Origin of the sequence: Bacillus hominis, from assembly GCF_030348325.1 — a bacterium.
Lineage (GTDB): Bacteria > Bacillota > Bacilli > Bacillales > Bacillaceae_G > Bacillus_A > Bacillus_A hominis.
The window spans coordinates 1,806,095-2,036,780 of sequence record NZ_JAUCFS010000005.1; the positions used below are offsets into that span (position 1 = coordinate 1,806,095).

Genomic DNA, 230,686 nt, shown 5'->3' on the forward strand with positions numbered 1-230,686 from the left:
TAACCACTCTGTCATTTTAATTCCCCTTTCTGCAAATTTTATTATACAATATTCGTATTGAATTTTGGGAAAATAAAGAAAAAGGAGTGGGTATAAGTGGGGATAGAAAGTAAGGAAATAAAATCGATTATTTCAACAGAGGAAGAATTACGACAAATATTGGGGCAACCAAGTGAGCGGGCTTTGAAAAAAGTTATTTCATCACTTGATCATCATTGTGTAGATTTTCTGTCTAAATCTCCTTTTTTAGTGTTATCTACTGCAAATAAATTAGGAGAGTGTGATGCCTCGCCGAGAGGGGATGCACCTGGATTTGTATATATATTAAATAATAATAAAATTATTATTCCAGAAAGACCGGGTAATCGTCGTATAGACTCTATTTTAAATATTATTTCGAATCCGCACGTAGGATTAATCTTTTTTATTCCTGGTCTTGGGGAAACACTCCGAATAAACGGTAAAGCATATATTACAAACGATGAAGAAATTTTGAAAGATATGCAGGCGAATGGACGTAATCCGTTACTTGGAATCGTTGTTGAAATAGAAGAATGCTATATTCATTGCGCAAAAGCTTTTATTCGTTCTAAGATGTGGGATACAGAATCTTGGTTAAATAAAAAAGAGTTACCTTCAGCAGCAAAAATGTTAATGGAACATGCGAAAGTGAATGCTTCAGAAGAAGAAGTTGCACGTTCTTTAGAAGAAAGTTATACGAAAAGATTATATTGAAAATTCTTTATTAATATAGTTTTAGAGGGTTGAGATCTACTCGTTTTAGAATGGGATATTTATATATGAACCATAGATTTATAAGTTGAAAAATTACAAAATAGGTAAATGGAGTGGCTATTGTAAAATGTTATTGTGAAATATAATGAAAAATTATCTTGAAAATAGTTAGTGAAAATAGGCTTGCTTTTTGAAATTTTCATAACTATAATAAATTAACAAATAGACATGAACGAAAAAGTAACGATAAGGACATGAAATCATTTTTACGGTTTACAGAGAAGGAAGCCAAGGCTGTGAGCTTCCTAACACGAAAAGTGATTTTACCACCTTTGAACTTCAATAGTGAACGAGTAATCTAGTAATTATTGACGGTATCAGCCGTTATCTGAACTTGAGCAATCTAGAAGGGAATAAGTCTAGGTTGGAACAAGGGTGGAACCACGAAAACACATTCGTCCCTTTCCTAGGGATGAGTGTGTTTTTTTATAGGTTTTAAGATTGAAAATTTAAAATAATTAAAAAATAGTATTGATTTTGTTTTTTATACGAGTATAATGAGTTAACAAATGAACATGAGCGAAAAAGTAACGATAAGGACATGAAATCATTTTTACGGTTTACAGAGAGGGAAGCCAAGGGTGTGAGCTTCCTAACACGAGAAATGGTTTTACCACCTTTGAACTTCAATAGTGAACGAGTAATCTAGTAATTATTGACGGTATCAGCCGTTATCTGAACTTGAGCAATCTAGAAGAAAATAAGTCTAGGTTGGAACAAGGGTGGAACCACGAAAACACATTCGTCCCTTTCCTAGGGATGAGTGTGTTTTTTTATTACTTTGAAAGGAGGTGCTGTAACATGAAACGATTAGTACGTACGGAAATAACCACCACCTGCATGGGAAAATGGCAGAGCAAGGTGATTGATAAAAGCGAAAAATAAAATTTTAGGAGGAGATTAGAAGATGAATAATGTAATTAATGTTGGGGTAATCGGTTTAGGTACGGTCGGAAGTGGTGTTGTCCATATTTTGAAAGAACATTATAAAAAAATCGCTCTTGATACAGGATATGAAGTAAAGGTAAAGACAGTCGTTGTACGTGATTTAGAAAAAGAACGTGATGTTTGCATTGATGGAATCGTAGTAACAAGTAATGTCGATGAAGTTCTAAATGATTCAAATATTGATATTGTAGTAGAGGTAATGGGCGGAATTGAAGAAGCAAAACAGCATATTGTTAAGGCTTTACGAAATAAGAAGCATGTCGTAACAGCAAATAAAGATTTAATGGCTGTATACGGTGCAGAGCTTCTCCAACTGGCAAACGAAAATGATTGTGATCTATGTTATGAAGCAAGTGTAGCGGGTGGTATTCCGGTGTTAAGAGGATTAACAGACGGATTAGCTTCAGATCAAATTGAAAAAATAATGGGAATTGTAAATGGAACAACAAATTACATGTTAACAAAGATGAGTCAAAAGGGATGGTCGTATGAAGAGGCTTTACAGGAAGCACAAAAATTAGGATTCGCAGAATCAGATCCGACAGCAGATGTAGATGGACTAGATGCGGCGAGAAAAGTAGCAATCCTTGCGAACTTAGGGTTTTCGATGAATGTTTCTTTAGATGATGTGCAAGTAAGAGGGATTCGAAAGATCGAAAAAGAAGATTTACAAATGGCTGAAAAGTTAGGATTTACTATGAAATTAATTGGTAAGGCGGAGAAACACGGATCAGCCATTCATTTAAGTGTGGAACCGACTTTATTACCAAGTCATCATCCGTTATCGAATGTAAATAATGAGTTCAATGCGGTGTATGTTCACGGCCAAGCAGTAGGAGAAGTGATGTTTTACGGACCTGGAGCTGGGAAGTTACCGACTGGCTCTGCTGTAGTAAGTGATATTATTTCAATCGTTAAAAATATGAATCAAGTTCCGAAAAATAAAAGTGCGTTAAAAGAACCAGTGCCTTACGAATTACAAGGAGATGAAGAAGTTGTTTCGAAATATTTCTTACGTATTTCATTACGAGATGAGCCAGGGATGTTGCAAAAAGTAACAGAATGTTTCGTTAATTATTCTGTAAGTTTAAAAGAGGTTATCCAATTACCTTTAAATAGGGAACTTGCAGAAGTCGTTGTTGTGACACATCAAACTTCAAAGTATCAATTTGAACGAGTTTTAGGAGCGATAGAAGCTGTCGCAAGTGAAATAAACAGTTACTATATTATTGAGGAGGAAAAACAATATGTATAAAGGATTATTAAAACAATATGCTTCTTATTTACCAGTGAATGAAAACACACCTGACGTAAGCTTAATGGAAGGGAATACACCCCTTATTCCATTATTAAATATATCAAAACAATTAGGGATTCAGTTATACGGGAAGTATGAAGGAGCGAATCCGACAGGCTCGTTTAAAGATCGTGGTATGGTAATGGCAGTTGCTAAGGCGAAAGAAGAAGGTTCGGAGGCAATCATTTGTGCATCAACAGGTAATACGTCAGCATCAGCTGCAGCATATGCGGCCCGCCTCGGAATGAAATGTATTATCGTAATCCCGGAAGGAAAGATTGCGCATGGGAAATTAGCACAAGCGGTCGCTTATGGAGCGGAAATTATTTCAATAGAAGGGAACTTCGATGATGCACTTAAGGCTGTAAGAAATATTGCTGCAGAGGAGCCAATTACATTAGTTAATTCGGTAAATCCTTACCGAATTGAAGGGCAAAAAACAGCAGCATTTGAAATTTGTGACCAGTTGAAAAATGCACCAGATGTTTTAGCTATCCCTGTTGGGAATGCGGGTAATATTACAGCATACTGGAAAGGTTTCTGTGAATATGAGAAAGAAAAAGGCTATAAGAAGCCAAGAATTCACGGTTTTGAAGCGGAAGGAGCAGCAGCAATTGTAAAAGGACATGTCATTGAGGCACCTGAAACAATCGCAACAGCGATTCGCATCGGTAATCCGGCAAGTTGGTCGTATGCAGTAGAGGCTGCCGAACAGTCTAATGGTGAAATAGATATGGTGTCAGATGAAGAAATATTACATGCGTATAGATTGTTAGCAAAAACAGAAGGAGTTTTTGCAGAGCCAGGATCAAATGCTTCATTAGCGGGTGTAATTAAACATGTTCAATCTGGAAAAATCAAAAAGGGAGAAACTGTTGTTGCAGTTTTAACTGGAAACGGTTTGAAAGATCCTGATATCGCTATTTCTTCTAATAAATTAGACATTGCAAATGTTTCAAATAATATAGAACAAATTAAAGAGCATATAAAAGGGGTGATTATGTCGTGATACCATTAAGCGTTCGTGTTCCTGCTAGTACAGCGAATGTTGGACCTGGATTTGATTCAGTAGGAATAGCATTATCATTATATTTAGAGGTCATTGTAAAGGGGACAGCTGATAAATGGCAAGTCATCCATTCATTTGAAGATTCAATTCCAAAAGACGATAAAAATTTAATTGTTAGCACGGCATGTAAAGTATGTCCTTCTTTATCCCCCTATATAATAGAAGTTACTAGTAATATTCCGCTGACAAGAGGGCTAGGAAGTAGCGCGTCGGCAATTGTAGCAGGAATAGAGCTTGCGAATCAACTTGGAAATTTACATTTAACAACTGATCAAAAAGTTCAAATTGCTACAAATTTTGAAGGACATCCAGATAATGTTGCTGCTTCTATTTTAGGTGGAACTGTAATCGGAGCACTTGATGGAAAGAATGTTTCGGTCGTAAGGATTGAAAGTAAGGAATTAGGCGTAATTTCTCTTATTCCGAATGAAGAGCTAAATACGGATGAAAGTCGATCTGTATTACCAGAGATGTTTCCGTTTCATGAAGCGGTTAAGGCTAGTGCGATAAGTAACGTATTAGTAGCTGCGTTATGTCAAAAGAAGTGGGAAGTTGTAGGTGAAATGATGGAAAGAGATCATTTCCATGAGCCATATCGTTTAGAACTTGTACCGTTATTACCATCAATTCGTAAATGTGCAAAAGAATTCGGAGCATATGGCACAGCCCTTAGTGGTGCGGGACCATCCATTTTTATTTTAACTCCGTATGAGAAGCGTCAAGAAATTGCTGACCAATTAGCGAGAGTATTTGCAGCTATGAAAGTATGTGAGCTTGAAATTGATCATAAAGGGATTACTGTAAATAAGGAAGAACGTATTGAATTATAAAGAAAGCTAGCATTGCTAGCTTTCTTTAAGTTATGGGGAATCTATTTTAACTGGAATTTTTTTAGGAGTAATAATATTTTAGAAAGAGAATATAAAATGAATATTAATTTTGGAGGTGATTATATGAGTTCAAAAGAGTCACCAGAAGAAAAAAGAGAACGTATGAGACAAAGTGAATTGAAAAATAATCCTACCGGTTCTTTGAATGATGGACTCAATAGAGCAGAATCAGGTAGTCCAGTTGATATGGCAGGTGGTATGAATTGGAGAAGTACAGGGATAATCATCTTAGTGCTACTTTTAGGATACATTATATACACTTATTTTTTCAGTTAAGGAATGCTTATTAAAACTTTGATTTGTTTGGTCTCGTAATTAGTGAGAAAGAAAAAGCACGGTCACTGTATTACATATCTTTTAAGCAGGCTATAGGTGTTCATGTGAACTTATTTTTAATAATCCAAATAGAGCTAGCGATATGCTAGCTCTATTATTTTTTGCCACATTCCTGTAACAAAGCACCTGTATATTCAGTGGTGGAGGTGCAGAAGATGAAAAAAATGATAGCAATATGTCTTCTTACTACTATGTCATTTTCGACTTTAGTCGGGTGTGATGTAAAAGGTAATAATGCTTTACAAGAGTCTAAAATAAAGAAAGCCGCGTATAAAGATTTTACTTACGATGTAAATCCAGAGACTTTCACGTTAACTGTAGAACATGATGGTATAAAAGAACAGGCATCACAACCGTTACCGAAAATGAAGGTGTCGAATTTGAAAAAAGTCAAGGATCGTACATCGTGGGAATATCCAGATCAAAAAGTAAAAGTAAACTTAGAAAAGAAAAAAGATCACTTAAATATTGAAGTGGAATCGACTGGTGCAGAAAGTTTTACATGGCCGAAAGTACAAGCTGAAAATTATACACTTCCGTTATGGGAAGGTAAGAAAATTCCAAGTAATGATGAGAATTGGAAGAAGTTTTTGAAGGATGATGCATATTCATTTGCTGAATCATTTTCCATGAAGTTTTTCGCATTAAATGGGTCGAAATATTCGATTGTATATATTGCGAACAATATATTTAATAATGAATTGAAATTTCATTCGGACCCGAAAATAGGGTTTGATTTTATACATGAATTCCCGAGTATAAATAAAAATAAAACATATGGATTTCAGTTATATGTGACAAATAATGATGCAGTAAGTATCGCAAAACTATACAAGGACAATATTATTGAAAAAGGTGAATTTAAAACATTACAAGAAAAGGCTAGAAAAAACAAAGAAATTGAAAAACTTTACGGTGCAGGTCATTTTTATTTTTGGAATCAAAATGGTTTATCAGAAAGTAACGTAAATTGGCCAAAGCTAAGGGAGCAAATAAATAGCCCAATGTTTAGCCATATAAAAGAGCTTATTCAAAAGAATAGTTCAGAGCCTGGAGAACTGAATGTATTTGAACAAGTAAGTAAACAAGATTTCATTGATAAGTATCAAAAAAATGTTATTTTACGTTATGTAAACGAAGCATTATCAATGAAGGAATTATATAAAGAGGATATTTTCCCGAAAGTTGATCAGGAGGCTAGTGAGTTATTAAAAAAAGGTGTAGATAACTTATCGAAGATGGAGTTATATAACTTAAATAAGCATTTATTAAAGTCGATACTTGGTGATGCGGTTGAAGAAGTAAGTAAATGGGGTAACGCAGATGGAACAGATATTATAAAGGAAATGAAAGAAGCAGGTATAGACAAAGCGTGGATTGGTCTGCCGAACTGGGAACAAGGATTTATACAGCCTAATTTCGTAACAGAAGCTAAGAAAATGGGATATTTAGTTGGTCCGTATGATTCTTATCATTCCATCCACGAAAAAGGTGATAAAAATTGGAACACAGCTTCCTTTAATGATCCATCGTTATACGAAGAAGCAACTGTAGCGAAGAAAAATGGAGAGAAAGTGCAAGGGTTTTTAGGGAGAGGCCGAAAGTTAAATCCGACATTATCACTTCCTAGTGTAAAAGAACGAATGAACGATATATTACAAAATGGCCCTAAATATAATTCATGGTTTATTGACTGTGATGCGACGGGTGAAATTTATGATGATTATTCAACAAAACATTTAACGACACAAGAACAAGATTTAAAAGCACGATTAAAACGAATGGATTATATTGCGCAAGAAAAAGGGATGGTAGTAGGTTCTGAAGGTGGAAATGATTTTGCAAGTAGTACAATTGCATTTGCACACGGAATTGAAACGCCTGTAATTAAATGGGACGATGAAGATATGAGGAAAAATAAAACAAGTCCGTATTATGTCGGTGGGTATTGGTCACCAAATCAAAATGTTCCAGAAAAATATGCAAAACAAGTACCGTTGAAAGAAGAATATAAGCAAGTATATTTAAATCCAGTATATTCGGTGCCATTATATAAACTAGTATACAATGATTCGGTTATTACAACGCACCACTGGGAATGGGGAAGTTTGAAGGTAAAGGACGAGGTTGGAAATCGTATGTTATATGAATTATTGTATAATGTTCCACCTTTATACCATTTAGATGAGGTAGAGTGGAATAAGCATAAAAAAGAAATTACAGAGCATCTGAAAGTTTGGAATGATGTTCATGAAAAGGCAGTAAAAGAAGAAATGACGGCCTTTGCATATCTGTCAGAAGATAAGCTAGTACAATCTGCTTCATATGGAAAAGATATTAAAATCATTGTGAATTTCTCTAATGATGATGTGGAAATAGAAAAAACGAAAATAAAAGCAAAGTCAGCTTTAATTTATAATCATGGGAAGCAAATCATATACACACCAAATGAGAAATAATAAAGTGAAACTTTAATCAGTGGGGGATTTATCCCTCACTGATTATTAGCCATCACCAATCAAGATTTCACGGCAAAACTTGACTCTTTATTCCTGCTAAATTGCGAGGTGAAAATCTTACTACCCTCAAATAACAGAATGATAAATCTGTAAATTCGAATATTTTGAAGTTTTGAATTTTTGAAGTTGATAAATAGTGACTTGCTAAAAATAAGCACAAGAGTATAATGTGAAATGGAATACATATTGAATTTATGAAGTAACCTTACAAAAATGTAAGGTGATTGAAAGGAAATTCAATATGAAGATTACTAGACATACATTATACTAGGAAAAGAGAAAGAGAGGAGAATGAACATGAGCTCTGAATTAGAACAAAATACGAGAAGTAGTAAAAAACGTTCTAAAAGAAAATCAATAAAATGGTTCATTTTAATTCCATTTTTCCTACTTATTTTTGGAGGAGTAGGATATGGATCGTTTATATATAACAAAGCAAAAGCTGTTGTAAGTGATGCATATGCAAAAATTGATAAGTCATCAAAAAGGGACAAAGAAGTGGAACCTTTAAAGGATAATATTTCGATTTTACTCATGGGTGTCGACGGAAGCGACATGAGAAAAAGCCAATATGGCGAAGCGGTTCGAACAGATGCACTTTTATTAGCGACAATTAATAAAGATGATAAATCCGTTAAATTAGTAAGTATTCCTCGTGATTCACGTGTTTATATTCCATCTAGAAAGAAATTAGATAAAATTACACACGCACACGTATTTGGTGGTGTTGAAAGTACAAGAGATACAGTGGAAAGATTTTTAAATGTTCCAGTTGATTATTATGTGAAGTTTAACTTTGAGTCATTTGTACAAATTGTAGATTCAATTGGTGGTATTGATATTGATGTACCGGTTACTTTCACAGAACAAGATAGTAAAGACCAAGCAGGTATGATTCATTTAGAAAAAGGTTACCAACATTTAAATGGTGAACAAGCCCTTGCACTTGCGAGAACGCGTAAAATTGACAGTGACGCAATGCGTGGTCAAAGACAACAACTTGTAATTGAAGCAATTGCGAAAAAAGCTATGTCTGTTCAATCAATTAGCAAAATGGGCTCTTTACTTGATGCAGTGGATAACAACATGAAAACAAACTTAACATTTGATGATATGCTTGCTATTACGAAAAATATGGCTGGATCTGATCTGCAAATGGAAAAACTGCAAATAGAAGGTACGGATAAACGTATTGGTGGTATTTATTATTACATTCCAAACGAAAAAAATGTGAAAGATATTTCGAATAAGTTAAATGAGCATTTAGGTGTTACACCAAAATCAACTCGAAATGAATAAGTATAAAAAAGGTTGGCCTCAGCCAATCTTTTTTTATGGAAATAGATTGCTTTATTTGTTTTTTAGTAGAAAAGCTACTAAATTTTTCAAATCTATATTTAAATCATTTAAATTTATATAAACAAAAGGTGTAATTGTACGATATACTAGAGGAGAAGAATTGGTAATTGACTCCTAAAGTAGAGAGAATAGATTCATCTCATTGCAAATTTAAAACAAATCTTCTTGAAAGTTGTACATAGTACAATTAAGAATTGGCATGAAAAGAGTAAAGAGTACAACGATTTTGATAAAACTCCCACTATAATTCATATATAATTTGTTTATATAGTGTAATAAAATAAATAGATGTATAATTATATTGGGTGATTTATATATGAGATTAATAGGGAGAGGGATTCGATAGAATGGAAAAGGCTTTTAAAATTAAACGAGTTGTAGTTGTTTTAATAGCGATTGCAGTAGTAGCTATTGGGTATTTCATGTTTCAATCTATTACTTCACCAGCAAAAGCTGTTGCGAAACAAGAAAATGTAGTGCAGCTTGCAAGTGAACAATCAAAAGTTGAAATGAATAAAACGGCACCAAGTCGTTTTAATGGACAGGAAAGAAAAGTTGCTTACCTTACATTTGATGATGGGCCAGGAAAATATACGGCTGAATTATTAAATATGTTAAAACAGCATGATGCGAAGGCGACATTCTTTTTAATTGGTGCGAATGTGAAACAGTTTCCTGATTTAGTAAAGCGTGAAAATGCAGAAGGACATTATGTTGGAATGCATAGTATGACACACAATTTTGCGAAGTTATATAAAAATGGCGAGTATGTTAATGAAATGAAAGAAGATCAAGGCTTAATCGCAAATATTATTGGGAAAGCCCCTAAATTAACACGTCCTCCATACGGATCGATGCCTGGTTTAAATGAAGGTCTCCGAAATAAAGTAGTTGAGGATGGTTTAAAAGTGTGGGACTGGACAATTGACTCTTTAGACTGGAAATACAATAAAGTACCAGTTGATGCAGCGGCAGCGCAAATCGCTCAAAATGTATTAGCTGGTGCAACAAAACCGCAAGAAGTCATTTTAATGCATGACATTCACCCGCAATCAGTTGCTGCTGTGCCAGCAATTTTGAAGGGTCTAAAAGAAAAAGGTTATGAATTTGAGGCATACCATGAAGAGAATCACTTCCCAGTGAATTTCTGGCACGATAACCGTATGTAATTGGAGGAATTGAAGTTGAAGTATGGAAAAGTAGCAGTAGTTGGAGCATTATCAGTAGGATTATTATCAGGTTGTTTCGGTGAAAAACCAGAAGAAAATTTATATACGGCTTTTGAAACAGCAGCGACACAAGAAAAATCGTTAGCTGATGATACGAAAAAGTTAGAGCAATTAGAAAAGCAAGGGCAAGAATTATATTCTCAAATTTTGCAAGAAGGTAAAGAACATAATGAAGCAGTTACGAAAAAGATAGAGGAAGCTACTGCAAATGTAAATGAGCGTGAGAAAGTATTGAAAAACGAGAAAGAGCTGTTAGAGAAAGCTCAGAAGGAGACGACATCAGTTCAAAGCAATATAGAGAAGCTTGAAGATAAGAAATTGCAAAAACAAGCTAAAGCAGTAGAAGAGTCGTATAAAAACCGTTATGATGCATTCCAAAAGATGAATGAGGATTACACGAAAGCCTTGGCGACTGAAAAAGAGCTGTATGAAAAATTAAAAGTAAAAGAAACGAAGTTAAAAGAAATTGGTGAAAAAGTTAAAACTGTTAATGAGTTAAATGTGGAAGCTCAAAAGGCGAAAGAACAATTTAACAAATACACAAAAGAGTATAATGACAGTAAATTAGCATTTTACAAAGATGCACAGATTAAGATTAAAGAACAAAAATAAAGAATGACCTTAATCGTAATAAAAAAGCTATAGAGAAAGCCGGGGAAACATTGTAAAAAATGTTTTTTCGGCTTTTGTCGTTAAATGAATAGAAAAGACTGGAATTGATATCATAAAAGAGTTATAGTGTATTATTCAAAGGAAAACATTGTAAAGTAAGGAGAATGAAATATGTCATATGAGTTTTTATTCAAATTAGGTTTAGCACTCTTTTTAGGATTATTCATCGGGATAGATAGGCAGCTAAAGAATAAACCACTTGGTGTGAAAACAAGTATGGTTATTTCTGTAGCAAGTTGTTTAATTACAATAGTTTCAATTGAATCTGTAAATGTATATTCTGTACCGGGTCATACGAATATGGATCCAATGCGATTAGCTGCCCAAATTGTTAGTGGTATCGGTTTTCTTGGGGCAGGTGTAATTTTACGAAGAAGTAATGACGTTATTTCTGGATTAACGACAGCTTCAATGGTATGGGCTGCTTCAGCTTTAGGTATTGCGATTGGAGCAGGGTTTTATATACAAGCGACGGTTGCAATGATTTTAATCATTTTAGCAATCAATGTACTTCCTCAAATTGTGAAAATTGCAGGACCGTATTCATTGAGACAAAAAGACTTATCAATAAAGATTACCGTAAACGAGCATCGAGAGTTAGATGGGATTTTTAAGCAAATTAAAAATTTAAATATGCAAGTGAAACGAGTGAAAATTAAAGATATTGATAATGGAGCATCTCAGCAATTAGAAATGGTAATTTTAGCTCCAGAAGATTTATATACAACTGAATTATATAGTTCTTTAAAAGAGATCGATCATGTTGTATCTGTAGAAGTTGAAAGTAGATAAAAAGAGTGAGAAAATTCACTCTTTTTTTAATGAAAAGAAACATTTTTCTATAATTAATTACAAAGGGGGATACAAGTGATGGAGATACATGTTCGAAGGGCAACGAAAAATGATATTGCAAGTATAGCAAAAGTGCATGTGGAAAGCTGGAAAACAACGTATAAAGGGATATTTTCTAACGGGGTTTTAGACAATATAACGTATGAACAACGAGAAAACCTGTGGAAAAGCATCTTCCAAAAAGATGATAAGAAGCAATATAGGTTTGTAGCAGAGACGTTAAATGGGGAAATCATCGGATTTATCGATGGTGGAGCTGAAAGAACAGGGACATATAATTGTGATGGGGAATTATATGCAATATACATTTTACAAGAGTATCAAGGAATGAAGATAGGACAAAGATTATTTCAAGCTTTACTATCTGATTGTAAAAAAGATAATATGCAATCTCTGTTAGTTTGGGTGGTTGCTAATAATCCTTCTAAAAAGTTTTATGAAAAATATAATCCGGAAAAAATTTACATGAAACTTTTAGAAAGACTAAATGTAGAAGAAATAGCATATGCTTGGCGAGATATGGATTGTTTATACAAATCACTATCAATTTAGAATTCGATAATATTATTATGTAAACTTAATTTACAAGAATGAAAAAATACATCAATTATTATATTGGTGTATTTTTTTGTTGATGGATTAAATGTTTCGAAAAGGTAAAAAATTTAGCTAGATAAAAAAATTCTGAAATATATATTGAAATGATTATCATTATCAATTAAAATTATGATTGATAATGAAATTCAATTATCGATAGTTTTATGAAAATTTTAATAGTGTTCGTCTAAAAGAGGAGGAGCAGTATGCAGCATGCGAAACAAATCGCGGAACATGCAACAATACAAAGCTTTTTAAATTGTTATTTAAGAGAAACAGGAAGTGGAGAATGGATTACGGAGGATAAAAGGATAGAGGATATTTTCTGTCATTCATTTCAAAGAGATACTATCCCGACTTATTTATGCTGTCGGTTATCGGCACAAAACGTTACTTTGTATGGAGAAGTTATATATAAATCACCAACAGACCGTCATTTGTTTGGAGAACAATTTTATTATCAAATTGGAGAAAGTAAGAATGTCATAAAAGCAGATTATGTTACGGTTATTACGTTTTTAATAAAAGAAATGTCTATGAACTATGGAGAGGGTACGAATCCTGCTGAACTTATGCTTCGAGTTATTCGTAGTTGTCAAAATATTGAGGGATTTATACGAGGAAGGGAACAGGATACAGCTGAATTATATGGTTTCCATACAACTTTTATAGAGGCGGAGCAATCTTTATTATTTGGACATTTAACTCATCCTACCCCAAAGAGTAGACAAGGTATATTGGATTGGAAAAGCTCAATGTATTCTCCTGAATTAAAAGGAGAATGCCAGCTTCATTATTTTCGCGCACATAAAAGTCTAGTAAGTGAGAATTCACTGTTACAAGATTCTACAACAGTGATGATAAAAGAAGAATTAAAGAATGACGATAAGGTTAGTAAGCCATTTATTGAAAAGTATTGTCAAGAAGATGAATATTCATTGATTCCAATCCATCCGCTGCAAGCAGAATGGCTATTACATCAATCTTATGTGCAAAATTGGATGAATCAAGGTGTACTGGAATATATCGGTCCAGTAGGTAAGTGTTATATGGCCACATCATCACTTAGGACGTTATATCATCCTCATTCAAAGTATATGCTCAAATTTTCATTCCCTGTAAAGGTGACGAATTCAATGCGTATTAATAAATTGAAGGAACTTGAGAGCGGCCTTGAAGGTAAGAAAATATTGAATACTAAAATTGGAGAGGTGTTAGAAAAGTTTCCAGGATTTGATTTTATATGTGATCCGGCCTTTATTACTTTAAAATACGGGGCACAAGAGTCTGGATTTGAAGTAATTATTCGAGAAAACACATTCTATAGTGAAAATGAAAATGATGCAACGCTTATCGCTGGATTAGTACAAGATGCAATCCCGGGTGAAAGAACTCGTTTAGCAAATATTATCCATCGCTTAGCGGATTTAGAAGGTAGAAGCTGTGAAGAAGTAAGTTTAGAGTGGTTTAGACGATATATGAATATCTCTTTAAAGCCAATGGTATGGATGTATTTACGTTATGGCGTTGCATTAGAAGCGCATCAACAAAATAGTGTTGTTCAATTGAAAGATGGTTATCCAGTTAAGTTTTACTTCCGTGATAATCAAGGTTTTTATTTCTGTAATTCAATGAAAGAGATGCTTAATAATGAGTTATCTGGTATTGGAGAACGTACTGGAAATTTATATGACGATTATATTGTAGATGAAAGGTTTCGTTACTATTTAATTTTTAATCATATGTTTGGACTTATTAACGGTTTTGGTACAGCAGGATTAATTAAGGAGGAAATTCTTCTCTCTGAATTAAGGTCTGTACTTGAATCATTCCTTCCATATAACCGTGAACCTTCTACATTTTTAAGAGAGTTGTTGGAAGAGGATAAGTTGGCATGTAAAGCGAATTTACTAACGAGATTTTTCGATGTCGATGAATTAACGAATCCGTTAGAGCAAGCAATTTATGTGCAAGTACATAATCCACTCGTTAGAGAAGTGGCTGTTCGTTCATAAATAGCGTTAAAATTTCACGTAATACAAATAATGGAATTTGGTATTTAGTCATAAAGTGGAGGAGTTTATGAAAGTGGATATGTATCAAACGAAAATATTGAAGGCACTTGAATCAGAAGATTACATTTCAGTGCGAAGAAGAGTGTTACGTCAATTAGTAGAATCGTTAATTTATGAGGGGATTATAACGCCAGTTCGTGTAGAGAAGGACGAACAAATTTTTTTTATTATACAAGGACTTGATGAAGAAAACAAAAGTGTTTCGTATCAATGCCATGGAAGAGAAAGAATGACATTTGGACGTATTTCTTTAGACTCATTAATAATAAGAGTCCAAGATGAACAACAAGAAATACAATCTGTGTCGCAATTTTTAGAAGAAGTTTTTCGGGTTGTGAACGTAGAACGAACTAGATTAGATTCTTTTATTCACGAATTAGAACAAACAATATTTAAAGACACGATTGCACAATATGAAAGAAATAATAAGGAAGAATATACTCAAAAATCTTACGATGAGCTTGAAAGCCATTTAATAGACGGCCACCCATATCATCCTAGCTATAAAGCACGCATTGGATTTCAATATCGTGACAATTTTCAATATGGATATGAATTCATGAAGCCAATAAAACTCATATGGATTGCAGTACATAAGAAATATGCGACTGCAGGTTATGAAAATGAAATGATTTATAGCAATACTTTAACAGAAGAAATTGGTGAGCAGAAAATAGAAGAATATATAAATCGCATTCAAAATATGGGATGTAATCCAAAACAGTATTTGTTTATCCCAGTCCATCCTTGGCAGTGGGAGAACTTTATTATTCCGAATTATGCTGATCATATACAGGGGAAGAATGTAATTTATTTAGGGGAATCATCGGATGATTACTGCGCGCAACAGTCAATGAGAACGTTAAGAAATATTACGAATCCAAAGAAGCCGTACGTTAAGTTATCGATGAATTTACTCAATACTTCAACTATCCGTACGTTGAAACCACATTCGGTTGTGAGTGCACCAGCTATATCAAATTGGTTAAGTGATGTCGTAAGTCAGGATCCTTATTTAAGGGATGAATCGCGCTTGATTTTATTAAAGGAGTTTTCAAGTGTAACGTATGGTACGAATAAGAAAGCTACATATGGTTCATTAGGATGTATTTGGCGTGAAAGCGTTCACGAATATTTAGATGAACAAGAGGATGCCGTTCCCTTTAACGGCTTATATGCAAAAAAGAAAGATAGTACACCAATTATTGATGCATGGTTAAACAAATATGGAATAGAAAATTGGATGCAATTACTTATTCAAAAAGCGATAATACCGGTTTTACATCTTGTTGTAGAGCACGGGATCGCATTAGAATCACACGGTCAAAATATGATTTTAGTCCATAAAGAAGGGCTACCTGTCCGGGTTGCATTAAAGGACTTTCATGAAGGACTTGAGTTTTATCGTCCATTTTTGAAAGAAATCGGAAAATGTCCTGACTTTACTAAAATGCATAAAACATATGCGAATGGTAAAATGAATGATTTCTTTGAAATGGACCGTATTGAATGTTTACAAGAAATGGTTTTAGATGCGCTTTTCCTGTTCAATTTAGGTGAACTGGCTTTCGTGCTGGCAGATGAGTATCAGTTGAAAGAGGAACAATTTTGGATCATTCTTGTTGAAGAAATAGAAAATCATTTTGAAAGATTTTCGCATTTGAAAGAACGTTTTGAAGCATTACAATTATATGCACCTACATTTCATGCAGAGCAATTAACGAAGCGTCGTTTATATATGGATGTGGAATCGCTTGTTCATGAAGTTCCAAATCCATTGTATAGAGCAAAGCAACTTACAATACAAAAATCAGTTGTTACAGGGGGAAATCATGCTAATCGTTAATAAACAAGAATTTAGCAAATATGATTTTGAATTGAGATTACAAGGTTACGAGGGAGTGGAACAATTTCAAGAAGCAGAAGGAAATAGATTTGCACTTTGTCTGAAAGATCCATTCGATATTATTACGCTTGTGTTTTTCCTAAAAGAAAAAAGAGCATCTGTACTACTTATTCATGAAGATACGCCAAAGGATACAGCTATTGAAATGGCAAATCGCGCAAAGTGTACTGCACTTTTATACGGAGAAAGTAACGACTTTACAAAATTAGAAGTTCCAAATCTATTACAAGAAGAACCGTCTTTATTGCAATATAGTTCAGGCACAACAGGAGAGCCAAAACTTATTCGTAGAGCATGGACGGAAATTGAAACAGAAATTGCTGCTTACAATGAAGCTTTAAAATGTGAAGAAGACGAAGTGCCAATTGTAATGGCTCCAGTTTCACATTCATACGGATTAATTTGTGGCACGTTATCAGCAATTACGAGAGGTAGCAAGCCTATAATCATCACAAATAAAAACCCTAAATTCGCATTAAATATAATTCGTAATACCGAAAAACATATCATATATGCAGTACCACTTATGTTACATATTATGGGGAGTTTTCCACAAGGGACTTTTCAGTTTCATAAAATTATGACATCTGGATCACCTTTGCCGGAAACGTTATTTTATAAGTTAAAGGGCATGACGAAATACATGATGCAGCAGTACGGCTGTTCTGAAGCTGGTTGCATTAGTATATGTCATGATATGGAGAGTCATTTAGATTTAGGAAAACCACTTCCACATGTAAGTATAAACATAGGATCAGATGAAAACGAGCCTGAAGAAATCGTAGTAAAAATTGCCGAGAAGGAAATTTTTACGAAAGATTTAGGGTATGAATCTGAGCGTGGCCTTCATTTTATGGGGCGAATAGATGATGTTATTAATGTGTCCGGTCTAAAGGTCTTTCCTATAGAAGTGGAAGAAACGATGCTTCGATTAGAAGGTATTCAGGAGGCGATTGTATACCGTGGCAAGCATCCTGTGATGGGGGAAATAGTAAAAGCGAAAGTAGTCTCTCGTATTGAACCAGTACAAATAAGAGAATGGTGCATACAGCATTTACCGTCTTATAAAGTACCGCATGAAATTGAAAATGTAGCAGAGATTCCGAAAAATAAAACAGGGAAAGTAAGTCGGAAGTTATTAGAGATGGGAGAGATAACAACATGAGGCGTGAAATGTTAAAAGAAGCAGTTTTAAGCATTATGAGAGAAAAAATGGAACTGAAAAATGTAACGCATTTAGAAGAAACGATGCGTTTAAATCAAGATTTATATATTGATTCAGTAATGATGTTGCAGCTTATTGTATACATTGAAATGGAATTAAAGTTATGTGTTCCAGAAGATGAGGTAGATCCAAAGGCATTTCTTACAGTAGGATCTTTGCTTGACTTTATGGAAGAGTTAAAGCCGTTACAAGCAGAAAATATGAATAATTAACTTTGAGAAAGTGGGTGAGAGTATGACTTCAATTAAAGTTCACTGTTTAGTGAGTTGTTTTTGTGAAATTATAAAAAGGCGTAGTGATATAGATTTCCGTCCATTTTATTTCGGATTATGGGATGGAGATTTTGATATAACAGAAGGCGGGATTATTTCTTATCATTCCGAAAACATTAACCATGACAATTACTTGCTTTGGTATGAAAAATTGTATGGGATAAAAGTGAACGAATGGTATGATTATTCAAAAGATAAGAGTATCAATGTAGAAACATTTTTAGAATTAGTGGAAAATAAGCCTGAAAATCGTTACATAATTGTAATGGTCGATATGTCTTTATTACCAGAGAGAGAAAATAAGTTTCATCAAAAACCGTTTCCACATTATTTAATGATATCAAAAACAGAGAAAGAAAATGAATGGTTCATGCTTGATCCTGATTTTCGCTGGGAAGGGAATATGGAAAAAGATAAAGTGCTTCACTCTGTTAAAGACAACCCATTTGGTGGAGGCTATTTCATTGATATAGAGGGAATTCAGGAGCCGACACAAGAGATGATAGAAAGTTATTTCATGGAAACATTCAAAAAGAATGATAATGAATTAACTATGGAATTAAAAAATTTAATTATAAAAATGGTAAATGAAGAGGATGGGTATTCACTTTCTGGGCTCGTAACGGCAGTAAAGCAAATACCCGTATTGGCAATACGTAAATATAGCTATGAACATGCCTTTGCATACTTCCGTGAAACGTTACAATATGCGGAGCAAGAATTTGAGTATTGGTGTGATCGAGTGGAAGACATTGTACAAGGATTTACAAATGTACAGTATCGCGCAATCAAAATGGTAATGACAAACGATAAAGATATGTTAATACCAATTGTTGAGAAGCTTGATGAAATGAATACAATTGAACTGCAGATTAAGGATGAATTAGAGAAACAGTTTCTGTCATGGAAAGATATGAAAACAAATCAGTCTGTCTTAACTAATACAAGTTCATTGAATTTAAGGTAAGGGAGTTCAAACCTATGAAATATTCACTATGTACAATTTCATTTCGCCATCAACTAATTTCATTTACTGATATTGTTCAATTTGCATACGAAAACGGTTTTGAAGGAATTGAGTTGTGGGGGACTCATGCACAAAATTTATATATGCAAGAGCGTGAAACGACAGAACGAGAAATAGATTATTTAAAGGATAAAAATTTAGAGGTCACGATGATAAGTGATTACTTGGACATATCATTATTAGCAGATTTTCAAAAAACGATGGAAAAATGTGAGCAGCTGGTAACACTAGCTAATTGGTTTAATACAAATAAAATTCGTACGTTTGCTGGGCAAAAAGGTAGTGAGGATTTCTCGGAACAAGAGAGAAAAGAGTATGTGAAGCGAATTCACATGATTTGTGATCTATTTGCTCAGCACAATATGTATGTACTATTAGAAACACATCCAAACACGTTAACGGATACTTTGCCGTCTACTTTGAAATTGTTAGAAGAAGTAAATCATCCATATTTGAAAATAAACCTTGATTTCCTTCATATATGGGAGTCTGGTGCAGACCCGTTAGATAGTTTTCAGCGACTAAAGCCGTGGATACAACATTACCATTTTAAGAATATATCATCAGCGGAGTATTTACATGTGTTTGAACCAAATAATGTATATGCCGCTGCTGGAAGTCGTATAGGAATGGTTCCATTATTTGAAGGTATAGTAAATTATGATGAAATCATCCGGGAAGTGAGAAATACTGATTATTTTGCTTCGCTTGAATGGTTTGGGCATAATGCGAAAGATATATTGAAAGAAGAAATGAGAGCATTAACAAATAGAAAATTAGAAGTAGTAACCTCATAAGATGAAATGATGTAAGAGTCTCGTTTAAGAGACTCTTTTTTTATGAAATAAATAACCAAAAATTACCATGTATTTAATTTCGGATTTGATACAATTTAATATATATAAGGAGGTGATCGGTAATGGCTAGAAATCGTAACGCTAATCAATTAGCATCACATGGAGCACAAGCAGCTCTAGATCAAATGAAATATGAAATTGCACAAGAGTTTGGTGTACAACTTGGAGCTGATACTTCTTCACGTGCAAACGGTTCTGTAGGCGGTGAAATTACAAAACGCCTTGTAGCGATGGCAGAACAACAGCTTGGTGGCGGATATACTCGCTAAATGTAGAAGGTTATAGGAGAAAGGAAGGATTCTTCCTTTCTTTTTTATTTTCAATTAATTGGTATGGATATATTGTGAACAGGATTCAAAGAATAGGAGTAATGCTATATTTTACCCAATTTCTTTTGTTGTAAATGGAAAGTAGTAAAGATGAAATAGCCCTGGTGGAATGTAAACATAATTTCCAGCAGGGCTATTATATGGTAAGAAATATATGATGAAAGGTTCCGAAATCAACATGTTAAAAAAAGAAAACTGTTGTTTAATTGCACTTGCATCAGTTCCACTTGTTATGACGTTAGGTAATTCAATGCTTATTCCAATCCTACCAACCATTGAAAAGAAATTACATATTTCATCTTTCCAAGTATCCATGATTATTACAATTTATTCTATCATTGCAATTATACTCATACCGATTGCTGGTTATTTATCAGATAGATGGGGACGAAAAATGGTAATGGTTCCAAGTTTATTAATTGCAGCTATTGGAGGAGCGATAACGGGCTGGGTATCATGGAAAGTTGATAACCCTTACGTTTGGATTCTTATCGGAAGAGCAATTCAAGGGATAGGTGCTGCTGGTGCTATGCCAGTTGTCATACCATGTGTAGGTGATTTATATAAAGATGAAAAACAGGTTAGTGCAGGCTTAGGAATCATTGAGACGTCAAATACATTTGGAAAAGTATTGAGTCCCATATTAGGATCAGCTCTTGCGGCTATTGTATGGTTCTTACCATTTTGGGCGATTCCAGTTTTATGTGTAATATCAATTATTTTATTACTGGTACTAGTAAAGGCGAAGAAACAAGAAGAAGAAGCCCCACCACTTAAAGAATTTATTCAATCTATTATCTCTACGTTTCGAGAAAAGGGAAGATGGTTAATTGCCATTTTTATACTAGGTGCAATTATTATGCTTATTTTATTCGGAATACTTTTTTATCTGTCAACTATACTGGAGTCGAAGTACGACATTCATGGTATATGGAAAGGGTGTGTACTCGCTATTCCTTTGCTTGTGCTATCACTTAGCTCATATATGGCTGGTAAAAAAATTGGAGATAAACAAGATATTATGAAAAAGTGTATTTATATTGGATTTTTACTGGCTGCTGCATCTACCTTCTTACCTTTATTTCTAAAAGGAATCTATTTGCTACTTCTTTGTCTCGTTATTATGGGGATAGGAATTGGTATTGCGTTACCGTGTTTAGATGCTCTTATTACACAAGGGATTGAAAAAGAGCAGAGGGGGACAGTTACGTCATTTTATAGTTCAATGCGATTTATCGGTGTAGCAGCTGGACCACCCCTGTATTCTTTTTTTATGAAAGGGGCGGACCATGAAGTATTTTATTTAACAAGCATCTTCGCTGCTATTGGTGCCGTCATAGCAATTATTTGGATTAAACCAGCAAAAGATAAAATGATGTTAAAACAGAAACCGGAACTGGAACCAACTTCATAATCTGAAAGAGAATTGCATGCTAATTACATAACATGCAATTCTCTTTCATTAGTTAGGAAAAATAACTTGTTTTAACATATAAAGTGCGACTCCCCATATGATTAGCCCTGAAAATTTATTTAATACTGTAATCGTTTTTCCTGTTGAGTCTAATCCTTTTAGAAATTTTCCAGAAAAAGCTAAACTAATAAACCAAATCCAAGAAACTATAATTGTTGCAAAAGTGAAAGCCCATTTCTCACTTCCTATGTACTGTATAGAGTTTGTTCCGATTACACCAATTGTGTCTAAAATTGCGTGTGGATTTAGTAATGAAACCGATGCGGCGAAAATAATTTGATTTTTTAAAGGCATGCTTTTGTCTTGTTTTACATCATTTGAAGGATCGCTTCTCCAAATAACCCAGCCCATATACATAAGAAAGAAAAATCCAATCATATACAAGGTGGTTGTTAACCAAGAGAAAGTTAGGAGGACAAGGGAGACACCTTGTACAGCAATTAATATTAATAATGTATCACATATAGATGCAGTCAAGACTACAGGAGCAGCTCGCCAAATATTTGGTTGACTAGCGCCTTGGTTAAAGACGAAAACATTTTGGAAACCTAATGGAATGATAAGACCAAATGCAAGGATGATACCGTGAATAATTGCTTCACTCATTATATTACCTCCTACTTAATGTGATTAATTATGATAGTCTATATTGTATAGAAGAAATGAAAATTTGTATCCATCCATATGGTTGGATAGGTTACCAACCATAAAATATGTGAGGTGAGATAATGGAAAGGCTCGTTTGGAAACCTAATATGTCTTCGTCTATTCCTTTATATAAACAAATAGAATCTTATATAAAAGAAAGAATTATTAATGGGGAATGGACAGTTGGAACTAAATTACCTTCACAAAGAGATTTGGCGCATATGTTTGAAGTAAATCGAAGTACAATTGTAATGGCTTTCGATGAATTAGTAGCAAAAGGGTATATTGAGGGGAATGGCCGGAAGGGAACAATTGTTATAAATAATAGTGAGAGTACTTCTACATATGCCCCGCCTCCAAACTGGCAGTCTTATGTAGAAACAGGACTTCATTATCCGAATCTTCCTGCTGTACAAGAGATTAATCAAGCAGAATTTACTCCTAATGTAATTAGATTAGGAACAGGTGAACTTTCACCGAGTCTCTTGCCTGAGAAAAAGATGAAGGGTATTATTAATAAAATTTTACAATCAAATGTTACACTTGGGTATGAGGAACCGAAAGGAAATCTCCATTTAAGAGAAAAAATTGCGGAATATTTAAAAGGGCACGGGGTATATGTATCTCCTGACGCTATTTTAATTGTTTCAGGGGCAATTCAAGCACTGCAACTTATTTCTATGGGGCTTCTTCCGAAAGGAGCATCAATTTTATTAGAAAAACCATCATATTTATATTCGCTTAATGTATTTCAATCAGCAGGAATGCGTTTGATTGGAATACCAATGAATGAGAATGGTATAAATACTTCATATATTACAAAATATAAGAAACAATTTAACGCATCTATTTTATATACGATCCCATCTTTTCATAATCCGACCAATTTTAGTATGAACGCTAAGAAGAGGGAAGAAGTGATGGAGATATGTAATGAAATTGGATTACCTATTATTGAGGACGCGGTATATCAAGATTTATGGTTCGATGCACCAATTTCAAAGCCTTTAAAGGCATATGATAAAAATGGTATCGTGCTACATATTGGAAGTATGTCCAAAGTCATTAGTCCTGGTTTAAGAATTGGATGGGTTGTTGGATCAGAATCCGTTATTCAAAGATTAGCAGATATAAAAATGCAAACTGATTATGGTTCAAGTTCTATATCCCAGCAGATTGCAGCGGAGTGGTTTGAAAATGGATTGTATGATGAACATTTACAGTTTGTAAGAAGTGAATTGAAAAAACGTAGAGATTTTATGATAAGTATGTTAGAAAAGTATTGTAGGGGCATTGCAACTTGGCATGAGCCAGTAGGAAGCTTTTACATTTGGCTACATATAAATCTCCCAATTTCGAATCGAAGTTTATTTGACAAAGCTTTGCAAGAAAAGATTTTATTAAATCCAGGTACTTTGTATGATAGAAGTGCAAATGAATTTTTGCGCCTTTCTTATTCATATGCAACTGTAGAAGAAATTGAAGTTGGAATAAAAAAGATCGCACAATTAATTAAAGGGTAAAAGGAGAAAACCATGAAACAATATGTGATTTGCCAAATGATTGATGGAGATAAATATTTAGCTGCTTATGCGGAAACAAAACAGGATGCAATTGAAAAGGCAGAATTGTTAGGGTTAAGAACTGGAAATCGTTATATAGTAATTACTGCGGAAGAAGCAGAAGGGTTAACTTATCCTTAAACAATAGGAGAGTACATAAGAAGTAAATAAGCCTAATAATATACTATATTATTAGGCTTATTTACTATTAAAGTATGACAGGGAAAATAATATAATTATGAGTCAAGTTGACGGAAATACCGGTTTGTTTTTCGATCCTGATTTCCGTCTCTATATTCATCAACATATTGCCTGAAATTCCAGGATTGTAAAAACTTATTAGCGGCATTATAACCAGAGTTATAGAGCCATTCTTTCTCTTCTTTAGTTAATTGGAAATCAGTACTTGTAATGGTTCCTGTTGGAATTGTAATAGTTCTAGCCTTTGATTCTTTATCTAAATGACGTAAATCATGGGCTTGCATCATCGTTTTAAATAGTCCTTTGAACATGGAAATAGGTTCTTCATAGTGGGCGGGATCAGCTTGAATCTCATCTTTTACAAAATGAAATCCAAAGGTAGGCCAGCGAGGAGAAGTCGGTGAATCGAAAATCCAAATTGGATAATTACTTAAAATACCGCCGTCAACCATATAACAAGGTTGTTTCCATTTCGGTGTTCTCCATTTCACTGGTTCGAAGAAGAAAGGAATGGTTCCACTCATTCTTACTGCTTTAGCGATAGGGAAGCGATAATTTAAAAATCCGTAGTTTGGCAAGTCATCAGGAAAAATAACCATTTTACCATTGCTTATATCTGAAGCGATAATTTTGAGTTTATTCAAATCGGGTAAGTCTGTAAACAAATGAATTCCTTTTTTTCTAAGCAGGTCTTCTAGCCATTCTTCGAGAAATACATTTGAATAAATACCTAGAGTAGACCAAGCGCTTAATCCTTTACCAATAAAGGGGATTCTATCAAGAAAAGTTTTTTTAGTGAATTTTTCATAATCAATGTCAGTTACAATCGTTTTTAATTCGGAACAGGAGTATCCTGCTGCTAGAAGCGCTGCGATAATAGCACCAGCTGATGTCCCTGCAACACGCTCCCATTCATAGCCTTTTTCAGCTAATGCGCAAATTGCCCCTACATGAGCAATTCCACGTACACCGCCTCCCTCGAAAACACCATCTATCTTCATAAAACATACTTCCTTTCTAATGGGAAATTTAAAAATGGCAAAAAAGCACGTACAATACGTGCTTTTTTACAATAGTTTTTAAGTTTACTAGCAGCCGAATCCGCCGCCCCAACAGCTAGCTCCGATGATGATTAGAAGGATAAATAAAACGATTAATAAAGCGAAACCTCCATAACCACAACCGCCACCGCCGCCGTATCCGTAACCACAGCAACTATATCCGTAACCCATGTGGAATTCCTCCTTATATTAAAAATGAAAATGAACGTGGGGAAAATGTACTGGAAGGAATAAAGAACTATCGTGTTTGTAGGAACAATGTATACTATGCTCTTTTAAACTTGTTCGCGTACGAGGGATAAGCCCGTTTTTTTGAAGGCTTGTTGATTTTACGATGAATGAAGTATAATCTTTGTGCTATGATACAAATAAGTATGTAAATGTAAGGAGAATTTATGGATAAAAAAATTGAAGTATTAATTGATAAATATGGACTGACACATTTAAAAGAGGAGCTTATTAATACTGTATTTCCTTGTGTAAAAGTTGTGCCAAAAAAACAGGAAACAATTGCGATAGGTAGTTCGAAAATGGGTGGAGTTCCTGATTTGCCGGATTCATTTGAATATCCAACATACAAAGGGAATCCTCTATGCTTTATCGCGCAATTTAACTTAAGTGATTTACAAAACGTTGGCATGGATCATAATCTTCCTAAGACAGGGATGTTATATTTCTTTAGTATTGAAAATTACTTTGAAGAAGATGTGGATCCAACCGAAGCTGGCCGTGTACTTTATAATGATGTTCCTATAGAGCAATTACGAAGAGCTGATGAAATACAAGCGAAATATATCCAATGTGCAATTACTTTTGAACTGACGTATAAATTACCGGAGCTTTTCATTGAAGATGAGGCGGATTCAGATCGTTTCTTGCAATTACTTGAAGAGCTAATCCCAGACAACTATGATAATCATCAAATGTTTGGAGAACCATTCTCTGTACAAGATGAGGTATTGTACGAGACTGGACAATATATGGGGATAGATCCACAGCATATGAAGCTCTTATTCCAAATTGATTCAGATACTAAAAATTGTAATATGATGTGGGGAGATTTAGGAATGCTTTATTTCTGTATTGGAAATGAAGACTTGAAAAATCGACATTTTGAAAATACATGTTGTGTGTTACAAACTTGCTAAAAAAAGGGTTGTTCTTTTTCTAAAAGAACAACCCTTTTAAAAATGTTAAATATGCATAATCTCATATGACCTATTTTAAAAAGTATTGTATACTCTGAAACTATACGATACTTTTTTGTATAGTTATAGAATGTAAGGAGTGACGAGATGAGAAAGACAAATAAGTATGTAACAGCTGCCCTGTTTTGTTCAACAATTGCAATGGGCAGCTTACACGCGTCGTCTGTATCTTACGCAGCTACGAAATCGACTGTAGTTACTACACAATCAGACGCTAAATTATTAAATGATTTTCGAAAAGAATTAAAAAAACATATTGATGATCGGGATGAAAATATTACAATCGCATATAAAACAAAAGATAGAAATGCTAGAGAGGTTATGGACCAATTATACAAAGAATATAATAAAATTGTAGATGCTGATGAGTATGTAAAATATAATGTAGCGTCTACTAAATATTCTATAAAAGGGATGCCTGGGAATTATACGTTTACACTACAAGTGAAGTATCGTGAATCAAAAGAGCAAACACAGTATGTAAGGTCTCAGGCGAAAGCAATTGTAAATTCTATCATTAAACAAGGTATGGATGAACATGAAAAAGTGAAAGCTATTCATGATTATGTTGTGAAACAAGTATCATATGATACTTCTTATCAAGCGTATACAGCGTATGAAGCGTTAGCGAATCGTTCTGCAGTTTGCCAAGGATATACATTATTAACATATCAATTATTGCAAGAAGCAGGTATTAAAAATCATATTGTAACAGGTACAGGGAATGGACAAGCTCACGCATGGAATTTAGTGAACATTGATAACAAGTGGTACCACCTTGATACTACATTCGATGATCCAGTGCCAGATAAAGCTGGGCGCGTGACATATTCATATTTTAATATGTCAGACGAGCAGTTAAGCAAAGACCATGAATGGGATCGAAGTAAATATCCAGCAGCAACTACAAGTTACTTTGGTGAATTAACAAGTAAAATAAAAGCCGGTAGTTCAAAAACTGCTGCATATGAACAAATGTTAAAAGAAACAAATTTAAAGTATTTGTCTGCACAATATGGAGCGGAAACTTACAATGAATTTAAGAAAAAATTACAGCAACAATTTGCTTCCAAACCAGAAAAAGTAGAAGTGCGATATAAGCAGACAATGGATGGAACGATGCAAGATATAAAGAAAGTATTAAATGAAATCACTTGGCCAAAAGGTGTAAAGCGTGTATCGTATCAAGTTGCGCCATATAGTGCAATGACAGGTTATTCATTAGCGACAATTACATTTACGTATTAATGGAAAAGAGCATCTTTAAAAGGTGCTCTTTTTGTGTTCAATAATTATCTTAGTGACTATTTTGAATTATATGATAAAATAATTGGGAATGAAGGGTGTGATAGCTAAATGAATTTGTTCGAAAATAATATATTTGCGTTGATATATTTTTGTTTAGTAATTGGACTTATCGTTTTGTTTTTCATATCATTTACTTTATTTATTAGAAGGTTATTGCAAAACAGCTCTGCGAAAAAACAACATATAATCAATATGAATCAGAAATTAGATCGGATTATTGAATTGCTTGAAAGAGATAAAAATAATGGAAGATGTATGAAAAGGAGAAACAGATGGCGAATTACATAAAGGAATTACGTGAAAAAATAGGGCATGATTATGTTATTTTGAATTTTGCTGGTGGTTGTGTATTTAATGAATATGGTGAAGTACTTCTCCAAAAAAGAGGGGACTTTAATGCTTGGGGGTTTCCGGGTGGTGCGATGGAAATAGGAGAGTCTGCTGCGGAAACTGCGATCCGAGAAATAAAAGAAGAAACAGGATATGATGTAGAAATAAATGAGCTTATTGGGGTGTATACAAAATATTTTCAAACATATCCAAATGGAGATAAAGCACAGTCAATAGTGATGTTCTTTTCATTCTCAATAGTTGGAGGAGACAAAAAAGTAGACGGTGATGAAACGTTGGATTTGAAGTTTTTCCCGTTAGATAAAATGCCACCTTTATTTTGTAAACAACATGAAGATTGCTTGCAAGATTTATTAGAGAAAAGAGTAGGGGTATATCGCTAACATATAAAAAAGAAGCTAAAAGATTAGCTTCTTTTTTCATGTTCTATTTCCACCAATCATCAAACATAGACGCTGGTACTTGTCTTTTATGTTCGCTCACTGTATAACGTTTTTCAATCTTTTCAGCAACGTCAGCTGGTACTACTTTACCTTCTAAATAGTCATCTAATTGATCATATGTAATACCTAACTCTGTTTCATCAGCTTGACCTGGTTTTTCATCTAATAAATCAGCAGTTGGCATTTTTAAGTAAAGTCGCTCGTCTGCACCTAATTCTTGTAATAGAGCACGTCCTTGGCGCTTCGTTAATCCTGTTAATGGTAATAGATCTGCACCACCATCTCCGAATTTTGTGAAGAATCCTGTTACAGCTTCAGCAGCATGATCCGTTCCGATAACAAGTAGGCCGTGTTGTCCACCGATTGCATATTGTGTAACCATACGGATACGTGCTTTCACGTTACCCTTATTGAAATCAGTTAATGATTCACCTAATAAGTTTTCGTATTGATTTGAAAAGGCATCAACTGTTGAAGCAATATCAAATGCAGTTGATTGATCAGCTTGAATAAATTGTAATGCTAATTGTGCATCATCTTCATCTTTTTGTACTTTGTAAGGAAGGCGAACAGCGATAAACGTGGCGTTACCACCTTCGTTACGAATTTCTTCAACTGCAAGCTGAGCTAAACGTCCCGCTAATGTAGAGTCTTGTCCGCCACTAATTCCAAGTACAAATCCTTTCGCACCTGTTTTTTTTACATAATCTTTTAAGAAATCAACGCGTTTACGAATTTCTACTTTCGCATCAATTACAGGCTGAACATGTAATGCTTTCATAATCTGTTCTTGTAATGTCATTATGTTTTCCTCCTATTCATATTAAAGCGGTAAATAAGTTTATATGTATATTGGAACATACTTCTATCCTTTATTATTTCGCAAAACTAACGAATATACAATAGGATGCGTGTATGAATATGAATGTAGTAATTATAAGTAAACTTTATTGTATAAGCAATTTTTTTAAACCTTTCAATAATGTCATGTAATCTGGTGATACATAAAAGTTGAATACAGAAAACTCAAGTCTAAAAAGGAGACAGGTGTTTAAATTATTTACCTAAAGTATTTAGTCGTTCCGTCAACCGTTCAAAGTCTAAATCTAATATTAACTTTAACTGTCCCTCATATGCCCTACTTAATCTACTTACTCCAAGATCCCCCAATGGTGCACCGAAATGAACCCCTGAATTTCTAAAATATTCTTCTGTTTCTTTAAGAATGTTATTAAAAGGAATAATATATTCAAAGAAAGTGATGAGCGTCGTAGAGTCTGTGATGTCTAAATAGTCAGAAATATCTGTGTATAATATTTCCCAGTTTTGTGGGAGGATTATTGGTTCTATATTTATTCTTGTAGGTGTTTCGTATCTATATTTTAAGTCTTTAATAGTATTTTCAATGTTAATAAGCAGTCTGCGACAACTTACTCTAATATTTTTTGTAGGTATATCAGGAACATAATAATTTACAATGGTATTTGCAATTTGACCGTTATTTTGATACTCATTTTGTATTTGGATTTTTGTTTCAATATGCATGTTTAGAATCAATTGATTGACAATGTCTATGCTAACTTCATCTTCATTTATAGGATTATTATTGTGATTTTTTTTAAGTGCTATTAATCTTTCAACAGTATAAGATTCTACATCACTATCGATTACGTCATGATGTATAGGACACATTAAGATGAGATTATCAAAACCTCGTCTCTCATCGGCATCCTGGTTCAGATCATATCTGGGGCCTCCTTCAGAGCGCGCTTTAATATGACAAATTTTCCCTGTTACTTTTTTGCCTTCCACTAATTTATTTTTGCATTTAGGAAATGCACACTGATTTCCTGACAATGCAAATAATCTTTTAATAGTACTTGGTGTTGGATTATCGGTAGTACTCATCTATATCCTCCTTTTGGGTAATAAATCCATTATAAATCTCTTTAAGTATAATTGGTAGAACATTGTTGCGGAAGGTAAATATAAAGCCTTAAATAAAGATGTTTTGATTTTTAAATTCGTAAAAAGTTAAATTAATGAAGGAATTCTTATGAGAAACCTTTTCTATTATATAACCTAAAATGCGCCAAATATTTGTAAGGTTTGATTATTTTGTACATTTAATATAATATTTAAATGTATAAATTGTAAGGGAAATATTGGAGGTGTTTTAATGGCAACTGAGCCAAGAACCGAGCCATACATGTTCCAAGTACAAGAGCATTTAGGAGATGGTGGATTCGGTAATGTTTATAGAGCAAATGGACTTTTTGATGATGATGATGATGTAGTAGCAATAAAGGTTTTAAAGACCGATCAATTAACTCCAAGTATTTTAAATCGATTTAATAGAGAGATAAGGATACACTCTAAATTGAAACATGTAAATATAGTCCCTATCATTGAGTTTGAGTTGGATGATAGTCTTCAAAGTGATGAAGGAAGAGGTCTAGCTTATTACACAATGCCTTTAGGGACATGTAATTTTAGAACTTTTTTATATGAATATAGGCAAAATAATTTCGGAAATATGGATGATGAAACTGCAGTATACTATTTCAATCAGATTTTAGATGGTATAGAATATGCTCATAGTGAAGAAATCATTCATAGAGATCTAAAACCTGAAAATATTATAGTTTATAGAGATAATGAAAGAGAGACCTTAAAAATCGCAGACTTTGGTTTAGGAAAATTTTTGCATAGTGATGCCACAATGTTAACACAAACTAGAATGGCTTTAGGTACTGATACATATGCTGCTCCTGAACAACGTGGAAACTCGAGAGATGTTGATGAAAGAGCTGATATATACTCTTTAGGGAAAATTTTATATGAGATGCTTACTTATGATATTCCACACGTGATTGACTATGAAAGAATTCCTCATTCAAAGCTTAGATATATTATTAGGAAAGCTACGCAGACTAATAAGGAAAGAAGATTTAACAATATTCAAGAATTAAAGGAACAGTTAAATCTTGCTATGGGATATACCAATACTGCAAAAAACTTATCAATGCAGTTTAATGAATTATATATAGGATACATTAATGAGGATAATGACCTATTATTAAAAGAAATATGTGACTTATTATTAAAAAATAATAATGATTACATCCTTTATACAGAAGATTTTATGAGATTAGATGAAAGTACAATTTCAGCAATATATGCGAATTCTAAGTATGAATTTTATGAAATTGTAGAGAATTATTTTTCTATTGCCGATGGAGGTCACATATACAGTTTTACAGATAAGATATGTGACTTTATTTTTAATAGATTATTATCATGTCTTAAAGAGAATATGGATTTGTATGAAAGAGCATTTGAAACTGTATTGTGTGTAGGATATAATCATAATCGTTTCTACATCGCACGAAGGTTTGCTAGAGAAATAGAAAAACTTTCTGAAGAAGATACAGAGTATAAAATGATTGTAGGAGATGTATTAGCAAATCATGAGGCGGCGACAAAATGGGTAAGATATTATGTGCATGAAGATCAACTTTGCGGATATCTTGCTACAGAAATAGCAAAATATTAACTGTTTAATAACATGATTTTTTACAGTTAATGATTATGATTTAGTTGCTACCTTTAGTAAACAAGCATAGAACAAGATGGATGGTTTTATAATTTAACCACATCAAAAACAATCATAATATGTATCATATATAGTAATCTTCCAGTTGTAATTCGATTGGAAGATTTTTGTATTTTATTTTCTGTTTGGTTACCAACAATTTTTTCTATAAATAATTATCACACTAAAATAAATGTAATATTGAAAGATTAATATTATGTATTTTTATAGCAGAAATTATAAAAAGTTTTTTTCGAGTTTGGTTTACGTTTTGAAATGTTCTATATATAATAACTTTTGTAAGAAGGATAAATACAAAAATTTACAATTGGAGTGTGGTTAAGATGAAAACACAATACATGGTTAGAAAACACAGAAAGATTATGCAAGAACAGTTTAAGAAAACAATAGATGCCTTCGATGGTATGTCTGACCAACCTTATTCGGGGAAAATGGGGCAATTTGGAAATGAATGGGGCAAGGTTCAGGCAATGCATTTGCTCATCTCCGCGGTAGATTCAGTAATAACATATTTGGACTATCAAGATGGTGATACCAAAACGCTTCTTCAATATAAAGAAGAATTAAAAACAGATCATGATAGATTGAAAGAGTCTGCAGAGATTTTGTTAGGCGAATTGTTTGATCGGCGTGAAAAGGAAAAAGAGATGAAAAAAAGAAATAAATTGATGACTAAATGAAGAGACATATTCTAATTATTAATTTTTATCACTTAAACTATATATATAGATTTATAAAAATGGAGGTTTTTGAAATGATTGAAAATATTTTATTAGACAGAAAACTTACAGAAGATGAAGAACATACATTGGCAATAACTCTTTCGTATGCGAATGATTATAAGCAATTTAGACCAAGAATTAAATTTGAGCAATGGCTGATGAAGGTGATGGAAATAGTCAGTAAACGTGAGCAAAATAAACGAGGTACAATAGATATAGATAAATTTTATAGAGGGTGGGAAACTCTGCAACCAGACAAGCATAAAATAAAGCTTGATTGGAATAGTGGCCATGTTTTGTTAAAATGATGATGTAAAAAGAAGATTAAGAATAATTGCAATTTTGAAAAACCAAGCAGGATTAGTTCGCTTGGTTTTTCAATATCAAAGAATCAAGTAACTTTTTGATTTCTTGTGCCACATGTAAAGGGATTTTTTCAACAGATGCTGTATTATTTGATGTCACAATAGCAATTTCGACACTTAGTCCTTTAACATTTGTATTTACTGAACTAATGGAAGATAAGGGGATTTCTACTTTGTTGTTTTGAAATACGCCTTCGATTTTGTGTGCAATTACTCTTTTATTGGTTATGTATAATTGTTCAGTTGGATTTGGTTTTGAAGCAGCAACGCCAAGTAATTGTTCATCTTCTAACAACTCTTTTTCGAATAATTCAATTTGTTTTCGCATTGCTTTACGTCTTCCCCAACCAGCTAATTTAATAGTTTCTTCAATAGTATTTAGCATCAGGAACACTCCTTTTGTTTAGATTCATTATAATTATATGAAAAATATTGATGAATTGTAATATATTTGATGAATCTTTATATATGGAGGTATTTTGTATTCAAAAATTATCATAGTGTAAAAATGAGCAAAAATCTGTTCATATATTCTGGATGTTTGGAAAAAACGAACAGAAAACAGTCCGTTTTTACACTGATAACTATATATACTAATAATAACTATATATACGATATTTAGCACAGAAAACTTTGCAGTTTTCGTGCTAGTGTCTTTTTACATATTGTAATCGGAGTGGGCGATAAAAAATTATAAATTTAAATGAAAAATATTAAAATTTTTGGTTTACAAATCTGCTTCTAGTACACATATGTTATGTAGGGTATTACTAAATGGTAAAAATATATGGGGGTTATGGAATTGAAAAATACTTACATTGTTTATAATTTGAATCTTATGGAACATCTTGTTAGAAAAGGTTATGGACTTGTTGGGATTTCTCCAAACAAACATTGTGAGGGGAAGTTTGTATTTTTCTTTAACGACAAAGATGGTCGTATTGAATATGCAGTGAATCAATATAAAAATCAAATTGCTTAAACAATATCAAATCCAATCAAATTAAAATCAAAGGAGAACATTAACGATGGGGAAGTTTATAAGACTACCAAACTCAATTGTATCTACAGAAGAAAAATTGGCGATGTCAGCTTTGCTCATGTGTGCTAAAAATGATAATGAAACAATTACATCAGTTGCAGTACTAGAAGCAAATTTAACAGGACTATCAAAACTAAATAGAAAAACACAAAATGCTTTGTTTAAAGGTTTAAGGTATTTATGTGAAAAAGGCATGGTGAAAATTGAAAATATGCCGAGTAAAGCAAATGATATTTTTAAAGTTATTATTACTGTTCAAGAGGGAACGTTCACAATGTTGTATTATGAAGAAATTCAAACAATTATGGGTGGGGATTATAAAGGAGCAGTGAACCGAGAATTATTTGCTTATTATACAGTTCTAGCATCATTTTATAATAATACGAAAAAAATTGCTTATCCATCAGTTGAGCAACTTGAAGCAGAAACAGGTTTGACAAATAAAACAATTATTAACTATAACTATAAGCTAGAAGAGTTAAATATAATTCATATTGAAAATAATGGGCTCATTAAAACGGAAAGTGGTGTACAAAGTTTAAGAAATACTTATTCTCGTAAAGAACACGCTGATTTATGTAAAAAAGAATCTGAAAAGTACAAAAAAATAATCGTTGATAAGGGTGGGCAAATTCTTCAAAAGAAAGATAAAAATAAGGATGCACAAAAAATAATGTTGGTTAAAGATGATAATAATCAGGAACAGTTATCAGATAAGCAAACTGTGTATGTTCAAAGAGATGAACATGGAGTTCCAATTATTGTATACAGATATGATAATGGCATTAAAGAAGATATGTTTGAATATGCAAGACGTTCTAATATGAATATGAAGACATATTTAGAATCAATTCAGAGACACCATGGAGCAATTATTAAATATATTCCATGCAATCTAACTGCATCGGTTGTAAGTTAAGACTATCAAGAAATGATAGTTTTTTATTTTGTTTAAAATCAATAAAACTATCAGTATTATGGTTTACAATTGGCAGTTTTGTGGACATATATATTGTAGGGTATTACTAAATGGTGAAATTCAAATATTAGGAGCGATAATTATGGAAAAATATATGACTGCAAAACAAAAAGAGGTATTATTCAAAAAACAACGCATTTTTGAGTTGAAAAATTCAGGTTATACTCATCAACAAGTTTGGTTCAAGTTAAATGAGGAATTAAAAGAGCTCGACATTAAATCTGTTTCAATCAGCTACATTTATAAATATTGGAATGAAATGAAGAAGCAACATGGGATTAGTTAATTGAGTGCCGATCATAAAAAATGATGGCACTTATTTGATTTAACAAGGAGTGTTGGGAATTGAAAAGTGATGGGGTTAAAGAAGGTTTTAGAAATACGGTTATGATTATGTGTTTATGGTTGTGGTTATTTGTTTCAAGGAGAGTGGTTGTATGGAAATTAAAAATGGAAGAATTCACTTATATAATTCAAGGTATTATTTGAATTTAGGTTCGTTTGGTATTGAACCGATTATAAGGTTCGAGTATCCAAGAGAAACAATATATGTTTATGAATATAGCAAAGCGACAATTAAATTACTAGAAGAAATGATGAAGGGCTCGTTAGATTAACGGGCTCTTTTATTTTGTACAAAGAGATAAAAGGAGACCAATAAAATGCTAAAAAACGTGATGAGAGATATAAAAAAGGAATTGAGTTATGAAAGAAATACTGAAAAAAGAATGGATGAAGTATCAAGAATTACAAAGAAATATAATCTTAATGACCATTTTCATACATTCAATGCAAAGAAGGTAACAAGTGATAGTAAAACAACAACTACAATTAATGAAATATTAGATTTTCTTGCGGGATACATTCTTGAAAGTGAAAATCTTACAACAAAGAAAAATGAATATAATATCTTGGATGAAAAGAGAATGAAAGATGTTGAAATGAATGAGCAAGGTCTTCCATCATATTCAAGCGATGATGAAGAAACTACTGCTGAATTTGAATTGACAAGCGCTCTGATTAACAAGGAGCGACTATTAAAATATGAAGATACTGTATATCAGTTGTTAAAAGGTGATTATGAATTAATCAATGATGGTGCGGTGTTTGAAGATTTATGGTGTTATCAAACAATACAAAATGAAGATGCTAGAGTACTCATAGAAGGAATTTATAATACAATATTATTTATCGGAAATCCATACATCATGTTCTAAGAAAAAAATAATGATTAATAGAAAAAGGATAAAGGAATTATTGTATGGCGATATTGGAAGTATTGTCCGCTCTTATACCAAATTTGAAAAAATACAAAAAAGAACAGGTGAAAGAGCCAATAAAAAATATGTTGCTGAATCTAGTGAAGAGATTGTAACCAATAAACATCAACAAATTTTTAAATGGCTCGTGGCTGATAAAAGTGCTATTACAAATCCAAATGAAATTATTCCGATCATAGATTTAGAACAAGCTATTGAAAAGAATATTGAAAGTTGTTTGTTAGATGAAAAAGATGTCGAAATGATTAAATTGTTAAAGAATCATTACAAAGGTGATTTAGTGGAATGTTTAAAGGTAAGTGGAAGACGTACAACATACCGTTATCGTCTTGAACGTTTGATAAATAAATTAGAAAAAATTTGCTGATTTTTTGACCAGAAGGGAGAGATTTCTCCAATATATTATGTAATGGTAAATACGAACTTTCTCAGGACTCTAATGTTGAAGCCATAGTGTCTAATTCATCTAAAAGACCGTTGAATTTTTAATCATTATCGGTATAGTTTTGCAAATTCACGAATGCTACTTATCTACTCCATTGATAAGTAGCAATACATAATTCATTTTCATACTCTCGGATGAATTTATTGGCACTTTTGTTGGTGCTACTTGACGCTCTCCTTACAGCTCCATTAACCATTTGTGTTAATGGGGCAATCTTTTTATTACTAATACATAATGAATCATAACAAATAGATTGGTGGTGTAACGTTATTGATTATTGATGAATTACTCAATACAACAAATAAACGATTGGCTCAAATAGATGAAATATTATTAATAAATGCTAATAGTATATTAAAGTCAATTGATATGCAGATACAATTGCTCAATGATGTTGAGGAACAGACAGAGGATAAACAATTACTTAAACAAATAAACAAACAAATAGAACAGTTAAAGAATAATAGAGTGTTATTGGTGTTGGTCACTAAATATATCGTGAAGAATGAATTAAATGTTCAAGAAAAACGTGTGATAACAAATATTTTAAAGAGAGATTAAGAATTAGATGCCCCGTATTAGTCCAGAAAAAATGGGTGTAGTCCTTAGAATAACTTAGCCACCATTATTCACACTTAACTGTACAAAATGCTTATAACTAAAATATGTAAAAAAATGTGAAAAGGAGTGATGATATGGCAAAACCACAACGATTAAAGAAACGTAATCAAGGTCGAACGAGTGGACAAGAATTGATTGAAAAAGAAAAAGAATTCAGTGAACATTTTTCAAAAGACCATATTGATAATCCTCCTGTATATTTCAGTGAAAGTGCTAAAAAGTACTATATATTTATTGTTAAAGAGTTAAAGAAAATTGATTTGGTGAATGATTTAGATAAACCGACGATTGAAAACTTGGCATTCTATTATTCATTAATTGAGGATTGTCATAAGACTATTTCTGAAGAAGGTCAATTTGTAGAACACTTACATGGTAAGAAAGCACATCCTGCAACCGAGCAACTAAATAAGCATACAACCAAAGCTAATGAATTAGCAAAATTATTATGTTTAACTGCTGATACTCGTCAAAAATTACAAAACATCAGTGAAAGTAATGAGGGAGATGAAATGATTGCTCGAATTATGAGAGGTGAGTTCTAAGTGTACCATTTGATTAACGTTGAGAATCTAAGAAACTTTAATCCAGATGAATATATGGAATTTGAAGGAATGCAAGGTTATTACTATCACATTGACAGTCCACAAAATGCAATGAGGAAATTGGAAGAACCGAATGTTATTGTCATAGAAAAATTAGTTCAATCTAATCAAATTATTGAACCAATATTGTGGATACTCAGATTTGAAAATGTAACAAACGTTGAGTACAAAAAGTATTTAGAACTCATGGAATATAAAGTAACTAAAAACAGTAACTCAAAAATGCTTAAACAAATTGAAGAGTATAGAGATTTAATGTTGTAAGAAAGGAGGAATTACGTGGGATTATTTGATTATTTTAATAAGAAAAATGATGTAGAAGAACGTTCATTATATCGCGGAGATGGCTCAGCGTTAGCATTAACAATGTTATTGGGTGGAGGAATTGTTAAAGCCGATCAATTAAAATCAATTCCAACTGCTAAAACATCGCTTGAATTAATATGTAATTCTATTGCTCAATTACCAATTTATTTGTATAAAGAGCAAAATGGTGAAATAGTAAAAGTACCAAATGACAAACGTGTCATGTTGCTTAATAATGAACCAAACGAATTTACAGATTCGGTTCAATTTAAGCGTAAATTGGTTGAAGATTATATTCTTTATGGAAAGGCGTTATCTTATGTAGAAAGAGCAGGAAATAAAGTGCTTCATTTACATGGATTAGATGCTGATAAAGTACAGTTTAAGAAGTTCACAGATGACGGTGTTGCTTGGAGTAAAATTGAAGTTCAATATATGGGTGTTGGTGGAGCGAAAATTTTACCATATGATAATCTACTGTTAATTGACAGTGGTTCGAATGGTGTTTTAAAGAGCGGTGAAAGAACGTTGCAATTAGCATTGAATGAGGTTGAATTCTCTAAAAGTCTATTAGAAAACTTTGCACTTCCAACAGGTGTTATTGAAACAACAAACAAACTTAGTGAGAATGCTGTAAAACGACTACGAAGAGGTTGGGAGTTATTATATGCCGGTGCAAGAAACGCTGGTAGAACAGTTATTCTTGAAGAAGGTTTAAAATATAAGCCAATTTCATTAAAACCAGACGAACTTCAATTAACAGATTCAAAGAAAGTGACCACAAGTGAAATTGCAAGGTTGTTCAATGTTCCAGAATCTATGATTAACTCAAATTTAAATAAGTATAATAGTAATGCGGCTGAGAATCTACACTTCTTACAATATACTTTGTCACCGATCATTTCAGCAATTGAAAGTGCATTGGATAAGTCATTGTTATTGTATTGGGAAAAAGAAGATGGTTACTATTTCCGTTTTGATGTAAATGAAATTCTTCGAGGAACGCCAAAAGAACAAGTTGAAACTATTGGATTAGCTCTTGAAAAAGGATTATTGAGTATCAATGAAGCTCGGACAATGTTAGATAAGAATCCAATTCAGAAAGATTACTTTATGTGGTCATTAGGTGATATATTGTATGATGCTGAAAAAGATGAGTTTACCGTACCGAATACAAGTATGGCTATAGGTGATGAAAAGTTATCTGAAAATAAAACTGAAAAATCAGATAAAATGGCAGGTGATAAGAAAAATGAAAATGGAACTACGAGTTAATCAGACCAACATTGAAGCAAATGAAGATGGCTCAATGACTGTCAATGGCTATGTAAATAAGACTGAACAATTTAGTAAAATGTTGGGACGAAACGACCAGTTTAAAGAAAAGATTTCACGCGGTGTTTTTAAACGTGCAATTGAGAAGGCAAAAGAAATTCACTTTCTCGCTGAACATGATGGTGAAAAGATTTTGTCTTCAACTAGAAACGGTTCTTTGGAATTGTCAGAAGATGCAAATGGACTTTATATGTCTGCAACAATTACACCTACATCTTGGGGCAAAGATTATTATGAATTAATTAAGTCAGGAATTTTAAAGAACATGTCTTTCGGATTCCGCTCAATTAAAGATTCATGGAAAAAGACTACTCAAGGTTATTTTGAACGGACAATCCATGAACTTGAATTATTTGAAGTTTCAGTTGTAAAAGACCCTGCATATTCTCAATCTTCAATTTCTGCTCGTGGAATTGATGTTGTTGAAGAGGTTGAAGTACCTGACGAGGTTAAGAAGAAAATAGTAAGAAATGTTCAAGAAATGAGTCGCAAGGCTCTTATTGAATTGCGAAATGACTTGCTCGAACAATCACAAAGTTATGAAACTCGTGGTCTTACGGAAGAACACGAATATGAGCAATTAAAATCTCAAATTCGAGATATTGAAATACAACTAAAAAAAATAGATAAGAAAGAGGTTAGAAATATGGTTGAATTATTAAGTCCAAACGATACAAATGTAGAACAACGTGGTTTTGAAGAATTTTTAAAAGGTCACTTATATTCTGAAGAAGTTCGTGCAATTACAACAGGTACGTCACCAGGAAAACTAACAGTTCCAACTTCAATTTCCGATCAAATTATTAAGAAATTAGAAGAAGTAGCTCCATTATTTGCACTATCTAAACAGTTTCCAAGTGAACATGGTTATCTTGAAGTGTTAAAAGAAACAGGTATTGGTGGAGCTCAATGGCTAGGTGAAATGGAAAATGCAACTCCAGCAGACTTCACAATGTCAAAAGTAAAATTAGAACAAAAACGTTTAACAGCTGCTATTGAATTATCACAACAACTAATTAATGATGCTGGCTTTGATATTGTGAGTTATGCAATCAATGTTTTATCTCAACGTATTGCTTATTCAGTTAACCGAGCAATTGTTAATGGAAATGGCGTTGGACAAATGGAAGGTTTCTTAACTGCAACATTGGCTTCAGAATCAGTGGTTAAAACAACTGCAAATACAGTTACTACTGATGATGTTTTAGGACTATTCAACTCTATGAATCCAGAACTAATCGAAGGTGCAGTGTTTGTTATGAATCGTAATACTTGGAATGCGGTTTCAAAGCTGAAAGATGCTGAAAACCGATACTATCTTGTGGATTTCAAAAATGGTAATGGTTCTAAATATTACAATATGCTTGGATTACCGGTAATGATTTCAGATGCCATGCCAGATATTGCAACAGAAAACAAAGCAATTGGTTTAATTAATATGGGTGAAGCATATGGAACTCTGATTAAGAAGGGAATTGAAGTGCAACATGTTTATGCTGATAGCGCTCAAGCACTTCGTGGTTCTCAATTAATCGTTGCTTCTATCTATCTTGATGGTAAAATTATTAATGACCAAGCAATTCGTTTATTGTCTATTGTTGCATAAAGTAAGAATTTCACTTACCGTATTGTAGATTATAAATAATGCGGTAAGTTCCCAACACTCCTTTATATACCCGATGAATAATTCCGTTCATCGGGTAATACATATTAATGATTAATTTTCAATTTTTCTTTTAATTGGTTAAATAAATTTTCATTATTACCTTCTAAAATTATGTAGTTATGCTCATATTCATCATAGTTTGAAACGATATCATCCATGGTGCTTAAGTGTTTACTTATTGTTACGGCTTTAAAAATTATTGTCACAGATTTAAAGCTTCCATGACTCCCCTTTTTTATATTATCAAGTCTAAATAGGTCTTGAACAACGGTAATATTACTTTTAAATTTATTTATAACTTCTGTATTTTTTTCATGGTCTTTTAATTGTACTGAACCGGCTCCTCTTTTAACCGATATCCCATACTTAATTTTATTATCTTTAGATAAAAAAGCATAGTCAATGGTATTTTCTTTATTGTTATATCCTATTTTTTTGACATCACTTTTAATAGTATATTTAATATTTAATTCATCTTTAAAGGCTTTTAAGAACATAGCTACCAATAATTCAGTTAATCCTGTTAGATTGTCAGTGTTGCCTTTATATTCATCACATTTTCTGTAAAAACGTTCTTTAATGATGTATAAATCATTACATGTAATAGTTCGGATATTATTTTTAATTTGCATATACATATCATCAAAAAGCGATTCAATTAATAATGATTGCATGTTAAAATCGACCTCCTTTTAATATAAAATAACAATTTTATAACTAAATAATAAAAGCATATCATTTGATATGCTTTTTGTATTGAATTTTTTTAGCAAATTTATCTTCATATCTGAATGAGTGAACAGACCCTTTAACTCTCCAATCAATACCTTCCCGTATACTTTTATGAATCGGAGCAAATGGCAACGTTGACCGATGAACATATTCCTTCATAAATCGAGCGGTAGCTTGGATAGAAGGGAAAGTTTGTTTATATTCACCATTTTCATACCATTTAATACGAATACCTACAGCACGTTTGTTTTTTTCTTTTACACCCTCGACATTTTCGATTGTTTCTTTTGAATTAAAACTCTCCATAGTTATACCACCTCTAAATTGTATTATTTACCATTAATGTTATATTAATCTAGTTATTTTTCTGTGTAAAGATTTATTAAAAAAAGTTAAAAATAATTTTTCTATTTGGTTTCCACATTTAAATGAACTATATATAATAACTTCGAAATGCAAAACAAGGTATTTGTGAGCTCTTCAAATAGAGCCTTTATATAGTTAGAAAATTATCTAGAGGGCAGGTTGATGTAATGTGAAGAATACAATTTTCGGCACTGTAAACGAACAAATCAAAGTAATGTCTCGAGAACATTTGGAAGATGGATTAACTAGAACAACTTTTAAGTATGGAAAATTTACTGTTATCGGAGTAAGTAATGAACCATCAACAGAAGCTATTAAACGAATGGGTGAAAATATGAATAGTATTGCTGAAAAATATGTAAATGAAGAATTAGAACAAAATATTGCTTGAATAATATAATTATTTTCTTCTAAACTATTTAAAAATTACCAGTATTTGTTAAAATTATTTATATATTACATGACAAAATGAGGTGTCATAACATGAAACCAAATATTAAAGAAGTAGCTATTTATTTAAGAAAATCAAGAGATGAGTCTGATGGAAAAGAAGATGTTCTAGCAAAACATGAAAGTTTACTTTTAGAGTATGCAAAAAATCACAATCTTAAGTATAAGATTTATAAAGAAATTGGAAGTTCTGAATATATTGATTCAAGACCAAAGATGGTTCGTTTGTTAAGTGATGTTAGCCAAAAACTATATGATGCAGTTTTGGTTGTTGATTTAGACCGTCTATCACGTGGTGATCTTGAAGAGATGGGGCGTATTAGTAGAGTTTTTCGTGATTCTAAAACAATAGTATTAACACCAACTAAAACATATGATTTTAATAATGAAGACCAAGCACTTATTAATAATTTTGAAATGGTATTTGCAAACCATGAGTTTCGTATGATAAAAAAGCGAATGATTCGTGGTAAACAACAAGGTACAAAAGCAGGGAAATGGACAAATGGAAGACCGCCATTTCCATATGTTTATAATCGCTTAACGAAGGAACTTGATGTTGATCCAGATAAAGTGAAAGTTTACGAACTTATGAAAAAGATGTTTTTGGAAGACATGAAAGCAACCTATGAAATTGCTTGGAAGCTGAATGAGTTAGGATTTAAGACTAATAGGAACAGTTATTGGTATGAAAATACAGTTCGCAGGCTATTAATAAATGAAGTGCATTTAGGAAAAGTTGTATATGGAAAGACTTCCGGAAGTGGTTCTAAGAAAAAGCCGAGTGCTAATGGTGTTCAACTAAAAGATAGGTCTGAATGGATTATTGCTGAGGGTTCACATCAACCATTAAAAACTGAGGAAGAGCACCAACGTATATTAGCGATACTTGAATCAAGAAGATATACACCAAGGGGAACGAGAACGAATGTTCAAGTGCTTTCAAAGTTGATATACTGTGGTAAATGTAAAAGGGTAATGTCTTTTACTGGAAAGGCGAGTGGCAAGAGATACGTAAAAACCTGTTTGACAACAGATCGTTTTGGAAGTCGCTGTCATAATAGGAGTCTTAATGTTGAAGTTATTTATGCTCAATTATTTTTGGATTTAGAGCAATATGAGCAACAATTACTTAGTCATGAACCAAAAGAAAAACAGGGTGATAGTTCAACACTTCAACTAGCTTTACAAAATAAACATGAAGAGTTAGAACGGTTAGAGAAAGGTATTGAACGTATTAAAGATTTGTTTATTGATGAAATGATTGATAAGTCGGAGATGCAGAAGCGAATTGAAAAACAAAAACAATCAATGCGAACGAAGAAAGAAGAAATTCGGTCTATTGAACAATCACTTGCAGTTATAGAGAATGTAAGAACAGATGATGATAGGTTACATACAATTAGGGAATTTAAGAAGGCATGGGATACGGAAGGTATTAGCAAAAGAGAACTGAATATTCTTGCTAAACAACTGATTGATAGGATTGAATATGTTCGTGAAGGAAATAATGTACAAATTAATATAAAATTTCTGTAAAGCAATTGTTAAAATTAGGGGTGTTTAAAATAATGTGCAATATGTAAAAATGATATAAAAGAAGGCGTTATCTTGAGTTATTAAAGATAACGCCTTCTTTTAATATTAAGAGTTAAAAAAGGTATTCAAAAGTTTTTTGAATGGCTCCCAACCTGTTGTTACGGTTATGATAGATGAGACTAATCCAATAAATGTAATAAGAGAATTAAAAAACTTAAATATTGCATTGTTCGAAATTTTGGAAAGGGTTGTATACTGAATTAGTCCTGTCCAGTATAATGTTGAAATTGGTAAGGTAACCACAAATTGAACTCCTTCTCGTAGCAACATAAAAGGGTTTTTTCTTTCTTTTTTAATCTGTTGTAGCAATTCTTCATTATTAGAGATACCTCTTAATAATTGGTTTTTTACCATTTGAAATTCTTCTGCTAGCACTGGCTTACTTAATACAAAATCAATGTCGTTGTGTGTACGTAATGAAGATACAACATTTACAACTAGTTGGTAATTTTTAATAATATAGTTTGAAAAAGCTGGTTGATAATCAATCTCCCCTAAACTTCCTAAGGTTCTTTGGGCTTTTAAAGAATTTTTAATTAAATAGGTATATAATTGATCTTCTTCAACGCTACTAGTTTTTCCACGATAATGGTTAAGATATAAAACAAAACTTTTATTATATTCGTTGAGAAACTTAATATTATTTTCTAATTTATTTAATGTTTTTGAGTGTTTAATAAGTCCTATTATTACTAAAATGAAAATAGTTAAAAAGGTAATATAAATCATATCTTTAACCGCCTATTTAAGTTATTTGTATATTCTTGATTTTAGCATATAATAGGTTGAATATCACCTGATACTGCCTGCCTTGGATTAATATAATAAAATAAGGTATCACCAGATTACCTTACACTAATGTAAGGTTTTTGTCATTTGAATCGATGGAAGGTATTTCCGAACTTTACTAATATAAAAGCATAGTTAGTAGAAGGGCGGAGAAGTAGTATGAACATTAGAGAACTCGCATTTCGAAATGTAACGCGAAATAGACGAACATACTCAGCTTATTTTTTGAGTAGTGCATTTGCCATTATGGCTTTTTTTGTGTATTCATTTTTTGCGTTTCATCCGGCATTAAGTGCTGGAGAATTAGGGCAGTACGTATTTGTAAGTATGTCTTTTGCACAGTCTATTATTTACTTATTTACATTTTTCTTCATTTTATATTCTATGGGAATGTTTTTAAAAACGAGAAAGCGTGAGCTAGGGATATTAATGATGCTTGGAATGACGAAATATCAATTAAAGCGTCTTATCTTTTTTGAAAATATCATGATTGGAATAGGGGCAATTATTTTTGGGATTCTTTCAGGTATGTTATTTTCAGGGATATTAATTTTTGTAGCCCCGATGATTTTAAAATTAGATATTTCTTTATCCTATTACATACCGATGAAAGCGATTGTTGTAACGAGTATTATGTTTTTCGTATTATTTATGATTATTTCATTGTTCAGTGCAGGAATGGTTCGTAAAAATAAAATTATGAAATTGTTTAGAGGATCAGCAGAGGCGAAGCCAGAACCGAAGGCATCTATAATTTCTTCTATATTAGCAGTAGTATTGCTTAGTGCTGGTTATGCAGGAGCTCTTATGTCACATGGTGCAATGGTATTTGTAATGATGATTCCTGTTACAACGGTAGTCATTATTGGTACGTATTTGCTGTACAAGCAGTTGAGTGTCTTTATTATTAGACTATGTAAAAAAAGTAAACGTTTCTATTGGACACAGACAAATATTATTACTTTGTCAGATTTAGCATACCGTATGAGAGATAATGCAAGGATGTTCTTTATTGTAACAATTATTTCAACAGTAGCATTTTCAGCAATAGGTACATTGGTTGGGTTTGCTTCGATGACGAAAGAAATTATGGAGAAACCAATTGCGTTTCACTATCATTCTAAGCAAGGGAATAGCAATGAGTCACAGCATCTGAAAATCATTGACGAAGGATTAAAGAAATATAATATAGCAGCTTCAAAAACGAATATTTCCACAAAAAAAACGGAGGAGCAGTCGTTAAGAAGCGCCACCTTTATAAACGAATCAGACTATAAGGAATATGCAAAGTTAACAGGAGAACCCATTAATACGGTATCAAATAAAGAAGCTTTATTTTTGTCAGTCGATATACCAGGACCTCCGATGAAAGAAAGAAATGAAATTACATTACCAAATATGAACGAATCTTTAAATGTGAAAAAAGTTAATACTTCTTCATTAAGTAAAATACTAAGAGGAAACGTTTATGTAATCTCTAACAATCAGTATGATGCATTACAAGATGGATTTAAAGAGGAAAAAGATTATGTGTACAAAACAGAAGGAACGAAAGATGAAATTGAGGTTGGTAAAGAACTTACTAATCAGATGAAGCCTTATGAAGAACATATAATGTTTAGTGCAGAAGAATACGAACAAAACCAAAGTTTACAAATCGCAGGACCAATTCTATTTGTAGGTTTCTTTATTGGTATTGTATTTTTCGTTTGTGCAGGAAGCTTTCTTTACTTCCGTTTATTTTCCGATTTAGAGGACGATACTCGCTTGTTCGAGATGATTCGAAAAGTAGGCTTAACGAGTGGAGAATTATCGAAAGTAGTTACAATCCGATTGGCACTTTTATTCTTCGTTCCAATAGGTGTTGCAACATTACACGGGGCGGTAGCATTAACGGCATTAGGACAAATGTTTGAGTACTCACTTTTTAAAGAGAATACGATTGTATTAAGTATTTTTGTAAGTATTCAAGTTCTATATTTCGTCATTATACGATCTCGTTATTTAAAACAATTGAAAGAAAGATTGAATATTCGTTAAATGTGTTTTTTTAACTTTTGTACTATATTTTCTAAAAAGAGTAAGGCATTACCAAATATATAGTGATAAAATGAAAATAGCGAGGTGAAAAAAATAATAGAGAGTAAGGAGGGAGTAACATGAAAGCAACAGGAATTATTCGAAAAGTAGATGAATTGGGACGGATAGTTATTCCTAAAGAATTACGAGATGTATTAGGAATACAAATCAAATCACCACTTGAAATTTTTGTAGAAGAAGACAAAGTCATTTTACAAAAATATCAACCTTACAATGCTTGTCAAATAACAGGTGATGTTTCAGACCAAAATATTTCATTAGCAAATGGAAACATTACTGTTAGTATAGAAGGGGCAAAACATGTAATAAAAGAAATTGAGCAGTTTTTGAACAAGAGTGAGATTTAGTCTTAATTTATCCCGCTATTTGTGGAAGCCCTGCTGCCCGTAAACGCCCGATTGGTGAGGGCTAATAATCAGTAGGGGATGAACACCCCCCACTGATTATAGTTTCACTTTATATTATTCTTTTGAAAAACTGAAAAATAAAAGGACCATTAAATGGTCCTTTTATTTTGTTTATTGAGAAATATTTGAGAGGGAGGGAAATGGAACGAATAAAACGAATGTTAAATCTAAACGTATTCAATAGTGGTCTGAAATGAAAATAATACATTTTCAGGAGGGATTACGATGAATAGTAGTACAGCGAATAAACAAAAAGGCATTAAATTAATTCCGTTTACTGTAAATAAAGTGGTTGAGCAAGTAAATGAAATTCCACCAGGTGTACAACTGATTCATGCTCCGCAAGTATGGGAAAAGAGTGCGAAAGGGAAAGATATTGTCGTTGCCGTTTTAGATACAGGTTGTGATATAAGTCATGTAGATTTAAAAGATCGTATTATTGGTGGGAGAAATTTCACGAAAGATTATGAAGGTGATCCGAAAATTTATCTTGATAATAATGGGCATGGTACTCATGTAGCGGGGACAATCGCAGCAACCGAAAATGGAGTGGGTGTATTAGGTGTAGCACCACTTGCTAAAATGTTAGTTTTAAAAGTATTAGCTGGAGACGGTTCTGGAAGCTATGAGCAAATTATTGAGGCCATTCATTATGCTGTAAATTGGAGAGGACCGAATAAAGAGAAAGTGAGAATTGTTTCAATGTCACTTGGTGGCCCGCAAGACGTACCAGAATTACATGAAGCTATTCAAAATGCGGTAAAACAAGACGTACTTGTCGTGTGCGCTGCAGGAAATGATGGAGATTGTAACGATGATACTTCAGAATTAGATTTTCCAGGTGCTTATTCTGAAGTAATTGAAGTAGGTGCTGTTAATTTAGAACGAAAAATTTCATGTTTTAGTAATTCAAATCAAGAAATTGATTTAGTAGCGCCAGGTGATGAAATACTGTCTACGTATCCAGAGGGGAAATATGCAGTATTAAGTGGTACTTCAATGGCGACGCCGCATGTCGCTGGGGCGCTAGCACTCCTCATAAAGCAGTGTGAGAGAGAGTATGGTAGAAAATTATCAGAGCCGGAAATATATGCACAACTTATTAAAAGGACTGTACCTTTAGGGTATGAACGTACATCTGAAGGGAATGGATTAATAGATTTATTAAAAGAATAGGAAATACTAAAAACCATCTCATATGAATATGAGATGGTTTTTAGTATTGATCAGTTGCGTTTAGTACGACATTTAATAAGCCAGGGAATCTAGCATTTAAGTCTTCTTCTCGAATTAAAGTAAAACGCATTGGAAAATAGTTTAAGAAGATTACAGACTGATTATATTGATTTATATTATTTACATTTTATAAATACTGAAACAAGTTACATAGATTCAATCGGAGAGCTTACGCGCCTAAAAGAAGAAGGGAAAATCCGTTCAATTGGAATATCAACGTAAACGTAGAGCAATTAAAAGTAGCGAATCAGCATGGAGATATAGATGTTGTACAAGCACCTTACAATATGTTAAATCGTACTGCTGAGGAAGAACTATTACCGTATTGTATAGAAGCTGGTATTTCATTTATACCGTATGGACCTCTTGTCTTTAGAATATTAGGTGGTAAATATATAGAAGATTTTAAATTGAACGAAGGCGATTAGCGCCAAAGTGTAAATCTATTTGAGGAAAATACATATAAGAAAAACTTTAAGAGAGTTGAAGAGCTAAAAGGTTTAGCTGAAGAAAATAATATTGCAGTGTCTCATTTAGCGTTAGCGTGGTTATTAAATAAAAAAGGAATTGATACTGTTATTCCTGGCGGGAAGCGAGCAGCGCAAATAAGAGAAAGTGTAAGAGCGGTGGCCGTTTTATTGAATGAAAAGGATATGAAACAAATTGAATCTATATTAGAAGATTAGAAGGGAAGAGGTGAGTGTTTTAACACTGAGCTTCTTTTCTTAAAAAAATAAAAAATCCCTACAGAGATAGGGATTTATATATCGGCATATAGTTCCTTGGAAAAGGATATATTTAGCTTACCATAATGGAGTACGTATATTTGTGAAATAGATGTGAAAGTAATGTGAAAATGCCGTAATAAAAAGCACTGTTTTAGCTAAAACAGTGCTTTTCTCTTTGATTGCACAGTTGCTGCATTTTCATCATGTATTCCTGCTTCTTCAATAATTCGCTTTTTTACTTTATTTAATAGATGGTCTACTGCTTCACCAAAATAGTTAGCTTCGCTTTTTGTGCGGGCTTCTCGTAAACATTTATAGTTTTCTAGCAGTTCCTCTTTTTCGGAGTTTGTTAAGAAATCTTCTATTTTCTTTTTTGTCATACGAAACACCCTTTCTTCTGACAAACGACGCAATAGAAAATATTTATTTTTCATTATAACAATAATTTAAAAAGAAAGTATATACTAACGTCGCAATAATTTGTCAATTTCTTGAATCTTCTCATCAGCTTTTCCAATTTGCGTATTTTTAGCCTGCTCACCACCAAGAGCCTGGTGAAGTAAGAACGTTTGGCCAGAAATAGCAGTCACAATGGACACCTTGATTATTTCTTTTATTAAGGTGGCATCGAATAAAACGAGTCCGAGAAGTGCAGCTAGACAGCCGGTAAAAATATCAGTTAAAAAACCAAAATGAAAAAAAGTTTTCAAACGGCGTGGAAGCAATAACTTACCTTGGTTATTGATTAGATGGGAAACGAAGCCGGTAATGCCACCAACGAGAACAGCAGTTAGCCATTGATACATTTCCATCGAATCCACTCCTTTTAGTGAATAAGATTCGATTTTTACATATTGATTCCTTTTAATATTTCATATAACCATATTGAGAAAGTTTGTTTGGGCATATTCCGCATTCAATTTAATTATAACGGAAAATTCCGATACATTTCAGTCTAGTATATGAATTGCTTTTACTATAACCAACACTATACTTGGTTTCATGTACTAGAAGATAAGATTAGTCATTGTGGACAAACTAAAATGCTAAAGGGTTAATTGTTTGAAAATTACATTAAATAAGGTGGCTTTTTAATAAGATATTCCATATAATGAGAGTAATTAAAATTAGAACGGGGTGATGTGTTATGGCGAAATTGACTTATATGAATAATAAACCAAATACAAAGGTGGACGGAAAGGGCGATACTCTATAAGTGAGCGCACAATCCTTCCACTAAGTTCAAACTAGGGAGGATATCAATTTGAATCAAAATATTTTAGAATCGTTCGGATGGGATTCTTTTTTTGAGGAACAAGCTGTAGAGAACTATGAAGTAGGACGTATTTTACTTGAGCATAAGCATATATATAGGATTATTTGTAATGATGGTGAATATGTAGCGGAACTGTCTGGAAAGTTTCGTCATGAAGCGTTAACGAAAGGGGATTATCCGGCAGTTGGTGATTGGGTGTATATAAAGAAAATAGAAAATGAGAAAAAGGCAATTATTCACCGTATTTTTCCGAGAAGAAGTTCTTTTTCAAGACAAGAAGCTGGTAACAGAACTGAAGAACAAATTATTGCAGCGAATGTAGATTATCTATTTTTAGTGAATGCTCTTAACCATGATTTCAACGTAAGAAGGATGGAACGTTATTTGTTATTGGCTTATGAGAGTGGTGCAATGCCTGTTATTGTTTTAACGAAGAGTAGTTTATGTGAAGATGTGGAACAGAAAATTGCAGAAACTGAAGCGGTAGCAATCGGTGTTCCGATATTTGTTGTTGATAGTTTAGTGTACGTCGGAATAGAATCATTGCAACAATTTGTTTCACCAGGAAAAACAATTGCTTTAGTTGGATCTTCAGGTGCAGGGAAATCTACTTTGTTAAATGCATTAATAGGAACAGATGTAGCAAAAACCGGAGATATACGTGAAGAAGATAGTAAAGGGAGACATACGACAACTCACCGTGAGTTATTCCACTTACCAAGTCGTGGTTTAGTAATTGATACTCCTGGTATGAGGGAACTTCAGCTTTGGGAAGGAAGCGCGGCAATTCAAACTACATTTTCTGATATTGAAGATCTTGCAAATACTTGCCGCTTTCGAGATTGTAAACATGATGGTGAACCAGGATGTGCAGTGCGAAGTGCTATAGATAACGGAATTATACCCGTAGAGCGCTTGCTAAGCTATAAAAAGCTGCAAAGAGAATTGGCATATGTTATGAGAAAACAAAACATTACTCTGGCAAGAGCGGAACGAGATAGATGGAAAAAGATTTCTAAACAACATAAAAAAATGTAAAAAACCAAAGGGCTTGTTCCTTTGGTTTTTTGTATTTGTAAATTTTATAATAATATTATTCGTATATATAGACAAAGGGAGTTTATTTGTTTAAACTTTACAAAGTGTTCATCAAAACAAGTTATAAAAATAGAAACTAAGGAATGGGATATATTCAAAATTAGCTCTATATAATCTTTAAAACTTAATATTGAAATACAGGAGGTTTGTAATGCGTAAACTAGTAAGTCGGTTTAGAGATATGAAAGTAGCAAAAAAGCTATTAATTTCATTTTTTGTTATATTAATTGCGGCAGTCTCTATTATTGGGGGCATGTCGTATCAAACAGCTAAAAAGAATTTTGAATCACAAATTATGAGTAGCGCTCAAGATAATATAAAAATATTGGATAATTTAATCAATCAAATGATTGAAGCGAAATTCAACGATGTAAATAATTTTGCACGAGTGATTCATAGTGATATGTATCAAGGGGATAATCAGGATGAACTAAGAAAAACACTATCTCAATATATTAGTTTGAACAAAGATGTAGAACAAGTGTATGTTGCCGGAAACGATAAAAAATTTGTACAAGAACCAAATATACAAATGGCAGCAGATTATGATCCAACAGCGCGTTCTTGGTATAAAGATGCAGTGAATAAGCAAGGTGGAATTGTTGTCACTGAACCATATAAAGCACAAGGGAATGGACATATTGTCGTAACAATCGCAAAACAAACTGAAGATAAAAATGGTGTTGTTGCGGTAGATTTAAGTTTAGATAATTTATTAAAAACAACAAAGTTAATTAATATTGGTAAAAAAGGCTATGCTTTCATTTTAGATGGAAAACAAAAAATAATTGCTCACCCTCAAGAAAAATCGGGTGACAGGGCAGATGATTCTTGGGCAAAGAAAATATACGAAGATAACAATGGTACTTTTTCATACACTTATGGTGGTAGTGAAAAGAAAATGGTATTCGCTACAAATTTAAAAACAGGTTGGAAAATTGCGGGGACGATGTACTCAAATGAAGTAGTTGAAGCTGCTCAACCTGTATTTTATAATATGTTAATTGTAATGTTTATTTCATTAGTTGTAGGCGGAGCGCTTATTTATTTCGTGACACTTTCTATTACCAAACCTTTAAAACAATTAGTTGTCACTTCTAAAGAAATAAGCGAAGGGGACTTAACTCAAACGATTCAAATACATTCAAATGATGAAATTGGACAACTTGCTAAAGGTTTTAATGAGATGACTCATTCATTACGTACATTAATTGGAAGAATTAATACTTCAGCAGGGCATGTTGCAGCTGCATCTGAAGAGTTAACAGCAAGTGTTAGACAAGCGAGTGAAGCGACTGAACAAATTACAATGGCAATGGATGAAATATCAAGTGGTGCAACGACGCAAACAGCAAGCGTAGAAAATGGTGCCATGTTACTGTTTGATGTAACAGAAGGGATTCAGCATGTAGCAAATAGCTCATCATCTATTAATACTGCTTCTGCTCATACACGTGAAAAAGCAGAAGATGGCGGAAAACTAGTAGGAAAAACAGTAAATCAAATGCAGTCTATTGCGGCATCTGTTTCGCAATCAGATGCAGTTATTCAGTTATTAAATAATAAATCAAAGCAAATTGGTGATATTTTAGAAGTCATTCAAAATATTGCAGATCAAACAAACCTTCTAGCATTAAATGCAGCAATTGAGGCTGCAAGAGCTGGTGAGCATGGAAGAGGCTTTGCAATTGTTGCTGATGAAGTACGAAAATTAGCAGAACAATCTAGTGTATCATCGAGTGAAATTAGTAAATTAATTTCTGAAATACAAGATGATATGAGTAAGACAGTAAAATCTATGAATAATGTAAATGAAGAAGTTCAATCTGGACTTGTTATCGCAAATGAAACGAAACAAAATTTTGCTGAGATTTTACAATCTACAAATGAAATTGTTGATCAAATTAAAACGATGGTTGAAACGGCTAATGGAATGTCAAAAGGTGCAAATGAAGTATCTATTTCGGTTGGTCAAATTGCTATGACAGCACAAACTAATGCGACGAGTACACAAAGTGTTGCAGCATCAGCTGAGGAACAGCTAGCTTCCATGGAGGAAATTGGTTCTGCAGCTGGTACACTATCTCAAATGGCTGAAGAGTTACAAGTATTAATTGAAAGATTTAAAGTGTAAAGAGAGATGACTGCCTCAAAATAGCATTCGTGCTATTAGAGGCAGTTTTTTTTCAGCAAATATTTTAATAATTAGTGGAGGATGGGTGGAAAAAGGGGTACGGAAACGATTCTAGGGATGAGGGGCCAATCTAGGAAAATATTCAAATTAATACTGTGAATATAAACAAGAAACCTATTTCTGGATAGGTTTTTATTTTACAATGAAGATGGTTGAATATTGAAACATATATAGATTCTAGAGGGATTAGTTATGCCTAGTATTCAAGATACGATATATCCAAAAATTAAACAAAATTTAAGTACGGAAGATTTAAGTAGTGTATATATGCCAACAAGAAGTGAAATAGAATGGACAAGTTTGAAAACAAAAGGAACATTACAACAGCTCCCGCCGAACCTAAATAAGATGTTCAACAATCTGTATCGGGATTTACAAATTATATAAAAAGGTGATTTTATATAATATTATTTATATGAAATATTAAAAATGTAGATAGGGGAAGTGAATATGGACAAGAAGCTAACGTATTGGCTAGGATCTATTATAGGGATAATAGTACTTGCAGCTGGTATGACTTATGGAATGTTACAGTTTGCTGAAGTACCAATAGATAGTGAGAAGCATGCTTTTGCAGAGTCTGATTATAAAGAAGCACCACCATCGAATGAAGCAGAAATTGAAGGTTCAAATGCACAACTTCACATCACTAAAAGTTCTACTGAAGAAGAAGTTATTTCAGCAATGCATAGCATGACTCATCAAAAAGTAAAAGTGAATGACGGACGGGGAGCAACTCCGATGTCTAAAAAGAATGCAGAAAAAGTAAGAAGCATTCTAAACCAAAATGATTTCAAGAACAAAGAAGAACTATTAGCAATCACTGAAAGATGGGTAAATAGGGATTTTAGTAAAATCGTAGAAGAACATAATTATTTTTGGGAACTTCAAGACGGCAAGATAGGTGAAGCTACAGAAATGGATTCGATAGAAGAGCAAACATTCTCCTTAAATAATTTCGGTGATGAAGTAACAGCCGCTTTACATAAATCAGGAGATCTTTAGTACGTTGGAGAATAATAAACTATGCTTAAAGAAAATAAAAGAGCTTATTCTCATTTGGAATTAGGCAGACTAACTACTGATAAGAGGGTTTTAGGTCAATTAGTTGGCGGGACCCCATTGCCAGCAACTTAAGAAATTGGCATTTCCCCATATTGAAAAAAATGAACTGAATTATTATAAATAACTCTGGAAAGATAAAATTTTCATTTTGGGGATACTTCAAAATATTAGCCTGATGGACATAGGTATCACCACATGTCCATGGATTAAAGAAAGAGCCTATTATTAAACTGTACCCTACTCTTTGGGTCGGAAGAGGTGCTATAGATGAATGTAAAGACATATAGGGCTCAAGTGTTTTCTTGGTCTAAGGAGGCAAAGGTAGAAATAGTAGAACTCATTTCCGCCGGCATAGGTATGGCCGGACCTGTTCTGTTCGCCACAGTTCTAGGCTATCCCGCTCTTGGTTTTGCTGCATCGGTCGGCAGTTTGGCAGTCAGTAGCGTGAAAGTCGGTTCGAGTTTTATAAATCACGGGAAAAAGTTGGTATCAGCGTTGATATCAGTAGTGCTCGCTGCGATTGCTGCTGTTCTTTCTTTCGGACATGGCTATCTGACATTTGGAGTCTTGATCCTGCTGGTAAGCCTTGCTGCGCTAATTGGCGGATATAGTCGTGCCTTGGCGGTGGCAACAACACGCTTTGTTGTATTCCTGATCATCATCCTCAACATGCTCGACCAGACGGAGTACCGGATGGAACTAATTTTTTCAATCTTAGCAGGGGCGATTTGGACCGTCAGTATCAGCTTGGTGCTAGGCATCTGGGTACACCGTTGTTATAAATCATCGCTGGATGGAGATGTGAAAGGCCCAACATCGAAAAAAATCATTCTATGGCGGAATTCTCTTGCACACTTATCCGGTTGGCAATTCCCAATCAGGCTCGCATTATGTCTAGGTATAGCTGAGGGATTGCGAATACTTTGGCCCGAGCACCACTTCTATTGGATTGCAATTACCGTAGCGATCCTTACTCAGCGGAAAATAGAACTCTTTCCAATCAAAACAACACAACGAGTGCTTGGTACAGTAATCGGAGTGATTGTTGCGAGCTTGCTTCTCGCAACTAGTCTACCAATTTGGGGGTTAGTTATAAGTATCGGGCTATTCGCAGGTGTTCGACCTCTTCTAAAAGTTCGAAATTATCTTGTATACTCTGCAACCATGATCCCACTCATTATTTTGATCATGGAAGCCGGCAAGCCGTTCCAGTTTATCATTCTGTTCGACCGTGTATTTGCAACCCTTATCGGTGCAGTCATCGTGATTGCAGTGAACTTGATATTCAGTAGAGCGATGGCGAAACCAGTGTAAAGGTGGTTATCTAGCGAAAGATGCTTTAATATTTCGGGTATCTTTTCCAGTCTTTTATATTATCGGGTTTAGGTAGACTATTAGGGGGAAATGAAGATGCACTCTTACACTTGCAATCATTAGAATTACAGCTTTCAATAGATAAATCTTCACCCGGGATATCTGAAAAACTCAGAGTGGCCCCTCATCCCTAGAATCGTTTCTATACCCCAAAAACATTAAATAAAGTTTCATTTTATTTAATGTTTGTCGAAAAATAGAGGAATTTGTTAAGTGGGTGTATAATCAATACCATACAGACTACGTATAAAGGAGATTATTATGGGAGTGTATTGGGGAACGAAAAGGCATTCTTGGCTTAGTTATGTCTCGTTTTGGTTAAGCATTTTATTCTTTGTTGTTTTTTTAATTGAAGTGTTTGTATTTAAAACACTTTCAAATAGCTCATTACAAATCGTTAAATATTTTTATTTTATATTTGCACCATTAAACATCATTCTTAGTTTAAGGCTATTATCTAAGAAGAATGAAAAGAAAGTATTACCGATTTTTAGTTTAATTGTATCGCTATTATTTGCAGGGCTAATTATAGTTTTAGCATTAGCAGCGACGGGAAAAGTCTTTTGAGAGGAGAGTGATATAAGTCACTCTTCTTTTTTATGTAGAATCCGAAATGTTTATCCTGCTATTGGTGGGAGTCGTGCTGTCCATAAAAGCCCGATTAGTGTGGGCTAATAATCAGTGGGGGATGGACAAAACACCCAATGATTAAAATTTCACTTTATAGGTAGTGTTAAAGAAATGAGGTAAGAGATAATTTGTCAGTAAAGAGCTATACTAGTGAGTGGAGAATGAATTAAAAATACTATATGTTTTGTATATGTTTATAAAGCAAATGAATGCGGTAAGATTTGTGATATATGGTACAATAAGCATGGATAGTGATAGAGATAAAGGGTATATAAATACTCATCGTTTTTAGTAAGAGAGGGGTTATCTTATGCTATACGAGGATTTGATGACATTATTCCAAGCTGCTCCGATAGAATTGGATAGAGGCGGCTGGAAATATATAATCCAGGAACAAAATGATAATTATGAAATTGTTGATGAAATGTTAAAAAAGCAAATGAATGTTGAATTGTATTTTAATGAGTATGATGAGGTGAAAATCACTTTATATAAAGATGGAAGCCCCATTACTACTATGCAAAGAATTGCTATTTCAAAAGTTGAGTTAGATGAAGAGGAAGAAGGCATTCAATTCGTATTAGAACGCATGCCAAGTCGAATGATTCGTTTGCAATTAAAGCCATATCTTGCAGTAGAAATGGGGCCGTACTGGGAAGTATGTGAAGACTGTGAATGAAGATGAAAAAACATCCGTATACATGGATGTTTTTTCATGTTTTTTGAAGTTGTTTAAAGGCAATAATCGGTAGCAAAATGATGCTCACCCAACCGATAATAGGGTATAGAATATGAAGTAATTCACTATATCCGATGAAACTAAAGCAATAACTAATTAGTAATATGAAGTAAATAATGTTATTACTTTTCCATCCGGTAATGGATTGCATTTGTTTTGTCATTCCGAATATATTCCCAACTAATGTTGTGAATACTTCACCAAAAATGATAAGAACAAAGAAAAAATGGAAAGTTGCATTAAATCTTCTTACAACTTCAGCCATTGGGATGTTATATTGATAAAATTGTTCAACTGATAATATTGCTAAATGGCTACATAATAAAATAAAGCAAAGCCCCGCGCCTCCTAAAATACCACCCCATAAAATAGCTTTTCGATCTTTTACCTCACTGGCCAATGGGACGAGAACACTTTGGGCGAGAGAAAGATTTAATGCGACATATGTAATAGGACTAGTAATCCATTTCATATTCCAACTTTCTGTAGGAACGGTGTCAATAATAGGAGTTGTACCATGAATAAAGGTTGTAATAGCAAGTCCGATAATAAAAATCATCATAATAGGTACGACAAGTGTATTCACTTCAAAAACACCTTGTAATCCCCGGCTCCCAATAATGAGGCAGGCGATGACTGTGATGAAAATACCAAGTTGTCTCGGGAGACGGAGTTGTTCTTCAAATACTGCTCCGGCTCCTGATAACATAACGCTAGTTACGCCAAATAATACGAGTAATAATAAAGTATTTACGACATTTCCAAATACATCCCCAAATAAATATTTGTTAAATTCTTGCGCTGAGAAAGCCCCGATTTGTGATGACAGTAACATCATCTTTGTACCGAGCCAAATAAAAAAAAATCCACTTATACATATGCCAATGGTCCCGTACAATCCGTTAACTGTAAAAAACTCAACAATTTCTCGCCCAGTAGCAAATCCAGCTCCAACGACCGTTCCGATATAAGTAGCAGCGACTTTCTTTGCTACTTGCCATTGTTGATTGTCCATGTTATCCCTCTTTCTTCTATGATGAGCTTGACTTACTATTATGCATATGTGTGAGCTTGGACAATTAGACATATGAAGTAGTTGAAAGAATACATGAATTATATGATATTAGGGAAATATTAAGGTTGTTAAAACTTTGTTACATATAAGCTGTTCATTCGAAAGCGTAGGAAATGTATGGTAAAATGTAGTTAGGTTATTAAAAGATAATAATTATAAAATGATAAGAGGAGTGGATTGTATGAGTACGAAAACAAATGTTGTTGAAGTATTAAACAAGCAGGTAGCAAACTGGAATGTATTATATGTGAAACTGCATAATTATCATTGGTATGTGACAGGACCGCACTTCTTTACATTACATGAGAAATTTGAAGAGTTTTATAATGAAGCAGGAACGTACATTGATGAGTTAGCAGAGCGTATTTTAGCATTAGAAGGAAAACCGTTAGCGACAATGAAAGAGTATTTAGCAACTTCAACTGTAATCGAAGGGACAAGCAAAGAGTCTGCAGAAGAAATGGTACAAACTTTAGTAAACGATTTTTCTGCACTTATTCAAGAATTAAAAGAAGGTATGGAAGTAGCTGATGAAGCTGGTGATGAAACGTCAGCTGATATGTTATTAGCAATTCATACGACATTAGAACAACATGTATGGATGTTAAGTGCATTCTTAAAATAAACATAAATTGATTAAAGAAAAACTCTATCGAAAAATTCTTTCAATAGAGTTTTTTATAATTTTTCAGTTTTCTTTTATGCTATAATATAGTAAAAAGGAGGCGATATGATGTTTCGCTTTTTCAGAACTGGAAAAGAAGATAGGGAAATTACGAAAGATGAATTAGAGCAAGCGATGGCTAAGTTTCTAGAAACGAATGCTAATATCGTTTATACAGTCTTAGTAAATGATGATTACACAGTAAATTATGATTTGTTAAAGCCCTATTTACCTGCATTTCCAACGAATTTTTTTCTGATAACGAAGGAAACGCTTGAAGTATTTGAACATACAGAAGAAAATTTAAACCTAGTTAAAGAAATTGATATCGTACAAAAGGCCGTAGATCAATATGTAACAGAAAAAGAAATGTTCCCCATTGTTGAAGATAGCGAAGAGCGCCTCATATGCGGAGTGAAACTAGGACCATATTTAAATCGTATATTAAAAAGAAACTTATATATTTCAGAAAAGCATTATTTAGTTTCAAGTAAACCAGATAAGAAAAAAAAGCATAGTGGGTAGATGTTATGAGAACAACAATAATATATTGTTGTCTTTTTTTGTTGTCAGAATATTGATTATTCAGTTTATTTAACTGTATACTACAACTAGTGGATAGGAAGGAGTGGTGTATTATGCGTATACATACATTAATTATTAAAGATCATTCTGAGAATCAAGTATTGTTAAGGTGAATTGTCGAATTTACCTACTTATACCGTGACCCTAGAATGATAGGAAGATTGGAGAAACAATTATTATAAAAGGTTACGGAGGAATTTCTATATGAAAAATAGTATGACTTATATTAAGTTATTAAATGAAACGTTACATTGTTATGCAAATAAAGGAAGTTTTGAAGCATATTCTTATATTATGAAAAACGCTAAAGGTGTAATAGGTAATGAAGCACAAATATATAATTTTAAATATGCGCTAGCAAGTGCAGCAGGGCTTGAAAAAGAAGCGTTGCATTTAATGAAGGAAGCAATTATAGTGAATGGATTTTGGTATGGAAGTGAGTATTTAATTTCAGACGACGATTTAAAATCACTTCATAAATATGAAGAGTTTCATATGATGGTTCAATTATGTAAAGAAAGAGAAGAAGTAGCAACGGCATCGGAACAAGTTGATGTGAAATTTATAGGCAGCAAGAAAAAGGAAAATCTACTAATCATAATGCATGGAGATCAAGAAAATATACAAATAGTAGAACCCTATTGGAAATCTGCTTTGGAACAAGATTATATGCTAGCATTGCCTCAATCATCTCAAATTCAATTTTCAGATGGATATGTTTGGGATGATATAGAAAGAGGAAGAGAAGAGTTAAAAGGACTTTATGATAAAGTTATAGTAAGTAATACTTTTAAAAATAGTATTATTGGTGGATTTTCTGCTGGGGCAAGGGTAGCGTTACATTCCATGTTACAAGGCGAACTAGAAGTGAACGGTTTTATTTTTATGGCACCGTGGCTCCCAAAAATTGAAGAATGGGAAGAGCTGTTAGGAATGTTACATGATAAGGGCACAAAAGGATATATAATATGTGGCGATCAAGATGAAGACTGTTTGGAAGGAACAGAGCGATTTGTACAATTATTAAGGGATAAAAATATAGAACATAAGTATAAGATTGTGCCTAACTTAAATCATGATTATCCTAATAATTTTGATGAGCTATTAAAAGAAGCTATTGAATATATAGAAAGAAAAAACAATAAGTAGTAAGAAAGGGAGATACATCATAAGTGATGCATCTCCCTTTTGCAATTATAAAGTGAAACTTTAATCAGTGGGGGCAATCACCCACTGATTATTAGCCCACACCAATCGGGCTTTTACGGACAGTTAATCTCCCACTGCACCAAAGTTTGAGGTGGGAGTCTTACTGACCGTTAATGCGGGATAAATTAAAAGCATTTGCCAATAAGCGATAAGAGTTTAATTTATCTTCAAATCGATGAGTAATCGTGACAATCATAAACTCATCTGTATTGTATGTGTTGCTTAAGTTTACTATTTTTTCTTTCACAGAAGACGGATCACCGACGATCATACGTTGACGGTTTTCTTTTATACGGAATAAATCATATGCACTGTATGAATAATTTTGAGCAGTTTCGATAGAAGGTGTACCAGTAGTCCGTTTTCCTTGCTCTAGTAATAAGATTGACAAATCTAAACTAGAAGCAATTCTTTCCGCTTCCTCATTTGTTTCTCCGCATATAACGAAAATAGCAACGATCGATTTTGGTTTATCTCCTAAAAAGGAAGGTTGAAATTGTTCCTGATAAGCCCTCATAACTTCTGGGCCCCCGAAGCCATTAATAAATTGCGCGAATGCGAAAGAAGCGCCATTGTTCGCCGCAATTTTAGCGCTCTCCCCGCTAGAACCGAGCATCCACATTTCGGGTGATGTTGTGATAACTGGAGTAGCCTTTAAGTTTGCATAATGATGGTTTTCTGGTACTTGATCATGTAAGTACATTGCGACATCTGCAATTTGCTCTGGGTATTGATCAAGTGAGACCATTTTTCCTTCTTGAAGTGCGCGAGTTGCTATTGGCATACCACCAGGTGCTCTACCAACACCGAGGTCGATGCGGTTTGGATAAAGTGCTTCTAAAACGCGGAAATTTTCGGCAACTTTATATGGGCTATAATGTGGCAACATAACACCACCCGAACCAACTCTAATACGATCCGTTTTTGCTGCAATATGAGAAATAAGTATTTCTGGGCTTGAACCAGCTAGGCTCACGGAATTATGATGCTCGGATACCCAAAAACGTGTAAATCCTAGTTTTTCAACTTCTTGTGCAAGCGTAACTGTATGTGAAATAGCTTGGGCTGCTGTGCTACCATCTGAAATAGGTGATTGGTCTAATACACTTAATTTGATCATAGAATATACCTCTCAATCTTAATGTACATCCTATTATATATTTGCTTACGAAAAATGCGTAATAAAATGCTCAAAATGAAAAGCGGATAATCTTATATCCACTTTTAACGAGAAAATCCCCGTTCATAATGATTCATTTCGACTAAGTTTAAAATATATTCGTAGTTATCAATTTCTAAATGTATTTGCTTGCGTTCTTCTTCAGTTAGTTTAATGCTAGTGAGTTTTTTACATAGCTGCTGTTTCTTTAATTCTAAATGTTTTTTTGTAGCATGATAATCGTAAGTGCGTTTCATGTGTATCCACCCTTTCCCTACAGTTACTATCTTTATGTTTATAATATGAAGCATGTGGAAGTGGGAGAGCCGTACCTTATGTATTTTTAGTGAATTTTCAAATTGTGACGGTGTTATGTTTAAGTGAATTTATGAATAAAATGCACTAAACCACTAATGCACATTTTATGAAGTAAGGGGTGAAATTGTGCAGAAAGATATTATGTATAACACTGAGATGGATGCAACGTTACAAGTTATAAATAAGGGATTAGAGAAGACGACACGTCCGAAACAAATTATTGTAGTAGGGGCAGGCATGGCTGGATTAGTTTCGGCATCTTTATTAAAGGCTGCAGGACATGAAGTGAAGATTTTTGAAGCAAACAATCGTGTAGGTGGCCGCATAGAGACAGTTAGAATGGAGGATACCGGATTATATTTAGATGTTGGAGCGATGAGAATTCCATATGCACATACGTTAACGATGGCATATATAAAAAAGTTTGGGCTACAGGTGAGCCCTTTTATTAATAGGAATGAGACAGATATCATTTACGTAAATGGTCGGAAAACGACATTAAAACAATACGAAAAAGATCCAAGTATTTTAAGATATCCTGTGGAAATGAACGAAGTTGGGAAAACGTCTGAGGAACTATTATTGTTAGCGGTACAGCCCATTATAAATTTTATAAAAAAGAACCCAGAGAAAAATTGGGATGTTGTAGTAAAGGATTTTGGAAAATACTCTACAGGACAATTTTTAAAGTACCATCCTTATCAATATAATACGTATTTTTCACCGATAACGATTGAGATGATTGGTGTTCTATTAGATTTAGAAGGTTTTTTAGAAAGGTCATTCGTTGAGACGTTACGTTTTTTATACATTATGCAAGAGGAGAGCGGATTTTGTGAAATTATAGGTGGAAACGATAGATTACCAAAGTCTTTTTTACCGCAATTAGAAGAAAATATTATTTATAATCAAAAATTAATGAAGCTACATCAACACGATAACGGTGTGACGGCTTTCTATCGAAATGAGGAAAATTTTGAATATAGTAGTATTACAGGGGATTTAGTTATTGTTACAATTCCGTTTTCGACAATGCGTTTTGTGGAAGTAGATCCATTTGACTCTATATCTCATGAAAAGTGGAAAGCAATTCGTGAATTGCATTATATGCCTGCGACGAAAATAGGCATTCAATTTAAAAGTCGATTTTGGGAAGAACAAGGACAATTAGGTGGCAGAATTATAACAGATTTGCCAATTCGTTACGCCTATTATCCAAGCCATGGAATTGGAGAGAAAGGACCTGCTATGATGTTAGGAAGCTATACATGGTCTTATGATGCGTTACTATGGGATGGGTTATCGAAGGGTGATCGTATTTATTACACATTACACAACTTAGCAACGATATTAGGTGGTCAAGTATATGATGAGTTCATGTCTGGAATATCAAAAAGTTGGACATTAGATCCATATGCGCTTGGAGGATTTGCCCTTTTTCAAGCCGGTCAAGAATCTGAGCTACAACCAGCGATTGTAAAGCCAGAGGGGAAAATATTCTTCGCTGGAGATCATACAACGTTATATCACGGATGGATTCAAGGTGCGATTGAGTCTGGAGTTCGTGTAGCGATGGAAGTGAATGAATAAAATGTTTAAAATTCAGAAATTTCTTTACTGTATAACTTGAGATAGATATTATTATATATAAAAGAATTATAGGGAGTGTTTACAGTGAATCCGTTATTATTCGATTTTCCTTCTGAATTTTATACTGAAAGGCTTTTAATTCGAATGCCAAAACCAGGTGACGGTAAAGTTGTATATGAAGCAATTCAAGCTTCGATGAAAGAATTAAAGCCTTGGATGGTCTTTGCACAAAAAGAGCAAACAAAGGAAGAAGTAGAAGAGAGTATTAGAAAATCGTATATTCAATTTTTGCAGCGTGAGGATTTGAGATTACTAGTTTTTTCGAAAGAAACAGGTGAATTTATTGCTTCTAGCGGATTACATCGTATTAATTGGGATATACCTCAATTTGAAATCGGGTACTGGATTGATTCAAGGTTTAGTGGAAAGGGCTATATGGTAGAGGCTGCGAAAGGTATAACAGATTACGCTTTTTCTGAACTAAAAGCAAACCGCGTAGAAATTCGTTGTGATTCTCTAAATAAGAAGAGTAGAGCGATACCAGAGAAATTAGGTTTTAAATTAGAGGGGATTTTAGAAAGTGCGAGTGTTGCGGTAGATGGAAATGGATTAAGAGATATGTGTGTATTTGCAATGACGAGAAATACATATGAAAAAGAAGAGCTGTAAGAAAATAGCTCTTCTTTTTTTATATTATGGTACAGGATGACCGTTAGAGCTCTCGAAAATTGTAAACCATTGTTGGCGATCTAAATTAACTTTTGTTGCCATTACAGCCGTTTTTACACGATCTAATTTACCAGAGCCAACGATTGGCATCATATTAGCTGGATGTGCAAGTAACCATGCGTACATAACAGTATCGATACTGTTAACACCTAGCTCAGTAGCAACTTTTTGCACAGTTTCACGTACACGTACGGCGCGTTCTGATTGACCAGTAAAGATTTCTCCGCCAGCAAGAGGTGACCAAATCATTGGATTGATTCGTTTTTCTTGGCATAAATCAATCGTACCTTTTTCAAAATGCTCAAGCTGCATCGCCGATACTTCAATTTGATTTGTAATGAGCGGGAAATCTAAATATGAACTTAACATATTAAATTGAGAAGGTAAAAAGTTAGAAACACCGAAGTGACGGACTTTTCCTTCTTGCTTTAAGCGTGAGAACGCTTCTGCTACTTCATTTGGATCCATAAATGGATCAGGGCGATGGATGAGCAATACATCAATATAGTCTGTATGTAAGTTTTGTAATGAATCCTCCGCGCTTTTTATAATATGTTCAGCACTCGTATTGTAGTGCGCAACATATCGCTCTGGAAATTTCGGTGATGGGGGAGCGATTCCACATTTTGTGATAATTTGCATATTTTCGCGTAAGGAAGGCTTGAGTTGTAATGCTTCTCCAAACAGTCCTTCACACGTATAACCGCCATAAATATCAGCGTGATCGAAAGTAGTAATCCCCATATCCATACATTCTTCAATGAAAGAAAGTAATTCTTGTTTCGGCATATTCCATTCTGCTAAACGCCAAAATCCTTGAATAATACGAGAAAATTCTAGAGTTTCGGCCATTTGAACACGTTCCATTATAAGTACCCCCTTGATGAATGAATAATGTTTTTGAAAAGGCTTTCTTGCTAAATATCATTATATAGTTAGAGGGGCGTACATACAATAAATATGTTTTGCTACAAAAACGATTTTCTCTATATGCTATAATGTAAAAACATATAGCTATAAGGAGATGTAAGTAATGATTCCAGTAACAATATTAACTGGTTTTCTTGGATCAGGGAAAACGACTTTATTAAATCGTATTTTATCAGAAAATCACGGTAAGAAATTAGCGGTGATTGTAAATGAAATAGGACAAATTGGTATCGATAATCAGTTGATTATGAATGTTGAAGAAGAGATTATGGAAATGACAAACGGTTGTCTATGCTGTACTGTACGTGAAGATTTACTCGTTGCTTTAAAACAATTACTGGACGTAAAAGCAGAAGGGAAAATGGACTTTGATGGCTTAGTGATTGAAACAACTGGTCTTGCAAATCCAGGACCGATTATACAAACATTCTTTTTAGATCCAGTAATTCAATCTGCATATCAAATTAACGGTGTTGTAACAGTAGTAGATAGTTATCATATACATAAACATTTTGAAAAAGGGCTAGAAGCAAAGGAACAAATTGCATTTGCAGATGTCGTTTTAGTAAATAAATTAGATTTAATTGACGAAAGTGAAAAGGAAAATCTTCTGCATGAACTGCAAGGAATTAACCCAACTGCAAAATTAATCGAGACGACTAACTGTGAAGTAGATATTTCATCATTACTACAAATTCAAACGTTTAAAACGAAAGATACGTTACAAATTTATCCTCATAAAGAACATAACCATCTAGAAGGTGTAAAATCATTTGTATTACGTGAAGAACGTCCGTTAGATTTACAAAAATTGAATGAGTGGATGTCAGCTGTCGTTCAAGAACTAGGAGAATATTTATATCGATACAAAGGAATTTTATCGATTGATGGAGTAGATAAACGCATCGTATTCCAAGGTGTACATACATTATTTGCTGCTTCGTACGATAGAGAGTGGCAAGAGGGCGAAGAGCGAGTAAGTGAAGTAGTTTTCATCGGTAAAGGTATTAATAAAGAATGGTTCCAGGAACATTTTGAAGAGTGTGTGAAATAAGTTTGCGTAAATCGCAGGCTTATTTTTTATGAGCATTTCAATGAGATAATACTAGATTGTAAAAGTGAAGTATATAAGGAAGAGAAACTGAAAATAGAAAACATAACATTGATAAATGTATAATAAAAAGCCTGTTTTCACAGGCTTGTATTTTCATCCCACGTTAACGGGCAGTAAGACTCCTATTCCAAAATACGACCGTAAAGCAAATAAGTTAGGTGGGAGTCGGGCTGCCCGTAAAAGCCCGATTGGTGTGGGCTAATAATCAGTGGGGGATGCCCCCCACTGATTAAAGTTTCACTTTATCTATAAGTAATTCCATTACAACACCTACAACTGGGCCCTCGTCATCAATATCCCCATTTAAACGGAAGCCAAATGACTCATATAGTCCCATTGCGTGTTTGTTGTCTGGATGTAAACTTAAATAAATTATTTTACAGTCAAATTTTTGTTGTAAATATTGGATTAATAAACGAAGGAAACGTTTTGCATATCCTTTTCCTTGAAAGTGCTGATCAATCATAAAACGATCTAACCATACGCTTTCATGCTTTTGGGAATACCAACCGTACATTGCGTATCCAACGAGTGTTTCTTTGTCATATAAGCCTATTGACGTTCCATTTTCTTCATATAATGATTCTGCTAAAGAAAACGCATTGCTTTCAATAAATTGCTGCTGGTCTTTTGCTACGTCTAAAGCAGCAACTGAACGCCAATTATTTGCTGTTACTTCACAAATGTGAAGATTCATAGTTCCAACTCACCTTCTAAAATAGTATAGCTTAAAAGCTAATATGGATAATTTTACTTGTTATTTCGGTCAAGTCAAGGGTAAATACATAAAAGGCAGCTGAATGACATATTCAGCTGCCTAGAAAATATAGTTGATTAGTTTGTTGCTTCTTTTAAAGTATTTACGTTTTCTTCCATTAATGTGAAGTAATCTTTATTGTTCTTTGCATCATCCTCAGAAATAGTAGCAAGGTGATTTAAGCGTAAAATTTTTGTGCCTGTTTCTTTTTGAATAACTGCTGCTACTTTTGGAGTAGAGAATGTCTCAAATAAAATATATTTTAAACCGTGTTCTTTTACTGTTTTTGTAATGTCAGTAAGCTGTTTTTGAGATGGTTCATCAGACGCTGAAATTCCAGCGATTGGAATTTGTTTTAGACCGTAGCGTTGTTCCCAGTAACCATAAGCTGCATGTGAAACTAATATTTCTTTCGTTTTTGCATTTGCAACAACAGCTTTAAATTGATCGTCTAAATCAGTAAATTTTGTTTGTAGTGCTGCGAAGTTTTTTTCGAACTCTTTTTTATGTTCAGGTTGTAATTCTACAAGCGCATTTTTAATTTTTTCGGCTTGTTTCATCGCCAGAGTAGGATCTATCCAAACGTGTGGGTCTTTATCATGGTGATGTTCATCTTCTTTATGACCGTCTCCATGATCGTGCTGCTCTTCTTCAGATGAAGCACGAAGTTCGATATCTTTAGATGCATTTACAACTTTTACGTTTTCTTTTTTTAATGATTTTTCCATTTTTTCGGCAAATGGTTCTAATTCTGCGCCGTTATAAACGAATAAATCGGCTTTTGCGATTTGTACAGTCTGTTTTTGACTCGGTTCAAATGTATGAGAATCCGCACCAGGTGGGTAAATTGCTTCTACATTTACATAATCACCACCGATTTTTTTTGCGAAATCAGCAAGTGGGAAAATGGTTGTATAAACAGTTAGTTTTCCATCTTTCTTGGCAGTATCTTCTTTTTTATTTGAGCAGCCAGTAAAAATTAAAGTGAAAATAAGTAAGAATGAAAATATAGTCAATCTTTTAGGCATGAAGTTCTCCTCTTTTCTGTTTTTACCGATATATCTTCCCCAATTATAGAAGAAAAATATCATTTTAATGCAAAACGGAATAATTACGTTTTAGTTCGCGAACCTAGTATAATACATCTTTATGAAAGTTGCAATAAATAATAATCATTACGATTTGTTTTTGTTATAAATCTGTCAAAAAGAAAGGTATTAATTTTTATGATTGGTGCATATGTGACAATGTTGCTTTCATATATTGGGAGGGAGCAGAAAAAAGGGGATGAGCGCTTGAGTTACATTATGGAGGCTATCTTTTTAATACTTGCGGTTGTTTTGCCTTTATCTTTTGTTTTAATTTTTTTAAGAAAACTAATAAGTAATTTAGGTGATGCTACAACAATTACGAAATTGCCAGTTGAAGAAAAAGAAAAGAAAAAAGAGTAAGTAAAGCACTATGCTTACGCATAGTACTTTACTTATGATAAAATAATAAAACGGAAACTCCTATTAGCGACTTTTAGCAAAAGGAGAGAAAAGTAAATAAAGAGGTATGCATATATATGAATGAGCGAACAGCGTTAGTACTTGGTGCAAGTGGATTAGTTGGACAAGAAATAACGCGTCTATTACTTGACTCAGATTACTACGATTCGGTTACTATTTTTGTAAGGGAACCATTGAAATGGAAACATGAGAAATTACAGCAGAAACAGGTGGATTTTTCGGTATTAGAGGAATATAAAGAGTTTTTTGCAGTAGATGATGTATTTAGTTGTTTAGGAACAACGATTAAAAAAGCGAAATCGAAGGCGAATTTTAAAAAAGTAGATTATGAATATACGTTACGAGCTGCTTGTTTAGCTGAAAAACAAGGCGTGCAAAATTTTCTTGTTATTTCATCAATGGGAGCAAATCCTAAATCATTCTTCTTTTACTCGCAAGTGAAGGGGAAAATGGAAGAGGAGCTGAAAAAGTTAGTTATTGGTGGCATACATATTTTCAGGCCGTCATTATTAGTTGGAAATCGACAAGAATATCGTTTTGGGGAAAGAATGGCTGAGAAATTATCTCGTATTCTTCCGTTTATATTTAAAGGGGCTTTTAAAAAGTACAAACCAATTTCAGCTAAAGATGTGGCGAAAGGAATGTATATAACAGCGCTACGTGAAGAATCTGGTATTCATATTTATAGTTCAAACGATATTATAGAGATAAAATAAGTAAAACCGAGAGGAATAACTTCTCGGTTTTATTTATTAGTTTTAATTTTTCCGTGTGCTCATCGGTACTGATATGGTTCTTTTAATTCAAAGCCAAGTTCATTGGTGGCTATTCTTGGGAAGTATGGATTACAAAGTAACTCGCGTCCGATAAAAATTAAATCTGCTTCGTTATTATTTAAAATTTGCTCTGCTTGTGATCCGGTTGTAATTAATCCTACCGCACCAGTCGCGATGTTAACATGCTCCTTAATATGTTTAGCATATTGTATTTGGTAACCAGGATAAATATAAATATGTGCTGGAACAACTGCACCAGAACTACAGTCAATTAAATATACGCCTTGCCCTTTCATCCACTGCGTATATTGGATGTAATCGTGAACACGAAAAATTTTGTCTATTCGTGTTACAATGACTAATATGAATTGAATTGGAGGATGACATATGTATCAGGCTTATTATGAAAGTGAATTAGGTTTGCTGGAAATTACAGCGAATACGAAAGGGATTACGTCTGTTATATTTGTTGAAGAAAGAAAAGAAGAACATAAAAATGAACTTGTTGAACAATGTATAAATGAATTAGATGAATACTTTCAAGGAAAAAGAAAAGAGTTTACAGTTCCATTGTTTGCTGAAGGAACACCATTTCAAAAGAATGTATGGGATGCACTTTACACTGTACCATATGGCGTAAGTGCTTCATATTTAGATATTGCGGAGAAGGTTGGGAATACGAAAGCTGTAAGAGCGATAGGCGGAGCAAATAGCCGGAATCCAATTTCAATTATCGTTCCATGTCATCGTGTAATAGGAAAGAGTGGAAAACTTGTTGGGTATGCGGGTGGTTTATGGAGGAAAGAGTGGTTATTAAAGCATGAAGGTATTTTAAAATGAAGTATGGATGGAAAGAGGGATTGTTTTGAAATGTATAAATTGTGGGCGACCTTGTATTAATGATCAGTTGAATTGTGCAAATTGTCAACGAAACTTGCATAATGAACAAGGTGAAGAAAGCTCGCTAATAGACAAAGAATTAGAAGTATATGTAGGGAGACAATATCGATATTACAAAAGAAAATGGGAGCTTGAGAATAAGCGAATTGCTAGGTGGAGCTGGAATGGTTGGGCTGCTATTTTCAATGTAGGTTGGCTTGGATATCGTAAGTATTATTTACCTGCTGCTTTATTTATACTGTTATTAGTAGCATGTGATGCATTTTCTTATTATATGGGGTTCAACGTAGCATTGCCAATCATTAATATGGTGCCTCTCACGTTTTTATTACTCGTTTTTATTCTATTTGGGATGGGGATTTTTGCAAATGGATTATATTATCAATTTGCAGAAAGGCGTATATATAGAATAAAAGCACGGGGAATTAAAGATGAATCGGTTGAAAATTATCTCATTCGTGATAGTGGCGGAACAAGTAAAATGGGAGCGACAATCGTTACTATTTTAGCAGTTGCTAGTATTTTTTTCAGTCATTTCTTTTTTCCGACTGATCGAGATATTATACAAAAAGTTCGTACGAGCTCGCTTTATGAATATCCTTTCTTTTCAATAGGTGAATCTTTTGAAAATTATTTTCAAAATTCAGGATGGATATATTATCGCGGGACGGAAGGGTTAGAATTAGTAGAATTTCAAGGATATAGCGCCGGGATGCCAAGACAAAAGGTGACGATTCAATTTGTTGTAGATTATAAATTAGGTGAAGTTGAGCCATATTCACTTACGATTAACGGTGAATCTAAAAATGAAGAAGAGTTTTTGAAGATGATGGAAGAAATATTCAAGGTTCAAAATCCGTTTGAAATAGAGGATGGATTGCAAGTAAAAGTGATAGAAAAAGAAGCGGATGGGAAGCACCTTCTATCTGCTTCTTTTTTTGTATGCGAAAATAATATTTGAAATAATCTGAATCTTTTGTATAATAATATATATTATACTGGATTTCATTTATACATATAGATTGGGGGAAGGAAGAATGAAGAGAAAGGTAACAGCGATTGCTGCAGTTGTATTATCGACTAGTGTATTAGTTGCAGGTTGCGGAAGTGGGGAGAAGGCATCTACAACGAAGAAAGAAGCAGGTAAGGGAATAGCAGATAAGCAAGTATTAAACTTACTAGAAACAGCAGAAATTCCTTCAATGGATACATCAAAATCAACAGACTCTGTATCATTCCGTGCCTTTGTAAATGCAATGGAAGGGTTATATCGTTTGGACAAGGATAATAAGCCAACACCAGGTATGGCAAAAGATGTGAAGATTAGTGAAGATAAAAAGACATATACATTTGAATTACGTGATGCGAAGTGGTCAAACGGAGATCCAGTTCGAGCGCAAGATTTTGTATATGCATGGCAACGTACATTAGATAAAGCAACAGCTGCAGAATATGCATTCATTTTATTTGATGTGAAAAATGCACAGAAAGTAAATAAAGGAGAATTACCGTTAGATCAATTAGGAGTGAAAGCGAAGGATGACAAAACGTTAGTAGTAGAATTAGAACAACCAGCACCGTATTTCCTTGAACTTACTTCATTCCCAACATTTTTCCCTTTAAATGAAAAATATGTGAAAGAACAGGGGGATAAATACGCATTAGAAGCAGACAAATTATTGTACAATGGACCATTTACAATGAGTGAATGGAAACATGAGCAAAGTTATCAGTTAAAGAAAAACCCTAATTATTGGGATAAAGATACTGTAAAGTTAGAAGAAATTAATGTAAGTATTGTGAAGGAAACGAGCACGGGAGTAAATTTATATGATAGTGATCAAGCAGATCGAGTTATTTTAAGTTCTGAATTTGTTGATAAATATAAAAAGAATAAGCCAGATGAATTTAAAACGAAGTTAGATCCACGTATGTATTTCTTGCGCTTTAACCAAAAAAATGCAACATTTAAAAACCAAAAAGTACGTGAAGCGATTGATCTGGCATATGATAAAAAAGGAATTGCAAATGTTATTTTAAATGATGGCTCATTACCAGCATATTTCTTAGTCCCTGAAAAATTTACGACAGGACCAGATGGAAAAGATTTCCGTTCTGTAAATAAAAATTTCCGTGACAGTAAAGACAATGCAGCAAAAGCAAAAAAATTATGGGAAGAAGCGAAGAAAGAACTTGGCCAAGATACAATTACAGTAGAATTTCTAAATGATGATAACGGTAGCCGTAAAAAAGTGGGAGACTTTATTAAAGAAGAGTTAGAGAAAAATTTACCTGGTATTAAAGTGAATTTGAAACAACAACCATATAAGCAGAAGCTAGATTTAGAAAAGAAATTTGAATATGAATTCTCATTATCTGCATGGAGTCCAGATTATCCAGATCCAATGACTTATATTGATATGTTCGTTACTGGAAGCTCATTTAATGAAATGGATTATTCTAATCCGAAGTATGATGATTTAGTAGCGAAATCAAAAGGGGAACTATTAAAAGATGATGCAGCACGCTGGAAAGCACTTGCGGAAGCTGAAAAAATCCTAATTGGTCAAGACGCTGCAATCTCACCTGTGTATCAGCAAAGTACAGCGTATTTAGAGAAGAAATATGTAAAAGGTATTGCTAACCATACGTTTGGTGGAGACTTCAGTTATAAATGGGCATATATTACAAAAAAATAGTACAATAAAAGATGAGTGAATTTTCGCTCATCTTTTATTTGTATAAGGAGGAGTCATAGTTGTTAAAGGGAATCAATCATCTTTGCTTTTCAGTTTCCGATTTGAAAAAATCTATTATGTTTTACGAAAAAGTACTAGAAGGAAAATTATTGGCTAAAGGGAGAAAACTTGCATATTTTAATATATGCGGGATATGGATAGCACTTAATGAAGAGGCGCATATTCCGAGAAATGAAATTCATCAATCTTATACGCACATTGCATTCACTGTAGAACAAGAAGATTTTAATTATTTGTTAAAGCGATTAGAAGAAAACGGAGTTCATATTTTAAAGGGTAGAGAACGGGATGTAAGAGATTGTGAGTCTATATATTTTGTTGATCCTGATGGTCACAAGTTTGAGTTTCATTCAGGGACATTGCAAGACCGTCTAAATTATTATAAGGATGAGAAACCTCATATGACATTTTACTAAGGAGGACGAGTATTTGCATGCACTTGTAATTGGTGGAACAGGGATGTTAAAGAAAGTGTCTATGTGGCTTTGTGAGCAAGGGTTTCACGTTTCTATTATTGGACGAGATAGTGCGAAATTGGAAAATGTTAAGCAAGGGAGTTCTGTACCGGGAAATATTACGTGCCTTTCTGTAGATTATCAAAATGACGATGATGTAAAGCAATCTATTAAAAGTACAATTGAACAAAATGGTCCAATTACATTAGTTGTCGCATGGGTACATTCGAGTGCTAAGCATGCATTACGACTCATTTGTAATGAGGTAGAATTGTCGTCGGAAAAGTACAGTTTATTTCATATATTAGGTAGTAGTGCATCACGTACGAAGTCACAAAAAATAGGCGGGGCATTATGTAGTTATTATAGAATTATATTAGGGTTTATTTTAGAAGATACATATGCAAGGTGGCTTACTCATGAAGAGATAGCTGACGGAGTTATAAAAGGAATAGAAAGTAAATGCACAGAATGGATTGTAGGGAGAGTAGAGCCATGGGAATTGCGGCCAAAATGGTAAGGGGGAATGGGAAATGAAGACAACGGTATATGTAACAAGGCACGGTGAGACAGAATGGAATGTAGCAAAGCGGATGCAAGGGCGGAAAAATTCAGCATTAACTGAGAATGGTATGATACAAGCGAAACAATTAGGGGAGCGTATGAAGGATTTACCGCTCCATGCCATATATAGTAGTCCAAGTGAAAGGACGCTTCATACTGCTGAATTGATTAAAGGAGAACGCAATATTCCAATTATAGCAGATGAACGTTTCTATGAAATAAATATGGGTACATGGGAAGGGCAAACAATTGCTGATTTGGAAATGCAATATCCAGAAGAAGTACATTTATTTTGGAATGAACCACATCTTTTTCAATCAACATCAGGGGAAAACTTTGCGGCCGTTCATAAAAGAGTAATTGAAGGGATACACTTTCTTTTAGAAAAGCATAAAGGTGAAAATATTTTAATTGTCTCTCATGCTGCAGCGGCGAAATTACTTGTAGGGCATTTTGCAGGTGTTGAAATTGAACATGTATGGGGAGAGCCATTTATGCATAGCGCGAGTCTTAGTGTGATTGAATTTGATGAAAATCTTGGTAAAGTAAAACAATTTGCAGATATAAGCCATTTTCAGGAAAAGTAAAAAAAGGCCGCAAAACGGCCTTTTTTTGTGGGAATAAAAAACTAGCAATTACGCTTTTTATACCAGAAGTGATCGAACTTTTTATTTTTGCAAGATGAGGACTTGTGTCCGCTACCTTTGCAATCGTCCCATTTGTGCCCGTCATCGTGACAGTCCTTACCATGATCCCACGAATCATCACAAGAACCATGATGGCTATGAGGGAAAAATACACATTTTTTACAGAAACATCGTTTTGTCCAGAAACATTTCTTTTCAAAGCGAACGCATTTTGTAACGAAAGTACATTTTTTCACGCGAGTACGTTTTGTAACTATAACGCATTCTTTTCTACGAGTAACCTTCGTAACGAATGTCCATTTTTGAACGCGTACACGAGTACATTTTGTAACAAATGTCCATTTTTTTACATGAGTACATTTTGTAACGAAAGTACAATGTTTTACGCGAGTACATCTTGTTCTTGGACATTTACGCCCTGTTGTACATTTACGCCCTGTTGTACATTTACGTCCTGTTGTACATTTACACCCTGTTGTACATCTATGATGAGAGAATTTATCATCATCGCACTCAAAAGTACTTGGATCTTGGTGTAAGAAATCCTCCATCCCTGCACTTTTGATTTCTTCAACAGCTTTTCTAATATCACGTTTCATAGAAATCCTCCTTATCGAGTTTTAAATTGAAAAGGTATTCTTTTTCCTTAACATGATATGAGATTCGGTTTCTTTCTGAACAGGACAAGAGTTTAATTTTATATAAATAGATGATAGCGGATGTATGGACAAGGCGTGGTGCATACATTGAATGAAGAGAACTGAGAAGGGATGAGAAAACATGCTACCTTCATATGAATTTTTTATTCATCCAATGTACTTAGTGGAATTGAAAAAAGATATTTGGTCAGATAGTCCAGTGCCAGCAAAGTTAACATATGGAAAAAAGAAATATGATATTGATATTGTTTATCGAGGTGCTCATATTCGGGAGTTTGAGAAAAAGTCTTATCACGTTAAGTTTTATAAGCCGAAAAAATTTCAAGGGGTAAAGGAGTTTCATTTAAACTCTGAATTTATGGATCCATCTCTTATCCGAAATAAATTATCGCTCGATTTTTTCAATGATATCGGGGTACTTTCACCGAAGTCACAGCATGTATTTATAAAGATTAATGGTCAAATTCAAGGCGTATATTTACAGTTAGAATCGGTTGATGAAAACTTTTTAAAAAGTAGAGGGTTGCCGAGTGGTTCTATTTATTATGCGATAGATGATGACGCGAATTTTTCTTTAATGAGCGAGAGAGATAAAGATGTTAAAAATGAGCTTTTTGCAGGGTATGAATTTAAATGCTCGAATAAAAATAGTGAAGAGCAACTGAGTGAATTCGTTTTTCAAGCAAATACACTATCGAGGGAAGGTTATGAAAAAGAAATTGGAAAATACCTTCATGTTGATAAATATTTACGCTGGTTAGCTGGAGTTATTTTGACTCAAAACTTTGATGGTTTTGTTCATAACTATGCACTGTATCATAACGATGAAACAAATTTATTTGAAGTCATCCCGTGGGATTACGATGCGACTTGGGGGCGTGATGTACAAGGAAGACCGCTTAATCATGAGTATATTCGCATTCAGGGATATAATACGTTAAGTGCAAGATTGTTAGATATACCTGTTTTTAGAAAGCAATATCGAAATATATTAGAAGAAATTTTAGAATTACAATTTACAGAATCCTTTATAAAACCAAAAGTAGAAGGCATGTGTGCATCCATTCGTCCATATTTACTTCAGGATCCATATATGAAAGAGAAAATAGAAATTTTTAATCAAGAGGCTGAGATGATTTTTCAATATATTAATAAAAGAAGAAAATATATACAAGAACATCTTCATGAATTGGGATGATTTTGAAGGAGATTGAAACATTATCAATCTCTTTTTTTGTATACTAAAGGTGGAGAAATAAAAAAGCGAAATAATATTTAGTAGAATGAAATTGATTAAGAATGGAGTTGTGTAGATATGAAGGTTAAATGGATTGATTGGGTAAAACAAATACAATCAATAGCACAAGCAGGTTTAACGTACTCCAAAGATGTGTATGATCTAGAGCGTTTCCAACAATTACGAGACATTTCAATTGCGATGATGTCACATTATACAAAAACAGATTGGGAAGTAGTAGAGAGAGTATTTGCAAGTGAGACAGGCTATCAAACACCTAAAGTTGATATACGGGCAGTTATTTTTCAAAATGAAAAGTTATTATTTGTGAAAGAAAAAAGTGATGGTAAATGGGCATTGCCAGGTGGATGGGCTGATATTGGTTATACTCCAACGGAAGTCGCGGCAAAGGAAGTGTTAGAAGAAACAGGCTATGAAGTAGAGCATTTTAGGCTACTAGCAATATTCGATAAAGAAAAACATCAACCATCTCCATCAGCCACGCATATATATAAGATTTTTATAGGTTGTGAGATTGTTGGTGGAGAAAAGAAACTAAGTATTGAAACAGAAGATATAGATTTTTTTAGTGAAAATGAAATACCTGATTTATCAATCGCTAGAAATACGGAATGGCAAATTAAAGAAATGTTTGCGTATATGAAAGATCGAAATAAGGAAAGGATACTTGATTAATTAAATGAATCAAGTATCCTTTTAGGGTATATTGATGAAAGGCTGTACATATTCTTTTAACAAAAAAGAATGTAGTATAGTCCTCTTTAAAGTCTATGAGCTAGGTGAAGAGATTCACATGATTATATTGGCAGATTGCAACCTTTATGTGATAATGAGATGGTATGTGAAGAAAAAAAGGAGATAGAAAAGAAAATGTTAGCAAATATAATAGATCAGTTATTGCAATTCTTTGCAAGTTTAGGGTACTTCGGAGTAGCTCTAGCTTTAATGATTGAAGTTATCCCAAGTGAGATTGTACTTTCGTATGCCGGTTTTTTAGTGGCAGAAGGGGAAATTAGTTTTGTCGGTGCTGTTATTGCCGGAACAATCGGTGGTACTTTAGCGCAAATCTTTTTATACTGGCTTGGATACTACGGTGGGCGTCCTGTTGTTGAGAAATATGGGAAATATCTGCTTATTAATAAACATCATTTAGACATAGCAGAAAATTGGTTTAAGCGTTATGGAGCTGGAGTGATATTTTCGGCACGTTTTATCCCAGTTGTACGTCATGCAATCTCTATTCCGGCAGGATTAGCTAAGATGCCGTTAAAACTATTTACATTGTATACAGTTGTAGCGATTATTCCATGGTCAATTCTATTTATATACTTAGGAGAAACGCTTGGTGGAAAATGGCGAAATATTAAAGAATATGCATCTGATTACACACATTACATAATTATAGGTGCGGTTTTCTTTATTGCTCTTTACTTCGGTTTAAAGCTTTTGAAAAAGAGAAAAACAACTCATTAAAGTCAATGATTTTTCATTGGCTTTTTTTAATTGTTTCGGTTCTAAAAAAAAGGAGTTGTCCATAATGTGTAATAATAAAGCGTAGCGGGGGAATGTGATGAAAGGATCACCGTTTTTACGTGGAACGATATTTTTAACGATGGCAACGATGATATCTAAAATGTTAGGGTTCATATATGTTATACCATTTACAGCAATGGTCGGTACGAGTGGGTACGTATTATATACGTATGCATACCGCCCTTATACAATTATGCTTAGTATTGCAACGATGGGATTGCCACTTGCCGTTTCAAAAATGGTTTCAAAATATGATCAACTCAATGATTACCATACTGTTAAGAGAGTATTAAAGAGTGGCATTGTTTTTATGCTTTTAATGGGGGTTATCTCGTGTGTTACGTTATATATGTTAGCGCCGCATTTAGCTGAACTTGTAATCGATGGAAACGATCAGTCGGGGAATAGTGTAACGGCGGTCACTTACAATATTCAAATTGTAAGTTTTGCGTTATTACTCGTTCCTGTAATGAGCTTGTTACGTGGTTTCTTTCAAGGTTTTCAATCTATGGGACCTTCTGCGCTCAGTGTAGTTGTAGAGCAATTTTTTCGGGTCTTAACCATTTTGATAGGAAGTTTTGTCGTTTTATATGTTATAAAAGCTTCTGTTTCGTTGGCAGTTGGTATTTCAACGTTTGGAGCATTTATGGGAGCACTGGGTGGATTAAGTGTTTTAAGTGCGTATTATATAAGAAGGAGAAAACATTTAAAGAAAAAAGAGATTGCCAGTATACCACAAACGACGAAAAGTTTTTTTTCGTTGTATAAAGAACTGTTTACATATTCTATCCCTTTCGTTGTAGTCGGATTAGCGATTCCGTTATATCAGACGATTGATACATTTACAATTAATAAGCTACTTATACAAGTAGGATATGTGCAAGGAGAAGCAGAAAAGATTAATGCGATTATTGGCCTTGTTCAGATGGTTGTACTTATCCCGGTTTCTGTTGCAACGGCTTTTAGTATGTCCCTTGTACCTGAGATGACGAAAGCTTATACAGCGGGAAATGAGAAGCTATTGTATAAACACTTTACAAGGACAAATTTATTAGTGGTAGGAATTACCGTACCGGCGGCGATTGGAATGATGGTTTTAGCAAAACCAGTGTATACTCTTTTATTTGGTGCTGGAAATGATCCAGAGATGGGCAGTATTATTTTGCAGTATTATGCTCCTGCTTGTATACTATTCTCGCTATTTACAGTAACCGCTGCCATGTTACAAGGAATTAATCAACAACAGAAAACAGTGCTAGGATTAGTAATCGGAATAACTGTGAAGATAGTTTTAAATATTGTATTGCTACCGTATTTTGATTATGTAAGTTTTATCATTTCAACATACGCTGGCTATACGATTTCAGTCGGCTTTAACTTGTGGATGCTTTCTAAATATGTTATAAAGGCAACATAAGCTTTTTTAAAGGCAGAGAACACTCTGTCTTTTTCTATGTTTACAAGATTTTTCTTAAAAAAACGTTTTCAAAATAATTTTTCTATTGAAATTTAATCGTTTGTTTCATATGCTGAAAATAGCGGTTCAAAAACTGTTGTTTAAGTGAGGTAGATTCCCACATGTAAAAAGAATCGGGGTGATAGTATGTTAAATATTTATTTAACAGACCGAAACGGAAAACTACAAGAGATTGAGGAAATGCAAAAGGGCTGCTGGATTAATGTACTTCATCCAACAGAAGAAGAAATTCAGTATCTAGTACAAACTTTAAATGTAGACTTAGATTTCATTAAAGACCCTTTGGATGATGAAGAACGCTCTCGTATTGAAAAGGAAGACAATAACACTTTAATTATCGTGGATATTCCGACAGTCAGACATGATGAAGAAGGAAATTCAATTTATGACACGATTCCAATAGGTATGATTGTAATGCCAGATTGTTTTGTTACTATTTGCTTAGAAGAAAATCCAATTTTTGAACGCTTTATTAATCAACGTATTAAAGAATTTTATACGTTTAAAAAGACGCGCTTCGCACTTCAGCTCTTATATACAATTTCTACTTATTATTTAAGATACTTAAAGCAAATTAATCGAAAAACAATCGATTTGGAGCACCAATTAAATAAATCGATGAAAAATAAAGAAATTTTCACATTGCTCGGCCTTGAAAAAAGTTTAGTTTACTTTACAACATCATTAAAGGCAAATAAAATTGTAATTCAAAAATTAATGCGTAACAGTACATTTTTAAAAATGTATGAAGACGATCAAGATTTATTAGAAGATGTATTAATTGAAAATAAGCAGGCTATTGAAATGGCGGAAATATATAGTCACATTTTAAGTGGAATGATGAATACTTTTAGCTCCGTTATATCAAATAATTTAAATAGTGTTATGAAACTGTTAACGTCTATTACAATCATTTTATCATTACCGACGATGGTTTCTAGTTTCTTCGGAATGAATGTAAAGGTTCCATTTGAAGGTGAAGCTCATGGTTTTGTCATTGTACTCATAATATGTGTAACATTATCTTTCACATTAGCATTTGTTTTTTGGAAGAAACGTTACTTTTAATGATAAGAAAGCTGCTCTAGCAAAGTCATAAAACTATGCTAGAGCAGCTTTCTTTGTTATAAAATCTCAGTTTTGAAGTAGAATATAAATTGTAAAATGTAATGTGTATTATGGTTATGAATTCCATATAACTCTTGTTCAAATAATAAAATGGGGTTAAAATTACATATTGTTAATGAAAAGTTGGAGGAAATACAGCATGGAATTGTTTCAATTACCGAAAGCATTCCTGCAAATGAATACAATCTTTATCTCAATATTGATTGAGGCACTTCCGTTTGTGCTAATTGGTGTATTTATTTCAGGATTCATTCAAATGTTTGTGACAGAAGATATGGTGGCAAAGTGGATGCCTAAGAACCGTTTTCTGTCTGTTCTATTAGCTACTTTTTTAGGAATGATGTTTCCAGGCTGTGAATGTGGAATTGTTCCGATTGTAAGACGATTAATCGGAAAAGGTGTTCCACCATATGCAGGAATTGCATTTATGTTAACTGGACCGATTATTAATCCGGTTGTATTATTTGCAACATATGTTGCCTTTGGAAGTAGTATGCACATGGTATGGTATCGTTCTATTGTAGCGATTATCGTAGCAATTATCGTTGGAATTATATTATCATTTATGTTTAAAGAACATCAATTAAGAGATGATCACTTCCCAGAAGTGAACCATAAGCGTCCATTACGTAAAAAAATGTGGGATGTATGTACACACGCTGTTGAGGAATTTTTCTCAATGGGGAAATATTTAGTATTAGGAGCGTTAATTGCTGCTGCAGTTCAAACGTTTGTACAAACTTCAACATTGCTTGCGATTGGACAAGGTCCGTTTTCTTCATCAGCTGTAATGATGGGACTTGCTTTTATTTTATCACTTTGTTCAGAGGCAGATGCATTTATTGCTTCTTCGTTCCAAAGTACATTTTCAACAGCGTCACTTGTCGCGTTCCTCGTATATGGACCGATGGTGGATATTAAAAATATGTTTATGATGCTTGCGACATTTAAAACAAAATTTGTAATTGTTGTGACGGTTACAGTTACACTTGTTGTTTATGCAAGCTCACTACTCATTTATGCGATGGGGTGGTAGGTTATGTTTCGAGCATATATATTATTAGGTTTTACAATTTTAATTGGACAGCTTCATATTTCCGGTAACATTACGAAGTATATAAATATGAAGTACGCCTATTTATCAAAAACTGCAGCTATTATTTTAGGTTTCTTAACGATTGTACAAATTATTATCGTTTTCCAGAAAGAGCACCAAAAGGAAAAAGAGAAACATGATTGTAGTTGTGATCATAGTCATTGCGGGCATGATCATTCGAAAGATGAAAATACATGGTGGAAACGAACGTTTTCTTATACTCTTTTCTGTTTTCCGATTATTTCAGGATTATTTTTCCCGATTGCAACATTAGATTCGGACATTGTTAAGGCGAAGGGGTTTCACTTTCCTGTTGCACAAGCGGAAAGTAAAGATCCATTTATGACAAGACAATTTTTAAGACCGGATACGAGTATTTATTACGGGAAAGAAGGATATCGTGGTGTAATGGAAAAAGGGAAGAAAGAGTTTGTTACGAAAGACAATATAACTTTAAAAGATGAAGATTTCTTAAAGGGTATGGAGACAATTTATAATTATCCTGGTGAATTTACTGGTAAAACCCTGTCTTATAAAGGATTTGTTTTCCGAGATGATTCTTCTAAAAAGGAACAATATTTCTTATTCCGTTTCGGTATTATACATTGTGTTGCGGATTCGGGTGTATATGGTATGTTAGTTAAAAAGCCAGAAGGTGTAGAGTGGAAAAATGATGATTGGATTCAGGTGGAAGGAGAAATTTCAACTGAATTTTATCAGCCGTTTCATGCGAATATTCCAGTGTTAGAAGTAACGAAATGGAATAAAGTTGAACAGCCGAAAGAACAATATGTATTTAGAGGAGCCGATTGATAAAATCGGTTCTTTTTTGTGGACTAAAAGTTCTAAAAATTGTTAATATTAAACGTGTAGTTCATGAGGTGTAGTTTATATTGGGATATTAGGGATAAATAATTAAAGGGGGGATAACAATGACTGAAGTAAAGGGTAAAACAGCTAATGAATCGAGAGTGTTTAAAACGAGTCGAGTATTTCCAACAGATTTAAATGATCATAACACACTATTTGGTGGAAAGATATTGGCGGAGATGGATATGGTTGCTTCAATTTCAGCAACGAGACACTCGAGAATGGAATGTGTCACAGCGTCTATGGATTGGGTAGATTTCTTACACCCAGTTCGTTCTTCAGATTGTGTTAGTTATGAATCTTTCGTAATTTGGACGGGAAGAACTTCTATGGAGATATTTGTGAAAGTAGTAGCGGAAGATTTAATTTCAGGTGAAAAACGTGTAGCGGCAACTTCATTCGTTACTTTTGTTGCGCTTAGTAAGGAGAATAATCCAGTGCCTGTACCGCGGGTTATCCCAGAAACAGAAGAGGAGAAAGAATTACATCGAATTGCTGTGTTACGTGCAGAACAGCGTCATATTCGTAAGGCGGAGAGTAAGAAGGTAGCTACACTGCTAACTTTTTGATGTGAAATATTTTCCTAGTGGTACTATTTTTGAAATGAAAAGCGGACACCTAAAAATAGGTGTCCGCTTTTATAGTTTTTTCATCCGCATATCGTATTACAATAACTGCTTAGCAGAAGCAAGCAGCGCCGACGATAATTAAGAGGATAAATAATACGACTAGTAGCGCAAATCCATTACCATGTGCGAAGCCCATTGTTATTTCCTCCTTTTATTTTAAGATACAACATACAATATGCAGATGAGCTCCTGTTTGATATGGACGTATATCATGCAATGACATATTTTTTTGTATGATAATGTTTAAAAAAAGGAAAGATATAGGAATAACAGTAGTTAGAGAAAGGGAATTACCCATGAAACACTTTTTAATTGTAATAATTTGTTTTATAGGTGTATTCGTATGGATGAACGTTGATGTGGAAATGGGGAAGAAAATGGCTAGTGGATATGAATTAGAAAAAATTCGATCAGGGGATTTTCAATTATATACGAACGGTGATGAGTTATATAGAAGTTTATTTGAGGATATAAATCGTGCAGAAAAGAATGTATATATTCATTTTTATATTGTAGGTAAAGATGAAGTAAGCAAAGAATTCTTACAGTTATTAGAGAAAAAAGCATCTAGTGGAGTAGATGTGAAATTGTCAGTAGATCGTATAGGTGGATATAAGCTTAAGAAAAAGATAATTAATCAATTAAAAGAAAAAGGCGTGAAGTTTACATTTAGTAAAAAACCTAAATTAAAAAACTTATTTTATTCTTTGCATCAACGTAATCATAGACGCATTGTTACTATAGATGGGAAAGTTTCTTACATTGGTGGCTTCAATATCGGAAAGGAATATCTTGGACAGGATCCTAAATTTGGTCCGTGGCGTGATTATCATGTACGCATCGAAGGGAATGGAGCTACTGATATGGAACGGAAGTTTGCTGAAGATTGGCAAGAAGATACGGGAGAGAAATTCCTTATACATCAAGAGCTACCGGTACAAGGAAATGTAAAATATCAATATATATTTTCGAATGGAAGAGGCTTATGGCAGAAGTATGGGGCACTATTAAAGAAGGCAAAACACAACTTAATTATTGCTACACCATATTTTGTACCGAGTAAAGAAATGGTAAAAGGACTGAAAGATGCATTAAATCGTGGTGTCCGTGTGAAAATTCTCGTTCCCTTTAAAAGTGATGCCGTATTGTTAAAACAAGCTGCCTATCCTCATTTGAAAGATATGTTAGATGCTGGGGCGGAGATTTATCAATATCGAAACGGATTTTTTCATGGGAAAGTGACAATCATTGATGAGGAAATCGTCGATATTGGTACAGCGAATTTTGATAATAGAAGCTTTTATTTAAATAACGAATCAAACTGTGTCATATATGATAAGACAGTCGTTGCTGACGTCTGGAATCGACTAAAAGAAGACTTTCATAAGTCAAAACGATTTTCAAACGAAGATTTTGAGAAAATTAGTCGCTGGGATTGGTTTCTAGCAAGAATAGCGAATGTTATCGCATCATATTTATAGTATATAGATGAAAAATAGGAAGGGAGGCGCTTTAATGGATTGTATGAAAGAATTGATGACATATAGTTACACACTTATATATAAAGTTGGAGAGTATACGGGCAAGGTTCGAGATGAAGAATTAAAGGATATTTTGCAGCATCATTTGCCGTATATGTTACAAGCATATAATGAACAAGTGAATTTTCAAGAAGGAGAAAATGTACAGCATATAACTTGTAAACAAATGTGGCCGGAATTTACAGAGATGGATAGGGAAACAGATAATGAATATACAGGGGATATTGGGATTGCTATTTGTTATATTACACATTTGAAACGATTAGCATTAAAGTTTGCTCAAGTGGCAGTAGAAGTTGCGAACCCGGAGTTTCGTTCTTTTCTGGAAAATTGTTTTGTGAAAATGAATCGTTACGCATATAATGTTTGGCAATATGTTGTGAAGAAGGAATATAAGATTAAACATGTATATGAAAATGAAAAATTCGCGTGAAAAGCTAAGGTGGAATGAAAGGCGCCTTAGTTTTTTTTATGTCTAATTAGAGGGGAGGATTAAAGATTGGTTATGTTATCAGAAAATTTACAAAAGTTTACCGTATCTTTACTATTTTTAAATCTTTCCTTTAAAAATAAAGAGTAATATGGGATTGTACATATTCTATCAAAGGGAGGAAACGCAAATGAACAAATGGGTTAAGTCATTAACTGCTATGGCACTTGCAAGTTCTTTATTAATGGTAGGTTGTAGTAAAGATGAGGATAAAAAGAAAGAGGATGACACAACTTCGCAGCAAGATGAAAAGAAGGATAAAGAAACAAGCGGAACAGATAAGTCTTCTGATTCAAAAGAAAAGAAATAAAGTGAAACTTTAATCAGTGGGGGTTTTGTCCATCCCCACTGATTATTAGCCTTCACCAATCGGGCATTTACGGCCCGTTAATGCGGGATAAATGGATAATAGAGCTTCCTCACATATACGAGGAAGTTTTTTTTGTTGTATATTTGTATGTTTTACGGAAAAATAGAGAGAAAGAACTGAAGAGGGGATAGTATATGAAAGTATGTATATTAGGAGCGACAGGTAGAGTAGGATCACACATTATGAAATTGGCACTACAAGATTCATATGAAGTAACGGTATTAGTTCGTGATTTGAGTAGAGTGGAAATAGAGCATGAAAGGTTGCATATTATAGAGGGAAATGTATTAAATGAAAATGATATAAAGGAAGCAGTGAAAGAGTGTGATCTCGTAATTAGTGCTCTTGGAACTGATCGGAATGGGACGTTAGAGAAGAGTTTACCGATTATTATAAAGCAAATGGAAGAAGAGGGCATAAAGAAAATTGTTACAATAGGAACTGCTGGTATTTTACAAGCGCGAACAAACCCCAATATATATCGTTTCCAATCAAAGGAATCGAAAAGAAAAACAACAACAGCTGCGGAAGACCACTTAGCTGCTTATAAAGCACTACATAACAGTAATTTATGTTGGACTGTTGTTTGTCCGACTCATTTAATAGACGGTGATGTAACTGGGGTATATCGAACTGAAAAAGATATGTTGCCAGCAGATGGATCGAAAATTACAGTTGGTGATACAGCTCATTTTACATGGAGATTACGTAATAAAAGCAAATATGAGAAAAGCCGAGTAGGTATTTCATATTAAAAAAACCATCCCAAAATAGGGATGGCTAAAAAATGATATAGCATACAAAGAAAATAATCATAATGATTTGGAGAATTGCTTTTGCTACCGTACTACTTAAAAAACCGACTACAGTTGCAATTCCGACTAAAAAGGCGTCTTTTGGCGCCTTTTTATGCATTAGTTCTGTTATAAATACCGATAAGAACGGTATGATAATAAGACCAAATGGCGGGAAGAAGAACGATCCGACAATGATAGAAATCATGCCGACACGTTCACCCCACTTAGAACTTCCGTATTTTTTTAGGAAATATCCATTTGCTATAAAATCAGCACCGAAAATGAAAAGTGTAAAAATGACTTGAATAACCCAAAAAGAAGTTGTTAGTTCTCCGCCATTTATACCAAAATGATAAATGAAATAGCCAGCCCATACTGCAAGAATGCCAGGAATAATGGGGTAAATAAAGGCAAGAAATGAAACAATGAAACAAGCGATGATACTAATTGTTAATAATACAGTCACTTTATACCTCCTTAATAGAATCTAATTTATGTACAGCAATTTTTTTAATCTGATGCCCATCAAGTTCTAATGCTTTGAATTGAAAACCAGCATATTCAACCGAATAGCCAGCCTCAATATTTAAATCGATTGCTTGAGAGAGAAGCCAACCACCAATTGTATCTAAATCACTATCATCAATATGCAGACCAAACATATCATTTACTTCAGAAATGAGTACTTTTCCATCTAAAACAGTAAGTTTTGGAGTACGCTTTTCAATCATTGGTGATTCGTCTGTATCAAATTCATCTTGAATTTCTCCGATAATTTCTTCAAGAATATCCTCCATCGTTAAAAGTCCAGCTGTCCCACCGTATTCATCCATAACAATTGCCATTTGTACGCGATTCTTTTGAAGGTGGATTAACGTTTTACGAATGGGAACTGTTTCAAATACAGTTAAAACAGGATGTATGTACGCATCAAGCGGTTTGTAAATGCCTTTTGTTTGATTATGAAAAATCTCTTTCGTATTTATCATACCGATAATATCATCTTTATCTTTTTCAATAATAGGATAGCGTGTATATTTTTCAGTTGCAACGATTTCCATATTTTCTTCTAACGTATTTTCAGTAGATAAGCAAACCATTTCAGTTCTAGGTACCATAATTTCTTTAGCAACACGATCGTCAAATTCAAAAATATTATTTACATATTTATATTCGGTTTGATTAATTTCGCCACTTTTATAGCTTTCACCTAAAATGAGTCGTAGTTCTTCTTCGGAATGAGCAAGTTCATTTTCTTTTGCAGGTTCTAAACCGAATAATTTTGTGAAAAATACAGCTGAACTATTCAATACCCAAATAAATGGATACATAATTTTATCAAACAAAATAAGAGGTCTTGCAAATTTTAAAGTGATTGCTTCTGCTTTCTGGATTGCGAAAGACTTAGGAACTAACTCTCCTAATACAACATGGAAAAAAGTAATAATACTAAAAGCAATAATAAAGGACAACGTGTTAGCCGCCGTTCCAGTAATATTGATTTTTTCAAATAGTGGTCGTAGTAAATGTTCCACAGTTGGTTCACCAAGCCAACCAAGTCCTAGAGAAGTGATAGTAATACCGAGCTGACAAGCAGATAAATAAACATCTAAGTTAGATACAACGCTTCTTGCAGCTAATGCTTGTTTATTACCTTCATTAGCAAGCTGGTCAATTCGACTTTTTCGTACTTTTACGACAGCGAATTCTGAAGCAACGAAAAAACCAGAAATAAGGATAAGTATAAAGATGAGAAAAATATTTAATATGTCCAAGTGTGTTCTTTATTCCTAATTTGGAATAAAGATGTCACCTCCTGTAATTATGTTATACTTTTATAATAAATCCAAATGAAAAGATTAGTCAAAGAAAATGGGTAAATAATGGTAGGTTTTAATAGTAGTTTTTTAATTTGCTGTTATTTTGTCCGCTATATAAAAGGAATAACCGTCTACTTTTAATTTAAAGTAGACGGTTATTCTACGTTATGGTTTTGAAATACTTCTTGTTAAAGTGTATGTTTGCTGTTTATTGTAGTTTGTTGTCCATAGTGTTTGGAGAAAAGATAATACGCTGTATGGGATGTAAAGAAGTAATAAACCAATTGCGACAACTATAGGTGCATTTCCACCAAATTGAACGATAAATTGTAAGAGTCCGTTTACGTGAAAAACACATTCCATAAAAACAAATGAAAGAATAATGGAACTTAGAATAGATTTATGATTGGAAGTAAGCGCCATAAATAACGTATCAACAAGGAAAGCTGAATTTTTTATTTCGTATTCATTTGTATTATTTAAGAAAGGAAGCCATTTTTTTATTGCTTGCATAACGATTATCATGGAAGTACTACATACGATGATAAAAGATGAGAAGAAAGGAACCTTTATGAATTTCGCGATGTAGAGTAGTAGCAATAGTACTGAACATTGTAATATTACAGTACTAAAAGAATATGGTATCCAGCGTAATAAAGAAATGCACTTTCTTACTGATCTCGGTGTTTTTAAAAATAGATGACCGATCCCTAAACTAATAAAGAAACCGATTACAAGAGTGAATGTGAAACGAACGATTGATAAAAAATATATTTCCCATATGTAGGGGAATAGTGGTGACGAATGGCTAGAAGTATGTATCATATTTTGTGTATTTATAATCTGATTTGCTGAGAAAAGGATAGGTTCATGCATCCAATCGATTCTTGGAATTGAAATAGAAGAAAGTTGTGCAAAGTTATGAAAAATGCTAATAAATCCAGTTGTGTAAGAGTAATTATGTGTAATTAATAATGCTGGAATAGGACTTATGACAAAAATAATAAAAACACCAACTATAAATTTACATATATGTGAGCGCAATAAGGACATATAATCACCTACTCTTAGAATATTCAGAAAATTCTTATTCTTATTTTAGCTTTTTTCAGGGGAAGTTACAATATATTTTTCTCGAAGTAAGTTAGGGAGAATATACTATACTGAGATTATCCCGCTTTAACGGGCAGTAAGACTCCACCTCAAAATTCGGCGAATGCTAGAAGTTAGGTGGGGAGATCAACTGTCCGTAAAAGCCCGATTGGTGAAGGCTAATAATAAGTGGGGTGGAAAAATCCCCACTTATTAAAGTTTCACTTTAAACAAGTGTATGATTAATGAATAAATTATGACGAAAAAATGAATAATTTTCAGAAAAATAAAATAATATATTTATTTTTTTCTGAAAATATAATATAGTTATGGCACAGAAAGTATTTTAGCATAAGGAGGCTTTTTTATGAGGATTAAAGGGAATTATGTGCCAAAGAAGGAAGTTTTGTTCTGCTCAAGTTCAATTGCGATAGGGGAAGCGCTGGAGCATTTAAATAAAACGGGGTATCGTTGTGTACCAGTTTTAGATGAAAAAAAAGAGAAGTTTTTAGGGAATGTATACAAAGTAGATATTTTAGAATATAAAGGTTCACTTGAAGATAATGTATTACAATTATTGAACGATAAGAATGGGTACGTGAGAGAAGACTCTTCCTTCTTTAAAGTATTTTTTACAATTAAAAAACTACCGTATTTATCAGTAGTTGATGAAAAAGGGGTCTTCCTTGGTATTTTAACTCATAAAAAAGTTTTTGAACTATTAGAAGATGCATGGGGAGTCCATTCTAGTAAATATTCTGTCATGATTGGAACACAAGATTATAATGGGGCCATTCAAAAATTATCGACAGTGCTAAAGAAATACACTGGTATTCAAAGCTTAATGACTTTTGATAATGATGCTTTATTAGTACGTAGAATTATGTTTACATTGGGAGAAGAGTTTGAAGATAGTGAATTAGAAACATTGCTAAAGGATTTAGAAGATCACGGATTTAGAGTTGTATATGTTGAAGAGATGAAGAATCCACGTGAAGTTGAAACGATAGACTAAAAAGTAAAAGCCATCTTATTTTTTGATGGCTTTCACTTTTTTTCACATAAAAATATTCAAATATAATAAAATATAAAAATTGTAAATTTCTAAAAAAAATTTGTGTAATAGAATAAATAAAGGAGGTATGTGTGGATAATTTTGATTTTCAAAAAATTCTATTTAAAAATATGTTTTTATTTTTCAACCAAATATGTTACTATATGTGTGATAAAAACAAAGAGGTCTGACAACTAAACTCCACGTTATAACACTCTAATGTCTTAAATATTCAAAAAAATCAAAATTTATTATTTAGAGTAATAAAAAGGGGAATGGAGAAATTATGGAGAAAGACACTGCTTTGTAAGGGGCATATTTATCATCTTGAGCAGAGAGGAGGATGCATAGCATATTGTGAGAATAGAGAAAAACAATGAAAAAGTGCTATGCAAATGAAAAGTATGAAGGGACGTTTAAGGCCAGGTGATACGGTAGCAATTGGTTTAATGTTATTTGCATTATTTTTAGGAGCAGGAAATTTAATTTTCCCGCCAGTTTTAGGTCAACAGGCAGGAGAGAATGTTTGGATTGCTACAATTGGATTCCTTGTAACGGGAGTCGGATTACCCCTATTAGCTGTAACAGCTGTCGCGTTTGTAGAGGGGGACTTGAAAGCGCTATCTTCTAGAGTTCACCCTATATTTGCGTTTATATTTCCACTCATTAGTTATTTAGCAATTGGACCATTCTTCGCGATCCCGCGGACTGGAGCCGTTTCGTTTGAGATGGGTATGAAACCATTTTTATCAGATGCAATGGTTTCAGAGTGGTACATGCTATTTCTTTACACTGTAGTCTTCTTTGGAATTACGTGGTATTTATCATTAAATCCATCTAAATTAGTGGATTGGTTCGGGAAATTTCTTACCCCATTATTAGTATTAATTGTTGCTGTTATTGTTGGAAAGGCAATAATTGATCCGATCGGAGAACCAGCTGCGCCGTTAGCTGCTTACAAAGAAAATGCTTTCTTTGGTGGATTTATTCAAGGATATTTAACGATGGATGCAATAAGTGCTCTCGTATTTGGAATTGTTGTTGTGCAGGTTATTCGCTCTAAAGGGATAAAAGAGAGTAGTCAAATTGCAAAAATAACTGTTGTATCAGGGATTATTGCTGTACTTGGTTTAACGTTAATCTATTTATCACTTGCTTATCTTGGTTCAACAAGTACATCACTTGGTGTCTCAGAAAACGGTGGTCTTATTTTAACGAATGTTGTAAATGAGTTATATGGGACGAGCGGTAAGATTTTATTAGCACTTGTAATTACACTTGCATGTTTAACAACTTCTGTTGGATTAACATCTGCGTGTGCAGGGTTCTTTTCAAACTTATTCCCGAAATTTTCACATAAAACGATTGTAACGTTAGTATGTGGATTTAGTTTAATTGTATCGAATCTAGGATTAACACAATTAATTACAGTCACTTTACCAGTGTTAATGATTATTTATCCAGTTGCAATTGTATTAATCGTTCTTTCGTATTTCCATAAGTGGATAGGAAAGCGTAATACAATTTATATTGGAGCAATACTTGGTGCCTTGTCCGTTAGCTTATTTAATGGTTTAGAAAGTGCGAATATTAAAATTGACGCGATTTCTAATGTGCTACAAATGTTACCTTTATATAAAGAAGGAATAGGGTGGTTAGTCCCAGCGTGTATTGGTGGGGTGCTCGGTTTCTTCTTTTATAAATCAAATGAATCAAGTGAAATGCAAAAGAAAGGTGCTTAGGCGCCTTTCTTTTTTTTGAAGGGAATTTTTGTATTTTGTCTAAGTAATAAGTTGGGAGGAATGATAAAATGGCTAATTTTGAAGATTTTTTAACTTTAGATTTACGAATTGGAACTGTAACACATGCAGAGGAATTTAAAGAAGCGAGAGTTCCAGCGATTAAATTAGAAATTGATTTTGGGGAGCTTGGGATAAAACAATCAAGTGCTCAAATTACGAAGAGATACAATCCAGAAGATTTAGTCGGTCAACAAATCGTTGGGATTGTAAACTTTCCGCCAAAGCGTGTAGCTGGATTTAAATCGGAAGTTCTTGTACTAGGCGGTGTTCCTGAAGCTGACGATGTTGTTTTACTTCAGCCTAATATGGAACTACCGAATGGAACGAAAATTAGTTAGTGTGAAGGTAGGTGTTAATTTGGATATCGGACGAGAATATTTAAAATGTGCAATTTCGAATTTTAAAGCAATACAAAACCAAGGAGAACGAGTACTTTCTCAATTATCTTATGAACAGATAATGTGGTCTTCTCATAAGGAGACAAATAGTATTGCGATTATTATTAAGCATTTACATGGTAATATGCGTTCAAGATGGACGGATTTTTTAACGTCTGATGGTGAAAAAACAGATCGTAATCGAGATGGTGAATTTGAAGGCGGCTACAATTCAAAGCAAGAAGCTCTTGCTGCGTGGCAAGAAGGGTGGGATTATGTTTTTCAAGCTTTGGATAATTTAACGCCAGATAAGATTTTGCAGAAAGTATACATTCGCGGAGAAGAGCACACTGTAATGCAAGCGATCGAAAGGCAAATTTCTCATTATGCTTTACATATTGGACAAATCATTTACATTGGTAAAATGTTAAAAGAAAATGATTGGGAATGTTTAAGTATTCCAAGAGATCAGTCTACCCGTTATTTAGAGAAAAAACGTTCAACGTAATAATATGAAAGAAACCGATATAAAATAGGAAGCAAAAAAATAAGCCAAATAATAGTGGGTTCTGTGAACATAAGAATGCTGCCTACAATAAGCCCATATGTAATAAGAAAGAAACTCAAAAGTGTATTCATAGGGATAAAACACGAGGCGAACAGTTGTTGCTGTTTAAAACAACTGTTGTGAAATAAATAAAAACGGAAGTACCGTGTAGTGGTAATGATATCTTTCTTTCGTGCAATTCTTTTTTTGCATGTATGACAGATGAATGGTGGCCGCATTTCGCTACACTCCATTTCTGGAATTCATTAGTTGCATAATAATTTGAGAAAAAATTAAGTACAAAGTGTATACCCCTATATACGCTCCTGCAAGCAGAAAAAGTGGATTTAGTAAAATTCCATGAATGCTTGTCATGAAAACTAAATTTTGTATTAAAACATCATATATATTAATAGAAATAATTGTCCCGAGTACATACAGTGCTAAGTATGCGAAAATATGTAGCGTAATACGAATTTTAGGATGTAAAGCAAGTAAATAAAAAGTAATTGATAGAGCGATTGGTAATGCTCCTATTATTAGCTTCAATTCATTTCACCTCATTAACAATATAGCCGGAATTTAAGCGGTCTATTCTCTAGAGCTTGTACATAACTTGAAATAGAGAGGGTGATAGTATGAATCGAGGCTTTTTTTATGTGAAATTAACAAGTGTACGCAAGTTAATTTTATTTGTTATTACTACGGTATTAGCGACTTTTTTTCTTATTAGTGTAATGGTAACTTCCATGAAAGAGACGAAGTCAACGTATTTATATAATTGGTTAAATGAGTTATCAATGAATGGTTACATGTACGTTATTGGGAAAGAGAATCATTATTTTACACAGGAGTACCGGAATTTGAATCAAGACTTTTCTATTTCTTCATTCCTTTTTTCGATGGCTACGAATATTCGTTTTGATGATGTACGTAGTTTTGTCGGGAAAGAACTTCCAGGATTTGGGAAGTATGATACAGAAATCGTTATAGCAGGTGAAGGAACAAATTACTCCAACTTACCGATAGAGTCGAGTGTTCCTCTTGAAGAAGTAGTGAAGGAACGGACTGGAGACGCTGGACAAGTTCCTAAGCCTGATCCGAATAAAGAGAAGAATCAACCATCTCAAACGACGGGAAAAAGACAAGTTGCATTGATTTATCATTCACACAGCTGGGAATCTTATTTGCCGTTACTCAACTTAACGAATGATCCAAATCCAAATAAAGCAACGAGTTCTGTAACGAATATTTCAATAGTTGGCGATCGATTGCGTGAACAGTTAGAAAGTGAAGGGATCGGTGCTACTAACGATAAAACTGATGTTGGTCAAAAATTAATAAGTAAAGGATTAAACAGTAATAGTTCTTATAAACTGTCACGAGAAATTGTACAAGAAGCGATGGCTGGTAATAAAGAACTCCAATATTTTTTCGATTTGCACCGTGATAGTGCACGGAAAAATGTCACGACAAAAACAATTGGAGATAAATCATATGCAAAGCTTGCTTTTGTAATTGGGAAAGGAAATAAAAATTATGAAAAGAACTTACAGTTAGCAACAGCTCTTCATGAGGAAATTAATAAGAAATACCCAGGAGTGAGCCGTGGTGTAATTCAAAAAGGGTTCCAAACAGGAAATGGAGTCTATAATCAAGACTTATCAGGACAGGCGATTTTAATTGAAGTTGGTGGCGTAGATAATACAGAGGAAGAATTAAATAGATCGATTGATGTTCTTGCTAAAGCATTTGGAGGCTATTTTTGGCAAGCTGAAAAAGTGAATGGATAAAGTGAAACTTTAATCAGTGGGAGTCTTACTGTCCGCAAATAGTGAGAAAAACGTAAGCGGAAAGCTTACGTTTTTTGTTTGGACATAAGTTATGGTTAGAAAGAAATGTCACATAATAGACATAATTAACTATTATTATAGTAATATCGAAATTTGTCTATTTTTAGTAAGGAATTTAGAAAGGGTTTTTTCAGAATAGTAGAGAAAATCTTTTTACAAGGAAAATTTTTAACTAACAGAATAGGTAGGGGATCAAGGTGATACGAGAGATTAGAGTAGAAGATGCAGCATCATTTTTACAATTGAGTAAGCAATTAGACGAAGAAACGAAATTTATGTTATACGAACCAGGAGAAAGAAAAACTACAGTAGATCAACAAGAAAAGATGGTCCACCGTTTTATAGAAAATGAATATGGGACAATATTTGTAGCAGTTGAAGAAGAGAGAATAGTAGGGTTTATTTTAGTTAATGGAAATAATATTCAAAGAAAGAGACATGTGGCAGGCATTGTAATTGGTATTTTGCAAGAGTATAGTGGCCGAGGTATTGGAACGAGTTTGTTTAAAGAAGTAGAGAAGTGGGCAAGATTACATGATGTATGGCGTTTAGAATTAACGGTAATGGCCCACAATACAAGAGCTCAGGCACTATATAGCAAAATTGGATTTGAACAAGAAGGTGTCAAAAAATCTGCTCTTATCATCGATGGAAAAGGTGTCGATGAGTATGAAATGGCCAAATTATTAAAATAAGAGGTCGTTATATGAAAAAAAGATGGGCACTACTTGGTATCGTAGCAATGTTACTGATTATTGGAGTAGCAGGTATCAATTATAAACTGTACAAGGATCAAGAGGCGCGAGAAGTGAACGTAAACAATATATTTCCGAAAGCTAAAGAAACGATTGCTAATATGGACGGGGATATTGCCGTGATTAGTAATCCAAATTCGATGCTTGTACTTGTAAATAAAAGTAGGCGTTTACCAGACGGATATAAGCCGCAAGATTTGGTTATTCCGAAAGTACGTTACTCTAGTGAAGGTGATCAAGAAAAGAAAAAGATGAGGAAAGAGGCAGCGCTGGCGCTGGAGGAAATGTTTCAGCAAGCTGATAAGGAGCGGATTTTCCTTTTTGCAGTCTCTGGATTTCGGTCATTTGATCGACAAAAAGCATTAAATACGATGTATAAAAGGCAAGATGGAGAAGCGAAAACAGCGATGTCTAGTGCGGTTCCTGGTACGAGTGAACACCAAACAGGACTAGCTATGGACATTACATCTCAATCTGCTAAATTTCAGTTAGAAACTGTTTTTGGGGAGACGAAAGAAGGAAAGTGGCTTTCTGAAAATGCCCATAAGTTCGGTTTTGTTATTCGATATACAAAAGAGAAAGAAGGGATTACCGGTTATCGATATGAACCGTGGCACGTACGATATTTGGGGAATCCGCAAGCTACATATTTATATGAAAACCAACTGACGCTTGAAGAAGTAACGCAGTAGTGAATTGAGGGGAGAGGGCTAAGATGACGATGTTATATAAGAAAAAGGTACATGCATATATTACGAGAGAAAAAGAAGGGGTTATGCAACTACTCGTTTTTAAACATCGTGATATACGAGAGGCTGGTATCCAAGTGCCAGGTGGGACAGTAGATGAAGGAGAAACGTTAGAGGCAGCAATTTTACGTGAAGTGCAAGAAGAGTCAGGACTACGCCATTTTTGTATCGAGCGCTTCCTTTCTGATTACATTATTTATATGAAAGAAAAAAAGGAATATCAAAAACGTCATTTTTTCCACATTTCATTATTAACAAATGTGAAAGATACGTGGGAACATATAGTAAGTGCTGGTGAGGAAGACAAAGGTTTAGTATTTTGTTATGAGTGGGTTGATATTAATAAATGCCCTGAATTAGCAGGTAAACAAGGCGAGTTTTTACATTTGCTAGAAGAGGTATATGTAAAATGATAAAAAGAGTCTGAGGCGATATGGAATTCGTTTCAGACTCTTTTTATTTCTCTGGAAATTAAAGGTTTTTTAACTGGTAAGTTGAAGTCCTTTAAAGGGATTGTAGTTGTTTATGCGAGGAGCGGAGAAAATGAAAAAGTAATAGATACACGTCATCAATAAAAGGGCTTATAAAAGGAGAATGAAAATGGAAATCCAGTTTAATACATTATTGCAAAAAGAATTAACAATTCATGATATCCAAACTGCGATGGAGGATGGGAAGTTAACTTCAAAAGAATTAGTTATGTATTATCTTCATAGAATCGCAAAATATGACCAAGATGGTCCGAAACTCAATTCTATTTTAGAAATCAACCCAGATGCTATCTTTATTGCAGAAGCATTAGATCATGAAAGAAAGACAAAAGGTGTAAGGGGTCTATTACATGGTATACCGGTTTTACTTAAGGATAATATTGAAACGAATGACTCAATGCATACAAGTGCAGGTACAATTGCCTTAGAACAAAATATAAGTAGTGAAGATGCATTTCTCGTAAAAAAACTGCGAGGAGCAGGAGCGGTGATAATAGGAAAAACAAATATGACAGAGTTAGCAAACGGAATGTCTTTTGAAATGTGGGCTGGATATAGCGCTAGGGGCGGTCAAACAATAAATCCTTACGGAACAGGAAAAGATGATATGTTTGTTGGAGGATCGAGTACAGGGTCTGCCGTTGCAGTTGCTGCTAACTTTACTGTATTATCCGTTGGAACAGAGACAGATGCTTCTATTTTGAGCCCAGCTGTTCAAAACTCGGTTGTAGGTATTAAACCGACTGTTGGTTTAATTAGCCGTAGAGGAATTATTCCGTTCACATATTCTCAAGATACAGCCGGTCCGTTTGCTAGAACGGTAACAGATGCAGCTATTTTACTAGGGAGTCTAACTGGGGTGGATGAGAAGGATGTAGCTACTCATAAAAGTGAAGGAATGGCATATCAAGATTATACACCTTACCTCGATGCTAACGGTTTGAAGGGGGCAAAGATTGGTGTATTTAGCAATGCGCCAAAAGATTATTATGAATCTGGAGAATACGATGAAAAATTGTTTAAGGAAACGATTCAAGTTTTACGTAGTAAGGGAGCGACAATAGTAGAAGATATTGATATTCCATCTTTTCATAGAGAATGGAGCTGGGGAGTTCCGCTTTATGAACTGAAGCATAGCTTAGATAACTATCTTTCTAAATTACCTTCTACCACTCCAGTACATTCTATGTTGGAATTAATAGAGTTTAATGAAAATATAGCAGAAAGAGCTTTGAAATATGGACAAACTAAGTTAGAGAGAAGAACAGATTTTCCTAACACGTTAAGAAATCCTGAATATTTAAACGCAAGATTAGAAGATATATATTTTTCTCAAGGACAAGGTATTGATTTTGCTTTGGAAAAATATAAACTTGATGCGATTCTGTTCCCATCCTATATAGGATCCACTATATGTGCAAAAGCAGGTTATCCATCTATAGCGATGCCTGCGGGGTATATGGATAATGGGAGGCCTTTTGGAATTACTCTTGCAAGTGCTGCTTTTAGTGAAGGGACATTAATTAAACTAGCATATGCTTTTGAACAAGCGACAAAACATAGGGAAATTCCCAAATTGTCATGAATAGAATAAACAAAGAGGACAGGAATTCCTGTCCTTTTTATTTTATTGATTAAAGTGAAATATCTTTCTGCTCCGTCTTATGATATTTTAATAAGCTAAAGGATAAACAAGCAGAACATAAAATAAGAAAAGAAGCGATGATATAAATAGTACGAACACCGAAAATATCAGTAATAATTCCAACGCTAAGCATAGAAAGGCCAGAAACTGTCGAGAGAAGTGCACCGTGGGCTGTATACATCTTTGATAATAATGAAGGAGAGACACTTGATTGAAGAACTGTTGTTTGAGAAATATCTCTAATTTGATAACATGGTCCCATTAGAATGCAAAGAAATAGAGCGATAAATGCGTTGCTTGTAACACCATATAGAAACGTAAGGATGCTAAACATAAGAGAGCCTAACGCCATGGAGCGTATTAAATTGTTTTGAATGTATGAACTCATTCTCCACGCTATTAGACCACCAATTAATGTACCGACATAGTAACTTGTATTAATATATCCCCACCATTCTTCACCTTTATGTAGAATAGTCGTTTCAAATCAATAATGCTTTTTAATTATAATTATTATAATCTGTGGGTTATATTTTTGAAAGAATTAAATTTTTTGTCATTTTTTGAAAGGGATTTTCATGTATAATGAAGAATATATTGATATAGTATTTTATTAATACTTGTTGTAACAGCGAATATGTATAATAGCTTGTAGCAAAACGCCCTTCTATGAGAAAGGGCGGATAAACCATTCTTTTCTTCATATACATATAGAAAATGAGAAAGAAAGTGAGGGTTGCATATGGCTGGTTGGGTAATTTGGTTTATAATAGCTGGTATTTTATTTATCGCGGAAATGTTGTCGATTACGTTTTACATGCTTTGGCTTGGAATTGGAGCTGTTGTCGGAGGTCTTATTGCTTTGTTTGCTCCTGATGCATTATTTTTACAAGTTGTTATTGGTGGGATTGTAAGTTTAACATTGACGTTCTTTACGAAAAGAATTTCAAAAAACTTTCGAGAAGCAAAAGGTTTTACTGATACAGTGGATATGCTTGTCGGTAAAAAAGGAATCGTTATGCAAGCGATTACAAGAGAAGCGAACGGTATTGTGAAGGTGGATGGAGATACTTGGACAGCTATTGCAGATACTCCTATTGATGCTGGAGAAAAAGTCGTTGTTATAAAGAGGCATAGTACTATTTTACAAGTGAAAAAGGAGAGTGAATAAATATGGTAGTAGCATTAACGTTAACGATTATTTTTGCACTAATTGTTGTTACATTTATCGCATTGACAATAAAAATTATTCCTCAGCAAAAAGTTGGGGTCATTGAAAGGTTTGGTAAATTTCAACGCATTATGCACCCAGGGTTAAATATATTAATCCCGATTGTAGATCGTGTTCGTGTATATCACGATTTACGTATTCAACAAACGAATGTACCACCGCAAAAAGTAATTACGAAAGATAATGTACAAGTAGAAATTGATACAATTATTTTCTATCAAATTGTGGAACCAGAACTTGCAACATACGGTATTTCAAATTATGAATATGGTGTGCGTAACATTACTTCTGCAACGATGCGTCAAATTATTGGTAAAATGGAACTTGATGAAACGTTATCTGGTCGTGAAAAAATTTCAACAGAAATTCGCTTAGCGCTTGATGAAGCAACAGAAAAATGGGGCGTTCGTATTGAACGTGTTGAAGTAGTAGATATTAACCCGCCAAAAGATGTGCAAGCATCAATGGAAAAACAAATGAAAGCAGAACGTAATAAACGTGCGATTATTTTAGAAGCGGAAGCTGCAAAACAAGATAAAGTCCTGCGTGCTGAAGGGGAAAAGCAAAGTAAAATTTTAATGGCTGAAGGGGATAAAGAAGCACGTATTCGAGAAGCTGAAGGTTTAAAAGAAGCAAAAGAATTAGAAGCGCAGGGGGAAGCAAGAGCGATTGAGGAAATCGCAAGAGCAGAACAAAATCGAATTGAATTGCTACGTGAAGCGAATTTAGATGAGCGTATACTTGCTTACAAATCATTTGAATCATTGATTGAGGTTGCGAAAGGACCAGCAAATAAAGTCTTTATTCCGTCTAATGCAATTGAAACACTTGGTACTCTTGGTGCAATTGGGGAAATTTTCAAAGAAAAACAAGCGAAGAAATTACCTTCGTCAGATACAGAAAAATAATTATAAGAGTGAGGAAGGGAAATGGGATGCCATTTCTCTTTTTTGTGCGTATATTACGAAAAGCTTGTACATATCCATGTATAAAGAAGGTGATACAGTGAAAAAGTATGTAACTCGTATACATGGGAAGAAACTAATCTCGTTACTCTTTCTATATGCACTAGTAGTAATTATTATTGCGTCGATTGTGACGTCACTTTTACATACAATGAAATCTTATTATGCAAATCAATGGTTTGGAAAAGTATCGATGCAAGGTTTTGTTCAAATGATAGAAAGTGAGAATCATTACTATGGATATGATTATTTTAAAAAATATAAACGAGACTCAGTTGGAAGTTTACTATTCTCTATCGCGACGGATTTGAAAATTAAAGATTTAAGAACATTCGTTGGTAAAGAAGTACCCGGTATGTCAAAGTATTATTCTAACATTATCGTAGCTGGTGAAGGGACGAACTATACGAATATTCCTAATGAATCTAGTGTAGCAATTGAAGAAGTAACGAAAGAACGAGAAGTAGCAAAAGATAAAGTTACAGAAGCAGAAAAGAAAAATCCAGTGCAGAAAAAGAATGGAACGAAAAAAGGAGAAAGCGCAGTATACATTTATCATACACATAGCTGGGAATCTTTTTTTCCATTGTTACCAGGGGCTACCGATCCATCAAGTCCAGATGTAAATGTATCCTTACTAGGAGAACGTATGAAAGAGCAACTTGAAGGACAAGGAATTCCGGTAATTCATGATAAAACGAATATGGGGGATTTATTAGCGAGTAAAAAATGGAAGTGGCCGCAATCATATAAAGCGTCTCATGAATATGTAAAAGAAACATTAGCACAAAATAATAAAATTGCGTTTCCGATTGATATACATCGTGATGACCAGCGCAAGAAGGTAACAACAAAAGTCATTAACGGGAAATCATATGCAAGAGTATATTTTATTATTGGGATGGAAAACGAAGGGCGTGCTGAAAATGAAAAAATCGCAAGGGCGATCAATAGTTATTTAGATGAAAACTATTACGGATTAAGTAGAGGGATTTTTCCGAAGTATAAAAAAGATGGAAATGGGGTTTATAACCAAGATTTATCTAAAAACGCAATATTAATTGAAGTTGGTGGTGTGGATAATACGTTAGATGAACTATATAATACCATTGATGTGTTAACGGAAGCGTTTAGTAAGTATTATTGGAACAATGCGGAGAAAGTGAATGGGTGAGGAACGGGAAACTGTTCCTTTTTTGTGTTACTTAAAAAATTATTAAGATTTCATAATGTGAAATAAGAGAGGGATTGTACCTATTAAAATTGATATAATGATTGAAAATTCAGTCATCTAATAGAGTTTCTAAACTTTTTAGTATATTATTATGGAAAATTGGAGGGGAAAGAATGGCAATTAGAACAGGGGAACAGTATATTGAAGGGTTGCGAAAAAGAAATCCTGAAATTTGGATTGGTGGAAGAAAAGTAACGGATGTAGTAAATGAAGATGTTTTTCGCGAACCTATTTTACAAATTGCTAACTTATATGATATGCAGCACAATCCAGAATATCAGGATAAGATTACTCATATATGCGAAGAGACAGGCGAAAGAGTCTCAAATGCATTTTTAGTGCCCAAAAATTATGAGGACTTAAAAGCACGTCGTGAATTATTTGAAGTGTGGGCAAAAGCTACGTTTGGTTTAATGGGAAGAACACCTGACTTTTTAAATGTAACAGTTACTTCAATGGCAAGTAATTCGTGGTTTTTTGAGAAGTTCAATTCAGAATGGGGAGCGAATATAAAAAATTATTATAAACATATACGGGATAATGATTTGTTTTTAACACATGCGATTATTAATCCGCAAAATGATCGGAGTAAGGCTTCTCATCAACAAGAAGATGAAACGATGCATTTAGGTGTAGTAAGTGAAACAGCGGAAGGAATGTATGTAAGTGGTGCAAAAATGTTAGCGACACTTGCTCCAATTACAGACGAGGTAATTATATATTCTTATCCAAGTTTTAAACCAGGTGATGAACGTCATGCCATCTCTTTTGCAGTTCCAATTGATGCACCAGGACTAAGAATTCTTTGTCGTGAGCCAATGCAAGATGGAAAACGCTCTCTATTTGATCATCCACTTGCATCAAGGTTTGAGGAGATGGATGCATTACTAGTATTTCATAATGTGTTTATCCCGTGGGATAAAGTATTTATTTATCAAAATATAGAAGCTGGGAATCAATTGTATCCTAAAACGGGAATTGGTCATCAACCAGCGCATCAATCTGGGGTAAGAGGATTAGTTAAGCTTTCTTTCGCTGCTGAAGTAGCTATGAAATTAGCAGATTCGATAGGAGTAGATGGATTTTTAAATGTACAAAACCAGTTAGCAGAGCTTATGCAAGATGTCGAAACGATACGAGCTCTCTTACAAGTAGCTGAATATGAATATGAATATGAAACGAATCCATATGGAGAAGTTGTTCCTGCAAGGTTGCCACTTGATACAATACGCAGTTTATTACCTAAAATGTATCCGCGTGCAATTGAGATTATTCAAACCATTGGTGCTGGTGGATTATTAATGTCACCGACAGGTGCAGATTTCATGAATCCTGAAATTCAAGACGATATGGAAAAATACTATATTGGGCGTGAAGGAGTATCTTCTGAAGAACGAGTTCGTTTATTTAAATTAGCATGGGATTTATGTGGAGAGGCTTTTGGACAACGATTATTACAATATGAGCGTTATTATTCTGGAGATCCGGTGCGCAAAATGGGAATGTTTTATAATGCGTACAAAAAACAACAAACGTTTTCTCTAGTGAACAATGCGTTGCAATCGAGTTCATCAGAAGGTGCTTTAAGCTAAATGAAAATGTTTGCGCTTACATTTTTATTTAGAAAAGGAAGGAGCAACAGATGATAACAAGAATTTTACTGTTAGGATGTAAATCTTCTTATATTTTTAACAACATCTAAAACTAGAGAACTGTAACTGGAATAGGGGAGGTAAATGATTTGATCGCTTCTATCAGTAAAATTTGCAAAATTCTAAATTGCTTCACGAGCGATGAACCGGTACTAGGAAATTCTGAAATAGCGGAAAAATTAAAGATGAATGCTAGTACGGTTCACCACCTCGTACGTACGTTGTGTGAAGAAGGAATGCTCATTCAAGATGAGCAAAGGAAATATAGACTAGGTTGGAAGTTGTTAGAGTGGGGAAACCAAGTAATGTTTCAGCAAGAAATATATAGTGGGGCAATACCGCTTGTAGAAGAGCTTGTAAGAAATTTTAGTGGTACTGTACATATTGGTATGTTTGATCGAGGTGATGTTGTATTTATTTTGAAGGTTTCATCGAAGGAGTCCGTTCAAATTTCAACACATGTTGGATCAAGAGAACCTGCATATTGTACAAGTACAGGGAAAGTACTGCTTTCATTTAATTCATCTTCCTTAGAATATACTTCAGAAAAAGGGCTTTTACCACGAGCGCCTAATACAATTACTTGCGAAAAACAATTCCAGACAGAGTTACAGAAGATTCGTAAGCAAGGCTATTCAATTAGTGATAATGAAAATGAGCATGGACTGTATGGGATTGCTGCTCCTATTCGATCTTATACCGGGAGAACTATTGCTGCGCTTAATATTGTTGGACCTATATCGTATATGCAGGGAAGTAATCGTGAAATCATAATTCAAAGCGTGATGAATACGGCAAATTTGATTTCAAAGGAATTTGGTTATTTAGAAATTTAACTCTAGAAGAAGAGAGATGAGAGTCATTTATATACATGAGCAGTGTATACCTGAATTAACGAAATCCATTGTTTCAATTGGTGCTTTTGATGGTGTACATAAAGGACATCAAGCTGTTATTAAAAATGCGATTGAGAAGGCAAAGGAATTAAAGATAACAAATGTTGTGTATACATTTGATCCACCACCACGCTCTTATTTTCAAGGGGCGCAAATATTAACACCCATTGAAGAGAAGGTGAAACGTCTTCAAAATCTCGGTGTTGAACATGTGATTGTAATTCGGTTTGATGAGTCATATGTAACAAAAAGTGCGAGTTGTTTTATTCAAGATTTAATAAGGCTAAACCCTGTAGAAATTTATATTGGTCAAGATTTTAGGTTCGGAAAAAATCGAGAAGGTAATATAGAGCTGCTAAGAGCACACTTCAATATTTCTATAGTGAAAGATGTTTGCTGTGAAGACGGTGAGCGAATATCTTCAACGAGAATTAGAAATTATGTATGTCATGGAGAGTTGCAAAAGTCTAGCTCTTTACTCGGTTGGTCTTTTAAAACGATATAAATAAAAGAAATAATGAGGAGGAAACAATATGTCTAAAACATTGCAATCTTTTAATTTACTAAAATGGATTGATGAGAATAAGGAGTTATTGAAGCCGCCAGTAAATAACAAAGTTATTTGGCAAGATTCGGAATTTATCGCCATGATATTAGGTGGTCCAAATAGAAGACGTGATTTCCACGTAGATCCTTCAGATGAATTTTTCTATCAAATTAAAGGTGAATGTTATGTGGAATGTATTACAGAGGAAGGTAAGCGAGAAGTCGTCACAGTAAAAGAAGGGGATGTATTTATGCTACCAGCCATGGTACCACATTCACCACATCGCGTTGCTAACACATTTGGGCTAGTAATTGAAAGAAAACGTAGCCAAGGAGAACTTGAGGATTTCGTTTGGTTCTGTGACGAGTGTAATCATGAAATGCATCGTGTACGTGTTCAATTAAATGATATTGAAAAACAAGTAAAAGAAGCAATTCATAGTTTTAATTCAAATAAGGAAATTCGAGCATGTAAGAACTGCGGTCACATTATGCCAGAAGAAGTGGAGGAATGGAAGTGCGAATAGATTTTCATACACATATTATTCCTGAAACTTTTCCTGATTTTGAAGAGAAGTTTGGTGGCGGTCGTTGGCCAATATTAAATCGGACTTGTACATGTGGTGCAAGTATTATGGTTGGAGGTAAAAACTTTCGTGACGTGACAGACCAAGTGTGGTGCCCTAAGAAAAGAATTGAAGATATGGACCGTGAAGGTGTAGATATTCAAGTTTTATCGCCAATCCCGGTTACATTTTCGTATTGGGCAAAACCAGAGGAAGCTGAAAGCATGGCACGTATTCAAAATGATTTTATTGCAGAAACAGTTTTAGCACATCCAGATCGTTTTGTAGGGTTAGGAACGGTTCCGATGCAAGATGGAGAAACTGCAATTCGTGAAATGGAGCGTTGTATAACGGAATTAAATTTACATGGTATTGAAATTGGTACAAACGTAAATGGAAAAAATTTAGATGATCCATCGTTTATTGAATTCTTTCGAATGGCCGAAAAGTGGCAAGTTCCGATTTTTATTCATCCATGGGAAACATTAGGGCGCGATAGAATGCCTCACCATAATTTTATGTATACAGTCGGGATGCCAAGTGAAACAGCACTTGCGGCAGCTACCCTAATATGCAGTGGGATAATGGAGAAGTTTCCACGGTTAAAAGTTTGTTTTGCTCATGGTGGTGGGTCTTTTCCATATATTTTGCCACGGTTAGATCAAGGATGGAAAGTGTGGCCGCATTTACGGTTGACCACTCACCCGCCTAGTTATTATGCAAAGAAATTTTATTTTGATTCTTTAAATTATGATCCTATGAATTTGAAATATATGATTGAAAGATTTGGACATGAAAAAATTTTTATGGGTTCGGATTATCCATTTTTATTGCGAGAAATTGATCCTGGCAAAGTGATTGATGAAACAGTTGGTTTATCGGAGGAACAAAAAGCAGCAATGCTTGGGGGAAATGCAGCAGAATTTTTAAATATTGATATAAAAAAACGAGGTGTAGCATATGCAGAGAGTACAAACACCTGAGGACAAACTAAGTGAGTTAGGAATTACACTACCAGCTATTCGCCCTGCGGTTGGAAATTATGTTAGTTGTGTAAAAGTAGGTAACTTATTATTTACTGCTGGACAAGGTGTAGATGAGTATCACGGGAAATTAGGCAAGGATATTTCAATTGATGAAGGATATAAAGCAGCGAGACAATCCATGTTGAATTTATTAAGTGTTGTAAGAAACGAACTAGGGGATTTAAATAAGGTGAAACGAGTTGTAAAGCTGCTTGGCTTTGTAAATAGTACGGAAGATTTTATCAATCAGCCAAAAGTAATGAACGGGGCATCTGATTTATTAGTAGAGATTTTTGGAGAAAAGGGAAAACACGCCCGCTCTGCAGTCGGTATGGCTCAATTACCTAATAACACAACAATTGAAATTGAGATGGTTTTAGAAGTTGAGGAATAGGAGGCGAGGAAGGTGAACAAAGAATTATTAGATGACAAAATGAAAGTAAAAGATGCGAAATTGTTTATTGATGGACAATATGTGGATTCCATATGTGGTGAAACGTTTGATACGTTCAATCCAGCGACGAATAGAAAGTTAGCTTCTGTAGCGAAGGCAAATGAAGAGGATACAAAAAGAGCGATTGATGTGGCAGAACGAACATTTAAAAGTGGGATTTGGAGTAAAATGCCTGTTGAAGAACGATCGGATATTTTATGCAAAATGTCGGATTTAATTATGGAAAGAGTGGATGAACTAGCGTATATAGAAACTCTTGATGTTGGAAAACCAATTAAAGAAAGTAAAGGATTCGATATACCACGCGCGGCTCATAATTTTCGTTTCTTTGCTGAAATGGCAAAATATTTGGTACATGAGCATTATGACAAACATAATTTTATGTCATATGCAAAGTACGCTCCAGCGGGAGTGACTAGTTTAATCATTCCTTGGAATTTGCCATTTATGCAAATGACGTGGAAAGCATCAGCGGCACTTGCTTCTGGTAATACAGTTGTTGTTAAACCAGCCTCTTATACGCCTTTAAGTGCAGTTATGCTCGGCGAAATTGCAAATGATGCAGGATTACCTCCAGGTGTACTTAATATTATTACAGGTCCAGGTAATACTGTTGGGACAACAATGACAACCCACCCAGCCGTAAGAAGAATTTCATTTGTTGGAGAAAGTAATACAGGAAAAACAATTATGCGTAATGCATCAGAAAACTTAATACCTGTTTCATTAGAATTGGGAGGTAAATCAGCAAATATCGTATTTGAAGATGCAGATTTAGATGAAGCGGTACAAGGATCGATTGAAGCTATTTATCGGAACCAAGGAGAAATTTGTTTAGCTGGTTCGAGATTACTTGTGCAAGAAAGTGTATATGAACAGTTTTTAGAGAAATTTGTAGCGGCTGTAAAAAGAATAAAAGTTGGAGATCCTCTTTCTGAAGATACAGATATGGGAGCACTAGTATCAAAATCTCATTTAGAAACGGTTGATCGCTATGTAGAAATAGGGATTTCGGAAGGTGCAAAATTAGCCTATGGTGGAAAAAGAGTTGAAAGTTTAATAGAAGGGAATTTTTATGAACCTACTATTCTATATGATGTTGATAATAGTATGCGTGTAGCGCAAGAAGAGATATTTGGTCCAGTTCTAGTTGTTATTCCATTTAAAACGGAGGAGGATGCAATTCGCATTGCGAATGATTCCATTTATGGACTAGCTGGAGTTGTTTGGACCAATGATCTTAGAAGAGCGCAACGAGTGGTTTCACAAATTGATTCAGGCTTACTATGGATTAATTGTTGGTATGTTCGGGATTTACGTACTCCATTTGGAGGTTCGAAGGCTAGTGGAATTGGTAGAGAAGGTGGACGTCATAGTTTTGAATTTTATACGGAAGCTAAGACAGTAACGATGAAATTATAAAGGTGATGTTTAAACTTAAAGTACAAAGAACTCCCATCTAATATTTATGGAAATAAAGTAGATAGATGGGGGTTAGTTACAATGTAAATATTTAGGGATATATAAATTTAAAAATGAGGTGAGAGCAATTGTTAATTAAAGAATTAGCCGATGAACTATTACAAGCTGAAAATTCACGTGTAGGGATACTTCCTTTTACTGAGAGATATGCTAATTTATCTGTTGAGGATGCTTATAATATTCAACTTGAAGTTGTAGGGAGAAAGTTAGAGAGTGGACGTAGCATAATTGGCAAGAAAGTTGGTCTTACAAGTGTTGCAATGCAACAAATGCTTGGGGTAAATGAGCCAGATTATGGACATTTATTAGATGATATGGAGATAGAAAATGGTAGTGAAGTCTCAATGAGTTCCTTTGTATCTCCAAAAATAGAGGCAGAAATAGGATTTGTTTTAGCCGAGGACTTAAATGGTCCTAACATTACATATGTTGACGTACTGATGGCGACGAAATATGTTGTACCTACACTTGAAATAATTGATAGTCGCATTGCTGATTGGAAAATTAAACTGGCTGATACAGTAGCGGATAATGGCTCGTCAGCGAAAGTTGTAATTGGTAATACATTCTCTAGCATCGATAAAATAGATTTACGTACAACTGGGATGACGCTTTATAAAAATAATAGTTTAATTGCAACGGGTGCTGGCGCGGCTGCATTAGGCCATCCTGCGCAAGCTGTTGCTTGGTTAGCTAATAAACTTCATGAATTTAATATTGGATTAAAAGCAGGGGAGTTAATTTTACCAGGTGCGTTATCTGGTGCAGTCTCAGTAAATAGTAAAGATAGTATTCAAGCTGATTTCGGTTCACTAGGATCGGTTTCTGTTACCTTCATATAGATTAAAGGATTGAAAAAGGGGGAATAGATGTGGAGAAAGTAAAGGCGGCTATTATCGGATCGGGTAATATTGGCACGGATTTAATGTATAAATTAAGAAAAAATGAAGTCATAGAGCTAAATGCCATGATTGGAATAGATTCGGAGTCGGATGGTTTAAAGCGAGCAAAAGAAGCGGGATACGAGGTTTTTGATAATGGAATACAAGCAATTATTGATAATCCAAGTTTAGCTGATATTGTATTTGATGCAACTTCAGCTAAAGCACATAGCTATCATGCAAAAGTATTAGGAGAGCTTGGGAAAATAGTAATCGACTTAACACCTGCTGCATGTGGGCCGTTCGTTTGCCCTGCTATACAAAATAATAATTTTGTAGATAAGCAAAACGTTAATATGATTACGTGCGGGGGACAAGCAACGATTCCGATTGTTCATGCTATTAATGAAGTGGCAAATGTTACATATGCAGAGATAGTTGCTACAATTTCAAGTTTAAGTGCAGGTCCAGGTACAAGGGCAAATATTGATGAATTTACAATTACGACGAGGCGTGGAATTGAAGAAATTGGAGGGGCAGATCACGGGAAAGCACTCATTATATTAAACCCTGCAGAGCCTCCTATATTAATGAGAGATACAGTATATTGTGAAGTTAAGTATATGGATGAGGCTTCTATCCAAGAAGCGATTCAAAAGATGGTTGAAGTAGTTAGGACGTATGTTCCAGGTTATTCTTTAAAACAAGAGCCGATGTTTGATGGGAATCGTGTAACTGTATTTTTAGAGGTTGAAGGAGCTGGAGATTATTTTCCTCCTTATGCCGGTAATTTAGATATTATGACAGCGGCAGCATTAAAAGTAGGTGAAGAATTTGCAATGCGGATCATCTCAGAGAAGAAAAGAGGTGTAATGAATGAGGCGAAATAGTGAAATGCCAGTGAAAATAACAGAAGTTTGTTTACGTGATGGAAGCCATGTAATGAAACATCAATTTACAGAAGAACAAGTTCGTTCTGTAACAAGGGCATTAGATGAAGCTGGTATGCATTATATTGAAGTGAGTCATGGAGATGGTTTAGGAGGCTCCACATTACAATATGGAAAGTCATTAGTTAATGAAATGAAGTTGATTGAAGCAGCGGTAGATGAGTGTAAGCAAGCTAAAGTAGCTGTTTTGTTAATTCCTGGTATTGGAACGATCCATGAGTTAAAGCAAGCTGCAAATATTGGTGCGAAACTTGTTCGTGTAGCGACGCATGTAACAGAAGCAGATGTTTCAGCACAGCATATTCAATTTGCGCGTGAGTTAGGTATGGAAGCGTGTGGCTTTTTAATGATGGCACACTCTGCACCGGTTGAAAAGTTAGTAGAACAAGCAAAGCTTATGGAGGACTATGGTGCTGAGGCAATTTATGTAACGGATTCAGCGGGTGCTTTATTGCCTCACGAAGTACGTGAACGTATTCGAGCATTACGTCAATCTTTAAATGTCGAAATTGGTTTCCATGGTCATAATAATCTTTCTGTTGCAGTAGCGAATACAGTGGTGGCAATTGAAGAAGGTGCGACACGTATTGATGGAAGCGTGCGCTGCCTTGGCGCAGGAGCTGGAAATGCCCAAACAGAAGTATTGCTCGCTGTTTTAGACCGTATGGGATATAAGCTAGATATAGATTTATATAAGATGATGGACTTAGCTGAGGATGTTGTTGCACCTTTATTGCCAGCACCGCAAGAAATTCAAAAAGGAAGTCTTGTAATGGGATATGCTGGTGTATATTCTAGCTTTTTATTACATGCTGAAAGAGCGGCAAATCGTTTTGGTGTAGACGCCCGTGATATTTTAATAGAACTCGGGAAAAGAAAAGTAGTTGGTGGACAAGAGGATATGATTTTAGATGTCGCGGCAGAATTAGCAAAGATAAAAATGGGGGTGTAAAAGATGGCTTTAGTAAAAGGGGCAGATATAGAAATTGTTGACTATTTACTTCAGGCTGAAAAAGATAGAAAAGAAGTAGTGAAAGTAACAGATAAGTATCCGGATTTAACGGTGGATGACGCATATAGATTGCAAAAATGTTTAATTGAACAAAAAATGAACGAAGGTTCTAAAAGAGTTGGGGTAAAACTTGGATTAACAAGTAAGGCAAAACAACAAATGATGGGTATTGATGAAGCGATATACGGATATTTGTTGGAAGATATGTTAGCGTTCGAATGGGAGCCATTACAATACGAAACATTGATTCATCCAAAAGTAGAACCAGAGATTGCCTTTTTAATGGGTGAGGATTTACAAGGGACGAATGTGACAGCTGAGGATGTATTAAAGGCAACGAAATATGTTGCGCCAGCTTTAGAAATTATTGATAGTAGGTATTTAAATTTCAAATTTACATTACCTGACGTAATAGCAGATAATTGTTCATCTTCAAAATTTTTGTTAGGAAGTAAGTGGATTGATGTTAAAGATATAGATTTAGCTAATGTAGGGATGGTTATGTCGAAGAATGGTAAGATTGCTACAACTGGAACGGGGGCAGCTGTACTGGGACATCCAGCAGAGGCGATTGCTTGGGCGGTAAATAAACTTGGTTTACAAAATGAAGGATTTAAAAAAGGTGATATCGTATTAAGTGGAGCATTATCAGAAGCGATTGCTTTCAAAGCAGGAGATTCTATTATTGCACAATTTGATGATTTAGGAAGTATAGCGATGTTTTGTGAATAAAAAGTAAAGCGAGAGATAAAAATGCCCATTATACAAATTCAAATAATAGAAGGTAGAAAGAAGGAGCAAATTCAAAATCTAATATTTGATGTTACAGAGGTGGTTGCGAAAAACTTAGATGTAGATGTTGGAAGAGTGCGTGTTCTAGTGAATGAAATCCCGAGTTCACATTGGGGAGTAGGAGGAAAGTCTAAAGCTAGTTTAAAAGAAAGTTAGTAATAAAAGCAATGTTCATTCTTTTATGAATGGGGATTGCTTTTATTATTTTGAAAAGTTTTAATAATATGTTAAAATTTAGTCTTGGTTTTAAGGAGATAAGGGGGCGTAAACATGCAAATACTACTAATACGACACGGAGAATCAGAAGCTGACATTTTACATGTACATGAAGGACGAGCGGACTTTGAATTAACAGAAAAGGGAAGACAGCAAGTACAAAGACTTGTACAGAAAGTGAAAAAGGATTTTGCACCAGATTTCATTTGGGCAAGTACATTAAAACGTGCTCGTGAAACTGCTGAAACGTTAGCTGAAGGAATTGGGTGTCCAATTCAATTAGAAGAGGAATTAATGGAGTTTAATAATGGGGTACAAGCCGGCTTGTCTTTTGAAGAAGCAAAGAAATATCCTGAGCCAAAGTTTCTTCATGACCGTTTTGAAAATGGTGAATCATTTATCGAATTTCGAATGAGGATAGAAGGAATATTTTCTAAAATCGTGATAGAAAATACATATAATCGAATTGCAATTGTTGCACACGGTGGTGTAATAAATAGTATTTTACGAGCGTTTTTCCAAATGCCAATTTCAATGGACTATTATTTTAAAATGGGAGATACGGGAATAAGTTTGATTGAACTTACGGATAAACAGAAAACGGTTCATTTTATAAATGATACAAATCATTTAGATGGAATGTAAGCGGATATGTACAAAGTTGTATTTTTTGATGTTGACGGTACGCTTTTAAACGAGATTGATAGAAGTATGCACGAAAGTACAAAAGAAGCGATACAAAGATTAATAGATAAAGGAATTCACGTAGTCGTTACAACTGGGAGACCATATAGTTTATGCTCACAATTTAAAGATTTGGGCATAAATATGTTTATTTCTGCAAACGGTGCACATATCAAGTGTGAGGAAGAGGTCATACATAAATCGGTACTTTCAAGAGAAATTGTGCAGGATATTTCAAATTTCGCTGAGTTACATGGTCATGGTGTTTCTTATTTTACAGAGGATTTTGCAATGAATAATATTGCCTCAAAAGATGAACGTGTAATACGAGCATTAAACGAAACTTTAAATTTAGAGCGGTATCCTGACAAAGTTAGAAACTTATCAGAAGAGATTTATTGTGTATGTCTGTATGCTGATGAAACAGAAGCTCTAAAATTCTTTGAAAGATATCCAGCACTTACGTTTGAACGTTTTCATAGTTACGTTATGAATGTATTAGAAGATAATAAAGTATCAAAATTAACGGCTATTCAAAAGGTATTGGAGCATTTAAACATTTGTAAATCAGAAGCAATTGCTTTTGGCGACGGTGGAAATGATATTGAGATGTTGCAGTATGTAGGATTAGGGATTGCGATGGAGAATGGCGGAAAAGAGTTAAAAACAAGAGCAGATTTCGTTACAAAGAAATCAAGTGAAGGTGGCATTTCTTTTGCTTTAAAAGAGTTTGGGATTATTTGAAAAAATAATTTGTCAGCGTAAAAAAATCCTGTGTTAATAACAGGATTTTTTTGTCTAACAATATTCTTGCAATAAAAGGAAGAATGTGAGTATAATGAAAAATAGTTAGGTAAGCTAATTAATTAAGGGGAAAGGAGAGTGAAGATGAATGGATTCAAGAAAAGATTCTCTTCCTTTAGGGATTGAACCTTATGCAGAGTTAATAAAAAAGACAGCATCAGCGGATACGGATCCAATCGCAGCAAAACTTGGTTTGTTAATGTTATGGACGTCTGATAATGTTCTTGATGCTGTTGACCTAGATTTAGCTCCGCTTGGTATTTCGGAAAGTAAATTAGATTTTTTACTGTTGTTTATTTTGCGTGAAATGGAATCGAATGGGGAAGAAGTGAACATGAGTCCTTCGGGGATTGCGAGTCGATTAGGGATTACACGTGCTTCTGTCACTGGTTTATTAGATTGGATGGAGAAACGAGAGTTAATCGTAAGATTCCATCATTCTGAAGATCGAAGAAGATTAAAGGTGAAAATTACTCCGAAAGGAAAAGAACTAGTTACGCATTCTTTACCAACTTTTTGGTTATCTTGCGCTTCGTTAGTTGATGACTTTAATCAAGAAGAGCGTCAAGTTTTAGAGAAGCTATTAAATAAAATGCAAGTAACTATGCAGGTGAAATTAGGAGAAGGTAGGTAAATAAGTTGATTATGAAGGTCAACTTATTTATTTGGATATATAATTAGGTTACCTTATTATATGCTTAACTAACTGTATAGGTGGCGGTGATAAGTTTTGCGATGTAATTAAAATAAGTAACAGTTAAAGGAATGTTATTTTGAGTGCTTTGGAGATTTTAAACTGATAAAACAAATCGTAATAAGGGAGAGATTTTATGATGGAAATACGAAAGGAAGTAAATAGTGAAAAGAATTACACAATAATGACAGCTGTATTATGTTGGTCGGGTATGGTAGTTATGTCTAGCCTATATGTAACAATACCTTTAATCGCTCTATTTTCAGACCTTTTTAATGCTTCACTAGCGCAATCTGCAGCTACAGGCAGTATATTTTCTGTTGGTTTTGCTATAGGTTGTTTGTTATTTGGGGCAATCTCTGATAAATATGGGCGGAAAAAAGTGATCTTTATTGGATTGCTCGCACTGTCGATTATTTCTTTTTCCTTAGGGTTTGTAGATAGTCTATTTTGGCTTGTTATTTTTAGAGGATTACAGGGTATAGCAGCAGCTACATTTTCTCCAGTAGCGTTAGCTTACGTTGTAGAAATGTTTCCAGTAGAAAAAAAGGTTACAACAATAGGATTTGTTAGTACCGGTTTTTTAGTAGCTGGAATTGCAGGGCAAGTAATAAGTACTGCTGTTAGTCAGCATTTTGGATGGCATATGGTGTTCTTTCTTCTTAGTATTGTCTATATCATTACTGCTGTAGGGGTTCATTATTTTCTTCCGAAAGGGGAAACGTTTCAGTCCTATACTGATATTTTGGGACCAATTAAACAGATGGGTAAAGTCTTTACACATAAAAGCTTAGTATTGAGCTATATGATTGCGTTTGTTTTATTAATGGCTTTTGTTAATATGTATACTGTTTTAGGGAATTATTTGAGCTCTCCTACTTACAATTTAACTGCAGAACAAATCCTTTATTTTCGCTTAGCGGGGCTATTTGGTATGATGCTGTCACCGATTGCGGGGCGTTTAACAAAGAGTTTCGAAGTAAGGAAAGTTCTTCAGGGTGGATTGTTGGTCGCTATTTTTAGTCTAAGTTCAATGGGCTTTGTTTCGCATCTGCCTCTACTTGTCATGATGAGTGTTTGTTTTGTAATAGGTATTGCTATATCCGTTCCATCCTTAGTTACACTTGTCGGTCAATTAGGAGGAAATGCACGAGGGATAGCGGTTTCTATTTATACTTTCATTTTATTTTTAGGAACAAGTATAGGACCTATCATTTCTATTTATCTTATGAAAATAGGGGACTATGCTCAGACGTTTATTTTATTAGGATTGATACTCTTTATTGGTTTTGTTGTTTCGCTCTTTATAAATAACGAATCTATGTTTGATAAGGCGTGAAATTGGTTTATATAAAGTGATCAGGCATTCGCTTTCTCTCTATATGTTAACTTTGTCAGGGGCTGACCGTTTTTATGCAAAATTTTAAAATTACATTTATATAGAAAGAAAGTGGTGATTTCATATTAACTAAAATTTTATTAGGTATGTAAATTGAATAAAGAATGAGTGGAAAATCACTCAAATAAAGGAATGCAAGGATCTTTCATATGCTCAACTAATAAAATATGAATTTGTCCACGATGATGATAAAAGTGTGCAACGATTTCAAGTAACCATTCAAAGCGTGAATAAGAAATACCCCAATAGGCAGTCATAACTTCTGCTAATTCTACTTGGGAATAGGAAAGAAATGTTTTAGAGAGAAGATTGTATCCTTCGATCATTGTTTGTTGCATATGAGCAATTGTTTCAGGTGTATGTTCTATATAAAAGGTATGTAACTCTTTTTCCGTAATACCATTTAAAATGAGTAAATCTGCATGGCAAATAAGAGAAAGATGTGCACACATTTCATATACTGATCGTTTTGAGTGAATTGGTTGTATTTTTAAATCGCCTTCATTATATTGGTTAAGCATTTGAATAGAAGTATCAACAGCAACTTGTAGTTGATGCAATGCAGATTGAACAAACATTGTAATTCTCCTCATCTCCGTATATAATAATTTCTTAAGGGTATTATATCATACTAAAAATTCCGAAAATTCTAGTAGTTTGACTAGCATATTGAAAAGTATTATATTGTAAAAGGTCATATGAAACGTGAAATAGAATGGAATGTAATTATTGAGTTAGGAGTTAGACCAATGAGCTTGAAATATGGAAGAGATACAATTGTTGAAGTTGACTTAAATGCTGTAAAACATAATGTAAAAGAATTTAAAAAACGTGTAAATGATGAAAATATTGCAATGATGGCTGCTGTAAAAGCGAATGGGTATGGCCACGGAGCAGTTGAAGTTGCCAAATCTGCAATTGAAGCAGGAATAAACCAGCTTGCAGTTGCATTTGTAGATGAAGCAATAGAATTAAGAGAAGCGGGAATCACTGTACCGATTTTAATTTTAGGTTATACATCAGTAGCAGCTGTAGAAGATGCAATTCAATATGATGTTATGATGACTGTTTATAGAATTGAAGATTTACAAAGTATAAATGAAATTGCAAACCGTATTCAAAAGAAAGCACAAATTCAAGTGAAAATTGATACAGGAATGAGTCGTATCGGTTTACAAGAAGAAGAAGTTAAACCATTTTTAGAAGAATTAAACCGTATGGAGTATGTAGAAGTGGTAGGAATGTTTACACATTACTCTACCGCTGATGAAATTGATAAAGCATATACGAATATGCAAACAAGTTTATTCGAAAAAGCTGTAAATACAGCAAAAGAATTGGGAATTCATTTTCTATATATTCACAGTTCAAACAGTGCAGGATCAATGGAACTTAGCAACACATTTCAAAATATGGTTCGTGTCGGTATTGGAATCTATGGAATGTATCCTTCGAAAGAAGTTGATCATACTGTTGTAGCGTTAAAACCAGCGTTGTCTTTAAAATCAAAAGTAGCTCATGTTAAACATGCGAAGAAAAATCGTGGTGTTAGTTATGGAAATACGTATGTAACAACGGGCGAAGAATGGATTGCAACTGTACCGATTGGTTATGCTGATGGTTATAATCGTCAGCTCTCTAATAAAGGGTATGCACTAATAAACGAAGTACGAGTACCTGTAATTGGCCGTGTTTGTATGGATCAGCTTATGCTAGATGTTACAAATGCAATGCCAGTACAAGTAGGAGACGAAGTTGTATTCTACGGCAAACAAGGTGAAGAAGAGATTGCAGTAGAAGAAATAGCTGATATGTTAGGTACAATTAACTATGAAGTTACATGTATGTTAGACAGAAGAATTCCACGTGTCTATAAAGAAAATGATGAAACGACTGCGATTGTAAATATATTAAGAAAAAAATAATAAAAAACTGAATCGATAGGATTCAGTTTTTTATTTTTGACAAATGAAAAATGTTCTATTTATGCCATGTAGTTGTATATTGTTAAATCTTACAGCTTTTAAAGAGGTAATAATTTCGTCTCTAGAATAACATGCTTCCTCGATAGAAAAGTCACTCTTATTCCAACAATCCATAATAATCATACTTTGTCATAATTTCAAAACCGCATTGTGTATATAGTTTTAAAGCATTGTTATTTTTCGTTTCGACGTCTAATTCAATTGTTGAAACTCCTTCTGTAATAAGTGTATGTACCATATAACTAAGAATATCTTTACCGTATCCTTTACCTTGATAAGAAGGATGAACTGCGAATCCTGATAGTGTAGTAGATTGCTCTTGCTCAGTAACGGTAATTGTTCCAATTGCTTTTTCATTAATAAGAGCAATGTAAACTTGATGAGAAGGTGACTTCATCGTTTTTTGTAACCATGTGGATGTATTTGCTGCCGAATCTCCAAAAGCTTTACTAGCGATTTCTATAAGATCAGGAAGTAATTCAGAAGATGCAACGATAAGGTTAGTATTATTTTTTATTGTTTTTTGTGCTTCGTTTGTTTTGAACTCCATACCGTACTCACTATATAAATAAGGCAAGTTCATTTGTTTTGCAAATGATTTCCCTGAAATAGAGTCACCATTAATTATAAGAAGGGCTTCATCTGCTTCTCTTTTTTGTATTTCTTTCATTGCAGTTTGTAAAAGAGTAGTGCCTATATGTTGTTTCCTATAGTCCGGATGAACAAACCCTATTAATTCCATTTTTGTCGGTCTTTCAAAGTCATACATACTTAATGCACCGATTAATTGAATATCATCATAAAATAGAAAATCATTTACCATATCTTTATTACGGGCAGTTAAAAAGTTGACATGTAAATCTGACGAGTAATCAATTTTATCGTGTTGTCCGCAAATATGAGCTAAATCTTTCATTTGCTGAATTTCGGCTGCTGTTAAAGATTTCTTTTTTTCAATATTCATTTCATAATCCCTCGCAATCGTTTCTAAAAATAGGATGGGTGACGTAACCACTTTTTTAACTCCACACTACCTTGAACAGATAATAAGCGATATAAATATCGATAGGGTTGTCTACATTCTTCAAGACAAGGAATGGGCATAATAGTCTCATAACCTTGTTTAAAAGCAAGAGCCTCTTTTTCTGTAAGTACATATTCTAACCCGATAAAATCGAACTCTCGTGGAGCAATTGCATAAGCTTCTGTATCTACTAAACCAGTAATAGATTGACCATCTGATAAAAATTGAGTAGGATCCATATCGATTAAAACGAGTGTAGATTCCCTCGGTGCTGGCAAGGAAGAGAGCTGTGACTCAAAAGTATGAAATGCGTTATGTATGCTTGCGTTATCGGAATAAAACATATGTACAAGGTTCTTGCTTACTTTTAAAATGTGAGATTTAAATTCTTCTAGTGGAACTTGGAAAGTACTTGATGGGTTTCCTATAAAGTTTGCTTGAAACGAATGAATCGCTGCTAGTCCTTTTCCAAGGCTGAATAAAATAGAATCAGGTTGGCCGATAAATGATTGCAGCGTATTTCCTGCTAGTTTTTCGGCGATAACATACTCTCTTCCATCTAAAACATGTTTTTGTAAAATAGTCGGGATGGGTAAGGTGGTACATTTTTTCAATAAAGTGTGTATCGTTTCTAATTGGTGTACATTTCTTGGATCAATTCCAAAAAGTTTTTTGCAACCCCACCAAAAATCATCGTGTGGTTCCTCAGTCATTTTTGAAGAACGAACGATAACTTCTTCAGTCTCTGTTTTTACGAGAAACACGTCGCTTGCATGGTCTTCATATCCTGGATGTAGTGCTTGGGCGGATAGGATGGGGGAAGTGAATAGTTGTTGTAACATCGGAATTCTCCTTTTATTCTGTAAATTCTATGAATTAATTATATAACATAATGTAAGTATGAGGGGCATCTAGGATTGTAATTATTTCTGTATGAAAGCTAGCAATGCTACATAAAAATTACCAAAAAAGTGAAAAATGTGTGTATATAAGCCGATTTCTTGGTATTTACAGAAAAATTACGTTAAAATAATACTGAGAAAATATATATGTTTTGGGGGTAATGAATGAAAAAAGTATTCGAATACGTATTATTAACAATTGGATCTATTATTGTAGCGGGTTCACTAGAGCTTATTTTAGCGCCTAATGGACTAGTGGACGGAGGGGTAACCGCGATTGCTATTATGGCAAATAAAGTTGCAGGATTACCGCTTTATGGAGTATTTTTAGGACTTAATATTCCTATTTTATTATTTACTGCAAAAGTAATGGGAAAGAAGTTCTTCATCCGTACATCTTATGCAAATGTTGTTACAACACTCGGATTGATTTACTTAAAACCATTCCCAGCAATTACGACTTCGGAATTATTAATTGTACTTTATGGAGGAGTTCTATTTGGTGTTGGAGTTGGGATCGTTGTAAAAATGGGCGGAGCAATTGATGGGTCAGAAATGTTAGCTGTTTGGATGAACAAACATTTTAAAGTGCCAATTAGTACATTTTTACTTGCTGTAAATGCGGTTATTTTTGTATTTGTTGCTATTTTATTTTCAATTGAGCAAGCGATGTTTTCATTAGCGATTTTCTATATTGTTACGAAAATGATTGATTTCATATTAGACGGTATTAATCAAGGGAAGAGCGTCATGATTATTTCTGGTAAGAATAAAGAAATAGGCGATCTACTTATGAAAGAATTGCAATTATCCGTTACGTATCTACATGGAGAAGGTGGTTTTTTAGGAGAGCATAAGAGAATCATTTATTGTATTACTAACCGTTTCATTTATCCAAAAATGAAAGATCTCGTTCTCTCTGTAGATCCAAGTGCTATAATTGAAGCTTCTTATTCAACAGAAACAACTGGTGTAAAGCGTCCAGGAAGGACAGCGAGATCAGGGCAAGTATCAGAAAAATAGTGAGTAAAAATAACTCCACGTAAGTATAACTTGCGTGGAGTTATTTTTACTTAGGGAACCAGACTTTTTTCAGTAATTTGACAACCGTTTCGATACAATCTTCTGGAATACTCCCGAAACCGAGTAATACATACGATGCCCCCCTTAAATTATGAACAGAATCGTATGTTGAGAGAGGGTACAACTTAATGCGTTGTTTCGCAGCGGCATGAATAAGTTCTTGTTCGTTCATCCCATTATGAACGTGAAGTACGATATGAAGTCCTGACTGTTCGCCAAGTATTTGTACGCGAGATTCCATTTCATTTTTGATAGATTTAACTAGTAATGTATGCTTTCTCTTATATAACGTACGACTACGGTTTAAATGACGCTCCCAATCACCATTGTGAATAAAGGTTGCAAAAGCGAGTTGCTGTATTGTGGAAACTGTTTGTTTAAACTTACCTTCAAGCTCTTTATAGACTTTTAATAGATGAAGTGGTAAAACGATATAGCCCATTCGTAAAGAAGGTAAAAAGGATTTTGAAAAAGTTCCCATATAAATAACACGTTCCTTTGAATCCAGTCCTTGTAAAGAAGGAATAGGTTTTCCTACATAGCGGAATTCCCCGTCGTAATCATCTTCAATAATATATCCCCCGCAATCATTCGCCCATTTTAATAGTTCGAGTCTTCTAGATAAAGGCATAATTATTCCAAGTGGAAATTGGTGAGATGGAGTGACGTATGCTACATTAGCACCTGATTCACGTAAAGCTGAAATATGAATCCCTTTACTATCTAAAGGGATAGGGTGAACAGGAAGATCAGCACTTTGAATCATAGCAGTTATACGGTGAAATCCAGGGTTTTCGATTCCGTATGCTTTTTTTGAACCAAGCAGTTGAAGTAGTAGCCAAAGAAGAGGCTGTGTACCGGCTCCGATAATAATTTGATCAGGTGAAGAATGTACCCCGCGGGCATGATATAAATATTTTGAAATATGCTCTCGTAGAATAAACTCGCCTTGAGGATCTTCTTTAGAAAATAATTTATCTTCGTACTGGAATAAGGTTTCGTGTAATGCTCTTTTCCAGTTTGTAATGGGAAAAGCTTTTTGATCAATAAGTCCTTGGCTACAATCAAAGTCATATAGTTCTTCTATCGTGTTTTTAGTTTTGCGTGACGCAATGCTTTCACTTTTTGGCATAATATCAATATCAACCTCTGCAACAAAAATCCCACGTTTAGGTTTACTTTCTACATAACCCTCAGCTAGTAATTGTTGATAAGCAGATTCAACAGTAATACGGCTAACATTAAGTTGTACCGCTAAATTTCTGTGAGAAGGAAGGCGTGTACCGGCAGGCAGTGATCCCTGAGAGATTTCTCGTTTCATATATTCGTAAATTTGTAAGTAAATTGGTGTTTTACTTTCTAATTGTAATGGGATAGTAAGATCCATTTTATGAATTCTCCTTTAAAAACTGGCCATATAAAAAATAATCGAACTGTCACTTAAGTTAGGGGCAGTTACTTTTTATAATAATGATACAACATTTAGAAAATTTTATGAATAGTAAGGAGAGAATCATAATGAATATTAGAGAAGTAATAACAGAAGCAGATTTACATGATGTATTCCCCGTATTACAGCAATTACGAACGAAACTTTCAAGAGAGGAAGCAAGTTCTTTATTTCAAAAAATGAAAGACGAAAATTATAAACTACTCTCGTTACAGAATGAAGATGATGAAGTTGTTAGTCTAGCTGGTGTAGCGATTTGTACGAATTTCTATAATGAGAAACATGTTTTCGTATATGATCTTGTAACTGCAGAAGCGCACAGATCAAAAGGATATGGTAAGGTTCTACTGTCATATGTAGAAAAATGGGGGGGAGAAAAAGGGTGCGGTTCTATCGTTCTTACATCAGCGTTTCCAAGAGTTGATGCCCATCGTTTTTATGAAAGAGAAGGCTATGATAAGGTAAGTTATTCTTTTTATAAAGAGTTATAATACTAAGTAGGTTCTATGTGAGATACCATATAGAACCTACTTTTATTTAGAAGTATAAGATGAAAAGGGTTAATTGCTTATTTTGTCGAATAGTTTTTTTATAATTGAGACGATAATATTGAATTAAAAGAAGGTTAGGGGAGTTTATACTTGGAAAAAATTCAGAAACTATTAATCCCAAAAGGTGTAAGAGTTATCGTAATATCTGATATTCATGGCGAATTAAATCTTTTAAAGGAATTATTACATAAAGTTAATTTTAAAGATGATGATTATTTAATTATAAATGGCGATCTTTGTGAGAAGGGGAATGATAGCATTGGCGTCGTAAACTATGTGATGGATCTAGTAGTTAGCAAGCCAAATGTTTATGTTGTTGAAGGGAATTGTGAAGTTGTAGTTGAAGCACTTGTACATGAAAATCCTGAGCTAATAAATTATTTATGTACGCGAAAAAATACCATTTTTAATGAATGGCTAGAGCAATTGAACGTTACCGTTAATGAAGAAAGTGATATTCGTGAAGTGAAAAACATTTTGATGAGCCATTTTTCAAAAGAAATAAAGTGGCTAACAGAATTGCCTACTGCTATTGAAACTGAGGATTATATTTTTGTACATGCTGGCCTTGAAGATAGAGAGGATTGGAAACAAACAGACAGGAAAAATGCAATTGCAATGCCAGAGTTTTTTAATAAGTCACATAGGGCGGATAAGTACGTAATTGTTGGGCATTGGCCTGTTGTGAACTATTCCGAGGAGGCGCCGTCTAACAATCCAGTTATTGATAATGTGAAAAAAATTATTGCGATTGATGGTGGTAATGCGATTAAAGAAGCAGGGCAATTAAATGCATTTATTATTCATCGAGATATTTTAAATGATACATTTTCCTATACATATGTAGATCATTTTCCACAGTATGAAGTATCGGCCGATTTTAATGCGAATTCAGTAATGAAAGGTGGGGTTACATATCCGCATTATTACATAGAGCCTGTGGAGAGAATGAAAGATTTTACCGTATGTAAACAACTAGGAACAAATGAACTACTTCATGTTAAAAACGAGTATATAAAGCAACTTGAATCAGGTGAGTATACAGTGAAAACGGATATTTCTTGCGCACAAATCAATATTAGAAAAGGGGATACAGTTTCTTTAATTGATGGTAGATGCATGGGATATGATTTAATTAAAAAAGATGGTGTAGAAGGCTGGATAGAGAAAGGGATTCTACTTGAGATAGACAAGAAGGGAAATACAATATTTAGCTAAAATGGGAGGGATATAACCTCCTATTTTTTATGCTGTAGGTGTTGAAAGTGTATTTCTTCTAAGTTGTTATATAGTTCATCTCCGGAAACTTCGTTTTTCTTTAGTTTAATAAAAGTATGTACGAAATTCCGCAGCGGCATCTGTAATTTCAGGTATTAATAGTATTATTAAATGATTGAAGGTTTGTGTTTTGATTTTTCTGAAAAAATATTATAATTGTATATGAAATAAAGAGGAATGTAGGAGGAAATTATGCAAAACGTTATACTAAAGGGGAACAAAGTTACAATTCGTACAATAGAAGAATCAGATATAAAAACATTATGGAGCTTCATATTTAAAGAAGAAAATCCAGAATGGAAGAAATGGGATGCACCGTATTTTCCGTTTGCAATGCAAGAATACTCGTCCTATAAAGAGAAGATGCAAACTCATTTACAAGAAGAACCTCTATCAAAATTAATTATAGAAAATAACGGTCAAATTATTGGGACAGTCGGATTTTATTGGGAGCATAAACCGACGCGTTGGTTGGAGATGGGAATTGTTATTTATGATCCAACATACTGGAATGGTGGCTACGGTACAGAAGCATTAACATTATATCGAGATTTACTATTCGAAAATATGGAGATTGGTAGAGTAGGGCTCACAACGTGGTCTGGTAATGAACGAATGATGAAAGTAGCGGAGAAAATAGGAATGAGCTTAGAAGGTAGAATGCGAAAATGCCGATATTATAACGGAACATACTATGATTCTATTCGAATGGGAATGATTCGTGAAGAATGGGAAGAGTTATGTGTAACGAAGGGGTGAGGAAGCATGTACGCTATTATTGCTACATTTGATCGTTTGTTTATTAATAAAATTACAGAACTGCAAAATGAATTAACAAATTTAATTGGAACAAATCAACTAGCTGGAGTAGAACCCCATATTACATTGGCTGATTATAATGAGTTGGATGTTAATTTATATACGGAGAAATTAGAAGGGTTTGTAGCTATTCAAGAGAACATCGCTGCTGTAACGTTCCCTTCTGTTGGAACTTTTCCTACTAACGGAACGATCTTTCTAGCACCGACCATTACTGATGAATTATTAAGACTTCATCATTCTTATCATAATTATTTCAAAACTTTTCATGATATTCCAAATTCATATTACGTACCAGGAAAATGGATTCCGCATTGCACGATTGCAAATGGGTTAAATTTAAATCAGTTTTTAAGTGTAATGGATTATATATATGAAAAATTTGATGTTACAATAGCTTCGATTGAGAAGTTAAAATTAATTAAGGTAAACTATGAAAATGGTTTTGCCATTTCTTCTAGTATATTAGCAGAATATAATTTAAAGAGAATGGAGACAGCGAGATGACATATGTAATTAGAGAAATGAAGCAAGAAGATATTCATGCTGTACAAAACGTAGCAAAAATAGCTTGGCATGATACATATGAAGGAATTATACCGAGAGAGATTCAAGATAGTTTTTTAGATGAAGCATATTCTGATGAAAAAATGAAATATCGTCTTAAAAATACACATTTATTCGTTGCAGAAGAAGAGGGAGAAGTAATTGGGTTTGCGAATTTTTCACCTGTTAGACTGCAAAATGAAGCAGAATTAGGTGCGATTTATTTGTTGCCAGATCAACAAGGAAAAGGGATAGGGAGTGCTTTATTACAAAGCGGGATTAAGGCATTAAAAGGGATCCGGAAACTGTACATACATGTAGAAGCAGCAAATGAAAAAGGAAAACGCTTTTATGAAGCGAAAGGTTTTGCGGCTCTAGAGCAATTTGAAGAAGATTTTGAAGGGCATATGATGCAGACAGTAAGGATGGTTTTATACATATAAGAAGGATCAGAAATGAAAATATTTGATTTCAGTGAAAAAGTAGGAAAGCATATATCAGCATTTCAATCTAACTTTGTAATGTCAAAAATATTAAAGCATCAAGGGGATATACATATCGGTGCTATGCATTTACAAGAGAATGGAATAATAGGATATCAAGAAGCAGTTGTATCGCAACTGCTTCTTATTGTGGACGGCGAAGGATATGTGTGTGGAGCAGATAAAGAAAAAGTGAAGGTGGAAGCTGGACAAGCTGTGTATTGGGAGAAGGGTGAGTTTCATGAGACAAGTACAGAAAAGGGATTGATGGCAATTGTGATTGAATCGGAGAATCTTGAACAAGCGATATTAATGCCTATTAGTGATGGGGAGTTGTGAAAAATGATAGAAAAGGCAAATCAAGAAGATACAAAAGAAATATTAAAATATGCAGCTCAATCGCTTTTTGAAGGGACGAGAGGAAACTGTCAGTTAAGTACAGAGAAAGCGATTGAAATTACAGAGCCATTAGTAGAAAAGGGAGCATATTATTTAGTCATTAAAGAAGAAAATAAAGTAATGGGATGGATATTAATAGGGGAAAATACAGACTATTTTTCTCGTGAAAAACTTGGATTTATATATGAATTGTACGTTTTCCCAGAATATCGCGGGAAAGGATTATCGCGAGAACTGATGGAAGCTGGTATTAAGGAATTGAAGGAGAAGTATTCAGAAATTCGGTTGAATGTATTTGCTGGGAATTTTGCGAAAGAGATGTACGAAGAGTTTGGGTTTGTTGAAAGGCAGGTAATTATGACTTTGAAGTGAGGATATAGCTCAAGCTGGAATAGCACAATATAAATAAAAGAAGCCGATAAATAGATCGGCTCTTTAACGATACAACGTCCACATGCCAATATCTTTAAATCCTAATCGCTTATAAATTCGTCCAGCAGTTGGATTGTTATAAAATAAGCAAAGTGTTCGGCCTTCTTTCGTAAAGTCTTGGATCATTTTCTGTAATATGAGCGAAGCATATCCATTCCCTCGATAATTCGGATGTGTACAGACGCCAATAACCATAGCTGATAGACGGAAAGCTCAGCAGGTGACGCTTGCGGAGGTATACTGTAGAGGATTGTCCTATATTGACCACTCTTTTATATATTCATTTAGATAAATCATAAAGGTTACAGGCTATCAAAGTCAAGACTATTCAGACAAAACTTGTGAGCTAGTATTCGACAAAAAGAGGATGAATAAAATAGGCTTTCCCAGGTGGTATTGATAGGGGGGAATTGGGAATAAATAGAATAACTATTTATGAAAACTAAGAGGAGGAATATAAAATGTTTAAGTGGTTTACGAAGTGGGTTAACTGGCACGATGATCTAGATCAGGCAGCTATTGAGTTTTATATCGGTGACGATAGAGTCGTTCTCATAGGTGATGATGCAATGAACTTTGTAGCTAACTTTAATAAGAAATACAAAACTCTATATGTTGAAAATAAATTAACTGGAACGAATATACGATTTAGGGTGTCTCATGCGGGTACCTACAAGAGAACAACTTATAAAGTAGCAATTGGGAGGTAGGAAACTAATGGATATTATGGAGATAGTAATGAACAAGTGGTTTGCTGGCTCGGTGCCTTGTTAGTTGTAGCTATAGGGAGTTGGTTCTTCCTGTGGAGCGATGTGCAATCTCTAACCAATTAAAGTAACTGTCAGGTGATACTAAATAGTAAAACCCCCACCTCGGTGTGGTCACTTTTCAGTACATCAACATAGGAACTATAAAGGGTATAAACTATACCTATTTAGCTCTACCTGAGAAGGCGAAATACTCTTAGGGTATACTCAGTTAGGTACTATTCGTGTTGTTCCACCTCATCAATACAAACAAAAAAAGTAGAAACTTTATAGTCCTACCTCACTAGTTTTATTCATTGTTAACATACTCACAGTTATTCCCTCGAGTCTGTCTTAAGATTACATAAAACGATCAATTAACGTAACTCACGAGATTGAAAACGAGGTGCACTCACAGAACTACTATGTAGACACCCATGAGGAAGATATAGAAGCTATAAAGGGAATGCTCGTAGGCGTTTACTCTAGAGCTTACAATAAAGCGGGTATTGATCCGACGAGTATTATTATAGAGGGAATAAGTGAGTTCACATACAAGAGAGAATCATTTAAGTCACACAATAAACTACAAAATAACCTTAGAAAGAGAGGGAACTAATGTGAGGTATATCAAAATCGCTTTATCTTACAAGTTTAAACCTGAGGGGAATACGTACAAACAAGCACACTACAGAGAGGTAACACCTGAGGAGGATTTCCACGCAGTTAAGATTGATACACTACACCTGTTTAGCAACCTGTTTGACAAACTAGTCTACCTCGAGGGGATTAATGTTACTGAGGTGAGTGGGATGGAATACCAAGCAGGTAGGGTAGAGGAAGATGCTGAATTGAGATTCCTCCAGCAGATCACACTAGATGGTTGTGTCTCGTGAGTAGAACGATTATCCATATGAGTAAAGTTTGATGGGTTATTATATGGTATTTATTCGTGAGGTAGCAATCCAAAGCTACCTCTTTAATTTTGCCTAGAAGGATGTGGCTAAGTGAATCGAACATACTAACTTAACTAGGATGTTAAAAGCTGTTGACGAAGACGAGAAAGTCAAACTAAACAATAATTATCTTGAAGGAAGAACTGGTGGAAATGGAACGATGTTTCTTACGGAAGATGGGATTTTCATAGCCAATAATTGTTTTTAGGATAAATACAGATGAATAGGATTCACTTTTTGGGAATACATAAAATATATACGTACAAGCCTATCCTGCTCACTAAATCCTTAGTAAAAATAGGATTCTATAAATTTGGGAGGGAGATATATGCAAAAAAAAGTTCTCCTGTTTACAGATTTGGGGATTGATGATGCGTTTGCTATTTTGTATACCTTTTTTCGTAAAGATATTCAACTTGTAGGGATTGTCGCCGATTATGGAAATGTGTCAAGAGAGAATGCTATCAAAAATATTAACTATTTGAAGTACATTGCAGGAAAAGAAGAGATACCTGTATTCCTTGGTGCTTCTGTACCTTTGACGGGTATATTGGTTCAGTATTTCCCTGAGGTACATGGAAAAGTCGGATTAGGACCTATCATTCCCCCTGAAATTTCTTATCCAGTTTATCCTTTGAATGATATTTATCGAATTATTCATTCGAATGTAGAAGACCTTACAATTATCAATTTTGGAAGACTTTCTTCGCTAGCTACGACCTTTGTATTGAATTTAGAAACAATGCGAAACGTAAAAGAATGCATTTGCATGGGTGGAGCTTTTTTCTATCCAGGTAACGTAACTGCCGTGGCTGAAGCTAACTTTTACGCAGATCCTTATGCAGCAAACTTAATTCTACAGCATGCGAAGGAGTTGACAATTATTCCGTTAAATGTAACTCAACATGCGATTGTTACACCTGAAATGGTCCAACAAATCGATGCGTTTCATAGGAATACACAGGATCTTGCAGGACTCATCATCAAACCTATGTTAGATTATTATTATAATTTTTACTCCAAGTCTAATCCTGGCATAAGTGGAAGTCCTATGCATGATTTCGTAACAGTGTGGTATTTGCTGAATCAAGAGGCTGTTAGCCTTTCGAGAGTACCAATTAAAGTAATTGCTGATCAAGGAGAAGGATTTGGTCAAAGTATTGCAGACTTTCGTTTTGCTACTAATCCAGGCTATAAAACGCATAATGTAGCTTTTCAGTTTGATTATGAAAGATTCAAGAGGGATATTATGGAAACGTTCTTACAGAAGAGATTGTGACATACTTTGTTACCTTCGGATAATACGGATTATTGGTTTTTAAAAGAAGACGGTCTCTACGAAGTGCTGATGGCTTTGTGCTAACTCCCGAGCCACCTTATCCGTTAACGGCGTAGACAGGCTCTTACGATTCTTCCCAAAGATAGTGATAGTCTTATTGAGTAGATCCACGGAGTCCCACCTCATGGATACCAGCTCGCCTAGTCTTATGCCTTGTACCAGCGAGGACGACTATCACGGTATGCCCTCTGTAGCTATACAATGTGTTTTCGCGAAAGCGCATCCTCCTGTAGTATCTAAGCATCTGCTTTATCTGTTCATCGGAGTACACCTTGATAGTCTTGTCCGTCTTAGCAGGCTTAATTTTGTTAATGGGATTGCTACGGAGGTCGATAATGTCCTCATCCTCTAGGTACCTGAAGAATGTCTTCAAGTGCTGGAGCTTACCATTACGAGTTACAACTGAGTTTCCTCTCTCCTTGGAACAGTAGAGGAGGTAGCTCTTTATAACTGGTGGAGTAACATCCTCTACGTTAACGATCTCAGAGCCAGCGAGAGAACTCATTAAGCGTATCTCGGTAGCTCTGTATCGTTCTCGGTGCTAATCCACTAAGCTCCTTATCTTCTAGGTAATCCTTTATCATGAACCTAAATAGTGCCATTTCGTTTCCCCCTTGAGTACGCATAAAAAAGACCACCTCTACAGGTCGCTCTCATAATTGAGATAAACCTATAAAAGTGGTCACTTGTGAGGATATTGTTTCTGTCATAGACAACCATTCAGCATAACCTTGTGAATACCGCTGCTGAGCTATACTTGTGTACAGACGCCAATAACCATAGCCGATAATGAATTTTCAGCGGATGTAGAGGCGGATGCGATGATCGCACCGTCTTTTTCAATAAAGTATGTACGTCCTGTATTTGTTTCGATAGCTTGCCTTAAAATTCTCTCTGATTCATTAGCAGCTGGAAATTCAGCGATGTTGCTACGTAAACTCATAATTCGTTCAACATCATCTACAGAAGCAAGTTTTATTGTTTCATGAATAGGTGTGCTAGGTAGTCTAGTGTCATCAAGACATTCGCAAAAGTACATTTTATTTTTTTTACCTAAATGTATACTAGGGATGTTTTCAAATGTTTCTACTACTTCTGATTTTCCGGATATTTTCAGCGGGGCATACCTCGAAAGGATGGATTCAAATTCAATCCCTAAAAAATCAGTTTTTCCATAAGGTATAAATGAATCGTGGAAGCGGAGTAAAATAGCTTTTAACGCGCCATCCTCATTAAAATCCCCCATAGTTCTTGAAAGTCTTTGTTATATCCAAAAGCTTCAATGTCTCCAATGATGAATAAATTTATGGCTTCTTCTTCTTCTTTTAAAAAAGCGAATACTTGTTCATGATCATTTTGAGTTAATTTTTTGAGCACAGTAAATCGACCTCTTTTTTATTTTTCTGAATATTACAACTTATATTTTTGGAAATCAATATAAAATTTTATGTTTAGTTCACAAACTTTCGGAAAAACTAGGAAAGATATGACAAAGGAGGTTATGAACGGTGGATCATCCAATTCAAGGGTTAATGAAAGCGGCAATGGAAAATTTAAAAGAAATGGTCGATGTAAATACGATTGTTGGAGAGCCTGTTCAAACGGCTGACGGTGGTGTGGTGTTAACGGTTTCTAAAGTAGCATTCGGTTTTGGAGCAGGAGGTTCTGATTTCCAGACGAATGATGGTCAAAGAGCGAACGGTAACCCAGCATTTGGTGGCGGTAGCGCGGGTGGTGTTTCCATTACACCAGTAGCATTTCTTGTGGTGAATAAAGATGGAGTAAATATTCTTCATTTACAAAATGCGACACATTTAGCGGAAAAAATGATTGAATTAGCTCCGCAAACAATTGATAAAATTCAATCGATGTTCCAAAAAGATGAAAAGAAAGAGGGAAATCATCACCCTCAAAACCCAGATGATATCCTTTAAAAACGCCTGCTCATAAGCAGGCGTTTTTTCTTGTAATCAGTATGTAATAAAACACATGAAATTGTAAATAGTTTTTGAAGTTTTTTCTATGTTTCTAAAATTTTTCATGTTAAAATATGCTATAGAATTGAAACATACAAAACGAAGGTGGCTAGGTGCTTTGTCTGGAGGATCTGACCAAGTAAACAATATGATATATATTAATGGTAATCGTCGGGGTCATTGTTTTATTACATCTGGAATTACGTTTAAAGAGTTTGCAAGTAACATCCCTTCACCGCTTCATCAAGTATTGCTTTTAAAGCATAATTTCGAGTGGACAGATTTTCATTATCATACTTTATTTGAATATGTTGAGGAAGAAAACATACATAAACTCATTCAAGCAGAGATTGATGAATTTGATGAATTTTGTTGGGTAGATTTCGATGATGCAAGCGATTTAGATGAGTTAGAGCCAAAAGAAATTGCAGAATTATTATATTTGGCTCACAAAAAAGAACCACTTGGAAGAACGTTCTTCCCGTTGTTGAAGAATAGATTCGTTTATTTTTCACATGATGACGGTTGGTACAACAAAGTGTATTACCGTAGAATCGGTGATTTTGTAGGAATGCTAAGTAAAGTGATTCCATATAAACTCGGTTCGTTTGGAAAGAAACGTTTTACTTTCTTCCAAAAATCAAAAATTTTCCCAGCAATTTCAAAGGAAGTTATCCTTGGGCTTATTCCTTTAATGGAAGATGGGTTATACATTGATTTAGCGGGGAAAATTGAGTCAAGAAGAGGTCTTGAAATTCCGGTATATGTAGTAGGATCATTCGAAAGTACGGATGAGGTACTAGATAATATCGATGAATTGAAAGCAGAAGCAACAGAAACGGGTTGGCTCATTTTTGATAAGAAAGAACAAGAGTGGCAATGGGTTGTAGACTAAGAAAACTTGGCGCATGAAGTCAAGTTTTCTTGTCTTTTGAAAGGAGAACAAATGAAGAAATATTATACAATTGTGGGGATTGTAAGTATTATTCTCGTGGCGATATTACTTATAACTTGTCCGAAAGAATCAGATTTTAAATTGTATTTAGAGGATAAGTATGCATTGAAATGTGACGAGAGTAGCTTTGAATGCACGCAAAATGTAGATGAAAAAAAAGAGAAATTACAGTTTGAAAGTATTGATGCACGAAATGGTGTTTTCTTTATGACTGTAAAGCAAACGTATAAAACAGAAGCTGGTGTTACGAAAGAATATAGCGGAGTAGGTATATTCGGTACATTTCTTTTTGTTTCAGAGAAGACTTTCTAATAATAGAAGGTCTTTTTTTTATGCTTATGTTCATATAGATGAAGTAAGACAAGCATAGGAGGGGTATTGATGAAGAAGGGATGTATCGTTTGTGGTGGTGAGGAGTTTTTTTCTTCAACATTATATGCACGTACGAAACAAGATTGGGCATATGCGCCAAACATGTACCGATTTGAAAAGGTGTTTATTGAGCATAGAGATGAAGAGAATTATCCAGTTTTTCAAGAAATTACAGCGAAGCATTGTTGTGGATGCGGACATATCATGTTGTATCATGAATGAACACACCAAGTATAACTTGGTGTGTTTTTTTAAAACGCTGATAAAGCAAGCGGATATAGTAAAGTGAATAAAACAGAAAAACTGCCAAAACCAATTGCGGTATATCCAAGTGTTCTCGCTCCAAAATTGACAGCTAATAAGCCAACTAAAATAGCAAGGGAGCCGAGTGTAACAGGATAAAAAGCAATGGAGAATAACGAAAGAAATAATGCGACATAGCCTATCATTGCACCGGTATTTGTACCTTCTATTTCATTTGCAATTTCTTTGCGCTCATGTCTAATCGGAATACCAGCTGGAGATATTTCAGCTGCATACTCTTCGTTTTTTTCACCACTTTTAAAATGATGATTTCTCTTTCTTCGCATGTACATCCCTCTCTTTCAATTGGGTGTATCTATAGTATCTTTCATAAGGAGAAGAACATGAGTATGAGTTAAACCCAAGTAAAGCAAAAAATGGAGAAAATAGATTCCGTTGTTATCCTGTTCACCTCCTTATGAAGATAAAGTGAAACGTGGGGGTTTTGTTCATCCCCACTGATTATTAGCCCTCACCAATCGGGCTTTTACGGGCAGTTATCTCCCACCTAACTTCCTCGCATTCGCCGAATTCTACTGCCCGTTAATGCGGGATAAACAGGAATTTTGGAAAATGATGTAGAATGAAATGAATGATAATAACTGAAGGTAGGGGAATGTATGACGAAGTTTAATTGGCATGAATCGGCAGAGAAAAAATGGGATAATAATGCAGATTTTTGGAATCAAAATAGTCAAGAAATGTGGGATAGTGGGAGCAGGAGTACAATCATTCCATTTTTTGAGCAGTACGTGGAAAAGGAAGTACAAGTGTTAGATGTTGGCTGTGGTGATGGGTATGGTACATATAAATTAAGTCTTACTGGGTACAAAGCGGTTGGGGTGGACTTATCGGAAGTTATGATTCAAAAGGGTAAAGAACGCGGAGAAGGCCCAAACTTATCTTTTATTAAAGGTGATCTTTCTTCATTACCATTTGAAAATGAGAAGTTTGAAGCAATTATGGCAATTAATTCTTTAGAATGGACCGAGGAGCCATTGCGAGCATTAAATGAAATAAAGCGTGTTTTAAAGAAAGATGGATATGCATGTATTGCAATTTTAGGACCGACAGCAAAACCGAGAGAGAACAGTTATCCTCGCCTATACGGCAAAGATGTTGTTTGCAATACGATGATGCCTTGGGAATTTGAACAGTTAGCGAAAGAACAAGGTTTTGAAGTTGTAGATGGCACCGGCGTATATAAGCGCGGAGTAAATGAGAAGATGTTAGGTCAACTACCTACAGAGTTACAACAAGCGTTAACATTTTTATGGGTATTTATGTTAAAAAACGTATAACAAAATTGAAGAATTTTAGGAGGTAAATAAGTGCAGAAAATACAAAAAACTGATACAATATCATCAGAACCAATTAAAGGGGGACTAGGGTATATGACAACTACTACAACAGTTAAATCTGATATTGAAATCGCACAGGAAGCAAGTATGAAAAAAATTCAAGAAATTGCAGCTGATTTAAATATTTTAGAAGATGAATTAGAGCCATACGGGCATTATAAAGGTAAGTTATCTCTTGATATTTTTAAGCGTTTACAAGATGAGAAAGACGGTAAAGTTGTTTTAGTAACAGCAATTAACCCAACTCCAGCTGGAGAAGGTAAATCAACAGTAACAGTTGGTTTAGGTCAAGCTTTTAATAAAATTGGTAAGAAAACAGTAATTGCACTTCGCGAACCATCTCTTGGACCAACGATGGGACTAAAAGGCGGAGCAGCAGGTGGCGGTTTTTCACAAGTCGTACCAATGGAAGACATTAACCTTCACTTTACTGGAGATATTCATGCGATTACAACTGCCAACAACGCATTAGCGGCGTTTATTGATAATCATATCCAACAAGGAAACGTACTTGGAATTGATACGCGTAAAATCGTTTGGAAACGCTGTGTTGACTTAAATGATCGTGCCCTTCGTAACGTAGTAATTGGCCTTGGTGGACCAGTTCAAGGTGTACCACGTGAAGATGGTTTTGATATTACTGTAGCATCTGAAATTATGGCCGTATTCTGCCTTGCAACAGATATTCAAGATTTAAAAGCACGTTTATCTCGCATCGTAGTTGCTTATAACTTTGCAAATCAACCTGTAACGGTTAAAGATTTAGGTGTAGAAGGTGCGTTAACATTATTATTAAAAGACGCATTAAAACCGAACTTAGTACAAACGTTAGAAAATACACCAGCTATCATTCATGGCGGACCATTTGCGAACATCGCTCACGGTTGTAACAGTGTTATCGCTACAACAATGGCAGCAAAATTAGGTGATTATGTTATTACAGAAGCTGGATTTGGTGCAGATTTAGGTGCAGAGAAGTTTTTAGATATTAAAGCTCGTGCAGCTGGCATTAAACCAGAAGCAGTTGTTATTGTTGCGACTATTCGTGCGCTTAAAATGCATGGCGGCGTAGCAAAAGATCAATTAAAAGAAGAAAATGTAGATGCATTAGCAAAAGGTATGGAAAACTTACAGAAACATGTTGAAACAATTCAAAGCTTCGGTGTGCCTTTCGTAATTGCAATTAATAAATTCATTACTGATACAGATGCAGAAGTTACATACTTACAAGAATGGTGCAATGAGCGTGGCTATGCAGTATCCTTAACAGAAGTTTGGGAGAAAGGTGGCCAAGGTGGTGTAGACCTTGCTGAGAAAGTGTTAAAAGAAATTGAAAAAGGTGAAAACAACTACGCACCACTTTATGAATTAGAATTACCATTAGAAGAAAAAATTCGTACAATTGCTCAAAAAGTGTATGGCGCAAAAGATATTGAGTTTGCACCGAAAGCACGTAAACAATTAGCTCAATTTGAAGGAGAAGGATGGAGTAACCTACCAATATGTATGGCGAAAACACAATATTCTCTTTCTGACGATGCAACAAAATTAGGTCGCCCATCTGACTTTATTGTTACAATTCGTGAATTGAAACCATCTATCGGTGCAGGGTTTATCGTTGCATTAACAGGAACAATGTTAACAATGCCTGGTCTTCCTAAACAGCCAGCTGCGCTTCAAATGGATGTAAATGAAGATGGAAAAGCAGTAGGTTTATTCTAAAAGGTTGTAATTCATCTCGTTTATCTGTAAACTATATATACATCAAGTGGCGCCTTTCCATAGAAAGGCGCCTGTTTTTTGGAGGAAATTATGTTTGATCCAACTGCTTTTGAAAATTTAAAAGTAATCGTAGAAGGGGCTGTCTATGATTTCGATTTACACGGTGATATTCTTGTAACAGATCGAAAAGATGTGATGGATCTTGCTTCATTAAGCCGTATGTATAGTATTTCATTTCAACTAACAGAAACATTTAAAACAATGGTAGAAGCGATATTTTCACTATCTGTTGATGCGAAGAATTTATCAGGTGAAATATTGGAAGTACCTCAGTTTATACCAGGTTGTGAAATGAAGTTAGCGTTCTCGTTCGAAATGGAACAGCCAGAGATAGGATGCCAAGAAATTGAAACTTTATTGCAATCTATTTGGGGAAAAGAGCGAATGATTACACAGAAAATTTCATACGAATATAATAAGCAAGCGATTTCATATCATAATAAGGTAGAGGTTCTATTTCAAAAAGCGATTACAGAAGACCATGTTGATGATTTAATAGCTGTTATTTCACACATGATAGAAACGGTGCGAACAATACAACATTTTCTTCAAAAATAGAGATAAAGGAGAAAAACAAATGATAAAAGATATGCAACCATTTTTACAACAAGCTTGGGAAAAGGCTGGTTTTAAAGAGTTTACTGAAATTCAAAAACAAGCGATTCCAACTATTTTAGAAGGACAAGACGTTATAGCTGAATCTCCAACTGGAACAGGAAAAACATTAGCGTACTTATTACCCCTTTTACATAAAATTAATCCTGAAGTTAAACAACCTCAAGTTGTAATTTTAGCTCCAACTCGTGAACTTGTTATGCAAATTCATGAAGAAGTTCAAAAGTTTACAGCGGGAACTGATATTTCAGGTGCGTCTTTAATTGGTGGTGCGGATATTAAGCGCCAAGTTGAAAAATTAAAGAAACATCCGAGAGTAATTGTTGGTTCACCAGGACGTATTTTAGAATTGATTCGTATGAAAAAACTAAAGATGCATGAAGTGAAAACGATTGTATTTGATGAGTTTGATCAAATTGTAAAACAAAAGATGATGGGTGCTGTACTTGATGTAATTAAATCAACGATGCGCGATCGTCAATTAGTATTCTTCTCGGCGACAATAACGAAAGCGGCAGAAGACGCGGCACGTGATTTGACAGCTGAACCACAATTAGTACGTGTAACACGTTCAGAGACAAAGAGCCTAGTTGAACATACGTATATTGTGTGTGAACGTCGTGAAAAAAATGATTATATAAGAAGAATTATGCATATGGGAAATGTAAAAGCAGTTGCCTTCTTAAATGATCCATTCCGTTTAGATGAAATTACTCAGAAACTGAAATTCCGTAAAATGAAAGCAGCAGCTCTTCATGCAGAGGCAAATAAACAAGAGCGTGAAGCAACGATGCGTGCATTCCGTAGCGGCAAATTAGAAATTCTACTTGCCACTGATATTGCAGCACGTGGAATAGATATTGATGATTTAACACATGTAATTCATTTAGAGTTACCAGACACTGTAGACCAATACATTCACCGCTCAGGACGTACTGGACGTATGGGGAAAGAAGGAACAGTCGTTTCTCTTGTAACAGAACAAGAAGAGCGTAAATTACTTCAATTTGCAAAAAAACTAGGTATCGTTTTTACGAAGCAAGAAATGTTCAACGGATCATTTGTAGAAACGAAACCGAAAGCACCAAAGAAAAAGAAACCAGCATTTACTGGTAAGAAAAAACCTAGATAAATAAAAGGAAAGACGTAACTATGCATAGTTACGTCTTTTTTGTTTGTAAGTTGTTAAATAGTAACTTCAAATATATCAACGATTTTTAGAATATATCTAACGTAACTCCAAAAATATATCAGCGATTCTATAGGGGATATTGATGCAACGACAAAAAAGGCAATAGTGTTAGTTTCTAAGTTTGTATGTGCATTGAATGAAATGAGTCAGTCGATAAATTTCGTGAAGAAGTACATATAAATGAAAAAGGAATAATAATAGTACCTGTAGAAAGCTACATAGAATATAAAAACCATTAGGGGGAAAACAAATGATTCATAAAGTCGGACAGATTATGTTATATGTAGATAACCAAGATGAGGCAGTAAATTTTTGGACTGAAAAAGTAGGGTTTCATGTAATCGCAGAGGAAGATAACAATCAAGGAATGAGATGGATTGAAATTGCTCCAACTAATGATGCTGAGACGAGTATCATATTACATAATAAAGAAGTTATTTCTAAAATGAGTCCAGAATTGAATCTTGGTACACCATCTTTAATGTTCTTCTCAGAAAATCTTGACCAACTATATAAAGATTTAACAAATAAAAATGTTACAGTTGGCGAAATGGTAACTATGCCCTCTGGTAAAGTATTTAACTTTGCTGATAGTGAAGGGAATTACTTTGCAGTAATGGAAAAAAATAAATAATTATATTGTAATGTGAAAATCCCCCTCGTAAATAATGAGGGGGATTAAATATTTGAAGTGAATTTTTTATTAGCGAGTTGTTCTATAAAAAATGTTCCTTTTTCAATTGCAGTCTCAATATAACCAACGATTTGATCAAATGAAAACACTTGTAACTCTTCGTGCAAATGTTGCTCGGGATACAGCATATCTTCAAAAATATATTGCCGAAAAGCTAAAACATTCTCTTTAGAAACCTCATCGATATTCACAATGTTAGTCTCTTGATTAAGTAGGGCGAAGAGCTGTTGTTCTTTATCGTAATGATGAAGTAATTTTGCATTTAACAATTTAAAATCGTTATAGTACATAGGTGCGATAGTTTCGTCATTTTCTATTCTGTTTTTTAGCCAAGGTAGAAAAAATCCACTTAGCCAATTATCATCGGCAATGAGGTGGGTATAATAGCCTAAAATAAATGGGGAATCTATATGTGCTTCATATTTATGAAAAAATGAATCATAATCTATTCTTCTCGTATAGTTCTTCGTTGTACCCGCGTAAAAATGTGAAGTTCCTTTTTCTTTTTTTGAATGAACAGCATCAGGGGCTACACCACCAAGTAAGAAAGAAGTTTTATCTTGAATAGATAGTTTCTCAGCAATACCGTTAGCGATAATGATATGCATAATTCGCGATCCCATGAATAACACCTCTATTTCATGTATTCATTTTAGGGAGCTGTCTGAACGTGTAGTATTACTTTCCCTGTACTTTGTCTACTTTCGACCCATTCATGTGCTTTCCCTGCATCTTGAAGAGGAAAAGATTTCGTGGCTTTAATTTGTAAACTTCCATCGCGTAAATAACGGAAAATTTGATTCGCAGTTTCTTGAAGCAATTCAGGACGGTTTTTTCGTGTAGTGCCAAAGCTGAAACCGAGTATAGAACGGCAACTTGCGTGTAAATCTTTCGTTTGAAAACTACCAACTTCTCCGCTAACATTGCCGAAATGGACGAGACGACCGTAATAAGCAAGGCATTCTAAACTTCTTTCGGACACAGTACCAGAAATAGAATCTAAAACAATATTAACGCCTTCTCCGTTTGTAAGCTGAGTTACCCTCTCTACAAAATCTTCATCTTGATGACAAATAACATAATCAGCTCCAGCATCTAAAGCGATTTTACCTTTTGTTTCACTTCCAACAGTACCGATAATTTTTCCAGCTCCTAATAGTTTAGCGAGTTGAATCGCTGTAGTACCAATTCCACCAGCCGCTGCATGGATTAGTACAGAATCCCCTTGTTGAATTCTTGCAACATTTGCAAGTAAATTATAGCTTGTAAAAGATACGATAGGACAAGCGGCGGCGGTTTGAAAGTCGACTTCATCAGGTAAAACGAAAGTAAGGTTTTCGTTCGCGACAACATATTCAGCGTAAGAGCCATTTTGAGGAAAAGCAATGACACGCTGGCCAGGATAAATGTTTTTTACATGAGAACCTACGCGTTCTACAATACCAGCCGCATCTATCCCTGGAATAAAGGGAAATGCTTTATTTCCTTTTTTACCATATCGAGATTTAATATCGGCGAAATTTACACTAGTAGCAACAACACGAATTAAAACTTGATTGTCTGAGATAGTCGGCATATCCACATCTGTATATTTCATCACTTCAGGACCACCGAACGACGTTACAACGATAGCTTTCATCATATATCCTCCTAAATTTGACTATATAAATCATTTTAAATCTTCATTAGGAATTGGAAAATTATATAATTGTTATGCATGGTTATAAGTGAAGCTTATGAGTTCATTGAATTATTATATTAATTTATATAAAAAACTTTTTTGAAAAAATCGAACGAAATATCAATTACTTGCCAATATATAGTGTAAGACAAAGGAGGGGTGGTATATGAAGGATGAAACAGTGTATACAGATTTAATCCAATTAACTTTATCGGGCAATAAAGAAGCGTATAGCGAATTGTATGATAAAACGATTCAAGAAGTATATAAAACAGCACATTTCTTAATCGATGATAAAACGGATGTAGATGATGTCGTTCAAGAAATATACATACAGCTATATGAATCGCTTCGTAAGTATGATAGCGAGAAGCCATTTCGTCCTTGGTTAATTGGACTTGCGATTAAACAAATTCATTCTTATAGAAGAAAGAGGTGGATGCGACTACGAATTGTAAAAAAAGCAGAAGAGCAAAGGAAGCCAGTACAAATTGATTTTTCTAACGATGTTGTAAGTAAAATATCAAATCAAAAACTAATCGAACTCATTCATAAATTACCGTATAAATTGAAACAAGTTATTATCTTAAGATACTTACACGATTACTCACAAGAAGAAGTAGCACAAATATTACATATTCCACTTGGTACTGTGAAATCTAGAATTCATGCGGCCTTAAAGAAACTACGTCAAAAAGAGCAAGTAGAAGAAATCTTTTTAGGAGAGGTAGGGAATGTAAAATGAGTTTAGATTGTAGAGTTAGAGAATCTATACAAGAAGAAGCGAAGGGGGTTGTAGCCCCGCCGGAGTTAAAAGAAAAAGTAATCGTTCAAATAAAAATGAAACGCGGGGGAAGTAAGGTGAAGAAACGCCTTATCGCAGGAGTGCTTGCAGCAGCATTTTTAATCCCTACGACCGGTTTTGCTTATCAATCTATTATGGCAGATGGTATATACGGATCTTTTGAGAATTTAAAAAAACATGCCGGAGCGATGACATTAGAAGCGTATATGCGTTTTAATGCAAAGTTATCACAAGCGAAAGATGAAATGGGTGCAAAGGAATATGAAGAGTTTACAAAAGAATTAAAAAAATTAACGAATGCAAAGCTGGAGTACGGGGATTCGAACGGTAATATTGATTATGATCAATTATCACCAGCTAAAAAAGAGGAAATGAAAAAGGTAGTGATGGGGCTTCAGCCATATTTTGATAAATTAAATGGCCATAAATCTAGTAAAGAAGTATTAACTTCAGAAGAGTATGAACAATATATGGAAGCGTTAATGTCATATCAAACTGTATTAGTAAAAGCGAAATCGAGTGGTGGGATAACAGTAGAAGAAGTACCTGAAGCGTATAAAGAAAGATTTATTAAAGCAGAACAGTTTATGGAGTATGTAGATGAAAAGGTGAGATAAGTAAAAAAGCTCATAGCTTAAGCTGTGAGCTTTTCTTATTGAAACGTAAATATATTAACCACCTATTCCTTTTGCTAGCGATAAGAAATATACAAATACTAGTATTACGCCATTTAATGCAGTCCCAACTATTTTAAATAGCCAATTCTTTGATGCGATCGCAAAAATAATACCGAGTAATGAAAGCATACTTAGAAGCACAATAATTAATGTTAAATTCGCATTAGGTCCTCTTAAAACAAAGAAAGAACATATACTTGCGATAAACGTTAGAAACGAGAAAGTCCCTAATTTCATAATAAGTCTCCCTTGTTTGAAATGTATTTTGATTTAGTGCACGACTTTCTTTAGTTTAACATAAATTTCCTATTATCAATTAAATATATGAACAATAAAAAACGAGTATAAAATCTATGCGATTTCATACTCGTTTTGTTATTACTTAAATTTCCTTACCGCATGTATAGCAACTCTTACAAGGAGTATTGCACTTATAAATAAACCACCATAACCAACGACACTTAAAAATTGAACATTAGGCTCTTTTGCATACAAGTCAGGGGCAGAATTAACTTGATTTGCTTAATAAAGTGAAAGTGGGAAATCACTTAGTTATATTCCTTACTATTATCCTTGTCTTTTTGTATAAAACAATCTAATAGTGAATAACCAGCTATTAAACTAATAATGGTAACGAAAGTTGTATTCACAAGAATAATATTAGTTAAATAAGGTAGGTATTCGCCAAGTGGTGAAAAGAGTAGAGCTGGAGAAAAGGAAATGAATAGTGTAGGCAACGTAATAGCGATAAATTTATCCAGCTGAAAGTTCCAGTTTTGTTTGCTCGTTTCGCGATTAATGGATTGTAGGAATCGTAATAAAATGCCGACTAAAAGAGGGAAGAGTGTAAAGTAGAATAACCTTGGATAAAGGTTAAAGTTCACTTGCGCATCTGTATCTAAATAAAATTGAATTTTTACTCCGACAAATAATAATAAGACGATAAATAATGTAAAGCAGAGGTATAGCATCACTTTTTGCATTGCATTCCACCATCCTTTACTAAAAATATATTCAAAGAAAGAAGAGATATACAATAACTACTGTTGTATATCTCTTTTTTTGCCGTTATTTAATAGTGGAATTTGTTTTTTCTTGCTTTGTGAAATAATCAATAATGCCTATGGCGCTAATTTCTATATCTAGATGTAAAATGTTATAAACGGAATGATCGGATGGGACGTTTAATTTTGTAAGGTGAGAAGAGATGTTATCCATTAATAAAGTTTGTAAAGCTTTAGTCGCTTCATCGAAATCATTATACTTTTCAAAGACCTCTTTACCAGTACCAACGAAAATAGGTAACCAATGTTCAAGTTGGTTATATACTTCTGTAACATTGGATGAAGCGCCGTAATGACCGAAATAAATAGTATCTACATTCATACTTTGAATATGGTTTTTAGAAGCAATCATCGCATCTGGCTGAAATTGTGAAGGGGACGTTGATGGTAGATATAGTTCTACACCAAGGTCTGCGAGTTCTCTATAATAAATTCCAATTGTATCGCCAGTAAAAATGCCGTTTGTAAATGAATCATGAATGCTAATATGGTGCTTTGCATGCCCTGGTGTATCATAAAATGTAAGGATGCGGTCTTCTGCAATTTTTAATGTATCACCATTTTGCACAATATGAACACGTTCTTCTTCTATTGGAAGAATTGGATCGAAAAGTTTATCGAAATCTTCTTTGTACACAGCTTTTGCACCTAGAATGAGTTTTGTTGGATCAATCATATGACGAGCACCGCGAGAATGCACATATAAAGTAGCATTTGGGCACTTTTCCATCATTAAACCAGCTGCCCCAGCGTGATCTAAATGAACATGTGTAACGATGATGTTTTTTACATCGTTTAAATCAATATGTAATTGTTGTAAGCCGTCTAAAATATAGGGAAGAGAAGGGGCTGCACAAGTTTCAATTAAAGTAATATCGTCACCTAATAAAACGTATGTACCTGTCCGTTCATTATGTTGTAAGTCGTAATCATCAATAAGATATAGGTGAGAAGATAATTGCTCTACTTTTTTCATATTTACCACTCCTTATATACTGCATGTTTTTCCTGCATTAACGGGTAGTAAGACTCTCATCTTAAAATTTGGCTGAAGCAAAAAGGTTAGGAGGGAGATCAACTGCCCGTTAATGCCCGATTGGTTCAACTAATAATCAGTGGGGAGAAAGAAAATCCCCACTAATTAAAGTTTCACTTTATATTATACGCTAAAAAAGAAAAAAGGCAGAAAACGAAAGCTCGTCTTCTGCCTTTTTCTAATGTAGTTATTTCGTTTGTTCTTTATTGATAGACATTACGAACAGTCCAACAAGCCCGCCAACTAATGGAAGCATAATCTCTCCTGCTAAATTAAAGTAGGAGCTTAAGAATAAACCATTCACATCGATTACCCAACCAGTAACATACAATAACATCATATATAGTACGAAATAAAACTCGCGATTTGAAATCGTTTCACGTTGTGCAGTTTTCATAATGAACACCATCCTTTTCTTTTATAATGGAATATAAACTGTCACATTTTGTTCACAATTCAATTGTAAAACTTTCCATCATAAAAGTCTAGTAGTTTGTGTCGAAATTTCGAACAAAAATAAAGCGCTACCATTTTAACGCGTAAGTATGTAAAAAGAGCTGTATGTTCACTTATGTAGTATAGTATAAACATAGAATGATAGCGAAGAGAGGGGTAGAGAAAATGGCAGTATATGATTTTTCTGCGAAAACAATAACAGGAGAAGAAAAGTCGTTAAAAGATTACGAAGGAAAAGTACTTCTCATTGTAAATGTAGCTAGTAAATGTGGATTTACACCTCAATATAAAGGGTTACAGGAAGTATATGATAAATATAAAGACCAAGGACTAGAAATACTCGGTTTCCCTTGTAATCAATTCGGGGGACAAGAACCAGGCACAGAAGCAGATATTACAAGTTTTTGTGAATTGAACTATGGTGTAAACTTCCCGATGTTTGCAAAAATCGATGTAAAAGGTGATAAGGCTCACCCTCTGTATACATACATGACAGAACAAGCACCAGGTTTACTCGGTATGAAAGCAGTGAAATGGAACTTTACTAAGTTTTTAATTGGAAAAGACGGGAAAGTAGTAGGGCGTTTTGCGCCGCAGACGAAGCCGGCGGATTTAGAGGTTGAGATTGAAAAGGTACTTGGGGAATAACTAGGAGTTTCACTTTATTAAAAAACGCCTCAAAGAACAATGTAGTTCTTTGGGGCGTTTTCTTTAAACTCACATTATCAAGATTAAATCACTGAATGGAAGTCATTTGATTTTGGCGGAGAAGCTGCTTTTTTCATAAGCACTTCCCATAAGTGTACGGATTTCCTCCATTCTGCTGCGGATTGTCCCTTTTGATACATAGCGTTCTCATAACTGAAAGTAAGTTGTTGCATATCGGCCGAGTTGTAAAGTGTATCGATGTGGAGAGCGTATTCTCGGTATGTTTGACTTTCACCCCGTGGTATGCCAATTCTCGCAAATTGTTTTAAAAGTGCACCGTAAGCTTTTTGATAAACAGCATCATCTTTTCGGTATTTATAGAAAAGAATAATAAAAAATGTAATCCATTTCATTCTAGTGGTGAAGAGAATGTATCCTAGGATACTAATCGGTATCATAGAGAGGAATACGTACCACCAAGAAACCCCATTTTTAGAATTTGTGATTTTTTTAGTAGAGGCTTCTTCTGTATTTTCTATTAAACTTTTGAGCTTTGCTTCATTGTTCCGCTCTTGCATTTGCTCGTTATTAGAATTATTTTCTTCGCTAGTTTGTGAAGTGGAAGCAGGAGTATTGTTTACAAAATTATAGGGATTGGTAAATCCTTTTGTTGGTTCAAATGGAACCCATCCATATCCTGAAAAATATACTTCGACCCAAGAGTGTGCGTTATTGTTCGCGATTTTATAAACATTCTCACCCTCTGCATTAGCAATTGTATTCTCAAGAGTTCCTTCTGTAAATCCTTTTACCCAGCGAGCGGGAATCCCGGCAGAACGAAGTAACACGATCATAGACGTCGAAAAATTATTACAGTAGCCACTTTTTGTATCGAAAAGGAATTGATCTACATAATCTTGGTTTTTGGCAGGGAATAAGACATTCATTGTTTCGTATACAAAAGAATTGTCTGTGAAGTAATTTTCAATAGCTAATACTTTATCATATCGGTTGTCTTTCTCATTTGTAAGATTGACAGCCAAGTCTTTTACTCGCTGCGGTAATGATTCGGGAAGTTGTGTGTACTTTGTCATGAAATAAGAACTTGTTTCATGACCTTCATTCGTTTTTGCAGCTTTCAAGTTTTCTATGGAAAACTCCGGAATCTCATACGTTACTTTATACGAATTTAAAGTAGTAGAAGAGTCTCCGTGCATCGTATAGATTTTTTCTGAAAATGGGTCAACGCTGTATGATACATCAGAAGAAGCCTCAACTGATACTAATCCTGCTGGATAGGTAAGGTGAGGATAACTTTTTTGCATGGTGATTGTTGCCTCAGTTATCTCCGTTTTTGTATTTTGTTCGTACCAACTCATGACGTCGTTTTTATTTTTAAAAGAAACCTTCTTCGGATTTTCAGAAACCTCCCAACCTTTTCCTGTATAAAAATCTTTTGTTTCTACTCTCCAATATTGTTTGTTTTGCGTTTGTGCTGTAAAAACAATTGTATTATCCGCCTTAAAAGGACCACCTAATTGTGCGTCATCTAAACCATACCCAATTTTAGAAACTTCTTGTTTTTTACTTGCTTCGGATGTGTTGAATTTTAAAAAGTTCATTGGATTTGGCCATTGAGGGCCGAATTTTGGAGCGAAGTATGCGATGGTTGCTGACAATACAATAAATATTGTAAGAGGTCTAAGTAATTTTGAGATTTCTCTAGCATAATTTTGTAAGTGTTCCATCTCTTTTATTCGTTCTATTCGAAGAAGACTAAGCATAAAAAAGCCGATGACAACAGTACGAATAATAGCGTAGTTTGCATTGTATAAATGTAAGTTATGAAAAGTTGTGATATAAATAATAGTCAATGCAAGAAATAACAATCCACGTTTTTTACGAATCATCCAAAAAGAGGTGAAAGAACTCAAAAACCAAAATGATAGAAAAAATAAAACTGTTGGAAAAACTGGAGAAATATCTAGCAAATTCCCCTGGAAAAACAGGGAGGAATTTCGAGAAATATCAGAAAAAAATTTTGTTAGCCAAGATGGATTTATAAAAGCATTTTTATAATACAGGGAATGAATGATGAATAAGATAGTGACGATTTTTATTGGAATTTGCCACCTTGTTTGAAAAAAAGAGAGGGTGAAGCAAATTACTATAAATAGTACAAAAATATCTAATCTACCTACGTTTGTAATACCTATAAGGGGTCTTAGCCATTCTAGTAAAAGAAGACATACACATACATGCATGAAGAATCTACTCATATCCCATTGTTTTTTTGTTTGTAGTGTTATCATTTGCTCACCTCAAAAAACACGTTTGTATACCGGTTTTCATAAACCACATTTACAAATATTTTTCGTTTTTGTAGAGTCTCTAGAATACTTAGTTCTCGATGTGAGAGTTGATTCGCTTTTTCTTTCACGACAAACACCATTAATTTTCTATTTTTTATAGCAGCACAGTCAGCCGCCTTTTGAATGTCGGGAGAAAGATCGCTTGTCACGAGTATAATTGTTACGGGCTGATAAATTTTTCTTAATTCCATTTCTACACTCTGGGAGAGCGGGAATACACTGTCTGCTTGTACTTTCGCTAAATGAAAAAAGATTTGTTGCAACTGAGTATCTCCATTGTCTAAAGGGAAAATAGTTCGTTCTTTTCCGACAAACACGAATGACGCTGGTGAATTTTGCTTCAAGACAGACCTCACAATAGAGGCAGTAAATGTTACGACTGATTCGAATAGAGGGGACTCAGTTCTGTCCATGAATATCATGATATTATGGCTACGCTGTTGTTCAAACTCTTTCGTCATAATATTGTTTGTTCGTGCAGTTGCTTTCCAATCAATCCATGAAAAGCGGTCACCAGGTTTATAGTCTCTGACACCGACAGAGACTGTAGAGTTTTTTGCTAAATTTATATTTGCTGAAAGCGCTCCTTGTTCGAAATGATTTTCCAATTGTCGATACGTTATATCTACATACTGGGGATAGACTAAAAATGTACCTGGAGCTGAAAAAGTTACTTCTTTCTCCATTATGCCGAATAGATCGCCAGTTTTGACACGTACGCTTGAAAAAGTGTGCTCTCCTCTAGGGATTGTGTCAATAACATATTGAAACGAAATATTTCGTTTTAATCCTGGAAAGAGTATTACTTTATTCAACTTTGTTTGTCTACAACTTGTAAATTGTGGTGGCAGTTCATCTTCTATAATTAAATAAAGTAAGGGAAAAGGAAATTTTCTTTTTATTGTAATAGTGCTTAAAAATTGTTCTCCTGCTACATATTCATTTTGGTTTGTTATTCGTTTTACTTCAGCGTCCCGTAAAGCGTAGAAGGGGAGTAGTAGTGAATAAAGGCCAATAGGAATCGTACTGTAAAATAAAAACCAACTTACAAATCCTCCTTGAAGCATAGCGTACACAAATGTTAAGACTAGGCATAAAGGGATTAGCAATAACTTGGTAACGTGATATAGTGCTCGTAGTAGTCGCTTCATCAAAGGTTCTTCGTCCTTTGAGTCGGCACGGTAGTTCGTGCAACGATTTTGGCGATAACTTGTTCCCCTGTTATTCCTTCAAATCTTGCTTCCATTTTTAGAATGAGTCTGTGAGCTAAAACGTAAGGAGCTAAAAATTTAACATCGTCTGGAATAACATAATTTCTGCCATGGATGAATGCATAAGCCTGTGAAGCTTTCATTAAAGCAATTGAGCCACGTGGACTCGCACCTAGCTGTATAGAACTATAAGAACGAGTCTGATTAACAAGCTTTACAATGTAATGCTTGATTGCTTTGTCCATACTTACTTCCCGTACGCTTTGTTGTAAATAAAGTAATTCTTTTATTGTTGTAATAGCTTGTAAATGGGAGAGTGGGTTTGTTTTTTCCATCCGATTTAAAATTTCAAATTCTTCTTCTGGTGTAGGATATCCCATTGTTAGCTTCAACAAGAAACGATCGAGTTGAGCTTCTGGTAAAGGATATGTTCCCTCATATTCGACCGGATTTTGTGTAGCCATTACAAAGAAAGGTTTTGGTAACGATCTTGTAATGCCATCTATTGTGATAGTGCCTTCTTCCATACTTTCAAGTAAGGCAGATTGTGTCTTTGGAGATGTACGATTAATTTCATCAGCAAGTACAAAATTCCCCATAATTGGTCCAGGCTTGAACTCAAATTGGAGCTCTTTTGGATTGTAAATAGAAACACCTGTTACATCTGACGGCAGTAAATCAGGTGTGAATTGAATTCGCTTGTAATCTGCATCAATTGATTTAGAAAGAGCACGTACTAGCATTGTTTTCCCGACACCGGGAACATCTTCTAATAGTACATGACCTTCAGCTAAGAGAGCTGTTAAGGCTAAGATCGTTTCTTTTCGTTTTCCGACCATTAATTTTTCAATATTGGTAATTATTTTTTCTATAATGGGATGTAATGAATCAAGCTGGGGCATCGTAATCCTCCTAATTTTATTATCGTTTTCTAATCTATTTAGTGGAAAATAGGATTTATCCCGCTATTTGCGGGTAGTAAAACTCTCATCTTTAATTCTGAGAATATTCAGATTATTTATTCCGATTACAACTAGTATAATTGTTTCCATAACTAAGGGCAATACAGTAAATAATGATTTGTAGTTTTATATAAAATATGTCTTGATATAAAATAGTAGCGTTGAAGAAAAATAAATTCCTTACGTACAATAAAACAATAGGATAATCCGTGTCAGAAGGTGACGAATATTTATTATTTATATATAATTATGGGTTATCGAGAGTATTGTCGGTAAAGAAGAGGAGGGAAGGAAAGGATGACCTTAGTGACCAAAATAAATAGCGTAGAAATCCCTACGCGTAAAGGTTAGATACATATATCATATGTCTTGTGATTAAAATTTATATGAAATAATAAATAAAGCCGACTGCATGTAGAGGCCAGCCACTTAAATTATTACAATTCTTTATTTTTCTCTTTTTTTAATTCTTTTCGTTTAGCTAACCAAATATGAATTAATTCTACCAATTCCATTGTTTCTATCTCACAATATTCACCTTTACCATCTTTTGCTAAATTGTCTAGCACAGTAGTTGTGTCGTTCCGAATTTCTAAACCGCAAATGTTGCCATTTACTACTCCGTAATTTTTTTCTCCGTTTAAAACACTATGTATTTCTTCTAAAATCCAATCTCCAAAAGCAGAAACTTCAACTCCTAAAAAAGTTTCAACAAGTTTAATTTCTTGAGGAAGTCTCATAACTAAATCTCTATTGTTAAGTACTTCAAAACTATATGGATATTTCATTACTATTCTACTCCTTTATACTAGCATCACTCTTGTCCTATTTAAATTATAGAAAAAGTAGCTTATTATGAAACTCATCTACCCAATAATTCTCTGATTCAGGTATTAATTCAGTGAAACCTTCATATTTACCTATCCAATCTTTTGGTACATATTCTTCATATGATGCTGGTTCCGGAAACATCGAATATAGTATTGTATCATCAAAGTTAATTAATAACACTGGACTGAAATCTAATAGATCTTCTCCTGCATTTTTACTTTTAATATTTTCAAGTAATAAATAATTTAATTCCTCTTTAGTTACGCTATATTTATTAATCCTTTGTAAAAACACCTCTATATTTTCATTATCTAATACTTTTATTCCATTTCTTTCTTCCGTTTCGTAATTATCTTCAGTGCTTACACCTAAATTTTTATATGCATTATCTAATTTATTATAATCTAAAAACCATAGTTCTTTATCTGTTACATACCATCTAAATTCATTATTATATATGACGGCTACTACAATGTTTTCTGCATAAAGCGGTTCTAATATCATAATATCCTCCTTTTATTATTACTTTATAATCCTGCCATTCTTGGCGTTGTTGGGTCAACTATTTTCAGGACAGTTGCCCTTGGTTTAGTGGATATAAAGTATTGCATTTTCATTTATAAACACATCTAACGATTTAAGTATATCAAATTTAACAGTCAGTGAAGGATGTGAACCCCACAATGATTAGATTTTCATTTTTTCATATTTTCACTGGAATTTATGACAATCTCTTGAACTGTGCGAAATGTCACATCTGTATTTTACAACCTCTCTTATAGTAAGGGTATGTAAGAGAGACGTATTAAAGGAGTGAACATGATGAAGAAGAAACCTTCAGCACTAATGAGACGTTTAAAATATTTTTCACCAATAGATCGTTATAACGATAATCATACACAAGAAACATATGAAGATCGTGAATGGGAAAATGTGTATAGAAAACGCTGGCAGCATGATAAAGTAATTCGTTCTACACACGGCGTGAACTGCACTGGTTCATGTAGTTGGAACATTTATGTGAAAGATGGAATTGTAACTTGGGAAGGGCAAGAGCTTAACTATCCAACGACAGGTCCTGATATGCCTGATTTTGAACCACGAGGATGTCCGCGTGGAGCGAGTTTTTCTTGGTACATTTATAGTCCACTTCGTGTGAAATATCCGTATGTACGTGGTGTTCTTTGGAGTATGTGGCAAGAGGAATTACAAAATAATGATTCACCACTAGATGCTTGGAAAAGTATTGTGGAAAACCCTGAAAAAGCACGTAAGTATAAGCAGGCGCGTGGTAAAGGGGGATTCATTCGTGCGAATTGGGATGAAGTATTACAACTCGTTTCTGCTTCGTTACTTTACACAATAATTAAATACGGCCCAGATCGAAATGTTGGTTTTTCACCAATTCCAGCTATGTCGATGTTAAGTCATGCAGCTGGTAGTCGCTTTATGCAACTTATGGGTGGGCCGATGCTTAGCTTCTATGACTGGTACGCGGATTTACCACCAGCTTCTCCACAAATTTGGGGTGATCAAACAGATGTACCAGAAAGTAGTGACTGGTATAACTCTGGTTACATTATGACATGGGGTTCAAATGTACCGATGACGAGAACGCCAGATGCACACTTTTTAGCCGAAGTTCGATATAAAGGAACGAAAGTTGTTTCTGTAAGTCCTGACTTCGCCGAGTCTACTAAATTTGCGGATGATTGGATTAGTGTGAAACAAGGTACAGACGGTGCACTTGCGATGGCAATGGGGCACGTCATCTTACAAGAATTTTACGTAGATAATCAAGTGGAATACTTCACAAAGTATGCGAAGCAATATACTGATTTTCCTTTCTTTGTCACACTGAAACAAAAAGGAGATCAATTCGTTGCTGATCGTTTCTTAAACGCTTCTGATATTGGACGTGAAACTAAGTTAGGTGAATGGAAACCTGTTCTTTGGAACGAAAATACGAAAGATTTTGCAACACCTCACGGCACAATGGGGTCACGATGGGATAACGAAAAGAAATGGAACTTGCATTTAGAAGATGAACAAACAGGTGAAAAGATTGATCCACGTCTTTCTTTACTTGGAATGGAAGACACTGTTGGAACGGTACAAATTCCGTACTTCTCAGATGATGGAAACAAAGTATTAGAACGTACAATTCCAGTGAAAAAAGTTATGACAGAAGAAGGCGAAGTGTTCGTTACAACTGTATACGACTTAACATTAGCGAATTACGGCGTGAACCGAGGGCTCGGTGGACAAGAACCGAAAGACTTCAATGATGATGTGCCGTTTACACCTGCGTGGCAAGAGAAAATGACAGGAGTGAAACGAGAGCTTATTATTCAAATCGCTCGTGAGTTCGCACAAAATGCTGTTGATACAAATGGTCGCTCAATGATCATTGTCGGAGCCGGTATTAACCATTGGTTTAATTCTGATACGATTTATCGCGCAGTATTAAATCTTGTTCTTCTCGTTGGGGCACAAGGTGTAAACGGCGGTGGTTGGGCGCATTATGTTGGTCAAGAAAAATTGCGACCAGCAGAAGGATGGCAAACAATCGCGATGGCAAAAGATTGGCAAGGGCCACCGAAATTACAAAACGGTACTTCATTCTTCTATTTTGTAACAGATCAATGGCGTTATGAAGATACACCGGTTGGACATTTAGCATCACCAATTGAGGGGAACTCTCGTTATCAACATCACGGTGATTACAATGTATTAGCAGCACGACTTGGCTGGCTACCTTCCTATCCGACATTCGAAAAAAATGGAATTGAATTATATAAAGAAGCTATTGCTGCTGGTGCAACAACGCAAGAAGAAATCGGAAAATATGTTGCACAAAAATTAAAAGAAAAAGAACTGAAATTTGCGATTGAAGATCCAGATAACAAAAATAACTTCCCGCGCAACTTATTCGTATGGCGTGCAAACTTAATTTCAAGTTCTGGTAAGGGACACGAATATTTCTTAAAACATTTATTAGGTACAACAAACGGATTAATGAATGACGATAGTGATTCAATACGACCAGAGGAAATTAAGTGGCATGAGGACGCACCAGAAGGGAAGCTTGATCTACTCATTAATTTAGATTTCCGTATGGCTGGAACAGCGCTTTATTCTGATATCGTCTTACCTGCGTCAACTTGGTATGAAAAGCACGATTTAAGTAGTACAGATATGCATCCATTTGTACATCCATTTAATCCAGCAATCGGTTCACCGTGGGAAGCACGCTCTGACTGGGATATTTTCTGTGCTCTTTCTAAAGCTGTTTCGGATTTAGCGAAGAAAATTGATCTTGAGCCAATGAAAGAAGTTGTTGCAACACCACTTCTTCACGATACACCGCAAGAATTAGCGCAACCACTTGGCAAGATTAAAGACTGGAGCAAAGGTGAGTGTGAACCGATCCCAGGAAAAACAATGCCGCAAATTCATGTTGTCGAAAGGGATTATAAAACGATTTATGACAAAATGACAGCGCTTGGACCGAATACCGGAAAACAACCGATTGGTACGAAAGGGATTTCTTGGTCTGCAGAAAAAGAATATGAGCAATTAAAGAGTCGATTAGGAGTTATTCGAACTGATTCTATTGCGAAAGGGTGCCCAGACATAAAAGAAGCAATTAATGCTGCTGAAGCGGTATTAACGCTTTCTTCTACAACAAACGGTCATATGGCTGTAAAAGCATGGGAAGCACTTGAAAAACAAACTGATTTAAAACTGCGTGATTTAGCAGAAGAACGTGAAGAAGAATGCTTCACATTCGAACAAATTACTGCGCAGCCTAAAACAGTAATTACTTCTCCAGCCTTTACGGGTTCTGAAAAAGGTGGACGACGTTACTCACCATTTACAACAAATGTCGAACGTCTCATCCCTTGGAGAACGATAACTGGTCGACAATCTTTCTACTTAGATCACGACATGATGAAAGAATTTGGTGAAACGATGGCAACATTCAAACCAATTCTGCAACATAAACCGTTTCGTAAATCACGCCCTGAAGTAGAGGGGAAAGAAATTACACTAAACTATTTAACACCGCATAATAAATGGTCAATTCATAGTATGTACTTCGATTCATTGCCGATGTTAACGCTGTTTAGAGGCGGGCCAACGGTTTGGATGAATAAAGATGATGCGAATGAAGCTGGTGTTGCTGATAATGATTGGATTGAATGCTTTAACCGTAACGGAGTTGTCGTAGCACGTGCTGTTGTAACGCACCGTATACCGAGGGGAATGGCATTTATGCACCATGCGCAAGATCGTCACATTAACGTGCCTGGTACGAAATTAACAAGTAACCGAGGTGGAACGCATAATAGTCCAACTCGAATTCACGTTAAACCAACGCATATGATTGGTGGATATGGTCAATTAAGCTATGGATTTAACTATTATGGTCCAACTGGGAACCAGCGTGACTTAAACGTTGTAATTCGCAAACTGAAGGAGGTAGATTGGCTTGAAGATTAAAGCGCAAGTCGGAATGGTAATGAACCTAGATAAATGCATCGGCTGCCATACTTGTAGCGTAACGTGCAAAAACACCTGGACAAATCGTCCAGGTGCTGAATATATGTACTTCAATAACGTAGAAACGAAACCTGGAATTGGTTATCCGAAACAATGGGAAGATCAGGAGAAATATAAAGGCGGCTGGGAATTGAAAAATGGTGAAATTCAGCTGAAATCCGGTTCGAAAATGAAACGTCTTATGAATATTTTCCACAATCCAGATCAACCAACAATTGATGATTACTTTGAACCTTGGAACTATGATTATGAAACATTAACAAATAGCCCGCAGCGTAAGCATCAACCAGTTGCTCGTCCGAAATCAGCAATTACAGGTGAATTTATCGATAAAATTGAATGGGGTCCAAACTGGGAAGATGATTTAGCAGGCGGACATATAACAGGGTTACAAGATCCGAACGTAAAGAAAATGGAAGAAGAAATTAAAACAGATTTTGAAAATGTCTTTATGATGTATTTACCACGCATATGCGAACATTGTATGAATCCATCTTGCGTATCTTCTTGTCCATCTGGTGCGATGTATAAGCGTGAAGAAGATGGGATTGTACTTGTGGATCAAAATGCATGTCGTGCATGGAGATTTTGTGTATCATCTTGTCCGTATAAAAAAGTGTATTTTAACTGGCAAACAAATAAAGCTGAAAAATGCACAATGTGCTTCCCTCGTATTGAAGCTGGTATGCCAACAATTTGTTCAGAAACATGTGTAGGACGCATTCGATATATTGGGGTAATGTTATATGACGCTGACAAAGTAAAAGAAGCGGCTTCTGTTGAGGATGAAAAAGATTTATATGAATCTCAGCTTACTGTTTTCCTAGATCCAAATGATCCAGAAGTAGCAGCTGAAGCGAAAAAACAAGGCATTCCTGAAGAATGGATTAAAGCGGCACAAGAGTCACCAATCTATAAAATGATTATCGATTGGAAAATCGCTCTACCTCTTCATCCAGAGTATCGTACAATGCCAATGGTTTGGTATATCCCGCCGCTTAGCCCAATTATGAATATGGTGGAAGGGAAAGGAAGTAACTGGCAAGCTGAAGAGATTTTCCCTGCTATCGATAATATGCGTATTCCAATTCAATATTTAGCGAATCTACTCACTGCAGGAGATGAATCACACATTCGTCTTACTTTGAAAAAAATGGCTGTCATGCGAACGCATATGAGAGCATTGCAAATTAATAAAGCACCAAATGAAGCAGTATTAAAAGAAATTGGTTTAACGAAACAGGATGTAGAAGATATGTATCGTCTTCTTGCCATCGCGAAATATAAAGATCGCTTCGTCATTCCAGGCACTCACCGTGAACAAGTTGCAGATTTATATAGTGAGCAAGGAAGCTGTGGTCTTTCCTTTACAGGTGGCCCAGGCTCTTGTATGACAATTTCTTAAATAAAGGGGGTAGAAAATCATGAAACAAAGTTTACAAACTGCTTTTTCTTGTTCTTCTTTTCTTCTCTCCTACCCTGAACTAGGGTGGAGGGAAGCTTTACTAGAATTACAGGAAGAAATTCAAAAAATTGAACAGAAAGAAATCAGAGCAACACTTACAACATTTATAAAACAAGCGCTAGATAAAACAGACAATCAACTCATTGATTCTTACGTATATACATTCGACTTTGGAAAGAAGACAAATATGTATCTTACCTACATGAAAACAGGTGAACAAAGAGAGCGTGGAATTGAATTATTAGAGTTAAAACAGCATTATAAAAAATCTGGTTTTAACGTAACAGATAAAGAACTACCTGATTATTTACCACTTCTACTTGAATTTCTTGCAAACGCGAATGAAAAAGATAGCGAACCAATTATGAGTAAATACACAGAAAATATACAAGCATTGCACGGGCAATTAAAAGAAGCAAACTGTATGTACGAACCAATTCTTGCAGCCGTTCTCCTCACCATCGATGCATGGGGAGTACAGACGAATTAGAAAGGAGCGTTGTCAAAATGATGGATCAATTTTTATGGGTGTTGTTTCCCTATATCATTTTTGCAATTTTTATTGGCGGGCACATTTTCAGGTACAACTATGATCAATTTGGATGGACATCAAAATCTAGTGAACTATTAGAGAAGAAAATGCTCCGAATCGGAAGTCTATTATTCCACTTTGGGATAATGTTCGTAATTGGCGGTCATATTATGGGGATTTTAATTCCAGAGGCTGTATACCGTTCAATAGGTATTACAGAGCATATGTATCATATTGTAGCAATTAGTTTCGGACTTCCGGCAGGTGTTGCTTCTATCATCGGTTTAATTATATTAACGTATCGCCGTGTAACAGTAAAACGTATCATTGCAACGAGTACAAAGGGAGATTATATTGCGCTTATTTTATTACTTATCGTAATGCTAGCAGGACTGTCCTCAACGTTTTTAAATATTGACTCAAAAGGGTTTGATTATCGCACAACAATCGGTCCATGGTTCCGAAGTCTCTTTATTTTCCAACCGAAAGTTGAATATATGATGGAAGTACCTGTGTGGTTTAAATTTCATATTATTGCAGCGATGGGACTTTTCGCAGTATGGCCATTTACAAGACTTGTCCATGTATTTAGTGCCCCAATTAAATATGTAAGCCGTAGTTATGTAATTTACAGAAGACGTATTCCTAATGAGTTGAAAAAATAATACCGCTTTAAACAAATAATAGCTAGCGCCTAAGATGACACGAGGTCTAATATAAAAGGCCTCGTTTTGTTAATATAAGGTGACAGCCGTGTACGTGAAAATTAATTAAGTAGCTTAATATGAAAACAGAGTAGCATCTATATAAGATGCTACTCAATACTACAAATTGAGGCAGAGCAATCTTCACAAGCAATTTCACATTTTAAAAATTGTAAATCATGGATCGTAATCTTTCCTTTATTAATAGAAATAGTACCTTTTTTTTTCAAATCATTTAACATTCGATTTACACTTTCACGCGAAGTTGCACAGAAATTAGCAAGTTCTTGATTTGTTAAGGGTAAATCGATGAGAATCCCATTTTCTTTTAACACACCATAACTATTTGTCATTCGAATGAGAGTAGAATATAGGGCACCTTTTTTGCCGTGCAATACTAAATCTCGGAACTTCGTTTGCATTCTTCTTAAATGTTCACTAATCCATTTCATAAATTCAAATACAAGAGCGGGTTTTTGGAGTAATGCTTTTTCTAAGGCTTCACGCTTTATAACTCCTACTTCAACATCTTCAAGGCATTTTGAATTTAATAAATACTTCGCATTGTCCGTGAACAATGTTAATTCTCCGATAATATCATTTTGTGAACAAATGCGAAGTGTTAATTCTTGTCCGTCAGCACTAAGTTTACTGATTTGTACTTTTCCGGAGTGAATGATATAAATTTCTGTTGCTTCCATTCCTTCTTGAAAAATAAAACTCCCTTTATTGATTTGGATTTTATATTCAACAGATGCAAGTAACTCCTTTAAATCTTTGGATAATGCCGTACTGTTTGCCACAGCAATCACCTTTCTTCTTATAAAGTGAAACTTTAATCAGTGGGGGGGTTGTTCATTCCCCACTGATTATTAGTTGAACCAATCGGGCATTGACGGGCAGTTGATCCCCCACCTAACTTCTTTGTCCCAGCCGAATTTTGAGGTGGGGGTCTTACTGCCCGTTAATGCGGGATAAGCAGTATATTTCTTATTTTGGATGTAATTATGATGAAATTGCAAGAGATATTTTTGAAAATAAAGTAAAATTTCAATGACCATAAGGAGAAACGGCCTTAAATTTCTAAAAAGCTACTTGTAGTAAGGGATTATATTAGAATATAAGTTTTTTAGTTTAAGAAATTTCAGTATGTAAAAAGAATGGGACTAGAGATGTGAACAAAATTCGAACGGATTTGTGAAGAATTTTTGAATGGGGAAAGTAATGTGAGAAAAGTCACATTGAATATGTAGCTTCTTTTTTATAATAAAGACAAATAAAAAAATTGAAAACTTACTAAGGATTTGAGTAGAAAAGAAGGGATATAGATGCACGAGAAGATGAAAGATTCTTTAGAGCGGCCACTTCAAGATTTACGTATTTCAGTTATTGACCGTTGTAATTTTAGGTGCACATACTGTATGCCAGCTGAAGTGTTCGGACCTGATTATGCCTTTTTACAGGAAGAGTTTTTATTAACGTTTGATGAAATAGAAAGGTTAGCGAGATTATTTATAAGTATGGGAGTCAATAAAATTAGGCTTACTGGCGGTGAACCTTTATTGCGTAAAGATTTACCGAAGTTAATTGCAAGGCTTGCAAAGCTAGAAGGCTTAAAAGATATTGGACTCACAACAAACGGTATTCATTTAGCCAAACAAGCCAAGGCGTTAAAAGAAGCGGGATTAAAACGTGTAAATATTAGTTTAGATGCGATAGAGGATCACGTCTTCCAAAAAATTAATGGACGAAATGTAAGTACAAAACCCGTATTGAAAGGAATTGAAGCAGCAAAGGCAGCTGGATTAGAAGTAAAGGTAAACATGGTTGTAAAAAAAGGGATGAATGATAGTCAAATTCTTCTTATGGCTCGTTATTTTAAAGAACAAGAAATCGAGCTTCGTTTTATCGAGTTTATGGATGTGGGCAGTACGAACGGATGGAACTTTGAACAAGTCATTACGAAGGAACAATTAATAGAGAAAATTAATCGTGTATATCCTATTGAGCCCATTAAGCCTCGTTACTTTGGAGAAGTAGCGAAATTGTATCGGTATGTAGGGAGCAATGCAGAAGTTGGGTTTATTACTTCTGTTTCTGAGTCATTCTGTTCTTCTTGCACGAGAGCTCGTATTTCGGCAGACGGTAAGTTTTTTACGTGCCTATTTGGAACAAAAGGAATGGATTTGCGAACGCTTCTTCGAGAAAATATTTCTGATGCATCACTATTAAAAATTCTAAAACATACATGGGAATTTAGAACAGACCGGTATTCAGATGAACGAACAGCTGAAAGCACAAATAAACGTCCAAAAGTAGAAATGTCTTACATTGGTGGATAACGAAAGGAGGGTTCCCTATGCAAGAGCGTTATTCAAGACAAGTATTGTTTTCTGGAATTGGTGAAATGGGACAAAGAAAAATAAGAGAAAAGCATGTGCTCCTAATTGGTGCGGGTGCACTAGGAGCTGCAAATGCGGAAGCGCTCGTTAGGATGGGAATCGGGAAATTGACAATTGCTGACCGTGATTACGTCGAATGGAGTAATTTACAAAGGCAACAGTTATATACAGAAGAAAATGCGCAGCAGTGCAAACCAAAGGCAGTTGCAGCGGCAGAGCATTTAAGGAAGATTAATTCTGAAGTAGAAATTGTACCAGTTGTAACGGATGTAACAGTGCAAGAAATCGAAGAATTAATAAAGAATGTGGATCTAATATTAGATGCGACTGACAATTTTGATACACGCCTGCTTATTAATGACATTTCACAAAAAGAAAATATACCTTGGATATATGGTGGGTGTATTGGAAGTTACGGTGTAACGTATACGATTCTTCCAAGGGAAACACCATGTTTTCGCTGCCTAATGGACCATCCAATGGGCGGTGCAACATGCGATACAGCAGGAATTATTCAGCCAGCTGTACAAATGGTCGTTGCTCACCAAGTAACAGAAGCGATGAAAATATTGGTGGAAGATTTTCAGTCATTGCGAGGAACAATGTTATCGTTTGATATTTGGAACAATCAATATCTCTCATTAAAAGTAAATAGGCAGAAGAAAAGTACATGTCCATCTTGTGGGAATGTACGCACGTACCCAAGTTTAACATTTGGATCACAGATGAAAACTGAAGTGCTATGCGGAAGGAATACGGTTCAAATCCGTCCGGGAGTAAAGGGGACTCTTAATTTAGAAGAAATTCAAAAGCGCTTACAAAAAAGTGTGAAGGTCCAAAAAACTCCGTATTTACTATCGTTTCTAATGGATGAATATCGTTTTGTTTTATTTACAGACGGTAGGGCGTTTATTCATGGGACTAATGATAGGAAAATGGCAAAACGATTATATGCAAAATATATAGGGTGAATAGAAAGAGAGTTTCCTCTTATCCAAACGAGGTGAAAAAGAATGTTAGAAAAACGTATACCAATCTCAGTGGCAGAGGCAGTTGCACGTGTAATGGAATATGCCTATCAAGGTGAAACGGAAAAAGTTTCTCTTATAGAAAGCTACGGAAGAACGCTTGGAGAAGATGTTGTTGCAGATCATGATGTTCCGCATTTTGATCGATCTCCATACGACGGGTTTGCAATTAGAGCGGAAGATACAAAAGAAGCAAGTAGCAGTAACCCAATACAGTTTGAAGTGATTGGTGAAATCGGAGCAGGTTTTGTTTTTAAAAAGGAAGTAAAAGCATTTCAAGCTGTACGTATTATGACAGGAGCCGCAATTCCAGTGGGGTGTAATGCTGTTGTTATGTTAGAACTAACGGAAGGGTTTGAAGAAAACGAAAAGACTTATATGAAATTAAAACGCTCTTTCTCTTCTGGTGATAACATTTCTTTTACAGGGGAAGATGTAAAACAAAATGCTGTACTTGTGAAAAAAGGGACTGTTATTAACCCAGGAGTAGCAGCACTTCTTGCTACGTTCGGTTATAGCTCCGTATATGTTGTAAAGCGGCCGGTTATTGGAATTGTAACGACAGGAAGTGAATTATTAGAAGTACATGAACAACTGAAAGAGGGGAAGATTCGAAATAGTAACTCCTATATGATAGCTGCTCAAGTTGAACGAGCGGGCGGAGTTGTACGGCATTATGGACAGTTCGCTGATAATTTAGAGACGTGTTATAACACTGTGAAAAGAGCAATGAAAGAAGTCGATATTTTAATTACAACTGGTGGCGTTTCAGTAGGAGACTATGATTATTTACCTGCTATTTATGAGAGATTACAAGCTCATGTACTTTTCAATAAAATAGCGATGCGACCAGGAAGCGTGACTACTGTCGCTGAGCTAGAAGGAAAACTATTATTTGGTCTATCTGGTAATCCTTCTGCTTGTTATGTTGGATGTGAATTATATGTTCGACCAGTCATTCGAACATATTTGCATAGGAAAGATCCACACGTATATCGTGCAGAAGCGATTTTACAAAATGATTTTCCGAAAGCAAATCCATTTACTCGTTTTGTAAGAGGGAGTGTGGAAATTGTAGATGGTCAATTGCAAGTTACACCAGTCGGCTTAGATAAATCAAGTGCAATTTCTTCACTTGCAGAAGCGAATGTATTTATTGTTTTACCGGGAGGAACGAGAGGATTTGAAGCAGGAATAACTGTTTCGGTACTGTTATTAGAATCAAACGTAGGAAGCGAGTGGCCATGGGAAGAACCGCTTCGATCGTACAAGTAATAGAAAAATAGATTGGTAGCTTCTCAGCAGATTATGATTTATCCCGCTATTCGCCGGGCAGTAAAACTCCCACCTCCAAATTCGGCTGGAGCAAAGAAGTTAGGTGGGAGTCGGGCTGCCCGTAAACGCCCGATTGGTGAGGGCTGATTAAAGTTTCACTTTATACAAAGATAAGAGGTGCAAGATGACACATACGTATTATGAAGTAATTGATACACCTATTTCAATTGAAGATGTTACAAGTAAAGTAATTCGGCGTGAGTGTGGTGCTGTTACTACTTTTATTGGTACTGTCAGAGAATTTACGAAAGGACGTCGTACACTATATTTAGAGTATGTAGCTTATAAGACGATGGCGGAAAAACAACTTGAGAAGATTGGGACCGAAGTAGAAGAGAAATGGCCGGGGACATATGTGGCAATTACACATCGCATTGGTACATTGCAAATTTCTGATCTTGCTGTTGTTGTCGCTGTTGCTACACCACATCGGAAAGCGGCCTATGAGGCGAATGAGTATATTATGGAGCGTATAAAACAAATTGTTCCGATTTGGAAGAAAGAGTTTTGGGAAGATGGTGAGTCATGGATAGGTGATCAGTTAGAAAAAACAGCATATGTAAATGGTGAACCTGAAAAGGAGATGATAACATGATTGAAGTACTATTATTTGCACATTTGCAAGAAGAAGTAAGTAAGCCGGCCTTGCAAATAGATTGTGAAAAGATTACGGTTGCTGAGCTAAAGGATGTTCTTATAAAGAAATACAACGTAGCAATTTCAAAAGAGATTATGGTCGCTATAAATGAAGAGTACGCAAATGAGGACGACATAGTTCAAACTGGCGATGTCGTAGCAATGATTCCGCCAGTAAGTGGTGGTTGATTCTTTTCAGTCTAATCATGTTAGGACGTGATTAGACTGGAGGGAATTAATATAACTACGAATACATAGGAGGGAACAGGATGAAAAGTCCTAATTTTCAATTAAGTTTACAAACTTCTAATCTAGTTATCGGTTTTATGGTATGGGTCATTTTATCATCATTAATGCCTTATATTAAAGCGGATATTCCATTAACTGCGGGACAAATTTCTATGGTCACAGCAGTACCCGTTATTTTAGGTTCTATTCTTCGCATTCCAATTGGTTACTGGACTAATCGTTTCGGAGCAAGAAAATTGTTTTTTGTGAGTTTTATTCTTCTATTATTCCCTGTCTTTTATATTAGCGTTGCCAATTCTATGATGGATTTAATTATTGGTGGTTTATTTGTAGGGATCGGTGGAGCTGTTTTTTCCGTGGGGGTAACTTCTTTACCAAAGTACTTCCCAAAAGAGAGTCACGGCTTTGTAAATGGTATTTATGGTGTAGGTAACGCCGGAACAGCAATTACTTCTTTTTTAGCACCTGTAATTGCAACTTCATTTGGCTGGAGAACAACAGTACAGTGTTATTTAATTCTACTTGCAGCATTTGCACTTATGAACTTTTTATTAGGTGATCGTAAGGAAAAAAAGGTGAATACACCATTAATGGAACAAATAAAAGGTGTATACAAAAATGAAAAACTTTGGTTTTTATGTATCTTTTACTTTTTAACATTTGGATCATTTGTTGCATTCACAGTATATTTACCAAACTTTTTAGTATCTCACTTTGGATTAGAAAAAGTAGATGCAGGTATGCGTACAGCTGGATTCATCGTATTAGCAACAATGATGCGCCCAATTGGTGGTTGGCTCGGTGATAAATTTAATCCATTTAAAATATTAATCTTTGTATTTATCGGTTTAACACTATCGGGTATTGTTTTATCATTTATGCCTAGTATGAACGTGTATACGTTTGGTTGCCTACTAGTTGCATTTTGTGCAGGGATTGGAAATGGTACAATCTTTAAACTCGTTCCAATGTACTTCTCTGAACAAGCTGGGATTGTAAATGGATTAGTTTCAGCTTTAGGTGGACTGGGAGGGTTCTTCCCGCCATTAATTTTAACATTACTATTCCAACTGACAGGTCATTATGCAATTGGATTTATGGCGTTATCAGAAGTCGCACTTGCTTGTTTAATCATTACAGTGTGGATGTATAGCCAAGAGAAATTGTTAGTGATGTTAAAGAATCATTAGTAGGGGAAAAGGATGTCTAGTAGAGGCATCCTTTTTTAATGTTAAAACATAGACTTCGTAAAAGTTGAAGCGTCATTTATTTTATCACTATCGTTCTAGGAATAACGATAGTTTACTTGTTTAATAATAAAAAGAACAAACGCTTCTAAAAAACGTTTGTCCAAAGGTAATTACTATGTTAGATAAGAGATAGATTACGATTTATGTGTACGGGAAAGCTTTTTTATAAGTTTAGGAAGTATAGATGTTAGTTCCTGCTTCATACGCTTTGTAAACGATGGATCTTTACCTGAAGTTGAAATAGTGACAATATATTCATCATTTCGGATGACACCAGGTGTGTGAAATGATGATTCTGTACCATCACTTACAACGTTAACCCATTGGAAATCATGGGCGGCCTGTTTGACCATCATATTTACAGCATGATGATTAGTAGCTGCATAAATCAGATGAGCATCTTTAATATCATCATTCGTAAAAGTTTTTTGCTTCCAAGTAATATGTGGAAGTTCTTTCATTTCCTCGCAAATCTCTGGGCTGACAACCGTGACAAAAGCGCCTGTATTCTTTAATCCAGACGCTTTCCGATATGCAATTTTACCTCCGCCAATTATAACGACCACTTTTTTATTTAGATTAAACATAAGGGGATACATGCTATACATACACACATTCCTCCATTCGTTCTAATAATGCCAACTTCATGTATGTATCAAATTGAAGACACTTACAAGTCGTAACGTGATCATATTTTTTTGTATGTAATTTAATTTTCTGAAGCAACAATCCGGTAAAGAGAAGGTACGGCATAACATATACACTGGACGCAGTCGATGTTATATTCTTGAGCTCAGCAGTAAAAGAGGGAGTTCCTTTCGTTAAAAAGGAACAATGTACTGGCATACCGAGTTTCTGCTCGACAGCTGCTCCGATTTGTTGTAACTCATATATAGGCTGAGGGTCACTGCTACCTCGTCCTACGAGTAAAACGCTACTATCTTGCATTGGCATCGTTTCACGTATTCTTTTCACTACAAGTTCAACCATATGTGGATGCGTACTAAAAGGTGGTGCAACTGAAAATGTTATATGTGGATATTTCTTTTGCACTTTCTCTATCTCAAAAGGTATATCACGTTTATAATGAGCTGCCGCAAATAATAAAACCGGTACAATCATTATTTCAGTTGCTCCCTCTAGTATTGTTTCTGTAACTGCATCCGAAATGGTAGGTGTTGTTAGTTCTAGAAAAGCTATTTTTTGAATTCTTTCGTTACGTTCTTTCATGACAGATTGAATAAAGCGAATAAATTGTTCATTGCCTTCTTGCAGGCGACTACCGTGTCCAACATATACAATTCCTTTCATTGTGCCACCATGTCTTTCTTCATAATAATTTCTTGTAATTGCTGATCTACGTTATGAAACCCAACTTTATTTGCATAGTGTAAAGTTGGAACGTCGGTATACGAGAAGGGAAGAGTAAGAATATGCATAAAGCCAAGGCGTTTTACTTCTAATAGAAACGTATCAATTGAAGCACGCCCTTCAAATACAATGCTATCCCATGAGAATTCAGAAAGCATACGAGAATGAATTTCGTCGAAGCGATTATCAATTGTATACTCATGAGTCATCATATAGGATCCAGCACCAATTTTCTCTTGAATGAAAGCAATTCGGTTAATGTTCCGGCCTAAATAAACAGTTGTATCGGAAGAAAACTTTGCTTGTTTACCTAATAGTCCATATTGCATCAGTTTTTCTTGAGTGGCACCGTTCATATATTGCAGTTCTGCCTGTAATGAACGAATATCTTTATGATGCTTACCGCATGATTGCATCAAGATTTCTACACTCTCAGCTGAACAAAATACAAGGCGATCAACGCTAAAAATTTCATTGACTTGTTCAGAGGTTAATGTGTATTTTTTCTTTTTGAAAGTTGGAATTTGATATATTTCTGCACCGGATTCTTGCAATAGTTGTTTTATTGTGCTTTTTTTATTTGTTGCAGATGCAAACAAAACTTTCTTGCCGTGCAATGGTGTATGTTCTTTCCAAGCGATTTGGTTACGTAAGGAAACGACATCACCAACAATCGTCATGGAAGGGTTAGAAATATTTTCGGTTTTGACGTTATGAACAATGGTTGCTAGTGTCCCTGTGACAACGCGCTGCTTTCCAGTTGTACCCCATTCAATGACTGCTACGGGTGTATCTTCTTTCTTTCCTGCTTGTAGTAAGTTTTCACAAATGGTAGGTAAGTTTTTTATACCCATATAGTAGGCGATTGTATCGCTATTGTGGGATGAATTATATTTTCCATGATCGGTTAAAGGACCTTTTGCATGTCCAGTTAGTAAAGTGACGCTATTACTGTAGTCACGGTGGGTGAGGGGGATGCCTGCATAGCTACTAGCGGCGATGCTGGATGTAATACCTGGTACGATTTCATATGGAACGTTCGCTTCTGCTAAAGTTTCTGCTTCTTCACCAACACGGCCAAAAATAGATGGATCCCCGCCTTTTAAGCGGACAACGATTTTCCCTTCTTTCGCAAATTGAAGGAGGTGTGCGTTAATCATTTCTTGTCGCATAGTATGATTTTTCGGCATTTTTCCGCAATAAATAAGTTCGCATGTTCCTTTCGTATAACTAAGAAAGGCAGGATTTAATAAGCGGTCATATAAGACAATATCTGCACGCTTTAAGCAATCTATCGCTTTTTTTGTAATAAGCCCTTCATCACCTGGTCCTGCACCAACTAAATATACATATCCGTTCATATTCGCACCTCATCTATTTTTATTTAAAGGAAGCCAAGGGAGGCTTCCTTTTGTAAATTACATGTATATATAAATATCCCCATCAACAACTTCTACTTCGTACGTTTGAATACAACCGTCATCAGGTTTTTGAACTTCACCTGTTATTAATGAAATTTTCCAATCATGTAGTGGGCAAAAGACGAATTCCCCAGATACAATTCCTTCTGCTAATGGACCGTTTTTATGAGGACAACGATTTTCTACAGCTCGAACATCGTCATTTGAGAGACGAAATAAGGCGATAGACATACCCTTCATTTGCACCTCTTTACCAATTTGAATAGGAAGGTCTTCTGCACGCATAATTTTTATTTTTTCTTTCGTTTGTAACATATAGTGCACGCTCCTTATTTTACAGTTTCTACTTCATACATTGCTTTTAATGACTTCGATTTTAGCGCTTGTCCCCATGCTTCCGTATATGTGCTACGAGCTGTTTGGAAACGCTCATTTAACATCGTGACCATGTTTGTATCTTGTAGTATTTCTTTTATATGATCGAAGCCTAATCGTTCGGTCCAGTAGGCAGTGCGTTCTCCGTAAATACCAGTTTCACGATAATATTGCATGTAAGCTGTAGCGATGCGAAGAACATCATCTTCGGTAGGGACAATCATTACAAAATCAGCCTCACGTACTTCCGTACCACCATTTCCGCCGATATAAAGTTGATATCCATTTTCGACACAAACAACGCCAAAATCTTTCGTAAGTACTTCAGCACAGTTACGTGGACAACCCGTTACACCCATTTTCATTTTATGAGGTGTATCTACCATTTCTAATGATTGTTCAAGTAGCATACCAAGTCCTAATGAATCTTTCGTACCGAAACGACAAAAACGAGAACCAACACACGATTTTACATTACGAAGCGATTTTGAATACGCATATCCAGAAGCCATATTTAAGTCAGCCCATACGTTAGGTAAATCTTGTTTCTTAACACCATATAAACCGATTCGACTTGCGCCTGTAATTTTTACAAGAGGAACATCATACTTTTTCGCAACTTCAGCAATTTTCATTAAATCATCTGCGGTTGTAACGCCTCCGTACATACGTGGAATAACAGAAAATGTACCATCATGCTGGATGTTACCATTCATTCTTTCATTAACGTAACGGGATGATTTATCATCTGCATATTCTTCTGGAATCGCCATACGTAAATAGTAATTTAAAGCAGGACGACATTTCGAACATCCGTCTTCATGTACAAAACCAAGAACATTTCGTACTTCTTTTGGTGATTTCAAACCTTTCTCATGAATCGCCGCTACGACTTCATCACGCGATAGAGTTGTACATCCACACATACCGGCAGATTGTGCTGAGGCGTCAAAAGCATCTCCAAGTGTATGAGATAAAATTTGTTCAACAAGTGGACGACATTTACCACAAGAACCTGCGGCTTTCGTGCATCCTTTTACTTCTTCAAAAGTAGTTAATTCTTGTTCTAAAATGGCATGAACGATTGTGCCTTTCGTAACACCATTACATCCGCAAATAGTGTCATCAGCACTCATAGTAGCGACGTTAAGTTCACTTTCTTCACCAGCTTTGTGAAGAAGGGAAGCTGGTGTATATTCTTGTATGTCTTCTTCTTTCTTTAACATGCTAAAGAGGCGTGTACCATCAGCAGTATCACCATATAAAACGATGCCAACGACTTTATTGTCACGAATTAATACTTTTTTATAGGAGCGTTTACATTCATCAAAGATTGAAATTGCTTTCGTTTGATCATCTTCATAGATTTGACCAGCAGAGAATAAATCACAACCTGCAACTTTTAATTGTGTACCGACGATACTGCCCACATATCCATCCGTTTGTAAATTCGTTATATGTTTTGCTAAAATTGCGCCTTGTTCATAAAGTGGGGCAACAAGTCCATATGCGATACCATCATGTTCTGCACATTCTCCAACCGCATAAATGGATTCATCATTTGTTTGCATATAGTCGTTGACTACAATACCGCGATTTACAATTAAATTAGCATCTTTTGCTATTTGAGTATTCGGACGTATTCCGACAGCCATTACGATTAAATCACAATTTACAATTTCACCATCTTCAAATTGAATGCCCTCAACATAATCTGTACCAAGAATCTTTACAGTTCTCTTTTCCATGAGAAATTTCATGCCTTGCGCTTCTAAATCTTCACGCAATAGAGAAGCTGCTTTGGCATCTAATTGTTGCTCCATTAAGCCCGGCATTAAATGAACGACATGTACATCCATTCCTAAGTCAATGAGTCCTCTTGCGGCTTCTAAACCAAGTAATCCACCACCGATGACAACGGCCTTTTTCTTATTTTTAGCAGTATTTATCATAAATTGTGTATCTTCAATTGTTCGAAATCCTGTTACACCAGTAAGGGTGGAACCTTCAACAGGTAAAATAAAAGCACTAGAACCTGTTGCAATAATGAGTTTGTCGTATGTAAGAGTACGTTTTTTTTCTGTAACAATAACTTTTTCTTCTCGGTCAATACTTTGAACTTTTTCGTTTGTATATAAAGTTATTTCATTTTTTTCGTACCAACTATACTCGTTCATAATGATGTCTTGCATGTTTGTTTTGCCTTGTAAAACATGAGAGAGCATAATGCGATTGTAGTTTGGGTGCGGTTCATCTCCAAAAATAGTAATCTCATATGAATCACTATCAAGTTTTAATATTTCTTCCATACAGCGTATTCCAGCCATACCATTTCCGATCATTACTAAACGTTTTTTCATTTTCATTTCCCCTTTTATGTGAAAAGTTGAACAAATAATTATATTTCTATTATAGAAAATCAAAAAAGGGGGAGATGTGATATTTATCACATTTTTATAATGATTCACAAATTGTTAAAATTCGGATTTATGTGAAGGGAGAAGCGAGAGGATAATTTGTTAATATGAGTGGATAGGTGAGATGGGGGAGTGTGAATGTTTTTCACGTAATAAAAAAGCAGGACATGAGTAGAAATACTCATGTCCTGCTTTTAATTATGCTTTTGTAATGGCACGTGGAAATAAAATATTATTTTCTAAATGAATATGCTCAAATAAATCAGATTCTAGAGCTTCAAGACGTTGGTAAACAAGGCGATAAGTACCGCAAGCTCCTTCTGGAGGAGTAAAGTCATTTGTCACTTGGCGAAGTTCTTTAATAATATTACCAGCGTGGGTATGTTCAGTTTCCAACTCATCTACTACTTTACGTAACTTTGCATAGTTTTCATCAGTTGGATTTTGTTCGAACTCTAAAATTAATGGGAAATCTTCCGTTTCTTCTTTAATTAAATGCTGTTCTAACTCAATCTTTAGTTCATGAAATAACTTATGAATTTGAGCCAAATGAGGCTGACCTGCCCCATGAACGCGTAATACTTTCGTCACATATGGACTTAACTGTGGCAACTCTTCATTTAAATAACGATGATGCTTATTTATAACATAATCTATTAACTCGCGATAAGAAGCATTTTTCCAATCAATTTCAGATTCGTTTAATAGTTTTGTTTTGTGATAAAGCGTATTTAACTCTGTAATTACTTCTGTTGCTGATAAATTTCTTTCATTAATTGCATCAATAAGTGGTCTATTACCACCACAACAAAAGTCTATTCTATATGATTTAAAAAGATCACTAGCCTTTGGGAATTGTGTTACAATCTCACCGATAATTGAAGTTTCAGTAAATGTATGTTTCATATGAATGCCTCCATAGAGTTTAAATTTAATATCTAGATCAAGAATAGCGATAAATTAAAATCAATGTGGTGATTTAAATCACTTATTATGTGTCATTTTTGAGAATAATAAAAGGAGTTTTATTTAAGCAAGAGGAAGCGCAATTAGTCGCAATACTTTACGATAATAAAAAAAGAAGCTTAGTAGAAGCTTCTTTTTTTATTACTATTTTTCACATGCGACTCCATCGCCATCACGATCAAGTTTAGAGCTATATCCTGGTTGGTCTCTATATAATGGAGCTTTCCCAGCATTTTTAACTTCAGTACAATTTTTGAAATATGTATTACTATTGTTTCCAGCAGCTGGTTGTGTTTGAGTTTGTTGTGCTTTTTGTTGTTCCTGTTGTACGCGAGCTTGCTCAGCAGCTTGGCGTTGTTGCTCTTCTTGTTGTTTACGAGCTTGCTCAGCGGCTTGACGCTGCTGTTCTTCTTGTTGTTTACGAGCTTGCTCAGCAGCTTGGCGTTGTTGCTCTTCTTGTTGTTTACGGGCCTGTTCTTCAGCTTGACGCTGTTGTTCTTCTTGTTGTTTACGAGCTAGTTCTTCAGCTTGGCGTTTCTCATCTTCTTGCTTACGAGCTAGTTCCTCAGCTTGGCGTTTCTCATCCTCTTGCTTACGAGCTAGTTCCTCAGCTTGGCGTTTTTCATCTTCTTGTTTACGAGTTTTTTCTTCCGCTTCTTTCTTTTCTAATTCCTTTTTCTTTTCGTCATCTTTTTTCTCTTCACTATTAGAAGCAACTTGTTTATTCGTTGCTGTCGTTTTTTCAGAAGAAGGGCTTGAAATACTTATTAACGCACCAAAAATGACAAACAAAATAGCTGTAATAATAAATTGTTTTTTTGCTACACCTGTTTTCTTAATAACAGATAATATTGCAAGAACAAGGAAGAATATAAATAGAATGAAACTTAAAATAGCAAAAAACTCGACAACTGGGTGTTCCGATTTTGTTGTGCCAGTCAGTATTAAGATGATTGAAATCATAAAAAGAATAACAGTAGGACGCCCATATTGTTTTGCTTTTCCATTTTTCTTAAAGAATGAGATGATACATAAGATTAAAAGAATGATAGCAATCAAAAATAAAGCTGCACCAATATTACTCAAAATAGCCATTTTCATACCTCCATTTGTAAGATTTTCTCTATTGATTATATAAGAATTCATTGGGAATTACAGGGTTTTTAATAAAATAAAAAGATTTATATTATTTTTAATAGATAAACAAACAATTATTTGTATATAAAGAAAACCGGATTTAATTCCTATTATCTTTTGAAAAGATTTTCATAGATTATAGTATCTCATTTGAAAGGAGGGGATTTAAATGGAATTCCAATTGTTAGTAAATTGCGTGTTACAAGAAGGGAATGCTTACTTTTTAGTAACGAAGGTAGATGATGTTATTACGTTGAAAGTACCAATTACAGCAGGAGTAGCAGGTTTATTTTTAGCTTTAGGTGTACCAAGATGTTCTTAATTAAAATTTTTATAGTAACAGGATGAGGGACAAGCCTTATCCTGTTACTATTACATAATTTTGTTATGTAAACTAAAAAGTTATGCCAGTTTTTTATACTATTTTTCAATAGCACGTTTAAAGCAGACATGCATATACTATAATGTTTCATTAGCCTTTTATGATGAAGTATTATTTTAAAAAGTGTATCAAAAATAGAGGGGAAACTCTTTATATTTATGAAAATAAATGAGGTGCTAGTATACATGAAAAGACGAACGTATGACATTCCAGTCACATTGCGAAGAGAATGGTTTTTAATAGAGTTAGCACATTTAACAAAAAAATATGGGATTGAAATTGCAACTAGTAAAATAGAAGATGCACCATTCCTTAGAGATCAAGTTACAGAATTGGGAATAGGAGCTGGTTTGCAATACGATAAATATGATGATGAGTATATCATCGGATTGTAAACAAAGAAGCTGCGTATAAAAGGTTATTAAAGAGACCTTTTATACGCAGCTTTTTTTGTAAAGAGAAAGCTTTATTGAGAAATATTCAAAACGCTTATTGTAAAAAGGAATGAAGGAATGTTGAGAGAATAACGTTTGATAAGAAAGGAATGCGGCTATTAATTTCTTATCCTAATGTATCGGAAAAGTAATTGATTAAATGAATTTAAAACAATTGATGTTTAACAGAATGGTAGCGCTTTCTTTCAGGAGGAAAAGGGGGATATTAATGGGGATTATTAAAAGGAGTATCGCATTATTTATTATACTTTGTTTTATGAGTCCGATGGTTTTTAGTACAAATGTACACGCGGAGGTTGTAACAGAGCTTAAGACTGGTTTTCCAGATAAAGAAGTATTTACTCCTGGAGAATGGTTTTTAGGGCAAAAACCTGCTAATTATGATGAGAATAAACCACCAATTCTCTTTGTGCAAGGAAGAAATGGTAATGCGGATAGTTGGTATGGAAAGACAGTATATCATGATATGAATGATATGTACGACTATGCTTTGAAAGCAGGTTATCAAACCGTATTTATTCAATTATATGATGCTGCGGGGAAAGGATCAGCTAGCCAATGGGACAATGGAAAATTGTTAGCGCAAAAACTTGAAGAAATTTATAATCATTTTGGTAAAAAAGTAAATGTTGTGGCTCATAGTAAAGGTGGTATCGATACACAAGCTGCGTTAGTTGGATATGGAGCGAATCGATTTGTTGGAAATGTTATTACGCTTGCCACTCCGCATTACGGATCCAATTTAGCAGATTTATCATATAGTTGGTGGGCAGGATGGCTTGCCTCTATATTAGGTCAAAAAGATGATGGGACATATTCATTGCAAATAGGTGAAATGGCAAAGTTTCGTTCTACAATAGATAATAATCCTGCAGCTAAATTAAACCGTTACTATACGGCTACTGGGACAAGCTGGGGACCTGTTTTTTCAGCATTATCTATGGGCGGGGTGTATTTGTCATCATACGGTTCTAATGATGGATTAGTGAACGAATGGAGTGCTAAGTTACCATATGGAACACATTTATTTACGGATTCACGATTTGATCATGATAATATACGAAAAGGTTCAGCTGTTTTCGCACGAATTGAACCATATTTACGGACAGCAAATGTACCAGTACCGGCTTTATTAGCCCCAAGTAATAGTTCAGAGGAAAAGGTAGAACTATTAAACACAACTTCTAATCAAGCTATTTTAGGAGGAGAGTTGTCACAAAATCAGTGGGTAGGGCAAACTGTCGCAGTTGATAAAAAAGCAGAAGGGGTAGTTTCTGTTTTAACAGCTTCTTCGGATGTAGAAATACAACTAATATCTCCAAAAGGAAAAGTTTACACAAATAAAGATAGTGCTGTATCTACTGGTGAAGGTGAATCTTTCTTTAAAGGAGCGACTATAAGAACATTTAAATTTGATAAAATGGAAGCAGGAGAATGGCAAGTTAAAATGATGGCGAAGCAGCCGAAAGATGCATATTTAATCGTAACCGATTACAAAAAAGATGCTCCGTTCGTCCTTCAAATGCCGGCAAAAGTTAAAGTAAATAAAGCAGAGTATAAACTCAAAAAATCACCTGCAGCTCCAGAAATGAAAGGCGATCTTTCAGTAACAGTAAGAGTAATTAATAAAGATGGAAAGGTAGTTTCTGAATCAAATGAATCGCAAAATATTAATGCAAATACATTTACAGGTGCTTTGAAAAATATAGAACAGCCGGGTGTATATAACGTTACAATTGATATGAAAGGGATGAATAAGGAAGGACAACCTTATAATCGTACGATAGTTAAGTCGGTTTATGTGGAGAAGTAGGAAAGAATGAATCGGTTTTAATAAAAAAGTGCCGAACTCTTGTGGTAGAAGGATTCGGTACTTGTTTTGCTTATTAGATTAATAGAACTGTAAAAATGGATAAAGCGATGATTAAGTTTCCAACGTAGTCATCGCTTTTTATTTATGCAATTGAGCAGGAAGAAGACAAAAGATATCGAATGAATGTAATTATACAGAATTGTTTGCTTTTGGTATGGATAGTAGTTAAAGATACGTTAGTTATAGTTCAAACCGTAAGAAAAGAGAGATTAAATAATAGAGGGAGCAACTTACATGGAAAATATATTAAAGGTATCCTCAAAATCAAGTCCAAATTCAGTGGCAGGTGCAATAGCGGGTGTACTAAGAGCAAGTGGCAATGTAGAAATTCAAGTAATTGGAGCTGGTTCTTTAAATCAAGCGATTAAAGCAATTGCGATTGCAAGAGGTTTTGTCGCTCCAAGTGGAATTGACTTGGTTCTTGTTCCAGCGTTTCAAGAGGTTACTATCGATAATCAAGAAAGAACAGCAATCAAATTAATTGTAGGTCCTAGAAGGAAAAGGTCTTAATAGCGAGCACTAATATAAGAGGATTTGAAAAGGCCAATAGACTCCAAAAAGTTAGACACGTTATTTCATTTGGCAGTTCTTTGGGCGTGGAAACAGTATTGTACCAGATTCATGACTTTTAATTCCCCTTATATTTAGCAGGTTTTTCTAGAAACTTAAAAATGCCAAATCCTTTGTGACATAAGGGATTTGGCATTTTTGAAGTTTTTATGTTTTTTTAAAAAAATAATTCTAAAACTGCTCATTCTTCTCCCAAGATTCTACAATATAGTGAGCAATCGTTGGGTTGAAGCCTTTACCAACTAAGAACATAATCGCAGCAACTTCTGTTAAAGCATGTTTGTGTGATGTATGTTTCGCTTCATTTAAACCGTAATCTACCCAAGGTTTTACGAAATCAAGTACAGGTTTCTTTAAAGGTAAAAACTGTGTACCGACAACTTGTTGGATTTGTTGTTGTGTTGGTTCTGTAATAGGTCCTGGTGGTAAAATTTGTGGCTGTGTAATATCGAATGTTGGACCAGGCGGTAAAATTTGTGGTTGCGTCGGATCGATAGTTGGTGGCGCAGGTGGTGAGACACGTTGGTCGGAGTTTGGTTGATACATAGGTTGTTGGTATTGCGGTTGTTGTGGCTGAGTTGCATATGGATTTTGTTGATATTGTTGTTCTTGAGTATGCTGAGTTGTATATGGATTTTGCTGATATTGTTGTTCTTGAGTATGCTGAGTTGTATATGGATTTTGCTGATATTGTTGTTCTTGAGTATGCTGCGCTACATATGGATTTTGTGGATATTCATAATTGAGACGTGTGTCATAAGGGTTTTGTTGATATTCAGCTTCTTGATTTTGCGGAGTTGCGTATGGATTTTGTTCGTATTGGGGTTCTTGATGCTGTGTTTCCCGCTCCCCATATTGTTCTGCATATCTTTGTTCCTGATGTTGAGGGGAAAATGGTTGCTGTGGATAAGGTGGTTGATTATTATAGAACATTTTTATTCCTCCTTCATGATGATGCCTACCACCTAGTGTATGGGCGGACAAGAAAATATGTGATGAATAAATGCAGGCGTGTTACAATAAGAAACTGGGTGAAGATAAAATGATAAAACAAGAAAAAATACAAAAAACAATAACTTTCGTAAAACATATTTTAGAAAAAGATGCGAGTGGGCATGATTGGTATCATATTGAACGCGTACATAAATTGGCGATTTCTTTATCCGAGCAAGAAGGTGGAAATCGTTTTATAATTGAAATGGCAGCATTACTTCACGATGTAGCAGATGAGAAGTTAAATGAGAGTGAAGAAGCAGGAATGAAAAAAGTTTCTGATTGGTTAGAAGAGTTACGTGTTGAAGAAGAGGAAAGTAAGCATGTTCTTCATATCATCGCCAATATGTCTTATAAGGGCGGTCATGGTGGCACAGTTGAGTCACTTGAAGGTAGAATTGTTCAAGATGCCGATCGTTTAGATGCTCTTGGTGCAATTGGAGTTGCTCGTACATTTGCATACGGAGGAGCGAAAGGGAGATTAATGTATGATCCAACTATTCCGCCGCGTGAAGGAATGACGAAAGAAGAGTATAGAAAAAATAACGATCCATCTTTAAATCATTTTTATGAAAAACTTTTAAAATTAAAAGACTTAATGAATACGAACGCGGCAAAACAAGAGGCTGAAGTTCGTCATCGTTATATGGAACAGTTTATTGAACAATTTATGAAAGAGTGGAATGCACAAATATGAAAATGTTAACTGTGGAGAACTTATCGAAATCATACGGAGAAAAACCGTTATTTGATGGACTATCATTTAGTATTACTGAGGGACATCGTGCCGGAATTATTGGTGTAAATGGTACTGGTAAATCAACGTTATTAAAAATTATTGCAGGAGCAGAAATTCCCGATACAGGTGATATGACGCATTCACGCGGGTATACAATTAGTTATTTATCACAGCAACCAGAGTTTGATGAAAAACTAACAGTATTAGAGCAAGTGTTCCATGGTGATACACCTTTAATTCGTCTTCTTCGTGATTATGAAAAGGCACTATTAAATATCGAAAAAGATCCAAGTAATGAAAAAGTACAGGAACAATTATTTGCAGTGCAGCAACGTATGGATGCGATGAGTGCATGGGAAGCAAATGCGAATGCAAAATCGTTATTAACGAAATTAGGAATTACTGATTTTACAGCGACTGTTGGAAACCTATCTGGTGGACAAAAAAAGCGTATTGCAATGGCGCAATGTTTTATTGAAACACCTGATTTATTAATTTTGGATGAGCCTACGAACCATCTTGACCATGAGACAGTTGAATGGTTGGAAGAATATTTAGCAAGATATACAGGTGCGGTATTACTTGTAACCCATGATCGTTATTTCTTAGATCGTGTGACAAACCGTATTTTTGAATTAGACAATGGTAAACTATATAGCTACGAAGGAAACTATAGTACATTTTTAGAAGCAAAAGCACTTCGTGAAGAGCAAGAATCGGCACAAGAATCAAAACGCCAAAATTTATATCGTCGTGAACTTGCTTGGATTCGTCGTGGTGCAAAAGCGCGTTCGACAAAACAAAAAGCACGTATTCAGCGTTTTGATGAGCTGAAGGGACAAGAAGGACCAGCGACGAAGCAATCAGTTGATATTGCATTAAGTGGAAGTCGTTTAGGAAAGAAAGTACTTGAATTAAAAGATGTAACGAAAAAATTTGGTGATAAAACAGTATTACATAACTTTAATCATATTGTGAAGCCTGGTGATCGTATCGGAATCATCGGAGCAAATGGAAGCGGGAAATCATCACTATTAAATATGCTTGCAGGAAAATTATCTCCTGATAGTGGTGAAATTGAAGTTGGGCAAACTGTAAAAGTTGCTTATTATACGCAAGAAAATGAAGAGATGAATTTAAATCAGCGTATGATTGAATACATTAAAGAGATTGCAGAAGTTATTCATACAACAGATGGAAAAGTAATTGGCGCATCTCAAATGCTAGAACGTTTCTTGTTCCCGACGCATTCACATGGTACACCGCTTGGTAAACTATCTGGTGGTGAAAGAAGACGTTTATATTTATTACGTATTTTAATGGGAGAACCAAACGTACTATTGCTGGATGAGCCTACGAATGATCTAGATACACAAACATTAACAGTGCTAGAAGATTATTTAGAAGATTTCCCAGGTGTCGTTTTAACTGTATCGCATGACCGTTACTTCTTAGATAAAGTAGTAGATGAATTGTTCATCTTTAGTGGTGAGGGCGAAGTGCGTGAATTCCTAGGTAGTTATACGGACTATTTAGAAATGGAAAAGACGAAAGAACTTATTGAGAAAGCGGAAGTTCAAAAAGAGAAAAAAGTAGTAGAAGAAGCTCCAAAACAACAACGTAAACGTAAACTTTCATACAATGAGCAGCGTGAATGGGAAACAATTGAAGATACAATTGCCGAACTAGAAGAGAAAATTGAGTCAATTGGAGAAGAACTTGCGAAAGTTGGATCTGACTTCACAAAGGCACAAGAATTATCTGAAGCACAGCAGAAAACAGAAGAAGAGCTAGAAAAAACGATGGAAAGATGGAGTGAGTTATCTGACATCGTTGAAGGATTAAAATAAAAACAAGCTGCATATATTGAAATGTAAAGAGAAAAACTTTACACTATTGGTAGAACCTATTTTAGGAGGGAAAAAATGAGAACATCTAATCCAATGTTGAAAAAAGAGGCATTCCGTAAAGAGGGTGCAAATACTTCTGCGATGACTATTGGTGGAACAGTAGGCAAGACGTTTATCATGCTTTTCTTGCTGCTTGCAACGTCTGTCTATTCATACATACAGATGACGCAAGGTACGATGAAGATGCCAGTATTAATTGGTGCTTTAGTTGTTGCGGCAATCGTTGCGTTTGCGTCTATATTCTTCCCACGCATATCACCTATCGGTGCGCCAATCTATGCAGCGGTAGAAGGGGTAGTGTTAGGAAGTATTTCAGCGGTTTATACAATGAAATTTGGCGATACTATCGTTTTAAACGCTGTATTACTAACAATTTCTATTCTATTTGCGATGTTAGTTTTATATGCAACGCGCGTAGTAAAAGTAACTGATAAATTCCGTACGGGTGTAATTGCCGCTACAATGGGGATTATGGTTATGTATTTAATCGTATTCTTATTAAACATGTTCGGTGTAACTGTTCCATATATTCACCAAGGTGGAACAATCGGTATTATCATTAGTGCGGTTGTTATTGTAGTTGCTGCATTAAATCTATTACTAGATTTCGATCTAATCGAAAGCGGCGCACGTAGCCAAGCTCCAAAATATATGGAATGGTACAGTGCAATGGGTCTAATGATGACTCTAGTATGGTTATACTTAGAAATTCTTCGTTTCGTTTCTTACTTTACGAAAAATGACTAATAAAAAAATCCTGCATGAAATGTGCAGGATTTTTCTATTTTCAAAGATAAATTGAGAAGATGGATGTTGGGAGTCTGAACTGAAGGGAGATGGAATATGATGAAAGAGAAAAAAGGATTATGAAAAAACTATTTTCTAAAAGTTTTTTCATAGAACTAGATGATGCTTTAACATATCCGTCAGCAGAAGCTATTACTTCAGCTATCGAAGGATATGCGGCTGAATATAATGAAGACTTAAAATTTGAGAGTAAAGTTAAACCGATTATTTTCAACTTAGAAAATATAATGTACCGCGCTAAAATAAAGATGGCTCGTGGTGGATATTACATATCTTGCAGTGAAGTATAATATTTTTGGAAACCTTACATGTTTAAAATATGTAGGGTTTCTTTTTTACTTTTGTAAGATATAAAGGAATAATTTTTCCTTACAAACACGTCGTTTTGTATTTTTTACCCTTCCAACATTTTTCTTTACAATGAAGAAAAATATGTGAGGTGGTATAACTTATGATGAATCGAGTTGTATTAATCGGTAGATTGACAAAGGAGCCAGAATTATACTACACAAAACAAGGAGTCGCTTATGCACGAATATGTGTTGCAGTGAATAGAGGATTTCGAAATAGTTTAGGTGAACAACAAGTGGATTTTATAAATTGTGTTGTTTGGCGAAGGTCGGCTGAAAATGTAACAGAATATTGTACGAAGGGGTCACTTGTTGGGATTACCGGGCGTATTCATACGAGTAATTACGATGATGAACAAGGAAAGAGAATATATAGAACTGAAGTTGTGATTGAGAGTATTACATTTTTGGAGAGAAGGAGGGAGGGAGCATCGGGGTAGAACGTAAAGAGCATTAAAAATTAAGAGGGCTATGTAGCACAGCATAGCCCTCTATTATTTTTGATTGATACCTTCCCAAATAACATCTAATTGTTGATTGAGTATATTTTTCGCATTGATTTCATTTTCGTGTAATAGCGAGTGCGACATTAGTGTATAAAAATAAGTGCTCATAATAGTAGAAGTGATAATATTTATATCCCATTGACTGTTTAATTTTCCTGTCTCTTTCGCTTCTGTAATAATTGAAGACAAACCTTCTTGTAGCTGTTGTATACTTTTTAACTATAGTTCCGGAACGATTAGGTGAAAATAGAAATAATTGAAATTCTAAAAATGTAGAAGAGGAATTAGTAAAATTAAGCATCCGAGTAGGAGTATAAAGGGGTAACATGTTACAATACAGCTAAGAACACGCAATAAAGGAGAGTTTTTTACGTGAAGATTAAAGCAATTGAACCGACGCCAAGCCCAAATACAATGAAAGTTATTTTGAATGAAGTATTACCATCAGGAGCGCGTAATAATTATACAAATGAAAATAAAGAACAAGCACCAGTGCAAGTGCAAGAAATTTTGAAAATTGAAGGTATTAAAGGTGTGTACCATGTTGCAGACTTTTTAGCAGTAGAGCGTAATGCGAAGTATGACTGGAAAGTTTTATTACAACAAGTTCGTGCCGTTTTCGGTGAAGAAATAGTGGAAGAAAGTGAAGCACAACAACTTTCTCATTTTGGAGAAGTAAAAGTGTTTGTTCAAATGTTCTTTACAATTCCAATGCAAGTGAAGTTAACAGATGGAACGACAGAAGAGCGTGTTGGCTTACCTGATCGTTTTAAAGAATCCATTATGAAAGTACAAATGTCTGCACCTAACGTTGTGAAAGAGCGTAAGTGGGTAGAGCAAAGTACACGTTACGGTAATTTTGAAGAAATCGGGAAAGAAGTAGTAGAAGAAATTGTTGCTGCTTATTCAGAAGAACGTGTAAATGAAACGGTTAAAGAATTATTAAATCAGGCAGGAGCAGTTGAAGTAACGATTCAAAAGCGTGAGCCATATAAAGTAACAGAAGAGATGATGAAAGATTCCGACTGGAAAAAACGTTTTGCAGCTTTAGAGCAAATGGATCCTACTGAAGAGGATATGCCAGTATTGAAAATAGCGTTAGATGATGAGAAAGTATCTATCCGCCGTTTAGCAACAGCATATTTAGGCATGGTAAAAGGTGAAGGAGTATTACCGTTATTATATAAAGCGTTATTAGATCGTTCTGTAAGTGTTCGCCGTACAGCGGGCGATTGCTTATCAGATGTAGGTGATCCAGCAGCGATGTTCGTTATGATTAAATCTCTGAAAGATCCAAGTAAATTAGTACGATGGCGTGCAGCAATGTTCTTATTTGAACTTGGAGATGAAAGTGCTATTCCAGTATTAAAAATAGCGCAAGATGATCCGGAGTTTGAAGTAGCGATGCAAGCGCGTCTTGCGTTAGAGCGTATTGAAGGCGGCGAAGAAGCAAAAGGTTCAGTGTGGAAACAAATGACGGAGTCTCGTAAAGGGGAATAGTTTATGATTGTTTTCTATGATAGTTGGTGTCCGATGTGCACGGCAGTGGCAGAACGTACGAAAAAAGTAGATAAAAAGGGTAAGATGAAATTTGTTTCATTTCGAGATGAAGATGTAGTTGAGAAATATGAACTTTCTCAAGAATTACAAAGTAAGATGGAACAAAGATTGTATATTTTAAAAAATAATAAGTGGTATGACGGAATTCATAGCATTAACGTATTAGCAAAAGCCGTTCCATCTTATTGGTTTGCAGTGCCTTTTATAAAACTATCTATCGTACTTGGATTTGGAAGCAAAGTATATGATTATATCGCTAACAATAGAAAACTTGTCCCAGTTGGACACTGCCGTGAAGGGGTTTGTGAAATCCCTACAAAAAAATGAAATCATCGTTATCTTTCTTTTGCACCTATTAATAGAGCGTGATATGATGAATTTAGAATGAAAGTTGAAGGAGAGATTACACGATGTCAAATGCTTATGAAGAATACATGCGCCAAATGGTAATTCCAATGCGCCAAGAATTAGTGCGTTCTGGATTTGAAGAATTAACTACAGAAGAATCTGTTACAGAATTTATGGAGAATGCATCAGGTACAACTTTAGTAGTTGTAAACTCAGTTTGTGGTTGTGCAGCTGGTTTAGCACGTCCATCAGCAGGTCAAGCGGTAGTTCGCGCTGAAAAACAACCTGATCATCTTGTAACTGTATTTGCAGGTCAAGATAAAGATGCTACTGCAAAAATGCGTGAATACTTCGGAGAAATCCCTCCATCTTCACCATCTATGGCATTACTAAAAGGAAAAGAAGTTGTTCACTTCATTCACCGTCATGAAATTGAAGGCGCAACAATGGACGAAATTATTACAAACTTAGAACAGGCTTTCGAAAAGAATTGCTAAAGTAGGGGGAGAGTGAATCTCCCTCTTTTCTTTATATAGAGGTGAAAAAATGATAGTAACAACAGCAGGAAGAACAAATAAAGAAATGACAACTTATGCAAATAAGGTAGCGGACGAATTAAATTGTTCTTTCGTTTTACGTAATGATATACCTGTGCACAAACTGCATGAGCAGTATGAACAAGATGTGCTTGTCGTAGGGAAGAACCGATTAGCTATTTATCCAAAAGGTACGGAAGAGTCGTTCTTCTTTCATCCAAATTCAGCGATGTTTCGTGTGAAAAGGTTAATGCGCGGAGAACACGATCCGTTTGTACAAGCTGCTAAATTAGAGAGCGGAATGACAGTATTAGATTGTACGCTCGGTATGGCATCAGATAGTATTGTAGCTAGTTATATTGTTGGTGAAAGTGGAAAAGTAACAGGACTTGAAGGCAATAAATATATGGCTTATATCATGAGAAATGGTTTGAAAACATGGTCTTCATCTGTTTCTGAAATCGATGAAGCGATGCAAAGAATCCAAGTAAAGCAAACGGAGCATTACGCATTTTTAACACAATGTGAAGATAATAGTTATGACGTTGTATACCTTGATCCGATGTTTGAAGAAACTGTAATAGAATCAGATGGAATTAAAGGGTTAAAACACTTCGCTTTGTATCATGATATTACTGATGAAACAATTGCGGAAGCGAAGCGTGTGGCGAGAAAGCATGTCGTTCTGAAAGATCATTTCCGTAGTTCTAGATTTGAAAAACATAATTTTCACGTATACAAAAGAAAAAGTGCAAAGTTTCATTTTGGTGTAATTGACCCTTGCTAATTGTTTGAAAAGATGTATAATAAGCAATAATTAATTAAATATACTGTCTGTGATGAAGAGAGTAGTCTTTTTCAGAAGGAAAGCGAGCTAGGGATGGTGTGAGCCTAGTGCGGAAGAAAAGATGAAGCGCACTTCGGAGATGCTTCTTGAATGAATAGTAGAGTAAGCCGAGGCCCCCTGTCCTCGTTATAAACGGGAAAGTGGTTCGAAATGAACAACAAGGGTGGTACCACGGGTTAAAACTCGTCTCTTATATAGAGACGAGTTTTTTGTGTTTAAAAAAATAAGGAGGTTGTAGTATGGAATATAAAACACAGTTTGCGAAAAGTTTATCAAATATTCTTGCGAATGAATTAACACAAAGTCAAATTTTAGATTTAATTGAAACACCAAAACAAGATGAATTCGGAGATGCAGCGTTCCCATGTTTTTCACTAGCGAAGCAATATAAGAAATCACCAGCTATTATTGCAAAGGAAGTTGTGGAGAAATTAAATGATTCATTCTTTACGAAAGTAGAAGCCGTTGGTCCTTATGTAAACGTCTTTTTTAATCGTCAAACAGTAAGTGATGAAGTATTAAAAACAATTTTAGCGGAGAAAGAAGAGTACGGTCAAAATCACTTTGGATGTGAAAAAACAGTAGTTATCGATTATTCCTCTCCTAATATCGCGAAACCTTTTTCAATGGGGCATTTACGTTCTACAATGATCGGTAATTCGCTGAAACATATTGCCGAAAAATGTGGGTATGAAGTTGTCGGAATTAATTATATTGGCGATTGGGGAACACAGTTTGGAAAATTAATTACCGCATATAAAAAATGGGGAAATGAAGAAGTAGTTAAAGAAGATCCAATACGTGAGTTATTTAAGTTATATGTTCAGTTTCATGAAGAAGTAAAAGAGAATGAAGAACTAGAAGAAGAAGGTCGTGCATGGTTTAAAAAGCTAGAAGAAGGTGATGAAGAAGCAGTCGAGCTTTGGAATTGGTTCCGTTACGAATCTTTAAAAGAATTTTCTCGTATTTATGATCTACTCGGTGTGGAGTTTACAAATTTTCAAGGCGAAGCTTTCTATAACGATAAAATGGAAGACTTTGTTGGGATTTTAGAAGAGCACGACTTACTGGAAGAATCAGAAGGCGCATTAGTCGTTAAATTAGAAGAAGAGGGTATGCCGCCTTGTTTAATTAGAAAATCAGATGGTGCTACCATTTACGCAACACGTGATTTAACAGCGGCATTGTATCGTCAAAACACATACGAATTTGATAAAGCTTTATATGTAGTAGGACCTGAACAAAGCTTGCATTTTAATCAATTTTTCACTGTATTAAAAAAGCTTGGATACACTTGGGTTGATGGAATGGAACATGTACCGTTTGGATTCATTTTAAAAGATGGTAAGAAAATGTCCACACGTAAGGGCAGAATTATATTACTAGAAGAAGTACTTGAAGAAGCAGTTGCACTTGCGAAACAAAATATTGAAGAGAAAAACCCTAATTTAAAACAAAAAGAAGAAGTAGCAAAACAAGTCGGTGTTGGAGCAGTTATTTTCCACGATTTGAAAAATGAGCGTATGCATAATATCGAATTCTCATTAGAAAATATGTTGAAATTTGAAGGGGAAACAGGACCTTATGTACAGTACACGCATGCGCGTGCTTGCTCTATTTTAAGAAAAGAAAGTGTAGAATTTGAAACATGTACTTTTGCATTAAAAGATAATCATAGTTGGAGCGTTGTAAAATTACTCAATAAATTCCCTCAAGTAATTGAAGCGGCCTTCAACAAAAATGAGCCATCCATTATTTCAAAATACGTATTAGATGTAGCACAAGCATTCAATAAATATTACGGTAATGTTCGCATATTAGAAGAGAACGAAGAGAAAGACAGTAGACTCGCATTAGCTTATGCTGTGACGGTTGTATTAAAAGAAGGATTACGTTTACTTGGGGTGGAGGCTCCTGAGGAGATGTAAAATAATAATTTTGTTCTTATACGCAGTGAGAAATATTCAAATTACTTTAGTGAAGAACTGCAGATCAAATTAAAGCGTAATATTGTGATAAAAAGACAAATCAGACGATCATTAACCTGAGTTGTCTTTTTGTATTTTCTTGAATAAATTCTTATCTATAAAGTGTTATACGCTACGAAGTGTAAGAACTATATAATTTTGTTGCGAAATCAATTAAAATATTTGTAGAGAGGATGGTTCGTATTGATCCGAGATTTCATTTTACATATTCCTTGTCATAGAATACCGAAAAGGAGTTTCCTTAAACTACAAAAATACATACCTTTATGTGCACGATGCACAGGTATGTTTATTGGTTTCTGTATGTTCCCAATATATTTTTTTATAACGCCTTCGTTTAGTCTCTCATTAATGTTATCCTTTTTCGCTCAAATTCCATTATTAATCGATGGATTCACCCAAAAGTGGAAATGGAGAAGCAGCACAAATTTACTAAGAGTAACGACCGGTTTATTAAGCGGTAATGGCATGGGATTATTTATTGTATCTAGTATTATATGGATTATATCTTAAACCAAATATCAACGGAGGTAGCTACTTACATGTTTTGGATTTACATAATTCTAATTTTTATATCAGGTGGAAGTGGAATTGGTTTTATCATTCATGAAAAATATATAGAAGCAACAATAGCTTTTGTTATTTGCGTGTTATTTATGGTGCTACTATATTTTTATTTAAAAAGAAGCAAAAAAAGGGGGAATTTAGATTGTGACGTAATAGATTGTACCGATTGCTCAGATTGTGATTGTACTACCTAATTTTCTGTTTATTCCAATATTGTTATGAAAAGGAATATATATCGTTTCAGGTATGTAGTCCTTTTTATTTTTTTTAGATTAGTTTGTCAAATAAGTGGGAGAGTAAAGAATATGTACAATTTAACGTATTAATTAAAATTAAACATCTCTAAAATTTTTAGAAACATAGGAATACATTTATTAAATGGAGAACTATAGTTTTGTATATAAAAGGAGGCATGGGTTTTGGAAAAATATGATTGGAATAGTAGGCTAGCGTATTTAAGAAATACGAGAGATTTATATTATAACGATGATTATTTAAGTTTTTTAGTCAATTTAGTTTGGAAGATTACTGAACCTGTACATATTGTTGATTATGGTTGTGGATATGGTTATTTAGGTTTAATTTTGTTGCCTTTACTTCCAAATCGATATCCTTTGTCGAATCGTTAATATATTTTGAGTTACGGTAGATATGTTTGAAAAATCGTTGATATATTGTAAGTTGCGATAGATATATTTAAATAATTGTTGATATAATTTCATTTGCTGATTATGATCTCTAAAACATTGTTTCAAGATAATACGATATTACATCAAATTAAATAAAATACCAAGAAAAATCATCGTTTTTAAGATATTTAGTTGTAAACTTGAATAATATTAAATAATATCGTTCATTATATGAGGTTTTAGTTGAATGCATACTATATGATGTGTAAAATCTAAGCAAGTAGGTTAGAATACTGCTTGCAAATGGCAGTATAAATAATAATTTGAGGTGAATGCATGCTAGATTTTAAGCAATTAGAGATTTGTTTAAAAGAAAAGAGATTTGTAGATGGATTACAGGAGATAAATAATGAAATTGCACATATAAAAGAAACGAAAAAGTTATCATACGTGAAGAACTGGCTTTCTAACGTTTCATCACCCAAGGAGTTTGATACATTAATTCGTCTTGCTGATGAAGGTTTGATGCATCAATACAGCTCCTTTTTAATTCGTTATACTTATAAAAAATTCCCAAATATGAGAACGCTCTCTTTATATTGTGATGAGTTAATTGATGAGCGTAAAATCCTTGATGCTGAACAATTATTAAAAGATTCTTTGGAAGAGGTAAATGAAGAAGAAACTGATGCGGATGTTTTAACGAAAGCATATTTTACGTTAGTTAGATGTTTGTTAGATATGAAGCGCAATGAAGAGGCTTATGCCTATATGCAAAAGGCAGAAAAGTATAGTACACGCGCAGTTTTTGATAAATGGGGTTACTTATATATACAGACTGGTGAGTGGGAGAAAGCAGAGGAACAACTTTTAGCTGGTCAGCAGCATAAAGATTGTGAAGAGTTAGCTACGTACTTATTGGCGCAATTATATGCATATAAAGGTGAACAGCAGCGAGCATTACAACTCATTAATGATGCGATTGCAAAGTTCCCTCAAGTACCATATTTCTATTTTGAAAAAGTAAAATATTTATTAGATTTAGAGTGCTATGAAGAAATGTTAGTGGTAATAGATAAAATGAATCATATGCTTCCGCATCATGCATATACAACTTATTTTGTACATTTACGTGCAGAAGCATTTTATAAAATGAATAATATTCACGATTTGCAAGCACTATTGAAAAGTGAAAAGAGTTTAAAAAATTCTCTATATCATCATATAGAAAAAAATCCTGATGGAAAAAAGGTTCGCTTACCGATAGTTCCGGTTGTACAGAAGGATAACTATTGCGTTCCGACTAGTTTGGAAATGATGTTAGGGGTATGGGGAGAAAAACGTACGCAAGACGAAATTGCACAACATATTTTTGATGTAACAGGTTCTAAGTTTTCAGATACAGTTACATATATAGAAGAGCAAGGTTACGAATATCGTTATTTTCAAGGGAATGAGGAAAATTATAAGAAATTACTCAATCAAGGTATTCCCGTTTTATTAAGTATAGATATTGAGCACGCTTCCCATGTACAAGTGCTTTCTGGTTATGACGATGTACTGCAAGCTTTTTATATTCAAGATCCGAATTTCTTGGAACCGATTCTTGTGGAATATGATAAGTTACAAGAAAAATATCGTTATACAGATTGTTTAGCTATTACGTTTATACCAAAAGATAGAATGGAACAACTTTCATTTTTAAATGAGGAAGAACACACTTATTATAAAACAATCTTTTCTCTTACAGATCATTTAGCTGAGCAAGATAAAGAGGGAATTGAAAAGTTAGTACTATTTTTAAAAGAAACAAGTGAAAACCCAAACACTTGGCTATATACGATTAAACATTTAGATGCTGAGGTAGATAAAGATTTTATTCAGTTTTGTATAGAAAAATTAATGGAAAAGTTTCCAAGCTCTGACTTTGTGAAATTGCATAGTGCACAGTGTTTTATTCGTCTGCAAGATATGGAAAAAGCAGGACATATGCTTCAAAGTGTGGAGAAGAAAAGCAATCAAGCGTTGTATCATTTTATAAATGGACGTTATTCTTTTGAGCAAGATAATTATGCAGAAGCGATTGCTAGTTTTCGTTCATCATTACAATTGGATGCAGATCAACCAGTTGCGTGGAGTTTCTTAGCATTATCATACATGTATATGGATCAATCCGAAAAGGGGCTAGAGTATTCTCTAACAGCTATAGAACGTAGCCCAGAAAGGTTTACACTTGTAAATCACGGTTTAATTTTAATAGATTTAGAACGATATGAAGAAGCATATGGATTCTTTAATGATTTATTAAAAGAATATAAGTATGAAGCGCACATATGGTATGAACGTGCAAGATGTGCTCAGCATTTAGGGAAAGTGTATTTGGCGGTAAAAGGACTTAAAGTAGCAATTCAATTAGATAAAACAGCAGCCTATTTATATACGAAGCTTTCGGAAATCTATGAATCAGATATGGATGATGAGAAAAGTACGAAGGAAATTTTATTACAAGGAATTCAAAATTGTGAAGATCAGGCATCTTTATATGTTCGTTTAGGAGATGTACATTTTCAAAATGATGAACTTGAAGAAGCGGAAACTATATATAAGCGTTCTTTAGAAGAAAATAATGAAGATGTATATTCTCATTTCGGTTTAACTCAAGTTTATATGGCAAAGGAACAATATGAGGATGCAAAAAACTATATTGTTAGTATCAATAAGCAATTTGAAGACAATCAAGATTTCCTTATGAATGCTGGCATGGTGCTATGGGATGCTGAAATGGCATTAGGTGGGGATGAAAAAGAGTTAAAACTTGCACTTTCTAAATTAGAGAACGGTATACGAAGCGTATACGCTAATATAGCGAGCGTGTTGGATGAGTATGTAAATCGAATAAAAGACACAGCTTTTGTGCAACGAGGCATAGCGTTTTTAAGAACGTTAGAAAAAGAGAAAACGGAAGTAATTGAATACGGTTGTTACGCTGGTGTTTTATATGAATCTATTGGACAGTATGATCAAGCAATGAAGAGATACAACAAGGCAATAGAACAAAAGAGAACTGCATTTCCATATTTTCGAATTGGCGAAACATATATGGCATTAGGACAATTGACAGAAGCAAAACAAGCGTATGAAACATGTTTAGAGCTTGATGCAAACTTCCGAGGTGTACATTTACAACTTGCAGAAATATATGAAAAAGAAGAGAATCGTTCCAAAGAACAAAATCATATGGTCCAGGCGATGAAAGAAGAACCAATGCATATAAATATGGAATATTTAGCGCAGCTTTCAGTAGAAATGAATCTTCAGGAAGAATTGCTAGTTGAATTAGAAAAATTAGCGGAAGAAGTTCCTGAAACATGGCGTTTAGATGCGATTGCATACGTGTTTGGCGCGATGGATGATATAGATAAAGAAAAAGAATATATCGAATATGCAATGAAAATAGATGAAGAGCATGTGGAAGTACTATATCATTATGCGAAAGTGCTAGTTAAAAAGCAGAGTGCAGAAGCAATCGAAGTTGCGCTGAAAGTAATGCATAAAGATTTGGAAAGTGAACGTATATTTGGTGTGTACGTAAAAGCAATGGAACAACATAAAAAATTATCCCAAATACGAGACGTACTTCATACGTTAAAGGTGAGAAAAGCAGAAAGAAGTACAGCGTTTATGTATGCAGCTACTGCAGTTGCCGAAAGATTAGTAGAAAGGCAGCAAAATGAGCAACCAAAAAAATCTATATTTAAAAGAGCATTTTATCGCATGAAAAATCGTGCGAAGGAAATTTCAATGATTACAGTTATTATTGATTTATTTGAAATCTCCTTGAAGTTAAACCCGAAAAATAGTATGGTAGCGCAGCGTTTCGCAATATTTTATGAGAATGCAGCGATGAATAAAGAAGCGATAGAGGTATTACAAACATCGTTAGAAAATAAGTGGGATTATGATGTAGCGAAGCAACTTGTAAATCTTTTCATTGAGTGTGAGGAAGAAGATATGTTACGAGATGCTTTTGAATTAACGAAACAAATGGTTCGAGAGCTACCGGATGATTATGACACTCTTCTTTTACAAGCGAATGTATTATGTAAGCTAGGCGAAGAAAGAAAAGCCGAAAAAATTTACTTGCAATTAATTGAGAAAACACCATTTGTAAGTAGAGGATTCCTTGCTTTAGCAGAAGTATATCAAAGTCAAGAGAGGTATGAGGATGCGATTTATTTATTAGAAGATGCTTCTGTACATCATCCAAATGAAACAGCAATTCTTCTTGCTTTAGCATCTTCGTATCATAGAGCTGGGCAAACGACAAAGGCAGAAAAAATAACAAGTGAAATATTAGCAATTGATGCTACTGACTTGTTAGCAAGATACGATCATGCTTGTTATTTAACATTATTAAACAGAAATGAAGAGGCAAGAGATGAACTTGAAATTGTGCTTCGTGAAGATGAAACAGGATTTTTTGCTGAACTTGCAGAGGAAGATGAAGATTTAGCAGGATTGAGAGAATTTGAAAAGTAATTGTATAAGAATAGAGAAAGAGGATATAAATAAAAATATGTTTTGAATTGGTTGACAATTAATTGCCCAATGGAATAAAATAACTTTTAATAAAGTATACAAATCTGAAGACGAGAAAGAGTAGAATAGTGAGCTGTTCCCCAGAGAGCCGGTGTATTGCTGAAATCCGGTGTGCAGACGTTATTTGAAAATCATCTCCGAGGAGCCGTGGCTGAATAAAGTAAGCTCGGACGGATGTCTACCGTTACAAAGAACGCGTATGTTAGTACGTTGCTAAGTGCTATTAGTGAAAAGCTAATAGAATTAGGGTGGTAACGCGGGTAAACCCGTCCCTACTTCATAGGGACGGGTTTTTTGTGTGCTTTTAAAAAATTCAAAGGAGTGATTGTACATGAAAAAAGTAGATGTAAAAGAGTCAGCTGTAGGGAGAGAAACACGTATTCGTAAGCAGTGGAGCGAGCAAAGTATTTTTGAGCAATCAATTCAGAATCGAGAAGGCGCACAATCTTTTGTGTTTTATGAAGGGCCACCAACTGCGAACGGATTACCACACGTCGGCCATGCACTTGGGCGGGCGATTAAAGATTTAGTAGCGAGATATAAAACGATGGCTGGATATAAAGTTTTAAGAAAAGCCGGATGGGATACACATGGATTACCTGTAGAATTAGGTGTTGAAAAACAACTTGGCATTTCAGGTAAACATGAAATCGAAGAGTACGGCATTGAAACATTTATTCAAAAGTGTAAAGAAAGTGTATTCACATATGAGAAGCAGTGGCGTGAATTTACTGAAAGTATCGGTTATTGGGTAGATATGGATGATCCATACGTTACTTTAGAGAATCCATATATCGAAAGTGTATGGCATATTTTAGGGACAATTCATGAGAAAGGCTTGTTATATAAAGGGCATAGAGTTTCACCGTACTGTCCAAGCTGTCAAACATCACTTAGTTCACATGAAGTTGCACAAGGATACAAAACAGTTAAAGATTTAAGCGCCACAGTTAAGTTTAAAGTGAAAGATAGTGAAAATGAGTATTTCCTTGGATGGACGACAACACCGTGGACGCTCCCAGCGAATGTTGCACTTGCCGTACATCCGAATATGGAATACGTAAAAGCAAAACAAGAAGAGTCAGTGTATATTGTTGCAAAAGAACGTGTGCAAGAAGTGCTTAAAGAAGATTATGAAGTAGTGTCTATCCATAAAGGAGAAGAATTATTAAATATTTCATATACAGCACCGTTTCCTATGAAGGAAGTTACAAATGGATACCGTGTGATTGCGGCAGATTTTGTTACTGCAGATAGTGGTACTGGACTTGTTCATATCGCTCCAGCTTATGGGGAGGACGATTATAGAGTCGTTCAAAGTGAAGGGTTATCTTTCTTACATGTTGTAGATGGAAAAGGTGAGTATACAGAGGCAGTACCATTTCTAAAAGGCAAGTTCGTAAAAGAATGTGATGTCGATATCGTTCGATATTTAGCAAAAGAAGGCTTGTTATACCATAAAGAAAAATATGAGCATAGCTATCCACACTGTTGGCGCTGTGATTCACCGTTACTTTATTATGCAGGAGAAAGCTGGTTAATTCGAACAACTGAGATTAAAGAAACATTTTTACAAAATAATAATTCCGTCACGTGGTATCCAGATCATATGAAGCACGGACGCTTTGGAAAGTTTTTAGAAAATATGGTGGACTGGAATATTAGCCGAAATAGATATTGGGGAACACCATTAAATGTATGGGAATGTGAAAGCTGTGATCATCAATTCGCACCGAAAAGTATTGCTGAATTAAGAAAGCATAGTACAAAAGAAACGCCTGAAGATTTAGAATTGCATAAGCCATATGTAGATGAAGTACAAGTGTGCTGTGAAAAATGCGGAAGTACAATGAACCGTACACCAGAAGTAATTGATGTTTGGTTTGATAGTGGTTCCATGCCTTTTGCGCAATATCATTACCCGTTTGAAAATAAAGAGTTATTTGAAGAACAGTTTCCAGCAGATGTAATTGCGGAGGGAATTGATCAAACACGCGGTTGGTTTTATAGTTTATTGGCAGTATCAGCACTATATACAGGGAAAGTACCATATAAACGAGTATTATCACTTGGGCATGTTCTAGATGAAGAAGGACAGAAAATGTCTAAAAGTAAAGGTAACGCACTAGATCCTGTAGATTTAGTAGAGAAATTTGGGGCGGATGCACTACGATGGGCTCTTCTTGTTGACAGTGCTCCGTGGAACGCGAAGCGATTCTCTGAAAGAACAGTACAAGAAGCGAAATCTAAATTTGTAGATACGTTAGTCAATGTGTATAGCTTCTATGTTTTATATGCAAGTTTAGATGAGTATAATCCGAAAGAAACATATGATGTTAAACGGACGAAATTAGATGAATGGGTGTTATCAAGATTGCATAGCACAACGAGAAAGGTAAGAACTGCACTTGATGATTATCAATTTACGAATGCAGCTCGTGAAATTGCGGCGCTTGTAGATGAAGTGAGTAACTGGTACGTAAGACGATCACGCAATCGTTTTTGGGAATCTGGTATGAATGCTGAAAAAGCAGCTGCATATGAGACACTTCATGAAGTGCTTGTAACAATTAGTAAATTAATTGCACCATTTACACCGTTTGTCGCTGAAGATATTCATCTGAATTTAGAGGGTAGTAGTGTTCATTTAGAAGATTATCCAGTTGTAAATGAATCACTACTTCAGCCGAAGTTAGAAGCGGAAATGGATGCTGTTTTACAAGTTGTTGAACTTGGAAGAAGTAATCGTAATCAACATTCATTAAAAGTAAAACAGCCGTTAGCAGAGCTGGTATTACTTGAGCATAACGAAAATGATATCGATTGGGAATCTTATCGTGATATCGTTATGGATGAACTAAATGTGAAGGCATTCCATGTTGAACTAGATGAAACGAAGTATACATCTTATCAATTAAAGCTGAATTTTAAAACGGCGGGACCGAAGTTCGGTAAAAATGTGAATGCAGTAAACGGCTGGTTAAAACAATTATCACAAGAAGAGGTACAAAACTTTGTATCTACAGAAAGAGCAGTTTACGAAGCAGCATCAGGAGAAGAAGTAGTTGTAACGGCTGAAGATGTGTTGGTAGAGAAAGTTGCAAAATCAGGCTTCTCCAATACGACTAACGGACAATATACGGTTATGTTAGATACGAATGTAACGGAAGAATTGTTACAAGAAGGGGTAGCACGTGAATTTATTCGCGCCGTTCAAGAATATCGTAAACAGTTGAATTTACCGGTTAATTTACGAGTGGATGTAATTCTTGATACAGAAGAAGAACTACAGCAAACGTTAACGAATCATAAAGATTTATTGGAAGAAAATTTACTCGTTAAGCAATTTACATTTGATCACTTAACGAATGACGACGATGAACTATCTGTAGGTGAGACAAAAGTCCGCATTAAATTAAGCTCGGCTAATTAAAGTGAAAAGGAAGTTGGAATCATTCCAACTTCCTTTTTGTATGACTGGGAAAGAAATATATTTCTAAAGTATTGTTTTCGTTTTACACATAAATATTGAGAAAATTTCACTCACCCTAAATGGAAAGGTAATAGAATTGCTCATATAGAATTACTCGTAGATTCACTTTATTTCGTTACTTATGGACAGTGATAGCCTTATAGGAATGGGGTAAAGGTTTCAATTTATTAGGGGGAGTGGTTCTATGTTTAACAAAAAAATGGTGGCAATGGCAATGACTGTACCATTAGTAATGGGGACAATTTCTACTGTGTCGGCACTGGAAAAACAACAACAAGTAAAGCTAGAAGCGTATTCACCGCAAAAGAAAGCAATTGAATATTTAAAAGGACATGCTACGGAATACGGATTAAAGCCAGACCTTTCAGATTTACAATATATTTCTACAACGGATACGTCAGTAGCTTCATATGTTCGGTTCCAGCAAGTAGTCAATGGTGCTCCTGTATTTTCAAAACAAATAACAGTTACTATTAATGGACAAGGGCAAGGAGTACTTGCTGTGTCTGATTACCAGCCTGTTCAAAATGTGAAGGAAATAACGAAAAAGATTAGTGAAAAAGAAGCAGAACAGAAATCAATGGCGTATGTTGGAGGGGAAAGTGAGCAAAACTTATGGGCTCCTACAGAGAAAGAATTCGGATATATTATTGAAGAGGGAATCGCTATCCCAGTATACAAAGTTGTAGTCCATTCTAATAAACCTTTCGGTGCATGGGAAACATTTGTTGATGCGGAAAATGGGAAGCTAATAAAAAAGGTTGATATAAACCGAAAGGCAGAAGGAACTGGGAAAGTATTTTTACCTAACCCAATTGTATCTAGCGGTAGTTTAGCTGGGTTAAAGGATAATAAAGATGCAGATTCGGCGGCTTTAACGAACCAATTGAAAACCGTTACTTTAAAAGGGTTAGATGGTACAGGATTTTTAATTGGAGAGTATGTTACGATTTCTTCAAAAGCGAAGACAAAATCTACAAATCTACAATTTAACTATACACGCGCAAATGATAGCTTTGAAGATGTTATGTCGTATTATCATATTGATACATTACAGCGTTACATTCAAGGATTAGGCTTTAAAAATATTAATAACCGTTCCATTAAAGTGAATGTAAATGGTACAACTGATGATAACTCATTTTATTCACCATCAACGAAAGCATTGACTTTCGGTACTGGCGGAGTAGATGATGCGGAAGATGCGGGCATTATCGCACATGAATATGGACATTCGATTCAAGACAATCAAGTACCTGGCTTTGGAAGTTCAGCAGAAGGCGGAGCGATGGGAGAAGGGTTTGGAGATTTCTTAGGCGCTACTTATGAAGATGCGGTATCATCGACAGGTTACGGAAAAGCATGTGTTGGAGAATGGGATGCGACTGCGTATTCTAGTTCAGATCCGACATGCTTACGCCGATTAGATACGAATAAAGTGTATCCGAAAGATATAACGAACGAAGTGCATAATGATGGGGAAATTTGGGCACAAGGCCAATACGAAATGGCACAAGCTTTTGGCCGTGATGTAGCAACAAAAATTATTTTACAATCACATTGGTCATTAACGCCAAATGCGAAATTCCGTGATGGGGCAAAAGCAATTAAGCAAGCGGATGCTCTTTTATATGGCGGACAACACGCTGCTGATATCGATCGTATTTGGGCAGCAAGAGGAATTAGTACGAACTAATATAAAAAGTCGTGGCATTTATAACCCACGACTTTTTTATTTTTCTAAGAACTGGTATGAGTAAATTAGGTGATATAAATAGAATGTGAATATATTCATATTTTATTTACTTTTTTGTGTCTTTAAAAACAAAATGCTCTTTAAACTTTCTAGACTCAACTTTTTGACCGTTTCGCATAGAGCGGAAAGGATGCTCTTGCCATGTAATGATCACGTCAACCTCATCTGCTTTTGTAGAAACAGGGAAGTTAGCATGTCTAAATCCAGTTTTTCCACTTGCGAGACGACCTTCTTTCAGGGAAAAGAGTTCGTATTTTGTTTTCATATTTGGTTCATTGCGGAAGACTTCAACTTGTACGTTATATACTTCGTTTTCTCCAACATTTTTTACTGAAAATTGATATATTTGAAATTCATCTTTTTTAGCTTGAAGCATATTTTTACTTGTTTTTTTCGGTTCATCAATATTCACTTGCCATTGATCAGAGTTTTGAGAGGTTGGTAAAGATTTTGGTGAGTATGCGTGTGTTTCATTCACTACAATTAGGCATAACAACAGGAGAAAGAAACTAATTGCTTTTTTCATATGTATACCTCCGTTACAATTTTGATATTAATATGTGTGGGAAATACAGAAATTATGTAATAAAATGGAAGTTATCTAAGGGTATTAAAAAGACTAATGTAAATCTACATGGGTAAATAATAATAAAACGTAAAAAATACTTACTAAATAAATGTAGAGTTTAATAAAAAGGCTTGCATTTTACAAAACTAAGAGTTAGAATACTCTGTAAATATAAAAAGTGATGATCAGGAAAAGTACATGATGCAAGGGTCTACAGAGAGCAATCGGTTGCTGGGAAGATTGCGATACCGCATGATGGAAAGACACCTGTGAGTGTTGCTTTGAACGTGATTATTAGTAAAAGCAAACGGTACCTACCGTTATCAGGGCTAAGATGGTCATTATGACAATTTGGGTGGTACCGCGGAAAAATCCGTCCCTATTTATAGGGGCGGATTTTTGTATTCTTTGAAAGGGGGTGAGTGACCGTGGATGATGACGACGACAACAATAACAATAACGTAAATAGATATAAAACTACTGGAGGGAAATATAATGGATCAAATAATGAAGCGTTCACTCACACGAGAATGTACGGAGCATACCGGAAAGACGGTATTACTACAGGGATGGGTAAAAAAGATTCGTCATCTTGGCAATGTTAGTTTTTTATTATTACGGGACCGGACAGGAGTTATTCAATGCGTATTAGAAAGTGAGCTGGCTGGATATAAAGTAGATGTTGAAAGTGTCGTCGAAGTAATTGGTGAAATAGTTGAGACACCGAAAACAGAATTAGGAGTTGAAGTACTTGCACATGAAGTGAACGTATTAAATAGTGCAGAACAACTGCCATTTGAAATAAATAAGAAGAAGTTACAAGTTGGCTTAGACCAATTATTGAATGAGCGGGTATTATCATTAAGACATGAGCGAACTGCGGCGATTTTTAAAGTGAAATCTACACTTGTTCAAAGCTTTAGTGAATTTCTAATAGAGAACGATTTCACACGTATATTTACTCCGAAAATTGTTTCGCAAGGGGCAGAAGGAGGAGCGAATGTTTTTAAGCTCCCATACTTTCAAAAAGAAGCTTATTTAGCACAATCACCACAGTTTTATAAACAAATGATGGTAGCGGGAGGACTCGAGCGTGTATTTGAAGTTGCACCTGTTTACAGAGCGGAGCATCACAATTCTTCCCGTCATTTAAATGAGTATATTTCGTTAGACGTAGAAGTAGGATTTATTCATGATTTTCATGAAGTGATGCAATTAGAGGCAGATGTTTTACGATACATGTTCCAACAAGTAGGAGAAAAATGTGAAAACAACTAATATGGTTGGACCTGTGGTGGATAGTCCCAAGTCACCAGCGGATTCGAATACACCAGTGGATCCTAAGTTACAAGTAGATCCGAATGCTAAGCCGTCAGTAGATTCGAATACGCCAGTGGGTCCTAAGCCATCAGTAGATCCAAATACACCAGTGGATCCAAAGTCACCAGTAGATCCAAAGCCACCAGTAGATCCAAATACACCAGTGGATCCAAAGCCACCAGTGATAGATCCAAAGCCACCAGTGGTAGACCCTAAGCCGCCGGTGGTAGATCCAAAGCCACCAAAACCAACACAACCCACAATTACAGTATCACCAAAAACGGGTGATATTTTAGTTGAGTGGTATGCTGGGAATGGACAATACTACTCATCTGTTTTCTTTAGTGATTTTTATCCCAATCAAAAAGAACCGGAAGAATATGTATTAAACAATCTAACTAACGGTCTTAACAAAAGGAATGAATGGACGCTTGTTAGTCAATTGAATACACCATCACAATCGAAATCGATAGCTGAACATAAGTTAGCATTAGATAATTTAGCACAAATACTCTCAAGTGGTGAATATTCAAATGAGAGAGCGTTATTCTATTTACGTAATCAAATCAATGTGCTAAATGAATCGGTTACTACACAAGATGAGTTACAAAAGTATTTAAATGAAAATAAGAAAGATTATATTAAATCAGTAGCAGAAAAAGTGTATCAAACAGCAACAGAAGAAAAAACAACGTGGTTAAATACAGGGGATGTAGTATTTTTAGAACAAGCATTAAGTAAATTTTATTTAGTCACGTCTGTATTTGAAAGTGTAGATCCTACATTAGTAGAAAAAGCGAATCAACATGTAGAAGATATTTTCAACAAACTATTACAAGAAGAATTAAAGAACCTTAATATCCAAACATCAGTAGTGCTGTCTACAACTGAGACAAAAGAAAAAGCAAACCCAGTAAAAGAAGATACTAACAGTAATGAAAGAAATGTAGTTATAGGAAAAAATGTAAGTGAAAATGAGGCAACAAGTTCATCAAGTGAGAAAAACCTAAAAGACCCAAAGACTGAAGGTGCCAAAAATAACACAACAAATAACGATAAAACAAGTAATATAGATTCAAGTAATCAAAAAGCACAAGTGAAATCTGATCCGGTTGAACAAGCAATTGATCAAATTGATGAATATTTAAACCCAGAGAATCCACATTATGAAAATGCTTTACTATTAGCAAATCAGTGGATTGATAAGGCAACAGGTCAACAAAAAAATACAATAGAACAGAAATTTAGTGCGGCTGTAGAGGGACTTCGTGGACAAATAAAAGATCCTAATTTTACAGTGGAAGATGCTATAAATAAAGCGAATTTATTAGCAAATACGGCAAGGGTAGAAAAATCCGTTCAAGATGAATCTAATAAGTTATTAATGCCGCTTATGTTTGAAAGAAAAGCAAACGAGGCTGCAAATAAAGGAGAATACTATACAGCGGTATTAAATATTGCAAATGCAATTCGTACAAAGCACCCATTGGAACGTTCAAGAGAAGAAATGGTTAATTATGCGAGTAAATTATGGGTAAATACAGAAAATGAATGGAATGAAATGAATGGAACGACAGGATGGCAAAGTGAAGTAGGTAAAACCGTATTACCATCATACACATTACTTGCACAGTTAAAAGATATTGATAAAACGATTGGACAAATTAGCGGTATGAGTATGATTGATAGTGCATCAAAAAAAATGGAGGGAATTCAACTTATTCAATTAGCGAGTGATGAAGTAAATAAAAAAGAGCAAACGAGCCTTTATAACGCTTTACATTATTATGGTCAAGCAGCCTCTCGTGGTGTTGTTGAAAAAACAGGGTTTTCTAATGTTGCTAGTCTTGTAATCGAAGAAGTAAAACAGTTAGAAAAAACTCAATATAAGGCTGCATTAAACAACTATCAAATTTTATATAAAACACCAGGAATTGAAGAATTAGGAATTAAAGATGGGATAAAAGCGAAAATTGAGTATTTGAGTACATTTGAAGCTGCAAATGTAAGCGGGGATAAAGATACGATTGAAGATTTAGCTTCAGCAGTTGAATTAACTTATCATTCTATGGAACTAGGATATCCAGAAGAAGATGCAAAAGAATGGATGAATACGGTAGCAGTAAAAATGTTTAATAAAGGTGCAGGATATATGTCTTCAAATGATACAAATAATGCATATAAATGTTTTGAATTTTTAACTCGTGAAAAATATGCAAATGCTATTAATGGAGAAATAACTAAACAAGCAAAAGAGAATGTAGAAAAAATTAAAGCAATGAACGTTCAAAAATAACTAGATTTAAATTTCGCATAAGGAGTAAATATTAATGAGTTTAGTAGAAATTTGAATTCTACTAAACTCATTAATTATTCATTAAAGTCACACTTTGCATAATAAAGAATTTGAAAGGTGGAAAAAAGATGATTAGCAATTTAAAAAGGGAAGCATTATCCTCATTGAAAGGCCGATGGGGATTAGGGGTAGGTTCAACGTTTATTAATTACCTCATTCCCGCAGCAAGTATGTATTTCATTGGTATAGTAGTATTTCTAATTTTTGGTTTGTTCATAGACGTTTTAGGACCTGAGAACCTTGTATATTATTCATATGGCGAACCTCAAATTAATTTTGGAGTTATTTTATCTCAAATTATTATATGGGCTATTATTTTTATTCTTTATATTGTTGTACAAAGTGTTATGAGTTACGGCTATTATACAATCACATTAGGTTTAGCGAAAAATGAATCTACCACAATTGGTGATTTATTTGCTGGTTTCAATTCAAATAATATATTTAGAGCTATGAAACTAGGTATCTTACAAACAATATTTATTAGCTTATGGAGTCTTTTGTTCATTGTTCCAGGTATTATTAAATTTTTCTCTTATTCTATGGCTTACTACATTATGTTAGAGGATCCAAAATGTACAGCAAGTGAAGCAATTAAAAAAAGTAAAGTGATGATGAAAGGACATAAGTTAGATTTATTTATCACTTGGTTAAGTTTCATTGGTTGGTTTATTTTAGGTTCATTGGTGGGAATATTTACACTAAATCTCCCATACCTTTGGATTTCTCCATATTATACTACTACAGTATCGCATTTCTACTTAAATCTAGTGGATAGAACTAATAATACAAAAGAAGTAACAGTTATCTAGGAAATGATGATTCTTTAGGTTGATGGCGATGTGGTACTAACCCAATTATATCAGTTACGAATCCCTGCACATTGTGTGGGGATTTTTTCATAAAAAAAACTCTTACCATTAGGTGTCCAAAAGTTTAGTATTTTAATTCTAAATTTTCACTTTTAGAAATCGAACCTATTGTGTATTCATCTCCGCCATAAAGTGAAAAAAGTTCTACTAATATTGAGTAGAACTTTTTTATGTTTATTTTCGATAGAAAAGCAGTTAGTTTCCGATCTAAAATCAAAATATAAGCAATTTTTTAAGTAAAAGAAAGCCTAGTATAGCTATCTGTGAGAAACAGAAGTAATTAAAAAGCTTATTAAAGTTTGTAAAAGTTCATCAAGGCAGTCTATACTTTCTTTTTCATACACATCATTTCTAGTAGCCATTCTATATAAGGTATCTAATAAGATGTGGGGAATGGATAAACATGAGATAGACTCCTCAGTCCTTCCTCTCAGAGAAGAGTATCTAACCTTAATATCACTATACAGATGACAAACTATTAAGATGTTAGGTAATCTCTATAGTGAAAAATACGAAAAGGCTATGGAGTCCGAGTTCGTTGGTGGCGGTACTGTTTTTTAGTGTGGATGTTAAGGGAAGCACTAAAGGAAGAGAACAAGTACAAGGAAATGGTTAAGAAGTATGGCAATATGTATCATTAATAACCTTGGGTAGCCTAGTAGGCTACCTCTTTTAGCTTTATCCCCAAAAAAGAAGACTAGGAGAATGTTTTTATCTCGGTGTCATCTATTTGTACATTTATTAGTATTGATTAAAATTGCTTACCTTGAGGAGACAGAGTCTTCGAGCTTTAAGAGTATAAAAAATATTCTTCTACCTAATTAAATTTTTGTGGTGAAATATTCTATATAAAAATTTAAAAGGGGAAAGGCTTATGGATTTAATAAAAATTACTCCAGAGCGTTTGGAGCAGTCTGCTAAGTTGGTACAAGATATAAGACAAACTTTAGACAATATGCACAAAGATCTTTATAATCAAACAGAATACATAGCGTCTCAGTGGACAGGTGCAACAAGTCAAGATTTTTATCAAATGTTTAATGAAGCTAAACCAAAGATTTTTGAAGTTAATAATCTATTGGATAAAATTTCAGAAGAACTCAAACATTCTGCTAAGAAATTCCGCGAAGCAGACCAAATGAATTATATGTTAGCAAAGGAAAAATCTCAAAATGATGTGGAGTATTTACAAGGAAAATCAGAATATAAAGAAGGAGACCGATTTGGTAAAACGCTAGAGGGAGCAGTGGTAGAAGCAAAGAATAGTGTAGGGACAAATGGGGAATTGACAATGAAAGCCTTATCTGGGAAAGTAGATGTAAATATTCCTTATTCCTTGGATGCTGCTAAAGATGATTTATTTGCAGGGAATATTATTGGTGCAAAGATAGAGGGGTCAGTTTTAGAGAACGAATATAATACAAAAGTTCCTATACTTACCCCTATGGGTTTTGAGATGAAGGATATTAAAATTACTCAAAAGTTTGGTGAAGGAAACTTTGCGTATGGTGTGGATGAATATACACTAAAAAATGCAGCGGAAGTTACTACTAATAAATATGAAGTAGAGATGGACCTTTTTCATATCCCAGAATTTATTCCTTTTATAGGTGATAAAGATGTAGTCGTAAAAGGTGAATTGGGTTTGGGGACACTTGGTTATGACTTTAAATTAGGAAAAGAAACGGGATTATATGTTGGAGATGGTTATGGATTAGGTGCTACCATTAAGTTTGAGGATTAAGAGAGGAGCATATTAATATGCAATCAATTAAGGCTGGAAAATATATTACATATGTTGCAATTGTTATATTACTTGTAGTTGCTATTACGTCTTCTTATGAATTACCTAAAAAGATTGGCTTTATTATAGGTGTTCTTATTTTAGGAGCATGTGCACTTGGTACTAATAAACTTTACGAACGGATGTATAGTAAATTTAAAAATAAATAATGTATAACATAAGAGGGGGATAAATAAATGAAACTTTTACCAATCGGAACAGTAGTGAAACTAGAAGGTGTAGAACCTGTCATTATGATAATTGGAAGAATGATTGTATCAGCAGATAAACGTGATTTTGATTATGTGGGTGTTCCTTACCCAGTAGGCTATCTAGGTGATGAAAAAGTATTGTGTTTTAATCATGATAAAATTGTAGAGGAAATGCATAGAGGGTATATGACTGAGAGTGAATTGGTTCTACGTGAGAAATTAGTAGAATTGTAAAAAGAAACGTAAATCTTAAAGATATGATAGGAGAAACAAAATGGGGAAGATAATGAGAATCATTGTAATCATTGGTATCCTTATTCCTCCAGCGTTGCTGTGGAGTGCACCTGATATTCCTCTAAATGTTAAACTTTTGTTTACAGGTTTACAACTAACTGTAGGATTCATCGCAGTAGTAGTGTTAGAGGTTATATTTAGAAATCGAAAAAAGAAGAGGGCAAAATAGATATAAATTGTATAGAATGGCAGATAAGAATATTGGTGGTTAATCTTCTCAATAAAAGAAACTAACAGAAGCAGGGAGAAATCCTTGCTTTATTTTTGTACAAAAATAACAAGTAGAATATTATTAAATTAGGATATTCGAGGGTAGAGGTTACAAAACCTTAAATTCTTTCATAGCAGACTTAAGTAGCATTTTCTTATCAGTCCTTTGTTAGTTTATAGAAACAAAAAAGAGGACTACTCCTGAGCCAGCTGATTGTCTATGAAAGGCAACAAGTGTTTTTGCTTTTGTAGTAATACTAAATAGAAAAAATCATAAATAAGAAAATCACCATTTTGATCTTTGTGAACAATGGGGTTTTTATAGTATGTTGCGAATTTTTTTAATAAACTTTCTTTTTAAAGGATACAGGGGATTTCTTTTTTCGTTTTTTTCTTTAGCTAAAACACTTAATAAAAGCGAGTTATCTATATAATTTACATCTTTGTCTAGTGCGGTTTGCATTCCAGATAACATCATATACACAGCTAATATAACGATAGTGAAAAATAAAACGGGGCCGAATGCTATCCAAGGTAAAACATTTAAAAACTGATGATTGTGGCCAAGTAAAACAAGTGTACCAGCAATGTTAAATGAAATGGCTTGAAACAGTGCTAAATGCAGTAATAAAACTAAAGTTTGTAGCATTTGTTGATTAATCCAAATGAAAATCTTTGGTGTAAGAAAGGGTTTTAAATGAATCTTACAAATGTGAAAAAACCCACCACCTAATGTTTTAGAACTTGTCACAAATTCATTTTGTAGTAATAAACGAATTTCATTGCTGAAAAGTTGTACTAAATTAGGTACACTAATAAAAATTAAAACCGAAAGCGTATAAGTAAGCCAAAGGTGTTTATCCTCTGGGGATACAAACAATACTGGTGATAATAAAAAAATTGCTAATAAGGTAGTGGGGACGTATTGGAATGTTTCAAATAAAATATCTAAAAATCGTACATATCGATAAAAGTATGCATGAAGAACACCGAGTATAAGTGAAAAGACGATACGGAAAAAGCTAATAATTACAGCATAAAAAATTGGTGTTTTTGCATCATATAGAGTCCAAACTAAAACATCATTTCCTTCTTTATCAACACCGAGAGGGTGAGAAAAAGAGGGCGGTGCTGGGGCAGTACTAGTTATTTTATCGTTGATATATTGATAAGCAGGAACAGGTTTGATTTTTCCTGCGTCTACTTTCTCTTTCGTAATAAAACTTGAAATAATAATAGCTACTAAAATAAAAAGACCGATTAAAAAGCGTATATTAAAAACTACCTTTTTAAGCATGTAAATCCCTTCTTCCTGGTAAAATGCGTTTTAATAGTTCAAAGGAGAGATAGAATGGAATTGTTAAAATTAATATACTTACCGTAATAATTTCAGGTGTTTGATGCATAATTAAAAATTTAAATAAGCCGTAGGAATTAAATAAATACTCCAGTACGATCATATTGGAAATCATAAATAAAAAAATAGATTTTGCATTATAAAAGATGGAGAGTAAGGCATTGATAAGCACGTGTTTATATAAAATGTAAAATGGTTTTAATCCTTTTGCGACCGCAACGTTTATATAATCTTTTTGCAGTTCATCGTTATAATTTAACAAGCAAATTTTGTATAAGTAAATAATCGGTAAAATACTCAGTGTTAATATCGGTAACAAATATGTTTTTTCTTGCATAGTAGAAAAAGGAACCGTAACGAGTATATTTGTATTTTTATAAATCCAAATGACAAATAACTGTACGCAGACGACAAAAAATAAGTCTGGCAATGATTCTAGTACGTGTAAAGTTTTAAGAATAAGAGATTGAATACGTTTAGGAAAGTAAAATGTAAGTATAGTAAAAATAGTAGAAAGAAGTACGGCGATAAGGAAGGCACAAATCATAACAGTTAATGTATGCGTATATGATTCTAGTAAATATGGAAAAAGATCACGGTCTGGCGACTGAGTGCCAGCATTGCTAATTCTATAAGTAATACTTGTAGGATGAAACAAAGAAGAAATAACATTTGATATCGAATCTAAATAGTTACTAAAATTAAATTGTAAAGTTGGTGTAGGTGGAATTGCTAGCGACTTTGCTGAATTTAGAGGTGTACCAAAAAACAATTGTGGCAAGGAACAAATTGCAATAATGCCAAGAATGATGAGAAATGAGCGGATAACAAAAAAACAACCGTTCTTAAATAGTGACATAACGTTTGAATCTCCTTTTATTTTCATTGTAAATATTTTCTATAAATCTATATGAAAATCCTTTTCGACAAAAAACTTAATCTATACCTTGACAGTTATAAATATAACCGATATACTTCATATTAATTTAAAAAGAAAATATATTCTAAATATTAAAATGCGTTGAATAGGAGTAGTAAGGTCATGTATTTGTACAGAGAGCTATGGGTTGGTGCGACATAGTCAAATGACATCCTGAACTCGCCTAGGAGCAGTAAGGTGGAACGGAATTACATTCTTAGTAAATCTTAACGGTTAACCTTCGATATTAGGTTTGTAATCAAACGATTACTACTAAGGTGGATTCATAATGGAATCAATAAGGGTGGTACCGCGTTAAGTAAATGGCTTAGCGTCTCTTTATTTAAAGAGATGCTAGGCCATTTTTTATTTTATAGAAAAAGAAATGGAGGGTTTATTTGGACTGGTTTATAAAATTTGATTATTTATATAAAAAGATTTAATTAGGAGGAAAATAAGATGAAACAGACGGAGCAATGGACTTCAAAATTAGGTTTTATAATGGCTGCGGCAGGATCAGCAATTGGACTAGGCGCAATATGGAATTTTCCTTATATCGCTGGAAAGAGCGGGGGAGGAGCATTCTTTTTAATCTTTATATTATTTACTGTATTAATTGGACTACCGCTACTAATAGCTGAATTTATGATTGGACGCAGTACACAGAAACAAGCAGTTGGAGCATTTAAAAGTATAGCGCCAAATACAGGATGGCACTGGATTGGACGTCTTGGTGTTGGAACTTGTTTTATATTACTTTCGTTTTATAGTGTTGTAGGTGGATGGGTATTAATTTATTTATTCAGAGGAGTAACTGGACAACTTATTACTCCAGGACAAAATTACGGTGCATTATTTACTGAAACAATTGGAAATCCTGTTTGGGCTATTACTGGACATTTCGTTTTTATGTTCATTACGATATGGGTTGTATCAAAAGGTGTACAAAATGGGATTGAAAAGGCAAGTAAATATATGTTACCGGCATTGTTCGTATTATTTGTCGCTCTTATTATTCGCTCATTAACACTTGATGATGCGATGAAAGGTGTGAAGTTTTTCTTACAACCAGATTTCTCAAAGATTACTTCAGAAAGTATTTTGTTCGCAATGGGCCAATCATTCTTTGCGATTAGTATCGGAATTTCGATTATGGTTACGTATAGTTCGTATTTAAATAAAAAAGAAAGTTTACCAAAATCAGCAGTTACAATTGTTGGATTGAATTTATTTGTTTCTTTATTCGCAGGTCTTGCTATATTTCCAGCAGTATTTTCACTAGGCATGGAGCCGACAGAAGGACCTGGACTACTATTTATCGTACTACCATCAGTATTTAGTCAAATTCCATTCGGCGGATTGTTCTTAACAGTATTTCTTGCGCTATTTACATTTGCCACGTTAACATCGGCATTTTCTCTACTAGAGACGGTCGTTTCAGCATTAGCAAATGGCGAGCAAGAAAGAAGAAATAAACTATCATGGATCATCGGTTTCTGCATTTTCCTAGTAGGTATACCATCTGCGTTATCATTTGGAGTATGGAGTGATATTACGATTTTTGGGAAGAATATTTTTGATGCGATAGACTTTTTATCTAGTAATATATTAATGCCACTTGGAGCACTATTTATTAGTATTTTCGTATCATTCAAAATGGAAAAGAAAGTGTTAGAAGCTGAATTTTTTGTAGGTGGAAATTACGGAAAGAAAGTATTTACTTGTTGGGCATTTTTACTTCGATTTATAGCACCCCTTGCAATAATTATCGTCTTTTTAAATGTAATAGGGATTATTTAAAATTAAATGTTATAATATTCAGTAAAAAAGAAGGTGATGATAATAAAAACGAATTTGATTGAATTTGGGAAATACATGAACATTAGAGGGAAAAAGCTATACGTTGAAACACATGGAAATCCTAAAAATAAACCAGTATTATATTTGCACGGCGGACCAGGAGAGAGCTGTTATGATTTTTCATTTCATCAAGCTGAACGATTAAAAGATTCATTATATATAATTATGTTAGACCAAAGAGGAGTTTGTCGATCAGAAGGAATTACTGAGGAAGAATCTTTTGGATTAAAAGATTTAGTTGAAGACTGTGAGGAACTAAGAAAATTATTACAAATTGAGAAATGGTCTGTGATTGGACATTCTTTCGGTGGATATTTAGCGTTATTATATGCGGCGGCATACCCAAATTCAATAGAAAGAATAGTATTTGAAGGGCCGACTTTCGATTTTGCATTAACAAGTAGAGCTTTATTACAAAAGACAGGGAGTTTATTAAAAAAGTATGGAAAAGAATTAGCGGCAAAAGAGTGCCTAGCTTATTCATCTAGTCATGCTAGTTCAGAAGAGTTGCTCGAAGCTTATATAAGATTAAGCGCTGAATTAGAAGAAAAAAGAATGGAGATTTACAATTATAAAGAAGATGAAACAGATGAGAGTTTATATAGTGACGAAGAGTGGGAAGTATTTTCAAATCGTTCCAAAATCCATTTTGATAGATTGAAGTCAGAAGGGGCGTGTCATACGTCATTATTATCAAAAATAAAAGATGTACAGAATCCAATGTTATTAATTGTAGGAAAACATGATGTAGTAACGTGTGAAAAGCAAATTGAAATATTCAATCGAGATTCTCTAAATGGAAAGCATATCATATTCGAAGAAAGTGGTCATACACCCCATTACGAGGTAGCAGATCGATTTGCTGAAACAGTCATTCATTTTTTGAAATAAAAAAAGGTGCTTCGTATAATTCGAAGCACCCTTTTTAAATTTTGGGATAAGTGATTGTAATGTTAGGCCATTTGCTTTGCCAATTTTTTTTCATAACTCTTTTTTTGTACATATGTATTCGTTCTTTCGTTTCAAGAAAATGAGATGTAGGTTTCACTTGTAATGAAAGTACATCTTCAATTCCGCATGGAGCTGTTAATATGACATTGTTTTGCTCGTCAAGCGTAACTCCTAAAGCGGTTGCTGTTTCAGGAAATTTAGAAATAGCATCAACAGAAGAAGAATAAGGTGGCATGTTATTCATTACATGCATACGAGCTTGATTCTTAACCGACCAAGGTATAAAAGAATCCATATTTGTCAGTTTCTTTTCTAATGATTGTTCGTATGCCTCATCTTTAAGAAAAGAATCAAAATAAATGACATCAACGTCTGGTGTAGTTGTTCTTACTTCGAAGTTATGTAAAGTATCCCAAATTTTAGAACGAACAAACCCGGCGCAAATCCACCAATCAGGTAGCCCTAGTGATTTTGCCATTTGTAATACGTTCATCATCCACGGATCATTTTGTATCAATTGGATAATATCTTGTTCGGTTTTAATAGTCATTTAATATTACACCTACTTTTTTTAGAGAGTGAATTAATGCATAAGCTCAATAATCCATAAAATCCAGTAAGCACCTGGTACAAATAAAAGTTGTGCGAGTAATGTGCCGAAAAGTCTAGAAATCATTAGCCAACCATACATTTTACTCATTGCTTCAGCACCCTTTTCTGATTGTAAAGCTCGTTCTGTTAAAAGAGCAATACGTGGATCGAGTAGCACTGTTAATAAAATAGTAGCAAAACCATTAACAAGGCCAGAAGCTGTACTTGCATTTGTTGCGTAATCTGGGTTTAAAAAGGAAGCGTAAAGGGCTGAAAGGACACCCGCTGTATAAATTGCAGTAGCAAACATGTTGATAAGCATAATACGTTTTGGGATACCACCGATCCTCATTCGATGAATCATTTCGAATTTTGGGAAGCGTACATATTTTTTTGTGTACTTTAATTTTTGAATGTTATTCGTCTTCATCATTCGAATGAATGAACCATCTGTTTCAAAGTTTTGAATGACATATCCAAATAGCTTTGTCAAAGTTGGATAAAGTATAATCGCGAGCAATGTACCGACAGAAGCAGATAATAGAACGAGCCGTATAATATGCTCTAAATTAATAGAAGAATCTAGCTTTGCTTCATCGACAATACCACCGATTAAAAAGGCTTGTAGTAAGTTAGATGTTCTTGAAATAAGCAGTACCATTCCTACGACGGATAAGGCAACGGCAATCTTTTTTAAACGTACACCAGCTAATCGAATACTATAAGAGCTAGTTTCAACTGCGTGGATAACAATTGTGAAAGCCATTATAAAAATTAATGTAATTGACATTTGATTCACCAGTTTCTATTAAATTAAGTATAACTTTTTCACTTTATCATATCTTTTGTGGTTTTGTAACTGAAAGTATAAGGGTTAGAAAATTAATTTTCTGAAAAGTTAAATGGTGATATTATAGTAAAGGTGTAAGTAGGAGAATGGCCTTAATGGAGTACATATAAAATCAGTGGGGGAATGAAATATGTATACAACATTTCTATTTGATTTAGATGGAACATTAACTGATCCGAAAGAAGGGATTATAAATTCAGTTTTGTACGCGTTAAAAAAAGTAGGAATTGAAGAATTACATGCAAACGAGTTAGACTCATTTATTGGTCCTCCTATTCAACAATCATTCGTAGAGAGATACAATATGAGTGAAGGAGAAGTGGAACGAGCTGTTTTTTATTTCCGGGAGTATTTAAAACAGCGTGGATTGTTTGAAAATAATGTATACGAGGGTATTCCAAACCTCTTACAACAATTAAAAAATACCGGGAATCGCTTGTTTGTAGCAACTTCAAAGCCTACTGTATTTGCGAAACAAGTACTAGATCATTTTCAATTAACGAATTATTTTGAAGATATTATTGGAAGTAATTTAGAGGGTACAAGAATAAAAAAAGAAGAAATCATTGCTCATATTTTACAGACAAATGAAGAGCTTAATAAAGAGGAAATTGTTATGATTGGAGATAGAAAGCACGATGTAATTGGTGCGAATCATAATGGAATTGCTTCAATTGGTATTTTATATGGCTATGGTAGTGAAACAGAATTGACTGAAGTTGGTGCGACTCATATAGTAAAGGATGTAAAAGAACTACATCATTTTTGTTTAGAAAATAGTTTGATAAAGAAGTAAATATAGAGACTGACAGTCCCTTTATAACGTATGATGATGAAATCGTTATTGTTTAAAGGGATTTTTCATATGTAATCGAATATGTATAATTAGACATTTTTAGCATAAAAAATTTGTAATAAATAGAGGAAGTTTGTCTGGATAGAATAGAGTTTGACATGATTGTAGAAGTTCGTCATTAAAAGATTGAATTTTCAGTTTAAAAGGAGGGTTATAATTGGAGCTAGTTATTATTTTATTAGCACTTAGTTTACTTATGTTTGTAGCATATAAAGGATTTTCTGTAATATTATTCGCACCGATTTTTGCATTATTTGCGGTATTTTTGACAGAGCCTAGTTTTGTATTACCTTTCTTTTCAAATATTTTCATGGAGAAAATGGTAGGATTTATTAAACTATATTTCCCTGTGTTTTTACTTGGAGCAATATTTGGGAAAGTAGTAGAAATGTCAGGAATCGCTGATTCCATCGCAAAGACGATTGTAGAGTTAGTTGGGGAAAAACGTACAATTTTAGCGATCGTTTTAATGGGGGCTATTTTAACGTATAGCGGCGTTAGTGTGTATGTAGTGGTATTTGCTATATTTCCATTTGCGGCTAAGTTGTTTCGTCAAGCGGATATTCCAAAGCGTTTAATCCCTGGAACAATTGTTCTTGGAGCAGTAACATTTACAATGGATGCGCTTCCTGGATCACCACAAATTCAAAATGTAATACCTACAACTTTTTTTAAAACTGATATTTACGCAGCGCCGATACTTGGTATTTTAGGAGCAATCTTTGTTCTAACGTTAGGTTTACTTTATTTAGAGAGTAGGCGTAAGAAGGCAAAAGCAGCAGGAGAAGGGTATTTTGGTTTTAACGATGGGAATTCTGAAATGGCAGCATCTTTGCAATTAGAACAAAAAGATATGCCGATATTAAGCAGTATTGAAATTACAAGAGTACAGCAAGTAATTGCGTTTGTACCACTTGTTTTAGTAGGTGTAATGAATAAAGTTTTCACAATCATGATACCAAAGTGGTATCCAAATGGTTTTGATTTCTCAGCTATTGGTATGAAAGCATTTGGAAAAGTAGAATTAAGTGCGGTAGTTGGAATTTGGTCTGTAGAATTGGCACTTATTATTGGGATTTTATCAACGCTTTTATTATATTGGAAACGAGTAGTAACTGGATTTCAAGCTGGATTGAATACAAGTATTGGTGGAGCGCTACTTGCAACAATGAATACAGGCGCGGAGTTTGGATTTGGTGGTGTTATTGCAGCACTTCCAGGCTTTGCAATTATGAGAGATAGCATCTCTGCAACTTTCACGAATCCATTAGTAAATGGGGCAGTAACAACGAATATTTTGGCTGGAATTACAGGGTCAGCATCAGGAGGAATGGGAATTGTTTTAAGTGCGATGGGAGATAAATTTATTGCAGCGGCCAATCAATATGATATTCCGTTAGAAGTTATGCACCGCATTGTATCAATGGCGTCAGGTGGAATGGATACATTACCACATAATGGTGCAATTATTACAATATTGACGGTAACGGGATTAACACATAAGCAATCATATAAAGATATTTTTGCTATTACAATTTTGAAAACGGTCGCTGTATTTGCAGTCATCGCGTTCTATACTTTAACAGGAATTTATTAAAAATAGATACTAGATGAACTAAAAAGATTTATCAAATCTATATTTCATATAATAAAATATTAATTAAGGTAAGAAGGGGTGGAATACTTGCAAGAAGTTGCTGAGTTTCGTATGCCGAAGTCTGTATTATATGGAAGAAATTCGCTTGAAAAACTGGGGGAACAATCAAAGAAATTTGGGAAAAGAGCTTTTATAGTTACTGATACAATTATGGAGAAATTAGGGTATGTTGAAAGGTGCATAAAACAGCTAAATAAGAAAGGTATTACTGTTATTACATATAATAAAGTGAATGCTGAGCCTACAAATATACACGTATTAGAAGCGTTAACTATTTGTAAAGAAGGAAAGTGTGATTTTATTATCGGTATTGGTGGTGGAAGTTGTATTGATGCTGCGAAAGCAGTAGCAGTATTATATACTAATGGTGGAGAAATTGAATATTACGTTCAAAGGGATTTCGAAATAGAAAATGATCCACTACCACTTATTGCAATTCCAACAACTTCTGGTACTGGGTCAGAAGTAACAAGTGTAGCAGTAATTACGAATAAAAAAACAGACGTAAAAATGATGATGAAGCATCCTAGTTTTATACCACAAGTAGCAATTATAGACCCAATTTTAACATGTTCGGTACCACCCGATATTACGGCAGCGACAGGAATAGATGCATTATGCCATGCAATAGAAGCATATATTTCTAAAGTTTCACAACCCCTTACAGATGTCCTTGCTCTTTCAGCTATTGAAAGCATTATGAAATATTTACGTATTGTATATGAAGATGGAGATAATATGGAAGCAAGAGAAGCGATGATGATTGCTTCATTACAAGCGGGGATTGCTTTTTCAAATGCATCTGTTACATTAGTTCATGGTATGTCCCGTCCAGTGGGAGCATTATTCCATGTACCACACGGAATATCGAATGCAATACTATTACCTACAGTTTTAGAGTTTACAAAAATGAGTGCAGTAAAAAGGTTAGCGGAAGTAGGACGTAGCTTAAACAAAGATTTGTATTCTTATTCTGATGAAGAAGTAGCGAATTATACAATTGCTGAAATTAAGAAACTTTGCTTTGATCTTTGTATTCCTAATTTAAAAGAATACGGAATTGATGAAGTTGAATTTGAAAATGCTATTTCTAAAATGGCAAAAGATGCTATTGCAAGTGGTAGCCCAGGAAATAATCCACGAGTACCTTCTTATGATGAAATCAAACAGTTGTATCGAGAATGTTTTAATTATCATTATGAATCTCTTTCCGAAAAATCTAATAGATAATTTCTGAAAATTCAATAAAAAATTTCCTTGGAAATGAAATAGAGTATAAATCAATAATGAAGTGGGATTCTGGGGTCTGGGCTGGGGTAGAAACAAGACTTTGTATTTGTTATAAAGTCTTGTTTAATTCTGTAAAAAATATACAATAATTTATTATTATTATGTCCGTAAAATAATATGGAAGAGGGGTTTAATTGTGAAAACGATAGGACTTATAGGTGGTATGAGTTGGGAATCAACTTCGGAATATTATCGAATTCTAAATGAAGAAATAAAAAGTAGATTAGGAGGATTACACTCAGCAAAATGTATGATTAATAGCGTTGACTTTGAAGAGATTGAACGATTCCAGTCTAACGGAGATTGGAATGGAGCAGGAGAAGTATTAGGGAATGCGGCATATTCATTGCAGATGGGAGGAGCAGACTTTATAATCATTTGCACAAATACAATGCACAAGGTAGTTGACAAAATAAAGGAAAATATTAATATTCCAGTCTTGCATATTGCTGATGCAACTGCAAAAGAAATTAAAAGAAAAGGTATTCAAACGGTGGGACTACTTGGAACAAAATACACAATGGAGCAAGATTTCTATAAGTCACGTATAGTAGAGAATGATATCAAAGTAATAGTACCATCAGAAAAAAATAGAGAAAAGATAAATGAAGTAATATATACAGAATTATGTTTAGGAGAAATAACACCTCAATCAAGAGAGTATTATAAAAGGGTCATAGAAAAGTTAGTACAAGAAGGGGCGCAGGGAATAATTTTAGGTTGCACAGAAATAGGGTTATTAATAAAGCAAGAGGACGTATCAGTTCCGATATTTGATACAACGCATATACATGCAATTGAAGCAGTAAATTTCGCTTTAGAAAGTAGATTATAATCATATTATGCAAACTTAGTTCGTGTATCTGGAAAACATTCAGAAAATATCTTATAATGTAAGTGGTTACATTCGAGGGGGAATGCGGATGTTTTCAGTTCAACCAATCGCATTTGTACATAATGAAAGAAGGGAAATTGCGGATGATGAGTGGGGAGAAGTAAGATCACTTATTACTTTAAGCGAGTCGTTTACAGAGGAAAGTATACACGGGGTCGAAGAGTTTTCTCATATTGAAGTTATTTTCTATTTTCATAAAGTAACAGATGAACAAATTCAGTATTCTGCTAGACACCCTAGAAATAATAGTAATTATCCGAAGGTAGGGATTTTTGCGCAGCGTGGAAAAAATCGTCCGAACCGACTAGGAGCGACAATTGTTAAAGTGATAAGAAGAGCTGGAAAAACAATTGTTGTTGAAGGATTAGACGCAATCGATGGCACGCCTATTTTAGATATAAAGCCTGTTATGAAAGAATTTATACCGAGAGAAGAAATAAAGCAGCCTGAATGGGCAACAGATATTATGAAACAGTATTGGAAGGGGAACGGAGAAAAATGAGAATATATGAAGCAACAATTGCAGATTTAGATGGACTAGCATCTGTTTTTAATAACTATCGCGTATTTTACCGACAAGAGTCGAATGTAGAAGAAGCAAAAGTGTTTTTACGTAATCGGATCGAAAGAAAAGAGTCAGTCATTTTTGTGGCCGTTGAGGACGGAGAATATATTGGTTTCACACAATTATATCCATCATTCTCATCTATTTCGATGAAAGAATTATGGATATTAAATGACTTATTTGTACAAGCGAAGAAACGCGGAGTAGGAACAGGGAAAAAGTTGTTGGAAGCTGCTAAAGCATTCGCATTAGAAAATGGTGCAAAAGGTTTAAAACTCCAAACAGAAATTGATAATTTATCAGCACAGCGATTATATGCTGAAAATGGATATTTGAGAGATAATCGTTATTTCCATTATGAATTAACTTTTTGAAATATATATAGTTAAATGAGACGTTTTCAAAGTGAAGACGTCTCATTTAATTTTTTATTGATGATTTAAAATCCAATTTGCAGCGTCTTCAAAGTTTTCTGCAATGTAATTCGGCTCAATATGTGCCCATTTATCTCGGTACGTATGTAAAGCATCATGACCAGCGCCAGTTTGAACTAATATTGTTGTTGCATTTACTTTTGCACCAGCAACAATATCAGTCCAGCGATCACCAATTACAGCACATTTTGTTAAATCAAGCCCATGTTTTTCCGCTGCTTGCAGGAGCATACCTGCGCTCGGTTTGCGGCATTCACAGCCATCACCATGTTTATGAGGACAAAGGTAAATATCATCAAAACCAAACTCTTTTAATTCTTCCGCAAAATCATTCACTGTCGCTTTTCCATCCGCGATACCTGGTTGATTCGTAAAAGAGAAAAGTTTTATATTTTGAGCTTTTAATGTTTGTAAAGCTCCTTTCGTAAAAGGAAATAATGTGAAAGAACCTGGATAATGTATTGTAGTATCACCACCAATTGTTCCGTCACGATCAATGAATATTGCTTCAATGTTTGTCATAGTTATAGTCCTTTCTTTGTACCAGTAGTTTAAAAATGTTTTACAAATCAATACCCATTTATTTCATAGCCAAGGGGTGTGCTTCTTTTTGGTGCATTCCACTAACAAGCCAAGTACCAATACAGTTATGCTCTTTTGCTAATTGTTCTGCGTAAGCCATTAACACTTGTCCAATACCTTTACGACGTATTGTAGAATCAACATTAATAATTGAAATCTCTCCATAACGAGTTACATCTTCTGAATTATCACGTATGCGAAATTCTAGTAATCCCAAAATAGTAGTCTCTTCTTCATATACATATAAAAAATCAAAAGGACTCATTTTTACGAATTGTAGACGCTTGTTCATATCTTCATTAGAGATAGAGGACCCTTTTAATTCTTTTGTAAGAGAACAAAGTGAATCTATATCATCTATAGTCGCTTCACGAATTTGAAATGACATATAATCAAACATTAAATATTCTGTTAAAATATGTTTTTTCCTGCTTTAAAAAGAAATCTTTCAGAACTATATTAAGAGAAAATATGTTATCATTTCCCTTGATTGTATTGTAAATGGAAAGAAGGGAAATGTATGCTAGAGGTGAATATCCGCTCAGCCGGATATGAAATTGGTGAAAAGACAGTTCATGATATTGCATTTTTAATTGAAAAAGGAGAGTTAGTTGCTCTTATTGGCGCAAATGGCGCAGGAAAAAGTACGACAATTAAAACGATACTCGGTTTGCTTGTCAATATGGATGGTGAAATCTCGTTTGGTGAAAAGAACAATCCATATGCATATGTACCGGAGCATCCCACTTATTATGATTATTTAACTTTATGGGAGCATATTGAATTATTAATGGCGGCTCGTGGAAATGAAGTGGGAAATTGGGAGGACAAAGCAAGGGAATTATTACATACGTTTCGAATGGAAAAACATATACACGAATACATATCAAAGTTTTCAAAAGGTATGAAACAAAAATCGATGCTTATACTCGCGTTTTTAACGGAGCCGGATTTCTATATTATTGATGAGCCTTTTATCGGCTTAGATCCAGTAGCTACGAAAGAATTTTTGAACTACTTATATAAAGAAAAAGAGCGAGGAGCTGGAATTTTACTTTGTACGCACGTACTAGATACAGCTGAAAGAATTTGTGAAAGATTTTTACTCATTTCGCAAGGTACGTTAGTAGCAGATGGACATTTAGAGGCGATACAATCGTTAGCAAAAATGCCAGGAAGCACACTTTTAGATTGTTTCGATGCAATTGTAAGGCGGGAACAGCATGATTAAACAACAGTTTGATAAAAGATTGCGCCATGAACTTGAGCGGAAATGGAAGTCCATACGTTCGATAACAGATTGGACAGTTGCTATATATATTATTATTCCAGCGCTTATATTTATAGGAATCTATTATCGTTCTCTATGGATCAACGAATTATCGATGGAAGAGACGATTTATTTCGGATTAGGGTTATTTGTATTTTATCTTGTAACATATTCGAGAGGAGTTCGCTCATTTTTTGAACAAGCGGATAGTTTATTTTTAATTTCGTATCCGACTCATATGCGGAAATTAATCCAGTATGGCATGATATATACATGTATTCGAATAGCGATAACGAATGTAATGGTAGTGGTTGTTATGTTGCCGGTGTTGATGAAAAGTATTGGAGCGACAACGGTACAAATTGTATTATTTTGGGTATTATTTACTGTATTTCGATTTATGCTATCGTTGTTGACGAGATTCATAAATGTACGTGTGGGGAAACGATGGGTTTTATGGATTATAAAAAATGTCCTATTTTCTTTCGGATTAACCTTCTTTGGAATAAGTACATTTTTCATTTATAAAAATCCATTGTATTCCATATTATTTATCGGTCTAGCAGCTTTATTTACTATAGTCTTAGTAAAAGAAAAGATGAATTATAAAAATTATTTTTTTAAAGAAGTTGAGAAAGAAAAAGAAGAAAGTATGCGCTGGACTGTAGGTATTATGCAAGTTGGTGGTCATGCTGCGAAGCCGAGTAGTTCAAATAAAAAACCGTGGATGTTCCCTCGTTCTAAAAATATATTAGGAAAAAAATCTGATTCGCGTATTGTAGAATCTTTTTTGAAAGAATTTTTGCGTACAAGTAGCGCTTTAACGTTTTATGTGCAAATTGTTTTAATTAGTACTGTAAGTATTATCATGACTCCGCAGTGGATAACAGCTATTATTCTTGTGTTTGCTTTAGTTGCTATTTCTCATTATGCACGTGATTATTGGAATGAATTCACGAAGAAAATGTTTCTTCATTTATATTGTGACGAAGGAAAATTACTATTATTAAGATGGAAGGCGGATCGTTATTTGCTCCTCCCAGCCGTATTCATATACGGGACAGTCATCCTTTCTCAGTTTTATATATTGCCAGCAATAATTATTGGGGTTATTTTTATAGTATTCATTGGTTGGATTGTATTTTTACCATAGAAAAAGAGCCGGAAATGGCTCTTTTTCTAGTCTGTAACACACTGATAAATAAAATATACTAAAACGAGTATGCTTGCGGCGGAGTATATGACATCTAAAGTCATCTGATCGCCTCCTCATTGATGTTGTATATATAGTGTATGAAATCTTACAATTTCATATTCAAGTGAAAAATATGTGAACGTTAACAAATTTGTAAAGTGCAAAAATTACAATCATTTTGTATAATAGAAGAAACAACCGTTATATAAAAATATAATGAGTGAAAGGGGAGGGAACATAAATGCCAAATTGGTTTAGAAAAACCTTAGTCGCATTAATTACTGTATTTACGTTTGGTTTAGTGACGCCTCCTTCCATATTACTTGATAATGCCAAAGCTGCGGACAAGCCTACGAGCACAGCTGGGCAACAAAATTTGGAGAGTACGTCCTATACATATGAAGAAACAAATGATAGGTTAACCACCGATACTTTTGTTAACTATGCGATGCAAGAAGCAGAGAAGCAATCTATGCAAAAATTCGGCTCTAAAATTGGGCCTGTAATTGAAGATGAATTTAAAGATGTTGTATTACCTAAAATTGAAGAGGCAATCGCGGAACTTGCCAATGATGTGCCAGAAGAATCGTTACAATCATTAGCAATCTCCCAAAGACCAGCTGGCGGAAATAATGAAAAGATTTTTCATGTTTATGACACGAAATCAGGAAATGACTTACTGCGATTTCATGTGAGGAGAGATCATCCACCGCAAGATGGATATTATTTTAATTTCCACTATCATCGTTTTGATGATGGATACTCAGGACACCATGAGTTAGGAAATATTTATTGGAATACGAATGTACCACCGAAATGGTTGTCTTAATGAAGAACAAGAGAAAGTCTTGTTCTTTTTTTATGTTTATGAAAGGGTAAGACATTTATGTTGTTGAATGACATAGGTTTAGGAAAAAAAGCAAAGGGAGTATGGGAATGCAAAAATACATTGTTTTTGACTTTGACGTCTACTTTATAATATAAAAAGGGGGTGAATTATTGAAAATCAGGAAAGGCAAATATGAAGAAATAAAATTACGCGATAGAATTCCAGGAATGGTTGAATATATAGAGGATACAATGTTGCCTACTGGTTTTCACTACTATATTCCTCCTCACTGGCATAGAAGTATTGAAATTAGCCTAGTCGTATATGGAGAAGTTTTCTTGTATGTGAATGGGCAAAAAAAGAAAGTATCCGCTGGCGAATTTATTTTTGTAAATAGTGGCGATGTTCATGAATTCGAAAAAGTTGAAAATACAAGTTGTGCAGTAATGATGTTAATTATTTCTTACGAATTTCTTAAAGAGGTAAATGAAGATTTTGATAAATATAGATTCACTATAAAGGAATCAGTTGTTCAGAAAACTAATCTCCAGCAAATATTTTATGAATTAAAGGAGTTAGTCACAAATTCTGATGATTTCAGTTACATAAAAATTAATAGTTTAATTTATGAAATTGTTTATATTCTATTGCGATATTGCAAAGATGGAGAGAATATAGACAATAATTATCAACTTGGAAATAAACAGAAAGAAATGATTACATATATTTATAAACATTACGATGAAGAACTTAAATTGAAAGATGTAGCTAAACATTTTTTTGTAAGTGAAGAACATTTTTCACGTATGTTCAAAAAATCGTTCGGATCAAATTTCACCACTTTTTTAACGAGATACAGGCTCTATAAAGCTTATGAAGATATTATTAAAAGTACAAATTCTATACAAGATATAGCAGTAAAACACGGGTTTCCAAATGTAAAATCATTTATTTCACAATTTAAGGTAAAATATGGATATACACCATTACAGTACAGAAAAAATATCACATCAAAAAATGACAATAATCGAATCAAATATGAACAACAATAAAAACACGTTCCATGGTACATTTTGTACATGGGACGTATTTTTATTTAGTAAATGGGAAGTTATATAATCCCGAATAATGAAAGCGCTTGAATTTAGAGGGGAGAACTATTAGATGACTAGAAAATATGACTTAGACTTATTAGAAAAAATTCAAGAAAAACAAGAAACTATCAACGTACAGGGGGCAAAAGTCTTAGTAAAAAACATACCGGATTGCGATGAAAAAGGAGCGATGGATCCACGCCTTTATAAGGATACGAAGGTTCAAATGAATATAATGAGGTTTATGCCTAAAAATATGATGAAAATGGATGCTTCTGAAAAGTCGGTAAAGAATATGCGAAAACAATTTAATGGAATTAAAAGTATTCCAATTGTCACTAAAGACATAAATATTACGCATAAAACAGTGAAAGCGGAAGATGGATATGATATTCCGATAAGAATTTATAACAGTGTTTCTAAACAAGAGAATGCGCCAGTTTTATACTTTATTCATGGTGGTGGATTTTTGGCAGGTTCACCAGATGTAGTAGAAGAACTTGTGAAATTGATAGTGGAAAAAACAGATATACTAGCTGTTTCAGTGGATTATCGATTAGCTCCAGAAAATCCTTTTCCAACTGGGCATACAGATTGTTACACTACTTTAAAGTGGATTTATGAGAACGCTGGCACATTAGGCGGGGATAAGAATAATATCTTTGTGGCAGGTGATAGTGCAGGAGGGAACTTAACACAGTATTGTACAACTAAAGATATGGAAGCTGGTAGGAAGTACGTGAAGGGACAGTTGCTTCTGTATCCCACAATTAACATGTGTGACTATGAAGATGAATTTTATTCTTGGAGTATAGATAAATATGAAATTGCTCCTAAGTATAAAAAAGGATTAGAAAAAATGCTTAATATTATGCATTCAATGGTTGGAGGTATGTCAGAAGTACTTGGTACGAAAGAAATTAATTCTAAGTATTTAAGTCCATATGTTGATGTATCCCCAGACTATCCAAGTACATTTATTACGGTAGGAGAGCATGATTTTTTAATGATAGAATGTTTAGCATATGCAGCTAAATTGACTAAAAAAGGAGTTGATACTGAAACAGTTCTTTATCGTGGTTTAGGGCACGCTTATGGAGATAACGTAGGTGTCTATCCTCAAAGTGAAGACTTAGCAATTGAGATGGGGAATTTTATATTAAAACATAGTGGAAAGTAGGGGGAAATGATGAAAAATAAAAAAGTGATATTAATTGCGATTGTCCCTATTTTACTATGTATCTTTGCATTTACAGACTTACAAATATCACATAGTCAATAATAATGATGTTCTTCCGCATTCATTGAATCGGTGATAAGGAAGTTTTGTTCTTTGAGGGAATATATAATAATTAATGCATGGCTTGTTCATTAAGCTATTTTGATAAATAAATTAGCATTTAGGTTATCCTCATTTCATTTGTTAAATTCAATAATAGGAGTATAGGTTACAGGGTGGATTTCTAATTCTAAAATAATAGAGGGAAGCTCAATCTTCCCTCTATTAAATTAACTATTTAATTTTTGTAAATGTAAGAGGTTGAGTACTTAACATTGCAGGTACATGTAATTGAAGATTCGGGAATTCACCATTTACATTCATATCATAAGCGAATAAAAGCCCCATTTTTATTTGGAATAAACAAATTGATGCTGAGAAGATGTCGTAATGATGGTGCTGTAGTTTAATTTCCATATCCATGAATTGTACATGTAAGGAGTCATCTTGTTTGTATACTTTCAGTCTTCCATAAGCAGGATGCTCAAAAGTTCCAGTATAGTCATCTAATGTATGAGAAGGAGTAGTCTCTTTTATTGCTTCAGGAAGTGATTCAGTTGCCTCTTTCATCATTTCTTTCATTTTTTCGCTATCTTCTACAGCACGTTCATGCCAGTCGATAAATTCTAGTCCGAGAAGTTCGTCGTAAATATGTTTTGTAATATAAGTAGGAAGTAAAGTTTGTCCGGAATTTGTTAGCACGATAATACCAATGTTTTCATTTGGCATGAATGATGCAAGTGCAGAGAATCCATCAATATTACCGCCGTGATGAATCAGTTTATAACCGCGATAAGCGCTAATAAACCAACCGAGCCCATAGCTATTTAATGGAGAATCACTTGTTGATAACATTGGCTGATCCGGGATTGGAGTATGCGGTGTATACATGTCTTGGAGTAATTCAGTAGAAATCAAATCATGATTTTCTCTTTTTCCTTCGTTTAAATGAAGCAGAACCCATTTTGCCATATCTTCAATGGTAGAGTTAATACATCCGGCAGCTCCAACTGTATCGATATTTCGGAATGGGATTTCTTTCATTTCACCATTTTCTTCAGCGTAAGGTAATGCATAATCATCTGTATTTTGTGAGTCTGTAACAGAGAAGTTTGTATGCCTCATATTTAATGGTTCTAAAATATGTTCTGTAACGTATTGCTCCCACGTTTGATTCGTAATGTTTTCCACAATATAACTAATTGTTGCATACATTAAGTTGTTGTATAAAAATGCTGTGCGGAACGGTGCATCAAGTGATAAATGTTTTATTTTTTCTACGATATCTTTTCGAGATAAGGAAGAGCTGTACCAAAGAGCATCGTGACGACTTACCCCAGTACGATGAGAAGCTAAATCTCGTCCTGTAACTTGCGAGTTAGCGAGCATATCGGATAAAGAGAAGTTAGGTACGTAAGTTTGGACAGGAGTATCCCAATTAAACTTTTTTTGCTGTGCTAATAAGCTTAATGAAAGCGTACCGAATGCTTTCGTCGCAGAACCGATTGCGAATCGTGTCTGCGGAGTAACAGCCTCTTTTTTCTCTATGTTACGATAGCCGAAACCTTCTGAAATAATGACCTCACCATCTTTTATAACAGCTACAGCAGCGCCAGGAACGTGTAAATCTTTCATCATCTCTTCAACCTTATGTTGTAACGTACTTAAAACAGGAGTTTTGATTTTAGACATGCTTTCAACCTCCAAATATAAATTTTATGTTCCGCACTATACTTTCTGTAATAGAAAAGTGAAAACCTTTTTTAATATTGAAAGTTAATAATTTTGTAAGAAATATTGAAAGAATTTTTATTAATTCGGATTATTAAATTCGCTGTTTTTCATGTTATGATAAATCTCATATAAGATTGAAAGAAGGTTTTCCTACATATGAAACATGCTGAATATGAATACTTAAATTTATGCCGTCATGTAATGGAGCACGGTACGAAGAAAGAAGATCGTACGGGGACAGGTACTGTATCTGTATTTGGATACCAAATGCGTTTCGATCTAAGTAAAGGATTTCCTTTATTAACGACAAAGAGAGTCCCATTTCGCCTAGTAGCAAGTGAACTGCTTTGGTTTATGAAAGGTGATACAAATATTCGTTATTTATTGCAACATAATAATAATATTTGGAATGAATGGGCGTTTAAGAGCTGGGTAGAAAGTGACGAGTATAATGGTCCTGATATGACAGATTTCGGTCTTCGCTCTCAACAAAATGAGGAATTTAAGAAGCAATACGATGAGCAAATGGAATTGTTTAAAAAGAATGTTCTAGAAGATGATGATTTTTCGAATAAATATGGTTATTTAGGAGACGTATACGGAAAGCAGTGGCGTGCTTGGAAAACGACAGCTGGTGAAACACTTGATCAACTAAAAGATGTAATTGACATGATTAAAAAAACGCCAGATTCACGTCGCCTAATCGTTTCTGCTTGGAATCCTGAAGATGTACCAAGTATGGCATTACCGCCTTGTCATACGCTATTCCAGTTTTATGTAGCGGATGGAAAGCTTTCTTGTCAGTTATATCAAAGAAGTGGAGATATATTCCTTGGAATTCCATTTAACATTGCAAGTTACTCATTGCTAACACATTTAATTGCACACGAATGTGGTCTTGAAGTAGGAGAGTTTGTTCATACAATTGGTGATGCACATATTTATACAAATCATTTTGAACAAGTAGAAAAGCAGTTGGCACGTGAACCACGTCCGTTCCCTAAACTTACATTAAATCCAGATGTGAAATCTGTGTTTGATTTTGAAATGGACGATTTAACGATTGAAGGATATGATCCACATCCAGCAATTAAAGCACCAGTTGCAGTGTAATTGTAGAGGAGATGAAAAGATGATTATTTCATTTATGGTCGCAATGGACGAAAATAGAGTAATTGGTAAAGATAATAAACTACCGTGGCATTTGCCAAGTGAATTACAGTACGTGAAGAAAACTACAATGGGTCACCCGCTTATTATGGGAAGAAAGAACTACGAAGCGATTGGCAGACCGCTCCCAGGAAGACGTAATATTATTGTAACGCGTAACGGTGATTATCATGTAGAAGGTTGCGAAGTTGCTCATACTGTGGAAGAAGTGTTTGAGCTATGTAAAGATGAAGAAGAAATCTTTATTTTTGGTGGGGCGCAAATTTATGATCTGTTCTTACCGTATGTGGAGAAATTGTATATTACAAAGATTCATCATGCTTTTGACGGAGATACGTTCTTTCCAGAAATGGATATGACGGATTGGAAAGAGGTTTTTGTCGAGCAGGGTGTTACGGATGAAAAAAATCCGTATACGTACTATTACCATATATATGAGAAGCAACAATAGGAAAGAGGTTGATGTGAATATTCACATCAACCTCTTTATTTGTATTATTAGATATATCTTTATAGATGTGATTCGGTAGTGCTATAATGAGAGCTAGCATGTACAAAATGCTAAAAAAAATCTTTAGAAGCACGTTTTGTAATAAAAGGAGGAGAATCGGTTGAGAAAAATATGGGGGATTCTTTTTCTTTGTTTTGCATTAATGCTAGTCGGATGCGGCAAAGAAGAAAAACCACAAGAAGCGTTTGATACATATGTCAAAGCGTGGAATAAGCAAAAATTTGCTGATATGTATGATCAATTATCAGAAAATGCAAAAAAGAATATCTCTAAAAAAGATTTCACAGAGAAATATGAAAAAATTTATGCAGGTATAGAAGTGAAAAACTTAAAAGTAGAGACTGGCGAAGTAAAAGAGGATAAGCAAGAGAACGGCCCTGTTCCTTTTAAAGTAAGCATGGATACAGTTGGTGGTAATATCTCTTTTGGCCATGAAGCAAAAATGGTGAAAGAAAAAGATGGAGATAAAGAATCTTGGAAAGTTGATTGGACTCCTGATTTTATTTTCCCAGGCATGACAAAAGATAGTAAAGTGCGTATGCAGACAACACAACCAAAGCGTGGTGAAGTTTACGATCGTAATGGAAAAGGTCTTGCGACGAATGGTAAAGCTTCTGAAATCGGAATGATTCCAGAAAAATTAGGAGATGCTGCTCCACAAACGAAAGAAACGGTAGCGAAGTTGTTAAATATGTCTGTAGAAGAAATTGATCAAAAACTAGCTGCTAAATGGGTAAAACCAGGGTATCTCGTACCAATTGGAATTTTGCCTGAAGGGGCAACACAAAATACGTACATTGATTTACCAGGTGTTGCAACAAAACCTGTAAATGTTCGTACATATCCGTTAGGAGAAGCGGCAGCGCATTTAACTGGTTATATCGGAAAGGTAAATGCTGAAGATTTAAAAACGCTTCAAAAGAAAGGGTATCAAGCTGATGATCCAGTTGGTAAAGCTGGTTTAGAGCAGGTATTGGAAGAAAAGCTACGTGGTAAAAAAGGTGGCCGTGTCTTCATGGAAGATGCACAAGGAAAAGAAATTAAAAATTTAGCGAAAACAGATGCTGTTGATGGAGAGAATGTAACTTTAACTATCGATAGTGCTACTCAAGAAAAAATTTATAATGAAATGAAAGGAGAAGCTGGATCAAGTGCAGCAATCAATCCGAAAAGTGGAGAAACGATTGCACTTGTGAGTAGTCCAGCATACAATCCTAATCTTATTGCGAGAGGGACATCAAAAGCTCAACGTGAAGCTTGGAATAATGACCCGAAAAAACCAATGACGAATCGATTCACACAATTATCGGTTCCGGGTTCTGTATTTAAGCCGATTACAGGTGCAATTGGACTTGAAACAAAAACAATCGATCCAAAAGAAGAATTGAAAATTGAAGGATTGAAATGGACGAAAGATTCTTCTTGGGGCAATTATTACGTAACACGTGTAAAAGATGCAAATCCGATTGATTTTGATAAGGCAATGAAATACTCGGATAATATTTACTTCGCACAAGAAGCTTTGAAAATTGGAAAAGATAAATTTATGGCTGAGGCGAAAAAATTTGGATTTGATGAGAAATTACCAATTGAATACGGATTCCCGGTTTCTAAAATCGCAAATGATGGCATAAAAAATGATATTCAAATGGCAGATACAGGATATGGACAAGGAGAAGTCTTAATGACTCCTCTTCATTTAGCTTTAACGTATGCACCAATTGTAAATGATGGAACGATTCCGTCGCCATATCTTATTAAAACAGATAAACAACCAAAGGCCTGGAAAGAAAATGTGATTTCTAAAGGAACTCAAGATATATTGAAAACGGCTTTAACAAAAGTAATTAACGATCCAGATGGTACTGGGAAAATTGCGAAAATTGATGGTATGACTCTTGC

Annotated in this window: 239 protein-coding genes, 13 pseudogenes and 6 other annotated features (2 of these 258 cut by a window edge); of the genes and pseudogenes, 184 read left to right on the forward strand and 68 right to left on the reverse strand. The window is 34.5% G+C overall.

What is annotated here, in order from left to right; all coding sequences use genetic code 11:
- Positions 1–15: the 5' portion of an NUDIX hydrolase gene (locus QUF93_RS11640; protein ID WP_289358870.1), read on the reverse strand. 594 nt of this gene lie to the left of the window's left edge; 15 of the gene's 609 nt are visible here — the first part of the coding sequence; it begins with the start codon at positions 13–15; the stop codon falls past the left edge of the window.
- Positions 16–96: 81 nt separating this feature from the next.
- Between QUF93_RS11640 and QUF93_RS11645 the strand changes: the two genes are divergently transcribed.
- The 19 genes from QUF93_RS11645 to bcbE all read left to right on the forward strand — a co-directional run bounded on the left by QUF93_RS11645 (position 97) and on the right by bcbE (position 21,668).
- Positions 97–735 (forward strand): pyridoxamine 5'-phosphate oxidase family protein, encoded by a 639-nt coding sequence (locus QUF93_RS11645; protein WP_289358871.1) that lies wholly within the window; start codon positions 97–99, stop codon positions 733–735.
- Between the two features lie 234 nt (positions 736–969).
- Positions 970–1,201: a binding site (T-box leader), on the forward strand.
- Between the two features lie 115 nt (positions 1,202–1,316).
- Positions 1,317–1,548, forward strand: a binding site (T-box leader).
- Between the two features lie 154 nt (positions 1,549–1,702).
- Positions 1,703–2,998: a homoserine dehydrogenase gene (locus QUF93_RS11650; RefSeq protein WP_289358872.1), complete on the forward strand. Its 1,296-nt coding sequence runs from the start codon at positions 1,703–1,705 to the stop codon at positions 2,996–2,998.
- Positions 2,991–4,049, forward strand: coding sequence for a threonine synthase (gene thrC, locus QUF93_RS11655; protein ID WP_289358873.1), 1,059 nt, complete (start codon positions 2,991–2,993; stop codon positions 4,047–4,049). The genes QUF93_RS11650 and thrC overlap by 8 nt, the downstream gene beginning before the upstream one ends.
- On the forward strand, positions 4,046–4,939 hold the full coding sequence (gene thrB / locus QUF93_RS11660) for a homoserine kinase (RefSeq protein ID WP_289358874.1): 894 nt from the start codon (positions 4,046–4,048) through the stop codon (positions 4,937–4,939). The genes thrC and thrB overlap by 4 nt, the downstream gene beginning before the upstream one ends.
- Before the next feature lie 123 nt (positions 4,940–5,062).
- A complete protein-coding gene (locus tag QUF93_RS11665; protein ID WP_289358875.1) occupies positions 5,063–5,275 on the forward strand; it encodes a DUF6366 family protein in 213 nt (70 codons plus the stop codon).
- A gap of 215 nt (positions 5,276–5,490) precedes the next feature.
- The gene (locus QUF93_RS11670; RefSeq protein WP_289358876.1) at positions 5,491–7,794 is read left to right on the forward strand and encodes a glycoside hydrolase; all 2,304 of its coding nucleotides are present in this window, start codon (positions 5,491–5,493) and stop codon (positions 7,792–7,794) included.
- Between the two features lie 357 nt (positions 7,795–8,151).
- Positions 8,152–9,153: an LCP family protein gene (locus tag QUF93_RS11675; protein ID WP_289358877.1), complete on the forward strand. Its 1,002-nt coding sequence runs from the start codon at positions 8,152–8,154 to the stop codon at positions 9,151–9,153.
- 407 nt (positions 9,154–9,560) lie between these two features.
- The gene (locus QUF93_RS11685) at positions 9,561–10,382 is read left to right on the forward strand and encodes a peptidoglycan-N-acetylglucosamine deacetylase (protein WP_289358878.1); all 822 of its coding nucleotides are present in this window, start codon (positions 9,561–9,563) and stop codon (positions 10,380–10,382) included.
- Between the two features lie 15 nt (positions 10,383–10,397).
- Positions 10,398–11,054, forward strand: coding sequence for a YkyA family protein (locus tag QUF93_RS11690; RefSeq protein WP_289358879.1), 657 nt, complete (start codon positions 10,398–10,400; stop codon positions 11,052–11,054).
- A 171-nt stretch (positions 11,055–11,225) separates the two neighbouring features.
- The gene (locus QUF93_RS11695) at positions 11,226–11,906 is read left to right on the forward strand and encodes an MgtC/SapB family protein (RefSeq protein WP_289358880.1); all 681 of its coding nucleotides are present in this window, start codon (positions 11,226–11,228) and stop codon (positions 11,904–11,906) included.
- Between the two features lie 75 nt (positions 11,907–11,981).
- The gene (locus tag QUF93_RS11700; RefSeq protein ID WP_289358881.1) at positions 11,982–12,518 is read left to right on the forward strand and encodes a GNAT family N-acetyltransferase; all 537 of its coding nucleotides are present in this window, start codon (positions 11,982–11,984) and stop codon (positions 12,516–12,518) included.
- Positions 12,519–12,769: 251 nt separating this feature from the next.
- Positions 12,770–14,578, forward strand: a complete 1,809-nt coding sequence (locus QUF93_RS11705; RefSeq protein ID WP_289358882.1) for an IucA/IucC family protein — start codon at positions 12,770–12,772, stop codon at positions 14,576–14,578.
- Between the two features lie 67 nt (positions 14,579–14,645).
- Positions 14,646–16,484 (forward strand): IucA/IucC family protein, encoded by a 1,839-nt coding sequence (locus QUF93_RS11710; RefSeq protein ID WP_289375291.1) that lies wholly within the window; start codon positions 14,646–14,648, stop codon positions 16,482–16,484.
- Entirely contained in the window at positions 16,471–17,709 is a 1,239-nt protein-coding gene (locus QUF93_RS11715) for an AMP-binding protein (protein WP_289358884.1), read from the forward strand. Before QUF93_RS11710 ends, QUF93_RS11715 begins: the two co-directional genes overlap by 14 nt.
- Positions 17,706–17,981 (forward strand): petrobactin biosynthesis protein AsbD, encoded by a 276-nt coding sequence (gene asbD / locus QUF93_RS11720; RefSeq protein ID WP_002118457.1) that lies wholly within the window; start codon positions 17,706–17,708, stop codon positions 17,979–17,981. The genes QUF93_RS11715 and asbD overlap by 4 nt, the downstream gene beginning before the upstream one ends.
- Before the next feature lie 22 nt (positions 17,982–18,003).
- A complete protein-coding gene (locus QUF93_RS11725) occupies positions 18,004–19,008 on the forward strand; it encodes a DUF6005 family protein (RefSeq protein WP_289358885.1) in 1,005 nt (334 codons plus the stop codon).
- Between the two features lie 14 nt (positions 19,009–19,022).
- Positions 19,023–19,865 (forward strand): sugar phosphate isomerase/epimerase family protein, encoded by an 843-nt coding sequence (locus QUF93_RS11730; protein WP_289358886.1) that lies wholly within the window; start codon positions 19,023–19,025, stop codon positions 19,863–19,865.
- A 122-nt stretch (positions 19,866–19,987) separates the two neighbouring features.
- Complete coding sequence (locus QUF93_RS11735) at positions 19,988–20,194, forward strand: alpha/beta-type small acid-soluble spore protein (protein ID WP_000113539.1); 207 nt, start codon at positions 19,988–19,990, stop codon at positions 20,192–20,194.
- 214 nt (positions 20,195–20,408) lie between these two features.
- Positions 20,409–21,668: a bacillibactin exporter BcbE gene (bcbE, locus tag QUF93_RS11740; protein ID WP_289358888.1), complete on the forward strand. Its 1,260-nt coding sequence runs from the start codon at positions 20,409–20,411 to the stop codon at positions 21,666–21,668.
- A 48-nt stretch (positions 21,669–21,716) separates the two neighbouring features.
- On the opposite strand, the gene QUF93_RS11745 is transcribed toward bcbE, so the two are convergent.
- Entirely contained in the window at positions 21,717–22,334 is a 618-nt protein-coding gene (locus tag QUF93_RS11745; RefSeq protein WP_289375293.1) for a LysE/ArgO family amino acid transporter, read from the reverse strand.
- A 122-nt stretch (positions 22,335–22,456) separates the two neighbouring features.
- Between QUF93_RS11745 and QUF93_RS11750 the strand changes: the two genes are divergently transcribed.
- Both QUF93_RS11750 and QUF93_RS11755 read left to right on the forward strand, forming a co-directional pair.
- Entirely contained in the window at positions 22,457–23,899 is a 1,443-nt protein-coding gene (locus QUF93_RS11750; RefSeq protein ID WP_289358890.1) for an aminotransferase-like domain-containing protein, read from the forward strand.
- Positions 23,900–23,911: 12 nt separating this feature from the next.
- Positions 23,912–24,079: a DUF3933 family protein gene (locus QUF93_RS11755; protein ID WP_000816387.1), complete on the forward strand. Its 168-nt coding sequence runs from the start codon at positions 23,912–23,914 to the stop codon at positions 24,077–24,079.
- 95 nt (positions 24,080–24,174) lie between these two features.
- Here the strand turns inward: QUF93_RS11755 and QUF93_RS11760 are convergent, their stop codons facing one another.
- A complete protein-coding gene (locus tag QUF93_RS11760) occupies positions 24,175–25,140 on the reverse strand; it encodes a patatin-like phospholipase family protein (RefSeq protein ID WP_289358891.1) in 966 nt (321 codons plus the stop codon).
- Between the two features lie 87 nt (positions 25,141–25,227).
- Positions 25,228–25,371 carry a YjcZ family sporulation protein gene (locus tag QUF93_RS11765; protein WP_289358892.1) on the reverse strand — a complete coding sequence of 48 codons (144 nt, stop codon included), beginning with the start codon at positions 25,369–25,371 and terminating at the stop codon, positions 25,228–25,230.
- Between the two features lie 224 nt (positions 25,372–25,595).
- Between QUF93_RS11765 and QUF93_RS11770 the strand changes: the two genes are divergently transcribed.
- From QUF93_RS11770 to QUF93_RS11785, 4 genes are all read left to right on the forward strand, one after another.
- A complete protein-coding gene (locus QUF93_RS11770; RefSeq protein ID WP_289358893.1) occupies positions 25,596–26,348 on the forward strand; it encodes a YwqG family protein in 753 nt (250 codons plus the stop codon).
- Between the two features lie 147 nt (positions 26,349–26,495).
- On the forward strand, positions 26,496–27,656 hold the full coding sequence (locus QUF93_RS11775) for a transglutaminase domain-containing protein (RefSeq protein WP_289358894.1): 1,161 nt from the start codon (positions 26,496–26,498) through the stop codon (positions 27,654–27,656).
- A gap of 108 nt (positions 27,657–27,764) precedes the next feature.
- The gene (locus QUF93_RS11780) at positions 27,765–28,004 is read left to right on the forward strand and encodes a DUF4083 domain-containing protein (protein ID WP_289358895.1); all 240 of its coding nucleotides are present in this window, start codon (positions 27,765–27,767) and stop codon (positions 28,002–28,004) included.
- Positions 27,989–28,450, forward strand: a complete 462-nt coding sequence (locus QUF93_RS11785; RefSeq protein ID WP_002118482.1) for an NUDIX hydrolase — start codon at positions 27,989–27,991, stop codon at positions 28,448–28,450. Before QUF93_RS11780 ends, QUF93_RS11785 begins: the two co-directional genes overlap by 16 nt.
- Positions 28,451–28,493: 43 nt before the next feature.
- On the opposite strand, the gene nadE is transcribed toward QUF93_RS11785, so the two are convergent.
- A complete protein-coding gene (gene nadE, locus QUF93_RS11790) occupies positions 28,494–29,312 on the reverse strand; it encodes an NAD(+) synthase (RefSeq protein ID WP_289358896.1) in 819 nt (272 codons plus the stop codon).
- Between the two features lie 254 nt (positions 29,313–29,566).
- The gene (locus QUF93_RS11795; protein WP_289375295.1) at positions 29,567–30,418 is read right to left on the reverse strand and encodes a hypothetical protein; all 852 of its coding nucleotides are present in this window, start codon (positions 30,416–30,418) and stop codon (positions 29,567–29,569) included.
- A 271-nt stretch (positions 30,419–30,689) separates the two neighbouring features.
- On the opposite strand from QUF93_RS11795, the gene QUF93_RS11800 reads away from it, so the two are divergent.
- From QUF93_RS11800 to QUF93_RS11810, 3 genes are all read left to right on the forward strand, one after another.
- Positions 30,690–32,066, forward strand: a complete 1,377-nt coding sequence (locus QUF93_RS11800) for a serine/threonine-protein kinase (RefSeq protein WP_289375297.1) — start codon at positions 30,690–30,692, stop codon at positions 32,064–32,066.
- Positions 32,067–32,488: 422 nt separating this feature from the next.
- A complete protein-coding gene (locus QUF93_RS11805; protein ID WP_289375299.1) occupies positions 32,489–32,806 on the forward strand; it encodes a hypothetical protein in 318 nt (105 codons plus the stop codon).
- Between the two features lie 74 nt (positions 32,807–32,880).
- A complete protein-coding gene (locus QUF93_RS11810; protein ID WP_289375301.1) occupies positions 32,881–33,156 on the forward strand; it encodes a hypothetical protein in 276 nt (91 codons plus the stop codon).
- A gap of 52 nt (positions 33,157–33,208) precedes the next feature.
- Here the strand turns inward: QUF93_RS11810 and QUF93_RS11815 are convergent, their stop codons facing one another.
- On the reverse strand, positions 33,209–33,598 hold the full coding sequence (locus QUF93_RS11815) for a PH domain-containing protein (RefSeq protein ID WP_289375302.1): 390 nt from the start codon (positions 33,596–33,598) through the stop codon (positions 33,209–33,211).
- A gap of 417 nt (positions 33,599–34,015) precedes the next feature.
- On the opposite strand from QUF93_RS11815, the gene QUF93_RS11820 reads away from it, so the two are divergent.
- From QUF93_RS11820 to QUF93_RS11870, 11 genes are all read left to right on the forward strand, one after another.
- Positions 34,016–34,195 carry a hypothetical protein gene (locus tag QUF93_RS11820; RefSeq protein WP_289375304.1) on the forward strand — a complete coding sequence of 60 codons (180 nt, stop codon included), beginning with the start codon at positions 34,016–34,018 and terminating at the stop codon, positions 34,193–34,195.
- Between the two features lie 46 nt (positions 34,196–34,241).
- Positions 34,242–35,174, forward strand: coding sequence for a helix-turn-helix domain-containing protein (locus QUF93_RS11825; RefSeq protein WP_289375305.1), 933 nt, complete (start codon positions 34,242–34,244; stop codon positions 35,172–35,174).
- 142 nt (positions 35,175–35,316) lie between these two features.
- Entirely contained in the window at positions 35,317–35,520 is a 204-nt protein-coding gene (locus QUF93_RS11830; protein ID WP_063217754.1) for a hypothetical protein, read from the forward strand.
- Positions 35,521–35,671: 151 nt separating this feature from the next.
- The gene (locus QUF93_RS11835) at positions 35,672–35,851 is read left to right on the forward strand and encodes a hypothetical protein (RefSeq protein WP_059038124.1); all 180 of its coding nucleotides are present in this window, start codon (positions 35,672–35,674) and stop codon (positions 35,849–35,851) included.
- 45 nt (positions 35,852–35,896) lie between these two features.
- Complete coding sequence (locus QUF93_RS11840; RefSeq protein ID WP_289375309.1) at positions 35,897–36,451, forward strand: hypothetical protein; 555 nt, start codon at positions 35,897–35,899, stop codon at positions 36,449–36,451.
- 10 nt (positions 36,452–36,461) lie between these two features.
- Positions 36,462–36,881 carry a hypothetical protein gene (locus QUF93_RS11845; protein ID WP_289375311.1) on the forward strand — a complete coding sequence of 140 codons (420 nt, stop codon included), beginning with the start codon at positions 36,462–36,464 and terminating at the stop codon, positions 36,879–36,881.
- 348 nt (positions 36,882–37,229) lie between these two features.
- Positions 37,230–37,520 (forward strand): peptidase M23, encoded by a 291-nt coding sequence (locus QUF93_RS11850; RefSeq protein WP_098562374.1) that lies wholly within the window; start codon positions 37,230–37,232, stop codon positions 37,518–37,520.
- A 134-nt stretch (positions 37,521–37,654) separates the two neighbouring features.
- On the forward strand, positions 37,655–38,125 hold the full coding sequence (locus QUF93_RS11855) for a phage terminase small subunit P27 family (protein ID WP_001118332.1): 471 nt from the start codon (positions 37,655–37,657) through the stop codon (positions 38,123–38,125).
- A complete protein-coding gene (locus tag QUF93_RS11860) occupies positions 38,126–38,449 on the forward strand; it encodes a hypothetical protein (RefSeq protein ID WP_161519795.1) in 324 nt (107 codons plus the stop codon).
- A gap of 15 nt (positions 38,450–38,464) precedes the next feature.
- Positions 38,465–39,766, forward strand: coding sequence for a phage portal protein (locus QUF93_RS11865; RefSeq protein ID WP_161519796.1), 1,302 nt, complete (start codon positions 38,465–38,467; stop codon positions 39,764–39,766).
- Complete coding sequence (locus QUF93_RS11870; RefSeq protein ID WP_289375317.1) at positions 39,744–41,432, forward strand: phage major capsid protein; 1,689 nt, start codon at positions 39,744–39,746, stop codon at positions 41,430–41,432. The genes QUF93_RS11865 and QUF93_RS11870 overlap by 23 nt, the downstream gene beginning before the upstream one ends.
- Before the next feature lie 104 nt (positions 41,433–41,536).
- On the opposite strand, the gene QUF93_RS11875 is transcribed toward QUF93_RS11870, so the two are convergent.
- Together QUF93_RS11875 and QUF93_RS11880 are read right to left on the reverse strand one after the other, a co-directional pair.
- Entirely contained in the window at positions 41,537–42,166 is a 630-nt protein-coding gene (locus tag QUF93_RS11875; RefSeq protein WP_097979642.1) for a hypothetical protein, read from the reverse strand.
- Between the two features lie 61 nt (positions 42,167–42,227).
- Positions 42,228–42,530: a hypothetical protein gene (locus QUF93_RS11880; RefSeq protein ID WP_098900226.1), complete on the reverse strand. Its 303-nt coding sequence runs from the start codon at positions 42,528–42,530 to the stop codon at positions 42,228–42,230.
- A 229-nt stretch (positions 42,531–42,759) separates the two neighbouring features.
- Between QUF93_RS11880 and QUF93_RS11885 the strand changes: the two genes are divergently transcribed.
- Together QUF93_RS11885 and QUF93_RS11890 are read left to right on the forward strand one after the other, a co-directional pair.
- Complete coding sequence (locus QUF93_RS11885) at positions 42,760–42,981, forward strand: acyl-CoA thioester hydrolase (protein ID WP_289375322.1); 222 nt, start codon at positions 42,760–42,762, stop codon at positions 42,979–42,981.
- 92 nt (positions 42,982–43,073) lie between these two features.
- A complete protein-coding gene (locus tag QUF93_RS11890; RefSeq protein ID WP_289375323.1) occupies positions 43,074–44,579 on the forward strand; it encodes a recombinase family protein in 1,506 nt (501 codons plus the stop codon).
- A gap of 105 nt (positions 44,580–44,684) precedes the next feature.
- On the opposite strand, the gene QUF93_RS11895 is transcribed toward QUF93_RS11890, so the two are convergent.
- Positions 44,685–45,368: a hypothetical protein gene (locus QUF93_RS11895; RefSeq protein ID WP_289375324.1), complete on the reverse strand. Its 684-nt coding sequence runs from the start codon at positions 45,366–45,368 to the stop codon at positions 44,685–44,687.
- A 219-nt stretch (positions 45,369–45,587) separates the two neighbouring features.
- On the opposite strand from QUF93_RS11895, the gene QUF93_RS11900 reads away from it, so the two are divergent.
- The 3 genes from QUF93_RS11900 to QUF93_RS11910 all read left to right on the forward strand — a co-directional run bounded on the left by QUF93_RS11900 (position 45,588) and on the right by QUF93_RS11910 (position 49,111).
- Positions 45,588–47,468 (forward strand): FtsX-like permease family protein, encoded by a 1,881-nt coding sequence (locus QUF93_RS11900; protein WP_289358897.1) that lies wholly within the window; start codon positions 45,588–45,590, stop codon positions 47,466–47,468.
- A 119-nt stretch (positions 47,469–47,587) separates the two neighbouring features.
- Positions 47,588–47,875, forward strand: a complete 288-nt coding sequence (locus QUF93_RS11905; RefSeq protein ID WP_002118493.1) for an AbrB/MazE/SpoVT family DNA-binding domain-containing protein — start codon at positions 47,588–47,590, stop codon at positions 47,873–47,875.
- 285 nt (positions 47,876–48,160) lie between these two features.
- Positions 48,161–49,111 carry a serine protease gene (locus QUF93_RS11910; protein ID WP_289358898.1) on the forward strand — a complete coding sequence of 317 codons (951 nt, stop codon included), beginning with the start codon at positions 48,161–48,163 and terminating at the stop codon, positions 49,109–49,111.
- A 40-nt stretch (positions 49,112–49,151) separates the two neighbouring features.
- Here QUF93_RS11910 and QUF93_RS11915 read toward each other — a convergent pair.
- A pseudogene (locus QUF93_RS11915) lies at positions 49,152–49,238 on the reverse strand (transcriptional regulator); the annotation flags it as partial.
- Between QUF93_RS11915 and QUF93_RS11920 the strand changes: the two are divergent.
- Positions 49,235–49,857, forward strand: a pseudogene (locus tag QUF93_RS11920) (aldo/keto reductase); the annotation flags it as partial. The pseudogenes QUF93_RS11915 and QUF93_RS11920 sit on opposite strands and share 4 nt — an antisense overlap.
- A gap of 197 nt (positions 49,858–50,054) precedes the next feature.
- Here the strand turns inward: QUF93_RS11920 and QUF93_RS11925 are convergent.
- Together QUF93_RS11925 and QUF93_RS11930 are read right to left on the reverse strand one after the other, a co-directional pair.
- A complete protein-coding gene (locus QUF93_RS11925; RefSeq protein WP_002171494.1) occupies positions 50,055–50,279 on the reverse strand; it encodes a hypothetical protein in 225 nt (74 codons plus the stop codon).
- Positions 50,280–50,363: 84 nt separating this feature from the next.
- Positions 50,364–50,711 carry a DUF4257 domain-containing protein gene (locus QUF93_RS11930; protein ID WP_002118502.1) on the reverse strand — a complete coding sequence of 116 codons (348 nt, stop codon included), beginning with the start codon at positions 50,709–50,711 and terminating at the stop codon, positions 50,364–50,366.
- Between the two features lie 452 nt (positions 50,712–51,163).
- On the opposite strand from QUF93_RS11930, the gene rsgA reads away from it, so the two are divergent.
- From rsgA to QUF93_RS11965, 7 genes are all read left to right on the forward strand, one after another.
- Positions 51,164–52,213 carry a ribosome small subunit-dependent GTPase A gene (gene rsgA, locus QUF93_RS11935; protein ID WP_289375325.1) on the forward strand — a complete coding sequence of 350 codons (1,050 nt, stop codon included), beginning with the start codon at positions 51,164–51,166 and terminating at the stop codon, positions 52,211–52,213.
- A gap of 211 nt (positions 52,214–52,424) precedes the next feature.
- Entirely contained in the window at positions 52,425–54,407 is a 1,983-nt protein-coding gene (locus QUF93_RS11940; protein ID WP_289375327.1) for a HAMP domain-containing methyl-accepting chemotaxis protein, read from the forward strand.
- A gap of 252 nt (positions 54,408–54,659) precedes the next feature.
- Complete coding sequence (locus tag QUF93_RS11945) at positions 54,660–54,854, forward strand: hypothetical protein (RefSeq protein ID WP_289358900.1); 195 nt, start codon at positions 54,660–54,662, stop codon at positions 54,852–54,854.
- Positions 54,855–54,917: 63 nt separating this feature from the next.
- Entirely contained in the window at positions 54,918–55,472 is a 555-nt protein-coding gene (locus tag QUF93_RS11950; RefSeq protein ID WP_289358901.1) for a PRK06770 family protein, read from the forward strand.
- A gap of 327 nt (positions 55,473–55,799) precedes the next feature.
- Positions 55,800–56,846 carry an FUSC family protein gene (locus tag QUF93_RS11955; protein WP_289358902.1) on the forward strand — a complete coding sequence of 349 codons (1,047 nt, stop codon included), beginning with the start codon at positions 55,800–55,802 and terminating at the stop codon, positions 56,844–56,846.
- A 321-nt stretch (positions 56,847–57,167) separates the two neighbouring features.
- Positions 57,168–57,473: a hypothetical protein gene (locus QUF93_RS11960; RefSeq protein WP_289358903.1), complete on the forward strand. Its 306-nt coding sequence runs from the start codon at positions 57,168–57,170 to the stop codon at positions 57,471–57,473.
- Positions 57,474–57,846: 373 nt separating this feature from the next.
- On the forward strand, positions 57,847–58,215 hold the full coding sequence (locus QUF93_RS11965) for a DUF3979 family protein (protein ID WP_002118522.1): 369 nt from the start codon (positions 57,847–57,849) through the stop codon (positions 58,213–58,215).
- A gap of 34 nt (positions 58,216–58,249) precedes the next feature.
- Here the strand turns inward: QUF93_RS11965 and QUF93_RS11970 are convergent, their stop codons facing one another.
- On the reverse strand, positions 58,250–59,290 hold the full coding sequence (locus QUF93_RS11970) for a YkvI family membrane protein (RefSeq protein ID WP_002031445.1): 1,041 nt from the start codon (positions 59,288–59,290) through the stop codon (positions 58,250–58,252).
- A 241-nt stretch (positions 59,291–59,531) separates the two neighbouring features.
- Here QUF93_RS11970 and QUF93_RS11975 point away from each other — a divergent pair, with 241 nt between their 5' ends.
- The 3 genes from QUF93_RS11975 to QUF93_RS11985 all read left to right on the forward strand — a co-directional run bounded on the left by QUF93_RS11975 (position 59,532) and on the right by QUF93_RS11985 (position 61,748).
- Complete coding sequence (locus QUF93_RS11975) at positions 59,532–59,975, forward strand: Dps family protein (protein WP_002118526.1); 444 nt, start codon at positions 59,532–59,534, stop codon at positions 59,973–59,975.
- Between the two features lie 108 nt (positions 59,976–60,083).
- A complete protein-coding gene (locus QUF93_RS11980) occupies positions 60,084–60,539 on the forward strand; it encodes a DUF3939 domain-containing protein (protein WP_128281335.1) in 456 nt (151 codons plus the stop codon).
- Positions 60,540–60,803: 264 nt separating this feature from the next.
- A complete protein-coding gene (locus QUF93_RS11985; RefSeq protein WP_289358904.1) occupies positions 60,804–61,748 on the forward strand; it encodes an alpha/beta hydrolase in 945 nt (314 codons plus the stop codon).
- A 160-nt stretch (positions 61,749–61,908) separates the two neighbouring features.
- On the opposite strand, the gene QUF93_RS11990 is transcribed toward QUF93_RS11985, so the two are convergent.
- Positions 61,909–62,928 carry an LLM class flavin-dependent oxidoreductase gene (locus tag QUF93_RS11990; RefSeq protein WP_289358905.1) on the reverse strand — a complete coding sequence of 340 codons (1,020 nt, stop codon included), beginning with the start codon at positions 62,926–62,928 and terminating at the stop codon, positions 61,909–61,911.
- A 104-nt stretch (positions 62,929–63,032) separates the two neighbouring features.
- On the reverse strand, positions 63,033–63,224 hold the full coding sequence (locus tag QUF93_RS11995) for a DUF3896 family protein (RefSeq protein WP_002118539.1): 192 nt from the start codon (positions 63,222–63,224) through the stop codon (positions 63,033–63,035).
- A 187-nt stretch (positions 63,225–63,411) separates the two neighbouring features.
- On the opposite strand from QUF93_RS11995, the gene QUF93_RS12000 reads away from it, so the two are divergent.
- Both QUF93_RS12000 and QUF93_RS12005 read left to right on the forward strand, forming a co-directional pair.
- Positions 63,412–64,875, forward strand: coding sequence for a flavin monoamine oxidase family protein (locus tag QUF93_RS12000; RefSeq protein ID WP_289358906.1), 1,464 nt, complete (start codon positions 63,412–63,414; stop codon positions 64,873–64,875).
- A gap of 84 nt (positions 64,876–64,959) precedes the next feature.
- Positions 64,960–65,544 carry a GNAT family N-acetyltransferase gene (locus QUF93_RS12005; protein ID WP_289358907.1) on the forward strand — a complete coding sequence of 195 codons (585 nt, stop codon included), beginning with the start codon at positions 64,960–64,962 and terminating at the stop codon, positions 65,542–65,544.
- Positions 65,545–65,568: 24 nt separating this feature from the next.
- Here QUF93_RS12005 and QUF93_RS12010 read toward each other — a convergent pair whose 3' ends face one another.
- The gene (locus tag QUF93_RS12010; protein WP_289358908.1) at positions 65,569–66,471 is read right to left on the reverse strand and encodes an aldo/keto reductase; all 903 of its coding nucleotides are present in this window, start codon (positions 66,469–66,471) and stop codon (positions 65,569–65,571) included.
- A gap of 166 nt (positions 66,472–66,637) precedes the next feature.
- On the opposite strand from QUF93_RS12010, the gene QUF93_RS12015 reads away from it, so the two are divergent.
- Complete coding sequence (locus QUF93_RS12015) at positions 66,638–67,588, forward strand: CobW family GTP-binding protein (protein ID WP_002118548.1); 951 nt, start codon at positions 66,638–66,640, stop codon at positions 67,586–67,588.
- A gap of 289 nt (positions 67,589–67,877) precedes the next feature.
- Here the strand turns inward: QUF93_RS12015 and QUF93_RS12020 are convergent, their stop codons facing one another.
- Positions 67,878–68,345 carry a GNAT family N-acetyltransferase gene (locus QUF93_RS12020; protein ID WP_289358909.1) on the reverse strand — a complete coding sequence of 156 codons (468 nt, stop codon included), beginning with the start codon at positions 68,343–68,345 and terminating at the stop codon, positions 67,878–67,880.
- A gap of 137 nt (positions 68,346–68,482) precedes the next feature.
- Positions 68,483–69,433: a metal ABC transporter substrate-binding protein gene (locus QUF93_RS12025; RefSeq protein WP_289358910.1), complete on the reverse strand. Its 951-nt coding sequence runs from the start codon at positions 69,431–69,433 to the stop codon at positions 68,483–68,485.
- A 198-nt stretch (positions 69,434–69,631) separates the two neighbouring features.
- Between QUF93_RS12025 and QUF93_RS12030 the strand changes: the two genes are divergently transcribed.
- Positions 69,632–69,856 carry a hypothetical protein gene (locus QUF93_RS12030; protein WP_289358911.1) on the forward strand — a complete coding sequence of 75 codons (225 nt, stop codon included), beginning with the start codon at positions 69,632–69,634 and terminating at the stop codon, positions 69,854–69,856.
- A 116-nt stretch (positions 69,857–69,972) separates the two neighbouring features.
- Positions 69,973–70,632: an oxidoreductase gene (locus QUF93_RS12035; protein ID WP_289358912.1), complete on the forward strand. Its 660-nt coding sequence runs from the start codon at positions 69,973–69,975 to the stop codon at positions 70,630–70,632.
- Positions 70,633–70,691: 59 nt separating this feature from the next.
- On the opposite strand, the pseudogene QUF93_RS12040 reads toward QUF93_RS12035, so the two are convergent.
- Positions 70,692–71,018: pseudogene (locus QUF93_RS12040) on the reverse strand (oxidoreductase); the annotation flags it as partial.
- Between the two features lie 61 nt (positions 71,019–71,079).
- On the opposite strand from QUF93_RS12040, the gene QUF93_RS12045 reads away from it, so the two are divergent.
- The 6 genes from QUF93_RS12045 to QUF93_RS12070 all read left to right on the forward strand — a co-directional run bounded on the left by QUF93_RS12045 (position 71,080) and on the right by QUF93_RS12070 (position 75,957).
- Positions 71,080–71,532, forward strand: coding sequence for a methylated-DNA--[protein]-cysteine S-methyltransferase (locus tag QUF93_RS12045; RefSeq protein WP_002118562.1), 453 nt, complete (start codon positions 71,080–71,082; stop codon positions 71,530–71,532).
- Between the two features lie 25 nt (positions 71,533–71,557).
- Positions 71,558–72,553 (forward strand): DUF2628 domain-containing protein, encoded by a 996-nt coding sequence (locus QUF93_RS12050; protein WP_289358913.1) that lies wholly within the window; start codon positions 71,558–71,560, stop codon positions 72,551–72,553.
- Positions 72,554–72,629: 76 nt separating this feature from the next.
- The gene (locus tag QUF93_RS12055; RefSeq protein ID WP_289358914.1) at positions 72,630–74,291 is read left to right on the forward strand and encodes a peptide ABC transporter substrate-binding protein; all 1,662 of its coding nucleotides are present in this window, start codon (positions 72,630–72,632) and stop codon (positions 74,289–74,291) included.
- 59 nt (positions 74,292–74,350) lie between these two features.
- Positions 74,351–74,767: a FosBx1 family fosfomycin resistance bacillithiol transferase gene (fosB, locus tag QUF93_RS12060; protein WP_002118569.1), complete on the forward strand. Its 417-nt coding sequence runs from the start codon at positions 74,351–74,353 to the stop codon at positions 74,765–74,767.
- 13 nt (positions 74,768–74,780) lie between these two features.
- Entirely contained in the window at positions 74,781–75,326 is a 546-nt protein-coding gene (locus tag QUF93_RS12065; RefSeq protein ID WP_289358915.1) for a short-chain dehydrogenase, read from the forward strand.
- A gap of 13 nt (positions 75,327–75,339) precedes the next feature.
- Positions 75,340–75,957, forward strand: coding sequence for a phosphoserine phosphatase 1 (locus tag QUF93_RS12070; RefSeq protein WP_289358916.1), 618 nt, complete (start codon positions 75,340–75,342; stop codon positions 75,955–75,957).
- A 41-nt stretch (positions 75,958–75,998) separates the two neighbouring features.
- On the opposite strand, the gene exsB is transcribed toward QUF93_RS12070, so the two are convergent.
- The gene (exsB, locus tag QUF93_RS12075) at positions 75,999–76,616 is read right to left on the reverse strand and encodes an exosporium protein ExsB (protein WP_289358917.1); all 618 of its coding nucleotides are present in this window, start codon (positions 76,614–76,616) and stop codon (positions 75,999–76,001) included.
- Positions 76,617–76,797: 181 nt separating this feature from the next.
- Here exsB and cotH point away from each other — a divergent pair, with 181 nt between their 5' ends.
- From cotH to QUF93_RS12115, 8 genes are all read left to right on the forward strand, one after another.
- Positions 76,798–77,874: a spore coat protein CotH gene (gene cotH, locus QUF93_RS12080; protein ID WP_289358918.1), complete on the forward strand. Its 1,077-nt coding sequence runs from the start codon at positions 76,798–76,800 to the stop codon at positions 77,872–77,874.
- A 117-nt stretch (positions 77,875–77,991) separates the two neighbouring features.
- Positions 77,992–78,609: an NUDIX hydrolase N-terminal domain-containing protein gene (locus tag QUF93_RS12085; protein WP_289358919.1), complete on the forward strand. Its 618-nt coding sequence runs from the start codon at positions 77,992–77,994 to the stop codon at positions 78,607–78,609.
- 195 nt (positions 78,610–78,804) lie between these two features.
- Positions 78,805–79,407: an undecaprenyl phosphate transporter UptA gene (uptA, locus tag QUF93_RS12090; RefSeq protein ID WP_289358920.1), complete on the forward strand. Its 603-nt coding sequence runs from the start codon at positions 78,805–78,807 to the stop codon at positions 79,405–79,407.
- Between the two features lie 97 nt (positions 79,408–79,504).
- The gene (locus tag QUF93_RS12095) at positions 79,505–80,884 is read left to right on the forward strand and encodes a putative polysaccharide biosynthesis protein (RefSeq protein WP_289358921.1); all 1,380 of its coding nucleotides are present in this window, start codon (positions 79,505–79,507) and stop codon (positions 80,882–80,884) included.
- A 186-nt stretch (positions 80,885–81,070) separates the two neighbouring features.
- Positions 81,071–82,012 (forward strand): magnesium transporter CorA family protein, encoded by a 942-nt coding sequence (locus QUF93_RS12100; RefSeq protein WP_000932386.1) that lies wholly within the window; start codon positions 81,071–81,073, stop codon positions 82,010–82,012.
- A gap of 199 nt (positions 82,013–82,211) precedes the next feature.
- Entirely contained in the window at positions 82,212–83,108 is an 897-nt protein-coding gene (locus QUF93_RS12105; protein WP_002118586.1) for a permease, read from the forward strand.
- Between the two features lie 3 nt (positions 83,109–83,111).
- Entirely contained in the window at positions 83,112–83,981 is an 870-nt protein-coding gene (locus QUF93_RS12110) for a TIGR03943 family putative permease subunit (protein WP_002118589.1), read from the forward strand.
- A 119-nt stretch (positions 83,982–84,100) separates the two neighbouring features.
- Positions 84,101–84,607 carry an acyl-CoA thioesterase gene (locus tag QUF93_RS12115; protein ID WP_000141174.1) on the forward strand — a complete coding sequence of 169 codons (507 nt, stop codon included), beginning with the start codon at positions 84,101–84,103 and terminating at the stop codon, positions 84,605–84,607.
- A gap of 109 nt (positions 84,608–84,716) precedes the next feature.
- Here the strand turns inward: QUF93_RS12115 and QUF93_RS12120 are convergent, their stop codons facing one another.
- Positions 84,717–84,803, reverse strand: a complete 87-nt coding sequence (locus QUF93_RS12120; protein WP_000505094.1) for a YjcZ family sporulation protein — start codon at positions 84,801–84,803, stop codon at positions 84,717–84,719.
- 160 nt (positions 84,804–84,963) lie between these two features.
- Between QUF93_RS12120 and cls the strand changes: the two genes are divergently transcribed.
- The 4 genes from cls to QUF93_RS12140 all read left to right on the forward strand — a co-directional run bounded on the left by cls (position 84,964) and on the right by QUF93_RS12140 (position 87,823).
- Positions 84,964–86,148: a cardiolipin synthase gene (gene cls, locus QUF93_RS12125; RefSeq protein WP_289358922.1), complete on the forward strand. Its 1,185-nt coding sequence runs from the start codon at positions 84,964–84,966 to the stop codon at positions 86,146–86,148.
- Between the two features lie 34 nt (positions 86,149–86,182).
- Positions 86,183–86,641 (forward strand): spore coat protein, encoded by a 459-nt coding sequence (locus QUF93_RS12130; protein ID WP_002118593.1) that lies wholly within the window; start codon positions 86,183–86,185, stop codon positions 86,639–86,641.
- A gap of 187 nt (positions 86,642–86,828) precedes the next feature.
- Complete coding sequence (locus QUF93_RS12135; RefSeq protein WP_002118595.1) at positions 86,829–87,008, forward strand: hypothetical protein; 180 nt, start codon at positions 86,829–86,831, stop codon at positions 87,006–87,008.
- A gap of 194 nt (positions 87,009–87,202) precedes the next feature.
- Positions 87,203–87,823 carry an NAD(P)-dependent oxidoreductase gene (locus QUF93_RS12140; RefSeq protein WP_289358923.1) on the forward strand — a complete coding sequence of 207 codons (621 nt, stop codon included), beginning with the start codon at positions 87,203–87,205 and terminating at the stop codon, positions 87,821–87,823.
- A gap of 25 nt (positions 87,824–87,848) precedes the next feature.
- Here QUF93_RS12140 and QUF93_RS12145 read toward each other — a convergent pair whose 3' ends face one another.
- The 3 genes from QUF93_RS12145 to QUF93_RS12155 all read right to left on the reverse strand — a co-directional run bounded on the left by QUF93_RS12145 (position 87,849) and on the right by QUF93_RS12155 (position 90,738).
- Positions 87,849–88,331, reverse strand: coding sequence for a DUF456 domain-containing protein (locus QUF93_RS12145; protein ID WP_289358924.1), 483 nt, complete (start codon positions 88,329–88,331; stop codon positions 87,849–87,851).
- Between the two features lies 1 nt (position 88,332).
- A complete protein-coding gene (locus tag QUF93_RS12150; protein WP_289358925.1) occupies positions 88,333–89,640 on the reverse strand; it encodes a hemolysin family protein in 1,308 nt (435 codons plus the stop codon).
- Positions 89,641–89,850: 210 nt separating this feature from the next.
- Positions 89,851–90,738, reverse strand: a complete 888-nt coding sequence (locus QUF93_RS12155; RefSeq protein WP_289358926.1) for a hypothetical protein — start codon at positions 90,736–90,738, stop codon at positions 89,851–89,853.
- A gap of 406 nt (positions 90,739–91,144) precedes the next feature.
- Between QUF93_RS12155 and cbpA the strand changes: the two genes are divergently transcribed.
- The 4 genes from cbpA to QUF93_RS12175 all read left to right on the forward strand — a co-directional run bounded on the left by cbpA (position 91,145) and on the right by QUF93_RS12175 (position 94,518).
- Entirely contained in the window at positions 91,145–91,792 is a 648-nt protein-coding gene (cbpA, locus tag QUF93_RS12160; RefSeq protein ID WP_289358927.1) for a cyclic di-AMP binding protein CbpA, read from the forward strand.
- 443 nt (positions 91,793–92,235) lie between these two features.
- On the forward strand, positions 92,236–93,573 hold the full coding sequence (brnQ4, locus tag QUF93_RS12165) for a branched-chain amino acid transport system II carrier protein BrnQ4 (RefSeq protein WP_087946858.1): 1,338 nt from the start codon (positions 92,236–92,238) through the stop codon (positions 93,571–93,573).
- Positions 93,574–93,641: 68 nt separating this feature from the next.
- On the forward strand, positions 93,642–93,971 hold the full coding sequence (gene csaA / locus QUF93_RS12170; protein WP_289358928.1) for a chaperone CsaA: 330 nt from the start codon (positions 93,642–93,644) through the stop codon (positions 93,969–93,971).
- Entirely contained in the window at positions 93,952–94,518 is a 567-nt protein-coding gene (locus QUF93_RS12175; protein ID WP_289358929.1) for a DUF1572 domain-containing protein, read from the forward strand. The genes csaA and QUF93_RS12175 overlap by 20 nt, the downstream gene beginning before the upstream one ends.
- On the opposite strand, the gene QUF93_RS12180 is transcribed toward QUF93_RS12175, so the two are convergent.
- Together QUF93_RS12180 and QUF93_RS12185 are read right to left on the reverse strand one after the other, a co-directional pair.
- On the reverse strand, positions 94,491–94,796 hold the full coding sequence (locus QUF93_RS12180) for a permease (protein WP_289358930.1): 306 nt from the start codon (positions 94,794–94,796) through the stop codon (positions 94,491–94,493). The two genes, QUF93_RS12175 and QUF93_RS12180, sit on opposite strands and share 28 nt — an antisense overlap.
- A 4-nt stretch (positions 94,797–94,800) precedes the next feature.
- Positions 94,801–95,106, reverse strand: a complete 306-nt coding sequence (locus QUF93_RS12185; RefSeq protein ID WP_289358932.1) for a hypothetical protein — start codon at positions 95,104–95,106, stop codon at positions 94,801–94,803.
- Positions 95,107–95,195: 89 nt separating this feature from the next.
- Between QUF93_RS12185 and spoIIP (QUF93_RS12190) the strand changes: the two genes are divergently transcribed.
- The 5 genes from spoIIP (QUF93_RS12190) (at position 95,196) to QUF93_RS12210 (ending at position 99,990) form a co-directional block, all read left to right on the forward strand.
- Positions 95,196–96,350: a stage II sporulation protein SpoIIP gene (gene spoIIP / locus QUF93_RS12190; protein ID WP_289375329.1), complete on the forward strand. Its 1,155-nt coding sequence runs from the start codon at positions 95,196–95,198 to the stop codon at positions 96,348–96,350.
- Between the two features lie 257 nt (positions 96,351–96,607).
- A complete protein-coding gene (locus QUF93_RS12195) occupies positions 96,608–97,105 on the forward strand; it encodes a GNAT family N-acetyltransferase (protein WP_289358934.1) in 498 nt (165 codons plus the stop codon).
- 11 nt (positions 97,106–97,116) lie between these two features.
- Positions 97,117–97,857 carry a M15 family metallopeptidase gene (locus QUF93_RS12200; protein ID WP_002118625.1) on the forward strand — a complete coding sequence of 247 codons (741 nt, stop codon included), beginning with the start codon at positions 97,117–97,119 and terminating at the stop codon, positions 97,855–97,857.
- 23 nt (positions 97,858–97,880) lie between these two features.
- Positions 97,881–98,327 (forward strand): NUDIX hydrolase, encoded by a 447-nt coding sequence (locus tag QUF93_RS12205; RefSeq protein ID WP_002118628.1) that lies wholly within the window; start codon positions 97,881–97,883, stop codon positions 98,325–98,327.
- A 187-nt stretch (positions 98,328–98,514) separates the two neighbouring features.
- Positions 98,515–99,990, forward strand: coding sequence for an amidase family protein (locus tag QUF93_RS12210; protein ID WP_289358935.1), 1,476 nt, complete (start codon positions 98,515–98,517; stop codon positions 99,988–99,990).
- A 49-nt stretch (positions 99,991–100,039) separates the two neighbouring features.
- On the opposite strand, the pseudogene QUF93_RS12215 reads toward QUF93_RS12210, so the two are convergent.
- A pseudogene (locus QUF93_RS12215) lies at positions 100,040–100,537 on the reverse strand (MFS transporter); the annotation flags it as partial.
- Between the two features lie 255 nt (positions 100,538–100,792).
- Here QUF93_RS12215 and QUF93_RS12220 point away from each other — a divergent pair.
- From QUF93_RS12220 to QUF93_RS12310, 19 genes are all read left to right on the forward strand, one after another.
- Positions 100,793–101,221 carry an NfeD family protein gene (locus tag QUF93_RS12220; protein WP_289358936.1) on the forward strand — a complete coding sequence of 143 codons (429 nt, stop codon included), beginning with the start codon at positions 100,793–100,795 and terminating at the stop codon, positions 101,219–101,221.
- 2 nt (positions 101,222–101,223) lie between these two features.
- Positions 101,224–102,189 carry an SPFH domain-containing protein gene (locus QUF93_RS12225; protein WP_289358937.1) on the forward strand — a complete coding sequence of 322 codons (966 nt, stop codon included), beginning with the start codon at positions 101,224–101,226 and terminating at the stop codon, positions 102,187–102,189.
- Between the two features lie 97 nt (positions 102,190–102,286).
- On the forward strand, positions 102,287–103,420 hold the full coding sequence (gene spoIIP / locus QUF93_RS12230) for a stage II sporulation protein P (RefSeq protein ID WP_353050842.1): 1,134 nt from the start codon (positions 102,287–102,289) through the stop codon (positions 103,418–103,420).
- A gap of 173 nt (positions 103,421–103,593) precedes the next feature.
- Positions 103,594–105,072, forward strand: coding sequence for a 4-hydroxyphenylacetate 3-hydroxylase family protein (locus tag QUF93_RS12235; protein WP_289358939.1), 1,479 nt, complete (start codon positions 103,594–103,596; stop codon positions 105,070–105,072).
- Positions 105,073–105,221: 149 nt separating this feature from the next.
- Complete coding sequence (locus tag QUF93_RS12240; RefSeq protein ID WP_002118649.1) at positions 105,222–105,968, forward strand: IclR family transcriptional regulator; 747 nt, start codon at positions 105,222–105,224, stop codon at positions 105,966–105,968.
- A gap of 16 nt (positions 105,969–105,984) precedes the next feature.
- Positions 105,985–106,533, forward strand: a complete 549-nt coding sequence (locus QUF93_RS12245) for an FAD synthetase family protein (protein WP_002118651.1) — start codon at positions 105,985–105,987, stop codon at positions 106,531–106,533.
- A 28-nt stretch (positions 106,534–106,561) separates the two neighbouring features.
- Positions 106,562–107,101, forward strand: coding sequence for a 3-hydroxyanthranilate 3,4-dioxygenase (nbaC, locus tag QUF93_RS12250; RefSeq protein ID WP_088058417.1), 540 nt, complete (start codon positions 106,562–106,564; stop codon positions 107,099–107,101).
- Positions 107,086–108,123: an amidohydrolase family protein gene (locus tag QUF93_RS12255; RefSeq protein ID WP_289358940.1), complete on the forward strand. Its 1,038-nt coding sequence runs from the start codon at positions 107,086–107,088 to the stop codon at positions 108,121–108,123. The genes nbaC and QUF93_RS12255 overlap by 16 nt, the downstream gene beginning before the upstream one ends.
- Positions 108,101–108,559: a RidA family protein gene (locus tag QUF93_RS12260; RefSeq protein ID WP_289358941.1), complete on the forward strand. Its 459-nt coding sequence runs from the start codon at positions 108,101–108,103 to the stop codon at positions 108,557–108,559. Before QUF93_RS12255 ends, QUF93_RS12260 begins: the two co-directional genes overlap by 23 nt.
- Before the next feature lie 12 nt (positions 108,560–108,571).
- Positions 108,572–110,041 (forward strand): aldehyde dehydrogenase, encoded by a 1,470-nt coding sequence (locus QUF93_RS12265; protein ID WP_088058419.1) that lies wholly within the window; start codon positions 108,572–108,574, stop codon positions 110,039–110,041.
- A gap of 128 nt (positions 110,042–110,169) precedes the next feature.
- Positions 110,170–110,943 (forward strand): 2-keto-4-pentenoate hydratase, encoded by a 774-nt coding sequence (locus tag QUF93_RS12270; RefSeq protein WP_289358942.1) that lies wholly within the window; start codon positions 110,170–110,172, stop codon positions 110,941–110,943.
- A 29-nt stretch (positions 110,944–110,972) separates the two neighbouring features.
- On the forward strand, positions 110,973–111,872 hold the full coding sequence (locus QUF93_RS12275; protein WP_289358943.1) for an acetaldehyde dehydrogenase (acetylating): 900 nt from the start codon (positions 110,973–110,975) through the stop codon (positions 111,870–111,872).
- Positions 111,859–112,884, forward strand: coding sequence for a 4-hydroxy-2-oxovalerate aldolase (gene dmpG / locus QUF93_RS12280; protein WP_289358944.1), 1,026 nt, complete (start codon positions 111,859–111,861; stop codon positions 112,882–112,884). Before QUF93_RS12275 ends, dmpG begins: the two co-directional genes overlap by 14 nt.
- 3 nt (positions 112,885–112,887) lie before the next feature.
- Complete coding sequence (locus QUF93_RS12285) at positions 112,888–113,676, forward strand: 2-keto-4-pentenoate hydratase (protein WP_289358945.1); 789 nt, start codon at positions 112,888–112,890, stop codon at positions 113,674–113,676.
- Positions 113,677–113,691: 15 nt separating this feature from the next.
- The gene (locus tag QUF93_RS12290; RefSeq protein WP_269719847.1) at positions 113,692–113,892 is read left to right on the forward strand and encodes a 4-oxalocrotonate tautomerase; all 201 of its coding nucleotides are present in this window, start codon (positions 113,692–113,694) and stop codon (positions 113,890–113,892) included.
- A 114-nt stretch (positions 113,893–114,006) separates the two neighbouring features.
- Positions 114,007–114,597, forward strand: a complete 591-nt coding sequence (locus QUF93_RS12295; protein ID WP_289358946.1) for a histidine phosphatase family protein — start codon at positions 114,007–114,009, stop codon at positions 114,595–114,597.
- A 6-nt stretch (positions 114,598–114,603) separates the two neighbouring features.
- Positions 114,604–115,380 carry a Cof-type HAD-IIB family hydrolase gene (locus QUF93_RS12300; protein WP_289375330.1) on the forward strand — a complete coding sequence of 259 codons (777 nt, stop codon included), beginning with the start codon at positions 114,604–114,606 and terminating at the stop codon, positions 115,378–115,380.
- A gap of 148 nt (positions 115,381–115,528) precedes the next feature.
- Positions 115,529–116,074 carry a MarR family winged helix-turn-helix transcriptional regulator gene (locus QUF93_RS12305; protein ID WP_289358948.1) on the forward strand — a complete coding sequence of 182 codons (546 nt, stop codon included), beginning with the start codon at positions 115,529–115,531 and terminating at the stop codon, positions 116,072–116,074.
- A 199-nt stretch (positions 116,075–116,273) separates the two neighbouring features.
- A complete protein-coding gene (locus QUF93_RS12310) occupies positions 116,274–117,473 on the forward strand; it encodes an MFS transporter (RefSeq protein ID WP_289358949.1) in 1,200 nt (399 codons plus the stop codon).
- A gap of 176 nt (positions 117,474–117,649) precedes the next feature.
- Here the strand turns inward: QUF93_RS12310 and QUF93_RS12315 are convergent, their stop codons facing one another.
- Positions 117,650–118,111, reverse strand: coding sequence for a DinB family protein (locus QUF93_RS12315; RefSeq protein ID WP_289375331.1), 462 nt, complete (start codon positions 118,109–118,111; stop codon positions 117,650–117,652).
- Between the two features lie 171 nt (positions 118,112–118,282).
- Here QUF93_RS12315 and alr point away from each other — a divergent pair, with 171 nt between their 5' ends.
- Positions 118,283–119,458, forward strand: coding sequence for an alanine racemase (gene alr / locus QUF93_RS12320; protein WP_002118687.1), 1,176 nt, complete (start codon positions 118,283–118,285; stop codon positions 119,456–119,458).
- A gap of 30 nt (positions 119,459–119,488) precedes the next feature.
- Here the strand turns inward: alr and QUF93_RS29025 are convergent.
- The 3 genes and pseudogenes from QUF93_RS29025 to QUF93_RS12330 all read right to left on the reverse strand — a co-directional run.
- Positions 119,489–119,623, reverse strand: a pseudogene (locus QUF93_RS29025) (class I SAM-dependent methyltransferase); the annotation flags it as partial.
- On the reverse strand, positions 119,616–120,482 hold the full coding sequence (locus QUF93_RS12325; RefSeq protein WP_289358951.1) for a GNAT family N-acetyltransferase: 867 nt from the start codon (positions 120,480–120,482) through the stop codon (positions 119,616–119,618). The gene QUF93_RS12325 and the pseudogene QUF93_RS29025, both read right to left, overlap by 8 nt.
- A 23-nt stretch (positions 120,483–120,505) precedes the next feature.
- Positions 120,506–121,384: a protein kinase family protein gene (locus QUF93_RS12330; protein ID WP_002118693.1), complete on the reverse strand. Its 879-nt coding sequence runs from the start codon at positions 121,382–121,384 to the stop codon at positions 120,506–120,508.
- 225 nt (positions 121,385–121,609) lie between these two features.
- Here QUF93_RS12330 and QUF93_RS12335 point away from each other — a divergent pair, with 225 nt between their 5' ends.
- Complete coding sequence (locus QUF93_RS12335) at positions 121,610–122,467, forward strand: YitT family protein (RefSeq protein ID WP_289375333.1); 858 nt, start codon at positions 121,610–121,612, stop codon at positions 122,465–122,467.
- Between the two features lie 46 nt (positions 122,468–122,513).
- Here the strand turns inward: QUF93_RS12335 and pdxR are convergent, their stop codons facing one another.
- Positions 122,514–123,914, reverse strand: a complete 1,401-nt coding sequence (pdxR, locus tag QUF93_RS12340; protein WP_289358954.1) for a MocR-like pyridoxine biosynthesis transcription factor PdxR — start codon at positions 123,912–123,914, stop codon at positions 122,514–122,516.
- Positions 123,915–124,045: 131 nt separating this feature from the next.
- On the opposite strand from pdxR, the gene QUF93_RS12345 reads away from it, so the two are divergent.
- The 7 genes from QUF93_RS12345 to QUF93_RS12375 all read left to right on the forward strand — a co-directional run bounded on the left by QUF93_RS12345 (position 124,046) and on the right by QUF93_RS12375 (position 128,424).
- Positions 124,046–124,468, forward strand: coding sequence for a GNAT family N-acetyltransferase (locus QUF93_RS12345; protein WP_289358955.1), 423 nt, complete (start codon positions 124,046–124,048; stop codon positions 124,466–124,468).
- Positions 124,469–124,618: 150 nt separating this feature from the next.
- A complete protein-coding gene (locus tag QUF93_RS12350) occupies positions 124,619–125,746 on the forward strand; it encodes a metallophosphoesterase (RefSeq protein ID WP_289358956.1) in 1,128 nt (375 codons plus the stop codon).
- Positions 125,747–125,998: 252 nt separating this feature from the next.
- The gene (locus tag QUF93_RS12355; RefSeq protein ID WP_088058438.1) at positions 125,999–126,565 is read left to right on the forward strand and encodes a GNAT family N-acetyltransferase; all 567 of its coding nucleotides are present in this window, start codon (positions 125,999–126,001) and stop codon (positions 126,563–126,565) included.
- Positions 126,566–126,571: 6 nt separating this feature from the next.
- Positions 126,572–127,132 (forward strand): 2'-5' RNA ligase family protein, encoded by a 561-nt coding sequence (locus tag QUF93_RS12360; RefSeq protein WP_289358957.1) that lies wholly within the window; start codon positions 126,572–126,574, stop codon positions 127,130–127,132.
- Positions 127,129–127,614: a GNAT family N-acetyltransferase gene (locus QUF93_RS12365; protein WP_002118714.1), complete on the forward strand. Its 486-nt coding sequence runs from the start codon at positions 127,129–127,131 to the stop codon at positions 127,612–127,614. The genes QUF93_RS12360 and QUF93_RS12365 overlap by 4 nt, the downstream gene beginning before the upstream one ends.
- 12 nt (positions 127,615–127,626) lie before the next feature.
- The gene (locus tag QUF93_RS12370; RefSeq protein ID WP_289358958.1) at positions 127,627–127,992 is read left to right on the forward strand and encodes a cupin domain-containing protein; all 366 of its coding nucleotides are present in this window, start codon (positions 127,627–127,629) and stop codon (positions 127,990–127,992) included.
- A 3-nt stretch (positions 127,993–127,995) separates the two neighbouring features.
- Positions 127,996–128,424: a GNAT family N-acetyltransferase gene (locus tag QUF93_RS12375; RefSeq protein WP_002118719.1), complete on the forward strand. Its 429-nt coding sequence runs from the start codon at positions 127,996–127,998 to the stop codon at positions 128,422–128,424.
- Positions 128,425–128,487: 63 nt separating this feature from the next.
- Here QUF93_RS12375 and QUF93_RS12380 read toward each other — a convergent pair.
- Positions 128,488–128,688 (reverse strand): annotated as a pseudogene (locus QUF93_RS12380) (GNAT family N-acetyltransferase); the annotation flags it as partial.
- A 257-nt stretch (positions 128,689–128,945) separates the two neighbouring features.
- Between QUF93_RS12380 and QUF93_RS12385 the strand changes: the two are divergent.
- The 3 genes from QUF93_RS12385 to QUF93_RS12395 all read left to right on the forward strand — a co-directional run bounded on the left by QUF93_RS12385 (position 128,946) and on the right by QUF93_RS12395 (position 131,465).
- Positions 128,946–129,194 carry a hypothetical protein gene (locus QUF93_RS12385; RefSeq protein WP_002118722.1) on the forward strand — a complete coding sequence of 83 codons (249 nt, stop codon included), beginning with the start codon at positions 128,946–128,948 and terminating at the stop codon, positions 129,192–129,194.
- 578 nt (positions 129,195–129,772) lie between these two features.
- Entirely contained in the window at positions 129,773–130,126 is a 354-nt protein-coding gene (locus QUF93_RS12390; protein WP_002118724.1) for a hypothetical protein, read from the forward strand.
- A 388-nt stretch (positions 130,127–130,514) separates the two neighbouring features.
- Positions 130,515–131,465: a nucleoside hydrolase gene (locus tag QUF93_RS12395; RefSeq protein WP_002118727.1), complete on the forward strand. Its 951-nt coding sequence runs from the start codon at positions 130,515–130,517 to the stop codon at positions 131,463–131,465.
- A 39-nt stretch (positions 131,466–131,504) separates the two neighbouring features.
- Here QUF93_RS12395 and QUF93_RS12400 read toward each other — a convergent pair whose 3' ends face one another.
- The 4 genes and pseudogenes from QUF93_RS12400 to QUF93_RS12415 form a co-directional block, all read right to left on the reverse strand.
- A complete protein-coding gene (locus QUF93_RS12400; protein ID WP_232297173.1) occupies positions 131,505–131,651 on the reverse strand; it encodes a hypothetical protein in 147 nt (48 codons plus the stop codon).
- Complete coding sequence (locus QUF93_RS12405; protein ID WP_289358959.1) at positions 131,620–132,030, reverse strand: site-specific integrase; 411 nt, start codon at positions 132,028–132,030, stop codon at positions 131,620–131,622. Before QUF93_RS12405 ends, QUF93_RS12400 begins: the two co-directional genes overlap by 32 nt.
- Positions 132,008–132,151: a site-specific integrase gene (locus QUF93_RS12410; protein WP_002118729.1), complete on the reverse strand. Its 144-nt coding sequence runs from the start codon at positions 132,149–132,151 to the stop codon at positions 132,008–132,010. The genes QUF93_RS12405 and QUF93_RS12410 overlap by 23 nt, the downstream gene beginning before the upstream one ends.
- 134 nt (positions 132,152–132,285) lie before the next feature.
- A pseudogene (locus tag QUF93_RS12415) lies at positions 132,286–132,902 on the reverse strand (GNAT family N-acetyltransferase); the annotation flags it as partial.
- A 131-nt stretch (positions 132,903–133,033) separates the two neighbouring features.
- Between QUF93_RS12415 and ytfJ the strand changes: the two are divergent.
- The 4 genes from ytfJ (at position 133,034) to QUF93_RS12435 (ending at position 135,050) form a co-directional block, all read left to right on the forward strand.
- Positions 133,034–133,459 carry a GerW family sporulation protein gene (gene ytfJ / locus QUF93_RS12420; RefSeq protein ID WP_002118736.1) on the forward strand — a complete coding sequence of 142 codons (426 nt, stop codon included), beginning with the start codon at positions 133,034–133,036 and terminating at the stop codon, positions 133,457–133,459.
- A gap of 160 nt (positions 133,460–133,619) precedes the next feature.
- A complete protein-coding gene (locus tag QUF93_RS12425; RefSeq protein WP_002118738.1) occupies positions 133,620–134,396 on the forward strand; it encodes a hypothetical protein in 777 nt (258 codons plus the stop codon).
- A 51-nt stretch (positions 134,397–134,447) separates the two neighbouring features.
- Entirely contained in the window at positions 134,448–134,768 is a 321-nt protein-coding gene (locus QUF93_RS12430; protein ID WP_002118741.1) for a hypothetical protein, read from the forward strand.
- 69 nt (positions 134,769–134,837) lie between these two features.
- Positions 134,838–135,050: a hypothetical protein gene (locus QUF93_RS12435; protein ID WP_002012518.1), complete on the forward strand. Its 213-nt coding sequence runs from the start codon at positions 134,838–134,840 to the stop codon at positions 135,048–135,050.
- A 29-nt stretch (positions 135,051–135,079) separates the two neighbouring features.
- Here the strand turns inward: QUF93_RS12435 and QUF93_RS12440 are convergent, their stop codons facing one another.
- Positions 135,080–135,418, reverse strand: a complete 339-nt coding sequence (locus QUF93_RS12440) for a hypothetical protein (RefSeq protein ID WP_001253195.1) — start codon at positions 135,416–135,418, stop codon at positions 135,080–135,082.
- A gap of 333 nt (positions 135,419–135,751) precedes the next feature.
- Between QUF93_RS12440 and QUF93_RS12445 the strand changes: the two genes are divergently transcribed.
- From QUF93_RS12445 to QUF93_RS12465, 5 genes are all read left to right on the forward strand, one after another.
- Positions 135,752–136,432 (forward strand): class I SAM-dependent methyltransferase, encoded by a 681-nt coding sequence (locus QUF93_RS12445; RefSeq protein ID WP_289358960.1) that lies wholly within the window; start codon positions 135,752–135,754, stop codon positions 136,430–136,432.
- Between the two features lie 93 nt (positions 136,433–136,525).
- Complete coding sequence (locus tag QUF93_RS12450; RefSeq protein ID WP_033712195.1) at positions 136,526–138,214, forward strand: formate--tetrahydrofolate ligase; 1,689 nt, start codon at positions 136,526–136,528, stop codon at positions 138,212–138,214.
- A 90-nt stretch (positions 138,215–138,304) separates the two neighbouring features.
- On the forward strand, positions 138,305–138,832 hold the full coding sequence (locus tag QUF93_RS12455) for a hypothetical protein (RefSeq protein WP_002118751.1): 528 nt from the start codon (positions 138,305–138,307) through the stop codon (positions 138,830–138,832).
- Between the two features lie 19 nt (positions 138,833–138,851).
- Entirely contained in the window at positions 138,852–140,021 is a 1,170-nt protein-coding gene (locus QUF93_RS12460; RefSeq protein ID WP_289358961.1) for a DEAD/DEAH box helicase, read from the forward strand.
- Between the two features lie 310 nt (positions 140,022–140,331).
- On the forward strand, positions 140,332–140,715 hold the full coding sequence (locus QUF93_RS12465; RefSeq protein WP_289358962.1) for a VOC family protein: 384 nt from the start codon (positions 140,332–140,334) through the stop codon (positions 140,713–140,715).
- A gap of 44 nt (positions 140,716–140,759) precedes the next feature.
- On the opposite strand, the gene QUF93_RS12470 is transcribed toward QUF93_RS12465, so the two are convergent.
- On the reverse strand, positions 140,760–141,398 hold the full coding sequence (locus QUF93_RS12470) for a zinc dependent phospholipase C family protein (RefSeq protein WP_289358963.1): 639 nt from the start codon (positions 141,396–141,398) through the stop codon (positions 140,760–140,762).
- Positions 141,399–141,427: 29 nt separating this feature from the next.
- Entirely contained in the window at positions 141,428–142,414 is a 987-nt protein-coding gene (locus tag QUF93_RS12475) for a quinone oxidoreductase family protein (RefSeq protein WP_289358964.1), read from the reverse strand.
- 208 nt (positions 142,415–142,622) lie between these two features.
- On the opposite strand from QUF93_RS12475, the gene QUF93_RS12480 reads away from it, so the two are divergent.
- Together QUF93_RS12480 and QUF93_RS12485 are read left to right on the forward strand one after the other, a co-directional pair.
- On the forward strand, positions 142,623–143,201 hold the full coding sequence (locus QUF93_RS12480; RefSeq protein ID WP_289358965.1) for a sigma-70 family RNA polymerase sigma factor: 579 nt from the start codon (positions 142,623–142,625) through the stop codon (positions 143,199–143,201).
- Entirely contained in the window at positions 143,198–143,878 is a 681-nt protein-coding gene (locus QUF93_RS12485) for a DUF3600 domain-containing protein (RefSeq protein WP_289358966.1), read from the forward strand. The genes QUF93_RS12480 and QUF93_RS12485 overlap by 4 nt, the downstream gene beginning before the upstream one ends.
- 54 nt (positions 143,879–143,932) lie before the next feature.
- Here QUF93_RS12485 and QUF93_RS12490 read toward each other — a convergent pair whose 3' ends face one another.
- The 4 genes from QUF93_RS12490 to QUF93_RS12505 all read right to left on the reverse strand — a co-directional run bounded on the left by QUF93_RS12490 (position 143,933) and on the right by QUF93_RS12505 (position 146,435).
- Positions 143,933–144,175 carry a hypothetical protein gene (locus QUF93_RS12490; RefSeq protein ID WP_289358967.1) on the reverse strand — a complete coding sequence of 81 codons (243 nt, stop codon included), beginning with the start codon at positions 144,173–144,175 and terminating at the stop codon, positions 143,933–143,935.
- 311 nt (positions 144,176–144,486) lie between these two features.
- Positions 144,487–144,921, reverse strand: coding sequence for a hypothetical protein (locus tag QUF93_RS12495; protein WP_070128279.1), 435 nt, complete (start codon positions 144,919–144,921; stop codon positions 144,487–144,489).
- Positions 144,922–145,006: 85 nt separating this feature from the next.
- Positions 145,007–145,978 (reverse strand): MBL fold metallo-hydrolase, encoded by a 972-nt coding sequence (locus QUF93_RS12500; RefSeq protein ID WP_289358968.1) that lies wholly within the window; start codon positions 145,976–145,978, stop codon positions 145,007–145,009.
- 247 nt (positions 145,979–146,225) lie between these two features.
- Positions 146,226–146,435, reverse strand: coding sequence for a DUF3925 domain-containing protein (locus QUF93_RS12505; protein WP_097903230.1), 210 nt, complete (start codon positions 146,433–146,435; stop codon positions 146,226–146,228).
- A gap of 224 nt (positions 146,436–146,659) precedes the next feature.
- Here QUF93_RS12505 and bsaA point away from each other — a divergent pair, with 224 nt between their 5' ends.
- Positions 146,660–147,142, forward strand: coding sequence for a glutathione peroxidase (gene bsaA, locus QUF93_RS12510; RefSeq protein WP_289358969.1), 483 nt, complete (start codon positions 146,660–146,662; stop codon positions 147,140–147,142).
- An 83-nt stretch (positions 147,143–147,225) separates the two neighbouring features.
- Here bsaA and QUF93_RS12515 read toward each other — a convergent pair whose 3' ends face one another.
- The 5 genes from QUF93_RS12515 to QUF93_RS12535 form a co-directional block, all read right to left on the reverse strand.
- A complete protein-coding gene (locus tag QUF93_RS12515) occupies positions 147,226–149,454 on the reverse strand; it encodes a transglutaminase TgpA family protein (protein WP_289358970.1) in 2,229 nt (742 codons plus the stop codon).
- Complete coding sequence (locus QUF93_RS12520; protein ID WP_289375335.1) at positions 149,451–150,665, reverse strand: DUF58 domain-containing protein; 1,215 nt, start codon at positions 150,663–150,665, stop codon at positions 149,451–149,453. Before QUF93_RS12520 ends, QUF93_RS12515 begins: the two co-directional genes overlap by 4 nt.
- The gene (locus QUF93_RS12525; protein ID WP_289358972.1) at positions 150,665–151,627 is read right to left on the reverse strand and encodes an AAA family ATPase; all 963 of its coding nucleotides are present in this window, start codon (positions 151,625–151,627) and stop codon (positions 150,665–150,667) included. Before QUF93_RS12525 ends, QUF93_RS12520 begins: the two co-directional genes overlap by 1 nt.
- A gap of 497 nt (positions 151,628–152,124) precedes the next feature.
- Positions 152,125–152,475, reverse strand: a complete 351-nt coding sequence (locus QUF93_RS12530) for a hypothetical protein (protein ID WP_289358973.1) — start codon at positions 152,473–152,475, stop codon at positions 152,125–152,127.
- A gap of 46 nt (positions 152,476–152,521) precedes the next feature.
- Positions 152,522–153,022: a hypothetical protein gene (locus QUF93_RS12535; protein ID WP_289358974.1), complete on the reverse strand. Its 501-nt coding sequence runs from the start codon at positions 153,020–153,022 to the stop codon at positions 152,522–152,524.
- A 315-nt stretch (positions 153,023–153,337) separates the two neighbouring features.
- Between QUF93_RS12535 and QUF93_RS12540 the strand changes: the two genes are divergently transcribed.
- The 4 genes from QUF93_RS12540 to narI are packed head-to-tail and all read left to right on the forward strand — an operon-like array spanning position 153,338 to position 159,746.
- Positions 153,338–157,024 (forward strand): nitrate reductase subunit alpha, encoded by a 3,687-nt coding sequence (locus QUF93_RS12540; protein WP_289358975.1) that lies wholly within the window; start codon positions 153,338–153,340, stop codon positions 157,022–157,024.
- Entirely contained in the window at positions 157,014–158,489 is a 1,476-nt protein-coding gene (gene narH, locus QUF93_RS12545; RefSeq protein WP_289358976.1) for a nitrate reductase subunit beta, read from the forward strand. Before QUF93_RS12540 ends, narH begins: the two co-directional genes overlap by 11 nt.
- Positions 158,490–158,508: 19 nt before the next feature.
- Positions 158,509–159,039 (forward strand): nitrate reductase molybdenum cofactor assembly chaperone, encoded by a 531-nt coding sequence (gene narJ, locus QUF93_RS12550; RefSeq protein ID WP_289358977.1) that lies wholly within the window; start codon positions 158,509–158,511, stop codon positions 159,037–159,039.
- A 17-nt stretch (positions 159,040–159,056) separates the two neighbouring features.
- Positions 159,057–159,746, forward strand: coding sequence for a respiratory nitrate reductase subunit gamma (gene narI / locus QUF93_RS12555; protein WP_002118806.1), 690 nt, complete (start codon positions 159,057–159,059; stop codon positions 159,744–159,746).
- A gap of 149 nt (positions 159,747–159,895) precedes the next feature.
- Here the strand turns inward: narI and QUF93_RS12560 are convergent, their stop codons facing one another.
- Positions 159,896–160,588 carry a Crp/Fnr family transcriptional regulator gene (locus QUF93_RS12560; RefSeq protein WP_289358978.1) on the reverse strand — a complete coding sequence of 231 codons (693 nt, stop codon included), beginning with the start codon at positions 160,586–160,588 and terminating at the stop codon, positions 159,896–159,898.
- Between the two features lie 525 nt (positions 160,589–161,113).
- Here QUF93_RS12560 and moaA point away from each other — a divergent pair.
- The 6 genes from moaA to narK all read left to right on the forward strand — a co-directional run bounded on the left by moaA (position 161,114) and on the right by narK (position 166,625).
- Positions 161,114–162,127 (forward strand): GTP 3',8-cyclase MoaA, encoded by a 1,014-nt coding sequence (gene moaA, locus QUF93_RS12565; RefSeq protein ID WP_289358979.1) that lies wholly within the window; start codon positions 161,114–161,116, stop codon positions 162,125–162,127.
- Positions 162,128–162,144: 17 nt separating this feature from the next.
- On the forward strand, positions 162,145–163,158 hold the full coding sequence (locus tag QUF93_RS12570; RefSeq protein WP_289358980.1) for a molybdopterin-synthase adenylyltransferase MoeB: 1,014 nt from the start codon (positions 162,145–162,147) through the stop codon (positions 163,156–163,158).
- A 42-nt stretch (positions 163,159–163,200) separates the two neighbouring features.
- On the forward strand, positions 163,201–164,490 hold the full coding sequence (locus QUF93_RS12575; RefSeq protein WP_289358981.1) for a molybdopterin molybdotransferase MoeA: 1,290 nt from the start codon (positions 163,201–163,203) through the stop codon (positions 164,488–164,490).
- Positions 164,491–164,674: 184 nt separating this feature from the next.
- On the forward strand, positions 164,675–165,145 hold the full coding sequence (locus tag QUF93_RS12580) for a molybdenum cofactor biosynthesis protein MoaE (protein WP_289358982.1): 471 nt from the start codon (positions 164,675–164,677) through the stop codon (positions 165,143–165,145).
- Entirely contained in the window at positions 165,142–165,375 is a 234-nt protein-coding gene (moaD, locus tag QUF93_RS12585; RefSeq protein ID WP_289358983.1) for a molybdopterin converting factor subunit 1, read from the forward strand. The genes QUF93_RS12580 and moaD overlap by 4 nt, the downstream gene beginning before the upstream one ends.
- A gap of 80 nt (positions 165,376–165,455) precedes the next feature.
- Positions 165,456–166,625 (forward strand): nitrate transporter NarK, encoded by a 1,170-nt coding sequence (gene narK, locus QUF93_RS12590; protein ID WP_289358984.1) that lies wholly within the window; start codon positions 165,456–165,458, stop codon positions 166,623–166,625.
- A gap of 194 nt (positions 166,626–166,819) precedes the next feature.
- On the opposite strand, the gene QUF93_RS12595 is transcribed toward narK, so the two are convergent.
- The 7 genes from QUF93_RS12595 to QUF93_RS12625 form a co-directional block, all read right to left on the reverse strand.
- Complete coding sequence (locus QUF93_RS12595) at positions 166,820–167,293, reverse strand: precorrin-2 dehydrogenase (protein WP_289358985.1); 474 nt, start codon at positions 167,291–167,293, stop codon at positions 166,820–166,822.
- On the reverse strand, positions 167,286–167,996 hold the full coding sequence (locus QUF93_RS12600) for a sirohydrochlorin chelatase (RefSeq protein ID WP_289358986.1): 711 nt from the start codon (positions 167,994–167,996) through the stop codon (positions 167,286–167,288). Before QUF93_RS12600 ends, QUF93_RS12595 begins: the two co-directional genes overlap by 8 nt.
- On the reverse strand, positions 167,993–169,417 hold the full coding sequence (locus QUF93_RS12605) for a uroporphyrin-III C-methyltransferase (protein WP_289358987.1): 1,425 nt from the start codon (positions 169,415–169,417) through the stop codon (positions 167,993–167,995). Before QUF93_RS12605 ends, QUF93_RS12600 begins: the two co-directional genes overlap by 4 nt.
- A gap of 57 nt (positions 169,418–169,474) precedes the next feature.
- Positions 169,475–169,792 (reverse strand): nitrite reductase small subunit NirD, encoded by a 318-nt coding sequence (nirD, locus tag QUF93_RS12610; RefSeq protein WP_289358988.1) that lies wholly within the window; start codon positions 169,790–169,792, stop codon positions 169,475–169,477.
- Between the two features lie 14 nt (positions 169,793–169,806).
- Positions 169,807–172,212, reverse strand: coding sequence for an NADPH-nitrite reductase large subunit (gene nirB / locus QUF93_RS12615; protein WP_289358989.1), 2,406 nt, complete (start codon positions 172,210–172,212; stop codon positions 169,807–169,809).
- 255 nt (positions 172,213–172,467) lie between these two features.
- On the reverse strand, positions 172,468–173,175 hold the full coding sequence (ric, locus tag QUF93_RS12620) for an iron-sulfur cluster repair di-iron protein (protein ID WP_002118839.1): 708 nt from the start codon (positions 173,173–173,175) through the stop codon (positions 172,468–172,470).
- 204 nt (positions 173,176–173,379) lie between these two features.
- On the reverse strand, positions 173,380–174,330 hold the full coding sequence (locus tag QUF93_RS12625) for an excalibur calcium-binding domain-containing protein (protein ID WP_289358990.1): 951 nt from the start codon (positions 174,328–174,330) through the stop codon (positions 173,380–173,382).
- Between the two features lie 211 nt (positions 174,331–174,541).
- Here QUF93_RS12625 and exsG point away from each other — a divergent pair, with 211 nt between their 5' ends.
- The 4 genes from exsG (at position 174,542) to QUF93_RS12645 (ending at position 177,592) form a co-directional block, all read left to right on the forward strand.
- Entirely contained in the window at positions 174,542–174,694 is a 153-nt protein-coding gene (gene exsG, locus QUF93_RS12630) for an exosporium protein ExsG (RefSeq protein WP_000395676.1), read from the forward strand.
- Between the two features lie 245 nt (positions 174,695–174,939).
- On the forward strand, positions 174,940–175,149 hold the full coding sequence (locus QUF93_RS12635) for a hypothetical protein (protein ID WP_289358992.1): 210 nt from the start codon (positions 174,940–174,942) through the stop codon (positions 175,147–175,149).
- Positions 175,150–175,417: 268 nt separating this feature from the next.
- Complete coding sequence (locus QUF93_RS12640; protein ID WP_289358993.1) at positions 175,418–177,022, forward strand: lipase family alpha/beta hydrolase; 1,605 nt, start codon at positions 175,418–175,420, stop codon at positions 177,020–177,022.
- Positions 177,023–177,316: 294 nt separating this feature from the next.
- The gene (locus QUF93_RS12645; RefSeq protein ID WP_000427797.1) at positions 177,317–177,592 is read left to right on the forward strand and encodes a stage V sporulation protein S; all 276 of its coding nucleotides are present in this window, start codon (positions 177,317–177,319) and stop codon (positions 177,590–177,592) included.
- Positions 177,593–177,823: 231 nt separating this feature from the next.
- Here QUF93_RS12645 and QUF93_RS12650 read toward each other — a convergent pair whose 3' ends face one another.
- Positions 177,824–178,585 (reverse strand): hypothetical protein, encoded by a 762-nt coding sequence (locus tag QUF93_RS12650; RefSeq protein ID WP_289358996.1) that lies wholly within the window; start codon positions 178,583–178,585, stop codon positions 177,824–177,826.
- Positions 178,586–178,694: 109 nt separating this feature from the next.
- Between QUF93_RS12650 and QUF93_RS12655 the strand changes: the two genes are divergently transcribed.
- The 5 genes and pseudogenes from QUF93_RS12655 (at position 178,695) to QUF93_RS12675 (ending at position 182,891) form a co-directional block, all read left to right on the forward strand.
- Positions 178,695–179,342 (forward strand): HD domain-containing protein, encoded by a 648-nt coding sequence (locus QUF93_RS12655; RefSeq protein ID WP_289358997.1) that lies wholly within the window; start codon positions 178,695–178,697, stop codon positions 179,340–179,342.
- Positions 179,339–181,234 carry an ABC-F family ATP-binding cassette domain-containing protein gene (locus QUF93_RS12660; protein ID WP_289358998.1) on the forward strand — a complete coding sequence of 632 codons (1,896 nt, stop codon included), beginning with the start codon at positions 179,339–179,341 and terminating at the stop codon, positions 181,232–181,234. The genes QUF93_RS12655 and QUF93_RS12660 overlap by 4 nt, the downstream gene beginning before the upstream one ends.
- A 75-nt stretch (positions 181,235–181,309) precedes the next feature.
- On the forward strand, positions 181,310–182,041 hold the full coding sequence (locus QUF93_RS12665; RefSeq protein WP_289358999.1) for a Bax inhibitor-1/YccA family protein: 732 nt from the start codon (positions 181,310–181,312) through the stop codon (positions 182,039–182,041).
- Between the two features lie 96 nt (positions 182,042–182,137).
- Positions 182,138–182,391: pseudogene (locus tag QUF93_RS12670) on the forward strand (DUF4318 domain-containing protein).
- A gap of 161 nt (positions 182,392–182,552) precedes the next feature.
- Positions 182,553–182,891 carry a single-stranded DNA-binding protein gene (locus QUF93_RS12675; RefSeq protein WP_002148367.1) on the forward strand — a complete coding sequence of 113 codons (339 nt, stop codon included), beginning with the start codon at positions 182,553–182,555 and terminating at the stop codon, positions 182,889–182,891.
- 54 nt (positions 182,892–182,945) lie between these two features.
- Here QUF93_RS12675 and QUF93_RS12680 read toward each other — a convergent pair.
- Positions 182,946–183,176, reverse strand: a pseudogene (locus QUF93_RS12680) (TetR/AcrR family transcriptional regulator); the annotation flags it as partial.
- 153 nt (positions 183,177–183,329) lie between these two features.
- On the opposite strand from QUF93_RS12680, the gene QUF93_RS12685 reads away from it, so the two are divergent.
- From QUF93_RS12685 to QUF93_RS12735, 11 genes and pseudogenes are all read left to right on the forward strand, one after another.
- The gene (locus tag QUF93_RS12685) at positions 183,330–184,457 is read left to right on the forward strand and encodes a conserved virulence factor C family protein (RefSeq protein ID WP_289375337.1); all 1,128 of its coding nucleotides are present in this window, start codon (positions 183,330–183,332) and stop codon (positions 184,455–184,457) included.
- Between the two features lie 3 nt (positions 184,458–184,460).
- Positions 184,461–184,844 (forward strand): thiol-disulfide oxidoreductase DCC family protein, encoded by a 384-nt coding sequence (locus QUF93_RS12690; RefSeq protein ID WP_289359002.1) that lies wholly within the window; start codon positions 184,461–184,463, stop codon positions 184,842–184,844.
- A gap of 83 nt (positions 184,845–184,927) precedes the next feature.
- Entirely contained in the window at positions 184,928–185,362 is a 435-nt protein-coding gene (locus tag QUF93_RS12695; RefSeq protein WP_000063715.1) for a BrxA/BrxB family bacilliredoxin, read from the forward strand.
- Between the two features lie 49 nt (positions 185,363–185,411).
- A complete protein-coding gene (locus QUF93_RS12700) occupies positions 185,412–186,188 on the forward strand; it encodes a class I SAM-dependent methyltransferase (RefSeq protein WP_289359003.1) in 777 nt (258 codons plus the stop codon).
- A 40-nt stretch (positions 186,189–186,228) separates the two neighbouring features.
- Positions 186,229–186,442 (forward strand) — a binding site (T-box leader).
- 45 nt (positions 186,443–186,487) lie between these two features.
- A complete protein-coding gene (gene argS / locus QUF93_RS12705; RefSeq protein ID WP_002118869.1) occupies positions 186,488–188,176 on the forward strand; it encodes an arginine--tRNA ligase in 1,689 nt (562 codons plus the stop codon).
- Positions 188,177–188,419: 243 nt separating this feature from the next.
- Positions 188,420–188,749 (forward strand): DUF2085 domain-containing protein, encoded by a 330-nt coding sequence (locus QUF93_RS12710; RefSeq protein WP_002118871.1) that lies wholly within the window; start codon positions 188,420–188,422, stop codon positions 188,747–188,749.
- Positions 188,750–188,778: 29 nt separating this feature from the next.
- A complete protein-coding gene (locus QUF93_RS12715) occupies positions 188,779–188,997 on the forward strand; it encodes a hypothetical protein (protein ID WP_289359004.1) in 219 nt (72 codons plus the stop codon).
- Between the two features lie 225 nt (positions 188,998–189,222).
- Positions 189,223–189,408, forward strand: a pseudogene (locus tag QUF93_RS12720) (class I SAM-dependent methyltransferase); the annotation flags it as partial.
- A 360-nt stretch (positions 189,409–189,768) separates the two neighbouring features.
- The gene (locus QUF93_RS12725; protein WP_289359005.1) at positions 189,769–193,971 is read left to right on the forward strand and encodes a bacteriocin-processing peptidase family protein; all 4,203 of its coding nucleotides are present in this window, start codon (positions 189,769–189,771) and stop codon (positions 193,969–193,971) included.
- A gap of 98 nt (positions 193,972–194,069) precedes the next feature.
- Positions 194,070–194,308, forward strand: a binding site (T-box leader).
- A gap of 54 nt (positions 194,309–194,362) precedes the next feature.
- Complete coding sequence (ileS, locus tag QUF93_RS12730; RefSeq protein WP_289359006.1) at positions 194,363–197,464, forward strand: isoleucine--tRNA ligase; 3,102 nt, start codon at positions 194,363–194,365, stop codon at positions 197,462–197,464.
- A 244-nt stretch (positions 197,465–197,708) separates the two neighbouring features.
- Positions 197,709–199,220 (forward strand): M36 family metallopeptidase, encoded by a 1,512-nt coding sequence (locus QUF93_RS12735; protein WP_289359007.1) that lies wholly within the window; start codon positions 197,709–197,711, stop codon positions 199,218–199,220.
- Between the two features lie 106 nt (positions 199,221–199,326).
- On the opposite strand, the gene QUF93_RS12740 is transcribed toward QUF93_RS12735, so the two are convergent.
- Positions 199,327–199,806 carry a YozF family protein gene (locus tag QUF93_RS12740; protein ID WP_088058529.1) on the reverse strand — a complete coding sequence of 160 codons (480 nt, stop codon included), beginning with the start codon at positions 199,804–199,806 and terminating at the stop codon, positions 199,327–199,329.
- Between the two features lie 214 nt (positions 199,807–200,020).
- Positions 200,021–200,232, forward strand: a binding site (T-box leader).
- Between the two features lie 111 nt (positions 200,233–200,343).
- Here QUF93_RS12740 and aspS point away from each other — a divergent pair.
- The 7 genes and pseudogenes from aspS to QUF93_RS12775 form a co-directional block, all read left to right on the forward strand.
- A pseudogene (aspS, locus tag QUF93_RS12745) lies at positions 200,344–201,117 on the forward strand (aspartate--tRNA(Asn) ligase); the annotation flags it as partial.
- A 10-nt stretch (positions 201,118–201,127) separates the two neighbouring features.
- A complete protein-coding gene (locus tag QUF93_RS12750) occupies positions 201,128–203,464 on the forward strand; it encodes a hypothetical protein (protein WP_289375339.1) in 2,337 nt (778 codons plus the stop codon).
- 128 nt (positions 203,465–203,592) lie between these two features.
- A complete protein-coding gene (locus tag QUF93_RS12755; RefSeq protein ID WP_289359009.1) occupies positions 203,593–204,336 on the forward strand; it encodes a DUF975 family protein in 744 nt (247 codons plus the stop codon).
- A gap of 934 nt (positions 204,337–205,270) precedes the next feature.
- Complete coding sequence (locus tag QUF93_RS12760) at positions 205,271–206,140, forward strand: WXG100 family type VII secretion target (protein WP_289359010.1); 870 nt, start codon at positions 205,271–205,273, stop codon at positions 206,138–206,140.
- A 17-nt stretch (positions 206,141–206,157) separates the two neighbouring features.
- The gene (locus tag QUF93_RS12765; protein WP_002202176.1) at positions 206,158–206,349 is read left to right on the forward strand and encodes a hypothetical protein; all 192 of its coding nucleotides are present in this window, start codon (positions 206,158–206,160) and stop codon (positions 206,347–206,349) included.
- 27 nt (positions 206,350–206,376) lie between these two features.
- Entirely contained in the window at positions 206,377–206,625 is a 249-nt protein-coding gene (locus QUF93_RS12770; RefSeq protein ID WP_000771628.1) for a DUF4176 domain-containing protein, read from the forward strand.
- A gap of 40 nt (positions 206,626–206,665) precedes the next feature.
- Positions 206,666–206,854, forward strand: coding sequence for a hypothetical protein (locus QUF93_RS12775; protein WP_000516413.1), 189 nt, complete (start codon positions 206,666–206,668; stop codon positions 206,852–206,854).
- Positions 206,855–207,214: 360 nt separating this feature from the next.
- Here QUF93_RS12775 and QUF93_RS12780 read toward each other — a convergent pair whose 3' ends face one another.
- Positions 207,215–208,192: an ABC transporter permease subunit gene (locus QUF93_RS12780; protein WP_002118915.1), complete on the reverse strand. Its 978-nt coding sequence runs from the start codon at positions 208,190–208,192 to the stop codon at positions 207,215–207,217.
- Positions 208,185–209,111: an ABC transporter permease subunit gene (locus tag QUF93_RS12785; protein ID WP_289359011.1), complete on the reverse strand. Its 927-nt coding sequence runs from the start codon at positions 209,109–209,111 to the stop codon at positions 208,185–208,187. Before QUF93_RS12785 ends, QUF93_RS12780 begins: the two co-directional genes overlap by 8 nt.
- Before the next feature lie 153 nt (positions 209,112–209,264).
- Positions 209,265–209,513 (forward strand) — a binding site (T-box leader).
- A 117-nt stretch (positions 209,514–209,630) separates the two neighbouring features.
- Here QUF93_RS12785 and QUF93_RS12790 point away from each other — a divergent pair.
- On the forward strand, positions 209,631–210,971 hold the full coding sequence (locus tag QUF93_RS12790) for a sodium-dependent transporter (RefSeq protein WP_289375340.1): 1,341 nt from the start codon (positions 209,631–209,633) through the stop codon (positions 210,969–210,971).
- Positions 210,972–211,007: 36 nt separating this feature from the next.
- Positions 211,008–211,922 (forward strand): alpha/beta fold hydrolase, encoded by a 915-nt coding sequence (locus tag QUF93_RS12795; RefSeq protein ID WP_289359013.1) that lies wholly within the window; start codon positions 211,008–211,010, stop codon positions 211,920–211,922.
- 34 nt (positions 211,923–211,956) lie between these two features.
- Here the strand turns inward: QUF93_RS12795 and QUF93_RS12800 are convergent, their stop codons facing one another.
- Together QUF93_RS12800 and QUF93_RS12805 are read right to left on the reverse strand one after the other, a co-directional pair.
- Complete coding sequence (locus QUF93_RS12800; protein ID WP_289359014.1) at positions 211,957–212,532, reverse strand: nucleotidyltransferase family protein; 576 nt, start codon at positions 212,530–212,532, stop codon at positions 211,957–211,959.
- A 33-nt stretch (positions 212,533–212,565) separates the two neighbouring features.
- Complete coding sequence (locus QUF93_RS12805; protein WP_289359015.1) at positions 212,566–213,363, reverse strand: lipid II flippase Amj family protein; 798 nt, start codon at positions 213,361–213,363, stop codon at positions 212,566–212,568.
- 190 nt (positions 213,364–213,553) lie between these two features.
- Between QUF93_RS12805 and QUF93_RS12810 the strand changes: the two genes are divergently transcribed.
- The 6 genes from QUF93_RS12810 to QUF93_RS12835 all read left to right on the forward strand — a co-directional run bounded on the left by QUF93_RS12810 (position 213,554) and on the right by QUF93_RS12835 (position 219,060).
- Positions 213,554–214,219, forward strand: a complete 666-nt coding sequence (locus tag QUF93_RS12810; RefSeq protein WP_128279888.1) for an HAD family hydrolase — start codon at positions 213,554–213,556, stop codon at positions 214,217–214,219.
- Positions 214,220–214,436: 217 nt separating this feature from the next.
- The gene (locus tag QUF93_RS12815) at positions 214,437–215,876 is read left to right on the forward strand and encodes a GntP family permease (RefSeq protein ID WP_289359016.1); all 1,440 of its coding nucleotides are present in this window, start codon (positions 214,437–214,439) and stop codon (positions 215,874–215,876) included.
- A gap of 87 nt (positions 215,877–215,963) precedes the next feature.
- Positions 215,964–217,166, forward strand: coding sequence for an iron-containing alcohol dehydrogenase (locus QUF93_RS12820; RefSeq protein WP_002118938.1), 1,203 nt, complete (start codon positions 215,964–215,966; stop codon positions 217,164–217,166).
- Positions 217,167–217,362: 196 nt separating this feature from the next.
- Entirely contained in the window at positions 217,363–218,061 is a 699-nt protein-coding gene (locus tag QUF93_RS12825) for an aspartate/glutamate racemase family protein (protein ID WP_289359017.1), read from the forward strand.
- Positions 218,062–218,149: 88 nt separating this feature from the next.
- On the forward strand, positions 218,150–218,623 hold the full coding sequence (locus tag QUF93_RS12830; protein ID WP_289359018.1) for an SAM-dependent methyltransferase: 474 nt from the start codon (positions 218,150–218,152) through the stop codon (positions 218,621–218,623).
- Complete coding sequence (locus QUF93_RS12835) at positions 218,620–219,060, forward strand: GNAT family N-acetyltransferase (RefSeq protein ID WP_088058557.1); 441 nt, start codon at positions 218,620–218,622, stop codon at positions 219,058–219,060. Before QUF93_RS12830 ends, QUF93_RS12835 begins: the two co-directional genes overlap by 4 nt.
- 54 nt (positions 219,061–219,114) lie before the next feature.
- Here the strand turns inward: QUF93_RS12835 and QUF93_RS12840 are convergent, their stop codons facing one another.
- Together QUF93_RS12840 and QUF93_RS12845 are read right to left on the reverse strand one after the other, a co-directional pair.
- Positions 219,115–219,642: an HAD-IIIA family hydrolase gene (locus QUF93_RS12840; RefSeq protein WP_289359019.1), complete on the reverse strand. Its 528-nt coding sequence runs from the start codon at positions 219,640–219,642 to the stop codon at positions 219,115–219,117.
- A gap of 47 nt (positions 219,643–219,689) precedes the next feature.
- Positions 219,690–220,090: pseudogene (locus QUF93_RS12845) on the reverse strand (GNAT family N-acetyltransferase).
- Positions 220,091–220,222: 132 nt separating this feature from the next.
- On the opposite strand from QUF93_RS12845, the gene QUF93_RS12850 reads away from it, so the two are divergent.
- The 6 genes and pseudogenes from QUF93_RS12850 to QUF93_RS29030 all read left to right on the forward strand — a co-directional run.
- Positions 220,223–220,933 carry an ABC transporter ATP-binding protein gene (locus QUF93_RS12850; protein ID WP_289359020.1) on the forward strand — a complete coding sequence of 237 codons (711 nt, stop codon included), beginning with the start codon at positions 220,223–220,225 and terminating at the stop codon, positions 220,931–220,933.
- On the forward strand, positions 220,926–222,125 hold the full coding sequence (locus QUF93_RS12855) for an ABC transporter permease (RefSeq protein WP_289359021.1): 1,200 nt from the start codon (positions 220,926–220,928) through the stop codon (positions 222,123–222,125). The genes QUF93_RS12850 and QUF93_RS12855 overlap by 8 nt, the downstream gene beginning before the upstream one ends.
- 283 nt (positions 222,126–222,408) lie before the next feature.
- The gene (locus QUF93_RS12860) at positions 222,409–222,996 is read left to right on the forward strand and encodes a YpjP family protein (protein WP_002031682.1); all 588 of its coding nucleotides are present in this window, start codon (positions 222,409–222,411) and stop codon (positions 222,994–222,996) included.
- A 170-nt stretch (positions 222,997–223,166) separates the two neighbouring features.
- A complete protein-coding gene (locus QUF93_RS12865; protein WP_289359022.1) occupies positions 223,167–224,048 on the forward strand; it encodes an AraC family transcriptional regulator in 882 nt (293 codons plus the stop codon).
- Between the two features lie 112 nt (positions 224,049–224,160).
- Positions 224,161–225,270 (forward strand): alpha/beta hydrolase, encoded by a 1,110-nt coding sequence (locus QUF93_RS12870; protein WP_289359023.1) that lies wholly within the window; start codon positions 224,161–224,163, stop codon positions 225,268–225,270.
- A gap of 9 nt (positions 225,271–225,279) precedes the next feature.
- Positions 225,280–225,366, forward strand: a pseudogene (locus QUF93_RS29030) (phosphatase PAP2 family protein); the annotation flags it as partial.
- A gap of 237 nt (positions 225,367–225,603) precedes the next feature.
- Here the strand turns inward: QUF93_RS29030 and QUF93_RS12875 are convergent.
- Positions 225,604–227,061: a serine hydrolase gene (locus QUF93_RS12875; RefSeq protein ID WP_289359024.1), complete on the reverse strand. Its 1,458-nt coding sequence runs from the start codon at positions 227,059–227,061 to the stop codon at positions 225,604–225,606.
- Between the two features lie 198 nt (positions 227,062–227,259).
- Between QUF93_RS12875 and QUF93_RS12880 the strand changes: the two genes are divergently transcribed.
- The 3 genes from QUF93_RS12880 to pbpC form a co-directional block, all read left to right on the forward strand.
- Positions 227,260–228,216, forward strand: a complete 957-nt coding sequence (locus QUF93_RS12880; protein WP_289359025.1) for a thymidylate synthase — start codon at positions 227,260–227,262, stop codon at positions 228,214–228,216.
- Positions 228,217–228,235: 19 nt separating this feature from the next.
- The gene (locus tag QUF93_RS12885) at positions 228,236–228,724 is read left to right on the forward strand and encodes a dihydrofolate reductase (protein ID WP_289359026.1); all 489 of its coding nucleotides are present in this window, start codon (positions 228,236–228,238) and stop codon (positions 228,722–228,724) included.
- A gap of 160 nt (positions 228,725–228,884) precedes the next feature.
- Positions 228,885–230,686 carry the 5' portion of a penicillin-binding protein 3 gene (gene pbpC, locus QUF93_RS12890; RefSeq protein ID WP_289359027.1) on the forward strand. 184 nt of this gene lie beyond the right edge of the window, so only the first 1,802 of its 1,986 coding nucleotides appear in the window; it begins with the start codon at positions 228,885–228,887; the stop codon falls past the right edge of the window.

What these genes read in the sequence shown, in the direction of transcription:
- QUF93_RS11650 (WP_289358872.1), top strand. Translation starts at nt 1,703, where the DNA reads ATGAATAATGTAATTAATGTTGGGGTAATCGGTTTAGGTACGGTCGGA.
- thrC (WP_289358873.1), top strand. Translation starts at nt 2,991, where the DNA reads ATGTATAAAGGATTATTAAAACAATATGCTTCTTATTTACCAGTGAAT.
- QUF93_RS11665 (WP_289358875.1), top strand. Translation starts at nt 5,063, where the DNA reads ATGAGTTCAAAAGAGTCACCAGAAGAAAAAAGAGAACGTATGAGACAA.
- QUF93_RS11670 (WP_289358876.1), top strand. Translation starts at nt 5,491, where the DNA reads ATGAAAAAAATGATAGCAATATGTCTTCTTACTACTATGTCATTTTCG.
- QUF93_RS11675 (WP_289358877.1), top strand. Translation starts at nt 8,152, where the DNA reads ATGAGCTCTGAATTAGAACAAAATACGAGAAGTAGTAAAAAACGTTCT.
- QUF93_RS11685 (WP_289358878.1), top strand. Translation starts at nt 9,561, where the DNA reads ATGGAAAAGGCTTTTAAAATTAAACGAGTTGTAGTTGTTTTAATAGCG.
- QUF93_RS11695 (WP_289358880.1), top strand. Translation starts at nt 11,226, where the DNA reads ATGTCATATGAGTTTTTATTCAAATTAGGTTTAGCACTCTTTTTAGGA.
- QUF93_RS11705 (WP_289358882.1), top strand. Translation starts at nt 12,770, where the DNA reads ATGCAGCATGCGAAACAAATCGCGGAACATGCAACAATACAAAGCTTT.
- QUF93_RS11710 (WP_289375291.1), top strand. Translation starts at nt 14,646, where the DNA reads ATGAAAGTGGATATGTATCAAACGAAAATATTGAAGGCACTTGAATCA.
- QUF93_RS11715 (WP_289358884.1), top strand. Translation starts at nt 16,471, where the DNA reads ATGCTAATCGTTAATAAACAAGAATTTAGCAAATATGATTTTGAATTG.
- asbD (WP_002118457.1), top strand. Translation starts at nt 17,706, where the DNA reads ATGAGGCGTGAAATGTTAAAAGAAGCAGTTTTAAGCATTATGAGAGAA.
- QUF93_RS11725 (WP_289358885.1), top strand. Translation starts at nt 18,004, where the DNA reads ATGACTTCAATTAAAGTTCACTGTTTAGTGAGTTGTTTTTGTGAAATT.
- QUF93_RS11730 (WP_289358886.1), top strand. Translation starts at nt 19,023, where the DNA reads ATGAAATATTCACTATGTACAATTTCATTTCGCCATCAACTAATTTCA.
- QUF93_RS11735 (WP_000113539.1), top strand. Translation starts at nt 19,988, where the DNA reads ATGGCTAGAAATCGTAACGCTAATCAATTAGCATCACATGGAGCACAA.
- bcbE (WP_289358888.1), top strand. Translation starts at nt 20,409, where the DNA reads ATGATGAAAGGTTCCGAAATCAACATGTTAAAAAAAGAAAACTGTTGT.
- QUF93_RS11745 (WP_289375293.1), bottom strand. Translation starts at nt 22,334, where the DNA reads ATGAGTGAAGCAATTATTCACGGTATCATCCTTGCATTTGGTCTTATC.
- QUF93_RS11750 (WP_289358890.1), top strand. Translation starts at nt 22,457, where the DNA reads ATGGAAAGGCTCGTTTGGAAACCTAATATGTCTTCGTCTATTCCTTTA.
- QUF93_RS11755 (WP_000816387.1), top strand. Translation starts at nt 23,912, where the DNA reads ATGAAACAATATGTGATTTGCCAAATGATTGATGGAGATAAATATTTA.
- QUF93_RS11760 (WP_289358891.1), bottom strand. Translation starts at nt 25,140, where the DNA reads ATGAAGATAGATGGTGTTTTCGAGGGAGGCGGTGTACGTGGAATTGCT.
- QUF93_RS11765 (WP_289358892.1), bottom strand. Translation starts at nt 25,371, where the DNA reads ATGGGTTACGGATATAGTTGCTGTGGTTACGGATACGGCGGCGGTGGC.
- QUF93_RS11770 (WP_289358893.1), top strand. Translation starts at nt 25,596, where the DNA reads ATGGATAAAAAAATTGAAGTATTAATTGATAAATATGGACTGACACAT.
- QUF93_RS11775 (WP_289358894.1), top strand. Translation starts at nt 26,496, where the DNA reads ATGAGAAAGACAAATAAGTATGTAACAGCTGCCCTGTTTTGTTCAACA.
- QUF93_RS11780 (WP_289358895.1), top strand. Translation starts at nt 27,765, where the DNA reads ATGAATTTGTTCGAAAATAATATATTTGCGTTGATATATTTTTGTTTA.
- QUF93_RS11785 (WP_002118482.1), top strand. Translation starts at nt 27,989, where the DNA reads ATGGCGAATTACATAAAGGAATTACGTGAAAAAATAGGGCATGATTAT.
- nadE (WP_289358896.1), bottom strand. Translation starts at nt 29,312, where the DNA reads ATGACATTACAAGAACAGATTATGAAAGCATTACATGTTCAGCCTGTA.
- QUF93_RS11795 (WP_289375295.1), bottom strand. Translation starts at nt 30,418, where the DNA reads ATGAGTACTACCGATAATCCAACACCAAGTACTATTAAAAGATTATTT.
- QUF93_RS11800 (WP_289375297.1), top strand. Translation starts at nt 30,690, where the DNA reads ATGGCAACTGAGCCAAGAACCGAGCCATACATGTTCCAAGTACAAGAG.
- QUF93_RS11805 (WP_289375299.1), top strand. Translation starts at nt 32,489, where the DNA reads ATGCAAGAACAGTTTAAGAAAACAATAGATGCCTTCGATGGTATGTCT.
- QUF93_RS11810 (WP_289375301.1), top strand. Translation starts at nt 32,881, where the DNA reads ATGATTGAAAATATTTTATTAGACAGAAAACTTACAGAAGATGAAGAA.
- QUF93_RS11815 (WP_289375302.1), bottom strand. Translation starts at nt 33,598, where the DNA reads ATGCTAAATACTATTGAAGAAACTATTAAATTAGCTGGTTGGGGAAGA.
- QUF93_RS11825 (WP_289375305.1), top strand. Translation starts at nt 34,242, where the DNA reads ATGGGGAAGTTTATAAGACTACCAAACTCAATTGTATCTACAGAAGAA.
- QUF93_RS11830 (WP_063217754.1), top strand. Translation starts at nt 35,317, where the DNA reads ATGGAAAAATATATGACTGCAAAACAAAAAGAGGTATTATTCAAAAAA.
- QUF93_RS11835 (WP_059038124.1), top strand. Translation starts at nt 35,672, where the DNA reads ATGGAAATTAAAAATGGAAGAATTCACTTATATAATTCAAGGTATTAT.
- QUF93_RS11840 (WP_289375309.1), top strand. Translation starts at nt 35,897, where the DNA reads ATGCTAAAAAACGTGATGAGAGATATAAAAAAGGAATTGAGTTATGAA.
- QUF93_RS11845 (WP_289375311.1), top strand. Translation starts at nt 36,462, where the DNA reads ATGATTAATAGAAAAAGGATAAAGGAATTATTGTATGGCGATATTGGA.
- QUF93_RS11855 (WP_001118332.1), top strand. Translation starts at nt 37,655, where the DNA reads ATGGCAAAACCACAACGATTAAAGAAACGTAATCAAGGTCGAACGAGT.
- QUF93_RS11870 (WP_289375317.1), top strand. Translation starts at nt 39,744, where the DNA reads ATGAAAATGGAACTACGAGTTAATCAGACCAACATTGAAGCAAATGAA.
- QUF93_RS11875 (WP_097979642.1), bottom strand. Translation starts at nt 42,166, where the DNA reads ATGCAATCATTATTAATTGAATCGCTTTTTGATGATATGTATATGCAA.
- QUF93_RS11880 (WP_098900226.1), bottom strand. Translation starts at nt 42,530, where the DNA reads ATGGAGAGTTTTAATTCAAAAGAAACAATCGAAAATGTCGAGGGTGTA.
- QUF93_RS11890 (WP_289375323.1), top strand. Translation starts at nt 43,074, where the DNA reads ATGAAACCAAATATTAAAGAAGTAGCTATTTATTTAAGAAAATCAAGA.
- QUF93_RS11895 (WP_289375324.1), bottom strand. Translation starts at nt 45,368, where the DNA reads ATGATTTATATTACCTTTTTAACTATTTTCATTTTAGTAATAATAGGA.
- QUF93_RS11900 (WP_289358897.1), top strand. Translation starts at nt 45,588, where the DNA reads ATGAACATTAGAGAACTCGCATTTCGAAATGTAACGCGAAATAGACGA.
- QUF93_RS11905 (WP_002118493.1), top strand. Translation starts at nt 47,588, where the DNA reads ATGAAAGCAACAGGAATTATTCGAAAAGTAGATGAATTGGGACGGATA.
- QUF93_RS11910 (WP_289358898.1), top strand. Translation starts at nt 48,161, where the DNA reads ATGAATAGTAGTACAGCGAATAAACAAAAAGGCATTAAATTAATTCCG.
- QUF93_RS11925 (WP_002171494.1), bottom strand. Translation starts at nt 50,279, where the DNA reads ATGACAAAAAAGAAAATAGAAGATTTCTTAACAAACTCCGAAAAAGAG.
- QUF93_RS11930 (WP_002118502.1), bottom strand. Translation starts at nt 50,711, where the DNA reads ATGGAAATGTATCAATGGCTAACTGCTGTTCTCGTTGGTGGCATTACC.
- QUF93_RS11940 (WP_289375327.1), top strand. Translation starts at nt 52,425, where the DNA reads ATGCGTAAACTAGTAAGTCGGTTTAGAGATATGAAAGTAGCAAAAAAG.
- QUF93_RS11945 (WP_289358900.1), top strand. Translation starts at nt 54,660, where the DNA reads ATGCCTAGTATTCAAGATACGATATATCCAAAAATTAAACAAAATTTA.
- QUF93_RS11950 (WP_289358901.1), top strand. Translation starts at nt 54,918, where the DNA reads ATGGACAAGAAGCTAACGTATTGGCTAGGATCTATTATAGGGATAATA.
- QUF93_RS11955 (WP_289358902.1), top strand. Translation starts at nt 55,800, where the DNA reads ATGAATGTAAAGACATATAGGGCTCAAGTGTTTTCTTGGTCTAAGGAG.
- QUF93_RS11960 (WP_289358903.1), top strand. Translation starts at nt 57,168, where the DNA reads ATGGGAGTGTATTGGGGAACGAAAAGGCATTCTTGGCTTAGTTATGTC.
- QUF93_RS11965 (WP_002118522.1), top strand. Translation starts at nt 57,847, where the DNA reads ATGCTATACGAGGATTTGATGACATTATTCCAAGCTGCTCCGATAGAA.
- QUF93_RS11970 (WP_002031445.1), bottom strand. Translation starts at nt 59,290, where the DNA reads ATGGACAATCAACAATGGCAAGTAGCAAAGAAAGTCGCTGCTACTTAT.
- QUF93_RS11975 (WP_002118526.1), top strand. Translation starts at nt 59,532, where the DNA reads ATGAGTACGAAAACAAATGTTGTTGAAGTATTAAACAAGCAGGTAGCA.
- QUF93_RS11980 (WP_128281335.1), top strand. Translation starts at nt 60,084, where the DNA reads ATGTTTCGCTTTTTCAGAACTGGAAAAGAAGATAGGGAAATTACGAAA.
- QUF93_RS11985 (WP_289358904.1), top strand. Translation starts at nt 60,804, where the DNA reads ATGAAAAATAGTATGACTTATATTAAGTTATTAAATGAAACGTTACAT.
- QUF93_RS11990 (WP_289358905.1), bottom strand. Translation starts at nt 62,928, where the DNA reads ATGATCAAATTAAGTGTATTAGACCAATCACCTATTTCAGATGGTAGC.
- QUF93_RS11995 (WP_002118539.1), bottom strand. Translation starts at nt 63,224, where the DNA reads ATGAAACGCACTTACGATTATCATGCTACAAAAAAACATTTAGAATTA.
- QUF93_RS12010 (WP_289358908.1), bottom strand. Translation starts at nt 66,471, where the DNA reads ATGGAACGTGTTCAAATGGCCGAAACTCTAGAATTTTCTCGTATTATT.
- QUF93_RS12015 (WP_002118548.1), top strand. Translation starts at nt 66,638, where the DNA reads ATGATTCCAGTAACAATATTAACTGGTTTTCTTGGATCAGGGAAAACG.
- QUF93_RS12020 (WP_289358909.1), bottom strand. Translation starts at nt 68,345, where the DNA reads ATGAATCTTCACATTTGTGAAGTAACAGCAAATAATTGGCGTTCAGTT.
- QUF93_RS12025 (WP_289358910.1), bottom strand. Translation starts at nt 69,433, where the DNA reads ATGCCTAAAAGATTGACTATATTTTCATTCTTACTTATTTTCACTTTA.
- QUF93_RS12030 (WP_289358911.1), top strand. Translation starts at nt 69,632, where the DNA reads ATGATTGGTGCATATGTGACAATGTTGCTTTCATATATTGGGAGGGAG.
- QUF93_RS12035 (WP_289358912.1), top strand. Translation starts at nt 69,973, where the DNA reads ATGAATGAGCGAACAGCGTTAGTACTTGGTGCAAGTGGATTAGTTGGA.
- QUF93_RS12045 (WP_002118562.1), top strand. Translation starts at nt 71,080, where the DNA reads ATGTATCAGGCTTATTATGAAAGTGAATTAGGTTTGCTGGAAATTACA.
- QUF93_RS12055 (WP_289358914.1), top strand. Translation starts at nt 72,630, where the DNA reads ATGAAGAGAAAGGTAACAGCGATTGCTGCAGTTGTATTATCGACTAGT.
- QUF93_RS12070 (WP_289358916.1), top strand. Translation starts at nt 75,340, where the DNA reads ATGAAGACAACGGTATATGTAACAAGGCACGGTGAGACAGAATGGAAT.
- exsB (WP_289358917.1), bottom strand. Translation starts at nt 76,616, where the DNA reads ATGAAACGTGATATTAGAAAAGCTGTTGAAGAAATCAAAAGTGCAGGG.
- cotH (WP_289358918.1), top strand. Translation starts at nt 76,798, where the DNA reads ATGCTACCTTCATATGAATTTTTTATTCATCCAATGTACTTAGTGGAA.
- QUF93_RS12085 (WP_289358919.1), top strand. Translation starts at nt 77,992, where the DNA reads ATGAAGGTTAAATGGATTGATTGGGTAAAACAAATACAATCAATAGCA.
- uptA (WP_289358920.1), top strand. Translation starts at nt 78,805, where the DNA reads ATGTTAGCAAATATAATAGATCAGTTATTGCAATTCTTTGCAAGTTTA.
- QUF93_RS12095 (WP_289358921.1), top strand. Translation starts at nt 79,505, where the DNA reads ATGAAAGGATCACCGTTTTTACGTGGAACGATATTTTTAACGATGGCA.
- QUF93_RS12100 (WP_000932386.1), top strand. Translation starts at nt 81,071, where the DNA reads ATGTTAAATATTTATTTAACAGACCGAAACGGAAAACTACAAGAGATT.
- QUF93_RS12105 (WP_002118586.1), top strand. Translation starts at nt 82,212, where the DNA reads ATGGAATTGTTTCAATTACCGAAAGCATTCCTGCAAATGAATACAATC.
- QUF93_RS12110 (WP_002118589.1), top strand. Translation starts at nt 83,112, where the DNA reads ATGTTTCGAGCATATATATTATTAGGTTTTACAATTTTAATTGGACAG.
- QUF93_RS12115 (WP_000141174.1), top strand. Translation starts at nt 84,101, where the DNA reads ATGACTGAAGTAAAGGGTAAAACAGCTAATGAATCGAGAGTGTTTAAA.
- QUF93_RS12120 (WP_000505094.1), bottom strand. Translation starts at nt 84,803, where the DNA reads ATGGGCTTCGCACATGGTAATGGATTTGCGCTACTAGTCGTATTATTT.
- cls (WP_289358922.1), top strand. Translation starts at nt 84,964, where the DNA reads ATGAAACACTTTTTAATTGTAATAATTTGTTTTATAGGTGTATTCGTA.
- QUF93_RS12130 (WP_002118593.1), top strand. Translation starts at nt 86,183, where the DNA reads ATGGATTGTATGAAAGAATTGATGACATATAGTTACACACTTATATAT.
- QUF93_RS12135 (WP_002118595.1), top strand. Translation starts at nt 86,829, where the DNA reads ATGAACAAATGGGTTAAGTCATTAACTGCTATGGCACTTGCAAGTTCT.
- QUF93_RS12140 (WP_289358923.1), top strand. Translation starts at nt 87,203, where the DNA reads ATGAAAGTATGTATATTAGGAGCGACAGGTAGAGTAGGATCACACATT.
- QUF93_RS12155 (WP_289358926.1), bottom strand. Translation starts at nt 90,738, where the DNA reads ATGTCCTTATTGCGCTCACATATATGTAAATTTATAGTTGGTGTTTTT.
- cbpA (WP_289358927.1), top strand. Translation starts at nt 91,145, where the DNA reads ATGAGGATTAAAGGGAATTATGTGCCAAAGAAGGAAGTTTTGTTCTGC.
- brnQ4 (WP_087946858.1), top strand. Translation starts at nt 92,236, where the DNA reads ATGAAGGGACGTTTAAGGCCAGGTGATACGGTAGCAATTGGTTTAATG.
- csaA (WP_289358928.1), top strand. Translation starts at nt 93,642, where the DNA reads ATGGCTAATTTTGAAGATTTTTTAACTTTAGATTTACGAATTGGAACT.
- QUF93_RS12175 (WP_289358929.1), top strand. Translation starts at nt 93,952, where the DNA reads ATGGAACGAAAATTAGTTAGTGTGAAGGTAGGTGTTAATTTGGATATC.
- QUF93_RS12180 (WP_289358930.1), bottom strand. Translation starts at nt 94,796, where the DNA reads ATGCGGCCACCATTCATCTGTCATACATGCAAAAAAAGAATTGCACGA.
- spoIIP (WP_289375329.1), top strand. Translation starts at nt 95,196, where the DNA reads ATGAATCGAGGCTTTTTTTATGTGAAATTAACAAGTGTACGCAAGTTA.
- QUF93_RS12200 (WP_002118625.1), top strand. Translation starts at nt 97,117, where the DNA reads ATGAAAAAAAGATGGGCACTACTTGGTATCGTAGCAATGTTACTGATT.
- QUF93_RS12205 (WP_002118628.1), top strand. Translation starts at nt 97,881, where the DNA reads ATGACGATGTTATATAAGAAAAAGGTACATGCATATATTACGAGAGAA.
- QUF93_RS12210 (WP_289358935.1), top strand. Translation starts at nt 98,515, where the DNA reads ATGGAAATCCAGTTTAATACATTATTGCAAAAAGAATTAACAATTCAT.
- QUF93_RS12220 (WP_289358936.1), top strand. Translation starts at nt 100,793, where the DNA reads ATGGCTGGTTGGGTAATTTGGTTTATAATAGCTGGTATTTTATTTATC.
- QUF93_RS12225 (WP_289358937.1), top strand. Translation starts at nt 101,224, where the DNA reads ATGGTAGTAGCATTAACGTTAACGATTATTTTTGCACTAATTGTTGTT.
- QUF93_RS12235 (WP_289358939.1), top strand. Translation starts at nt 103,594, where the DNA reads ATGGCAATTAGAACAGGGGAACAGTATATTGAAGGGTTGCGAAAAAGA.
- QUF93_RS12245 (WP_002118651.1), top strand. Translation starts at nt 105,985, where the DNA reads ATGAGAGTCATTTATATACATGAGCAGTGTATACCTGAATTAACGAAA.
- nbaC (WP_088058417.1), top strand. Translation starts at nt 106,562, where the DNA reads ATGTCTAAAACATTGCAATCTTTTAATTTACTAAAATGGATTGATGAG.
- QUF93_RS12255 (WP_289358940.1), top strand. Translation starts at nt 107,086, where the DNA reads ATGGAAGTGCGAATAGATTTTCATACACATATTATTCCTGAAACTTTT.
- QUF93_RS12260 (WP_289358941.1), top strand. Translation starts at nt 108,101, where the DNA reads ATGCAGAGAGTACAAACACCTGAGGACAAACTAAGTGAGTTAGGAATT.
- dmpG (WP_289358944.1), top strand. Translation starts at nt 111,859, where the DNA reads ATGAGGCGAAATAGTGAAATGCCAGTGAAAATAACAGAAGTTTGTTTA.
- QUF93_RS12285 (WP_289358945.1), top strand. Translation starts at nt 112,888, where the DNA reads ATGGCTTTAGTAAAAGGGGCAGATATAGAAATTGTTGACTATTTACTT.
- QUF93_RS12295 (WP_289358946.1), top strand. Translation starts at nt 114,007, where the DNA reads ATGCAAATACTACTAATACGACACGGAGAATCAGAAGCTGACATTTTA.
- QUF93_RS12300 (WP_289375330.1), top strand. Translation starts at nt 114,604, where the DNA reads ATGTACAAAGTTGTATTTTTTGATGTTGACGGTACGCTTTTAAACGAG.
- QUF93_RS12305 (WP_289358948.1), top strand. Translation starts at nt 115,529, where the DNA reads ATGGATTCAAGAAAAGATTCTCTTCCTTTAGGGATTGAACCTTATGCA.
- QUF93_RS12310 (WP_289358949.1), top strand. Translation starts at nt 116,274, where the DNA reads ATGGAAATACGAAAGGAAGTAAATAGTGAAAAGAATTACACAATAATG.
- QUF93_RS12315 (WP_289375331.1), bottom strand. Translation starts at nt 118,111, where the DNA reads ATGTTTGTTCAATCTGCATTGCATCAACTACAAGTTGCTGTTGATACT.
- alr (WP_002118687.1), top strand. Translation starts at nt 118,283, where the DNA reads ATGAGCTTGAAATATGGAAGAGATACAATTGTTGAAGTTGACTTAAAT.
- QUF93_RS12325 (WP_289358951.1), bottom strand. Translation starts at nt 120,482, where the DNA reads ATGAATATTGAAAAAAAGAAATCTTTAACAGCAGCCGAAATTCAGCAA.
- QUF93_RS12330 (WP_002118693.1), bottom strand. Translation starts at nt 121,384, where the DNA reads ATGTTACAACAACTATTCACTTCCCCCATCCTATCCGCCCAAGCACTA.
- QUF93_RS12335 (WP_289375333.1), top strand. Translation starts at nt 121,610, where the DNA reads ATGAAAAAAGTATTCGAATACGTATTATTAACAATTGGATCTATTATT.
- pdxR (WP_289358954.1), bottom strand. Translation starts at nt 123,914, where the DNA reads ATGGATCTTACTATCCCATTACAATTAGAAAGTAAAACACCAATTTAC.
- QUF93_RS12345 (WP_289358955.1), top strand. Translation starts at nt 124,046, where the DNA reads ATGAATATTAGAGAAGTAATAACAGAAGCAGATTTACATGATGTATTC.
- QUF93_RS12355 (WP_088058438.1), top strand. Translation starts at nt 125,999, where the DNA reads ATGCAAAACGTTATACTAAAGGGGAACAAAGTTACAATTCGTACAATA.
- QUF93_RS12360 (WP_289358957.1), top strand. Translation starts at nt 126,572, where the DNA reads ATGTACGCTATTATTGCTACATTTGATCGTTTGTTTATTAATAAAATT.
- QUF93_RS12365 (WP_002118714.1), top strand. Translation starts at nt 127,129, where the DNA reads ATGACATATGTAATTAGAGAAATGAAGCAAGAAGATATTCATGCTGTA.
- QUF93_RS12370 (WP_289358958.1), top strand. Translation starts at nt 127,627, where the DNA reads ATGAAAATATTTGATTTCAGTGAAAAAGTAGGAAAGCATATATCAGCA.
- QUF93_RS12375 (WP_002118719.1), top strand. Translation starts at nt 127,996, where the DNA reads ATGATAGAAAAGGCAAATCAAGAAGATACAAAAGAAATATTAAAATAT.
- QUF93_RS12385 (WP_002118722.1), top strand. Translation starts at nt 128,946, where the DNA reads ATGTTTAAGTGGTTTACGAAGTGGGTTAACTGGCACGATGATCTAGAT.
- QUF93_RS12395 (WP_002118727.1), top strand. Translation starts at nt 130,515, where the DNA reads ATGCAAAAAAAAGTTCTCCTGTTTACAGATTTGGGGATTGATGATGCG.
- QUF93_RS12400 (WP_232297173.1), bottom strand. Translation starts at nt 131,651, where the DNA reads ATGAGGTGGGACTCCGTGGATCTACTCAATAAGACTATCACTATCTTT.
- QUF93_RS12405 (WP_289358959.1), bottom strand. Translation starts at nt 132,030, where the DNA reads ATGAGTTCTCTCGCTGGCTCTGAGATCGTTAACGTAGAGGATGTTACT.
- QUF93_RS12410 (WP_002118729.1), bottom strand. Translation starts at nt 132,151, where the DNA reads ATGCGTACTCAAGGGGGAAACGAAATGGCACTATTTAGGTTCATGATA.
- QUF93_RS12430 (WP_002118741.1), top strand. Translation starts at nt 134,448, where the DNA reads ATGAAGAAATATTATACAATTGTGGGGATTGTAAGTATTATTCTCGTG.
- QUF93_RS12435 (WP_002012518.1), top strand. Translation starts at nt 134,838, where the DNA reads ATGAAGAAGGGATGTATCGTTTGTGGTGGTGAGGAGTTTTTTTCTTCA.
- QUF93_RS12440 (WP_001253195.1), bottom strand. Translation starts at nt 135,418, where the DNA reads ATGCGAAGAAAGAGAAATCATCATTTTAAAAGTGGTGAAAAAAACGAA.
- QUF93_RS12445 (WP_289358960.1), top strand. Translation starts at nt 135,752, where the DNA reads ATGACGAAGTTTAATTGGCATGAATCGGCAGAGAAAAAATGGGATAAT.
- QUF93_RS12450 (WP_033712195.1), top strand. Translation starts at nt 136,526, where the DNA reads ATGACAACTACTACAACAGTTAAATCTGATATTGAAATCGCACAGGAA.
- QUF93_RS12455 (WP_002118751.1), top strand. Translation starts at nt 138,305, where the DNA reads ATGTTTGATCCAACTGCTTTTGAAAATTTAAAAGTAATCGTAGAAGGG.
- QUF93_RS12460 (WP_289358961.1), top strand. Translation starts at nt 138,852, where the DNA reads ATGATAAAAGATATGCAACCATTTTTACAACAAGCTTGGGAAAAGGCT.
- QUF93_RS12465 (WP_289358962.1), top strand. Translation starts at nt 140,332, where the DNA reads ATGATTCATAAAGTCGGACAGATTATGTTATATGTAGATAACCAAGAT.
- QUF93_RS12470 (WP_289358963.1), bottom strand. Translation starts at nt 141,398, where the DNA reads ATGGGATCGCGAATTATGCATATCATTATCGCTAACGGTATTGCTGAG.
- QUF93_RS12475 (WP_289358964.1), bottom strand. Translation starts at nt 142,414, where the DNA reads ATGAAAGCTATCGTTGTAACGTCGTTCGGTGGTCCTGAAGTGATGAAA.
- QUF93_RS12480 (WP_289358965.1), top strand. Translation starts at nt 142,623, where the DNA reads ATGAAGGATGAAACAGTGTATACAGATTTAATCCAATTAACTTTATCG.
- QUF93_RS12485 (WP_289358966.1), top strand. Translation starts at nt 143,198, where the DNA reads ATGAGTTTAGATTGTAGAGTTAGAGAATCTATACAAGAAGAAGCGAAG.
- QUF93_RS12490 (WP_289358967.1), bottom strand. Translation starts at nt 144,175, where the DNA reads ATGAAATTAGGGACTTTCTCGTTTCTAACGTTTATCGCAAGTATATGT.
- QUF93_RS12495 (WP_070128279.1), bottom strand. Translation starts at nt 144,921, where the DNA reads ATGCAAAAAGTGATGCTATACCTCTGCTTTACATTATTTATCGTCTTA.
- QUF93_RS12500 (WP_289358968.1), bottom strand. Translation starts at nt 145,978, where the DNA reads ATGAAAAAAGTAGAGCAATTATCTTCTCACCTATATCTTATTGATGAT.
- QUF93_RS12505 (WP_097903230.1), bottom strand. Translation starts at nt 146,435, where the DNA reads ATGAAAACTGCACAACGTGAAACGATTTCAAATCGCGAGTTTTATTTC.
- bsaA (WP_289358969.1), top strand. Translation starts at nt 146,660, where the DNA reads ATGGCAGTATATGATTTTTCTGCGAAAACAATAACAGGAGAAGAAAAG.
- QUF93_RS12515 (WP_289358970.1), bottom strand. Translation starts at nt 149,454, where the DNA reads ATGATAACACTACAAACAAAAAAACAATGGGATATGAGTAGATTCTTC.
- QUF93_RS12520 (WP_289375335.1), bottom strand. Translation starts at nt 150,665, where the DNA reads ATGAAGCGACTACTACGAGCACTATATCACGTTACCAAGTTATTGCTA.
- QUF93_RS12525 (WP_289358972.1), bottom strand. Translation starts at nt 151,627, where the DNA reads ATGCCCCAGCTTGATTCATTACATCCCATTATAGAAAAAATAATTACC.
- QUF93_RS12530 (WP_289358973.1), bottom strand. Translation starts at nt 152,475, where the DNA reads ATGAAATATCCATATAGTTTTGAAGTACTTAACAATAGAGATTTAGTT.
- QUF93_RS12535 (WP_289358974.1), bottom strand. Translation starts at nt 153,022, where the DNA reads ATGATATTAGAACCGCTTTATGCAGAAAACATTGTAGTAGCCGTCATA.
- QUF93_RS12540 (WP_289358975.1), top strand. Translation starts at nt 153,338, where the DNA reads ATGATGAAGAAGAAACCTTCAGCACTAATGAGACGTTTAAAATATTTT.
- narJ (WP_289358977.1), top strand. Translation starts at nt 158,509, where the DNA reads ATGAAACAAAGTTTACAAACTGCTTTTTCTTGTTCTTCTTTTCTTCTC.
- narI (WP_002118806.1), top strand. Translation starts at nt 159,057, where the DNA reads ATGATGGATCAATTTTTATGGGTGTTGTTTCCCTATATCATTTTTGCA.
- moaA (WP_289358979.1), top strand. Translation starts at nt 161,114, where the DNA reads ATGCACGAGAAGATGAAAGATTCTTTAGAGCGGCCACTTCAAGATTTA.
- QUF93_RS12570 (WP_289358980.1), top strand. Translation starts at nt 162,145, where the DNA reads ATGCAAGAGCGTTATTCAAGACAAGTATTGTTTTCTGGAATTGGTGAA.
- QUF93_RS12575 (WP_289358981.1), top strand. Translation starts at nt 163,201, where the DNA reads ATGTTAGAAAAACGTATACCAATCTCAGTGGCAGAGGCAGTTGCACGT.
- QUF93_RS12580 (WP_289358982.1), top strand. Translation starts at nt 164,675, where the DNA reads ATGACACATACGTATTATGAAGTAATTGATACACCTATTTCAATTGAA.
- moaD (WP_289358983.1), top strand. Translation starts at nt 165,142, where the DNA reads ATGATTGAAGTACTATTATTTGCACATTTGCAAGAAGAAGTAAGTAAG.
- narK (WP_289358984.1), top strand. Translation starts at nt 165,456, where the DNA reads ATGAAAAGTCCTAATTTTCAATTAAGTTTACAAACTTCTAATCTAGTT.
- QUF93_RS12595 (WP_289358985.1), bottom strand. Translation starts at nt 167,293, where the DNA reads ATGTATAGCATGTATCCCCTTATGTTTAATCTAAATAAAAAAGTGGTC.
- QUF93_RS12600 (WP_289358986.1), bottom strand. Translation starts at nt 167,996, where the DNA reads ATGAAAGGAATTGTATATGTTGGACACGGTAGTCGCCTGCAAGAAGGC.
- QUF93_RS12605 (WP_289358987.1), bottom strand. Translation starts at nt 169,417, where the DNA reads ATGAACGGATATGTATATTTAGTTGGTGCAGGACCAGGTGATGAAGGG.
- nirD (WP_289358988.1), bottom strand. Translation starts at nt 169,792, where the DNA reads ATGTTACAAACGAAAGAAAAAATAAAAATTATGCGTGCAGAAGACCTT.
- nirB (WP_289358989.1), bottom strand. Translation starts at nt 172,212, where the DNA reads ATGAAAAAACGTTTAGTAATGATCGGAAATGGTATGGCTGGAATACGC.
- ric (WP_002118839.1), bottom strand. Translation starts at nt 173,175, where the DNA reads ATGAAACATACATTTACTGAAACTTCAATTATCGGTGAGATTGTAACA.
- QUF93_RS12625 (WP_289358990.1), bottom strand. Translation starts at nt 174,330, where the DNA reads ATGGCTATTTTGAGTAATATTGGTGCAGCTTTATTTTTGATTGCTATC.
- exsG (WP_000395676.1), top strand. Translation starts at nt 174,542, where the DNA reads ATGGAATTCCAATTGTTAGTAAATTGCGTGTTACAAGAAGGGAATGCT.
- QUF93_RS12635 (WP_289358992.1), top strand. Translation starts at nt 174,940, where the DNA reads ATGAAAAGACGAACGTATGACATTCCAGTCACATTGCGAAGAGAATGG.
- QUF93_RS12640 (WP_289358993.1), top strand. Translation starts at nt 175,418, where the DNA reads ATGGGGATTATTAAAAGGAGTATCGCATTATTTATTATACTTTGTTTT.
- QUF93_RS12645 (WP_000427797.1), top strand. Translation starts at nt 177,317, where the DNA reads ATGGAAAATATATTAAAGGTATCCTCAAAATCAAGTCCAAATTCAGTG.
- QUF93_RS12650 (WP_289358996.1), bottom strand. Translation starts at nt 178,585, where the DNA reads ATGTTCTATAATAATCAACCACCTTATCCACAGCAACCATTTTCCCCT.
- QUF93_RS12655 (WP_289358997.1), top strand. Translation starts at nt 178,695, where the DNA reads ATGATAAAACAAGAAAAAATACAAAAAACAATAACTTTCGTAAAACAT.
- QUF93_RS12660 (WP_289358998.1), top strand. Translation starts at nt 179,339, where the DNA reads ATGAAAATGTTAACTGTGGAGAACTTATCGAAATCATACGGAGAAAAA.
- QUF93_RS12665 (WP_289358999.1), top strand. Translation starts at nt 181,310, where the DNA reads ATGAGAACATCTAATCCAATGTTGAAAAAAGAGGCATTCCGTAAAGAG.
- QUF93_RS12675 (WP_002148367.1), top strand. Translation starts at nt 182,553, where the DNA reads ATGATGAATCGAGTTGTATTAATCGGTAGATTGACAAAGGAGCCAGAA.
- QUF93_RS12690 (WP_289359002.1), top strand. Translation starts at nt 184,461, where the DNA reads ATGATTGTTTTCTATGATAGTTGGTGTCCGATGTGCACGGCAGTGGCA.
- QUF93_RS12695 (WP_000063715.1), top strand. Translation starts at nt 184,928, where the DNA reads ATGTCAAATGCTTATGAAGAATACATGCGCCAAATGGTAATTCCAATG.
- QUF93_RS12700 (WP_289359003.1), top strand. Translation starts at nt 185,412, where the DNA reads ATGATAGTAACAACAGCAGGAAGAACAAATAAAGAAATGACAACTTAT.
- argS (WP_002118869.1), top strand. Translation starts at nt 186,488, where the DNA reads ATGGAATATAAAACACAGTTTGCGAAAAGTTTATCAAATATTCTTGCG.
- QUF93_RS12715 (WP_289359004.1), top strand. Translation starts at nt 188,779, where the DNA reads ATGTTTTGGATTTACATAATTCTAATTTTTATATCAGGTGGAAGTGGA.
- QUF93_RS12725 (WP_289359005.1), top strand. Translation starts at nt 189,769, where the DNA reads ATGCTAGATTTTAAGCAATTAGAGATTTGTTTAAAAGAAAAGAGATTT.
- ileS (WP_289359006.1), top strand. Translation starts at nt 194,363, where the DNA reads ATGAAAAAAGTAGATGTAAAAGAGTCAGCTGTAGGGAGAGAAACACGT.
- QUF93_RS12735 (WP_289359007.1), top strand. Translation starts at nt 197,709, where the DNA reads ATGTTTAACAAAAAAATGGTGGCAATGGCAATGACTGTACCATTAGTA.
- QUF93_RS12740 (WP_088058529.1), bottom strand. Translation starts at nt 199,806, where the DNA reads ATGAAAAAAGCAATTAGTTTCTTTCTCCTGTTGTTATGCCTAATTGTA.
- QUF93_RS12750 (WP_289375339.1), top strand. Translation starts at nt 201,128, where the DNA reads ATGGTTGGACCTGTGGTGGATAGTCCCAAGTCACCAGCGGATTCGAAT.
- QUF93_RS12755 (WP_289359009.1), top strand. Translation starts at nt 203,593, where the DNA reads ATGATTAGCAATTTAAAAAGGGAAGCATTATCCTCATTGAAAGGCCGA.
- QUF93_RS12760 (WP_289359010.1), top strand. Translation starts at nt 205,271, where the DNA reads ATGGATTTAATAAAAATTACTCCAGAGCGTTTGGAGCAGTCTGCTAAG.
- QUF93_RS12765 (WP_002202176.1), top strand. Translation starts at nt 206,158, where the DNA reads ATGCAATCAATTAAGGCTGGAAAATATATTACATATGTTGCAATTGTT.
- QUF93_RS12770 (WP_000771628.1), top strand. Translation starts at nt 206,377, where the DNA reads ATGAAACTTTTACCAATCGGAACAGTAGTGAAACTAGAAGGTGTAGAA.
- QUF93_RS12775 (WP_000516413.1), top strand. Translation starts at nt 206,666, where the DNA reads ATGGGGAAGATAATGAGAATCATTGTAATCATTGGTATCCTTATTCCT.
- QUF93_RS12780 (WP_002118915.1), bottom strand. Translation starts at nt 208,192, where the DNA reads ATGCTTAAAAAGGTAGTTTTTAATATACGCTTTTTAATCGGTCTTTTT.
- QUF93_RS12785 (WP_289359011.1), bottom strand. Translation starts at nt 209,111, where the DNA reads ATGTCACTATTTAAGAACGGTTGTTTTTTTGTTATCCGCTCATTTCTC.
- QUF93_RS12790 (WP_289375340.1), top strand. Translation starts at nt 209,631, where the DNA reads ATGAAACAGACGGAGCAATGGACTTCAAAATTAGGTTTTATAATGGCT.
- QUF93_RS12795 (WP_289359013.1), top strand. Translation starts at nt 211,008, where the DNA reads ATGATAATAAAAACGAATTTGATTGAATTTGGGAAATACATGAACATT.
- QUF93_RS12800 (WP_289359014.1), bottom strand. Translation starts at nt 212,532, where the DNA reads ATGACTATTAAAACCGAACAAGATATTATCCAATTGATACAAAATGAT.
- QUF93_RS12805 (WP_289359015.1), bottom strand. Translation starts at nt 213,363, where the DNA reads ATGTCAATTACATTAATTTTTATAATGGCTTTCACAATTGTTATCCAC.
- QUF93_RS12810 (WP_128279888.1), top strand. Translation starts at nt 213,554, where the DNA reads ATGTATACAACATTTCTATTTGATTTAGATGGAACATTAACTGATCCG.
- QUF93_RS12830 (WP_289359018.1), top strand. Translation starts at nt 218,150, where the DNA reads ATGTTTTCAGTTCAACCAATCGCATTTGTACATAATGAAAGAAGGGAA.
- QUF93_RS12835 (WP_088058557.1), top strand. Translation starts at nt 218,620, where the DNA reads ATGAGAATATATGAAGCAACAATTGCAGATTTAGATGGACTAGCATCT.
- QUF93_RS12840 (WP_289359019.1), bottom strand. Translation starts at nt 219,642, where the DNA reads ATGACAAACATTGAAGCAATATTCATTGATCGTGACGGAACAATTGGT.
- QUF93_RS12850 (WP_289359020.1), top strand. Translation starts at nt 220,223, where the DNA reads ATGCTAGAGGTGAATATCCGCTCAGCCGGATATGAAATTGGTGAAAAG.
- QUF93_RS12855 (WP_289359021.1), top strand. Translation starts at nt 220,926, where the DNA reads ATGATTAAACAACAGTTTGATAAAAGATTGCGCCATGAACTTGAGCGG.
- QUF93_RS12860 (WP_002031682.1), top strand. Translation starts at nt 222,409, where the DNA reads ATGCCAAATTGGTTTAGAAAAACCTTAGTCGCATTAATTACTGTATTT.
- QUF93_RS12870 (WP_289359023.1), top strand. Translation starts at nt 224,161, where the DNA reads ATGACTAGAAAATATGACTTAGACTTATTAGAAAAAATTCAAGAAAAA.
- QUF93_RS12875 (WP_289359024.1), bottom strand. Translation starts at nt 227,061, where the DNA reads ATGTCTAAAATCAAAACTCCTGTTTTAAGTACGTTACAACATAAGGTT.
- QUF93_RS12880 (WP_289359025.1), top strand. Translation starts at nt 227,260, where the DNA reads ATGAAACATGCTGAATATGAATACTTAAATTTATGCCGTCATGTAATG.
- QUF93_RS12885 (WP_289359026.1), top strand. Translation starts at nt 228,236, where the DNA reads ATGATTATTTCATTTATGGTCGCAATGGACGAAAATAGAGTAATTGGT.